Consider the following 227,553-nt stretch of genomic DNA (forward strand, 5'->3'; position numbering starts at 1 on the left):
TCACCGTCTGGGCGGTGGTCGGGCTGGCGCTGTTCCTCGGTTTTCGCGCCATCGAGGCGCAGCAACAACGTTTGCGCTTCGAGGCCAGCGGCGACGTCATCACCCTGCACCGTGGCCCCGACGGGCACTACCGCTGGCCGGGCCGCATCAACGGCGTGCCGGTCGACTTCCTGGTCGACACCGGTGCCACCCGCACCGCGCTGCCCGAATGGGTGGCACGCAAGGCCCGGCTGGACACGGACGGCAAGGTGACCTCGAGCACCGCCGGCGGGGTGGTGACCGGCAGCCGGGCACGGGCGGACCTGGTGCTCGAAGGGGGCGTCAAGGCCAGTTCGCTGCGGGTGGTGGTGCTCCCGCAGCTCGACGACGCTCTGCTCGGCATGGACGTGTTGGGCCGTCTGAAGATCGGCCAGCACCGCGACCAGTTGACCATCGACCTGCGCGGCTCCTGACAAAGGGTGTGTCCAGCGGCCGGCCGTGGGCGGGCACTGCACGTGCTGCCATCTGCCAAAGAGGGCCCGGGCGCGCGGATGCCCGCCCTGCGCCCCGGCGCACAATCTGTTCCTCATTGCGGAGACGAGCGCATGAACGACCCGATGCAAGGATTTGGCAAGCTGGTGCCCGGTTTCGAGTTCCTCCAGGAAATGATGAAGAGCGCGGGCAGCGCGATGCCCAGCTTCACGCAGTGGGTCGCGCCGACGCTGGACCCCAAGGAACTCGAAAAGCGCATCGGCGAGCTGCGCACGGTGCAGTTCTGGCTCGAACAGAACGCCCGCATGTTGAGTGCCACCATCCAGGCCATGGAAGTGCAACGCATGACCCTGGCGACGCTGGAGTCGATGAACGTGCCGATGGACACGCTGCGGGACTCTCTGAAGGTGACGGTGCCCTCGCCGCCGCCGGCCCCTGCCGCCGGTCCGGGCCCCGACCGGGACGCTGCCGCTGCCAAGCCGGGCCCTAGCGGCACCGGCACCGGCACGGGCACGGGCACAGGCCAGACCGCGAGCGCCGGTCTCATCGATCCCATGCAATGGTGGGGCGCGCTGACACAGCAGTTCGCGACGCTCGCCACCAACACGATGGCCGAAGCGCTGAAAGACAGCGGGTCCGAGGCGGTCCGCCAGCGCGCCAGCGACATGGTGAAACAATCGTTCGAAACAGCGCAGCACAACCTGCGGCAGACCATGGCCCCGCTGCAGCCCGCCGGCGACGAGACCGCGCCCGCGCGCAAGGCGCCGGCGCGCCGCGGGGGCGCCAAAGGCGACACGCCGAACGCCGACACCTGAGCGGTGGGCGATCGCGGCCCCCAGCTGCCACACGGCCGGCGCTGGTGCACACTCGGGTCATGAAGCTGTTTCCACATGCCCACGCGACCCACCCCGACTGGCGGGTCGCCCTGTCGCTGGCCCTGGCCCAGCTCGACGGCCTGCGCGGTCAGGAGCGGCACGCCCTGGAGCCCACGCTCGGCTGGGTCTACCTGACCGACCACTACGCCGGCCATGCCGACGAGATCCTCGCGCGCCTGCAGGACTACCTGCCGGGCACCAGCTGGGTGGGCGCCGTCGGCGTCGGCGTGATGGGCAGCGGCGTCGAGTACTTCGACGAACCCGGGCTCAGCCTGATGCTGGGCGACGTGCCGCGCGACCGTTTTGCGGTCTTCTCGGGTGTCCAGCCGCTGCCGGCCGGCTTCGAAGCCCACACCGCCCAGGTGCACGCCGACGGCAACACACCCGACATGGGCGAACTGCTGGCCGAACTGGCCGACCGCACCCGCAGCGGCTATTTGTTCGGCGGCCTCGCCGCCGCGCGCACGCGCACGGTGCACATCGCCGACCGCGTCCTGGAAGGCGGCCTGTCGGGCGTGGCCTTCGACACCTCGGTGCAGCTGATGTCGCGCGTCACACAGGGCTGCCAGCCGGTCGGCCCCGCGCGCCGCATCACCGGCGTGGACCGTAACGTCATCGCGACGCTCGACGGCGAACCGGCGCTCGACTGCCTGCTGCGCGACCTCCAGCTGGACCCCGACGAACCCCGCAAGGCGCTGCCGCGCCTGCAGGCCACCCTGGTCGGGTTGAGCGACGCCGACACACCGGCGATCGCCCGCCCCGGCCAGTTCGGCGCCGACACCCTGGTGCGCCACCTGATCGGCATCGACCCCCACGAGCGCGGCATCGCGGTGGCGGAGCAGCCGAGCCTGGGTATGCAGCTGGCCTTCTGCGCCCGCCATGCCGAGGCAGCGCGGCGCGACCTGGTGCGCATCTGCACCGAGATCCGCGAGGAGATCGAACCCGAGCACCTGCCGCAGGAGGCCCGGCCGCTCAGCCCGCCGTCGCCGGCCACCGACGCCAGCGCCGTCACCTCGGCCACAGCCGCTCGCGCCATCGTCGGCGCCATCTACGTGAGCTGTGCCGGGCGCGGCGGGCCGCATTTCGGTGCCCCGTCAGCCGAGTTGCAACTGGTGCGTCACGCGCTCGGCGACGTCCCGCTGGTCGGCTTTTTCGCCGGCGGTGAAATCGCCCACCATCACCTCTACGGCTACACCGGTGTGCTGACGGTGTTCACCAGCGCCTAGGCCGTGCACGGAACCCCACCGCGCCGATCCGGTCCAACTCCCGCCATGCCGCTCACCCCCGCCGCCTCTCTCGCCTGTCGCCGCCGGCTGCCCTTGCCCGACGCCGCCGGCTGGTTCGTCCTGCTCGCCGGCGCCCTGTGGTTCGGCGCGGCCACGCCCACCGCCGCGGCGGAACAAGCGATCTACCAGCAACGCCTGCCGGACGGCCAGGTGGTGATCACCGACCGTCCGGTGCCCGGCGCCGTGATCCTGAAAACCTGGAACGTGCCCACCGACGACCCGGCCCAGGCCGCCGCCCGGCGCGCGGCCGCCCAGCAGGAGGCCGCCCAGACGGCCGAGCGGGTGCAGCGCAACCTCGAATCGCGCCAGCAGCTCGACACCCAGCTGGAAATCGAACGCCTGCGCCGCGACCAGGCGCAGGCCGAGCTGGCCGCCGAACGCGAGCGCTCCGCCCGGGCCCAGGCGGAATCGCAGCCGGTGTGGGTGGTGCCGGGCCGGTATCCGGTCGCGCCGCCGATCGGCCGTCCGCCCTGGCTGCAACCGCCGGCGCACCCCGCCCCGCCGCCATCGAAGACGCCGCGCCGCCCGCCCGACAAGCCGGCCTCGCTCTTGGTCGAGCCGCCGCCGCACCACCACCACCACCACCACCACCGCTGAAGGGCGGGCAGGCCGGGCGCTTTTGCGCCCGAGTCAAAACTGCTCACCGCCCGCCGGGCCCCGCATGTCCCAGGACTCCCCGCGCGCCGAAGTACAGTCGCGGCTGGCCGCGCGCAACTGCTGGCGGCCTCCGGACAGGAGATCAAGATGAATGCCCCCCTGCGACCGCAGCAGGCCCTGGCGGCGGCCCCCGCCGGCACCGCGGCCGAAACGCCCGAGTCCGAGCGCCAACGGCGCCAGGCCGAGGTGGTGGCCGCGCTGCGCGCGCTGCTGCCGGAGTCGGCACTGCTGTGGCGCCGCGAAGACACGGTTCCGTATGAATGCGACGGCCTGACGGCCTACCGCGAACAGCCGATGGTGGTGGTGCTGCCCGAAACCGAGGCCCAGGTGGCCGCCGTGCTGCGCACCTGCCACACGCTGCAGGTGCCGGTGGTGGCACGCGGCGCCGGCACCGGCCTGAGCGGCGGCGCCTTGCCGCATCGTTTGGGGGTGACCTTGAGCCTCGCGCGCTTCAACAAGATCGTGAAGGTCGACCCCTATGCCCGCACCGCGGTGGTGCAAAGCGGCGTGCGCAACCTGGCGATCAGCGAGGCCGCGGCCCGCTACGGGCTCTACTACGCGCCCGATCCGAGCAGCCAGATCGCCTGCACCATCGGCGGCAACGTGGCAGAAAACTCGGGCGGCGTGCACTGCCTCAAGTACGGGCTGACCCTGCACAACGTGCTGAAAGTGCGCGGCTACACGGTCGAGGGCGAGCCGCTCGAACTCGGCAGCGACGCGCTCGACACCGCCGGGCTCGACCTGTTGGCGGTGTTCATCGGCAGCGAAGGCATGCTGGGCGTGGTCACCGAGGTGACCGTCAAGCTGGTGCCCAAGCCGCTGCTGGCGCGCTGCATCATGGCCAGCTTCGACGACGTGCGCAAGGCCGGCGACGCGGTGGCCAACGTGATCGCGGCCGGCATCATCCCGGCCGGCCTCGAGATGATGGACAAGCCGATGACGGCCGCCGTCGAAGACTTCGTGCACGCCGGCTACGACCTCAAGGCCGAAGCCATCCTGCTGTGCGAGAGCGACGGCACGCCCGAGGAAGTGCACGAGGAGATCGGCCACATGGTCGACGTGCTGGTCGGCTCCGGCGCCACGCGGGTGGAAGTGAGCCGCGACGAAGCGCAGCGCCTGAAGTTCTGGAGCGGGCGCAAGAACGCCTTCCCGGCCAGCGGGCGCATCAGCCCTGATTACATGTGCATGGACTCGACCATCCCACGCAAGCGCCTGGCCGACATCCTCGAGGCCATCGCGAAGATGGAAACCCAGTACGGCCTGCGCTGCGCCAACGTCTTCCATGCCGGCGACGGCAACCTGCACCCGCTGATCCTGTTCGATGCCAACGACCCTGACCAGCTGCGCCGCTGCGAGCTGTTCGGCGCCGACATCCTGGAGACCAGCGTCGCCTTGGGCGGCACCGTCACCGGCGAGCACGGTGTCGGCGTCGAGAAGCTCAGCTCGATGTGCGTGCAGTTCTCGCCCGAGGAACGCGAGCAGATGCTGGCGCTCAAACACGCCTTCGACCCCGCCGGCCTGCTCAACCCGGGCAAGGTGATTCCCACCCTGCAGCGCTGTGCCGAGTACGGCAAGATGCACGTGCGCCGCGGCCTGCTGCCGTTTGCCGACCTGGAGCGGTTTTGAACGCGACCCCGATCACCGATCTCCCGCTGCCGGCCGCCCCCGTGTCGCCGCTGCCCCCGCCTGAACTCGAGGTGCTGGTCGAACGGGTCCGCGCCGCGCTCGCCGACGGCGGCCGGCTGTCGATCCACGGCGCCGGCAGCAAGGCCTTCTACGGTGAAGCCGGCGGCGACACCGAGGCCGACGTGCTCGATGTCACGCCGCTCACCGGCATTTCGAGCTATGAGCCGACCGAGCTGGTCGTGACCGCCCGCTGCGGCACGCCGATCGCTGAACTCGAAGCCGCGCTGGCCGAGCACGGCCAGTGTCTGCCCTTCGAGCCGCCGCGTTTCGGTGGCGCCGGCACCGTGGGCGGCATGGTGGCCGCCGGCCTGTCCGGCCCGGCCCGGGCGGCGGTAGGCTCGCTGCGCGATTTCGTGCTCGGCGCCACGCTGCTCAACGGCCGCGCGCAGGTGCTGAGCTTCGGCGGCCAGGTGATGAAAAACGTCGCCGGCTACGACGTCTCGCGCCTGCTGGCGGGTTCGCTCGGCACGCTGGGCGTGATCGTCGAGGTGTCGCTGAAGGTGCTGCCGATCGTGCCGGCCACGGCCACTTTGCGCTTCGAGATGGACGCGGGCACCGCGATACAGCGCCTCAACGAATGGTGCGGTCAACCGCTGCCGCTGAACGCGAGCGCCTGGTGGGACGGCATGCTGGTGCTGCGCCTGCGCGGCGCCCAGGCCGCCGTGGCGGCCGCCGTGCGCAAGCTGGGCGGCGAGCTGATCGACCCGGTGCAGGCCGCCGGCTTCTGGGACGGGCTGCGCGACCACCGCGACGAGTTCTTCACCGCGGCCGAGGCGGCGGTCGAGGCCGGCGCGAGCCTGTGGCGGCTGTCGGTGGCGCCCACCGCCCCGCCGTTGCAACTCGCCGGCGACCAACTGATCGAATGGTTCGGTGGCCAGCGCTGGCTGTGCACGTCCGCCCCCGACGCCACGCTGCGCGACGCGGCCAAAGCCGCCGGCGGCCATGCGACGCTGTTTCGCACCCGCGAGCCGCGCCCCGGGGTGTTCACCCCCTTGCAAACGCCGCTCGACCGCCTGCACCGACAACTGAAACACGCCTTCGACCCGGCCGGCATCTTCAACGCCGGCCGGCTCTACCCCGGGCTGTGACCCGGCCCGATACCCGCCCATGCAAACCCATCTCGCTCCCGAGTTCCAGGACACCCCCGAAGGCGAAGAGGCCCAGGCCATCCTGCGCAGCTGTGTCCATTGCGGCTTCTGCACCGCGACCTGCCCCACCTACCAGTTGCTCGGCGACGAACTCGACGGGCCGCGCGGACGCATCTATCTGATGAAGCAGGTGTTCGAAGGCCAGCCGGTCACGCGCAGCACCCAGCTGCACCTCGACCGCTGCCTGACCTGCCGCAATTGCGAATCGACCTGCCCCTCCGGCGTGCAATACGGCCGGCTGGTGGAGCTGGGCCGCCAGGTTGTGGAAGAGCGCGTCGAGCGCCCGCGCGGCGAACGCATGACCCGCAAGCTGTTGAAGGAAGGTCTGACGTCGCCCCTGTTCGGGCCGGCCATGAAACTGGGCCAGGCCGTGCGCCCCTTGTTGCCCGCCGCGCTCAAGCACAAGGTGCCACCGGCCGACCGCAGCGGCAGTGCCCACCGCTGGCCGACGCGCCAGCACGCTCGCAAGGTGCTGATGCTGACCGGCTGCGTCCAGCCGGCCATGATGCCCAACATCAACAGCGCCACTGCCCGCGTGCTGGACGCCGCCGGCATCCAGGTGATGGTGGCCGACGAGGCCGGCTGCTGCGGCGCCATCCGCACCCATCTGAACGACCACGAAGGCGGCCTGGCCGACATGCGCCGCAACATCGACGCCTGGTGGCCCACCATCGTGCGCGGGGAGGTCGAGGCGATCGTGATGAACGCGTCGGGCTGCGGCGTGATGGTGAAAGACTATGCGCAGCATCTGAAGCACGACCCCGCCTACGCCGACAAGGCGCGCCGCGTCAGCGAGCTGACCCGCGACCTGTCCGAGCTGCTGCCCGACCTGGTGGCCCAGCTGAAGCCGCGCTGGGCGGCCGACGCCCCGCGCCCCAAGCTCGCCTTCCATCCGCCTTGCACGCTGCAGCACGGGCAGAAACTGCGCGGGGGTGTCGAGGCCGGGCTGCGCGAGCTGGGCTTCGAGGTCGAGTTGGCGGTCGGCGAATCGCATTTGTGCTGCGGCTCGGCCGGCACCTATTCGGTGCTGCAGCCCGACCTCGCCTACCAGCTACGCGACCGCAAGCTGTCGCAGCTGATGCCGTTGGCGCCCCAGGCCATCGTCTCGGCCAACATCGGCTGCATCCAGCACCTGCAAAGCGGCACCGAAACGCCGGTCAAACACTGGATCGAAGTGCTCGACGAAGCGCTGGCCTGAGCGCGGTCGTCCGACTGTGGTGGTTTGTCCTACGGCCTCGCCGTCAGCGCGCCGACAGGCGTGAGCGGCCGGTCGGCGCACAGTGGAGTTGTCGGGCGCGGCCCTGCCGACCCGGCACTCGCAACTGGAAAGAAAGGACTCGCCATGAATCGCGATCAACTGAAGGGACGCATGGAGCAGGCCAAGGGCAAGACGAAGGAAATGGCCGGCCGGGCCACCGACGATCTCAGCCTCGAAGCCAAGGGCCGCGTTCAGAAGAACGTCGGCGACATGCGCGGCGACTACGGCGACGCCAAGGAACGGGCGAAGGACCACCTTGACCGCCGTCATTGACGTCGCACCCCGGGCGCCCTACGTGGGCCTCGGGGTGACGGCGGCCGCAGGCGGAGCGCGGGCGCACAGCGACCCGCCGACCCCACCCAACGAGCCGCCGCCGGCGCCGCCCCAGGCGCCGCCGCCCGGCCCCGATCTGCCGCCCGCGCCGATCGACGACCCGCTGCCCCCCGGCCACCCTGAGCCGGTGCACGAACCACCCGTGACCCCGACGCCGATGGCCTGAGCCTCTGACTTTTGCCAGGCATTGCGGCGGGCATGCCGGGTGCCGGTCGTTCCCCGACCGGTACCCGGCCCCTCCCCTTCCCCTCCTCTCTCGACCCAACGGAGAAGCTCGATGGCTTTGCTACACGACACCTCGCCCCAGGAACGCCTGTGGGACATGATCCGCGGCATCCGTTTCGGCATGCTCACCACCCGCCACCACGACGGCCAGCTGCGCTCGCGGCCGATGACAACGCAGAACCGCTCGATCGACGAAGGCGGCGTGCTGTGGTTTTTCGTCTCGCTCAGCAGCGAGCCGGCCCTCGACCTGAAGGACGACGGTGCCGTCAACATCAGCTATGCCGACCCCGACAAGGACCGCTACGTCTCGATCGCCGGTTTCGGCCGTTTCGTCGACGACATCGCCAAGAAGCAGGAACTGTGGAACACCCCCACCGAAGCCTGGTTCCCGAAGGGCCCCACCGACCCCGACGTCGGCCTGCTGGCGGTGCACATCGACCATGCCGAATACTGGGATGTCGAAGCCAGCAAGATGACGCAGCTGTTCAAGATGGCGAAGGCCGCGGTCACCGGCCAGCGCCCGAAGGACATGGGCGACCATCAGGAAGTGCGGGTCTGACGCCGGCTTCGCCCGGCGCCGGTCGAGCCGGCCCGAATTCGGGCACGCCCGGGACCGGCTTACGCAGGGCGTGCGCGCCCTGGTAGTGCGCCATACCGGCGCCGGCGGCGTGCAGCAGCGCCTGCTACACGAAGCGAGGAACCCCATGCAGATCGTACTTTCCGGCAAGACCGCCATCGTCACGGGCTCCACCGTCGGCATCGGCTACGCCGTGGCAGCCGGCCTCGCCAGTTGCGGGGCCGCGGTGGTGGTCAACGGCCGCAAACAGGAGGCGGTGGACGAGGCGATGGCGCGCCTGCGGCAGGCCGTGCCGGGCGCTCAGGTGCGCGGCGTCGCCGCCGACCTCGGTTCGGCCGAAGGGTGTGCCCAACTGGTGCGGGCCGAGCCCGCCGCCGACATCCTGGTCAACAACGTCGGCATCTACGGCCCGCGCGACTTCTTCGAAGTACCCGACGAGGAATGGAGCCGCTACTTCGAGGTCAACGTGATGTCGGGCGTGCGGCTGTCGCGCGCCTACCTCCCGGGCATGGCCGAACGCGGCTGGGGCCGGGTGGTGTTCGTGTCGTCCGAGTCGGGCCTCAACATCCCGGCCGACATGATCCATTACGGCGTCACCAAGACGGCCAACCTGTCGGTCTCGCGCGGCCTGGCCAAGCGTATGGCCGGCACCGGCGTGACGGTCAACGCGGTGTTGCCCGGGCCGACGCTGTCGGAAGGGGTGCAATCGATGCTGAAGCCGAGCGCCGAACGCGCCGGCCGCTCGGTCGAAGACACCGCGACCGCCTTCGTCAAGTCGCAGCGCGCCAGTTCCATCATCGGCCGCGCGGCCACACCCGAGGAGGTGGCGCACCTGATCGTGTATGTCTGCTCGCTGCAGGCCTCGGCCACGACCGGTGCCGGCTTGCGGGTCGATGGCGGGGTGGTCGAGAGCCTGGTGTGAGCGCGGGAAGCGGCCGTGCGCCCGCTCACCGCGCCCCCGCCGGCTGGCGGATTTGCCGCAGCCAAGGCGAGGGCCGCGTGACGCTAGGGTCGAACGGATGCAGCACATCGCCGACCGCCTGCCGGATGCGCTGCACATAACGCCGCGTCTCCAGGTAGGGCGGCACACCGCGGTAGCGCTCCACGGTGCCCTCGCCGGCGTTGTACGCGGCCGCGACCAGCGTCACGTCGCCCTCGAAATACGCCAGCAGCCAGCGCAGGTAGGCCAGCCCGCCGCGGATGTTCTGCGCCGGGTCGTAGGGGTTGCGGACCCGAAAACGCTCGGCCGTTGCCGGGATCAGCTGCATCAAACCCTTGGCATTGCGCGGTGACAGAGCGACGGTGTCGAAATTGGACTCGGCCTGCATGATGGCCAGCGCCAGCTGCGGCTGGACGCGGTATTCAGGCGCCATCTTCTGCACCAGCGCAAGGATGGACGGCGGGGCCACCTTCGCCAACGGCGCCAGTGCGGCGCTGGCCGAGGCCGAGGCGGTGGTCCGGGTGGCAGGCGCCGGCGGCGCGCTGCGCATGCACTCCGGCACCTCGGTGGTCGGCCCGCCGACCGTCTGCAACATGCGTTGCGCCTGTTCGTACCCCTGTTCGGCGGCCGCCTGGAAGAAGAACGCGGCCAGCGAGTCGTTGCGTTCCAGGCCGCGGCCGTTCGCATACATCCAGCCGAGGTTGAACTGCGCCTCGGCATCGCCCAGCCGAGCGGCTTCGCAATACAGGGCTGCCGCCCGACGGGCGTCGCGCGGCATGCCGGCGTCGCCGTACTCGTAGGCCATCGCCTCGGCGCGCAGCAAAGGGATCAGCACCGCCTCGGGCGGCGGCTCGGCCGCCTGCGCGGCGACGCCGAGCGCCAAGGCACAGCACAAGGCCGACAGCGAGCAAACCAGTTTGATCATCGAGAGGGGACGGGGTGGGTAGGGCAGCGCCGTGGACGCCGCCTGCAAGGCACCACAAACGCAGCGAACTTACCAGAGCCGCCGACGCCCGCGCACGCCAGCGCCCCCCTCGGTCAGGTGGGGCCCAGCCTGGCCCCGCGACCGCTTCAGCCCTCGGCGACGATCTGGCGCAAGGCGCGTTCAAACACCTCGGGCGGCTGGCCGCCCTGGATCAGATGGCGGTCGTTGACGATCACCGCCGGCACCGAGTGGATGCCACGCTCCAGGTAGTAGCGCTCACGCTCGCGCACCTCTTCGGCATAGGTGTCGGACGCGAGGATGGCCTCGGCGCGCGCCCGGTCCAGCCCGACCTCCTCGGCCAAACCGGCCAGCAGCGTGTGGTCGCCGGGGTTCTGGCCCTCGGTGAAATAGGCGCGGAACAGCGCATGCTTGAGTTCGCGCTGGCGACCTTCCAGCTCAGCCCAGTGCAGCAGCCGATGTGCGTCGAAGGTGTTGTAGATGCGGCTGCGCTTGTCCATCCGGAAGTTGAAGCCGACCGCCTCGCCGCGGGCGCGGATGGCTTCGCGGTTGCCCGCGCTCTGCTCGGGCGTCGCGCCGTATTTCTGCGCCAGGTGTTCGTCGATGTCCTGCCCCTCGGGCGGCATGCCGGGGTTCAGCTCGAAGGGCTGGAAGTGCAGCTCGGCCTGCACCTCACCCCCGAGCCGCTGCAGCGCCTGCTCGAGCGATTGCAGGCCGATGATGCACCAGGGGCAGGAAACGTCGGAAACGAAGTCGATTTTCATGGGGCGGGCCAAGTCGGAGAACCAGGCCAGTCTATCCAAGCCCCTCCAGGGCCGTGGTGGGCTGCCGCGCCGACCCGCCGGACCGCCAGGGAATAACACTGCCGCCCTGGCTGCCCCGCGGTTCAGGTCGGGAGCCCGTCGAGCGGCATCGACGCCAGCCGCGACAGGGTGCTGCCGCCGGCCGACAGCGCCTGGAAACGCTGCGTCAGGTAATCGGCGAGGCGCGGATGCTGGCTGTGCGCGACGTTGAACCGCAACCAGCCGTCGGCGGCCAGCGGCCGGGCCCGGAAGGACGCGCCGCCGGCGAGCACGATGCGGTTGCGCCAGGCGTCCTTGGCCAGCAGCTCGATGTCCACACCCTGCGGCACGCGACCCCACAAGAACAAGCCGCCTTCGCCGACGCCGTCTTCGAACACGATTCCGGCCTGCTGCAAACGGCTGATGGACGCGATGCGCGCCTGCGCGAGCTTTTGCTGCAGCCGCTCCACATGCTTGCGAAAGCGGCCGCTGGCCAGCAGTTCGAGCAGCACGAACTCGTTGAGCGCCGGCGTGGTCAGCACCGAATACACCTTCTCGCGCAGCAGCGGCTTCAGCAGGGCCGGCTCGGCGGCCAGCCAGCCGAGCCGCAGTGCCGGGCTCAAGGCCTTGCAGAAACTCGAGAAGTAGATGACGCGCGACAGGCCCGACAACTGGGCCAGCCGTGTCGCCTGGCCCGGCAGGAAATGCCCGTGCACATCGTCTTCGGCGATCAGCAGGTCGTACCGTTCAGCCAGCGTCAGCAGGCGGTGCAGGTTGGCGGCGCTGCTGCCCCAGCCCGTCGGGTTGTGCAGCACACTTTGCACGAACAGCATGCGGGGCCGGTGCTCGGCCAGCGCCGCTTCGAGTTCGGCCAGATCGAGTCCGTCGGGCCGCCGGGTGATGGGCACCACATCGACGCCCGCCTGGCGCAGCCGCCCGAACATTAGGAAAAAGCCAGGGTCTTCGACCAGCACGCGGTCGCCCGGCCGCAGGAAAGCGCGGCAAATCAGGTCGAGGGCCTGGGTGGCGCCGAAGGTGGTCATGACCCGCCCGGCATCGGCGGCGATGCCCTGGCTGCGCATCAGCATTGCAATACGCTCGCGCAGCGCCGGCAGGCCCTGGGCGGGGCAGCGCGCGGCCATGCCGCCAGTGCAGGCGGCCAAGGCTCGCTGCACCAGCGACGCCGGGATGCCGTCTTCCAGCCAGGCCAGCGGCAAGGCGCCGCTGCTGGCCAGCAGCACGCCGGGGCGCTGGTCGCTGGCCTGCTGCGCCAGCCAGACCGGGTCTTGCTCCTCGCCGGCCTCGAGCGGCTCGAGCTCGGGCGGCGGGCTTTCCGTCTCGCAGACGAGGTAGCCGATGGTGCCGCGCGATTCGATCAGGCCGGCGGCGACCAGCCGGTCGTAGGCCAGCACCACCGTGTTGGGGCTGACCGCGAGCTGGGCCGCGAGCTGGCGGATCGACGGCAGCCGCATGCCGGGGGCGAGCCGACCGTCGCCGATGCGAGCGGCCAGGCCGGCTTCGATCTGGCCGGCCAGGGGCACGGACGAGTCACGGTCGAGCGGGATCATCGGTGGGGCCTGAAGGAGTGGCGACGTCGGGGCATTGTGTCAAATGCCGAACAGCCAACCGGGTTCACAGCCACTCCCGTGGCCACAACGTCCGGTCGCCCTGCTCGAGCCTTCGCAGCCGGCGCTCCAGGTCGGCCAGGTCCACCGCGTTGTAGAGATAGCGCTGTTCGTGGTCCATCAGCGCCAGGTGCAGGGCGCGGCCGAAGCGCTCGAGCCATGCGACCCACCCGAGGCGGCCGTGGGCGGCGGGCCGCGGCCGCGTCGTCAGCAAAGGGGTGTCGTGTAGTGCGTCCATGCGGCCACGATAGGGCCCGGTCCGCGGCGCACCAAGACACAGCCGGCGCGGCTGTACACCTCACTGTGTCAGTGTCCGGACAGGTACAGCACCACGACCGCCCGCCTCACTCGACCGCGATGCCCGCCTCCTTCACGGCCTTGGCCCATTTGAGCGTCTCCTTGGCCGCGAACAACCCCAGCTCCGCGGGCGAGCTGAGCGTGACTTCGAAGCCGCCGGGTGCCAACTTTTGTTGCGCGCCCCGGTCACGGAGTGCGGCGGCCGCGGCGCGGTTGAGCTTGTCGACCACGGCCGCCGGCGTGTCGGCCGGCGCGTAGAGCGCGAACCAGGCGGTCATCTCGAACCCGGGCACCACCGCCGACATCGGGCCGACGCCGGGCAGCATCGGATGCGGCTGCGCCGAGGTGACGGCCAATGCGCGCAGCTTGCCGGCCTTGACCTGCGGCAGCGCGGTGGAGAAGTCGGCGAAGGTGACCTGGATGGCACCGCCCACGGTGTCCATCACCGCCGGCGGCACGCCCTTGTAAGGCACGTGCAGCATGTCGAGCCGGTTGGCCGCGACGAAGGCACTGCCGGGGATCAAACTGCCGCTGGAGCCCGAGCCCCAGGCCAGCTTGCCCGGGTTCTGCCGCGCGTGCGCGACCAGGGCCTGGGGCGTCTGGGCCGGCACCTGCGGGTGGACCAGCATCACGAACGGGATCTGCGCCAGCCGCGAGATCGGCGTGAAGTCCTTGATCGGGTCGTACTGGAGACGTCGGTACAGCGAAGCATTGGCCGCATGGGTGGTGCTGGTGGCGGCCAACAGCGTGTAGCCGTCGGGCGCGGCGCGCGCCACCGCAGCCGTGCCGATGGTGCCGTTGGCGCCGGCCTTGTTGTCGATCACGACCGGCTGTTTCAGCTGCCGGCTCATCTGCTCGGCCAGCACACGGGCCAGCAGATCGGTGGCGCTGCCGGCTGGGAACGGCACCACCAGGGTGATTGGGCGGGTCGGCCAGGTCTGGGCGTGCGCCGCGGGCAGTGCGGCGCACGCGCCGAGCAGGGCGGCGAAACCGCGCAACAGACGACGGCGGGCAAAAGAGGAGGAGAGCGTGTCCATAGGGTGAGAGTTCCTGTCGACATGGTGGCTGCGCGGCGAGCGAGCACATGCTACGGCCCGGACGCGGATGCAGCGCTTGCCGGCAGAGGCGGCGTTGTACGTGGGCGACCCGTCGGCCGACGCCGAGCCGTGACACCCCGATTCGCGTCGTTGGCCGAGACCCGGGGGCGGCCTCGCACTCGGCGAGTGTCGGTCTGATGCGGCCAAGTGCCCCGGGGCGTCCGCCATCCCCTGAACCGGGGGCCGTCTAAAACAATCGCACAGTTACAATCAGTAACCTGTCCGGGGCAGCTCAAATCAGAGCCAGCGGCACGTTTCCACGCCGCCGAGCCCGGTTGTCTCGCCGCCAACCTTCCACCCACCTCCATCTTCCATGTTGACGTTTTCGAGAAGTGCGCCTCGGTGCGCCGTGGTTTTGTTGTGTTTGGCTCTTACCGCATGCGGAGGCGGTGGAGGAAGCCAGACGGAAGAGACCGATATCAACGCGGGTGGCTCTACGGGTGGCTCTACGGGTGGCTCTACGGGCGGCTCTACGGGCGGCTCCACGGGCGGCTCCACGGGCGGCTCCACGGGCAGCTCCACGGGTGGGACGACGGGGGGATCGAGCGGCGACGGCTCAACCGACGGTTCAGAGGCCAACAAGGCCAGCGTCACCTTCTCGGTTGATTCACTGACCTTGGTCGCCAAGAGTCCGGCGACGGCGGTGACCTGGCCGTCCGTGACCATGACGGTCAACGGAGAGCTAGACGGCCCGCTATACGTCAAGGTGTCCCATGCAGGAAGCGCGGTCGCTGACGTGCGAGACCCCACTTATCCGACCGACTCCTCCGCAACCATCCTGGTCGTGCCCGAAAACCCCTCCACCCTCGGGGCAGGACATTTCACCGGCACTGTCACCGTCACGGCTTGCGTCAAAGATCCCACTTGTGCCACGGGGCAGCTCGTAGGGAGCCCGAAGACGTTGCCGGTCTCGTACGAGATCAAGCCCTCTGTCCAGTCCGACACCGTGATGCCCTACCTGACGACGGCGGGCAGCGCCGGCAAGGTCGTGATCCGTGGCAAGGGGTTCAGTGCTGCCGGCATTGACACGGTGAGTTTCGGCACCACGTCCGCGACCGCCTTCAACATCGTCAGTGACAGCGAAATACACGCCACCCATTCCGGTCTTGCAGCGGGTCGCCACACGGTGACGTTGAAGGCCGGCGGCAGCCTGGTTCCATTCGACGGCACCCTGGTCGCTGTCCCGTCCGTTGCGTACCCCGCGAGCCTGCTCCCCTACGGCGGCACCCTGACGGAGACGCGCGGCCTCCTCTATGACGCGGAGCGCCGCGTGCTGTTCGTCGCCGCGGTCGGCATTACGCCCGAATTCAACACGCTGATGCGCTTTCCGCTGTCGACCTACGGCACTTCAGTGCCCAGTGGTTCGGGAGTACCGAGGCTGCGCGACATTGCGTTGACGCCGGATGGCACACGCTTGCTGGTGCTGACCGATGACGCTCTGATGCAGAAGGACCCGGTCACGCTCACGACGCTCGTCACGACGCCCGCCGCACAACCGTTCTCTCAGGGCTTCCAGCACCTGAGGGAGTTGGAGGTGACCAACGAAGGATTCGCGCTTGTCACATCCGGCGTGTACGGTTCCGGTTTTGCCGACCTTTGTCTGTACTCGATCAACGACGCGGCTTTCTACCTGACCCCAGACCTGCTGGTCACGCAAGCCTCGGTCGGCGCCAGCGCCGACGGATCTTCGCTGGTCATCGCCCATCCGACCGTGTACTACGACGCTTCCACGGGCAGGATCGCCCGCGCTCGCCATGGTCTCGCCGACCATGGTCACTCCTGGTATGACGCGACCGTCAAGCCGGCTGTGAGCCGGTCCGGGCACCGCGTCGTGATGACCGGACGGGACTACGCCGGGAACGCGCACACCACGGTCTACGATGCTTCCCTCGCGAACGTGCTCGGTCACTTGCCCACCGCGAGTGCCAGTAACAGCGAGGCGAGCAGCGGCATTGCAATCCAGCCAGACGGCAGCCGAGCCTACGTTTTCGACCGCGCGGCGATGGCCATTCGGACTTTCGACCTCACCGGTGCCCCGGTGGCCGGCTTTTACCCCGAAGTGCTGCCTGCACGGGCGGTTCCGGCCGGTCTGGGTAGCAGTCTCACCTACCGCATGCTGGTGAGTCCGGACGGCACCACGCTGTTCATCGGGGGCACGGGTGCGGCCGCGATGATGCCAGCGCCCTGACGGCGGCCAAAAGCTCGAGGTGGCGCGCCTGTGATTCGGCCGCGCCGCTTTCCGCGCCACCGGGCGCTGCCACCGGCTCACTCGGCACGGACGCTCAGGGACGTTCTTGCAAACGGACGGGCTGTGGCGGTGCCTTCCGGCTGCGACAAGCCGGGCCTCGCTATATCAGCCGGTCCAACGTGATCGGCAGCTCGCGCACGCGCTGTCCGGTGGCGTGGTAGACCGCGTTGGCGATCGCGCCGACCACGCCGGTGATGCCGATCTCGCCGACCCCCTTGGCGCCCAGCGGGTTGACGTGCGGGTCGTCCTCGGGGACGACGATCAACTCGATCTTGCCGATGTCGGCGTTCACCGGCACGTGGTATTCGGCCAGGTTGGCGTTCACCACCCGCCCGTAGCGCGGGTCGCGCAGCGTGTGTTCGTGCAGCGCCATCGACACACCCCACACCATGCCGCCCAACAGCTGGCTGCGGCCGGTCTTCTCGTTCAGCAAGCGGCCGACGGCAAAGGCGCCGACCAGCCGCGGCACCCGGATCTCGCCCAGATCGCGGTCGACCCGCACCTCGGCGAAGACGGCGCCGAAGGCATGCCGCGAGTAAGCCCGCGCCTCGGCCCCGGGCTGGCTGCGCGCGCGCGCTTCGACCCGCTGCCCAGGATGGCGCGCCAGCAGGGCTGCAACACTCTCGCCCTGCGCCGGGTCGTCGCGCCGGCACAAGCGGCCGCCGACGCACTGCACCCGTTCGTGCGGCACCTGGTAGAGCGGCGACGCGGCATCACCCAGGGCCAGTTCGACCAATCGCGCCAACGCGGCACGGCAGGCGTCCTGCACCGCGGGTGCGACGCTGGCGATGGTCATCGAGCCGCCCGAGACCGGCGCCTGCGGCAAGGCGCTGTCGCCGATCTCGACCTGCACGCAGCGCAGCGGCAGGCCCAGCGTGTCGGCGGCGACTTGCGACAAGGCGGTGTAGGTGCCGGTGCCGAGGTCGTGGGTGGCGCACCGCACCAGCACCGAACCGTCCGGGCGCCAACACGCCGACGCCTCGGCGGCCATCCGCTTGGACGGATAGGTGGCCGTGCCCATGCCGTAGCCGACCTGCCAGTCGCCGTCACGCTGGCGCGCCGGCCGCGGGTCGCGGCGCGACCAACCGAAGGCCGCGGCGCCTTGCTCGTAGCAGGCGCGCAGCGACTTGCTCGAAAACGGCAGCTGCTTGTGCTCGTCGCGGTCGGCGTGGTTGAGCAGCCGCATCGCGAGCGGGTCGACACCGGCGGCCACCGCCAGTTCGTCCAGCGCGCTTTCCAGCGCGAAGCTGCCGGTCGATTCGCCCGGCGCCCGCTGGAAGGTGGGCACCGGGATGTCGAGGCCGACCAGCCGGTGCGAGGTGGCGACGTTCTCGCACGAATAGAGCATGCGGGTCAGCAAGGCCGAGGTCTCGAGCCAGTCTTCGATGCGCGAGGTCTCGGCCCACACATCGTGCTGGACGGCGGTCAAGTGCCCGGCGGTGTCGGACGCGAGCCGCAGGTGCTGCTCGGTGCGGGGCCGGTTGCCGACCGGGCCGAACATCTGCGGCCGCTCGACCACCAGGCGCACCGGCCGCCCCACTGCCCGCGCCGCCATCGCGCACAACACCACATGCGACCAGGTCGAGCCCTTGCTGCCGAAGGCGCCGCCGACGTAGGGGTTGATCACCTGCACCTGCTCGGGCGCGATGCCGAGCGTCTTGGCCACGCTGGTCTGGACGCCGTAGACGTATTGCGTCGAGTCGTGCAAGGTGAGCCGCTCGCCGTGCCACTGGGCCAGCGTGGCATGGGTTTCGAGGGGGTTGTGGTGCTCGGTGGGCGTGGTGTAGACGGCCTCCACGCGGTGCGCCGCGGCATTCCAATGGGGCGCCACGTCGCCGCGCACGCTGTCGGGCGTTTGTCCCTGGGCCTCCTTGGGCGGGTGCGCGCCGACCTTGCCCGCTTCGAAGTCGAGCGCGGTCTCCAACGGCTCGTAGTCGACCTGCAGCAAGCGCGCCGCATGGCGCGAGACCTCGAGGCTCTCGGCCACCACCACGGCGATCGGCTGGCGGTCGTAATGGACCTGATCGTCCTGGAGCAGGGCGAGCGTGCGCCCGGCCGGCGGTTTGATCGCGGCCCGGCCACCCTCGGGCAGGCGCGGCGCGTTCTCGTGCGTCATCACGCACAGCACGCCGGGCAGCGCCGTCGCAGCCGTGGTGTCGATGCGCCGCACACGTGCGCGCGACACGGTGCTGAGCACCATCGTGGCATGCACCAGGCCGGGCACCGCCACGTCGGCCACGTACTTCGCCTGGCCACAGACTTTCAAGGGCCCGTCGACACGGTCGACCGGCCGGCCGACCAGCGCCGCCCGTTCGCCCGCGCCCTGCTCCTGCTCACGACCTGCCGACATCGTTTTGCTCCCCTGCACCGGCCGCCGCCGCACGCGCCAGTGCGCGCACCACGGCACGGCGTGCCAGTTCGATCTTGAAATCGTTGTGCCCCTGGCCGCGCGCGCCCGCGAGCAGCAGCGCCGCCGCCTCTTGTGCTGCCGCCTGGTCGGGCACCCGCCCCACCAGGCACTGCTCGGCGGCCGGCACCCGCCACGGCCGGTGCGCCACTCCGCCCAGGGCCAGCGCCGCGTCGCGCACCCGGCCGCTGTCGTCGAGATCGAGTGCGGCGGCTACCGACACCAACGCAAACGCATAGCTCGCGCGGTCGCGCACCTTGAGGTAATGGCAGTGGCGTGCGAAGGCCGAGGCCGGCAGGTCGACCGCGACGATCAGCTCGCCGGGGGCGATCTCGGTGTCGCGTTCGGGCGTCTCGCCCGGCAGCCGGTAGAACGCGTCGAGCGCCAGGCTGCGCTCGCCGGCCGCGCTGCGCAGCTGCACCTGGGCGCGCAAGGCCGACAGCGCCACCGCCATGTCGGACGGGTGCGTCGCGATGCAATGCTCGCTCGCGCCGAGGATGGCGTGCTGCCGGTTCAACCCCCCGATGGCGTCGCAGCCCGAGCCGGGCCGACGCTTGTTGCAGCGGGCGAAGCCGTCGTCGTAGAAGTACACGCAGCGGGTGCGCTGCAGCAGGTTGCCGCCGACGCTCGCCATGTTGCGCAGCTGCGGCGAGGCGCCGGCCAGCAGTGCGCGCGACAGCAAGGGGTAGCGCCGCCGCACCTCGGCATGGTCGGCCGCGTCGCTGTTGCGCACGCCGGCGCCAAGGCGCAGCCCGCCGTCCGGCCGTGGCTCGATCTGCTGCCACGGCAGGCGGCTGACGTCGACCAGCCGCTGCGGGCGTGCGATGCCGCCCTTCATCAGGTCGAGCAAATTGGTGCCGCCCGCGATGAAGCAGGCGCCCGGCGCGTCGATCAGGCGCAGGGCATCGTCGATGGAGTGCGCGCGTTGGTAATGCACGGGGTCCATCGCCTCACCCCTGCCCGTCCGTCGCCATCACCACTGCGCGTACCGCGTGGACGATGTTGGGGTAGGCGCCGCAACGGCACAGGTTGCCGCTCATGCGCTCGCGGATCTCGTCGTCGTCGAGCGCCTGCAGCCCTTGCGCCAGATCCGGCGTGGCGGCGCTGACACAGCCGGCGCGCACTTCGTCGAGCAGCGCCACCGCAGAGCAGATCTGCCCGGGGGTGCAATAGCCGCACTGGAAGGCATCGTGCTCGACAAAGGCGGCCTGCATCGGATGCGGTGCGCTCGGCTCGCCCAGCCCCTCGACGGTGGTGATGCGGTCGCCGTCGTGCATCACCGCCAATGTCAGACAGGCGTTGATGCGGCGGCCTTCGCACAGCACCGTGCAGGCACCACACTGGCCGCGGTCGCAACCTTTTTTCGCACCGGTCAGCCCGAGGTGTTCGCGCAAGGCATCCAACAGGCTCACCCGCGCATCGAGCGTCAACGTGTGCGGCTGTCCGTTGACCTGCAAGGTGATGCGGCAGCGGGCGGGCAGGTCGGCCGCCGCGACGGGGGGAAACGTAGCACTGCTCATCGTGGCTCACTTGTTCTGGGAGAGAGAGAAACCGCGGCACCGGCCGGTGCCGGTGAGGCAAGGTCAGCCGGTCGAGGCAAGCGTTGTTCCCAGCGCGCTCAGCGGTCCCAGCCGGTGGTCGGGTGCGATGCCAGCTCGCGCATACGCCGGCGCAGCTCGCGCACGTCGAAGGGTTTCGTCCAGTACTCGTCGAAGCCCTGCTCCAGCGCGGCTTGCACCTGGTGCGGCATTGCGTCGGCCGACAGCGCCACGCAACGCACGCGGCGGCCGGCCGGCGCGGCCTTGAGCGTCTTCATCACCTGGGCACCGTTCATGTCAGGCAGATTCATGTCGATGATGACGAGGTCGGGGCGCAGGTCGTCGAACAAGCGTATGCCTTCGCCCCCGGTGGTGGCCGCCACCATGCGCCATTGGCCGTCGCCCTGCAGCACCTGCTCCATCAGCATCACGTTGACCGGATCGTCCTCGATGTAGAGCACCTCACGCTCGACGTTCAGCGCCGCTTCGTCCAGCGTCGACCAGACGGTCGCCTCACGCGCCGGCACGTCCTCGGCTTCGGCAACCGGCAGTGTCAGGGTCACGGTAGTACCCTTGCCGGCGCCCGACCGCACGCGCAGCGTACCGCCCATCGCCTCGGTCAGCGCGCGGGCGATCACCAGGCCCAGTCCGGTGCCGCTGACCATGGTGCGTTCGGCGCCGAGCCGGTTGAACGGTTGGAACAATTGCTGCAGCTGCTCGTCGCTCATGCCCACGCCAGAGTCGGCCACCGACAGGATCAGCTGCTGCTGCAGCACCCGGCCCGAGACGCGGATCGCGCCTTGCGGCCGGTTGTATTTGACGGCGTTGGACAGCAGGTTGAGCAGCACCTGGCCCAGGGCCCGTTCGTCGGCCAGCACCGCCCAACCGGCGCCCGTCAGCGCGTTTTCGTAGCCTATGCCGCGCTCCTGGGCCTGCGACTCGAGCAGGGACCAGGCCTGCGTCAGCACGCGCTGCACATCGACCGGGCGCGGGTGCAATTGCAGCTTGCCCTGCTCGATGCGCGTCAGGTCGAGCATGTCGTCGATCAGCGCCAGCAGCTTTTCACCGGCCAGCCGGATGGTCTTGAGCCGCTCGCGGTGGGCGTCGGGCAACGGGTGTGCGGTGTCGAACAGCATCAGCTGGCCAAAGCCGAGGATGGCGTTGAGCGGCGTGCGCAGCTCATGGCTCACACGCGACAGGAACTCGCTCTTGCTCGCGTTGGCACGCTGGGCGGCCGCCTTGTCGCGCTCGGCGGCTTCGAGCGCCAGCTGCTGCGTCACGTCACGGCAGGTGCCGAGCGTGCGCCGCCTGGCGTCGCGGCCGGGGTCCTTGAGCGAGCGCAGGGTCAGCTCGACAACACGCGCCGGCGTCACGCTTTCGACCCGGTAACGCTCGGTGGCATCGCCGCCGTGGCGCCCCATCTCGGCGAAACGGCCGATGACACGGGCACGGTCGTCGGCTGCCAGACAGCTGCTCCACTGACCGACGTCGAGGCTGGTGGGGGTCGCGCCGAGTCCGTGCATCTGGGCCGCCGCCGCGTCCAGTTCGACACGCCGCGTGCCGTGCACGACGTCGAGGATGCCGATGCCCACATGATGGGCCGCGATCTCCCAACGCTCCAGCGCATGGGTCAGGCGCAGCTGCACCTGCTGGCGCTGGGTGATGTCGGTGACCAGCCCGTGCCACAAGGTGCCGCCGTCGGTGAGGCGTTCGGGCGACGCCTGCACCTCGACCCAGCGGGTGCCGCGCGTCGGCAGCGTCACGCGGAACTGCTGCGTCCACGGCAGCAGGTCGCGCGCGGAGCGGCTCAGCTTGCGCAGCACCCGCCGGGCGTCGTCGCGATGCACCCGTCGCAACACCGCATCACCGTCTTCGCGGCACTGTTCGGGCGAGAGTTCGAACACCAACCAGATGCCTTCGCTGGCGAACGGGAAGCGCGAGCGGCCGTCGGGGCCGACCACATACTGGAACAAGGCGCCGGGCACGTGCGCCGACAGCTTCTTCAGCAGCACGTCCTGGTGGTCGAGTTGCTGCTCCTCCTGCACCAGCCGGTCGACATCGCTGGCCACCCCCCGGTAGCCGCCGAACACACCGCCAGCGGCAAAGCGCGGCACGCCACTGAAGGCGAGGTAGCGCGGACCTTGCGGCCCGCTCACGCGAGCGATGGCACGGCGAAACGGCAGGCCGGCGTCGAGCAGCGCATGCAGCGTGCGATCTTCCTCGTCGCGACGCCCGAGCCAGTCGGTCAGCACGCCGTCGGGCAGCGGTTCGCCCACCGCCCACGGCAACCCGGCGCGCGTGCCGCCAGGGCCGGTGCGTGCCAGTTCGATGCAGCGATGCGCCGCGTCGGTTTCCCACACCCAATCGCCGGTGGCCCGCACGAAGTCCTGCGCCCGGCGCACTTCGCCGGCGGCTTCCCGCGCGCGTTGCCGCGCCTCGAGTTGAGCGCCCGCCACGCGGGCCAGGGCTTCGAGGGCTCGGCGCTGCTCCGCGTCCAGGCGCCGCGGACGGCTGTCGAGCACACACAGCGCCCCGATCGGCTCGCCCTGGTAGCGCAGCGGAGTGCCGGCCGACGCCGCGGTGCCGCCCTCGCCGCTTTGCTCGACCCAGTCGCCGCGGTCGACCACCCGGCGCAGCAGCGAGGCTTCGAGCAGGGGGTCGCCGTCGGCACCGTAGCGCGCTTGCACGGCCGGGGTGTCGGCATCGAGCAGCGCAATCCAGGCGGCCGAGACCTGCAGCGCCCGAGCCGCTGCCTCGGCCAGCGGCTCGAGCGCCGGTTCCCGCTCCACGCCGCCCAGGCCGAGGTCTTGCAGGCGGCGTTCACGCTCGGCCGACGCCCTGTCCGCCAACAGGGCGCCCTCATCGATGACGGGTCCGGGGGGGCCTCGCATGATTCGCCCTCAGGCCGCGGGGGCCGCGTCGAGCGCCTGGCGCACCTTGCGCCCCAACTCGGCCTGCCCGAACGGCTTGTAGAGCATCGGGTGCTCTTCGTCGTCGCCGGTCGCTTGCAAGGTCGCCTCGGCATAGCCGGTCGTGAGCAGCACGCGCAGGGTTGGCTGAAAGCGCCGGGCTTCGCGCGCCAATGCAAGGCCGTTCATGCCGCCGGGCATGATCAGGTCGGTCAGCAGCAGGTCGAACGCGCCGCCGCGCTGCAGTTGCTCGAGTGCCTCCGCCGGGCTGGCGCACACCACCGCCTGGTAGCCCAGGCTCTCGAGCATCGCGGCCGCCAACTGAGCCACGTCGGGGCGGTCGTCGACGACCAGCACGCGTTCTTGGCGTCGACGCTGCGGCTGGGGCGCCGCCTCGCGCGCCTCGCCGGCGCGCTCCGGCCCTTCCTGTGCCGGAAAGTACAGCGACACGATGGTGCCGGTGCCCATCGACGAGGCGATCCGGGCCTCGCCGCCGGACTGCCGGGCAAAGCCGTAGACCATCGGCAGGCCCAGCCCCGTGCCGTGCCCCTCTTGCTTGGTGGTGACGAACGGGTCCATCACCTTGTCGAGCAGCGAGGGCGGGATGCCGCGGCCGGTGTCGACCACCTGCAGGCAGACGTAGCGGCCTTCGAGCAGGCCACCGTGGGTGCTCAGGTCGCGCCGCCCGAACGTCACGTTGCGCGTCTCGATACGCAGGCTGCCCCCGTCCGGCATCGCATCGCGGGCGTTCTGCAGCACATGGCGCAGCGCCACCTCGAACTGCGCCGGGTCGACCACGCAGTTCCACAGGTCGGGGGCCAGCCGTAGCTCCAGCACGACCTGGTCGCCCAACAGCCGGGTCGCCAAACCGCGCAGGTCGGCGGCGAGCTGATTGAGGTTGACCAGGCGGCCCTGCAGGCGCTGCTTGCGCGCGAAGCTCAGCAGCTGCTGGGTCAGCGCGCCGGCCTTCTCGACCGCGGCATGCACCCGCTCGACCGCCTCGGCCACCCGCGGGTTTTCGCCGTCCGCGGGCCGCGACAGCACGCGCAACACGTCGACATAACCGCCGATCACCTGTAACAGATTGTTGAAGTCATGGGCGATGCCGCCGGTGAGCTGGCCGAGGGCTTCCATCTTGTGCGCCTGCCTTAGCGCCTCTTCGGCGTCGCGGCGACGGCTGATGTCGAGCTGGGAGCCGAAGAAGTAGATGAGCCGTCCCTCCCGGTCGTGGACGGGCGAAACGAACAGCGCGTTCCAGAACGAACTGCCGTCCTTGCGGTAGTTCAGGATCTCGGTGTGCATTTCGCGCCCCTCGGCGACGGCCTGACGGATCTCGGCGACGGTGGCCGGATCGGTCTGCGGCCCCTGCAGCAGACGGCAGTTGCGGCCGATCACCTCGTCCGGCCGATAGCCGGTAAGTTCGCAGAAGGCCGCATTGGCGTACACGATCGGGTTGCCGGGCTGGCAGGGGTCGGTCAGGATCATCGACATGCGGGCGGTGTCGACCACGGTCTGAAATACCTCGTCCCCGACCTTCTGGCCATGGAGGGGCGTACACGGGACTGTCGCGTCCGGTTCCTGGGTCGGGTCGTCGGAGGCGGTGCCGGCAGGCCGGCGTGCCGGCGGAGAGCTTTGCTGCTGATGATCCATCACGTAGCCGGCGGCAAGGCCGGATCCTTCATCCCCCGTCGCGGGGGATGTCCTGATCGAGCAATGGCTGTTCCCGCGCGGCGGCTGGTGCGCGGCTTGCTGGGCTGAATCATGCATACAGCGCCGCCGGCCTCTTTCCCGACCACTGTTTGTGCCGGCCCCGCCGGTGCAGACCTATCGTTTCTCACCGGCAGTGGCGAGACCGCGGCCCTGATGCGAGCCCTGGACGACACGACCACGCCGCTCGGCGCTCCCGCGGTCTGGCCGCCGTCATTGCGAACCGTGATCAGCCTGGTCCTCGGATCGAAGTTTCCGATGTTCGTGGCCTGGGGGTCGCAGCTTTGTTTCCTCTACAACGACGCGTATAGCGGCGTGCTCGGCGGCAAACATCCGACCGCAATGGGGCGCCCGTTTCGCGACGTCTGGTCCGACATCTGGAAAGACATCAGCCCGATGGTCGAGCGCGCGCTGCGCGGCGAGGCCAGCTACTTCGAGAATCTGCCGCTGACGATGCGCCGGCGGGGCTTTGAAGAGCAGACCTGGTTCACCTTCTCCTATTCGCCGGTGCGCGACGAGGGCGGCGCCGTCGCCGGCATGTACTGCGCCTGCACTGAGACCACCCGGCAGGTGCTCGCCGAGCGCAGCCGCCTGGCCGAGACCGAACGGATGCACCGCCTGTTTCACCAGGCGCCCGGCTTCATGTGCGTGATGCGAGGTCCGCAGCACGTGTTCGAGTTGACCAATGCCGCCTTCGAGCGGCTGTTCGGCACGCGCGAGCTACTGGGCCGCCCGGTACGCGAGGCGCTGCCAGAGCTCGCGGGGCAGGGGTTTTTCGAGTTGCTGGATCGGGTCTATGCGAGCGGGGAGCCGTTCATCGGCCGGGGCCTGTCGGTGCGCACCGCGGTCCACGGTGTGGGTGCCGAACTGGTCGAGCACTACCTCGACTTCGTCTACCAGCCGATCGTCTCTCCCGACGGCCACGTCACTGGCATCTTCGTCGAAGGCAGCGACGTCACCGACCGGCACCGTGCGGAAGCCGAGCTGCGCGTCGAACGTGACCGCGCGCGGGCGGTACTGGACAGCATGGGCGAGGGTTTCCTGCTGCTGGGCCACGACTTCCGCATCCTCGACATCAATGCCGAGGGCCTGCGGCTGGAGGGGCGGCCGGTCGAGCAGTTGGTCGGCCACAACCACTGGGAGGTCTACCCGGGGTCCGAATCGATGGAGGTGGGACGGCTCTACAAAGAGGCGATGCACACACGCCAGCCGATCAGTCTGGAACACCAGTACCGGTGGCAGACCGGCCAGGCGGCGTGGCTGGAGATGCGTGCCTATCCCGTGCCCGACGGGTTGGCCATCTTCTACCGCGACGTCAGCGACCGGCGCAACGCCGAGGCACGTCTGCGTGAAAGCGAGGAGCACTACCGGCTGCTGGTCGATTTGTCGCCCGGCATCCATTGGACCGCGGATGCCCAGGGCCGCATCGAAAGTTTCTCCGAGCGCTGGCTCGCCCTGACGGGCCTGTCGCGCGAGGAGGCCCTGGGCGACGGCTGGATGCAACTGCCGCATCCACAGGACCGCGCCGCGATGCAGGCCGCCTGGCGGCGCTCGGTCGAGACCGGCGCCACCTATGACGTCGAATACCGCATGCGGGTCGCCGACGGCAGCTACCACTGGATCCGCGCCCGTGCGCTGGCCTGGCGCAACGCCGAAGGCGGGGTGCAGCGCTGGTACGGCATGACCGAGGACGTGCACAACCGACGCTCGGCGGTGGAGGCGCTGCGGCGGCTCAACGAAACGCTGGAGCAACGCGTGGCCGCCGCGGTGGCCGAGCGCCAACGCGCCGAAGAACACCTGCGCCAGGCGCAGAAGATGGAAGCGGTGGGCCAGTTGACCGGCGGCATCGCGCACGACTTCAACAACCTGCTGCAAGCCGTGACCGGCAACCTGGAGCTGATCCGGCGCCTCGCCGAGCAGCCGGGTCAGGTGCGCAGCTGGGCCGAAAACGCGCTGCGCTCGGTCCGCCATGGCGCCAAGCTGACCTCGCAGCTGCTCGCCTTCTCGCGTTCGCAGCGGCTCGAGATGAAACCGGTCGCCGTGAACGAATTGCTCAAAGGCATGCAGGAACTGCTGACCCGCACCCTCGGGCCTTCGATCGAGGTGGTGCTGGCGCTGCACCCGGACGTCAACAGCGTGATGGCGGAGCCGACCCAGCTCGAGATGTCGGTCCTCAACCTCGCCATCAACGCGCGCGACGCCATGCCCACCGGCGGCCGACTGACCTTGTCGACCGAGGTGCGACGGCTGGAGCGCGATGCGGAACTCGGCACTGGCGATTACGTCGAGCTGCGGGTCGCCGACACCGGCACCGGCATGTCGCCCGAGGTCGTGGCGCGCGCCTTCGACCCCTTCTTCACGACCAAGGAGGTGGGCAAGGGCACCGGCCTCGGCCTGTCGCAGGTCTACGGCTTCGCCCGCCAGGTCGGTGGCGCCGCCCGTATCCAGAGTGCGCCCAGCCAGGGCACGGCGGTGTCGTTGCTGCTGCGGACCGCGGCCCCGGCCGCTGCCACCACCCGCGAACGGCAGCCGACCGGCGCCGTCAAGGCCGGCAGCGACGCAGGCGCCCGGCCCGCACGGGTGCTGGTGGTCGACGACGACCTGGCCGTGCGCAGCCTGTTGCGCGACATGCTCGAGGCGCTGGGCTATGCGGTGGAGCAAGCCGCCGACGGACCGGCGGGCTTGCAGGCGCTCGAGCGGGGCCGGCCCGACGTGCTGCTGGTCGACTTTGCGATGCCCGGCATGAACGGCGCACAAGTGGCCCGTGCGGCGCGCGAACGCTGCCCCGACCTGCCCATCGTGTTCGCCAGCGGCTATGCCGACACCGACGCGCTGCATGCCGCCGTCGGCCCCAATGCGCAATTGCTGCACAAGCCGTTCCGGATGGATGAACTGGCGGCCACGGTGGCCAAGGTGGTCGCCGCCGCCAGTGCTTGAGTGCACCGCCCTCGGGTACGCCGCGGATGCGGTACAACGGCGGCATGTCAGACGAGTATCAAATCGAGATTCCGCCGTCGTTCTATGCGCTGTATACGGATGCACGGCGCCGCTTGACCGTGCCGCTGAACGTGCTGCGCGCACGCTACGACCTCTGCGAAGACCTGGCGCAGCAACTGGTGGGACATGCCCGCAACCAGCACCACGGCAGCCACGGCCTGCGCGAAGACGAGGTGTTGCGGCGCTGCCGGCTGGGCCTGTCGACGCCGGACGCCGGCGTGTCGGCCGCCGAAGCCGGATGGGTGGTGCGGCGGCTGGCCGAGCTGCTCGACTGGGAATGCCCGGCGTTCGACACCGACCCGGCCCCCTGACGATTGCCCCGCGCGCCCGCGCGAGAACCCGCGACCTCGTGGCGCTCAAAGTCGAGCGCCACGTGCCGAAGCACTAAGATCCTCGCCTGATCTCTCGCCCACCCATCCGCCTACCCATGTCACCGCTTTTGGCCGCCGCCCTTGCCGAGGCCCATGCCCTCGGCCGCAGTCGCGCCTGGTCGCCGCCCAGCGACGCTGCCGTGGCCGATGCCGAGCGGCTGCTCGACCTGGTGGCGGCCCCCTGGCCCGCACCCGAGGTGCTGGTCGAGCCCACCGGTGTCATCGCGCTGGAATGGGAAGCCGGCGCCCACGGCTGGCTGCGGCTCGCCGTCCAGGGCGACGCGACGGTCGAGCACAGCGCGGTCATCGAGGGGGATGAATACGGCCAGGTCGAAAGCCTGTCCGACGGCTTGCCCGACTGGGCCGCAGAGTTGCTGCGGCGCCTGTATGCGCGCGACGGCGCCTGACAGGCCCCCGGTCGCCGGCGTCAGCCAAGCCGCGCGGCGCCCGCCTCGGACGCAAGGCACGGAAACCACGGCAGCCGCTCCTCGGGCCAGGTGTCCTCGCGCGGTGGATAGTCTTGCGGCGCATCGAGCGTCGCGGTGGTCACGTCCAGCGTCTCCTCGCCGGCACGCCGATAGGTCAGCGGCGTGCCGCATTGGCCGCAGAAGGTGCGCAGCACCCCGGGCGACGAGCGGTAGCTGAACGGCGCACCGGTCAGCCAATCAAAACGGTCCCGATGGACGGTGAGCCAGGCCACCGCCGGGGCGCCGCTGGCGCGGCGGCAACTCGCGCAGTGGCACAAGCCCGAGGTCAGCGGTTCGCCTTCGATGCGGTACCGCACCGCGCCGCACAAACAGCCGCCTTCATGCAAGGGAAGCTCGTTCATCGCACACCCACCACTTCATGACCATCGGCGCGCCGATCGGGCGCATCCGGATGCTGAACGCACCCTCGACGCAGCCCCTCCCGGCCAACCGGACCGCCCGACTTTAGGGGGGCGGGCACCGGCCGTGCAACTCGCCCCCCGGTTCGCCCTGGGCGGGTCGGGGCTGTGGCCGGCGTGCCGGCCGCAAGGCGGCGCCGCCACGCGGCCGGCCGGTCGCGGGCGCGCCATGTGCTACTGTCGAAGTCCGCTGCGTCTTCGACTCGACCTGATGGCATCACCGACCCCGAACGACCCCCTGACCCAGGAAGACAAGTTCTTCCTGCTGCTCCTTGTGATCGTCTCCCTGGCCTTCGGCTGGATCCTGCTGCCGTTCTATGGCGCGGTGCTGTGGGGTTCGATCATCGCGATCTTGTTCGCGCCGCTGTTCCGCCGGCTGCTGGCCCGCTTCGGAGGGCGGCGCACCTGGGCGGCGCTGGCGACGCTGGGCATCGTGCTGGTGATCGTGATCCTGCCGCTGATGCTGCTGACCTCGTCGCTGGTGCAGGAAGGCGCGGCCGTCTACGAGCGCATCCAGTCCGGCCAGCTCAACTTCGCGGCCTACTTCCAGCGCATCCTGGCGTCGCTGCCAAGCTGGGTGACCGAGTTGCTGCAGCGCTTCGGGCTGGGCGACGCCAGCGCGATGCAGCAACGGTTGACGACGAGCCTGGCACAAGGCAGCCAGATGATTGCCACGCGCGTGTTCAGCATCGGCCAGGACACCTTCAACCTGGTGGTCAGCTTTTTCATCACGCTGTACCTCGCGTTCTTCCTGATCCGCGACGGCAGCGCGTTGTCGAAGCGGGTGCGCGAGGCCATCCCGATCAACGCGCGCCACAAGCAAAAGCTGTTCAGCAACTTCACCACCGTCATCCGGGCCACGGTGAAAGGCAATGTGCTGGTGGCCATCGCTCAAGGCGCGCTCGGGGGGCTGGCGTTCTGGTTCCTCGGCATCCACGGCGCCGTGCTGTGGTCGGTGCTGATGGCCTTCCTGTCCTTGCTGCCCGCGGTCGGCGCCGGCCTGGTGTGGCTGCCGGTGGCGATCTATTTCCTCGCCACCGGCGCACTCGCGAAGGGCCTGGGGCTGATCGCCTACGGTGTGATGGTGATCGGGCTGGTCGACAACGTGTTGCGCCCGGTGCTGGTGGGCAAGGACACCAAGATGCCCGACTACGTGGTGATGATCTCCACGCTGGGCGGCATGGTGGTATTCGGCCTCAACGGCTTCGTGCTGGGCCCGGTGATCGCGGCCATGTTCATCGCCGTCTGGAACATCTTCGCCGCGGCCGACCAGCAGGCCCATCCGCCGGCGCCCGCGGCCCCCGACGAGCGACGCTGAGGGCGCACCGGCTGCCAGGGCGACGTGCCCCAGCAGCCGGGCCGGCGCGCCGCGTCAGGTGCGGGTGATCGACACCCCGCCATCGGCGAGCAGTGCGGTGCCGGTGACGAAGCTGGACGCCTCGCTCGCGAGAAACAGCGCCACCTTGGCGATCTCCTCGGGGTCGGCCAGACGCTTCAGCGCATGCAGCCCCTCGATGAAAGTCCGTTGTGCCGGATCGCTCACGATCGCCTGCGCCATCGGTGTGTCGGTCCCGCCCGGCAGCAGCGCATTGACGCGCACCGCCTGCGGCCCCAGCTCGGCGGCCAGCGACCGCACCAGCCCCAGCAGGCCGGCCTTGGCGGCCGCATAGGCGGCCATGCCCGGCATGCCGACGGTATGGCCGACGAAGCTGGAGGTGAAGATCAGCGACCCGCCGCCGGCCGCCAGCAGGGCCGGCACCTGGTGCTTGGCGGCGAGGAAGGCCGCCGTCAGGTTGGTGTCCAGCGTGTGGTGCCAGGCCGCCAGCGACAGCTCGGGCAGCGGGCCCAGGTCCCCCAGCGTGCCGGCGTTGTTGAAGGCCACGTCGAGCCGGCCGAAACGCTGTTGCGCGAGGTTCACCAGGGCGGCTGCGTAGCGTTCGTCCTGCACGTCGCCGGCCAGCGCGCAGGCCGTGCCGCCACTGCCGGTGATCTCGCTCACCAGTCGGTCCAGCGCGGCCCCGTTGCGGGCGCCGAGGATGACTTGGGCGCCCTCGCGGGCGAACAGCAGTGCGGCGGCGCGGCCGATACCGGAACTGGCACCGGTGACGAGGGCGACCTTTTGAGAGAGTGCTGACATGCGGGTCCTTCTGGGTTGGTTGCGTGATGAATCAGGCCCTCAGTGTCGAAGCCAGCCCCCCGCTTGGCTGGCCGGATTCGGACCTGTCCAACCCACACGCATGCGCCGGCCCGGCGGGGCGCGATGTTGCAGCACTGTCACAATTCGTCGTCCGCTGTCGGCCCTTCCCCCGTGCAGCCGAGGCCCAATGCAGCCGTCGGGGCTGCCATGCCCCGCAACGACGCAACATCAACGGGGAAACCACATGAGGTCAACATCTAAGCCCAACCGGGTCTCACGCGGCTGCAGCCTGGCGGCGCTGCTGCTCGCGCTCGGCTGGCAAGCCTGCCACGCGGGCCCCTTGCGTGAGCGCTGGGTCGAGCGCCAGGCCGCCGCGGCCGCTCAGGACGGGGCTACGGCTCCTGCTGCCACCTTGCCAGCCGGCACGCGCGTGATCCGCGACGTGCCCTACGGCGCCCGTCCCGAACACCGCTTCGATGTCTACCTGCCGGCCCGCGCCCAGGCAGCGCCAGTGATCTTTTTGGTCCACGGCGGCGGCTGGGAGCGCGGCGACAAGGCCCACGGGCCGCTGGTCGAGAACAAGGTCGCGCACTGGGTCGGCAAAGGCTTCGTGCTGATCTCGACCAACTACCGCATGCTGCCGGAGGCCCAGCCGGACGAGCAAGCCCGCGACGTGGCACGCGCCTTCGCGGCCGCACAGCAGCGGGCCGCGCAATGGGGCGCCGACCCGCGCCGCTACATCCTGATGGGCCATTCGGCCGGCGCCCACCTGGCGGCCCTGCTCGCCTCCTCGCCCACGCTGACGGCACGCCATGGTGTGAGCCCCTGGCTCGGCACGGTGCTGCTCGACAGCGCCGTGCTCGACGTGGTGCAGTTGATGGAACAGCGCCACTTGGGCCTGTTCGACGACGCGTTCGGCGCCGACCCGCTCTACTGGCCCACGGTGTCGCCCTACCACCTGCTCCAGCAGGCCACCGCACCGCTGCTCGCGGTTTGTTCAAGCCAACGCGCCGCCCCCTGCCCCGATGCGCAGCGCTTCGCCGCCAAGGCCGTCGCGCTGGGCAGCCGGGTCGAGGTGCAGCCGGAAGACCTGGGCCACGGCGAGATCAACCGGCAGCTCGGGTTGGCGTCGCCCTACACGGCCCGCGTCGACAGCTTTTTGCGCAGCCTCGACGCCTGGGTCGCCCACCTGCTGAGCCGCTGACGTCTCACCCGGGCAAGGCGCCACGGTCGTCGAGCGGCAGCCGCATCGACACGCGCCAGTCGCCCGGTCCACCTGCCATGTCGACGCGCCCGCCAAGGCGCGCCGCCACCTGCTGCACCACCGCGAGCCCGAGGCCGAAGCCCGGCTGCGCGCGACTCGCATCGCCGCGCGAGAACGCCTGCAGCAGGTGCTCGCGCTGGTCCGGCGCGATGCCGGGGCCGGCGTCGCGCACCTCGATGACCCCCTCGTGCGCGTTTGCGCTCACGCGCAGCCGCACTGGCGCCCGGCCGTGCTTCAGCGCGTTGTCGACCAGGTTGAACAAGGCGCGCTCGAGCAGATGCGGGTCGGCCTGCGTGAGTTCGAGCACCGGAGGCGCATCCACCCGCAGCTCGGCCTCCTCACGTTCGAAGCCCGCCACCACCCGCCGCGCGAGGGCGGCCAGGTCGACGGCCTCGCGGGTGGCCGATTGTTCGGTGCGCACCAGGTCGAGGAAACTCTCGATCAGCCGGTCGGCGGCGGCGACATTGGCGATGATGGTGTCGCGGCGTCGCGCATGGGCTTCGTCTTCGGGCAACAGCTCAGCGGCCAGCCGGATGCGGCTCAAGGGGCTGCGCAAATCGTGCGAGACACCGGCCAGCAGCAGCGAACGTTCGCGTTGCTGCTGCGCGAGCCTTGCCAGCAGCACGTCATAGGCGTGCTCGATCTCGGCGATCTCGCGTGTCACACGCCAGCCGGCTGGACGCGCCGAGCCCGCAGGTTCACCGCGGCGGATGCGCCGATGCAAACGTGCCAGCGGGCGGGTCAGCCAGCGCGCCAGCGCCCATGCCAGCCCCACCACCAGCAAGCCCGTCAGCCCCAGGCCCAGCCACACCCGCTGGCTGTCGCCCGGCGTCAGGAAGGGCGCGTCGATGCCGAGCCAGACGGGCGCGACGCCGTGGCCGGGGTCCACCTGCAGCCACAGGCGCTGCGCGCTCCCGTCCCCGCTGAAGGCGATCGACCCGACCGCCACGCCACGCGCTTGCAACTCGCGCCGGAAGGTGCGCAGGCGCGGCGCCAACACGCGGGGGCGCACGGCATCGTCCGGGACCGCAGCGCGGCGCTCGACGGGCAGGGCATCGCCGGTCGGCAGTGGTTGCGCCGCCGCTGCGGCGGCCAGGGGCGGCGCCCATTGCTGCGCCGCGACACTCGCCAGCATGGCATTACGGTCGCGCACGTAGACGGCACCGAAGCTGGTGAACAGCACCACCGCGAACAACGCCTGCGCGAGCAGCAAGCGGGTGAACAGGCTGTCGAAGCGACGACGCATGCGGCCCCTGATCAGTCCTCACGCCCGCGCGGCACGAACACGTAGCCTTCGCCTCGCACGGTGTCGATCCATTCCTGCCCGGGGCTGGCGTCGCGCAGCTTGCGCCGCAAGCGCGCCACCTGCACGTCCACGGTCCGCTCCTGGGGGCGGTAGGTGCCGCTTTGCACCTGCTCGCACAGCTGTTCGCGCGACAGGGCCTGGCCGGGCGCACGCGCCAGCGCGACCAGCAGCTTGAATTCAATGCTGGTCAGCGCCACCACCCGGTCGTAGGCCCGCACTTCGCGCTGCAGCAGGTCGATGCTCAGCCCGGCGTACCGCAACATCGCGCCGCCACCTGCTGCGCCGGCTGGATGCGGCGCCCCCTGGCGTCGCAACAAGGCGCGCAGCCGGGCCACCAGTTCGCGCGGCTCGAACGGTTTGGGCAGGTAGTCGTCGGCGCCGATCTCCAGGCCCAGCACCCGGTCGAGCGGGTCGCCGCGGGCGGTGAGCATCACGATGCCGAGCGCTGGTTGCGCGGCGCGCCAACGGCGACACAGGTCGAGGCCGTTGGCGTCGGGCAGCATCAGGTCGAGCAGCACGGCATCGGGCCGCAGCCGCGCGAGGTCGCGCTCGGCATCGCCGCCGGTCAGCACCGCATGGCTGTCCCAGCCCTCGCGGGCCAGCAGTTCCGCGACCATGGCCGACAGTTCGGCGTCGTCGTCGACGATCATGACCAGGGCACGGGTGGTCCGGGCGGTCATTCGATAGCCTCCGTGCTGCGCACTGCGGCGCGAGCACCTTCGGGCGGCCGGGCGTTGCTCATGGGCAGCGAGTGTAGAGGCACGCCGCGCGCGGCTAGACGCGACTGCGCCGAAGGCGCTCGTGCGATCCGCGGCGGCGAGTGATGATGCCGAGCGCTTTGTTCAGAGGCCGAACGGATGACCCGATCACCCTCGGCCCTGGTCGCATCCGGGTCTCCTGCGACCCCCTTCGACGCCACCACACAATGGCCTCGCCGTCGGCCTGTCGCTCCCGCATGCTCACCATGCGGCGGGCGCTGGAGGCCGGCTGGAGGTGGTGGACAGGTGCCGCGGCCCTAGGGTTCGGGCGGCACATGTCCTCCGGCCCGCGCCCTGTTTTGGCAAGAGGCAATGTGAAGTACCTTCGTCCGCGTGTCACCTCCGCAGAAGCCCGCTCGATGGGCCCTGCTCCAGCCCCCGTCGCGGGGCTACACCGCCCCCCTCTCGAAGACCGGCCGCCGCCGGGGCCCATGCTGCGGAAGGGCGCGCGATGAAAGGCCGCCATCTCACCCTCGCGGCGCTGCTGCTCGCCGCGTTGACCATCGTCTGGTGGCAGCGTCGTGAACCGGTGGTGGCGCCGGCCGCCGCGGCGCAGCAGCCCGATGTGGGCTGGCGCACGCCCTCTCCGTTCGGCAACGGGCCGGCCGCCCAAGAGGCCCCGGTGGCCACCACCGCCGACGACGACGAGAGCCCTGTGCCCTCCGCGTCCGCGCCAGCGACCGACCTGCCCCCGCCGCGCGGCATGAGTGCCTCGCAATGGGCGCAGCTGCAGGACTCGCTGCGCGACCATCCCGAGCGCGATGCCGAGATCGCCCGTGTGGCCGACTACATGGCCTACCAGCACACGCTCGACCTCTACCAGGCGCAGCGCGCACAAGGCGCACCGCTGCACGAGCTGCAGCCGCTCGCACGCGAGCTGGACGCCGGCCTCGAACAACGCATCACCCGGGGCGAGATGTCGTTGCCCGAAGCGCAGCTGCTCAAGAGCGCGCTGCTGGACACACTGCAACCCGACGCCACGCAGCGCACCGCGGCCCTCGACGCCTGGCGGCGACGCCACACGCCGCCGCCGCCCGCTGCCGACCCGCGCGTCCAGGCCTATCAACGCCAGGAGTCCGCCCTCGTCGCGGCCTGGCAGGCGCTGCCGCCTTCGCAGCGGCAGCCGCAGCAACTGCAAACGCAGCTCGACGCGCTGCGGCAGTCGGTGTTCGGCGACGGACGCTAGCGCGGCCTGCGGGCATGCGCCCTACCAGGCCTCGAGGCGAGCCGGGCACTGTGTCCCCCCCCTCGAAGGAAAACAAGGTGATGAAGACAAGGACTGACTCTCGCTGGGCCGGCCGCATCCGGCGTTGGGCGCTGGCGCCGGTGTTGGCGGTGCTCGCGCCCTGCGCCAGCGCCGGCTACTTTCAATGGGACGTGGTGGAGCTGCCGGCCGCCTCCGGTGCCGCCTGCGGCAACGGCACGCCGTACCGCTTTTTCGTCAACCGCACGCCTTTCACGCGCAACACGGTGTTCATCTACGAAGGCGGCGGCGCCTGCTGGGACCAGGACGCGTGCCTGGGCAAGGGCCGCTTGAGCGCGACCAACCCCGACGGCGTGCCGGCCAACTACCTGACGCAGCTGAACACCGCGGCGTTCGGACTGGTCACGCCCTTCTCGGTACGGTTGCACCCGTTCGACCGGGTCCGCACGCAGGCCTGGAACATCGTCTACCTGCCGTACTGCACCGGCGACGTGCACACCGGCAGCGCGGTGCAGGTGTACAACGACACCCAGCCGGCGCAGCCGAAGGTGCAATACCACCGCGGCAAGGCCAACATCACCGGCGCGGCGCAGTGGGTGCGGCAGCACATCGGCCAGCCGCCCGAGCTGCTGGTCTCGGGCTTCTCGGCGGGGGGCGCCGGCGCCACCGGCACTTACCCGCTGGTGCGCGACATCCTCGAGCCGCAGCGGGCGTCCTTGCTGGCCGATTCGGGCCCGCTGTTCCCCGCTCCCCGCAGTTCGACACCGGCACAGTCGCCGTCGCTGCCGCTGCACAACCGCATCCGCGAGGCGTGGGGACTGGACCGCCCGGGCGGCATGATCGAGAGCTTCGCGAACCGTGCGGGCCTGGACGTGAACAACCTCGGCAGCGTCAGCAGCGCGCTGGCGCAAAGCTATCCGCAAGACCGGTTCTCCTACCTGCTGTTCCAGGCCGACGGCGTCTACTCGGACTTCAGCTATGCCAAGTTCTTCCCCGACATCCAGAACGCGCCCGATGCCGCCACGCGACGTGCGCTGATCAACGCGCGCTGGCAGCAGGACATCGCGCAATGGCTGCCGCAGCTGCGCCAGCATGACAACGTCGGCTACCACGTGGCGTTCTGGCGCGAGCTGAGCGACTCGCACTGCCTGACGCTGGTCGACTTCTCGGGCACGGGCATCGAAGAGCAGGGCATCAAGTCGATCGAGCCGGTGGTCGAGAACACGCTGGGCCGGGATGCGGCGCCGATGCGCCACTACGAGACCGACAACGTCTCCGACTACCGCCGCCCGGTCAACCCGGTGCAGGCGCTGGCCTCGCTGTTCTTCCGGTTGTTCGGCCAGCCCTGACGGCCCGCCCTCCTGTCGGAAGGGTCCGACACGGCGCTGGCGGACCCGCTGACGCCTGCTGCAGGCGCTCCGTGGCGCAATGCGGCAGGCGGTGGCGCGTTGTTGGCGCGCCGCTTGCCTCCCCTGTGCCGACAGGAGACCGCCCGCAGTGCAGCGCCCGACCGCCGACATCCCCCCGACCCTGGTCGTGCTCGACCCGTCCGCGGCGTCGCGCCTGGCGGCGGGTGGCGCTGAAGCCTGGCGATCGTTGCTGGACCCCGGCGTCAACCCCCTCGGTTTCTATCTGGCCGGCGGCGAGGCGGCGCAACGCGAAGACCTGGCCTCGGCCATCCGCCGCTCGCCGTTCTGGGACCGGCTGTGCTTCTGCGGCCCCGGCGAAGCGGTCACCCCGCTGCTCGACGGTGCCGCCACCCGCGACGAAGCGCTGGCCGCCTGCGACCGCGCCGAAGGCCGCAAGCAAAGCCTGCAGCTCGACCCCGCGGCGCTGCATTTCGACGAGCGGCTGCTCTACTACCTTTATCTACGCGACCCGGCCGAGCTGGTGCCGGTGCCCGACCGACAGGCCCGCACGCTCTACCGCCACCCGGTCGCCGAGGCGCTGGCCGAGCGCCCGGAGGACGTCGACACCTGGCTCGCCACGCTGACGCGGCGGCGGCTGCTGGAGCCGGCCACGCTGCACGACCGCACCCGCCACTGCCGGCAGTGCGGCAGCGCCCATCTGCAGTTCGTCGACGTCTGCCCGCATTGTTCGAGCCTCCAGATCCGCAAGGCGGCGTCGCTGCACTGCTTCACCTGCGGCTTCGTCGCGCCGGAGGCGGATTTCCATGACGAGCGGGGCCTGGCCTGCCCCAAGTGCAACGCCCGGCTGCGCCATATCGGCGTCGATTACGACCGCCCGTTGACGCAGTACGCCTGCGCCCACTGCCACCATGCTTTCGTCGAGGCCCGGGTGCTGGCGCGCTGCCTCGACTGCCGCACCGAGGCCGACCCGGCCGAGCTGGACGTGCGCGAGGTCAGCTCGCTGCGCCTGAGCGCCAGCGGCCGCGCCGCCTTGCGCTCGGGCCAGATCCAGGAATCGTTCGCGGCGCTGGACATCGGCAACCACGTCGCGCCGGCGCACTTCCGCCACATGATCGAGTGGGCGCTGGCGGCGCAAGCGCGCCACGAGATGCCCTTCGGCCTGATGCTGATCGAGTTCCTCAACGCCGAGCAGCTGGTCGAGGTGCATGGCGCACCGCGCGCCTTCCTGTTGCTGGACGAGTTCGCGCGCCGCCTGCACGAGCTGCTGCGGCAGTCCGACATCACCACCCGCAGCACCGAAGAGCGGCTGTGGCTGTTCCTGCCGTTCTCAAGCGCCGGCGGGCTGGCCGCTCGGCTCGACCGGATGCTGGCCGAGCAGAAACCGGCTTCGGGCCCCGAGATGCAGTTGCGGGTGCGCTATTTGCAAGCGCCGGAACAACTGGAACCGCAGGACAACGCCGAACAGATGATGAGCCGCCTCGAACGCCTACCGCACCCGCAGGAAGCCTGAGCCGTGTGGGACCAGGCCGTCTACGCCTTCCAGGCCATGCTGCAGTCCTCGGGCGGCGCCAGCTGGTTCGAGATCGCGCTGAAGTTCTTTCCGTTCGCCGTCGTGCTCGAGCTGCCGATGTATGTGCTGGTGGTGCTGGGCATGGTCCGCTACGGCCTGCGCCAGGTGACCCCGCTGCGCCAGCGCGAGCGCTATCCGCGCGTCTCCTGCATCATCACCTGCTATTCCGAGGGTGAGGACGTGCGCCAGACCATCTACTCGCTGGCGCACCAGGTCTACCCCGGCGTGATCGAGATCATCCCCATCATCGACGGCGCGGTGCAGAACGAGCACACGCTGCAGGCCGCCCGCGCCTGCACCGAGGCGGTGGCCGGGCTGGCGCGGCGCCAGCTGGTGGTGGTGCCCAAGTGGCAGCGCGGCGGCCGGGTCTCGGCCCTCAACACCGGCCTGCAGTTCGCCACCGGCGAGGTGGTGATGGCGCTCGACGGCGACACCTCGTTCGACAACGACATGGTGCGCCAGGCGACACGCCACTTCGACGACCCCAACGTGGTCGGCGTGGCCGGCTGTCTGCGCGTGCGCAATGCCGCCCGCTCGTTGGCGGCGCGCCTGCAGGCGCTCGAATACATGCTGTCGATCGGCGCCGGCAAGACCGGGTTGTCGGAGTTCAACCTGGTCAACAACATCTCGGGCGCCTTCGGCGTGTTCCGCACCGCTTTCGTCCGGCGCATCGGCGGCTGGGACGCGGGCACCGCGGAAGACCTCGACATCACGCTGCGCATCAAGCAGTACTTCGGCCGCTACCCGGACCTGCGTATCGTGTTCGAGCCGCACGCGGTGGGCCACACCGACGCGCCGCACACCTTCGCCGGCTTCTTTAAGCAGCGGCTGCGCTGGGAAGGCGATTTGTTCTACCTGTTCGTGCGCAAGTACCGCTACAACCTGCGGCCGCGGCTGCTGGGCTGGCGCAACTTTCTGTTCGTGCTGGTCAACGGCCTGTTTTTGCAGCTGGTGATGCCCTTCGTGATCGTGGCCTACACCGGCGTGCTGTTCTGGACCTTGCCGGCCGGCTCGGTGCTGGGCGTGCTGGCCTATGTCTATCTGATCTATCTCGCCGCGCTGGCGCTCTATTACGGGCTCTACGTGATCGCCGTCTCCGAGCGGCCGCGTGACGACTTCATGTACCTCGTCTACCTGCCGTTGTTCCCGTTGTTCGCCTTTGCGGCGCGGGTGCACAGCTCGCTGGCGCTGATGCAGGAGATGTTCCTCAAGGGCCACCTCGACTCGTCGATGGCGCCCTGGTGGGTGTTGCGCAAGACCAAGTTCTGATCGAGTCCCTTGCTCCCCATGCCTTGGCGCCTGCCCGTGCTCCTGCTCCTGTGGTCGATGCTGTCGGTGGCGGTGCCGGTGCGCGCACAGCCGCTGGCCGCGCTGGAGGCCTGGGCGGTCGCAGCAGCCCCGGAACAACGCCTGGCCGAGGCCGAGCTGGAAGTGCTGCGCCAGCGGGCCGCGGCAGCCGCGGCCGAGCCCGGTGCCCGCGCCTTCGGCAGTCTGTCGTACTCGGACAACCGCGAGCCGACCGACGACCGGACGGTGCGCGACTACCGTCAGGCGGCCGGGCAGTTGGGCCTGCGCTGGCCGCTGCTGGGGGACCGACAGGCGGCCGAACGCCAGCAGGCCGACGCGCGCGCCGCGGTCGAGGTGGCCGGCTGGCGGCGCCGCGAAGTCGAGGCCGACGTCAAGCGCCTGGTCGCGACGGCCTATCTGCAGGTGCTGTACAGCCAGCGGCGCTTGCGGTTGATCGAGGCCTTCCTGAGCGATGAAACGTCGGCCCTCGCCGTGTTGGCGGCGCGGCAGCAGGCCCGCTTGCTGCTCGAAGCCGATCGCCTCGGCTTCGCGTCGATGTTCGACCTGGCGCGCCGCGAACAGGCGCGCGAGCAGGCCCTGCACGCCGAAGCCGAAACCCAGCTGGCGCGGCTCACCGGCCGCAAGGTGGCCCCGCTGCAGCCGCAACAGCCGCCGCTCGAGGTGCACTGCCTGACCCGCGAAGCCCTACAGGCGCGCGCCGAGCACGACCCCGCGGTGGCCCGGGCGGCGGCCGAGGTGGAAACACGCCGCCGCCTGCTGGGTCTGCCGGCCTCCGGCGGCGTGGAGGCGGGGCTGAGCGTGGCGCAGCGCTACAGCCGCGACATGCCGGGTCAGTCGGGGAGCAGTGCGGTGGTGGCGGTGGACGTGTCGGTGCCGCTGGCCTGGCGCGCCGCACGCGACGCGCAGCGCGGTGTCGCGATGGCCGAGTTGACGCGTGCCGACCTGGCGTTGGAAAGCCGCCTTGCCGAGCACCGGCTGGCCGTCGAACGTGGGGTCGCAGACCTCGAACTGCGGGCCCGCGATGTCGCCAGTGCCACCCGCCAGCGCGACGCCGCCTTCGAAGCCTGGCGCGTCGCGCGGCTGCGGGCGCACCGCCTCGACGGCGACGTGCTCGAGCGCGAGTTGCAAACCCGCTACGCCTTGCTGCAGGCGTCGCTCGATGGGATCGCGAGCCGCCACCGGCACGACCTGGCCCGCTACGGGCTGGTGGCGCTGCACGGTTCGCCCTGTGCCACGCAGCCCACCGCCGCATCCCCACCGGGCCAGCCCGACACCGCACCGCTTGAACCGCAGGTGCTGGCGGCCTTGTCCGGCATGGCCCCGGCCCAGCGACGTGCCGCCGCCGTGGCAGCGTCACCCGGCACGGCGCCCCTCGCATGGTTCGCCTGGCGTATCGCCCCCTTGCTGGCGCTCGGCGGGCTCGACCGCTTGCCACCCGCCACGCGCCGCTTGATGGTCTCGTTCAGCGGCACCGAGATCCGCGCACTGGGGCAACCCCAGGCGGCCCAGGTGCTGCGGCAGTTTTTGGCGCTGGCCCACGCACGCGGCCTCACGGTCGAATTGCTGCTCGGCGACCCGACCTGGGTGCGGCCCGATGCCCGGCCCCGCTTGCTGGCCCTGATCACGCAGCTGCGCGGCTTCGAGTTCGACGGCCTCAACCTCGACCTCGAGCGCAGCCAGCTGCCCGCCGCCCAGCAGGCCGACTGGAGCCAGCGGGTGGTCGAGACCATCGCCGCGGTGCGTGCCGTCACGCCGCTGCCGGTCGCGCTGACCACCCATCACCGCGAGTTCCAGGACCGCACGCTGGTCGAGCAGCTGGTCGCCGCCGGCTTGTCCGAGGCGGTGTTGATGGTCTATGTGACCCGCGAGCAGCGTGTCGTCGAGATCGCGCGCCCCTTGCTCGCCGCGCACCCGCAGCTGCCGATCGCGATCGCGCAGAGCATCGAGCCGGAACTGCCGGCGACCGAAAGCAGCCACCAGCTGGGCCAGCGCGCCTCGCTGGAGCGCTGGCGCCGGCTCGACACGGCGCTCTCGGGCCACGCCAACTTCAACGGTGTGGTGGTGCAGTCCTGGGAGGCGTTCGGGGAGGCGCCGCCGTGAAGATCCAGTTCGACGCCCCGCCCGGCTCGGCGCAGGAGTCCAACGGCCTCGCGGTGCGCTACGCCGCCGCCAAGCGCAGCGTGCCGCGCTGGCGCTGGCGGCTGCTGCTGGCGCTGGTGATCGCGCCGCCGCTGTACTTCGTCGGGCGCTTTTTGTCGACCTACTGGTGGGAAACGGCGCCCGGCTTCGTGCTGACGCAGCAGGTCACCTTGCGCGCCGGCGCCGAAGGGCGTGTCGCGACGCTGCTCGGCGAAGGCGCGAGCGTGCAGGGGCAGCAGGCGCTGGGCCTGCTGGAGCCGCCCGAGGCGCCAGCGCCAGTGGCCGAAGCGGCGTCGGCCGCCCCCGCCCCGGCCGTCGCGCCCCGGCCCGACCCTGCCCTCACCACCGCGGTGCGCCTGGCGCAGCGGCAGTTGGCGCTGCGGCGTGAACGCCTCGGGGTGGTCGAGCGGCTGGCGTCGCAAGGCGCGGCCACCGCCGCTGAAGTGCAGACGGCGCAGGCGCAGCTGCTGCAGGCCGAGGCCGAGGTGATGCGGGCACGCTCCGACGCCACCCCGCCTGCGCCACCCGCCCCGCCGCCGCCGGCCCCGCCCGCGGCGGCCCGGCCGGCCTTCGGGCCGCCGATCGGGACGGCGCCTTTCACCGGCACCGTGGTGCGGGTGCTGGTGCGCCCCGGCGAATGGGTGTCGAGCGACAGCGAGGTCGCGGTGGTACGCGGAGGCCAGGCGCCGCGGGTGCGCGCTTATGTCGAGCCGGGCCGGGCGCGTTACGCCGAGATCGGGCGGCGTGCCACTTTGCGTTTTCTCGACGGCGGGCGTATCGGTGCGACAGTCGCCGCGGTGGCGCCCGAGGCCGCCCGGCTGCCCGCCGAGCGGGTGTCGCCGCTGACGCCGCGCTCCCAGTCCATCGTGGTGGAATTGCAGCCCGACGTGCCGCTGCCCGAGCACTACCGGGTCCATTACCTGCCGCTGGACGTGCGTTTCGACCATCTCTGGTAACGGCCTCGCCAAGGCCGCCGCGGGTGCGCAACTTGCCCGTTTGATCCGGAGGCCCGACGGCGCTGCCGGGCGCGCCTGTTGCGCGCACCGCGAGCGTCCGAGCCGCAACACCGGAGGCCCACACCATGAGCGACAAGAGCATCTTGCAACACATCAACGAACTGGTCGAAGAAGAGAACCGGCTGCGCGCCGCCACCGACGCGCCCGAGCAGCACACCGACCGCATCAAGCATCTGGAAGAAGAACTCGACCAGTGCTGGGACCTGCTGAGGCAGCGTCGCGCACGCCGTGAGTTCGGCGACGATCCGAATGGCGCCCAGGTGCGCGACGTCGGCACCGTCGAGCGTTACCTCCAATAAACTGCCCCGAAAAGTTATCCTCGCCCGCGGCGCGTCCTCGCGCCGGGCTTGCGCCCCGATGTCCACAACCCCGTTTGCGCGCCGGCGTTTCATCGCCGCCGGCTCGTCCATCTTGTTGTCAGCCCTGACCTCCACTGCTGCCGCCTCTCGGGACGAGCGCGACGCGCGGGCCGCCCCCGAGCCGTTCACCGTCTACACCTTCGGCGACTCCATCCTCGACTGCGCGCGCTACAACGAGCACGGCGTCCACCCCGGCGAGCTGCTGGTGCGCAACGACGACCGCTTGTTTCCCGACTTCAAAGGGCAGGACTTGCAGTCGCACGGGCCGGCGCGGCTGGTGCACCGGGCAGTCGACGGCGCGACCGTCGACGGACTGCCGTCGCAGGCGCGCGGCCTGGCGCCGCCCGGCCGGCGTGCGGTCGCCTTGTTGACGGTGGGCGGCAACGATTTGCTGCGCGGGCTGGCGGCCGACACCGGGGCCGGCGTGCGCGCCTTCGAGGCCGCCCTGGCGCGCTTCGTCGCCGGCCTGCCGATCCGCCCGGTGCTGCTCGGCAACGTTTACGACCCGACCCTCGGGGACGACCGTCGCAACTTCCTCGGCGTCGACGCCTCGATCGCCCGCGCCAACCATCGCCGCGTCAACGACGTGATTGCCGCCGTCGCGGCGCGCCACGGACAGTTGGTGGACCTGCACGGGCACTTCCTGAAGGGCGACCCGTCGTGGTTCACCCGCACCATCGAGCCCAGCCTCAGAGGCGCCTCGGAAGTGCGCCGTGCCTTTTGGGCGGCGCTGCAGTCCCGCACCGGCCCGGGGAGCGCAGCGTGATCGACCACGATTGCACCTTCGTGCTGGGCGCCCAGGACCCGGAGATGCGCGAGATCGAGCGTGTGCTCGACGATGCCGGGCTGCCGCGCGTCCATGCCGCGTTGAGCGGGCGCCGCTGCACGCCGCAAACCGCCTACCAGGCCGACAGTGTGGTCGACGTGCGCGCCGACAACGTCCACCGTCCGGCGCTGCTGCTGCCCAAGGCGCCCGCGGTGTTCGTCGAATGCGCGCTGCAGGACCGCGAAGCGGTGGTGCGGGTCGACCACCACCACCCCGGCGACCCCGGCTATGAAGTGCCGCCCGAGCACTATCTGCAGGGCTCGTCGCTTGGCCAGGTGCTGACGCTGCTGGAGCGCGAGCCCACCGACACCCAGCGCCTGCTCGCCGCCAGCGACCATTGCCTGACGGCGGCCTACCAGGGCTTGTGCCCCGGCGTCGACCCGGGCGACCTGCTGTTCCTGCGCGCGTCGTGGCGGGCCAAGATCAGCGGCCGCACCTTGACCGACGTGATCGAAGGCATCCTGGAGGCCGCCCAGCGCGCCCGCCGCCACTACGACAGCGAGTTCGGCGAAAGCCGCTTCCTCGATCCGTTCGACGTGCCGCCCGACCTGCCCGAGGGCGCCGCCTATGCCGGTGTGCCGGTGCGCTACCGCGCGCTGCTGCCCGACGCGGTGCTCAAGGAGATGTACAAGGGCGGCAGCCCGGCCGCGGTGGAAGCCTTCATGGCGGAGCACCGCGAGGCCGGGCGCAGTGTCTACGGCAATCCCTATCGCGGCTACGCCGGCGCCTACTGGTCGGCCCTCTGACCGGGGCCCTCAAGCGCGGGCCAGCGCTGCGGCCAGCACCTCGCTCACCCATTCCACGAAACACCGCACGCGCGGCGACAGGTGGCGGTGGTGCGCATAGATCACCGACACCGGCAGCGCCTGCGGACGCCAGCGCGGCAGCACTTCTTCGAGCACGCCGGTGTCGAGCAGCTCACGCACGCCGTCGCGCGGCGCCTGGATCAGACCCAGGCCCGCGACACAACAGGCCAGGTAGGCGTCCGAGTTGCTCACCGAGACGCGGCTGCGCAGCTTGAGCGAGCGCACCTCGCCGTCCTGCTCGTATTCCCAATCGAGATCGCGCCCGGTGCGGCTGGAGAAGTAGTTGACGGCCCAATGGTCGGCCAGGTCGTCGGGGCTGCGCGGGCGGCCGTGGCGTTCGAGATAGGCGCACGACGCGAGGTTGATCTGTTCGAGCGTGCCGACACGGCGCGCCACCAGGCTGGAATCGCGCAGTGTCCCGACCCGCACCACACAGTCGATGCCCTCGCCGACCGGGTCGACAAAACGGTCCGAGGTGCTCAGGCGCAGCTGCAGGCCGGGGTGGCGCGCCAGGAATTCGGGCAAGGCCGGGATGACGCTGAAACGGCCGAGCCGCTCGGGTAGGTCGAGGCGCACCACCCCTTGGGGCTGCACACGCGTCGAGAACAGGTGTTCGGCCTCGGCCAGCTCCTCGAGCACCCGCTGGCAGCGTTCGAGGTAGCTCACGCCCTCCTCGGTCAGCGAGACGCGGCGGGTGGTGCGCTGCAGCAGGCGCACGCCGAGCTGGGTTTCGAGCTGCTGCACCGCGCTGGTCACGGTGGCGCGCGGCAGGTCGAGCTGCTCGGCCGCGCGCGCGAAGCTGCGGTGTTCGGCGACCTTGCTGAACACCTGCATGGCCTGGAATCGATCCATCGGAGGAAGGGTTGTGGGTCGGGCCCGCATCGTAATGCCCGGGCACCAGGAGCTGCTGCTCCACGACGCGGCGCCACCGTTACGCTTGTCTTTTGCGCTTGCTTGCGACATCTCGAGTTTCTGCAACAGCGTTTCAAAAACAGCGTCGGCATCATGGGCGGGCCGCACGGAGGTGAGTGCGGCGAGGTCCGCGCGTCGCTCGGGTCGCCCCCGGAGGGTGCTGCAGAGCGCCCCGCCGCTCCCCCTTCAGCGGCCCCTGGGCGCCGTGGCTGCCACCGCGTTCGGGCCTTGCAGTTCCGACCGACTTCGGTGGCGCACCACACACGCTTGGAGGAGACCCCGTGATCCGTTCCGCTCGACGCCGACGGCTGCCGCAGCCGCTCAGCCGCCCCATCCCGTTCGCCCTGGCCCTGCTGTTGTGGTCCGGCACCACCGCCCAGGCCGCCGAATGCACGCCGCGCGGCGAGTCGCGGCGCGACCCCAACACAGGCCAAAGCTGGGGCCAGGTCTGGCAGTGCGGCAGCGACAGTGGCGCAACGCTGTACGCCGGCCCGCAGGACACGACGCCCGTCGGCACCTTGCAGACACGATCCAGCTGGTTCGCTTGCTACCGCCGCGGGGAACGACATGCCGGTGGCAACGATGTCTGGTACTACACGCAGGGTGATGTCGCGGCCCCCGGCTGGGAATCGCGCAAGGCCTGGGGCTATGTGCCCGCGGTGAAGGTGTCGACCACCACCGACCCGTACCCCGGTATCCCCGAGTGCCGGCCCGACATGTGGCAGGCCCGGAAGAACGTGTCCGACCCGAACACCGGCAAGAGCTGGTCGACGGTCTGGTATGCCAACAACGACGGCGCGGCACGGCTGTACCGCGAGGCCAACAGCAACACCCATATCGGCTACCTCGACAGCACGACGAGCTACTTCGTCTGCCACACCCGAGGGGCGACGCACGCCGGCGGCAACAACGTCTGGTACTACACCCAGGGCGACCGCAGCACACCCGGCCATGAAGCTCGACGGGGCTGGGGCTATCTGCCCGCGGTGAACACCTGGACCCGGCAGGACCCCTACGACAGCATCCCACCGTGCGACGGCGCCGCGCCGCCCTCGCCACCCCCGCCGCCACAACCCGGCCCCTACGTGCTGCCGCTGCCGCTGGACGCCTTCAACCGCGCCATCGGTGCGCTCGGCCATGCGCACTGGGGCGACAACTACTGGGCCATCGACCTGATGGTGCCGGTCGGCACGCCGGTCTATTCGGTGAGTGCCGGCAAGGTCAGCAACTACTCGCAGGGCAGCTGCGGCAACGGCCTCACCGTGCTGGGCGACGACGGCCTGTCCTATCTCTATTGCCATGGCGACCGCTACGCCGGTGTGCAACCGGGGCAACGCGTGACGGCTGGCCAGCTGATCCTGTATTCAGGCAATACCGGTCAATCGGGCGCACCGCATCTGCACCTCGAGATCAAGCGCTGGAACGGCGACTGGGGTGCGTCGCCCAGCTACTGCAGCCAGCGCTTCCTGCGGGCCATCCACCAGGGCCAGCCGCAAAGCCCGGTGAACTTCCCGGCCCAGGGCGACTGCCGGGCGCCTTGAGGCCGCACGCGGGCCGGGTTCGGCCTCGACCCGAGGTCGAACCCGGCACCGCGGCCGCTTCAGCGGAACTTCACGCGCTTGCTCTCTTTCAACACCGCCGCTGCATCGGGGGCGGTGATGAAGCGCTCGCGCAGCAAACGCTGCACGCTGTCGGCGACCTTCCAGCGGTACACATGCTCGTGGTGGTACAGCTGGCGCAGCCGGGCCGCGTCGAAGGGCAGCTCATGGCCGGCGATGAAGCAGAAGCTGGCGCCGGTGGAGGTGCCGTTCCAGGTGCTGGTCGGCACGTCGACATAAGGTGAGCGCAGCCCGCCGACGACGTTGCCGAACAGGTCCAGCACCGGCTGGCCATGGACCACTTCGATCGGCTCGGCGCGCGGTGGCGCGATGCCGCGGCGCACCCACAGGTCGAGGTTCTGCCACACGGCATTGAAGTGCAGGCCGGACGGGAAGCGGCTGCGCGGCCCTTCGTTGCACGCCATCGGCGGCACCGGGCGGCCCGCCGCGACGATGTCGTCCGGCGCTGCCGCGCTGTACAACTCATCCGGCGTTGCATGGCCGGCACCGGCCATTTCGTAATGGCGGTAGCGGTCGGTGTACGTGTCGCTGTCGGGACGGCGGGCACTCAGGCCCGGCAGGTAATCGGACTGCGACATGATGTGGATGATGGGCACGCCCACATGGGAGAACTGCCGGCGCGGATCGCCGACGGGCGGGGCCGCCTCGCACTGGTTCATCGGCACGGCGCCGACAAAGGCGCCGCCGGCCACCGCCACCACGTAGCCGTCGTAGAGCGGCACGCCGTGGTTGCGCTGCGTCTCGAGGGGATGGATGGCGTTGATGTAGTTGTAGAGGTAGCCGCCGGTCTGCGAATAGCCGAAGCCGTAGAGCTTGTCGACGCGAAAGCCGGCGCTCTCGCGCAAGGGGTTGCTCGGGTGCTGGCTCTTCAGCCACGCGCCGACCTGGCTGTAGATGTCCCAGACCAGGCCGTTCTCGGTCGTGCGCACGGTGTCGGCCGCGGTCACGGTGCAGTTGCGCGGGTCGTCCAGCGGCAGTGGGTTGGCGAACGACAGGGACGCATACCGGGCGGGGTTGAAGCGCTGCAGCGCCACCACCGACACCGGCTTGACGGTGATGCCGACCCAGACGTCACCGTTGCGCATGAAGTGATCGCCCGACAAGCCCCAGCCGATGTTCAAGTCGAACAAGTTGGACGGGTTGAGCAACTCGACGACAACATTGCCGCTGAACTTGCGGCCCTTGGCCGGGCGGCGCACCAGCACGCGCGTGGTGTACGGCGCATCGGGGGTGCGCACCACCGCTGGGCCGGGCGCCGGCCAGCTGTAGACATTCGCTGTGCCGCTGGCGAAGAACTCTTCTTCGACATAACCGTGCTGCTTGAGTTTCTCGGGTCGCAGCGTGTGGTCGGCGGCCCCGAAGGGATAAGACGTCGGCGTGACCGGGAGGGGGCCGGTGATGCTCGGCAAAGGTGTCGTGGCCTTCGAAACGCCGGGCGCTGCGGCCGCAATCGTGAGGGCGACGCCGGCGAGCGCTTTATGAGTGGGTGTCCAGCTGTCCTGCATTGCTGTCTGTCTCCTGCGAGTTTTTGAGAATGAGAAAAGAAGGAGAAACACAAGGCGCAGGGAATATCGACCGGCTGCTCGTATCACGCCGATGCGGGAGGCGCCGCGTGTTTTTCACGCCGCCTGAATCACGGCTTCCCTGGCCCTGCCGGAGGCGGTGGGGCCGCTCCGGCAAAAGCAATGTGCCTTTTGGCCAGGGCCCACGGGAAGGTCAACCATGGGGTGTCGGTTGCGTAACGGTATCGCGCGTAACCGGGAGTGTTAAATGGAAGGAAGCGTCTGCAGCGTGGAATCGCCCATCGTTGCCCCGAGCGCCATTCGTTCTGCGCTGCAGGCGCGGCGGTCGGAGTGCGGCTGCCGATATATTCCCGTTACCGGGGTCGCGACACAGCGGTGGTGAATCAAGAAAGCCGTGGCGCGAAAAGACGCGGTTGAATCAGCGCGGTGTTGAAGGACCGGTTCTAAACCTCAGCCCACCCGGCCCCGTCAGCGCGGTCTTTTGTTTATCGCAGATATCGCGGGCGCCTCGTGAGCGGGCAACAACGCCCGCTCCCGTCTCGCGCCCAAGACCCCCGATGCCGCGGCGCTGAGCAAACGCCGAAACGTCGGGCATTCCAGGTGGCTCGGAGCCGGACAGGCGGCAGCGTGCCGCAGGCCGTCGCGCATCGCGCCCAGCTGGCGGATCATCCGGTCGAGTTGCTCGGCCTTCGCCGCGAGGGCCTCGCGGTCGATGCGGGGCCGCCCGTCGGACGTGAACATCAGCGCGATCTCGTCGAGCGTGAAACCCGCGGCGCGGCCCAGCGCGATCAGTGCCAGCCGTTCGAGCACTCCCGCATCGAACAGCCTGCGCAGGCCGCGCCGCCCGACCGAGGCGATCAGTCCCTTCTCTTCGTAGAACCGCAAGGTCGACGCCGGCACGCCGGTGCGCCGCGCGACCTCGGTGATGTCCAGATGTGGTGCCATCCGCTTGACCTCAAGTCGACTTGAAGTGGCACTGTGTCGCTTTCTCTCCTGAAAGGCAACACGCGCATGGACACGCCCCTCCCCCTCGACGACGAACAAACGCGACTGTGGAACGGCCACGCCGGCCATGCCTGGGTGCGGTCCCAGGCCTTGCTGGACTGCATGTTCCAGCCCTTCGAAGACCTGCTGGTCGACGCCGTTGGCGCGGCCGCTGCGACCCGGGTGCTCGACGTGGGCTGCGGCACCGGCAGCACGACGCTCGCCATCGCCCGGCGACTGGCGATGCGGGGCCGTTGCACCGGCATCGACATCTCGGCGCCGATGATCACCGCGGCGCGCGACCGGGCCGATCGGGCGCGCGCGTCGGCCCGCTTTCTCCTGGCCAACGCGCAGGAGCACCGGTTCGAGCCGGGCGGCTACGACATGGTCGTCTCGCGTTTCGGGGTGATGTTCTTCGACGATCCGGTCCGCGCCTTCGGCAACCTGCGTCGCGCCAGCCGGGACGGGGCAGTGCTGCGTTTCATCGCCTGGCGCACTGCGGCCGAAAATCCGTTCATGACAGCTGCTGAGCGGGCGGCCGCGCCGCTGCTGCCCGATCTGCCCGCGCGCCAGCCGGACGCGCCCGGACAATTTGCATTCGCCGATCCGCATCGGGTCCATCACATCCTGAGCGACAGCGGCTGGGACGAGATCGACCTCCAGCCCATCGACGTGCCCTGCAGCTTCCCGGCCAGCGGGCTGGACGAATACCTGACCCAGCTGGGCCCGGTGGGCGTGGCCTTGCAGCGCACCACCGAGCCGCTGCACGCGCAGGTGGTGCAGGCGGTGCGCGCCGCCTTCGATCCTTATCTACACGGCACCGATGTGCGTTTCACCGCGGCCTGCTGGACGGTCGGTGCGAAAGCGTCACCGGCGTGGACGCCGGCTCAGGCGCCGGGCAACGTGTAGTCGATGAAGAGCGATGGGCTGAGCGTGCCCACCGCCAGCCTGTCGAACGGGCTCACCTCAACCGGCTCGTTGACATAGGGAGGGTGCCGAGGCCGTGGCGGTCACGGTAGAACGAGCTGAACACCTCGTGCTGCCCGCAGACCAGGGCGAAGCGATGCAGGTCGGTGTTGTCATCCCGCTCCACGGGGGCGCGCGTGAGCGTCGCGTCCCAGCACACATGGATGGGTCGATGTTCAACCGCCCGGCGACATGGGGACCTCCCGGGATCTTCTCATGCGCTTGCGGCGTGTCCTTCGGGCCGGCACCCGGCCGCTCAGGCCTGCGCCGCCTGCGGACGCGGCGGCTCAGCGAGATAGACGGGGGTCTGCGCCGACAGCCCTTGCTGGACCCGGCGCGTCAGCTCGTCGGCCAGCACTTCGTCGCGCCCGCCGGCCAGCGCTTCCAGCGTCTGCCGCACCACCTCCTGCGGGGGCAGCTTGGGGCCCGGCACGTTGCGCGCCATGTCGGTGTCGATGAACGCCATGTGCACGCCCAGCACCCGGGTGCCCTGTGCGCGCAGTTCGTTGCGCAGGCCATTGGTCAGCGACCACGCCGCTGCCTTCGACAAGCTGTAGGTACCGGCGACCGGCAGGTTGAGCCAGCTCAGCACCGACAGCACGTTGACGATCGCACCGCCGCCGTTCGCAGCCAGCACCGGCGCGAAGGCGCGGCTCAGGGCCCACGGGCCCACCACGTTGGTTTCGAATTCCGCGCGCGCGGCCGCAATGGCATCGGGTGCGAGCAGTGACGAGCCCCGGGTGATGCCGGCGTTGTTGATCAGCAGCGTGAGGTCGGGGCAGCGCTGCACCGCGGTCGCGATGTCGTCGGCACAGGTGACGTCGAGTGCGAGCGGCTCGACACCGTCGGGCTCCAACGAAGCGGCATCGCGGGCGGCCGCGTAGATCTTCTTCGCGCCGGCCGCACGCAGCCCGACGACAAACGCGCGCCCCAGCCCGCGGTTGGCGCCGGTGACCAGCACCACGGCGTCGCGCAGCACCACACCGGCGGGCCCATTCGCCTTCGAGGCCGGCGCCATCACACGCGCTCCAGCACGGTGGCGATGCCCTGCCCGCCGCCGATACATTGGGTCGCCAGGGCATAACGGCCGCCTTCACGCGCCAGCAGCGCCGCCGCCTTGCCGGTGATGCGGGCGCCGGTGGCGCCGAGCGGATGGCCGATGGCGAGCGCACCACCATCCAGATTCACGCGGCCGAGGTCCAGCTCGAGTTCACGCAGGCAGGCGATGGCCTGCGAGGCGAAGGCTTCGTTGATCTCGACCACGTCGAGGTCGCCGACACCGAGCGCGGCGCGCGAGAGCGCCTTGCGCGTCGCCGGCACCGGGCCGATGCCCATCACGGCGGGGTCGACGCCAACGCTGGCGAACGCCGCGACGCGGGCCAACGGTGTCAGCCGGTGGCGTGCCGCGAAGCTGTCGCGGGTGACCAGCACCGCGGCAGCGCCGTCGGTCAACGGCGACGACGTGCCAGCGGTCACCACACCGTCGGGCCTGAAGGCCGGCTTGAGGCCCGCCAGCGCCTCGAGTGAGGTGGCCGGCCGGATGCAACCGTCGGCGGCCACCGTCTCACCGGACTCGAGCACGATGGGCACGATCTCGGCATCGAGCCGGCCCTGCTCGCGCGCGGCGCTCGCCTTCTGGTGCGACTGCAGCGCCAGCGCTTCCTGGTCGGCGCGCGACACCTGCCACCGCTCGGCGACGTTCTCGCCAGTGTCGCCCATCGGCAGATACGCATCGGTCCGGCGCAGCAACTCCGGGTTGGGCGAGAAGTTGAAGCCGCCTTGCGGAACCATGGTCATCGACTCCACGCCCACACACAGGAACGCGTCGCCCATGCCGGCCTCGATCTGGGCCGCGGCCATGTGCACCGCCTGCATCGACGACCCGCAAAAGCGGTTCACCGTCACCCCGCCGACGTGATGCGGCAACCCCGCCAGCAGGCCGACCACACGCGCGAGGTTGTTGCCCTGTGCCGCCTCGGGGTAGGCGCACCCGAGGATGACGTCTTCGATCAAGGCCGGGTCGAGGTCGGCGCGTGCGAGCAGTCCGCGCACCACCTGGGCCGCCAGCGTGTCTGGACGCACTGCAGCGAGGGCGCCTTTCTTGGCGAAATGGAAGGGAGAACGCGCGTAGGCGGCGATGACGGCTTGCATGGAGGGCTCCTGTTAGATGATGGTTGTCATGATTATTTATATTACGCTCATCATCTATACTGTCAAGCAAGCCATCGACATGCAGGAGTCCGACGAGATGCGAGTGACCCGTGAACAAGCGGCGTTGAACCGCGAACGTGTGCTGGCAGCGGCCGCGCGTCTGTTCCGCGAGCGGGGCTTCGACGGCGTCGGCGTGGCCGACCTGATGAAGAGCGCCGGCCTGACCCACGGTGGCTTCTATGGCCAGTTCGGCTCGAAGGAAGCGCTGATGGAGCAGGCCTGCACCCGGGCCTTCGACGTCTCGCTGGAGCGTTGGCGACGGTTGATCGAGGAGGGGGGCGACGCCCCTTTGGCGGCGTTGACGCGCGTCTATCTGTCACCGCTGCACCGCGACCATCCCGGTGAAGGGTGTGCGCTGGCGGCCTTGGGGACCGAAGCTGCGCGCCAGGGGCCGGGCCTGCGAAAGGCGTTCACCGAGGGCACGCGCGCCCTGGTCGACCTGATGACGGCCCTGGTGCCCGGGCGCGCCAAGGCCGTCAAGCGCCAACGCGCACTCGCCACCTTCGCCGCGATGGTGGGAGCCCTCGTGATCGCACGCGCGGTGGACGACGAAGCGCTGTCACAAGAGGTGCTGGAGGCGGTGTCGGTGTCGGTCAACCCGCCGGCGCAGGGATAAAGCGTCGCGGCGCGCTGCAGGCGAAAAAAAACCGCGGTCGAGGCCGCGGTTCTGTGCCGGCCCTGAGGGCCGGGCAGGCATGTGTCCGGTCAGGCCGGACGGATGTTCGAAGCCTGGGGGCCCTTCTGGCCCTGCGTGACCTCGAACGTCACACGCTGGCTTTCGTTCAGCGTCTTGAAGCCGGAGCCTTGGATCTCGCTGAAATGGGCAAACAGGTCTTTGCCGCCGTCGTCAGGCGTGATGAAGCCGAAGCCTTTGCCTTCGTTGAACCATTTCACGGTGCCGGTTTGAGTCGTCATGATGTCGATTCCTTTCGAGTGAGGCGCAGCACATGCTGCCGTGCAGAGACGCCAAGAAAATCATCGATGGGGATTCGACCGGAGCCGGCCGACGGGATCGGCTGGAAACAGAGGAGACCTACAAGAGACGGTCTTGTGCATACCTACGGAGGCGGATGGTACACCGACGTTGTGCGACCGTCCGACAAGGCGCAGGGCCTTGGCCCGGGTGTGCGGATGGACGGTGCCCGGGGGCGGCCCGACGTCGACAGGCGGCCGCCTGACTGAAGGCCGGCCCGGACGGCGCCATAGAGGACGCCAACCGGGAAACCCGTCGAGAGGGCCCGAGGTGCGGATCGGCGCGAGCCTTGACCAGGGCTCACGGCCTCGGTCCGCAGCGGCAACGCCGGCCTTCGGCCGGCGGCGCCGCTGGCAGGACCGCCGGCGCCGCGTCTTGCGCCGCGGCGCCTGGGCCCGTCAGGGATACAACAGCACCGGCTCGAGGCCGACGCGGAGCTGGCGCGACGCCGGGATCGTGTCGTGCGAGGCGGTCAGCGTCTTGTAGCGGCTGAAGCTCCAGGTGCCCGGCAGGTTCACGACCGTGCCCGGCTCGGTCGACCACAGGATCACATAGGACTCGCCGCCGCGGCTCATGCGGAACACATACACCTTCTCGTCCACGGTGTAGGCGTCGACCATGCGCGCGCCGCGCATCCAGCGCACCGCCTCGGCATAGGCCTGGGCCTGCTCGGTGGGCGTCTGGAAGTCGGACTTGACCAGCGACGCGAGCGAATCCGAACGCTCCCAGAAGTAGTAGCTGAAGCTGCTGACGCCCTTGGCCCACATCACCATCAGGGCACGCGCCGTCACCGAACGCTTCTGCTCGGCCGTGGGCACGAAGCTCTTGCATTGGTACAGCAGCGAGTCACAGCCTGGCGAGCCTTCGGTGTTCCACAACGGTTTGTCGCCGATGCCGTGGTTCGCCATCAGGCGTCGGACGTTCTCGATCCGGGCCGCCAGCTTTTCGGGCTCGGTGTCGAAATACCAGTGGAAGCCGACCACGTCGACATGCTTGCCACCGCCCGCCGCCAGGAAGTTGTCGAGCCAGCGCATGCCCTGCCCGGTGGTGACGCCCGGCGACACCAGCTGGTTGGCCGGGTCGGCCGCCTTGATTTCCTCGCGGGCGATGCGCGCCATCTCGACCATGGTGGCCATCGAGCCGTTGTAGTGCGGTTCGAAGTCAGGCTCGTTCCACAACTCCCAGTAGCGGATCTTGCCGGCGTAGCGGCGCGCCAGGGTGCGGACGTAGTCGCGCCAGTCTTCGAGGTGCGCCGGTGCGCCCGATGCGCCATCGCCGTAGAGGCCCTTCACGCGGGGCGTGGTGGAGGCCCACTGCGGCGTCTGGCCGAGCGTGTAGAGGATGGCCGCGTCGGGGTCGTTGTTCTTGACGTAGTCGACGTAGAGGTCGAGCCGCTTGCCGGCCGAGCCGGTGAAGTCCCAGGCGTTGTTGACCGGCTCGAGCGCGCGCCAGGTGGTGCCCGTGTTCCACAGACGCACGATGCGGTGGCCCAGGGCCGGCCAGTTGAAGTGGTTCCCCAGCTTGTTCACGTGCAGGCCGAACAGCGTGTCGGGCACCGGCGCCGAACTCACCGGCGCCATTTCATTGCGCTCGACGTCGTCCAGCTTGAAGTTGTCGAGGTAGACGTTGACGCCGTGCGTCTTCAGCGAGATGCGCAAGGTGCCGGCCACCGCGCCCGGATAGGTGCCGGTGATCTCGACCTTCTGCCAGGTGGTGTTGGCCGTCACGGTCTTGGTGGCAAAGGCGTCCCAGGGATGGGCGTCACGGCGCATCTGCAGGACCACCTTGGCGTCGCGGTCGGCGCGCAGGTACAGCGTCGCGCGGTAGGTGCGGCCGTGGGCGAAGCCGTAGCCGTAGGTGAGGTGGACGTCGCCGCCGCCCTCGCTGTCGACCCGGAAGCGCTGCGACGACTTCCCCGCATACACATAGCCGGGGCGGGTTTCGCGGCCGACACTCCAGTCCGGCAGCGGCAGGCCCCAGTAGTTGACGGTCCAGCCCGCCGCGGTGTTGACGTAATTGCCTTCGAGGTCAGACGAGGCGACCGTGGTGTAACGCACCGCCTGGCCCCCTTCCGCCGGCAGGCTCAGGCCTTCCGGACGGGCCGTCGCCTTGGCCACTTCGCTGAGCGACATGTCGTCGACGAAGATGTCAACGTCGTCCGTCTTGGCGATCACGCGCACCGAACCGCCTTCGTCCCATTCGTAGGTGCCCTGCAGCTCGACACGCTGCCACTGCCCGGTCAGTTGCACCGTCTTGGCGCCGAACGCATCCCAGGGCTCGGCGTCACGGCGCAGTTGCACCACCGCGCTGGTCGGGACGCTCGACTTGAGATACATCGCCACCCGATAGGTCTTGCCGCTGCGGAAGCCGAAGCGGAAAGCCAGGTGGGCGTCGCCCGAGTCGCGCCGCGTGACGCGAAAACGCAGCGCTCCGCTGCCGCTGTGGACGTTGCTGGCCCGGGCCTCGCGGTCGATTTGGTACTCGGGCAGCGGGCTGCCCCAGTAGTTCACATGCCACCCGGGCGCCTGCCCTTCGAAAGGCGTTTCAAAATTTGACCGGGTCAGCAACTTGCCGCCCGGATTCGTCACCGGCGTGACGCCTTCGGTCGGCGCGTTGCCGTTTGTTTCTTCTTTGCCCGCACCACCGGGGCGCGGTGAGGACCGCTCCGGACGGAGGTCGCCCGAAACGGAAACATCGGTAGACGCCTCGTCGTTGGCTTGCGATGCGTCGTCATCTGACGATCCGCCGTTGCAGGCAGCGAGGCTCAACAGGGCGACAACCGCCACCCAGCGATACATGAACGCTTTCATTCCCTCTCCTGAAGGCTTTCTATTTCCGCTCTCACAAACAAGGTTCATGCCGTCCCGAAATGACCTTGTTTGTGACGTCTTTGGTCGACGTTCCGCATGGCGACGTTGCCCATGACGTGAAGCAAACCGGCGACGCCCTCGGCTCGAGGCGAGGGCGCGGCATTGCAGCGGACCGCAGCTGCTGCAAAAGTGCGGCCGAGACTAGAGGGATTGCCCCTGTAACACCAGCCGCGCAGGCGGGGAACAGATCGAACGGGTGCGAAAGGGAGATGGAAGGACACGAACCGGGGCTGTGCGGTGACGGTGCACCGCGATCGCCGCGGGCCCCTGCCGCCGGCCGCTGGCCGGTCCCGCATTTGCTGCGAACCGACATGAACTGCGGCGCGGTGCAGACCGACACATGCCGCGTCACGGGAGCCTTCCATGCACGTCTGCGTCTACAGCACCCAGCCCTACGACCGCCGTTTCCTTGACGGGGCCAACGCCGCCGGCCACCACCAGCTGCGCTACTTGGAGTCGAGGCTGGACGCCACCACCGTGGTCACGGCCGCTGGCGCCGAGGCGGTCTGCGTGTTCGTCAACGACCGGGTCGACACCGAGGTGCTGAGCCGGCTCGCCGACCTCGGGGTGCGGCTGGTGGCCTTGCGGTGTGCCGGTTTCAACAATGTCGACCTGGCCACCGCCGAACGCCTGGGCATCAGCGTCGCGCGGGTGCCGGAGTACTCGCCCCATGCTATTGCCGAGCACACCGTGGCGCTGATGCTGACGCTCAACCGCAAGATCCACCGCGCCTATGCACGGGTGCGGGAGGGCAACTTCGCACTCGAAGGCCTGCTCGGCTTCGACCTCCACGGGCGCACCGTCGGGGTGGTCGGCACCGGCAAGATCGGTGCATGCGTGGTGGCCATCATGCGCGGCTTCGGTTGCACCGTGCTGGCATTCGACCCGCACCCTGACCCGGCCTGCCTCGCCGCCGGCGCCCGTTACGTGGCGCTGCCCGAGTTGCTGGCGGGCAGCGACATCGTCACGCTGCACTGCCCGCTGACACCGCAGACACGTCATCTGGTCGATGCGCCGGCCATCGCGAAGATGCGCCCGGGGGCGATGCTGATCAACACCAGCCGCGGCGGCGTGATCGACACGCCCGCCGTGATCCAGGCCCTCAAGTCGGGGCAACTCGGCAGCCTGGGGCTGGACGTCTACGAGGAGGAAGGCGACCTGTTCTTCCGCGACCTGTCCGCCCAGGTCATCCGCGACGACGTGTTCGCGCGGCTGCAGACCTTTCCCAACGTCGTCGTCACCGCGCACCAGGCGTTCTTCACCGCCGACGCGCTGAGCGCGATCGCCGCCACCACGCTGCACAACGTCTCGACCTTCGAGACCAGCGGGCGGCCGGCGCATCCGGTGACGGTCGACCGGTTGGTGTCTTGATCCGGCGCCGGCACCCGCTCCGGGGCCCCACCCCCGCTTGCGGCGCGCAGGTCGCCGCGGGTCTAATCGCGGTCATCGCCGAACCAGGGAGACCGGGATGCCCTACATGCTGTTGATCATGGAGCCGCGCGGCCAGCGAAACACGCGCACCGAAGCCGAGGGCCGTGAGGTCTACGAGCGCATGCTGCGCTTCGGCGCCGACCTGCAAGCGCGCGGCCTGCTCCTCGGCAGCGCCTCGCTGCAGTCCGACGCGGGCGCCTCGCGCGTCGAGGTGCGGGGCGGCCGGCGGCAGGTGCTGGACGGCCCGTTCGCCGAGGCCAAGGAGATGGTGGGCGGTTTTTTCCTGCTCGACTGCGCCACACGGGAGCAAGCCATCGAGATCGCCGCGGAATGCCCGGCCGCGCAATGGTGCTCGATCGAAGTGCGCTCGCTGGCCCCCTGTTACGAAGACGCCACCTGACCCTCCGGGTCGAGACCAGGGTTTCCCCTGAGGTTGCACATGTCGAATTCGCGGGACCTGCTTCGTCGTGTCAGTGGAAGCCGCACCGCAGGGCGAGGCCCGACGGCGGCTCCATCGTTCTAGATGCGAAGGAGGTCGACGATGCGATTCATGATCTTGGTCCGGGCCGCGCCGCAAGGTGAGGTCGGGCCCGTCCCCGAACACCGGTTGCGGGCCGCGATGGCCGAGTTTCGCGAGCTGCTGGCCAGGGCGGGCGTGTTGCTCGACGCCTCGGGCCTGCAGGCGAGCCGCGCGGGCTGGCAGCTGCGTGGCGCGCACGGCAAGCCTGAGGCGGTGCAAGCCGCGTGGGCCGACGACACCGGGCCCCGGCTGGCCGGCTACACGGTCTTGCAGGTGCGCTCCCGCGACGAGGCGCTGGAATGGGCGCGGCGCTTCCCCGCCGCCCAAGGCGAGGGTGTCGACGCCGAGGTCGAGGTGCGGCAGCTGTACGAGCTGGACGACCTCGCGCCGCACCGCGTCGGCGAATACAGCCCGAGCCTCTGGCCGGGGCTGCGCCACTAGGAGCCCCGATGCCCCTGCCCCTCGCCTGCCCCGCCGTCGCCGCTGCGCTCGCCCATCGGGCGACCCGCCGGCCCGACATCGACTTGTTCCGCGTGGCGCATGCCGCGCATGCCTGACACGAGAGGAAACCGACACCATGGCCACCCAGATCTACGTCAACCTGCCGGTCAAGAACCTGGACCGCTCGAAAGAATTCTTCGCCAGCCTCGGCTACAGCTTCAACCCCGAGTTCACCGACGAAAAGGCCGCCTGCATGGTGATCGACGAGAACATCTACGTGATGCTGCTCGTCGAGTCCTTCTTCCAGGGTTTCACGAAGAAGCCGGTGGCCGACGCCACCAAGACCACCGAGGTGCTGGTGTGCTTGTCCTGCGACAGCCGGGCCCGGGTCGACCAACTGGTCGCCAAGGCCGTCGCCGCTGGCGGCACCGCCCCCAACCCGCCACAGGACCACGGCTTCATGTACGCACACGGTTTCGAAGACCTGGACGGTCACGTGTGGGAGTTGATGCATGCCGAGTTCGAAGGGGGGACGCCGACATGACCACCACTCCCCGCTGCGTGGCGCTGCCGTGCCACCCGGCCGTTCGGGAGGTGTTGTGATGTCCCAGCCCGTGCACCGAGCCGTCGAGGCGGTCTGGCGCCTCGAGTGCGCGAAGATCACCGCGGGCGTCGCGCGTATGGTGCGGGACGTCGGCCTGGCAGAGGAGCTGGCGCAAGACGCACTGGTCGCCGCCCTCGAGCATTGGCCGACGGCCGGGGTGCCCGACAACCCCGGCGCCTGGCTGATGGCCACCGCCAAGAACCGTGCGCTCGACCGTTTGCGGCGCGACAAGCTGGTGGCCGGCAAGCACGAGCAACTCGGCCATGAGCTCGAAGCACAGGAGGCCCTGATCGTGCCCGACTTCGTCGATGCCCTGGACGCCGCTCGCGCCGACGAGATCGGCGACGACCTGCTGCGTTTGATCTTCACCGCCTGCCATCCCGTGCTGTCGACCGACGCGCGCGTGGCCCTGACGCTGAAGCTGCTGGGCGGCCTCACCACCGCCGAAATCGCGCGCGCCTACCTGGTGCCCGAGCCCACCATCGCGCAACGTATCGTGCGCGCCAAGCGCACGCTGAGCGCCGCCAAGGTGCCGTTCGAGCTGCCCCGCGGCGACACGCTGGCGGCGCGCCTGGCGTCGGTGCTGGAGGTGATCTATCTGATCTTCAACGAGGGCTACACCGCCACTGCCGGCGAGGACTGGATGCGCCCGGCCCTGTGCGACGAAGCGCTGCGCCTGGGCCGCATCCTCGCCGGGCTGTCGCCCGACGAGCCCGAGGTGCACGGCTTGGTGGCGCTGATGGAGCTGCAGGCCTCGCGCGCCGCGGCACGCACCGACAGCGAGGGCCGGCCGGTGCTGTTGCTGGCGCAAGACCGCAGCCGCTGGGACCGCCTGCTGATCCGTCGCGGCCTGGCCGCGCTGGAACGTGCCGAAGCGCTGGGCGGGGCGCTCGGGCCTTACGCGCTGCAAGCCGCCATTGCCGCATGCCACGCCCGGGCGGCGGTCCCTGAGGCCACCGACTGGCCTCGCATCGCCGCCTTGTACGACGCCTTGGCACAAGCGCTGCCGTCGCCGGTGGTGGAGCTCAACCGGGCGGTGGCGGTCGGCATGGCCTACGGCCCGGCGCAAGGCCTGGCCATCATCGATGCGATGCGCGACGAGCCGGCCCTGCAGGGCTACCACTGGCTGCCGAGCGTGCGCGGCGACCTGCTGGCCAAGCTGGGACGGGCCGACGAGGCGCGCGCCGAGTTCGAACGTGCGGCGGCACTGGTGCGCAATGAACGCGAACGGGCGCTGTTGATCGAGCGCGCATCGTCGCTGGGCGGCGCGCAGCCGGCGTCGGGCGGGCGGACACATTGACGCCGCCGGCATATGATCGGCACCATCGTTTCTGCCGGACCATACTGTGAAGCGACACATCGTCATCGGCATTGCCGCCTCCACCTGGGCCCTCGCCGCGGGCCCTGCCCTCGCCGGCCCGGCCGAGGCGGCCGCGTCGGCCGCCAGTGGTGCGTCGGCGGTGGCCGCCAAGACCGAAGCCGCCGTCGTGCGCGGCGCCAAAAAGACCTCTGCCGCGATCGAGCATGGCTACCGCAAGGCGGGCGCGGCCGTGCAGCGCACCGCCAGCAAACTCGGGCTGCCGACCGAGCCGGCTTCAGGGGCCTCTGCCCCTTCGGCCTCACCAGCGCCTTAGGGCCTGCCTGTTCAGACGGCGGCTTGCGCTGGGTGGCGCCCGGCTTCGACCAGCCGCACCAGGGTGTGCAACACACGGTTGACCGGCGTGGGCACCCCCAGCGCCGCGCCGCGGCGCAACACGTAGCCGTTCAGGTGGTCGATCTCGCTCGGCTTGCCGCGCGCCAGGTCTTGCGCCGTCGACGAAAACTGGGTCGGCATCGTGAGCGCGATGCGCCGCACCGCCTCGCGCGTGTCGCCCGGCACGTCGACGCCGGCCGCCGCCGCGACCGCCAGGCATTCCTGCACCACGTCAGCCATCACCGCCTCGACGCCGACACCCTGCACCAGCCGCCCATAAGGCAGCTGCGCCAGTGCCGACAAGGCGTTGTAGGCGCAGTTGAGGATGAGCTTGGCCCACAGCGCACCGACGACGTTGTCGGACACCTGCAGCGGCACGCCCGCAGCGCGGAACAACGCGACGATGTCGTCGCGCGCAGCCTCCGGCCCGATCACCAGCTCACCCCGCCCATGGTGCTTGACATGCCCGGGGCCGGCCATCTCGGTGGCCACGTACACCACCGCCGGGGCCACCTGCTGCCGCAGGCCCGCCTGCAGGCGCTCGGCGTTGTCGACGCCGTTCTGCAGGCTGAGCACCAGCGCGTCCGCGGCGAGGTGGGGTGCGATCTGTGCGCCGGCGCTTTCGGTGTCGGTCGACTTGACGCAAAACAGCACCAGCTGTGCGCCCGCCACCGCGCTCGGCGATTCACTCGCGTCGAGTTCGACGCGCGCCTGGAACGACTGGGTGTCGAGCCACAGGCCCTCGCGGCGGATGGCCGCGACATGCTGCGGCCGGCCGATCAAGGTGACGGCATGGCCCGCACGGGCCAGCATGCCTCCGTAGTAGCAGCCGACGGCACCGGCCCCCATCACGGCGATCTTCATGTGTTGCACTCCCACGTCTCGCGTCAGGGCAGCAGCGGACGGAAAAAGCTGCGCTCGTAGCTGACGATGCAGCGGGTCTCCTCGGCATACCGGAAGGCGGCCTGGCACTCCGGGTCGGCGAAGGACTGTTCGCGGTAGGTCTCGTACGCGGCGAAGGAGGGAAAAGAAAACAGCGCCAGCGCGATGTTGTTCGCGCCTTCGGACGGCAGGAAATAGCCGTGGTGGCGGCCGCCGAACTTCTCGACCAGCGGGATCCACAGGCGAGCGTAGTGCTCGAACTCCGTGGCCTGGTAGGGGTCGATGACGTAGCGGAGGTAGACGGAGATCAAGCGGGTTCCTTCGGTGACGTGGCGAGCACCGCCGTCAGCCAGCGCAGGCTGGCGTGGCACCGAAGTCTACGACCGCCCTGCGCCGCACGCCTCGCCACCGTGGGCCCGGCGCCGCATGCAGCGTCCCCGCGCCACGGCGCGAGCCCTCATTCGTTCCACAGGTCGAGACAGCGGCCCCGGAACACCGCGCACACATCATGCACGCTGTCGTCCTGGAACACGGCGGCCACCGCCTCGTCATGGTGGCGCGCCAGCACCACCATGGTTTTGAACGACACGCCGCGTGTGGCCAGTCGCACCACGACGGTATAGGGGGACGGACGCGCGGGCTCGACGGCGGCGCCCGTCCCCCCGACCTCACCGACGCCCGTCTCGACCACGGTCTCGGGCGAGCGGGTGTTGCGGTAGTCCATCTCCACGACTTGGCGTATGGCATCCCAAGGCGTCACCATGCACCTCTCCTTTCAAACATCAAACCTTCCGCACTGCAACGGCACCAACGCGGCCAGGTTCCACCGGCACTGTATGGGCCCCTATCGTTCACATCTGTACGTGGTTCCATCACTGTCAATGATTGCGGGGTCATGCCACGCGTCGTCAGGTCTGCGCAAGGAACTTGGTATCAGCGCCGCACACCGGGAGCCCGCGGGCAGGACAGGCGCCGCTGCAGCGCCCGGTGCAGCCTGTGGCCTCACCCCGCTCCGGCATTCTTGAACATCGGCCTCACCGTTACCTGTCCGGGCTTGCGCTGCACGTAATGGCGCGCCGGCTCGATCAATTGCGAAAGTTTTGCGTCACCATCAAGCCGTACTTGCCGCCGTCAACGATGCCGACCCCCAGCCGCCCGAAGGCCGGCCGCAAGATGTTGGCGCGGTGCCCTGGTGACTTCATCAAGCCCCGGTGGGCGCCTGCCAAGGTCGGCGCCAGCGCGAGGTTCTCGCCCGCCATCAGGAACCGCACCCGGCGCTGTCGCATGCGGTCGAACGGGTCCTGGCCTTCCGGCGTGAGATGCGAGAAATAGCCGCGGCCGAACATGTCGCGGGCATGGGCACGGGCCACCTCGGCCAGCTCCGGGTCGGCGGCCAGCGGCGCCAGGCCGGCTTCGCGGCGGGCCGCGTTGACCATCTCGAGCATCTCCACCTCGAGGTCGGGCCGCGCCCTGGGATGCGCGACCTTGAAGGGCAGGTGCACCAGCGCGGTCGACCCCGGCTTGATGGTCAGTTTGCCCAGCGACTTGTCGACCGCCTCCGCGAAGATGGGCGTGAGCTTCGATTCCATCCATTCGGCGCCCACCATCAATGGGCCGGCCAGCCGGCTCTGGCGCGCCAGGGACGTCAGCGGGTCGGACAAAGGCACGGCGAGCAACAGCACCACGACAACGGTGGCGTTGATCACGCCGCGTGCGGCCCCGGGGAGCACGCCGAGCAGATGGTTGGCCCGGTGTCGGTGCACCGAGGCCGGCAGGGCTCGCAACAGCCGGTGCGCCAGCAGCGTCATCGCGATGCAGCCCAGCCCGTAGAGCAGTAGAAAAGACAGGGGCGGCGCCCACAGGCCGATGGGCGGTGCGTGCACCTCCCACCAGGCGGCCGGATAGCGGTAGGCCCAAAACGCCAGTGCCAGACTGGCCGCGAGCACCACCAGTTCGAGCAGCGTGACCAGAAAGCCGCGCGTATAGCCGACCCAGACACTGACCGAGATGACCAGCGCCAGCAGCAGGTCTGCGGCATACATCGACAGCTCCATGCCACCACCTGCTGCAAGCCGGATTCCCACTCGCCGTGCTGTCACAATCCCTGTTCTGCAAGGGGTGCTAGTGGCCTGTCACCCTGGAATGGGAGGCGAGGGACACAACGACTTCCGATGCCAGGGTTACAGGCCACGGGTCACTACGAATCTACGGAGTTGTCGCTGCGACGGGCACGGCGATAAGCTGCCATGACTTGCCTGCCTACCCCGGCGCACCCGTCTGCCCCACGCCACAGCCCCCGTCATCAGAACACTGCGTCGCGAGGGAGGTATCGCGCGGAGAACTGCACGATGACCCTGTACGACTGCGCAGGCCCGGACCCCCTGGCGTTTGCGTCTTTCCCTGAACCCGACCCGGACCCGTTCCATGCCTATGACCGGTATCTGGAACTGGACCTGCTCGACCCGCGAGGGTTGGACATCGGCATGGGCAAGGCCGCCGTCGCCCTGGCCCGGTTCACGGTGCGCGACTGCGAGTCGCTCGCCGCGGCCCTCGGGTCGCGCGGCGCTCGCTGGCTGGCGCGCTGCGCCCGCTCGCTCGGCGGCGTCGACGAGCTGTGGTCGGTGGCCGTGCTGCTGCGGCTCAGCCAACACTGGGACGACAACGTCGCCACCACCGCACTCCAAACCCTGACCGGCAGCGGCCAGGCGTCGGCGGGCGACGGCTCACGGCAAATGCTCGAGGCGATCGGCAACCTGAAGCCGCGCACCGGTCATTTGGTGCACGTGCTGATCACGGCGTTGGAGCACAAGCTGAAGGCGCTGCCGGCCTCGACCTCTTAACGCGTCGAGGCCGCCCGGCGGCGCGCACCGCCTACACGCCGCCGTGGTTCATTCAGGCTGTGCTGGCGTCGCTGTCGGCCGCCCAGTGGCGCGCCCACACCGGCGCCACCGCCTCGTGCTGGTCGATGCGACTCAACACCGCCGCCCACTGCGGCCGCACGCGGCCCAGGTGGGCGCGGGTTCCGGCCCATCTCGACACCACGGCGGCGAGCAGGTCGAGGGCGCCGAGGCGGTCTCCGCTCAGGAAGGGCTGCGCCGGGAAGCTGTCGGCAAAGCGGTCCCACAATCGATGCAGCCGGGCGCGCGCGCCCTCGCGCACACGCTCTCGGTCTGCCTCGTCGGTGGCGGCGGTCCAGCGCTCGGGATAGTCGATGATGCCGATGGCCGCATAACAGTTCGCGGCCAGATAGACCAGCCCGCGGATGGCCTGCGCCCGGGCGGTGGGGTCGCCGGGCAGCAGACCGCTTTCGGGGTGGCGCAAACCGAGCTCGACCAGGATCGCGGCGCTTTCCGTCATCGTGCTGCCGTCGGGCCAGCGCAGCGCCGGCACCTGGCGCAGCGGGTTGACTTGCTGCAACTCGTCGAGGGCCGACTGCTCGTCCCACGACGCCGCCTCCACCTGTCGGAACGGCAACCGGGCCAGGCACAGGGCCGCCTCGATGGCGGCACTGCCGCTGCCCTTGTAGCCGTAGAGCACATGTTCTTCGCGAGAGTTCACGTCGTCGTCTCCTGGAAGTGTTGATGTGGCAGCCGCCCGCGGCGACACGCGCAGGCCGTCAGCGTGCGGTGTAGCCGCCGTCCACGGCGTAGAAGCCGCCGGTGATGAACGAAGCGTGCTCGGACAACAGGAATGCCACCAGTTCGGCCACTTCGTGCCGCTCGGCAAAACGGGGCATCGGGTGGCTGCCCGCCATCGCGGCGCGGTCCTCCTGTGGCGCCATTTTCATGCGCGGCGTGTCGACGTAGCCGGGCCCCACCGCATTCACCCTCACGCCGTGCTCGGCGTATTCGAGCGCCGCAGCCCGGGTCAGCCCGACGATGCCATGCTTGGCCGCGGTGTAGGCCGCCAGCCCCGGCACGCCCACCACGCCGTTGGCCGACGACATGTTGACGATGGCCCCGCCGCCGCTGCGCACCACCGCGGGCAGCTCGAACTTCAGGCCGAAGAACACACCGTCGAGGTCGGTGGCGATGACGTCGCGCCAGGCCTGCACCTCCAGGTCTTCGAGCCGTGCGCGCGGGCCGGTGATACCCGCGTTGTTGACGGCCCCGTGCAGTGCGCCGAACCGGCGCAGCGCGGCTTCGACGGCGGCCGCCACCGCAGCCGGGTCGCGCACGTCGGCCGCGATGGGCAAGGCGCGCTCGCCGGCCGGGTCGAGGCGCCGCGCCACCGTCGCGACGCCATCGAGTTCACGGCCCACCAACACCACGGCGGCGCCCCGCGCATGGAGGGTCTCGGCGACAGTCTCACCCAAACCCGTGGCGGCACCGGTGACGAGGAAAACCTTGCGATCGAATTCGTTCATGTCGACGTCCTTCTCAATGGCAGGCAGCAGCCTGGAATGGATACGCCTCAGGCTAGCGCGCGTCTGAGCCCAAACGTGTCACCAGTGACAAGCCGCTTCGACGCTGACATCTTGGCGGCCTCGAGGCCGTCTCACTACGAATCCCCGGACTTGTCCGCCGTGAAAGCCGGGCGATAAGCTGACCACTCGAGCGACCCGCTGTTCTCGTCGCATGGCATGGCATGCCGTTGCCATGCGGCACGGCCGCCCTTCTTTCTTGCGACCCCTGACACTGGAGACACGATGACCGCTCCCACCTCGCTCAACCCGGCGCAGGTCCATAACTACGTCGCGATGATCGAAACCACCTACCGGCAGCAGGGAGCCGCGGCCGCGGCGCGGCAGTTGCGCGAGGTGACCCAGCAGCAGACGCTGACGCAGCAAGACAAGCAGGCCATCTACAACGGCGTCGACGACAAAAAGGTGGTCGCCGGCATCGCGGACGACCTCGGCAAGCACGCCCACACCGACTTCGGCAAACAGAGCGGCGATGCGACGGCCGGGCCGATCGACACCCAGGCCGAATACGTGCAGGCGACCGCCGACATGGCCGGCGTGTTCGAGAACACGCAAGACAGCGGCGAAGCCCGGAGCTTCTCGCAAGACGTGTTGGACAGCATCCAGGTGCCGGCTGGCGCCCGGCAGGACCCGCAAGCCCGGCTGGGCCTGTTCGGCCAGAGCTTGAAGGGCGACCTGAAGCAGAACAACACCCAGTTGCTGATCGAGTCGGTCGCCTTCAGCCTCACCGACCCGAAGAGCGGCAACGGCGTGTTCCAGCTGTCCGGGGCCGAGCGCAAGGCCACCGTCGACGGCTTGCTGAAGACGGTCGAGGACACACCGCTGAACGACCTCGAGGTCACGATCGAAGATGGCGACACGCTGTGGGCGGTGGCCGCGAACGGCGACGTGCAGCGACGCATGATGACGCCCGGGGAGTGGCAGCGCGCCGAGACCGAGAACTGGAGCGCCGACCGCCGCACCCGCTTCGTGCTCGACCGGCTGGAAACCGAGAACGGCTACCACCGCAACCTCGACGACGGCCACGCCACGTCCGCCGCCTTCGACCCCGACACCGTCAGCCGAGGCGACAAGATCAAGGTCACGAACCACGGCACCACACTCGCGGTCGACACCGGCAACACCGCCGGCCAGGCCGCGCCGAGCCAGGACCAGAACGTCAGGCTCGATCCGATCCACCAAGGCGCGAGCAACATTGCGACCGCCTATCACAGCGACCCTGGCCGAGGGGTGGCGCTGTACCAGGACCTGACCCGGGACATGACCGCCGACCAAAAGGCGGAGATGAACCGCAAGCTGCTGGAGATGGACGGCCGGGCATGGGGCGAGGACATGCTCAAGGCGATGGGCGTGAGCGATCCCCAAACCGCCAAGCTGCTGGCCGGCCGGGCTCCCGACCCTAAGACCGGCAAGCCAACCGGCCGGAGCAACGTCGAAGCCGTCTACAAGGTCTACGTCGCCCAGGGCGGCGACCCGTCCAAGTTCATCCGCTACCTCAACGAGGTCAGTCAGGGCGGGACGGGCAAGGTCGAGAAACTGGTTTGGGGTGCGCAGGGTGTCATGGCCCACGCGAAGGACGGCAAGCCGCTCCAGCACAAGGACCGCGACGGCGCCCAGCACCACAACTGGGACAACACCACCGCCCTGATCGACCCGAGGCGCACCACCCCGCCCGAGAGCGTGTCGGGCTTCAAGTCGATGATGCGGTTCTTCGACATCAAGCCCATCCCCACCTGAGCCTTCGCGCTCGCCCTCGCCCACACGTGCGCGACCTCCCGCGCACGTGACGCCATCGTACGTTCTGCACCGCAGGCCGCTGGCTGCACGAGTGCCCGCAGTTCCGCGTGGCGCCCGCCGGCCCGATCCCTCGCCGCGGTGATGGCGGCCCTGACATCCAAGCTGTCGCCCGGTCCCGGACCTCGGCGCAGCCCGCCGCCTTCGTGCGCGGGAGTGCGATGTCCGCGCCGTCTGCATAGCAGAACTCCTGCTCCTGCGCAGCCACGGAAGCGCCTGCCCCGGCATCCCGAAACGCCAACTGCGCCAAATTTCTCACACCGGCGCCGCATAAGCACTTCACCTATGCGCCCACATGCCGAAACCCAAGGGGCCACTCCTACTCACTCGCAAGGAACCGATTCATGTTCAGCAAGTTCACCCGCACCGCCACCGTCGCCATCGTCGCCGGTTTTGTCAGCTTCGGCGCCATCGCCCAAGAACGCGGCACGAAAGATGAAGCCAAAGCCATGGCCGACGCAGCGGCTGCCCACGTCAAGAAGGTCGGCGTCGAAAAGGCCTTCAACGACTTCCAGACCGACAAGGCCACCTGGATCAAGAAGGACATGTACGTCTTCGCGATCGACTACACCGGCACCATCGTCGCCCACGGCATGACGCCCAAGCTGGTCGGCAAGAACATGGCCGAAATGAAGAACGACGACGGCAAGAGCTCGGTGCTCGAAATGGCGGAAGTCGCCAAGACCAAGGGCGCCGGCTGGTACCAGTACACCTTCACGCACCCGGCCACCAAGAAGGCTGAGAACAAGGCTTCCTACATCGTGAAGACCCCTGGCAGCGCCAACACCTTCCTCGGCGTCGGCATCTACCAGTGATCTTTCGACGGCCGGTGTCGGTGCTGAACGCACCGGCCACCGGCTTTTGATTTCGTACTCGTGCCTGGTCGCAACCCTGACAAGAAGCCTCCCATGAACAAGACGTTGGCCAACCTGCCCATCGGCGTCAAGATTGCCATCGCGCCCCTGCTGGTGGCGCTGTGCCTGTTGGGCGTCAGCCTGCAGAGCTACCTCGGCAACCGCGCCACCGAGGGCGACCTGTCGCAACTGACGCAGGACAGCATGCCGCGCATCCAGCTCGCCAAGGGCTTGATCGGTGAAGTGGCCTTCGTCGACGGCATGGTGTTGAAGGGCGTCATGTATGAGGAGACGGGGCAGACGCCGGTGCAGATCAAGCAGGTCGACGAGCAGGTCGAACGCAGCCTGACGCTGATCACCACGAATCTCGGCAAGCTGAAACAGCTGGTCGCCTCCGACGCCACGGCACTCGAACAAGTCCAACAGTCGGAAAAAGCTTTCGCCCTGTACCGCAAGTCGGTCGCCGACATCATCGACGTCAGGTCGGCCGGCGTGGCCACCGCGGCCGCGATGACCACCATCGCTGAAAAACACTTCCGTGATCTGCGCCAGCACCTGAACGCCCTCTCCGAAGGCTCGGTCGCCGCCAGCGTCCAGCAGTCCACCGCCGTGGCCGACCGCCTGCACGCCAACACGATGGGCACGCTGATCGCGACCGTGGCCGCCCTGTTGTTGTCCGCCGGTGCGATCGCGCTGTGCCTGCGTTTGATCCTCACGCCGTTGAGCCAGGCTGTCGCCGCCGCCAAGCGGGTGGCCTCGGGCGACCTGGTGCCCCATCACCTGGAGGTCCACGCGGACGCCACCGGCCAGGTGCTGGCCGCGCTGAACGACGTCACCGAGAAGCTCAACGGCATCGTCGGCGGCATCCGGCGCGCGTCGACCGAAATCGAGAGCGCCTCGACCGAGATCGCCAGCGGCAACCAAGACCTGTCGGACCGCACCGAGCGCACCGCCGCCTCGCTGCAGCAGACCGCGGCCGTGATCGAACGGCTCAGCACCACGGTGCAGGGCACCGCGGAGACCTCGCGGCTGGCCAGCCGGTTGGCGGCCGAAGCGAGTGACGTGGCAAGCCAGGGCGGATCGGCCGTGGCCGATGTGACGACGACGATGTCGGCCATCAACGAACAGTCGCGCCGTATTGCCGACATCACCGCCGTGATCGACGGCATCGCCTTCCAGACCAACATCCTGGCGCTGAACGCCGCCGTCGAGGCGGCCCGGGCCGGCGAGCAGGGCCGCGGCTTCGCTGTGGTGGCGCAAGAAGTGCGATCGCTGGCACAGCGGTCCGCCACCGCGGCCAAGGAAATCAAGTCGCTCATCGCCAGCTCGAGCGAGCGGGTCGAGGAAGGGACCGAGAAGGTGCAACGGGCTGGTGCGACGATGGAGCGCATCGTGCATTCGATCCGCCAGCTGGCCGATTTGGTCGCCGAGATTTCGAGCGCCACCGGCGAGCAAGCCGGCAGCATCGAGCAGGTGAACCAGACCGTCGGCGCGATGGAAGCCTCCACGCAGCAGAACGCAGCGCTGGTGGAAGAAGCCGCCGCGGCGACGCAAGCCCTGCGGCGCCAAGCCGAGGGCCTGGTGCACGCGGTCTCGGCTTTCCACATCGCCTGACCACCGACCCGAGGGCAGCGGCCGGCCCGACGGCCTCTGTCTTTCTCTTCGTCTCCATGACCCGCCGGCGGACCCAGGTCCGCCGGCTTTTCTTTTGGCGTTCGCGGATCGAAGCGCGCTCGGGCCGGCGGCGCGGCTCCAGGGCCGACAGCGCCCCGGATTGTTCAAGTCTTTGAACAGTCCCCTCACCGCAGAAGGGTTCTCAAAGCCCGCTGCCGCTTCTAGACTTCGCCCTCTTCCGCCTCAAGTAGGAACTGTCATGGGCGCTGCCGAACTCGCTTCCGTCCCCGCCATCGCCACCCGTCTCGGGCACTGGATCGGCGGGCGCCTCCACACCGCCCCGGGCGCGCGCACCCAGCCGGTTTTCAACCCCGCCACCGGTGACGTGGCCCGCCAGGTGGTGCTGGCCACCACCGCCGACGTCGATGCGGCGGTGGCCGCTGCCAAGGCGGCCTTCCCCGCCTGGGCCGACACCCCTCCGATCCGCCGCGCCCGTGTGCTGCTGCAGTTCCTCGAGTTGTTGAACCGGCACCGCGACGCACTGGCGGCCCTGATCACCGCGGAACATGGCAAGGTCTACAGCGACGCCCAGGGTGAGGTGTCGCGCGGCATCGACGTGGTGGAGTTCGCCTGCGGCATTCCGCAGCTGCTCAAAGGCGATTACACCGACCAGGTGTCGACCGGCATCGACAACTGGACGATGCGCCAGCCGCTCGGGGTGGTGGCCGGCGTGACGCCGTTCAACTTCCCCTGCATGGTGCCCTGCTGGATGTTCCCGGTGGCGCTGGCCTGCGGCAACAGCTTCGTCCTCAAGCCGAGCGAGCGCGACCCCTCGGCGTCGCTGTTCATCGCCGAGCTGCTGCAGCGCGCCGGCTTGCCCGACGGCGTCTTCAACGTGGTGCAAGGCGACAAGGTCGCGGTCGACGCGCTGATCGAGCACCCCGACGTGAAGGCGCTCAGCTTCGTCGGCTCGACCCCGATCGCGCACTACCTGTACGAACGCGGCGCCCACTTCGGCAAGCGGGTGCAGGCGCTCGGCGGCGCGAAGAACCACATGGTGGTGATGCCCGACGCCGATCTCGACCAGGCGGTCGATGCGTTGGTGGGCGCGGCCTATGGCTCTGCCGGCGAGCGTTGTATGGCGATCTCGGTCGCGGTGCTGGTCGGCGACGTGGCCGACAAGATCGTGCCGCGCCTGGCGGAGCGGGCCCGCCAGCTGAAGGTGGGCAACGGCATGGCGCCCGACGCCGAGATGGGCCCGGTCGTGACGCAGCAGGCCCGCGAACGCATCTGCGGCTACATCGACGAGGGCGTACGCAGTGGCGCGCAGCTGGTGGTCGACGGGCGCGGCCTGACCGTGGCCGGCCACGAGCGCGGCTTCTGGCTCGGCGGCACGCTGTTCGACCACGTGACCCCCGAGATGCGCATCTACCGGGAAGAGATCTTCGGCCCGGTGCTGTCGTGCGTGCGGGTGCGCGACTTCGCCGAGGCGGTGCAACTGGTGAACGCACATGAATTCGGCAACGGCGTGGCCTGCTACACCCGCGACGGTCATGTGGCGCGGGAGTTCGCGCGTCGCATCGAAGTGGGCATGGTCGGCATCAACGTGCCCATCCCGGTGCCGATGGCGTGGCACGGCTTCGGCGGCTGGAAGAAAAGCCTGTTCGGCGACATGCACGCCTACGGCGAGGAAGGCGTGCGCTTCTACACCCGGCAGAAGTCGGTGATGCAGCGCTGGCCCGAGTCCACCGCCAAGGGCGCCGAGTTCACGATGCCGGTGGCCAAGTAGCGACGGCGCGCCGGCACACCAGGCTGTCACAACTCGGGCGTGGGCGGCGTCTTATGCTGTCCTGCCACAGCTCGCTTGGTTCGCCCGTCATGACGCCTTCGTCCGCCGCACTCGATACCCACACCCACGCCTACACCGCGCTACGGCCCCGATTGTTCGGCATCGCCTACCGCATGCTGGGCTCGCGGGCCGACGCCGACGACGTGCTGCAGGACGCCTGGCTGCGCTGGCATCGCACCGACCCGACGACGGTGCAGTCGGTCGAGGCCTGGCTCGTGACCGTGGTGACGCGGCTGTCGATCGACCGACTGCGCGCCGCCAAGGCCGAGCGTGAAGCTTATGTCGGCTGGTGGCTGCCGGAGCCGCTGGTCGCGCCCGACGAGGCGACGCCGGAAGCGGCGGCCGAGCTGGCGAGCGATTTGTCGCTGGCGTTTCTGTGGGTGCTGGAGCGGTTGTCGCCCGACGAGCGCGCCGCCTTCCTGCTGCGGCAGGTGTTCGACCACGATTACGCCGAAGTGGCGGCCCTGCTTGGCAAGAGCGAAGCCGCTTGTCGCCAGATGGTGCACCGGGCCAGCCAGCGGGTGCAGCAGGAGCGGCCCCGCTTCGAAGTGCCGAAAGACGCGCATCGCCGCCTGCTACAGAAGTTCGTGCAGGCGGCGCGCAGCGGCGAGCGCGAGGCGATCAAGGCGCTGCTCAGCGACGACGTGCAGGTGATCGGCGACGGCGGCGGCAAGGTGCCGTCCTTCCTGCACGTGGTGCGCGGCGCCGACCGCATCGCCAATCTCTACTGGGCCGCCGCGAAGCGCCATGCCCAGGACGACTGGGTCTACCGCATGGCCCAGATCAACGGCGAACCCGGTTTGCTGCGGTATCTCAACGGCCGTTTGGAATCGGCCCAGGCGTTCGTGAGCGACGGCGAGCAGATCCTGGCCATCTATGCGGTGCGCAATCCGGACAAGCTGGCCGGCATCACCTCGCCCGGTTGACGGCGGTTGTCACGCGCGGCCGGTCTGCTGCGTCTTGAGAGGGTGAACGCCGCACGGTGCGGCTTCCACCCTCTCTCAGAAGGAACGATTTGATGTCAACCGCACGTCTCCCCTATGCCCGCCTCGCGCCCAAAGCCTTCCAGGGCCTGCTCAGCCTGTCCAACGCGATCCGCAAGGACCTGCTCGGCCACCGTCTGGTCGACCTCGTGTTCCTGCGCGTCTCGCAGATCAACGGCTGTGCGTATTGCGTCGACATGCACTGGCGCGACCTGATGCAGCAAGACATCGATGCGCGCCAGGCCAACGCGGTGGCCGCCTGGCGCGAGGCGCCCTTCTTCGACGCGCGGGAGCGCGCCGCGCTGCGGTGGGCCGAGATCGTCACCGCCTTGCCGCAGGCCGATGCGAGCGACGAAGAGTTCGCGCTTCTGCGGGCACAGTTCTCGGACGAAGAGATCGCAGAACTCGGCTTCGCGATCGCCGCCATCAACGCCTGGAACCTGCTCAACGTGAGCTTCCGCAACCCGCTGCCCGAGCAAGCCGGGGCGTGACGCTGGCGCCCAGCCGGCCGATTCTCTCCACTTCACACCTTGACGTCGGCCATCAGGCCTCGATCCCATGGGTTCACCTGGGACAGGCTGCAGACCTTGAGGCCGTTGAAGGCGACCGCCCGCATGGGCCGCCCTTGGCGTTCTGGCCCGGCAAGCCGGCTGGTGCGCGCTGCTCACGACGGCGCGAGGCCCAGCGCCTGGCGCAGGCGCTGCTCCACCTGCGCCTCGTCCCCTTCGCCGAAATGGCGGAACACGATGCGCCCGTCGCGGTCGACCAGGTACAACGCCGGCCAATACACATTGCGATAGGCCGACCAGGTGGCGTAGCCGTTGTCCTGCGCGACGGGGTACCGCAGCCCATGCCGCTGCACCGCGGCCTGAACGTTTTGCAACGGTCGCTCGTGGCCGAACTCGGGCGTGTGCACGCCGACGACCACCAGGCCGTCGGCCGCGTAACGTTCGTGCCAGCGCCGCACGTGGGGCAAGGTGCGCACGCAGTTGACACAGCCATACGTCCAGAAATCGACCAGCACGACACGCCCGCGCAGCTGCGACATCGTCAACGGCGGGCTGTTGAGCCAGTGGGTGATGCCGGCAAAGTCGGGCGCCGGCGCACCGACGGGCACCGGCCCATCCGCCTCGGGCTGAACGGCTGCGGCCGCCCCGGCAGAGACCCAGCGTGACAGCGCGGCCACCACCTGCGTGTCGACCTTTGCCAACATGGCCACCGCCACGGCCACCACCGCCAGCCCGAACGCCCGCCGCAAGCGTCCGGTGTGGCGGGCCATCGCCCGCATCCGCAGGCTGGCCGCCTGGCCGCCATAGCCGATCGCGAGCATCGGTGCGGCTGCGCCGACGGCGAAGGCGGCAAGCAGCGGGGCGGCCTCGCCCGGCCGTGCCTGTGCGATCAGCGCGAGGATGGACGCCAGCACCGGCCCCGCGCACGGCGCCCACAAGGCGCCCAGCGCTGCGCCCAGCAGGAACGCGCCCAGGCGGCGTCCGGTGGCGATGCCTGCGACGCGGTGCCCCCATTGGCCCAGCGGCTGCAGCGACACCGACAGCCGGTCCCCGAGGGCCGGCCACAGCATCAGCAGGCCGGCCAGCAGCATCACCACGGCGGCTGCCTGGCGCACCGAGGCCGCGGACACCCCGAGCGCCTGTGCCGAGGCCCCGAACACCAGCGCCAGGGTGGCGAACGACAGCACGAAACCTGCGACGATCAGCAGCGGTCGCAGCCGGTCCGCCTGGCCGATGCTGCCGCCCAGCAGCATCGGCAGCATAGGCAACACGCAGGGACTGGCGACGGTGGCGACGCCAGCGCCGGCGGCGAGCCCGAGTTGCAGCAGCGGCGCAGCCATCATCGCGGCTCCTGCACGCGCGGCGTGGTGGCCACACGCTGCCAGGTCTGCGTGCGGCCGAACAACGGCAGGCCCACATAACCGCGCAACACCAGGTCGCCCGCGGCGTTCACTGTCATCACGCAGTCGTAGTGCTTGGCGTTCTCGCGGTTGTAGATGCGCCCGCGCCACTCCCTGGGACGCGCACCGGCGGCGTCATCTTGGCGGTCGGCTGCGGGTTCGGCGACGAAGTCGGTCAGCAGCTGCATGCCGAGCGCTGGGCGGGGGTCGGCCGGCTGCATCACCTGGCCCGAACGGCTCATCGCGTGGTTGGCGATGACCTTGGTGACGGTGCCGCACAGCGCGTTGCCACCGCACGGCGCCACCTCGACCTCGAGGTTGCCGCTGGCCGTGAGGAAACGCCCGCCCGGGTCGAGCTGGTGCGTCGGCGTCTGGGCGACGGCGACGCTGCCGGCGCACAGTGCGGCAGCGCAGGCAGCGATGGAACGGGATGGAATACGAAGGTGCATGACGGTCTCGCTGAAGCCGTGAAGGAGAGCCGTATTGCAGCGCCGGGCTGTATCGTGCAGATGTCCCGATCGGCCCCGAACGCCGCCCTACATGTCTGCCGCCCCGCCATACAAACTGCGATACAAACGCCGTCGGCCACGGCGCCGGATTGCCCCTATCGTCCTCCCATGGACCTGCCTGACCATCTGCTGCTGGTCGACGACGACCGCCAACTGCTCGCGCTGCTGCGCGACTATCTGCAAGCTGCCGGCTACCGCGTCAGCCTCGCCGCGCATGCATCGGAGATGCGGCGGGTGTTGGCCGACCACCGCATCGACCTCGTCGTGCTCGACGTGATGCTGCCGGGCGACGACGGCCTGGCGCTGTGCCGCGAGTTGCGGGCGCGCAGCGCGCCCCAAGTGCCCATCCTGATGCTCACCGCGCGTGCCGAAGAGACCGACCGGGTGGTGGGCCTGGAGATGGGCGCCGACGACTACCTGACCAAGCCGTTCGGCACCCGCGAGCTGCTGGCGCGCATCCGCTCGGTGCTGCGCCGCGCCCGCATGCTGCCGCCCAATCTGCAACCGGTGCGGCAAGCGCGACAGCTGCAGTTCGGCGACTGGCGGCTGGACACCACCTCGCGCCAGCTCGTCGACGCCCAGGGCGCCCTGGTGCCGTTGACCGGCGGCGAGTACCGGCTGCTGCGGGTGCTGCTCGAGCATCCACAGCGGGTGCTGTCACGCGACCAGTTGCTCAATCTCACGCAGGGCCGCGACGCCGACCCCTACGACCGCTCGATCGACCTGCTGATCAGCCGGTTGCGCCAGCGCTTGCGCGATGGCGCGCGTGAAGCGCGCTACATCAAGACGGTGCGCAACGAGGGCTATGTGTTCTGCGCCGAGGTGCGCGAGCACGCGGCGCTGCCGTGATGAAGCTGCCCTTGCGCACCCTCGGCGGGCAGGTGGCAGCGCTGTTGGTCGCCGCGCTCGTGGCGGCCTACGGCCTGGGCTTGTGGAGTGCGATGAGCGAGCGGGTGCAGGTGCTCGGCAGCATGATGCTGCCGCATCTGGGGCGCGACGTCGCCTCCTCGCTGGCGATGCTCGAACGGTTGCCGCCCTCCGAGCGCAACACCTGGCTCGAACCGCTCGCGCGGCCCAGCTACCACTTCAGCTTGCAGCCGGTCCCGCCGGGTCCTGAAGCCGGCACCGCGTTCGGGCGGCGCCTGGTCGAAGCGCTGTCGCAATCGCTGGGCGCCGGCCGTGTAGGGGCCACCCGTGTCGATGGCGAGGGCCGGCATCAGGTCGGCTTGCGCCTGGCCGACGGCACTCCGATCACGCTGTACGTGCAGCCGCCGGGGATGCGCGTGAGCGCGGCCACGGTGTGGCGCCTGCTGCTGCAGATCGCGCTGCTGGCCGGGGTGGTGGCGCTGGCCGTGCGGCTCGCAACACGACCGGTGCGGCAGCTTTCCGACGCGGCACAACGTCTGGGCCAGGATCCGGACGCGCCCCCTCTGCCGCTGCGCGGCCCCCAGGAAGTGCAACGCGCGGCGGCGGCCTTCAATGCGATGCAGCGCCGCCTGGCCGAGCACATGGCCGAACGCCTGCAGATCCTCGCCGCCGTGTCGCACGACCTGCAGACGCCCATCACCCGCATGCGGGTGCGCACCGAACTGCTGGCCGACGAGCCCGCGCGCGACAAGCTGCAGGCCGACCTGGCCGAGATGCAGCGCCTGGTGGAGGAAGGCCTCGCCTACGCCCGCAGCGCCCATGCGGCCAACGAGCCGGTGCAGCGCGTGGACCTGCATGCCCTGCTCGACAGCCTGGTGTGCGACCGACAGGACGCCGGCCATGCTGTCGAGCTGCAGGCCCCCGAGGGGGTGGTGCTGAGCACGCGACCGCAGGCGCTGCAGCGGGTGGTGGGCAACCTGGTGGACAACGCCATCAAGTTCGCCGGGCAAGCCGAGGTGGTGGCCGAGGTGCTTGGCGACGACGTGACCCTCACCGTGCAGGACCGCGGCCCCGGCATCCCCGAGCATCGGCTGGCGCAGGTGATGCTGCCGTTCGAGCGCCTGGAGACGTCGCGCAATCCTGAGACGGGCGGCAGTGGACTGGGGCTGGCCATTGCACAACGGCTCGCGGCGGTACTGGGAGCGCAGTTGCAGCTGCGCAACCGGCCCGATGGCGGATTGGCCGCCGTGTTGCGTGTGCCATCACACGGCCCCGGCCCCGTCGCCGCGCGCCGTGCGGCGGACGCCGAGTAAGAAGTCCGGATCGCGCGACAGGCGTGCGCCCGCGTTGAATTCGGCGTCGAGTGCGATGGCATGCAGCGCACGCTGTCACCGCGAACGCCGGGCTCACCGCGGCAATCCCTCCAAATGGGGTAATCCGCTGGTGCCGCGAATGCGCTTAGCCGCCTGCCACGGGCAGTTCCCCGGCCGACCGGCCTATCCGCTTGCCTTCCACGCCCGGCCCTTGCACTAGCAGCCCATCCCTGACCCGCCTGTTGCCTGTCACGCTTTACCACTGCTTGCAATGCGAAGCCGATGTCGCGGCGTCGCTTTGGAATGCTTTGCAGCTGCAAGATCGGTCCCGGCCTCGACAAGAGGTGCTGCTGCCGCTTACGCATTCCACCAACATCTCAAGGAGTCGATACATGTCATTCTTCCGATCGAGCCCGGCGGCGTGTGGTGCCGAGCGGGCGCGAGGCCCTGGCCGACGGGCCTTGCTGGCGCTCGCGGTACAGGCCGCCTTGTTCGGCGGCCCGGTGCTGGCGGCCGACACCGCCTGGACCGGCGGTGCCGCACAACCCTACTGGGACTTGGCTGGCAACTGGTCCGCCGGCGCGCCCACGGGTGCCGCCACCCGGGCCCTGCTCGGTGCGGCTGACACCACCTTGCGCAGCGGCGCCTACGAGGCAGCCCAGGTGACGGGCACCGGCACCTTGAACCTGACCGGCGGCAGCCTGCGTTTGCACGCAGCCGGGTCCACGCTGGGCCGCCTCCACCTGGCCGGCGGCGCGATCAATGGGGGCGGCCAGCTGGCGGTTCAGACGCTGGACTGGGCCAAGGGCGACCTGCTGGGCAACACTCAACTCGTCGTGAAGGGCAGCACCCGCATCTCCGGCGAGGCGGACCACTACCTCGACTACGGCGCCAGCCTCACGCTACAGGGTGACACCCACCTCGATGCTGGCAACCGCTCGGTGGGCCTGTTCGGCAAGCTCACGCTCGCCCAGGGGGCCGTGTTCCACGACGAGGCGACCCAACGCGACCGCTCTCTCACCACCTTCGCCGGCTTCCAGTTCGACGGCCACTATCGCAAGACCGGCAACGCCACCACCCGGATCGGCGTCGGCTCGATGGCGAGCTTCCAGAACAACGGCGTGTTCGAAGTGCAGCAGGGCAAGGTCCACTTCGATAGCATGCAGACCGACGCCGGGTGGGAAAACAACGGCCTGCTGAAGGTGCATCAAGGCGCCGCCGTCACGGTGCAGTTGCAGGAACCCGGCAGCTTCGTCAACCGCGGCCAGTTGCAGGTCGACGGGCAGATGGCGCTGGAGACATGGGAAAAGGCGTTCCGGAGCGCGGGCACCGTGCGCGTGGGCAAGACCGGCGAGTTCAAGGTCAGCAGTGGCTACGTCGAAGAACCGACGTGGTTCGACCAAGGCCTGCACAACGACGGGAAGGTGGTGTTGACCGGCATCCCTCAAAGCGATACCCGGCCGTTCGAGCCGCAGGGCACCTTCTATCTCAGCGGCCCCGGACTGACCGGCACCGGCACCACCGTGCTGCAGGATGCCTATGTCGCCGCGGGCGACCTGCGCAACGACGGCACTGTGAAGGTGGTCGGTGCCAGCGAGCTGCACGTGAACACCTTCGTGCAGGACAGCGCCGACGCGGCCTTCTGGCTGCAAGGAGGTAGCGCCGAGGCCGACCGCTTCTCCTTCCTGCAAGGTGAGGTCGGCGCGGGCGACGAAGGTCTGGTGAGCGGGGGCGCGCTGATCGGCGAACTGGTCTTCGGCGACGCAACGCTCGCGGTCGACCTGGCCGGCGGCGACGCCGACCAGTTGTTCGTCACCGGCTCCGTGTTGCTCGACGGCACGCTCGCCTTGAACTTCCTCGACACCCCCACGCTCGGCACCTTCCGGCTGCTCGAGGTGGACGGCAGCCTGAGCGGCAGCTTTGCGACCGTGCTCAGCAACCTCGACCCCAGCCTGTATCGCTACACGTTGTCCTATGGCACCGGCTCGCTGGACCTCACCGTCGCAGCGGTGCCGGAACCGGAGACTTATGCGCTGATCGGGCTGGGGCTGGTTGCCGTGATGGGCTGGTCGCGGCGCAGAGCCGCCCGGCGATCCACCTGACGCCTTCCGATCCCACTGCGCTCGACGGCGCAATTTGCGTGGACATAAAAAAACGCGGCCTGAGCCGCGTTTTTTTATCTGGCGTATCCCGAGACACAGGGCCGTCAGGCCCTGGCTTCTCAGAGTGCCCGGATGTTCGAAGCCTGCGGGCCCTTCAGGCCCTGCTTCACTTCGAATTCAACCCGCTGGTTTTCCTGCAGGCTACGGAAGCCGCCATTACCGGCGATTTCCTTGAAGTGGGCAAACAGGTCTTTGCCGCCCTTGTCAGGCGTAATGAAGCCAAAGCCCTTGCCGTCGTCGAACCATTTCACAATGCCGGTTTCGGTTGTCATGTTGAGTTCCTTTGAATGGAATAAATAGATGGGTTCTTCGTGCAAAACACTTGCGCGAAGCAGAAACACTCAAGAAACGTCAAGCCGGGATTTCAACCTGGGCCGGCTCTGCAAACTGCTCGCAGAGCGGTACGGGATAAGACCTTGAAGAAACGGTCTTGTGTATGTCTGAGCCGCTAATGTAGCCGGGCGCGAGCGCAGCCGTACGAAAGTGAGTCTATACCCATGCTCGAGACTGCGGCAATCGGGACCCGGCTCTGGCCGAGGGGTGCGGCAGCGAAGCGTGCGGCCGCGGTTCAACTTACTCCTGGCCGACCGTGGCAAGGCGGGCGCGCTCGATGCGCCGATCGGCCGGCTCCTGGTGGCCCACCGTTGCGCCTTCGGTGACGGTGAACAGCAGCAAGGCGGGTGGGTTGTCGTAGGCCGGCTCTGCGTAGGCGTAAACGGCCAACAGCTTCATAGGGCCACTCCAGTCCAGCACTTCGATACGCTTGACCTCGTATCCCTCGGCCCGGTAGGCCGCGCAAATCGCCTCGCGGGCTCCCGCGAGCGTTTTCTCCTGCACCGGTATTTCGACATCGCCACCGGATGCTGTCGATGTGAAGGGTTCTCCGTTGATGAGATAGACGAGACTCATGGTTTTCTCCGAAACGCCGCCACACGCGGTATGCCCGCAGTCAACGTTCCCTGCTCGATTCTACGGGCATACCCTAGGTCAACGCGGCATGGCGTACCCAGCTGTTCACAACTGAACATTCCTGGTATGGCAGGCGAACCGGCCAGCCATTCAGACCCGCGTGTCTCTGCCCGGCAGCGCTCGTGCGGCCAGCAGGTGCCACGTTCAGAGGCCGCCGTGCGAGCGCCCGGCGGTCTCATGGCAGCTCTTCGCGCGGCGGCTTGCCGCGCAAAGCATTTGTGCCGCGGTGGGACGCTCGAAGCGGCCAGACGCGCGAGGCTAGGGTGCAGGCGGTTGTCCTGGAGAAGTTCCTCGGGCCGGCCTCTTGGGCAGAAGGCCGGCCGCACAAGTCATTGCAGATCCAAGGAGCCCACTGGCGCCGGCGAGAGGCGCGCCGCGGCAGAACCGTCTCCGATGTCAGCATGGCCCCAGCCGTAGACAGCGCCGTTCGCGAGCACCGCAAAGGAGTTGTGCTCGGATGCGGCAATCGAGGTGACGCGCCCGAGTCCGGACGGTCCCACCAGCAAGGTGGCAACCGGCACTCGGTGATGCACGGAAAGCCTGTTTTGGCCATTGCCGAGCAAACCCAATTCTTCCAATCCGGCGGCGTGGATGCGGCCGTCCGAGGTCAGGAACAAGGTGTGGTTGCGGCCTGCTGCTGCTTGCACCACGGCCACACCGGGTGCCAGGTCCAGCAGCACCCGGGAAACATCGAAAGCGGAGGATGACTCGCTGTCGGTCCCGAGCGCCCCCACGTGTTGTCGCCCCACGCATAGGCATTCCCGTCGTCCGTCACGGCCACCGCCCGCATCACACCGGCAAAAACCGAGACCACCTTGCGCCCGGCGGGCAATGTGAGGTTCAGAACGCTGGGCTGTAGGTTCGGACCCGTGCGTGTCGCCAGGACGGCCGGCTCCACGCCCCAACCCCAGACCCGACCTGTGGTGTCGAGCGCAAGCGCGAAGGTTTCGCTCACCGAGACGGCGGTGAATCGCACCTCGGCGGGCACGTTCAGCTTCGTCGGCGTGGCAGAGGAACTGCCGACGCCAGAGTGGACCGCTCCCCACGCCCACAGTTGGCCAGCGGAATCGAGTGCGACCGAATACCGGTCCCCCGCACCAACGGCCCGGAGCACCGTTCCCGAAGGGAACACCGCCTTGACCGGCGGCTGAAGCGTGCCGTCGGCAGGCGGCAGACCGCTGATGGCGACGGTGCCGTTGCCGTACTCGCCCGTGACGTTAGCGCCCCAAGACCATACGCTCCCGTCAGAGGCGAGGACGGCCGTATGCAGATGGCCCACCGACACCTGACGAATTTCGACGCCGGACGGCAGCCAGGACGGAACGAGCCCGGGGGTGATCGCCTCTGTGTCATCGGCGAGCCGTCCCAGCTGGCCATTGACGTTCTGGCCCCAGGAGAAGAGGCCGGCCACGGGCCCCCGCGCAAACGCGACATAGCAACACCCGGTGCGACCGACGTTCACTTCAGGCACAGGTGCCAGCCGCAGGATTGCGGGTGCGCTGCGCGTGCTGCCCGCAGCGTTGACGACCGCGACCGAATACGCCTTCAAGTGGTCTTGCACGCTTGCGTTCACCACCGTATGGCTCGCCCCCGTCGCACCCTCGATGGCCACGCCGTTCTCGAACCACTGGTACTGCAGCGGCCCGGTGCCGTTGGCCGTCACGGTGAAGGTGGCGGAGCCCCCGGCGCTGACGCTGCTGGGCGCGTTGAGCGCGGCGATCACGGGTGCCACCGGCGCAGGCGTGACCGTCAAGGTCACGGACGTCGAGGAGACGGCCCCGGCCGCGTTGCTGACGCTCACCGTGAACGACGCGCCGTTGTCCTCCGGCTGCGCCTCGGCCAACGTGTACGTGCTCGAAGTGGCGCCGTTGATCGCGACGCCGTTGCGCAGCCACTGATAGACCAGTTGAGCAGAGCCAGCCGCCTCAACGACGAACTGCGCGGGCTGGCCCGCTTGCACCTGCAAGGCCGCAGGCGACTTCACGATGGATGGCGGCACCACCGAGGGGGTGACCCGCAGGACGGCCTCGTTGCTGTTGACCGCGCCCGCACTGTTGCTGACGCGAACCGAGTACCGAGCGCCGTCGTCCTGGAGCGTTGCGGGAAACGAAAGCGAGGCGGCTGTGCCGCTGTCAATCTGAGTGCCGTTGCGCATCCACTGGTAGCGCAACGGGCCGGTGCCTGTGGCCTGCACCGAAAACTGGACGGTTTGCCCGCTCACGATCGTCTGATCGCTCGGTTGGGCGCCGATGACCGGCGCCGTCTCGACTGGTGCTGGGCTCCCTCCGCCCCCACCACCGCCACCACCCCCGCCGCCGCAACCCACCAAGCTAGCGACAACGGCGAGCCCGACGGCCCACATTTTCAGTACTTGCAACATCCCGACCCCATTTCGTGCCCTTCTTCCGGCGACTGTCACTGCTGCGCGCCGGTCCTGCTTATCGAGGGCCGCGGCAGGATATCACCGGCCCCCCGAAAGCGAGCCGCTGTCAGTGGTCGATCTGCAGCCGAACCCACTGGATAGGGGGATGGCAGGCAGTGAACGATGAAGAAGTGCACAGGTTCCCGGACTTTGTGGAGCGCGCTTTGAGGCGAGAACGCAAGCACCGTGTGCCCTTCAATATGGTGAGCAACGTCCGGCCTCGGCGTCCCACCGCTCCTGCACCCGCACCACATGTGAGCGCCACCTTCATCGCGCCGACACCATCCCGGCCTAGCCTTTTCGCTCCACTTCGGGAGCTTCCATGCCAAGACTCACGAGCGCCGTCGCGCTCTGCGCGATCGTCTATTGCATTTCGCCCGCCGCCCGCAGCGTCACGCCGGCCGAACTGGCTTTTCACCATGCACCGGTCCACTACCAGGACACCGATGCCAGCGACCCCGCATCGGACTACATCACTGCCTTCGACTACGACGCCGACCGCATCAGCACGAACAACTGGGACAACCGCGGCAACGGCCTGTGGCCCGCCACCGCTTACTACTCGGCGGTGGAAAGCTGCACCCATCACTTCATCACCTATGCCTTCTTTCACCCGCGTGACTGGTCGGACACGCTGTTCGACCAGGAGCACGAGAACGACCTGGAAGGTGTCATCCTCGCCATCCGCAAAGACGGTTCGACCTTCGGCAAGCTGGAAGGCATGATCACGGTGTTCCACACCGACTTCTATTCGTACACGCCGCCCGACAGCCCCTACACCGCCGGCCACGAAAACATCGACGGCGGGGTGTCGTTCGAGATGCACGACGGCGTTGCACGCGTGAAAACGGTCCAGGAGGCCAAGGGGCACGGGCTGAAGGCCTGGCCCTATACGTCGGACTTCGACGGCAGCGCGAACCAGGACGGGGTGGTGTACTTCCCGACGCAAGACGCCGCCACCTCCCCCCGCTCCGGCAACGACCGCAACGTCGCCTACCGGCTGGTCGATCTCAGCGGGCCGGGTGGGCTGTGGAGTGCCGCCTTGAGCGATGCGGTGCAGCCCCCCGTGCATGCACTGACGTTCAGCCACTGGGGCGCGTTCAAGGGCGACACGAGCGGCGGCTGCGGTGCGGGCGTCAAGAGCTGCAGCGTCGATGCCGCCAACGCCCCCTGGGGATGGGACGACGGCAACGACGGCGCCAGCCATCGCGGCGAATGGGCGCTCGACCCGGCGCGCTTGTTCACGCACTACTTCGCCGACACCGGGCACTTCAGTCAGCAGTATGTGCGGCATCCCTATCTCGCAGGGTTGCGCGCGCACGGGTTCTACTCCGGGCACCTGCCCTCGGGGTTTCCTGCGCAGGTCGATCTCGACAGCTTGTACGGCAAGGTGGTGGCCGCTTGCCCGTGACACCCGCGGCCCCGTCCGTCGGGCCCGCGCGCACGTCCCCTCAAACAGGGACACGGCTCCCTATTCCGAAGGATCGGTCGCGCCGGCGACGCTCGGTAGAGTGATTGTGTTGCCGCTGCCACCCGGCTGGGTGGCGGGGTCTGGAAGGAGCCGGACGCCGCCGCCCGAGGTACCGGCGGGCAGCGGCAACACCCCTTTCACAAGAACACGAGGAGTCCCCATGCCCAAGTCGAGGCCCGTCGAGCCGCCGCCCGCCTGCATCACCATCAACCACACGCGCGAGCTGGACGGCTGGCCCAAGCAGGGCAGCACTGCCGAAGCGGCCGCGCGCAAGGCGCTCAATGCCATCCTGCCGTTGTCGGTCGCGCAGGCCAAGGAATACGGCGGCGTCATCTACACCGTGAAGGGCCGGTTCTACGCGCTGCCGCCGCGCACGCAGTGCGAGCCGGACAAGGTCGACACCGGACGGCACGAGGTCAACCACAGCGCGCCGGACGGCAGCCGCGCGGTGGCCGTCTATCACACCCATCCGAGCGCCTCGATCGCCGGGGACAACACCGACTACAACAAGTTCTCGCCGAGCGATGAACGCCTCGGGCGAGGCAACGGCGTGGTCGAGGGCGACGGACTCGACGACTACCTCGGCACCGTCGACGGCAGCTTCTTCCGCTTCGAGGCGAAGACCGGCCGCACGCTGCGGCTGCAAGGCAAGCTCGACAACGGCGCCCAGAGGTTGTGAGGGAGGGTGCGGGGGCTCGACCCCCCGCTTCAGGCGGCGCTCACGTCACCCGAACTCGTCGTGTTGCGGCAGGCCGTCGGTGATCTCGAACCACGCGGCCTTACCGTCAGGCTCTCGTCTCCATGCTGCAAGGGGCCGCTCCTGTCGTTCGCACTGCGGGCGGTTTCTGATTCTGCCGCGCGGCATCGCTTCCCTGTCGGCCCGCCAGGGCATGGGTTGCAATAGCGGCGCGCGACGCTAAGGTGAAGCTCGACCGGCGGCATCGTGCCCCCAGTGTGCAGGGGTTGCCTGATCCGGGTTGCCATCCTCTTTCAACATCACCCGGCTGGAGTGCAACGTGAACCGGAAGGCATTCCCATCCCGTCCTGAGGTGCAACGGTGGCAGGCCGTCAAACAGCTGCTCGCCGAGGCGTTGACACTGCCGCCGTCGCACCGCGACGCGCTGATGTCACGCCTGGCCGAGCAGGACGCGGCGCTGGGCGAGGAGATCCGGTCGCTCGTCGCCGCCGCAGCGCCGAGTCACACGCTGCTCGACCCGCCCGCTGTCGCGTCGCGCGACCTCCCATCGGGTCCGCAGCACGGCCCGCTGATCGGTCAGCGACTGGGCGCTTATCGGCTGGTGGCGCTGATCGGTCGCGGCGGCATGGGCGACGTTTACCGGGCCGAGCGGGCCGACGGCCAGTACGAGCTGCAGGTGGCCGTCAAGCTGATGCGCGACAGCTTCGACCGCGACCAGGCCACGGCCCGCTTCCATGCCGAACGCCAGCTGGTGGCCAGCCTCGACCATCCCAACCTCGCCCGCGTGCTCGACGGCGGTGTCACCGACGACGGCCGCCCCTACTTCGTGATGGAGCTGGTCGACGGCGAACCGATCGACCTTCATGCGCAACGCCTGCAACTGCCGGTGCGGCAACGTTTGCTGCTGTTTCGCAGCGTCTGCCAGGTGGTGCACCATGCGCATCTGCACGGCGTGGTGCACCGCGACCTCAAGCCCAGCAACATCCTGGTGAACCGGGCCGGTGTGGTCAAGCTGCTCGACTTCGGCATCGCGACCCGGCTCACGTCGGCCGGCAGCGCCGCCGGACCGCGCACCGCGACGGCCCAGCGCCTGCTCACGCTGCACTATTCCAGCCCCGAGCAGATCCAGGGCGGCCCGATCACCCCGGCCAGCGACATCTACTCGCTCGGCGTCGTGCTGCATCGTTTGCTGACCGGCGCGTCGCCTTACCTCGGCGTGCCGACGCACAACGACTTCGCACTGGCCCAGGCCATCTGCCACGACGAGCCGACGCCGCCGAGCAAGGCCGTCGCGGACCGGCAGCTGCGGGCCGAGCTGCGAGGCGACCTCGGCGCCATCGTGATGATGGCGCTGCGCAAGGAGCCGGCGCTGCGTTATGCCTCGGCGGAACAGTTGGGGGACGATGTGCTGCGCCATTTGGAGCGCCTGCCGGTCCAGGCCCGGCACGGGGCGTGGGCCTACCGGGCCGGCCGCTTCATCGTGCGCCATCGGCTCGCCTTGGGACTGGCGCTGGCGGCGCACTCGGCCGTGGTGGCCGCTTTGGCGGTGATCGCCGGCATGGCGTTCCAAGTCACCCTCGGGCATGCCTGGCTGGGCCAGGCCTTCAGCCGCATCGACACGCTGGAGCACACGGCGGCCGAGCAGCAGCGCGTGATCCGACGGCTGCAGCAACAGCTCTCCGGGGACCGGCAGCCGCCGGAGCATGCGCCGCGTCACGTCGAAGGCGGCGAAAGCTCCCCTCGGGTCGGCCGCGCCCCTTGAAGCGAGACACCCCCGTCGCCGACACGGCCCCCTGGCACGGCACGCGCGCACGAACGAAGGAACGACGCGAGAATGAGCAGGCCGTCCCATTAGAACCAGTGCCATGCCGCATTCGCCCACGCACAAGTCTCGCTCGCGCCAGCGCATCCTGGCCAGTGCGCGCGAGTTGTTCTCCAACTATGGCTTCGAGGCCACGTCCATCGACGCGGTGATGGCCCACTGCGGCCTCACACGCGGCGCCTTCTATGCGCACTTCGCGAGTAAAGGTGCGCTGTACCGGGAGGCCCTGGGGGACGGGGCCGTCGATGCCGGGCCGGTCGGCGACGTGAGCGAGGAACTCGACCGCTGGTTCCACGCTTGCCAGCCCCGCCCGGACTCGCTCGACACACCGAGCAGCGCGGCCCGATTCCTCGTCGCGGACATCGCCAGCGGCCACCCCGACGTACGCGCCGGGTATGGCCCGGCCTTCGAGGCGCTGGTGCAACGACTGGCAGAGGCAGCCGGCGATCCGACGGAGGACCGGGCCGCAGCGCTCGCGGCAGCCGCGATGGCGCTGGGCGCCTTTGCCGTTGCATCGACCGTAGACGACGCGGATCTCAAATCGCAGCTCGCGGCCACGTGCCGGGCGCAAGCGGAGCGGCTGTTGCGGCGCGACGACGTCGGTGACGAACGCCCCACCTTCTTCTGGTCACCGGACGCCCCGGCACGTCCGCACGCGCGTCGCATGCAGTGATGCCGCATCATATGTTCTTGAACATATGGTCAGAGCCGCTAGCCTGCCCGGGCTATGACGATGAAACTGATGCGGATGCTGGTCCGCTCGCTCCCGCAGCGGCTGTCCTTCAAGCTGGTCGCGGCTCTCGCAACCCGAACCCAACGGCCGCCGCTCACGCCGGCACAGGCCGAGGCGCTCGCCCTCGCCACCCGCATCCGCGTCGGGCCCGAACGCCGCCACGTCGCGTGGCAATGGGGTGAGACGGGCCCGCTGGTGGTGCTGGTGCACGGCTGGAACGGCCGGTCCGGGCAGATGGCGCCGCTGGCCGCTCACCTGGCCGCATGCGGCTTTCGTTGCATAGCGCTCGAGGTGACGGGGCACGGCGATGCACCGGGTCGACGCACGCGATGGCGCTGTTTCATCGACGAACCGGCCGAACTCGTGGCCGCCCTGCAAGGCGAGCCGGTGCATGCTGTCGTGGGGCATTCGGCCGGCGGCCTCGCCGCCATGGCCTCGCGCTCGCTGAAGGGGCTGCGCGCCCGCCGGTGGGTCTGCATCTGCTCGCCGTCGCACCCCTTTCCCCCGATCGACGTCGTGCGCAAAAAGCTGGACCCGCCTGCGGCCGTGGTGGACCTGTACCGTGAGCACATCGCGCAGCAGTTCACCACCACCTGGGCCGATCTTGCCGCCGGCCGGGCCTTCGCCGGCGCCGGACCAGAACTGCTGCTCCTGTACGACGAGGCCGACCGTGTTGTCGACCCCCTCGAGGGCGACCGCATCGCCCGCTGGTGCCCAGGTGCCCAGCTCGTCAAGACCACCGGACACGGGCACACCAAGGTGCTGGCGGCACCGGAGTTGAAAGAGAAGATCGCAGCCTTCCTGCTGGCCGAACCTCCTGCAGCGGGGTCGGCGCCGACGGACGGGGAGGCTCGCGATGCGGACATCGCCGCCCGAGGCGCGTCACTCGCCGCACCAGTGGTCTGACCGGCCACGCTGCAGGTCGGCCTGCGGCTCAAGCTCCACCGCAAAGGCCGGTCAGCTGCGTCTTGCGCCACTGACCCAGCCGGTCCAGCAACTGCATCAATGCAAGACCACGGTCGGTGAGGACATACACGACGTGACGGTCGCCGCGCCCGCTGGCGTGGCGCGCCGCAATGCCATGGTGGACAAACTGCGTCAGCTCACGGCTCAACGCCTTCTGCGTGATCGCGCCGATCTGCCGCTGCAAGGCGCGGAACCGCGTCGGGGCGCCGGCGAAGTACAGCGCCTCCAGCACGGGCATCGACCAACGACCCGAGGCGAGCGCCGCCACACTCGCAATCTCGGCGGCGCACGAGGCGCCGCCACAGTAATCGAACCCGACCACCGGCGCCGGTTCCGGACTGGTTGCCGGCGGGATACCAGACGACATGGCACGCCCCTTTTTGGAATGCTCCGGGCTCCACTCTAACCAGCCTGGAGTTCCGTGTATGTCCGACACCTCCCGCCCTCACACCTCCCGGCCCAACAGGGCCTTCGACATCCTGACCGCGACCGAACTGCCGCATGACCAAGTCGGCGACGCCACCGAGCGATGGGACGTGCTCGACGCCTTGCACCGCTTCGCGGCGGGACAGGACCTGAAAGACTGGGCGCTGTTCGCCTCGGCCTTCGCCGACGACGCCCAACTCGACTTCACGCAGCCCGCGGCCAGGCTCGGTGCGCAATTGCCCGTGCTGCGCGGGCGCGGCGACATCGTCGCGGCCATCACCGCCGCAGTGCAGGGGCTGGACACCACCCACAGCGTCTCCAATGCGCGCATCTGGGTCGAAGGCCGCCACGCGCAACTGCTCGCGCTCGTCGAGGCTCAGCACCTCCCTGCAGGCGACCACAGCCGTCACCTGTTGCTCAAAAACTTCTACCGTGTGCGGCTGCATGCAGGCGAAGGCAGGCAGTGGGCGATGACACATGTGCGGATCGACAACGCGTGGATGACCGGCGATGCCTCCGTGTTGTTCCCGGACGTCCGCGGCCGTGACCGCCCTGCCCCGACCGCAACTTGTTAAGGGACGCGACCCAAAGCGGTAGACGTCTTGCACTCATGTCCCCGAGTTCTGCAGCCCTCTTTTCACGTCTTACTTGTGTCTCACAGAAAGCAAAGTTTCATAAGTTTGCTGATTCGGTCGCCCCCACAGCAAACGACACATCTGGTGACGAACAACCCGGTTGAGTACAAGCGCCGCGGAGGGCCCCTTGGCAGCATCCGCCTCCGCCCGACCCGCCTCACCGCGTGACGGGCAAGCAAGGCGGCACGTGACAGCGGCCGCACGCAAGAGCATTCACCAGGGAGAGTCCATGAGTCGCCACATCTCGGCGACCGCGGCGTTGCGCAAGCGCGCACTCGCGGCCGCCCTCTGCCTCGCCGGACTGGCGTGGGCGCAAAGCGTCCAGGCGGGGTCGTTCACCACCACCTACCGCAACGGTTCCAACTGCAGCAGCACCTACAACATCAAAGGTGTCGAGCCCGACGACGGCAACCGCCACCCGGTGTTCCTGTATTTCGTCGGCACATCAGAGCAGTACGACAACGCCAGCGCGATGGCCGCGGTCCGCCAGATGACCGCCAAAGGCTTCGTGGCGGCGACGGTCCAATACCCCAACGCCACCTTCGGGCATTGCGGCACGCTCGGCGAGCGTGCCAGCTGCGCCTTCGATGCCAGCAGTGCCTACAGCGCCATCACGCAGCTGTGCTCGCGCGCGGCTGCCGATTGCAGCAAGGGCGTGGTGGTCGGCGGTTTCAGCCAGGGCTCGATCATCGCCACATTGGCCAAGAACTATGACGACCGGGTGGTCGCTGCCTGGGGCATGGGCACGCACATCACCTATGCCGTCTACAACCTGGCCGCCTGTATGGCCGACGGCCAGCACCGGCTGCCTTCGAGCCGCCTGCGCATCGTCAACGGCGAACTGGATTACTACGGCGGCGACGTCCCGGCCGGCCGCAACCAGGCCCAGCAGGTGACCGGCCGCCCCTGCGCGTCGAACGAGTACCACTGCCTGGGCCCGGACGGCAGCGGCTTCCGCGTGGTGCGCAACGTCGAAGTGCAAGACGGCCAGGCCGACCACTGCTACATGCGTGCGACCGGCGCCTGCCGCAGCGGACAAGACCGCAACGACCCCGGCTGGGAAAGCGGCAGCGAGGACTGGGGCTTGCCGGCGGCGCTGAACTGGCTGAACCAGTTCGTGTCGCACTGAGCACCCGCGACTGGGCATCCGCATGGCCATCCTGTTCCTGCGCCCGACCCGCAAGTACCGTCGCCGACGGCTGCAGGTTGCCGCTGCGGCACTGACCGCAGCCGCCGCATGGCAGGTGGCCAGCCTCCTGCTGCCCGAGCCGGAGCGCTTGCCGTCCGCGAGCGCCACGCCCCTGCGGACCCGTGTCACGCCACGCCCGCCCGAGCCCTCACCGCCCCGGCAGATCGAACCGCTCGCCCCATCGCTTCACCGCCGTGAAGCCACAGCGCCGCTCCTGCCGGCGGCCCGCGCTGTCGACGTGACCGAAGCGCCGTGGCGGCAGACGAATCCCCTGGTCGAGCCGGAGATGCTGACGGTGCGGCGCTTCCTCGCCGCGCAAGAGTTTCTGCGTGAAGTCCCGTTGCAGCCTTCGGGGCCGGGCGCCTACACCGTGCGCTCGGTACCGCCCAACAGCGTCTACGCACGGCTCGGGTTGCGGCCGGGGGATGTGATCCACTCGCTGGACACCTCCCACGACACAAACGTCGGCGACGGCTCGCTGGACGATGTGATGCAGCAGACCACGATGGAGATGCAGGTGCAACGCGCCGGCCGGGCGGTCACCCTGCGGTTGCGGCTGGATGTCGAGGACGGCGTCGGTCATGGCCACTAGCGCGGCACAGTCGCCCCTGCCGTGCGCCGCTTCGCCGGCAGCGATGCCGTCGGGCGAGGAGCACCTCGGCGCCAGCGCCCCCCACTGCGCGAAGTTCTACGCCGCACGCGTCGCGCAGCCACATGCCGTGATCGACGCTGCCGCGCCACGGGATCACCTGTATCGCCTCGGCGCACACGGCTTCATCTTCACCAGCGCCGGCTTCTGCAGCACGCACACCCAGCGCCATGCCGCGACCTTGTTGATCTCCGCCACGGGGCGCAGCTTCGAACTGCGGGTCGGCACACGGCGCATCCACGCTGCCGCCGCTTTCGTGCCGCCTCTGACCGCACGCTCGCTGCACGCCGTCGACGCTGCTTTGGTCAGTGTCAACGTGACACCGCTGCACGACAGCTTCGCCCACCTGGCCTGCATCCCGGCGCCGTCGGCCTTGGACTGGGGCGCCTTCGCACCGCTGCAGCCGTCGCTGCAGGCGGCTTACGAAGGCCGGCTCGAGCTCCGGGACGCGCCGGCACTGTTCGCGTCGACCTTGCAGTGCTTGTGGGCCCACCTGCCGGTGCCGTCTCCGCGGATCACGGAGCACCTGTTGCGGGCGCGTGAACTGGTGCACACGCGGGGCTATGCGAGCCTGCGTGAGATGGCGTGCGAGATGCACCTGTCGGAAGACCAGACCTCGCGGGTGGTGGCACGCGCGCTCGGCATCCCGTTGAAGAGCTACTTGGCCTGGGACAAGATGCTGGCGGCCTGCGAATGGATCTGGCGGCACAAGCCGCTGACCGAGGTGGCCCATCTCGCCGGGTACCACGACCTCGCGCATTTGACGCGCTCCTTCCGACGCCAGTTCGGCGCGCCACCGTCGTACTTTCGCGACCGCACCCGGGTGTACTTCTGACGGTCGGCTTGTGTCGGAAAAATCCCTACATCGCCACCCCGCCAAAGTGACAAAGAACGCCAAGCTGCGCTGATGTTGCGCAGCCTTGCGCAAGCCCACAATTCCGCCTGTTCGCAACGAGTGTTCAACGCATAGACGCAAGGTCTGTCACCGCTCGCTTTGCGGGGTATAGGCAGTACTTACGAATTCCGTCGCATCGCTCCGCTCGATGCCCTTGCCTGAGTCGCGTTCCCCCGCCTTTTTTTCCGGCTGCTCTGCATGCCTGGTCATCGACCGGCGTGCCGGGGTAGTGCCCAGAACCGTACTCAGGAAGCAATACCGTGTCTTCGAACATCAATCAACGTTGGGTCCCCATTCTGTCCGCTGTGTGTGCAGCCCTGTTGACCGCCTGTGGCGGCGGCGGCGGCGGCGATGACGCGGCGCAAGACGCTGGTGCCGATCTGCCGGCCGTCATCTCCACCTCGCCCGAGGTCGCCGTCACCGACACCGACACCGACACCGACACCCAAGAGGGTGCGACCACGCCGGATGCGGCCGAGGCCATCGAAACCGCCGCATCGGCCACGTCCGTCATCACCCTGCCCGCCCAAGGCGGCAGCTCGGTGCAGAGCACCCGGCTGGTCACGGCGTCGATGGAAGAGAGCTTCAGCTACACCGCGCCGGGCTGGAAGCTCAACATGTGGGGCAGCCCGATGGCGACCGCCCGCGCCAGCCGCGAAACCCGCGTCGGCTACACGCACGGCGGCACCGCGTCGCAACACTTCCAGATGACCAGCAAGGGCGGCGGCGACGCCCACCTGACCTACCCGTATGCCTTTGCCAAGGGCAAGACCTATCGCTCGACGCTGTGGGTGCGCACCGATGTGCCCACCAACGTGACGGTGCAGATGCGCCGCGACGCGCCGCCGTGGGACGCCTTCGGCACCAAGACCATCCAGGCCAACTCGACCTGGCAGAAGGTCGAGATCACCGGCACCTATCCGGGCACCACGAGCGGCACGCTGCGCGTCGCGTCGGGCACCCCCGGCGCGAACCTGTGGATCGACGACGTCACCATCGAACAGCTGGAGTTCAACGACCTGGCCCCGTTCAGCACTGCGCCGATCCCCGACACGCTGTTCGGCATGCACGTCAACAAGCTGGGCGTGCACCAGAACTACCCGAAGGTCGGCCACCACGTGGTGCGGCTGTGGAACACCGGCACCACCTGGCGTGACCTGGAGCCGAGCCGTGGCGTGTGGTCGTGGGCGACCGGCACCGGCGGCGGCAAGCGCCTGGACATGTACGTCGACTTCGTCAAGCGCAACGATCCGAACGCGGCCATCCTGTACACGCTGGGCCAGACGCCGCTGTGGGCCTCCAGCACCCCCTCGGTGAAGGGCCTGTACGGCTACGGCGCGGCGGGTGCGCCCACCAACATGAACGACTGGCGCAACTATGTGCGCGAGGTGGCACGCCGCTACGCGGGCAAGATCAAGTACTTCGAGCTGTGGAACGAGCCTGACTACCAGCCGCACTACAACGGCACCATGCAGCAGATGGTCGAGATGGCCCGCATCGCCCACGAGGAAGTGAAGGCGGTCGACCCGACCAACGTGGTGGTGTCGCCCGGTGTCACGACCGGCCAGGGCATGGGCTTCCTGAACAACTTCCTGGCGGCCGGTGGCGGTGCTCACGTGGACAACATCGGCTACCACTGGTACTTCAGCACCTCGCCCGAGAAGATCGCCGCGTCGATCGGCAACGTGCGCCAGATGATGAACAACTACGGCGTGGGCAACAAGCCGCTGTGGAACACGGAAGGCGCGCCGGGTTGCGATGCGCTGACCACCACCTGCGAGACCTTCGTGCCGACCCTGCAGCAGAAGCGTTCGTCGACGGCGCGTGCGCTGATGATCATGTGGGCCAAGGGTGTCAGCAACTTCAACTACCACATCTGGGAGAGCGGTGACCCGCTGGCCAAATTGGTGGAGTCGGACTACCTGACCCCGACCGAAGCGTCGAAGGCCTACACCGCGATGGTGGGCTGGATGCGCGGTGCCCAACTGGTCGACGCCTATGCTCTGAACAACCAGATCTACGTGTTCAAGCTGCAGCGTGGCACCGAGCACCAGTATGTGCTGTGGTCGACGGTCGAGGGCCAGCAGGTGCAACTGCCGGACGCCTGGACGGTTTCCACCGTCGCGACGCTGATGGGCACCTCGTCCGCCCTGCCGGCCTCGCGTCAGATCACGCTGGGTCTGGAGCCGGTGCTGCTGCGCCGCTGAGCATGACCCCGGGCTGCGCAGGCAGTCCGACCCAGCCTTCTAAAGGCCCGCCACCCGAGTGGCGGGCCTTTTTCATGGGCGGGCAGGCATCGTGCGCCACGCCTCTCGTCCCGTGGCACGAGGGGCGCGGTGTCGGACGCCACCCGTCACTTGTCCGCGCAGAACCCGGCTTGGGTGTAGCTGGCGCCGGGCGCGAGGTCGCGCTGCCAGGGCGGACCGGACAAGCTCAGCCGGTTGCCGCTTTGCGTGTGGACCGCGTTCCAGACCTGGTTGACCGTGCCCACCACCGGCAGGCTGGCCGACCAGTTGGCCACCGCGGTGCTGCCGTTGTTGGTCACCTTCAGGGTGGCGCAATAGCCGCTCTGCCAGTCGTTGCTGACGCTGTAGCTCGCGGTCACCGGCGCTGCAGCGCCTTGCACTTGGACGAAGGCACTGGCGAGGTCCGCCCCGTTCGCATAGACACGGTTGGCCGTGCCATCCGCCGCCGGCGTGACCTGGCCGCCCTTCAGCACACCCACCCGCACAACGCCGGCCTCGGCATTGACCGCACGCGCCAGCGCGAGCGGCCATGCCGTGGCGCCGGCGTTGGCGGCGGTGAGGGTCAGCGGCGTCGCGGGCACATAGCGGTCCTGCCCGGCGCGGGACACCAGGCGCAGTTGCACCTTGTCGCCGGCCTGCAGGGCGCGGGCGGTCTGCGTCAGGGCCCCCAGGTCGGTCCAGGTGGACGCGCTGGCCGGCTGGTGGGTGAATGACTTCGACGTGCTGCTCCTGCCGTCCGCCCCGCTGACCTGCAACGAAACCTGCACCGTGCCGGCCGCCGTGGGCGCCGCGTAGTGCAACCGGGTGGTGGCCGCGGTGCTGTTCTCGAAACGGTAGAGGCCGGGGTTGGGGGCGTTGAGGGTCCACTTGTAGCTCAAGCCCGCGCCGGCCGAGCCGGAGCCGTCGAGCACCAGCGAGCCCTGCCCGGTGAGGGCCTCCACATCCGGCTGCGCAGCGATACGGGCCTCGACCTTGGGCCCGGGCGCCGTGCCACCGTCGAACACGACGTCGGCACAACTGTGGAAACGCTCCAGCGTCGGCGGCAGCCGGCCCCATTCGCCGTAGATCACATGGCGGCCGCTGCGGACCGGCACGCTGCAGTAGGTGTGGAACTGCTGTGTCGCCTTGGCGGCGACCACGTCGCCGTTGGCCTGCGGGTTCTTGTCGTCGTATTTCAGTGTGCAGAACGGCGCCGGTTCAAAGTCGTCCCAGGTCAGCGGCTTGGTGGGCGAGAACACGAAGCCCGGCTTGGTGATCCAGTAGCGGAACTCTTCGGTGTCGTCGAAATGCGGGCCCCACGAGATGTTCCAGGTGAACTTGTGGCGGCCGGCGGACATCTTGCTGGTCGGCCAGTTCATCGCAGTGTCCCAGGGGGTGGCGCCGCCCTTCCAGGTTTCACTGCCGAAGCCGCACACATGCTGGGGCAGCGGCGTGACGGCGGCCCGCCCGCGGGTATGCGTCAGCACGCTCATGAAGTTGTAGCCACCGTTGCGATCCGCCGCGAAGGCCTGCGCACACTCGGGATGCTGCGCGGCGCTGCCGGTGTGGTTGGGCTTGGTGACGGAACCGCAGAACCAGTTGCGCGACGGCGGGTCCTGGATCAAGCCGTGGGCGCAGGCCGCGCCACCGGCGGCCCACGCCGCGGCGGCCAGCAGCAGCCGCTGGAGGGAGGGTTGCAACATGTCGGTCTCCTTTCAAAGGGTTGCGCCGCCGATGGAGCGGCCGCGTTGTGATCAGCACATTCGAGGCGCGGAAACAGTGGTACCGGTTCCGTTTTGGCACGACACCGCGCCACCTCAGCCGCTTGGGCTCAGGCCTTTCAAGCGAGGTCGTACCGATCAGGGGTGGATCACGAAGCGGTGCCGGCGGTCAGCGTCGTGCACACTGACATTGGCGTCGAAGCTGGCGATGGCGCTGTAACCAATTGGCAGGTCAAGCCTTGACGATATGGTCGGCCGGATGCAGATAGCGGCCACGGCAGTCGACGATCAGGGTCGCGTGCCGCTCGATCAGGTCGTAGTCGAACCGGTCATGGTCGGTGGCCAGCAGCACACAGTCGTAGCGGCCCAGGCTGTCGGCGCAGATCGGCTCGCTGCGCAGGTCGAACCGGTACTCGCGCATCTTCGGAAACACCGGGACGTGCGGGTCGCTGTAGTGCACCTCGGCCCCGAGACCGCGCAGCTTGTCCATCATGCAGACCGACGGCGATTCGCGGGTGTCGCCGACGTTCTTCTTGTAGGCGATGCCCAGCACCAGCACCCGGCTGCCGTTGACCGCTCGCTTGCGGCGGTTGAGCGCAGCGCTCACCTTCGCGACCGCATAGTCGGGCATCGCGGCGTTGACCTCGCCGGCCAGTTCGATGAAGCGGGTGTGCAGCCCGTACTCGCGCGCCTTCCAGGTGAGATAGAAGGGGTCGATGGGAATGCAATGGCCGCCGAGCCCCGGCCCGGGGTGGTAGGGCACGAAGCCGAACGGCTTGGTCGCCGCGGCACGGATCACCTCGTGGATGTCGATGCCCATCCGGTCGGCCACGATCTTCAGTTCGTTGACCAGACCGATATTGACCGCACGGTGGATGTTTTCGAGCAGCTTGGTCATCTCGGCCACCCGCGTGCTCGACACCGGCACCACCTGCTCGATCACGCTGCCATACAGCGCCAGGCCGATCTGCAGGCAAGCCGCTGTGTGCCCGCCGCACACCTTGGGAATGGTGTGCGTGCTGAAGTTCGGGTTGCCGGGGTCTTCCCGTTCCGGGGAGTACACGAGGAACGCATCCACCCCCACCGTCAGCCCGCGCGATTCGAGGCGCGGCAACAGGTGCTCTTCGGTGGTGCCGGGGTAGGTGGTCGATTCGAGCGAGACAACCTGTCCGGGCCGCAGGTGCGGCAGCAGGGCCTCGGCCGTGCCCAGGATGAACGACAGGTCGGGTTCGCGGTGACTGTTGAGCGGCGTCGGCACACACAGGATCAGCGCATCGGCCTCGCCGGCGCGGCTGAGATCGAGCGTGGCCTCGAAACAGGGCCGGGCCTTCGTCACCCGTTCGGCCGGGATGTGCTCGATGTAGGTCTGGCCGGCATTCAGGGCGTCGACCTTGGCGGGATCGATGTCGAAGGCCAGCACGCGAAAGCCCGACTCCGCAAAGCGCAGCATCAAGGGCAGCCCGACATACCCGAGCCCGACGATGCCCACCAGCGCGGAGCGGTCGGCGATCTTGGCGGCGAGTGTGTGCTGCATGCGCGTCCTGGGTTCGAGCCCGGCACGAACGCCGGAGCAATGACGTGTCGGCAGCGGCTCCGATGGGCCGGCCCCTGCGCCTCGGCCTACAGCCGCCGGGCGCGCGGTCGATTGTAGTGAGCGTCCCCGTCTTGCGGTGACCTCCCGACATCGGCGCGACACCCTCTTCCGGGCGGGTGTCGACGGCGCGAGCCACCCCTACAATCCGCGCCACATCGTTTCATCCCCATCCGTGGTTGCCCCTTCCCGTGCTCGCGTGATCGTCGTGCAGGAGATCGTCCCGCACTACCGCCTGCGGTTGTTCGAGCTGCTGCACCAGCAGCTGGCCTCGGCAGGCGTCGACCTGAAAGTGGTGTACGGCGCGCCCAATGCCGAGCAGGCCGCCAAGCACGATCTGGTCGAGTTGCCGGCGGAGATCGGCCTGCCGGTGCGCAATCTGTGGCTGGGCGGCAAAGTGCTGCACCAGCCGGTGATCAACCGTCTGCTGCGCGCCGACCTGGCCGTCTTGCCCAATGCGGCGAAGTACCTGCCCAACTATTTTTTCTGGCTGACCGGCCGCCGGCGCTCGCCTCGGCTGGGCTTCTGGGTCTACCACACGCAGCAGCGTGCGGCCGATCGCTCGATCAAGGAGACGATCAGCCGGCGCATGATGCGCGGCGCCAGTTGGTGGTTCGCCTACACGGGCAGCACGCGCGACTATCTGCTCCAGACCGGCGCGGCCGACGAGCGCATCACCGTGCTGAACAACAGCGTGGACGTGGCCGGCTTCCGGGCACGGCTGGCCTCGGTGACGGCCGACGACCTCTCGCGGCTGTCGAAGCAGCTCGGCCTCGACCCAAAGGCACCCATCGGCTTGTTCTGCGGCGGGCTGCACCGCGACAAGCGGCTGGAGTTCCTGTTCGAGGCCTTGCGTTGCCTGCACCGCCAGTGCCCCGAGTTTCAGCTGCTCGTGATCGGGGACGGCAGCTGCCGCCATCAGGTGGTGCAGGCCGCCGCCCAGGACCGGCGTATCCACTACCTGGGGCCCTTGTTCGGCCACGACAAGGCGGTCTGCTTCCGGCTGGCGCAGCTGTTCCTCTGCCCGGGGCTGGTCGGCCTGGGCATCCTCGACGCCTTTGCCGCCGGGCTGCCGCTGGTCACCACCGACCTGCCCATCCACAGCCCCGAGATCGACTATCTGCAGCACGGCGTCAACGGCTGGATGACACCGCACGATCCGCAGGCCTACGCCGACGCGGTGCTGGACCTGCTGCATGCCCCCGTGCGCCGGCAGGCCCTGGGGCAGCAGGCCCTCGTCGATGCAGGCCGCCACTCGATCGACGCCATGGCCGAGCGCTATGCCGACGGCATCCTGCGCTGCCTGACCTCGCCGGGCTCGGTCTAAGCTGCGACCTCGGCACCGCGCGACGCCGCAGCCTGCTCGTAGATCTCGATCAGCTGCCGGTGGTTGGCCGCGTCGCTGTAGCGGGCCTCGTAGACCCGGCGCGCCTCGGCACCCATCTCGGCCAAACGCTGCGGATGCGCGAGGGCCCACGCGACCTTGGCCGCCAGGTCGGCGGCGTCCCCAGGGGTGCACAGCAGGCCGGTGACGCCGTCCTCGATCGTCTCGGCCATCGTTCCGAAGCGTCCGGCGATCACCGGCAAGCCGCAGGCGAAGGCCTCGGCGATCACCATCGGAAAGCCTTCGAGCGCGATGGACGGCATGACCAGGAGGCTGGCGCGCCGCATCGCGGCCGCCACCTCGGGCCATGGCTGGTGGCCGCGCAGCGTGATGCGCGGATTCGAGGCGGCTCGCAAGTCCGCCTCCAGCGGCCCCGTGCCGAGCACTTGCAGCGGCGCATCCACCTCCTCCCAGGCTCGGGCGAGCACCCTCACGCCTTTCTCCGCGGTGAGGCGCCCGACAAACAAGGCGCCCTCGCGCGCACCGGCAGGAGGCGACCCCGGGTCCATGATGAAGTTCGGCTTCACGACGGTCCGGTCGGCCGGCACGCCGGCCTCGACATACTGACGCCGTGCCGACTCGGACAGCGCGATGAAGCGATGCACCCGCCGCTGCAAGGTGCCGGCGCGCCGGTGCACGTCCAGCGCGCGCGCGACGAGCAGCGAGCCCAGCCACGAATCACGGTAGCAACGGTGCCAGGCGGCCCAGTAGGTCGAGCCTTTGACGCAGAGGTCGCAGTCCTTGCCGTCGCGGAACTGGAAACCGTTCGCACAGCACACCGAACGGAAGTCGTGCAGCGTCTGGATCACCGGCACACCCGCTTGTGCTGCCGCGTCGTAGGCCGACCAGGTGATGCGCGGAAACAGGTTGTGGCAGTGCATCACATCGGGCTGGAACTCTGCGATGTGCTGCGCCAGCCGGTCCCGCACCGCCGGGTTGTAGGCGAGGTGCAGAGCAGTCTCGAGCCGCGGCCCCCAGCGGTTCAGGTCGTCGTTGCGCAACGTCCACAGCGACACCTCGTGCCCTCGCGAGCGCAGCATCGCCGACTCGTTGGCCACCACGCTGTCGTCGCCTCCGAAGTTGAGGTAGTGGTTCTGGACGATGAGCACGCGCTTCATCTCGCGGCGCCCTTCGCCAAGGCGGCGTCGCTCACCCGGCCTCCCGCTCCGCAGCCTCAGCTTCGAGCAACTCAGGCCACACTTGCTCAGGCGTTCTGCACGCCCGAAACCCGAGCAATTGCCGGGCTGCCGTGGTGTCGTACAACGGCCCACCGAGCAGCAAGGAACCATGGGTGTGCCCGGGCGCATACGACTTGATCTCGGCAAGGCCGCCGTGACGCACGTTGCCGGCCATCCAGCGCAGTGTCAGCGCCCCACGCAGCGCGGACGCCGGGATCGGCAACCGCACCGACAAGCGTTTGCGGGCCAGCACCGTCGCATGCACCTCGGCGAGTTGCGGCAGCGTGACAGGGGCGTCCGACGCGATGTTGAAGACCGCGCCGCCCAGGTCTTGCGCAAGGCCCGCGAGGCACAGCGCGTCGACCACGTCGTCGACATGCACCAGGCTGAAGCCGCGGCCGCTCCAGCCGGCCACCGGCACCAAGGTGCCACCGACCAGCCGCAGCAGCCGCCGGGTGTAGCCGCTCGCATCCATCGGCCCATAGATCTGGCAAGGCCGCGCCACCACCAGTTCGACCCGACCCCGGCAGACCGCACGCGCCACGGCTTCGGCTTCGGTCTTGCTGCGGCCGTACAGGTCGGTACCGCCGCTGGGGGCGGACTCGGGCACCCGGGCCGGCAGGGGCGCGCGGTAGACACCGACCGAGCTGACCAGCACCAAGCGCCGCACACCTGCCTGCACACAGGCCTCGGCCACATGGCGGGTGCCGTCGACGTTGGTGTCCCACAACCGGGCGCCGCCGCCGCGCGCCGGCACGACGGCCGCCGCGTGATAGACCGTCTCGACGTCTGCGAGGGCCGGCGGCAGCGATGCCGGGTCGGTGATGTCACCACACAGTTGCTCGACGCCGCGCGGATGGACGCCCGCCTCCACCCGGCGCGTCAGCACCCGCACGCGGTGCCCGCCTTGCAGCAGCGCGCGCACCAGCGGCCGGCCGAGAAAGCCGTTGCCGCCCGTGACCAGCACCGTCATCTCAGCCGCCTCACCAGCTGGCGCTGATGGCGTTGCGCGCGGCGTGCACGACAGCCTTCGGATATTTCGCCACCAGCCGCAGGTTGTAGAAGAAATCGTGGCGCGACGTCAGCGTGCGCAGCGCGAAGATGGCCAACCGCTTCCACAGGTATTCACGGTAGATCTTGCGCACCTGCTCGGGCGTGAAGTCGTCGGTGGTCACCTGGTTGTGCTTGGTCTCGATCTTGTCCTTGAAGAAGCCGAACTTGAGGATGATGCGGTGGATCGGCGTGCCGGGCAGCGGGATCAAGGTCTGCAGGAACGGCGTGACGCCATAACGGCGATAGCGGTCGAGCGCGAAGTCGATCGTCGTCTGCATCTCCTCCAGCGTCTCGCCGGGGAAGCCGATGATGTAGAAGGCATGCAACCGCAGGTTGAACTCGTGGCACCAGCGGATCATCTCCTCGACGCGGGCCAGTTCCAACCGCTTGTGGACGATCTCGTTCAACACCCGCGGCACCGCGGATTCGATCGCCACGGTCAGGAACTGGCAGCCTGATTCCTTGGCCTTCTTGATGCGCTCGCGCGTCCAGCTGTCGCCGCGCACGCCGTTCGGCGTGTCCCAGCCGATCTTGGGGCGCAGTGTCGACATGTAGCCGATGATCTCGTCGTAGCGCTCCGGCATATGGGTCAGGTTGTCGTCTTCGAAGTGGATGAAGTCGACACCGTATTGCGTCACCAGCAGGTCGATGTGCCGCTTCATGTACTCCAGCGAGTGGAAGCGGTACTTGTAGCCCATCGTCGCGTGGATGGAGCAGAAGGTGCAGGTGTGCGGGCAGCCGCGGCTGGTGATCACCGTCATCGCGCGCTTGCCCCACTCGCGGTAGCGCGGCGAATAGCCGCGCCGGGCGAGATCGAAGTAGGCGTGCAGGTCGACCAGGTCGTAAGCCGGCAAGGGCAGCTGGTCGATGTCGGGGATGTATTTGATGGTCGGCTTCTTGTGGGTCGGCAGGCTGATCACCTGGGTCTTGCCGACCACCCCTTCGACCGCCGGCGTGCGCCCCTCGATGAACGCCCGCACCAGCTCGGTGAAGCGGTGCTCGCCCTCGCCGAGGACAACGTAGTCGATCGCCGGCAGCGCCAGGGCTTCCTGCGGGAACACCGTGACGTGCGGGCCGCCGATCACCACGATGGTGTCCGGCAAGGCCTCCTTGACCAGCTTGGCGAGCGTGTAGGCCCGGTCGATCTGGACCGTGAACATGTTCGAGATGCCGACGATGTCGGGCCGGGCGCGCTTGATGCGCTCGACCGACTCCAGGTCGGTGTCGCCGAAGATGGTCTCGCCCTTCTCGTTGGTGGTGAACACCGCGTTGACCCGGGCGTCATAGACCTCGACCTCGCACGGCAGGCCACTGGCGCGCAAGTGGCCGGCCACCAGCAACAGCCCGAGCGGTGGCCCGACCATCGGCCGGCCCTTCATGCCCTCGAGGCTGACTTTCTGGTTCGGATGACACAAGAGCACCTTCATGATCAGAACCTCATCGTCTTGAGTTCGCCTGCGACGCGGACTTCCTTGGCGTCGCCGCGCAGCAATTGCACGGCGCGCAGGAAGCGCTGCCAGAGACCGGGCAGACCCTGGCTGGCAGCCGTTCTGGCCAGGAAGCGGAACTGCCGCAGCACCCAGCGCGGGTCTTTGAACTTGGCGCGCAGCCAGTCGGTGTGCGAGGCGGCCATGAAGGCTTCGAGGTATTCGCGCGAGATGTTGTCGTAGCGGATCACGGTGGTGTTGGCCCCGTCGAACTCGCTCCAGCTTTTCGCCGTCAGCCCGCCTTGCGACTGCAGCATGCTGTAGAGCGTGGTGCCAGGCAGCGGGGTCGCGAGACTGAACTGCACCGAGTCGATGTCGATCTTGCAGGAGTAGTCGAAGGTGCGCTGCAGTGTTTCCTTGGTTTCGCCGGACAGGCCCAGCACGACACTCATGTGCGTCTTGAGCCCCAGATCGCGCGCCGTCGCAACCACCTTCTCCAGGTTGACCAGCTTCAAGGGCTTCTTGATCGCGTGCAGCACCTGCGCATCGGCACTGTCGAGGCCGAACTTGATGCCGATGCAGCCGGCCTGCGCCATCTTCTTCAGCACTTCGGGCGTCAGTGCGATCGCGTCGCACATCGCCGACCAGGGGATGCCGACCTTGCGCCGCACGATCTCGTCGCACAGCGCCAGCACATGCGCCTTGTTGGTGGTGAAGTTGTCGTCGTCGAAATAGATTTCCTTCGCGCCGGCGCGCTTCACCGCCTCCATCTCGTCGACGACCCGGGCGGCCGAGAAATAGCGCTGCTTGTTGCTGGCGAACAGCACCTGGATGCGGTCGCAGAAGTTGCACTGGAACGGGCAACCGCGGCTGGTGTGCATGTGGTACGAGGGGCTGTGCTGGCAGAAGCCGTCCCGGTACACGCTCATGTCGGTGTCGAAATACGCCGGAAACAGATGGCGGGCCGGGAACGGCAGGTCGTCCAGCGGTTCGATCAGCGGCGCACGGTCGCCGATCGTCAGCCCGCCGCGCTCGTCGCGCCAGGCGATACCTTTGAGGCCGCTCACCGGCTGGCCCTCGCGCAGACACTTCATCAATTGCAGGAACGCCTGTTCGTATTCGCCCAGCACGACGAAGTCGACCACCTCGTGGTGGGCCAGCAGGTCGCGCACGGTGGCGGTGGCGTGGGTGCCGGCCAGCACGATCTTGGCGGGCGTGACCGCGCGCAGCTTGACGAGCAGGCGCAGAGTGTCGTCGACGATCGCGGCGTTGGGCTCGAACAGCAGCACGTCCGGCTGGCTCTCGCGCACCCGCTCGATCAGCTCGTCCTCGCGCACGTTGAGCGGCACGGCGTCGATCACCCGCACATCGAAGTTCTCTTTCTCGAGCAGGGCCGCCGCATAGGCCATGAACAACGGGAACATCGCATAGCGCGGTCGCTCGTCGTGGCGTTTGAGCAATGACCAGGGAAAGCGCATGCCGGCCCCCAGCATGTAGCGCTCGAGGCCGTGGCCGAGGTCGCGTGTGAAAGCAGGATTGACGATGAGGATCCGCATGGTTCAGCCTTCCCTGGTAGCTGGATGGCGCTGGACGGCCCCTATCGGGGGTGACCGCCTCGGCGCGCGTGCAATGAATCGATCGTGAGATGGCGCAGGAACGACGCGGCGCCGGTGGTGTAGCGAGAGCGCGTTTCGGGCTCGTAGGCCATGCGGTGCAACCACTCCAGGCCCAGCCGCGACACCACCGCCGGCGCACGCCGCTTGGTCCCCGCCCAATGCCGCAGGCTGCCGCCGCCGACATGCCAGCACAAGGCGTGGTCGCAGATGTCGGCGGCCAGCGACAGCACGCGCTCCGAGCGCGGCGTGCCCATGCCGACGAGGATCAGGTCTGCGTCTCGATGTTCCCGGAAGATCGCCGCGTAGTCTTCGTCGCCGAGGAAGCCGTGATGGCACGCGACGAACTCGGCCAGCGGCGCAGCGCGCGCAAGGTGGTCGGCCGCGGGGCGGTATTCGTCCGGCGTCAGCCCGAGCAGCACGACACGCCCGCGCAGACAGCCGGCGTCGAGACAGGCATCGAACACCTGGTGCATCACCACCCGCGGCAATCGGGTGCGGTTCAGGACGCTGGCCGCCAACGCCGCCCCGACACCATCGAGGCACACCGCCTCGCAGCGTTCAAGAAAAGCCGCGACGTGGGGGTCGGACGCGCTGACGTTGTAGACATGCGGATTCAGAAAGCCGAAGCAGGCGGTGCGGCTCGGCCGACCCGACAGCCGCTGCCGCACCAGCTCGACCGACTCGTCGGCGTTGCCGACCTCAAGTCGCAGCGACCCGATCTGTATGGCGCGCAAGGGCAGGTGCTCCCGTTTCTGAGTAGTAGCGATGGACCCGCTTCAAAGCCGAGTCGAGGTCGATGGTCGGCTGCCAGCCGGTGTCGGCCTGGACCTTCTCGATCGAGGGCGACTTGGCCGAGGCTTCCAGGTAGCTGGGGCCGAAGCGTTGCGCCGGGTCGACGCTTTCGAGCGCCGAGTCGGAGCCGCACAGGTCGCGGATCTTGACGGCGAGGTCGCGGATGCTGATGGCGTTGCCCGGGTGACCGACGTTGTAGGTGTGCCCGGGCACACCACGCTCCTGCACGGCGATCAGGCCGCGCACCGTGTCCTCGGCATGGCAGAAGCAGCGGATCTGAGTGCCCCCGTGGAACAGCGGCAGCGGCTTGCCGGCCAGGGCCTGTTCGAAAAACGTCGGGACGACGAAGCCGATGCGGGAACTCTGGTATTCGCCGAGCGCATTGAACGGCCGCACGACGGTGAGCGGGAAGCCGTAACGCACCGACAGGTTGCCCAGCAGATGTTCGGCCGACAGCTTGCCCAGCGAATATTCCATGCGTGTGCCGGTCTGCACCGGCACTGTCAGCTCGTCTTGTTCGTCCTGCACGCCGCCCTTGCCGTAGACCTCCGACGACGAGACGTACAGCAGCCGTGCACCGTTGGTCGCCGCCAGTTCACCGGCCCGCACCGCCAGGTCGGTGATCTGCTTGGCCACATAGCCGCTGTTCGACAGGATGCCCAGCGACCCCACCGGGCTGGCGAGATGGTAGATGCGGTCGAACGCGCGCCGGGTGGGCAGGGTCGCGAAGTCGTCGACGATGATCTCGGCCTTGCCGCGCATCCAGGCATAGTCGATGCGCGAAGAGCTGAGGTTGTCGACCACCGTCAGCCGGCAGCCGGGCACCTCACGCAGCAGCTGCCGCACGAGGTGTTGCCCCAGGAAGCCCAGCCCACCCGTGACGAGGATGTTCATGTTGTCGTCGCTCACTGATCCACCACCATTCTTTTGACTGTGTATCCCTCTGCATGCGCCTGCCCCGACTGGGCGCCCCGCCAACGCGCGAGCGCGGCCACTAGATCCGGCGAGCGGTGGCCGCGAACCTGGGAGGCGTACAGCGAGTAGCTGTGCAACTTGTCTTCGATCGAAATCGGACGAAAGTAATTCGGCTCCCGCTCTCCGCCGTGCGGCCACAAGGTCGAGTCGGGCTGCTCGAACACCAGCACCTGGCGCACGAACCAGTTCTTGTCGTGCGGGCGCAAGGCCGTGATGGCGGCGTCGTGGACGGCGCGATGGTCCTGGTTGTAGGAGGGCTGAGGCAGCAGCACGGTGTGCGGCCGGTGGCGCTCGATGAGGCGCTCCATCGGCGTGATCAGCTCGTGCGCACGATACGCATTGACGGTGTGGTTCAGGGCCTCCCACTGAAAGCCCGACTTTGCGGCGCTGCGGCTCACTTCTTCCAGGCGCTGCGCGCGCGACACCTCGGGACGATCTTCGACACCGAAGTACACGACATGGGCGCGAGGCGACAGGAAGGCGAAACACCCCAACACTTCATCGTCCGCATGCGGCGAGAAGATGAGAACCGAGTGATGGTGGATGTTCATGCAAGCCGCAGCATCGACAGTGGGTCATATCGATCGGTATCGTGTTGAGGGGCAAAGACCTTGTCAACGCCACAGTTGTGACAGTCCGCTGCGGCATTCGAGCCCCTTGTCTTGAAGGTGCCAGGTGGCGCAAGGCGCGTGCTCGCTGATAACGAAAGTGCCATGCGTGAGGGCTTTGCACGACACCCCCAAATGGGGGTGTCGTGCTGTGCGTGAAGCGCACAGCGGCGGTCCAGCGACGGGTCAGTCGTCGTGCCGACCCGTCGCGCGCTGGCCGGAACTTCCGGGTACCGTTGGGCGCGGCGAACGGTGCTCGCCCGGTCGTCTCGGCGGTTGCCGGCCAACGCCTCGTTGCCTTACGCTGCGCTCGTTCCGCTGACGCCGACCGGACGCCGCAGCACGTCCTCGCACTGCAATGACTCGATGAGCACTGATGCCTTTCCAGACACCCTTGCCACGCCGCGCCTCGTCTTGCGACGGGCCCGACGTTCCGACGCACTGGCATGGCTGCGTTACCACCTCGACAACCGCGAACATCTGCGACGCTGGGAGCCGACGCGGGACGAGACGTTTTTCACCGAGGCGGCGATGGTGAAGCGTTTGGAGCAGATGGAAACGAGCATGGTGGCGGGTCAGGCGGTTCACCTGCTGGTGCGGGAGCCCGGCGGCTCCGATCTGGTCGGCGAATGCCATTTCACCCAGATCGTGCGCGGCCCGTTTCAGGCCTGTCACCTCGGCTTTTCGCTGGCCCACACCCATGAAGGTCGCGGCCTGATGACGGAGGTGCTTTCGATGGCCATCGAGATGATGTTCTCGGGGGTCGGGCTCCACCGCATCTTGGCCAACTACCGGCCGGAGAATCACCGCAGCGGGCGGTTGCTGGAGCGCCTGGGGTTCGAACAAGAAGGCCGGGCACGGGCGTATCTGCACATCGACGGGGCCTGGGCCGATCACATTCTGACGTCGCGCATCCGTCCTGGTGCGTGAGGGGCGCCGCATCTTTCATCCGTCGCTGCCCGACACGGCGACGGCCGGCTCCGCCGCGCGGGGATACTTCCGGCCGTTCAGCAACAGCCCCACCCAGCTCGGGCGGACCCACCGTCCGTAGATCAGCAGCAACGAGGCGCAGGTCACCAGGGTCACGGTGGCGAACTTGACGAGGCCAGGCCATGGGAAAGGCATCATCCAGGCCTGCAGTGCCATGACCACCGGCAAGTGGGCGACGTACATCCAGTACGACGCATCGGACAGATATCGGAGCAGCGGCGTCGAGCGGCCCAGAAACCTGACGCCGCATCCGATGAACGCCAGCGTCCACGACACCAGGGCGATACCGTAGGCGATCGCATAGGCGAGTTTGATCGCAGGGTCGCGGACCGTGGAGTAACTGGCCTCGAGGCCCGCCATCGCCAAACAGAGGCCGGCTGCCACGGCGCCGGTCCACGCCCGCAGCCACCAGCGGCGGGCGAGTTGATCCAGCAGCGCGTGTTGGCGATCCAGCAGCCAGCCCAAGCCAAAGACGTACCCGTAGATGAACAACGGCACGGCGGGAGGCATCCAGGTATAGCCAGGCGTCGGGACGCCGAACCACCAGACCCAGCCCGGCTCGAGGAACAGCGCGAGGCTGATCGGAGCCGCCAGCAGCAGCGACCTGAAGGGAGCCGCCGAAAGGTGGCGGAGGATGCGGTCGGCCACTCTCGTCGAGACGTTGTTTCGATCGACGGCGTGTACGAGGCGCCGAAGCATCAGAACGCCGGGATACAGCCAGCACAGGATGTACAGGAACCAAAGGTGGAGGAAGCTCAGCTTCCCGCTGGCCGGCGGCGACGCCGGCCACTGCCCGCCATTCGCCCTGACGAGGGACCAAACGACCACGCCGGCGATGCACAAGAAGCAGACCACCCACCCGAGCACCAACGGCACCAGAATGCGGGCCGCCCGATTGCGCAAGAACGCCACCGCCCCCCGGCGGTGGAACAGCATGTGGGCAAACAAGCCTGCCACCAGGAAGAACACCGACATCCTGAAGATGTGGATCAGGAACACACCGAGGCTCATGGAGAGGCTCTGCTGTCCATCCTTGAGGGGCCACAACTGAGGATCGATGCCGGGCATGTACGACAACGCGCTGTGCAAGGCGATGCCCAACATCAACGCGATCGCGCGGACCGCGTCGAGCGCGTGCAGCCTGGTCCCTGGATCGTTGTTCGACATCGGTGCCCTCACCCACGCTGACGACGAGCACCATTGTCGCGCGCCGTCGGCAGCGATTCCGTCCTCACCGGTCGACAGCGAGAGTGATGCGGCAGGCGAGCGAAGCGGCGCTTCAGATGGCGTGCCGCTGACCTAGGCCGCCTGCTGGAAAGTCCGCCGCTGTCGCACAAGGTACCGTCTTGACAGCGGCTGGGCTGCCACGACCGGGGACAGGGCAAAGCCGCGGCCTTCAGGGCACCGGAAAGTCGAAGTGCAGGACGTCTTCGCGCACACCCAACTTGTCGTAGAGCGCGATGGCGGCGGCGTCGCCGACGTCTGCCTGCACATAGACCACCCATGCGCCGCGTTGCGCCGCGACGGCGCGCAGTTGCTCGATGAGCCGTGCGGCGACGCCCTGGCGACGAAACGGCTGAGCCACGGCCAGGTCGTAGAGGTAGACCTCGGTGCGGGCGCGCTCCAACTTGTGCAGCTCGTATGCGACCAAGCCGCCCACCACCGAGCCCTCGTTCAGGGCCACGAGCACCACGACGTGCTCTTTGCCGAGGACTTCTTGCAGATAGCGGTCACCGGGCGGCTCGGCGAGGTAGGACACGTGGTCTTCGAAGGCCGCCGCGAAAACGGCATTGAGCTGCCGCATCAGAGGGACGTCTGCGGACGTCAATCGGTGGATCTGCAAGGCAGGTGGCATCGTCTCTCCCTGGAAGTCGGCCATGGTGTCGCAGGCACGGCAACAGGACGCGCCCAGGTCACCCGCTGAGGGCATCGACCGCGGTGTCCACCACATCGTTCAGCCGCCGGGCCCGGTCTTCATCGGCATTGCCACGGCCCAGGACTCGCAGGCCCTGTATGGTGGCCATGATGAAGCGTGCCAGGGCGACGGGGGATTTGTCAGGCGCGATGTCGCCCTGCTGCTGGCCGCGTTGCATCACGGCGGTGAGTGCGGTTTCCAGTGTGGCGAAGTGTTCGCCCAGGAGGTCGGTGATCTCGCTGTCGCGCCCACCGAGTTCGAGCGCGGTGTTGGCCACCAGACAGCCACAGGCGGATTCGCTGCCCAGTTCTTCGGCCACGATGCTGTGCAACAGGGCGCGCACGCGCTCGATGGCCGGGCCGTCTTGCGCCAGCAGCCCCACCGTGGCCGCCGTCTGGCGGTGGTAGCGGCGCAGTGCGTGCTGGAACAGCCCGTATTTGCTTTCGAAGGTGTTGTAGAGGCTGCTGCGCGACAGTCCGGTGCCTTCGACCAGATCCTGGATCGAGGTGGCCGCATAGCCTTTCTGCCAGAAAACGCGCATGGCGGCTTCGGCCGCGTCATCGGGGTGAAAGTGCGCAGTGTGCATCGTGGTCGGCAAATCGATGATCGGATGAGCGGTAGGTCGACCGGCGCCTTGCGCTGGCCGCCGCGCGGTCAGGGGCGAACGGCCACGCCAAGGGGGGAACTTGGTCGGCGCGTCGCTTAGCCGCTGCCGGCCGAAGGCCGGGTGCCGAGCACGTGCAGGCCCGGCCGCGCGGAGCCGGCGGCCGGGCTTCTTGGCATCGGCGCAGCGGTGGCGAGCGACGCGAACTTGGGCGGCGCGTCGGTACGAATGCCGTCAACATCGTGGGCAGTGGCAGCCTTTCGCTGCCGGATCTCGGAGTGCACCCCAAGCATCCCGGTAGGCAATGAAAAGAGCATAAGGTTAAACGCTTCTTCGGCGTCGGGGCGGCTGCGTACGCCCTGGCCCTGCGGTTGGATTCGGCGTGTGGGAGGGCCACGCGTCGACCGCAGACCCATCGACAACCCCTGCCATCCGCCACCGCGAGGCCCACGCCCGCGGCGGGCCGTGCAGGCAGGAGCGGAGCGCGCATCGGGCACGGGGGCCGGGCCACGGGTCCGACGGCGGCAGCATGCACGGTCGGGTGGATGGGCGCAGCTGTCATCGTCCGCGCCCGGAGCCGTGACATCAGGCGGAGCGTCGGACGCCAGGAAGCTGGCGGCCATGTCCTTGTCACCGTGACCGGCGGCCACGGCACGCTGGAACCGTCGCAGGCCGGCTTCGACCACATCGGCTCGCACGCCTGCCTGGCGCGCCGCCTCCACGATCAGCTGGGCGTCCTTGGCCGCGTTGGCCACACTGAAGCTCGGGGTGTAGTTGCCGGCCAGCATCGCGGCGCTCTTGAGCTGGAAGTAGGTGCAATCCATCGGGCCGTTGCTGACGACGTCGATCACCAGCTGCGGGTCCACGCCCAGCCCCTTCGCAAGCGCCAGGCTTTCGGCCAAGCCGTGCGTGAGGGCGAACACCCAGCTGTTCAACGCCAGCTTCAGGCGGCTGCTGTGGCCAGGGGTTTCGGCCACCCACACGGTGCGCTTGCCGATCGCATCGAACAAGGGCTGTACCGATACACGCTGGGCCACCGGCCCCGACGCCAGGATGACCAGCTGGCCTTGCTCCGCCGGCTGGCGCGTGCCCTGCACCGGCGCGTCGAAATACACCAGCTGATGCTCCTCGGCCCGGCGCGCCAGGTCGAGGCTGGCCTCGACCCCCACGGTGCTGAGCTGGACCCAGATGGCGCCGGGCTGGAAGTGGCCGGCCCCGGCTTCGATCGCGGCGGCGACGCTGTCGCCGTCCTTGAGCACCGTGACGATGTGGCTCGCCTCGCTGACCGCTTCCGCCACGCTGGTGCAAGCCTGCAGGTTGGCCTGCGCTATCGCCGACGCTTTGGACGCGGTGCGATTCCAGACCTTCACCCTGAATCCCTTGTTCGCCAGATTGCGCGCCACTGGCGCTCCAATCAAACCCGTGCCCAGCACCGCCACCGTAATGTGCTTAATTTCCATTTTCTCTCCTTGTTTATGTCAGGTTCGTGAAACCGTGTGAGGACACTACGGATTCTCGTGATTTGGAACGTTCGTTCCACTGAGTGTATGATCCGCGGCAATTGCAGTCAAGCCGGCTCCGTTTCAGGTGCCGGACGGCTGCACGCGTCCGTAGTCGTAATGAACCAGACATAAAGGGGATATGGGATGAAGATACTTGGACATCGTCTGCGGGTGGGCGTTGTGATTCCGTCCACCAATACCTCTGTCCAGCCGGAAATGGACGAAATGCGCCCTTTTGGTGTTACCAATCACGTCGGCCGCATGGTCATCGTCGATGAATCGTTAACTGAAGAACCGGGGTTCAACAGTGTTATTCAGGCTTTACGCCGCTCGACCGATACGGCCATCAAAAGTTTGCAGGACTGTCAGCTCGACCGGTTGATCATTGCAGTCTCACCGGATGCATATTGGAACGGCGTAGAGGTTCACCAGCAAATGCTGGCGCATTTGCGGGACACCGCGGGCGGCACAGGCGTCAGCATGAGTGCCGATGCGATCGAGGAGGCGTTAGCGCAACTCGGCGGCATTCGCCGCATCGGCTTGATCTCGCCGTATACGGAAATCGGCAACGTGGCCGTCTCGCAGTTTTTCGTTGACAAGGGATACGAGATCGTCGCACTGGCCAACCTGGGCGGGCAAAGCCCGTCGCGGATTTCCGACGTCCACCTGCAGGATCTGCGTCGAGCGGTGGAAACGGCCAACGTGCCGGAGGCCGAAGCCATCGTCCAGGTCGGAACCAATGTGCCGATGGCCAGCTTTGCTCACGTGGCCGAGCAATGGACCGGCAAGCCAGTTGTCTCGAACAACGCAGTTTTGTATTGGCACGCTTTGAGAATGGGCGGCATTCGAGACCAATTCGACGGTTTCGGCAGCCTGTTCCGTCGCTGCTAGACATCTCAATCAAAATGATTATCGGGGTCGAACGTGTCTGAATTCAATATTCGTTTGAAGAAATCATCACAGCTGCGCGATGCAGAGCCGGCTGTCATTTCACGCGAGATCAAAACCCTGCCGGCATTGCTGTTCGCACGCAGCGAGGGTTCGACGGACAAAATCGCGGTCGCCGACGCGGCGGGTGAACATACCTACGAAGCCACGCTGCTCCGGGCCGTCGCGATCGCCGCTGCCCTGCGTGCGCGCGGCGCCAGCTACAACGACTGCATCGGCTTGTTTATCGATTCATCGGCTGATTTGCCGCTGGCGATGTGGGGCATTCTGTTCGCCGGGGCCGCTTATCTTCCGCTGGCGACCGACTACCCACAAGATCGGCTTGCGTACATGGTCAAGGACGCGGCGGTGCAACTGGTGCTGACCAACACCCGCTCGGCCAGCAAGCTGCAAGGGCTGCTGCTGCCCGGTGTCCAGGTCTTGAATATTGATGAAGTTCCTCCGGCCAGCATCAACGAGATCTACCTCGTTCTGAGCGAGCTGGTCGAACAGGATGGCGAGGATCTGGCCTACGTTATCTACACCTCGGGCACCACGGGTAAGCCCAAGGGTGTCGCCATTTCCCATCAGGCCATCGTCAACCAGATGAACTGGATCGCCAAGCAGGGTTATCTCTGCCCGGGCGATCGTATTCTCCAAAAAACCCCGGTGAGCTTCGATGCGGCGCAATGGGAGCTGCTGGGGATGTGCTGCGGCGCACAGGTGGTGATGGGTGTGCCGGGCGTGTACCGCGACCCGGAAGGCCTGATCCGCCAGATACAGCAATTCGGCATCACCACCTTGCAGGGCGTGCCGACCTTGCTGCAGGCCTTGAGCGAGCTGCCGGCCTTCGGTGCCTGCACGTCGCTGCACAGCCTTTTCAGCGGCGGCGAGGGCCTGTCTCGGAAGCTGGCCAGAAACCTGCTGCAGACGCTGCCGAGCGCGCGGCTGGTCAATCTGTACGGCCCCACCGAGTGCACGATCAACGCCACACATTGCCAGATCGACCACCAGAGTCTGTCGGCAGAGTGGGATATCGCGCCGATCGGCCGGCCGGTGGCCGGGCTCGAGTGCCACGTCCTGGACCAGCAGTTCGCACCCGTCGCGCCTGGCGAAGCCGGCGAACTGTTCATCGGCGGTCGGCAGCTGGCGAACGGGTATCTGTTCCGTCCGGAGCAGACCGAAGAGAAGTTCCCGCTGGTCCGCCTGCCTGAATCGCCCGACCCGGTGCGCCTTTACCGCACGGGCGATCTCGTCCGGTGCGACGGCCAGGGTTTGTTGCACTTCGTCGGGCGGGTGGACAACCAGATCAAGTTCCGCGGGTATCGCATCGAACTGGATGAAATCCGCCTCGCGATCGAAAACCACGAGTGGGTGAAGTCGGCGGCGGTGTTCGTGAAAGAGAACGAACGCACGGGCCATGCCCAGCTGATCGGCGCGGTCGAGTTGAACCCGAACGAAGCCCGTCTGATGGATCAGGGGGTGGCGGAGTCGCACCACCAGACCAAATCGACCCGCATTCAAATCAAGGCGCAGCTGTCGGGGCGTGGTTTGCGCAGCGAAGCAAGCTTGAGCGGCAAGCCGATGATCGCCCTGCCGGGCGGCCAGGAAAGCGCGGCCCAGCGCGAGCGCGTGTTCGCGCGCAAGACCTATCGGTTCTTCCATGGCGGACCGGTGGGCCTCGGCGACCTGCACCAATGGCTGGCACTGCAACCGCCCGGCGGAACATCGGCGGCGCGCGGCACATTGGACGGCCACCGGCTCGGCGAAATGCTGCGCTATCTGGGCCAATTCAACAGCGATGAACGGCTGCTGCCGAAGTTCGCCTATGCCTCGCCCGGCGCCCTCTACGCGACCCAGGTGTATCTGGAGCTGAGCGGCATCGCGGGTCTGCCGCCCGGCTACTACTACTACCACCCGGTACAGCACAGCCTGTATCGGCTGGCGCCGGCTGTGTCCACCCCACCGGCCACGCGTTTGCGCCTGCACTTCGTCGGCAAGATCCCGGGCGTACGCGAGGTCTACAAGAACAACATCCTCGAAGTGCTGGAGATGGAGGCGGGCCACCTCCTCGGCATGCTCGATCACGTCCTGCCGGACTATGGCTACGGCGTTGGAGCCGGCACGTACCAGCCCGAGGTGCTGGCGGCGCTCGAGTGCCCGCCGGAGCATGACTATCTGGGCAGCTACGACATCGTGCCGCTGGCCGAGCGGGTCGACGACCTGGCAGTGGACCTGTATGTCCAGGCCCAGCAGGGCCGCATCGCAGAGCTGCCCGATGGCAATTACCTCTACCAGCACGGCAAGCTGCACAAGGTCTCCGACTTTCTGATCGAGCAGCGCCACGTGATTGCGATCAACCAGCAGGTCTACCAACGTGCGAGCGGCGGGATTGCATTCGTCAGCCAGAGTGGCGACGCCTGGCGGCAGTACATCGACCTCGGCCGTAGCCTGCAGCGGCTGCAGATGAACCGCATCGGCTTCGGCACCATGTCGTCCGGCTACAGCTCCAAGAGCGGCAACGACCTGGCGACGGCCTTGCGCCTGAACGACATCATCGCCGTCGCCGGCCGGCGCAGTGGGCCGAGCTACTTCTGTGTGTTCGGCAAGATCAGTGCGGAACAGGCCGCCCATCTCGGCATGGACGAAGACGCGGTGCACATGAAGGGGCCGGCGGAACTGATCCGCGCCGACCTGTTCAACAGCTTGCCCGATTACATGGTGCCGGGCCGCATCGTGATCGTGAACCAGATGCCGCACAGCGCCTCGGGCAAGGTGGACGTGGCCACTTTGAAGCGGTCGGACGTCTTCCAGCTGGCCGACATGGAGCGTCCATTCGTCGCACCGCGCAACGCGGTGGAAAGCGCGGTGGCGCAGATCTGGCGCGACATCCTCGGGCTCGAAGAAGTCTCGGTGACCGATGATTTCTTCGAGTTGGGCGGCAACTCGATCCAGGCGGTGGCCATCGCACGTGCCGTCAACCGCCGGTTCGGCAGCAGCTTGCCGATCCAGGTGATCTTCAGCGTGCCGACGGTCGAAAAGCTCAGCGCCGTCGTCGGCGGCAGCGCGACGCAAACCAGCAGCCGCGCGATTCTGCTGGCCGGGCGGGCCACAGGGCGCAGCACGGTGTTCTGCTGGCCCGGGCTGGGTGGCTACCCGATGAATTTGCGTCGGTTGGCCGAGGCGGTGACGGGCGACGACGGCCGGTTCTACGGCATGCAGTCGCTCGGCATCAATGCGGGTGAGACCGCCTTCGTCAGCATCGAGGCGATGGCGGCGGCGGACGTGCAGCTGATCCGCAGCCTCCAGCCCGACGGCCCGTACGTCTTGTGGGGCTACTCGTTCGGCGCCCGGGTCGCGTATGAGGTCGCCTACCAGCTGGAGCAGCAGGGTCACGACGTCAGCCGGGTCGTGCTGCTGGCCCCCGGCTCGCCGCAACTGCCTTACGACGAGCCGGTCAGCCGTGACGAGGCCGAGCTGTTCGCCAACCCGGCCTTCCTGACCATTCTGTTGTCGGTGTTCGCGCACGACATCGACCCCGGCCTGAGTGCCGAATGCCTGGCAAGCGTGACCAGCCGCGCGGCCTTCGTCGCCTTGGCCGCGGTGAAGTTCCCCGCCATCGACGTGGCGCTGATCAACGCCATCGTCGATGTCGTCACCGTCACCTACTCGCCGGACTACCAGATCGCGCTGGCCGACAAGCCCTTGTCGTGCCCGGTGACGGTGTGGCGCGCACGGGGCGACGGCGAGTCGTTTGTCGCGCAAGGCGCCAGCGTCGGGCTGGACCTGCGCCAGCACGATCTGAACGTCGGCCACTACGCGGTGCTGAAGCAGGACGGCATTGCCGAACTGCTGGCCGCCGGGCTGCACTCGCACTGAAACCGACTAGGAGCCCTCTCATGCCTCACGTTGTCATTCGCTGCTTCAAGGCCGAGATTCCCGCGGCCAACCTCGAGCGTCTGCAGCAAACGCTGACGCAGCTGCTTCAGCAGGCGTTGTCGTGCCCTGCAGACGCCGTGTCCATCGACCTGCAACAGGTCGAGCCGGCGCTCTGGAAAGAGCAGGTCTACCAGCCGCTGATCCAGCCGCATCTGGACGAGTTGCTGCGCCCGCCCGGCTACAGGTACTGAGCCGGGAACGAACCAATCTCCTCGCCCGCTGCAGGTGCTCGCTCGTCTTCGGACCGACCGACCGCCTGGCGGGCGTTTCCCACCTCCACACCAGGAGCTCTCACCATGAGCCAAACCCACAAGCTGGCACGCACCTTTTTGTTGCTCGCCATCCTGCTGCTATCCCTCAACCTCAGACCCGCGATCGCCGCCATCGGCCCGCTGATCCAGTCCATCAGCCAGTTCGCCCAGGTCCGATCGATCGGCATCAGCCTGTTGACGACCATCCCTGTCCTGATGATGGGCCTCGGTGCCATCTATGCCGCCAGCATCCGGCAGGCGCTTGGCGAGCGCGGCGGCATCGCGATCGGCGGCGCCATCATCGCGGTGGCCTGCTTGATGCGCCTGTGGGCCGACAACCGATACGGGCTGTTCGCCAGCGCCGTGCTGGTTGGGCTGGGCATTGCCGTGATCCAGGCGCTGCTGCCCGGCTTCATCAAGCGCAACTTCGGCGCCTCCACCAGCAGTGTGCTGGCGCTGTACTCCACTGGCATCGTGGCCGGTGCCGCGATTGGCTCTGGCACGGCCTCGTGGTTGGAGGATCAGCTGGGCTGGCTGTCCACCCTGGCGGGCTGGGCCCTGCCGGCTGTCGGCGCGACCGTGGTGTGGATGCTGGCGTCGCGCAACAGCCAGTACGCAGGGCGCAGCACGGCACAGCCGGGTGCCGCGGCCAAGGGCGGCAGCGTGCCGTTCTGGCGCATCGGCCGCTGTTGGTCGCTGCTGCTGTTCTTCGGCATCGGCACCGGCGCCTTCATGCTGGCCATGGCCTGGATCTCGCCGTTCTACATCGGGCTGGGTTTGACCAAAGGCGTGGCTGGCTTGCTGCTATCCGTGCTGACCATCGTCGAGGCGCTGACCGCGCTGTGGCTGTCGCTCACCATCAACCGCTTCCCGGACCGCCGCGGGCTGTTGATCACCTCGCTGCTGCTGGTCGCGGCCGGGTTTTTGATGTTGATCGTCGCGCCGCTGGTGGCACCGTACTTTGCCGTGTCGCTGCTGGGCGTGGGCATCGGCATCCTGTTCCCGCTGTCCATCATCGTGGCCATGGATCACCTGAAAGATCCGACGCTGGCCGGCAACTTCACGGCGTTCGTGCAGGGCGGCGGCTTCATCATCGCAAGCCTGGTCCCGCTGACCGCCGGCAGCTTGCGCGATGTCTTCAACGACCTGTCCTACATCTGGCTGCTGATGGCGGTGGCGAGCCTGGGCATGGTGGTGCTGGCCGTGCGCTTCTCGCCGGCGAGTTATGGACGCTTCCAGGAGGATCTGGCGGAGGTTCAGGGTGGGGTGTTGAGGACGGCCTGAACCGGCCAGCGGTGGGTGGGACCGCACCACCGTCTGGCCCGGCGCCTGACCGCCGTGCGGGCCCACCCTTCAGTGGCCTCCGTTCTCGGCCGCGCCGTTGTCGTGCGACCTGGCGGCTGACAAGTGACGGTCGAGGCACTTCAACACCTGCTGCACGTCGACGGGTTTCACCAGGTAGTCGGTGAACCCGCCGCGCAGCGCGCTGCGCACTTGCTCCGGCATGCCGTCCGCCGAGACCGCGACGCAGGGCACGTCGGTCATGCGGGCGTCCTTGCGGATCACGTTCAGCAGCGCCATGCCGGTCGTGTCACCCAGGTGCATGTCCAGCAGCAGCAGGTCCGGCACCTCCCGGTGCAACAGCTCCAGTGCCTGGGCGCCGCTGCAGGCGGTCAACAGCCGCACGGCCGGGCGGTACCGCAGCACCTCCTTCAGCAGCAGCACGTTGACGTCGTTGTCCTCGACGTAGAGCACCACGTGTTGGCCCTGGTCGTCCGGCGCCGCCACCATTTCCTGAAGCGGCTCGCGGTCTTGGCTCGGTCCGTCTTGCAGGCGCTTCAGGTGGACGGTGAACGTGCTGCCGACTCCGGCGGTACTGACCACCGTTAGGCGCCCGAACATCAACTCCACCAAGTTGCGCGTGATGACGAGGCCGATGCCCGTCCCCTCGACTTCGGCCCCGACGCCCAGCCGGTTGAACGGCTGGTAAAGGCGGGACAGCTGCTCGGGCGACATGCCGCGTCCGGTGTCCTGCACGTGCAGCGCGACCTCGTGTTCGGACAGCTCCAGCAACAGCGTCACCGCGCCGCCTGGGCGGTTGTATTTGATCGCATTGCTGATCAGGTTCACGATCACTTGCCGCAAACGTGTGCGGTCGGCGCTGACAAACGCATCGACATCGCCGAGCGCCACTTTCACGTCCACGCTTCGACGCGCTGCTTCGGCGCTCGCGATGACAACCGCCTCCTTGACCACCGACAACACATGGGTTGCCTCGATCGACAAGGACATGCCGCCCGCCTCGATCGTCGACAGCTCCAGCACATCGCTGAGCACCGAGAGCACATGTCGCCCGGCGTCGAGGATGTTGCGTGCATAGCCGCGGTGTGTGTCGTGGCCGGTCTTCTGCAGGCTCATGTCGAGCAGCTGCGCAAAGCCGATCACCGCGTTCAGCGGCGTGCGCAGTTCGTGGCTCATGCGCGCGAGAAACGCGGTCTTGGCCGCGCTCGCGTGCTGAGCGGCTTTCATCGTCAGCTGCTGCTGCAGCAGTTCGCGTCGCTCGGTGATGTCGACGGCGTACCCATGCCAGAGCACGCCGTCGTCGCGCAAGCGCTCGGGCGCCGCGTTGACGGCCACCCAGCGCTCCTGTCCGTCCGAGGCCGTGGTCCGGAAGGTCCCGGCCCACGCGGCGAGTTGTGCCGCCGAGCACTCGAGTTGCCGCTCGACCAGGGGCAGGTCCTCGGGATGCACCCGCGGGCACAGGGACCGTGTCGACTTCCGCACCGCCCTGGGCGACAGGCCGCAGAGGTCCGCGAGCCCGGCGCTGGCATAAGGCATGGACTTTTTTCCGTCCGGGCCTTGCTGATACTGGAACAGCACACCGGGCACGTGCTGCGACAGCTTGTGCAGCAACAGGTGCTGCGCCCGTGCTTTTTCCTCGGCCATCACGCGCGACGTCATGTCGCGCGAAACCGACAGCACCCCGTTCAGCGCTGCATCGCTGTCCAGCAGCGGCGCGAGCAAGGTTTCCAGCCAGATCCAGCGTCCGTCGGCATGGCGGAACCGATGCAATACCAGCGGTTGCTGGCGCGCATCGTCCCCAAGCCGGGCCATGCCGCGCTGCAGCTTGCGACGATCGTCGACATGCACCAGCTCCAGCGCGCGACGCCCCACCAAGGCCTGATGGGTGTACCCCAACACCAACCGCGCTGAGGGGCTGACGTATTCATAGATGCCCTGCGGGCTGTAGATGCACACGACGTCACGCATGTGCTCCACGATGGTGCCGAGGCGGCGCTCCTGCTGCTGCGCCGCCTCGGCTGTCGCCGAGGTACGGGTCAGGAACCGGTACAGCAGGTAGGAAAGGCTGACGACAAAGGGCCGGAGGTCGGTCAGCAGCGGCTCCGCGTACCCGCCGGAGCGCCCGGACAACGCAAGCACGCCGATCAGCCGCTCGGCAAAGCGCAGCGGAAAGCCCAGATACGGCCGCCCCCCGCGCCCTGTTGCAACGACCGGCTCGTGGTCAGGCACGGCGCTCGTGGCGCGCACCTCGTCGGTCAGTTGCAGCAGCGCCGCCCCGTCAGCCTGGAGATCGTCGTAGCACAAACGGGTGGCCTGGGGCCAGGCCAGGTCGGTGACGATGATGGTGCGCAGTCGTTGCGGCGACCCGTGCTGCAAGGACCCGACCTCGGCGATCAGGCCCTGCCGGCTCCCCGTCGCACCGATCAGGCCCTCCAGTGCCGGGCCGAACAGCGGACACCGGTCGTGCCGGCCGGCGAAGCGGACTTCGAGGCCATCGAGGATTTCCTGCACGACATGCGGCAGATCATTCGCGGAGGCCATCGTATCGGCGGCCTCGAGCGGCCCAACACATCGCGACTTGTTGCTCATGGCAAGCCCTCCCCCGACACCATTCGCAGCGTGTCGGACAGCCACTTGCGTTGCTCCCTAACCATCGGTTCTTATCTGCAACTGTTCATGGTACTCCTGCCGTCGCAGCAAAGCCTTTGCTGTGAGAAGAGGTAGTCCCTGAACAAGCACGGGCGCAATGGCATATGGATTGCTCGGACCGCCGTCATCGGGAACGACGAAAATTGCCATGTCCACTGCGCTCACCCCCCGCGCCCGCCCGGCCTCGACTCAGACTCACACGCGGCAAGACCTCGCCATCGCCGACATCCCTCGCAGGGAACTGCAGTTCAATCTGAATGGAACGCCGCACACCGTGGTCGTGGAGACCTGGGTCACCCTGCTCGACCTGCTGCGGGATCACCTCGGCCTCACCGGCACCAAGAAAGGGTGCGATCACGGGCAGTGCGGTGCCTGCACGGTCCTGCGCAACGGGCGGCGGATCAATGCCTGTCTCACGCTTGCCGTGATGCAGCAAGGCGCCCAGATCACGACGATCGAAGGGCTCGCTGGCCCGCAACCAGACGGCACCCAACCGGCCCTGCACCCGCTGCAGCAAGCCTTCATCGAGCACGACGCCTTCCAATGCGGCTACTGCACGCCCGGGCAGTTGTGCTCCGCCGCCGGCTTGCTGAACGAAGCGCCGCCGGTCAACCTGGCGGAACTGCGCGAGCGGATGAGTGGCAACCTGTGTCGCTGCGGGGCGTACCCGCAGATCACCGACGCCGTGGCCGAGGTGGTGGTGCAAGTGCACCGTCGACCAGCGGACGACGCGCAGGGGGGCCCCCATGCATCCGTTTGAGTACGTGGCGCCCGGGTCGGTGGAAGAAGCGCTGGCCGCGATCGGCACCTTGCCGGGCCAAGGTCGGTTCATTGCGGGCGGCACCAACCTGCTGGACTTGATGAAGGAACGGGTGATGAAGCCCCCGCTCCTCGTGGACTTGAACGCCTTGCCGCTGGCCGACATCACCGCCGAACCGAACGGCGGCCTGCGGCTCGGCGCCTTGGCCACCAACGCCGACACGGCCCACCATCCGCTGGTGCGCAAGGGCTATCCGTTGCTGCGGGCGGCCATCCTCGCCGGCGCATCGCCGCAGATCCGCAACATGGCCACCAATGGCGGCAACCTGCTGCAGCGCACGCGATGCGTGTATTTCTATGACGCGGGCGTGCCGTGCAACAAGCACACGCCGGGCAGCGGCTGCCCGGCCGCGACCGGCCTCGCACGGCAGCACGCCATCCTGGGCGCGAGCCCGCATTGCATTGCCACGCACCCGTCCGACATGTGTGTGGCGCTGGCGGCGCTCGAGGCCGTGGTGCAGGTGCGGTCGGCCCGGGGGGCGCGCGAGATTCCGTTCGCCGAGTTTCACCGCCTGCCCGGCGATCAGCCCGAGATCGACACCACCCTGGCGTCCGACGAACTGATCACGCACCTCGTGCTGCCCGATGCGCGACGCTACGCCGCGCGCAGCTGCTATTTGAAGCTGCGCGAGCGGGCCTCTTATGCGTTTGCACTGGTCTCGGTCGCCGCCGCGCTCGAACTCAGCGAGGACGGCAGGGTGCAGTCAGCGCGCATCGCGTTGGGCGGTGTCGCCCACAAGCCTTGGCGTGACCCCGCGGCCGAGGCGCTGCTGGTCGGCCGGCCGGCCACGGCCGCCACCTTCTCGCTGGCGGCCGACGTGTTGCTCGCCGAGGCGCGCCCCTGGGGCGGTCCGGGGTTGCCGGACGGCCCGCCCGGCAACAGCTTCAAGATCCCGCTGGCGCGGCGCGCCATCGTGCGGGCGCTGGAGATGGCGGCGGCCGGAGAGATCAGCAACACCGGCGAAGACGGCGCCCGCCTGCAAGGCGAACGCGACGGCAGCCGGCGTCTGGAGGTGACCCGATGAGCGCCGCGAACTCCCCCCACAACGACCAGCAGCCCATGGCGCCGCCCGGCACGGGCCCGGTCCGCATCGGGCAGCCGGTCCCGCGTGTCGACGGGGTTGCCAAAGTCACCGGCCACGCCCGCTATGCCGCCGAACACCCCGCGCAGGGCCTGCTTTACGGCGTGGTGGTCAACAGCACCATCGCCCGCGGCCGGATCGACAGCATCGACACCGGCGACGCCTTGGCGGTGCCGGGAGTGGTGGACGTTCTGAGCCACCTGAACCGGCCCAAGATGCGCTCGCTGGGCATGCTCTACAAAGACATGATCGCCCCGGAAGGTTCGCCCTTCAAGCCGCTGCACGACGACCGCATCTGCTACAGCGGCCAACCGGTCGCGCTGGTGATCGCGCAGACCTTCGAGGCGGCCCGCCATGCCGCGGGCCTGGTGCGGGTGCACTGTTGCGCCGAGCCGCACGAAACGGAGTTGCGCGCCGGCTTGCACCGCAGCCACATCCCCAGCCGCCTGAAGGCGGGCTACTCGCCCCCGCCGAAACCCCGCGGTGACGCGGACGCCGCCCTCGCGGCCGCGCCCGTGCAGCACCGCGGCGAGTACTACAGCGGCGTCGAGCATCACAACCCGATGGAGATGCACGCGACCACCGTGATCTACGGGCCCGACGGTCACCTGACGATCTACGACAAGACCCAAGGCTCGCAGAACTGCCGCTGGGTGGTGTCGCGTGCGTTCGGCTTGTCGAAAGACAAGGTGACGGTGAGAAATCCTTACGTGGGCGGCGCCTTCGGGTCCGGCCTGCGCCCGCAGTATCCGTTGCTGATGGCCGTGATGGCCGCGTTGCACGTGAAGCGCTCGGTGCGCGTGGTGCTGACACGCCAGCAGATGTTCACCTTCGGCCACCGGCCCGAGACGCTGCAGCGTGTCGCGCTGGGTGCGGACACCGACGGCACACTGCGGTCCATCATCCACGAGGCGGTGGCCGAGACCTCCCGCTTCGAAGACTATGTCGAGGTGGTCGTCAACTGGTCGGGCCAGCTGTACCGCTGTGACAACGTGCGCCAGAACTACCAACTGGTGAAGCTCGACCAATACACGCCCATCGACATGCGGGCACCGGGTGCCGCCCACGGCGTCTACGCGCTGGAAGTGGCGATGGACGAACTGGCGCATCGTCTGGGCATGGACCCCTTGGCGCTGCGCTTGAAGAACTACGCCGAGCACGACGCGGCAAAGGGGCTGCCCTTCTCCACCAAGGCCTTGCGCACCTGCTACGAGCGCGGCGCCGAGCGCTTCGGGTGGGCGCAGCGCCCGCTGGCGCCGCGCTCGATGCGCGACGGCCGGGTATGGGTAGGCTGGGGCATGGCCACCGGCACTTGGGACGCGTCGCAGATGTTCGCGCGCGCGCGCGCAAGGCTGCAAGCGGACGGGGTGCTCGTCGTCAGCAGCGCCGCGACGGACATCGGCACCGGCACCTACACGGTGATGGCCCAGATTGCGGCCGCGGCCATGGGGTGGCCACTGGAGCAGGTGCGCTTCGAACTCGGCGACTCGACCCTGCCGGTGGCGCCGGTGGAAGGGGGCTCCTCACATGTGACCACCATCGGCTCGGCCGTGGAGGGTGCATGCGAAAAGTTGCAAAAGACCTTGCTCAAGGAAGCCGCCCGGCTGCCGCAATCGCCCTTCGCAAAGGCCACGGCCGCACACGTGATCTTCGAAAACGGTTGGATGCGGCTGCGGTCCGATCCTGCCGTCGCGATACGCTTGACCGACATCCTGGCCTGCGCCGGCAAGGCGGCCTTGGAGGTGACGTACCTGCTGCTGCCCAACATGCTCAAGCAGAAGAAGTACGTGCGCGCCACCCACTCGGCCGTGTTCTGTGAAGTCCGGGTCGACGAGGATTTCGGCACCGTGCGTGTGACGCGCGTGGTGAGCGTCGTCGATGCGGGCCGCATCATCAACCCCAAAACGGCGCGCAGCCAGGTGATCGGCGGTGTGGTGTGGGGCATCAGCCAGGCGCTGCACGAAGAGACACTGGCCGACCACCGGCTGGGGCGCTTCATGAACCACAACTACGCGGAGTACCACATCCCGGTGAACGCCGACATGCCCGAGGTGGAAGTGATCTTCACCGAGGAGGAGGACCGCATCGTCAGCCGGCTGGGGGCCAAGGGGGTCGGCGAGATCGGCATCGTGGGCGTGGCCGCCGCGATCAGCAACGCGATCTTCCACGCCACCGGGCGGCGGGTGCGCAGCACGCCGATGACGCCGGACAAGGTGATGGCCGCCGAGGGGAACGCTGATACGGCGTGACCCGGCTACGCACATCGGTCCGTAGAACCAATATCCCTCCTTACAGAATGGGGCGCTGCAGCAGTCGGGAGTGAGTACCATGCTTCGGTAGACATGCGCTCGCGTGGTTTTTAGGTGCACATTCCGTCCCCCGCTGGCCCGCGCACCGGCACTTGGTCGCCCCTCGGGGAGTACCGCACCGCCTGCAGCCGGCGGCGTGAAGCGTGGCGAGCAGGCCACGCCCGGCAGTGCGAAGCGCGCGACCGCGCCTTTTCGACAGGAGCAGAACCGAAGAAGGGACCCCGCGAGGATGAGCCTTACCAGCACCGGTAGACAGGAGTTGTGATGAAGGCCCCTTTTGACGAGTCCGCCCTCGAACGAGAAGGCGCCCGTGCCGCGCGGGGCGGCCATGCGTGGCAGTCGAACCCGTTCCTGAAGCGCGAGAACATGCCGGCCGTGACCGGAGAATCGCTGCGTGAATGGTCGCGCAAGCACGATGCGTGGCAGCGCGGCTTCGAAGGCTACGGTCGTCGCAGCGATGCAGACGCAAAGGAGCCGCTGTCGGCCGAGCCCCTCGGACAGCTGGTCGAAGAGCGCCTGCGACGTATCCCCCGTCTCCAGGCAGAAATGCAAGGTGGCGTTGACGGTTTTCGCCTGACACTCCCAAAGCCGCATTCGCGAGATGCCGAAGGCCGCAACTGGGACATCGACGGGTTCGAATGCGGCAGCTTGCAGGAAGGCGAGTGGGCGCTGGAGATCCGGTCCGCCATCGACGAGCTGAGGGATCGGTACGACCTTGCGTGAACTGACCGATGCCGTCGTGTCCACGGCAGGCGCGCCTCAACCGTGTGCCAAGGGCCGGGTCGGCAGGACCCGGTGGACTTCGTCGGCAAGGGCGAGCAGGTCCACCGGCTTCGCCAGATACCCGTCCATGCCGGCGTCCGAGCATGCGTGACGTCGCAGCGGGTTGTCGTCGGCGGTGGCTGCGACGATGGGAAAAGGCGGCAATGCTCCCACCTGCTGCTGCGCGCGCAGGCGTCCCGTCGCTTCCAGTCCGCCCATCACCGGCATGTCGACGTCCATCAACACCATGTCCGGCGGGTGTTGGTGGCAGAAGGCCAGGGCCGCCGAACCATCCGCGACCACGGCCACTTCGTAGCCCAGCAGTTCCAGTTGGGCACGGGCGACCAACTGGTTCACCGGGCTGTCGTCGACAACCAGCACAAAGCCGGCGTCGGGCGCATACAGAGGGCTGGGCGCGGTCTCTCGAGATACGCTCGTCGACGTGCGTCGGTCGATGTGTGCGGTGAACTGTTCAAGTTCCCGGGGGCTGAGCGGCAGCACGCGGATGTCCACCGCGGTGGCGCCACGGGCCAGAAGCGTCGGCGAGCCGGCGAGCACCGCCAGCACGGTCCAGAGGGAGGGAATGGTCGCGGCGATGTGCTCCATCTCGGCCAGATCACTTTGACTGAACTCGGCGGCGACCAGCAGCATGGGCGTCGCGGCGCCGGGCTCCCTCTCGGGGAGAAGAAGCTGCGTCGATACCTCCGCCAGCGAACGAAAGGACCTGACGTGCCAGCCCAGGCGGCGCAGCCGCCGCCCGACGGAATCGAGGCTCCCGAGGACCGGGCTCACCAGCCACGCCGCAACACCTTCTGCGTAAGGCAACGGTTCGGCGCCCCGCAGTTCGACCGCCCGGAAGCTGGTTTTGAGCGAGATCACCAGCCCTTCCGACCCCGCATCTATGAACTCCACGCGGCCGCCCGTGGCGGGACAGACACCCGATGTAGCACCGGTCTGCCCGTTCAACGCGGCGTCCGTTCTCAGTTGAAGGCGCTGTCGCACGTCTTCGATCGCGCCGGCGGCTGCGGCCGTGCCGGTTCCCGCGGCGTGGACGACCACCGAGCTGACGCCCGTGACGGGCGTTTCCACTTCCGCGCAGAACATCACGAAGCCCGCGTCCATGCAGTCCGTCATCCCCAGCATGATGCGGTGAGCAGCCGCATGTGTGCCGGTGTCGCCGAGCGGCATGTCGATGTACGGGCCGAGATAGTCGAAGTAGGAGACCAGCCCTTTTGCCCGTGCGAGCGGCAACACTTCCCGGGCACTCTGCGCGAACAGTTCAGAAAATTCCATGACCGCTCCGTATCCCGAAGCCGCTCCCACCGAGCCGCCACCTGCAGGCCCCGGCGCCGCTGCAATCGGACGCCCTGCCCGGCCTCGCTGCACCCGACGGGGGCGTCTGAGAGGAGCAGTGCAGCAAAGATCGAGCAATCAGGGCGCCCGCCAGCCGCGTTTCTTTCGCTTCTTTCTGCACCGTGCACGGTGCCGCTCGTCACAGGAGCTGAAGCCACGTTGCCACTGGAGTACGGCTCCTCAGGGCCCTCGATTGCTTGAGGTCCACACGCTCCGCAACGCGCCGGCCCCAGACGCGCCGCGCCAACCCGAAAGGCCCGATGACCGCATTTGAAGCCTTCATGCAACTCCCGTCGGGAGCCGTGGGCCTGGGAACGCCGCGCGCATACCGTTGCGGCTGCGGCCGGCAGATTTTTTTCCGCAACAGCCGGTGCCTCTCGTGCGGCACGCCGCTGGGATATGTGCCGTCCCGGTTGGCGCTGTACTCGCTGGACCCGGGGTTCGCACCCGGCACCTGGTGTATTGCCGGCAGCGGCAAGACCAGCCCGTCTTTCCGGCGTTGCGCCAACTTCACCACGGCGGCCGCCTGCAACTGGCTGGTCGAGCCGGAGGACAGCTCCCCGCAGCAGTCGTTGTGCAAGGCCTGCCGGCTCAATCGCATCATCCCCGATCTCTCGCAGGGCGAAAACCAGGTGCTGTGGCTGCGCATGGAACGGGCGAAGCGGCGCCTGGTCTCGCAATTGATCGGCTTGCGGCTGCCCGTCGCCTCCAAGGTGAGCGAGGACGTCGAGCACGGCCTCGCCTACGACTTCCTGCGCCCCACGCCAGGGCGGCCGCGCGTCATGACGGGGCATCATCACGGCATCATCACGCTCAACCTCGACGAAGCCAACGACGCGGTCCGCGAGCGTGTGCGGGTGGAGATGGGTGAGCCCTACAGGACGCTGCTCGGTCACTTTCGTCATGAGGTCGGGCACTACTACTGGGGCCTGCTCATCGAGGGCACACACTGGCAAGACGCCAGCCGGCGTCTGTTTGGTGACGAACGTCTCGATTACGCAGCGGCGCTGAAGGCCAACTACGAGCAGGGCCCGCGGCCCGACTGGCGCCAGCACTTCGTCAGTGCCTACGCGAGCATGCACCCGTGGGAGGACTGGGCCGAGAGTTGGGCGCACTACCTTCATCTCCGTGACACACTCGACACCGCCGCCAGCTTCGGGATACAGCCAGGGCAGGTGGGCATCGAGGCCGAGCCGTTTTGCGATGCCGATCTATGGGACCCGAAGGCGCCGAACGGCCGTGCCTTCCTCGAAATGATGCAGGCATGGAGCCGCATCGCTGGCGTGATGAACGAGATGTCGAGTGCGATGGGCCAGCACGACTTCTACCCGTTCGTCTTGCCGCGCCCGGCCGTCGCGAAGCTGCATTTCATCCACTGTGTCGTGTCGGCGGTGCCGGCGGTCGATGCGGAACGAAGGACCTGTCGACCATGACCGCTGATGTTGCCCCACACACGGTGCGGATCGAGTTGCAGATCGAACTGGGCTACCAGGTCGACGCGCCGGGCGCCGATTTCATCTTCAACATCCACCCCGCGCACACCCGCCATCAGGCGGTCTCGGCCGAGCAATTGGTCTTGAACCAACAGGTCGCGACCGACATCCAGGCGGACCCGGCGACGGGCAACCGCTACCTGCGCTTGCGCGCGTTGCCAGGCGAACTCCATCTGGAATACCGGGCCACCGTGGACCTTCGGCATCATCGCGAGGACCCTGCGACGCTGGAGGAGGTCCCCATACACCGGCTTCCACTGGAAGTGCTCGGGTACATCTATCCGAGCCGTTACTGTGAGTCCGACAGCCTGCTACGGCTGGCGACGAAGCAGTTCGGCGGACTGCCGCAGGGCTACCAGCGGGTGCAATCGATCATGAGGTGGGTCCAGCAGCAGATCAGCTACCTCTCGAACACCTCGAGTTCCACCACTTCTGCGGTCCAGAGCCTCATCGATCAGGCGGGTGTCTGCCGGGACTTCGCACACGTGATGATCTCGCTGTGCCGGGCGGTCAACATCCCCGCCCGGTTCGTCACGGGAACCGACTATGGCGCCGATCCCTTGAACGGCCCGCCCGACTTTCATGCTTATGTGGAAGCCTATGTCGGCGATGCCTGGTACATCTTCGATCCGTCGGGCACGGGCATTCCGATGGGCTTCGTCCGGATCGGCACCGGCCGGGATGCTGCCGACGTCGCGTTCGCGACCATCTTCGGGGGCGTGCGGGCGACGGGGGCGCCACGCGTCCGTGCGGTCGCCGTCGAGGATGTCGGGCTCGGTATCGTGAAGCCCAGTTTTACCGAGATCCCACTGTCCACCGACGCTCCTTCGCACAGGTGATGGGGGCGCGCGTGAGCTGACGCGTCGCGGCCCATCGGGTCGCGCGGTCACGCCGGCCGCACAGATTCCGCGGCTCGCGCGCTGTCCGCGCTCGCCTCGTCGCGCCGGTGCACCAGCCAGTACAGCACGGGCAGCACCAGCAGCGTCAAAGCCGTCGAGGACAAGATGCCGCCGATGACGACGGTGGCCAGCGGTCGTTGCACCTCGGCCCCGGTGCCGGTGGCAATGGCCATCGGCACAAAACCCAGCGAGGCCACCAGTGCCGTCATCAGCACCGGCCGCAAGCGCGTCAACGCCCCCTCGCGGATGGCGTCGTTCAGCGGCCGGCCCTCGTCCCGCAGGTGACGGATGAACGAGATCATCACCAGGCCGTTGAGCACCGCCACGCCGGACAGCGCGATAAACCCCACCGCAGCCGAGATCGACAGCGGGATGCCGCGCAGCCACAAGGCGATGATCCCGCCCGTCAGTGCGAACGGGATGCCGGTGAACACCAGCAGGCCGTCCTTCAGGTTGCCGAACATCGCAAACAGCAGCGTGAACACCAGCATCAGCGACACCGGCACCACGATTTTCAAGCGCTCGGTCGCGGACTGCAGGTTCTCGAACTGTCCGCCCCAGCCGATCCAGTAGCCGCTGGGCACCTGCACCGTTTGCTGCAGCGCCTGCTGCGCCTCGGCCACGAAGGAGCCGATGTCGCGACCGCGCACATTGGCGCTGACGACGATGCGGCGTTTGCCATCCTCGCGGCTGACCTGGTTGGGGCCGGGCGCGAGTTGCAGCGTCGCGACCTCGCTCAACGGGATGAAGCTGATGCGGCCGTTGTGGTCGCCCTTGGGCAGCGCCACGGGCAGGCGCGCGATGGCGTCGAGGTCTGCGCGCAAATGCTCCGGCAGCCGCACCACGATGTCGAACCGCCGGTCGCCCTCGAACAAGGTGCCGGCCTCGCGTCCGCCCACGGCAATGGCCACGGTGTCCTGCACGTCGCCGATGTTCAGCCCGTAGCGTGCCGTCTTCTCGCGGTCGATCGCCACCGTGAGCATGGGCAGGCCGGTGGTCTGCTCCACCTTCACCTCGGCGGCGCCCGGGACCTGCTGCAGCAGCTGCGAGATCTGGTGGGCCGTCCGGTTCAGTTGGTCCATGTCGTCGCCGAACACCTTCACCGCGACGTCGCTGCGCACGCCGGAGATCAGCTCGTTGAACCGCAACTGGATCGGCTGGGAGAACTCGTAGTTCTGCCCGGGCAGCTTCGCGATCTCCGCCTGCACCGCCGCCAGCAGTTCGTCGTGGGTCTTGCGCGGCTCGGGCCACTGATGTTCCGGCTTCAGCATGATGTAGCCGTCCGAGATGTTGGGCGGCATCGGGTCGGCCGCGATCTCGGCGGTACCGGTGCGCGCGAAGACGCGCTCGATCTCGGGGAATTTGGCCTTCAGCGTGCGCTCGAGCTGCTGCTGCATCTCGACCGACTGCGTCAGGCTGGTGCCGGGCATGCGCAGCGCCTGCACGGCGAAGTCGCCTTCGTTCAGATGGGGCACGAACTCGCTGCCGAGCCGCGTCGCGACCAAGCCGGACAGGACCACCGCCACCCCCGCGAAGGTGAGCACCACGGCCCGCGCGCCCATCGCCTTGTCGAGCACCGGCGCATACCAGCGCTTGGCGGCCCGCATCACGAGGTTCTCCTTCTCGACCACCTGGTGGCCGATGAACAGCGCCACGGCCGCCGGGATGAAGGTGACCGACAGAATCATCGCGCCCAGCAGCGCGATCACGACGGTGAAGGCCATCGGGTGGAACATGCGGCCTTCGACGCCGGTCAGCGCGAAGATCGGGAGGTACACGATCATGATGATGAGCTGCCCGAACAGCAGCGCACGGCGTGCCTCCTGCGACGCCGCGAAGACCTCCTGGAAGCGCTCCGAACGCGTCAAAGGCCGACCGTGCCGGGCTTGCGCGTGGGCTAGGCGCCGCACGCAGTTCTCGACGATCACCACCGCACCGTCGATGATGATGCCGAAGTCCAGCGCCCCCAGACTCATCAGGTTGGCGCTGACCTTCTGGCTCACCATGCCGGTGAAGGTGAACAGCATGGACAGCGGGATCACGAGGGCCGTGATCAGCGCGGCGCGCAGGTTGCCGAGGAAGAGGAACAGAATCGCGATCACCAGCACGGCACCTTCGAACAGGTTGCGCTTCACCGTGTCGATCGCCTTGTCGACCAACACGGTGCGGTCGTAGACGGTGATGGCGCGCACGCCCTTCGGCAGCGTGCGGTTGATCTCTTCCATCTTCTGCGCGACGGCTTGCGAGACGGTGCGACTGTTCTCGCCGGTCAGCATGAAGACCGTGCCGAGCACGACTTCACGGCCGTTGTCGGTGGCGGCGCCGGTGCGCAGTTCCCGGCCGATGTCGACGGTGGCAACGTCGCGGACGCGGATCGGCACACCGTCTTGGTTGCCGAGGATCACGTGGCCGATGTCGTCCATGCTGCGCACCTGGCCCGGGGCACGCAGCAGGTACTGCTCGCCCCGCTTCTCGATGTAGCCGGCCCCCACATTGGCGTTGTTGCGCTCGAGGGCGGCGACGAGGTCGGCCATCGTGAGACCCAAGGCCTGCAGCTTCTCCGGGTGCGGTGCCACCTGGTACTCCTTGGCGTAGCCACCGATGGAGTTGATCTCGGTCACGCCCGGCACGTTGCGCAGCTGCGGCTTGATGATCCAGTCCTGGATCTCGCGCAGGTCGGTCGCGGTGTAGGGTGAACCGTCGGGCTTCTTCGCACCGTCGTCGGCCTCGACGGTCCAGAGGTAGATCTCGCCCAGGCCGGTGGAGATCGGCCCGATCACCGGGCTGATGCCCTCCGGCAACGCCGCGCGCGCCGACTGCAGGCGTTCGTTGACGAGTTGGCGGGCGAAGTAGATGTCGGTGCCGTCCTCGAAGATGACCGTGACCTGCGACAACCCATAGCGCGACAGCGAGCGGGTTTGCTGCAGCCCGGGCAAGCCCGCCATCACGGTCTCGACCGGGTAGGTGATGCGCTGTTCGGTTTCCAGCGGCGAGTAGCCGGGCGCCTCGGTGTTGATTTGCACCTGGACGTTGGTGATGTCCGGCACGGCGTCGATGGGCAGCTTCTGGTAGCTGAAGACGCCGATGCCGGCCATGCCGAGCACGGCCAGCAGGACCAACCAGCGCTGCTCGATGGCGAAGCGGATGATGCGTTCCAACATGGCGGCTCCGCTTCAGTGCACGTGCTCGGCCGTGGCTTTGCCCACTTCCGACTTGACGACAAAACTGCCGGCCGCGGCGTACGGCACGCCGGCCTTCAGGCCCTTGACGATCTCCACGCGTTTTGCGTCGCTGCGGCCCGTCTCGACCGGCTGCGGCAGAAAGCCCCCCGGGACCTTGACGAACACGACCTGCCGGTCCTCCAAGGTCTGCAGCGCCTCCTTTGCCACCGTGACCGGCACCTCGGCGTCCGAGGCGACCAGCTCGACCGTGACGAACAGCCCCGGGCGCCAGGCCCCCTTCGGGTTGGCCAGCGCGACGCGCGCCTGGGCGGTGCGGGTCTGCTCGCCGATCAGCGCCCCGACATAGGCGACCGTGCCGCCCGCGGTTTCGTCGAAGGCGCTCGAGCGTATGGTGACCGGCTCGCCCACCCGCACCTGGTTCAGCTGTTGCGCCGGCACGCTGAGGGCGGCCCAGACCGTGGACAGGTCTGAAATGGTGAAGACGTTGGCGTCCTCCTTGACGACCTCGCCCAGGGCGATGTGCTTCTCCACCACCGCGCCATCGAAGGGCGCCCGCAACTCGAAGCGGCTCAGCGAAGAGGCAGACGCGCTCACGCCCAATGCCTGCAGCTTCTGATGCGCATTCGCCACCGCGATCTCCGCCTCGCGCAGGGCGTGCTGTGCCTGCAGCACGTCCTGCTCCGGCGAGATCTTTTCTTCCCAGAGTTTTTTCTCGCGTTCGTAGGTGGTCTTCGCCAGCGTCAGACGACGCTGGGCCGCCTGCAGTTCGCTGCGCTGCTCCGAGACCTCGGGGCTCGAGATGACGGCCAGCAGCTGGCCCTTTTTGACCTGCTGGCCGAGGTGGGCCGCGACGCTCTCGACCACACCCCTCACCCGCGGCACCACGTGGGCGGTGCGATCTTCATTGAAGCGGATTTCGCCGGGCAACTGGAATGACGACTGAAGGCGCGCTGCACTGCTGGTGTCGAGTGTGATGCCGGCAGCCTTGATCTGGGCATCGGCAAGGCGGATCACGGCTTCGCCTTTGCTCCGATGTTCGCCGCCGTGCGGCCCTTTGGCCGGCACGCCGTCTTGACGGGGTTCGGCGTCGGTGTGGCCTTCGGCATGGTCGTGCCCATCGCCGCCTGCGCCGCCATGGTGCTTGGCGTCGGCGTGGCCTTCGGACTCCTCGTGGTCATGCTCATGGCCATGACCGTCACCGCCGGCAGGCTGGGCCGGCTCGGTGTGGAGGATGGCGACGCCGCCCGCCACGCCGAAAGCGAGCAGCAGCGCGATGATGAGGGCGTGTTTCTTCGAGAGGGAGAAAGCAGGGAGTTTCATGATGGGGGTTCCTCAGGGCTGGCGGGTGCCGGGGACGCCCGCGTCTTCGCCGGAGCCGATCAACCGTTCGATGTCGGCCGCCGCACGGTGGGCGTCGGCCAGGGCACGCAGGTGTTGGGCACGGGCCTCGAGCAGCGTGCGCTGCGCATCGAGGACTTCCGTCAAGCCGAACTTGCCCAGCTCGAAGCCCTGGGTCGCGGCGCCGTAGGCCGCCTCGGCTTCTGGCAGCACGTCCTGCTGCAAGGTGGTGACCTCGACACGCGCCGTGGCGAGCCGCTCTTCGGCCCGCTTCAATTCGGACCCGAGGCGCAGCGCCAGCGCTCGCGCCTCATCGGCCGCCTTGTCCTGGCGTCGCAAGGCCTCGCGCTGCGCACCTTGGTTGCGGTCGAACAGGGGCAAGGGGAATGACAGGCCGATCACCGCCTGCTGGCGGCCCAGTTCCTCCGACCGCTTCGCACCCACGCCCAGCGTGAGGTCGGGCACGCCACGCGCGCGCTCGAGCCGTGCCAGGGCGCGCTGCCGTTCGACCTCGAGCGCCGCCTCGCGATAGGTCGGTGCCTCGGCGAGCCGGGCAGCCGCCGTCGCGCCGTCGACGACCGGCGGCAGTTCCACGCGCCCCTCGACCCGCTCGATGGCCGGCCCGGTGTGGCCGATCGCGGCGGACAGCTCCTGCAGGGCGTTCCGCAGCTCGCTGTGCGCCTGCAGCCACTTCAGGCGCACGCCCGCTTCGGCGACCTGCGCCCGGGTGGCTTCGATCGGCGCGATCTTGCCGGCCGTCACCCGCTTGCCCGCGGCCTCGCGGGCGCGCTGCGCGAGCTGCAGGGCCGCGTCGGCGAGGCGCACTTGTTCTTGCGCGAGGGCGGCGTCGACGAAGGCGGAGGTCACGTTGGCCCGGAGCGCCGCACGACGCGCCTGCAGTTGGGCTTCGGCGATCGCGACCGCGCGCTCGGCCGCTTCGAGGCGCGCAGCACGCTTGCCGCCCATCTCCAGCGGCTGGTGCAGCATCACGGTGGCGGTGCGGGCGTCGCGGCGCGTGTCCTCCAGCTCGAAACTGAGCTGCGGGTTGGGCCCCGCCGCGGCCTGGTCGGCGGCCGCCTGGCTGGCCTCGACCTCGCGCCGGGCGGCGGACAGGCCCGGATGGTCGCGTAGCGCTCGAGCCTGCGCTTCAGCGAGCGTCAGTGCAGGTGCAGCGGGGGTGGACGGCGCCGCGGTGGGCGGAGGCGCCGCGCTCTGCGCAGAAGCAATGGAAACAGGGATCAGGGCCGCCAGGACCAGCGGCACGCAGTGGCTGCGCATTGAATTCTCCGAGTTGCGAACAGGACAACGGGGAAGAATCCGGCGCGAGACTCAGTCAGCGGTCAGCAGAAGAGACTAGACAACAGCAGGACAGGCCGCGCCGGATCAGGCGCGGTGCCAGTTCGGGCGCTCGATGGGCTCGGACCACTGGAATTCGAGGAGGTCAGGCAGAACGGCGACCCAGACCGGGTCTGGGGCCGACGCGAGGGGCAGGTCGAGGCAGGACGTGACGGGCTGGGAACAACCGAAGTGGCAAGAGGCGCAGTCCACGTCGTCGAGACCGAACAGCTGGCCCGCTTCACCCGTGTTGTCGTCCGCTGCGTCGACGGCGGCGGACGCGCCCTGGTGCACGTGCTCGTGGTGGCCGAAGTGGCGCACGCCGCTGCCACTTTCATGCTGGCAGTAGCTGGCCGCCGCAGCCCAGGAGAACTGCAGCGGCAACAACACCAAGAAGAAGATGCTCAGCCAGCGACGCATGGCGAGAGTGTATCGGTTGCGGCCTTGGGGGCGTGTGTCTGTCCGCATCGGCGGCGCCGTCAAGCGCGCTTCGGTGCTGCGTCGAGGCGGACCTTCATCAGGCGCAGTCCGTTGGCGACCACCAGCAGGCTCGCCCCCATGTCGGCGAACACCGCCATCCACATGGTCGCGCTGCCGAAGACGGCCAGCGCCAGGAACACCGCCTTCAAGCCGAGGGCGAAGGTGATGTTCTGCCACAGCACCGTATGGGTCTTGCGTGACAGCCGGACGGTGGCCGGGATGCGCCGCAGATCGTCGTTCATGATGACCACGTCGGCCGCCTCGAGCGCCGTGTCGGTGCCGGCGGCGCCCATCGCGATGCCGATGTCGGCCTTGGCAAGGGCCGGCGCATCGTTGATGCCATCGCCGGCCATTGCGGTGCTGCCGTAGCGCCGCTGCAGTGCTTCGATGGCCTCCAGCTTGTGCTCGGGCAGCAGGTTGCCGCGCACGTGCTCGATGCCGGCTTCACGCGCGATGGTTTGCGCGGTGGCGGTATTGTCACCGGTGAGCATGACCGGCGTGATGCCCAGGCCCTGCAGCTCGGCCACGGCCTGGCGCGAGGACGGCTTGAGGGTGTCGGCCACGGCAAACACCGCCAGCACACCGGTGTCGGACGCCAGCAAGGTCACCGTCCGACCGGCGGCCTCGTGGGCCTGCAGGCGCGCTTCCAGTTCGGCGTTGCATTGCCCGCGCTCCTCGATCCAGCGGTGGTTGCCCAGCACGTGCACTTGCCCTGCCAGCGTCGCCTGCACCCCCCGGCCGGGCAGCGCCTTGACGTCCGCCGCCGGCAAAGGCGCAGATCTCAATCCTTCGGCAATCGCGCGCGAGACCGGGTGGTCGGACCGGCCGGCAAGGCTCGCGGCGAGCGCCAGCACCTGCTCCGAATCGCCGCAGAGCACCTCCTGGGCCACCAGCTTGGGTTTGCCCTCGGTGATGGTGCCGGTCTTGTCGAGCGCGATGGCGCGCAGCCGGCGCGCGTTCTCCAGATAAGTCCCGCCCTTGATCAGGATGCCGTGGCGGGCCGCCGAGGCGAGCGCGCTGACCACCGTCACCGGCGTCGAGATCACCAGCGCGCACGGGCAGGCGATCACCAGCAGCACCAGCGCCTTGTAGAGCGCCTGCAACCAGTCCCAACCCAGCAGCGGCGGCGTCAGCACCGCCACGGCCAGCGCGATGGCAAAGACCGCGGGCGTGTAGACCGCGGCGAAGCGGTCCACGAAGCGCTGCGTCTCGGCGCGGCTGCCTTGCGCCTGTTCGACGGCGTGGATGATGCGCGCCAAGGTCGTGTTCGAGGCAGCGGCCGTCACGCGGAACTCCAGCTCGGCGGTCTCGTTGATGGTGCCGGCAAAGACGGTGTCGCCGACGGTTTTGTCGACCGGGATGCTTTCGCCGGTCACCGGCGCCTGGTTGAGGGCGCTGCTGCCCTGCGTCACCACACCGTCGAGCGGCACACGCTCGCCCGGGCGGATGCGCACGATGGCGTCGAGCGGCACGTCGGCGGCCCGGACCGTGTCCCAGCGGCCGTCGGCCTGCCGTATTTGCGCCTTTTCGGGGGCCAGCGCCATCAAGCTCTGGATCGCGTTGCGCGCCCGGTCCACCGCGCGTGCCTCGATCAGCTCGGCAATGGCGTAGAGCGCCATCACCATGGCCGCCTCGGGCCACTGACCGATCACGAAGGCACCGGTCACGGCGACCGTCATCAACGCGTTGATGTTCAGCTTGCCGCGGCGCAGCGCGGTGTAGCCCTTGGTGTAAGTCTCGAGCCCGGCCAGCCAGATGGCGGCCGCGGCGAGCGCCATGCCGAGCCCGGTGTTCCAGCGGGTCTCGGGCGCGAAAAACTCAACCGCCTCGGCGGCGATGGCCAACACCAGGGCAAGGCCGAGACGCCCCATCACGGCCGTCATCCCGTGGTCGTGCAGGCCAGCCGGCGCGTCGTGCGACGCCGCGGCCTCGACCCGCTCCGGTTTGAAGCCGGCCCGGGTGATCGCATCGATCGCGCGGGGCAGGATCTCGGCGGGCGCCGTGATCGCCAACGTGCGCGCCCCGAGTTGGAAACTCAGGGCTTGCACACCCGCAACGGGCTCCAGCGCCCGGCGAATCTCGGCCTCTTCGCTCGCGCAGTCCATGTTGGCGATGCGGTACAGCGTGGCCCCGCGGGGAGCAGCCGGGGGGGCAGCGGGGGCCGGCGGTGCGGCGTCGGCGCCGCAATGGTGGCACGCGTCCTTCGAACAGCTGGCGGCTTCCGTGGTGTGGGTGTTTGTCATGCGGTACGTCCTGCGTTGCCTCCATTGAAAACCCTCTACCTGGTGCAGAGTCAACCAGCATTCCTTGTGCCGTGCAGGGTGAAGGGGCGGCCGGGGCGGACGACGGGAGACCTCCGCCTCTTGCCATCGACGGCCGCGTTCGGCATATTGGGAAGCCTGGAGTGGGTACAGGGTCAAGCGGCGTGCTCGGCCGGCCAGGCTCCGAAAGTGACAGCATGAAAATCGGCGAACTGGCCAAGGCCACCGGCACGGCGATCGAGACCATCCGGTTCTACGAGCGAGAAGGCGTGCTCCCCGAGACCGCGCGCACCGCCGGGAACTACCGCATCTATGACCAGAGTCACGTGGAGCGCCTGGGTTTCATCCGGCATTGCCGCTCGCTCGACATGACGCTGGACGAAATCCGCGTGCTGCTGCGTTTCAAGGATGCACCCGACGAGAACTGCGGCCGCGTCAACCAGCTGCTGGACGAGCACATCGGCCACGTGGCGCACCGGATCGCCGAGTTGCGCAGCCTCGAAAAGCAGCTCAAGGCGCTGCGCAGGCAATGCCAGGAGGTGCATGCGGCGCAGGACTGCGGCATCTTGAACCAGCTGACGGAGGCCGCGAAGGAGCCGGTGCGGGTGGCGCGGCGGGGCGGTCACGTGCACGGGTCTCACCGTTGAGCTGTCTCCACATCGGCGCGAGTGCATTGGGCGTCAAGCCTGAGAAGCTGGTCGCCGATACACGCACTCGGGCGGCTGGCCGAAGCTGCTTGTGCACAACCGCTTGGCCGTGTGTCGCTTGGCGCGAGGGATGAACCGCGCTGATGTCGTCTGGGCCCAAGGTAAGCGCACGTCCAGCCGTGCCGCAGTGAAGTCTTGACGCTTCAGCTCACTCCTGTCCGTGAACCGAGATACGGCCCTTGCCCGTCTTCTTCGACCGGTACATCGCGCCATCCGCCAGTTTCATCAGCGTCGCCACATCGTTGCCATGGTTCGGTGTCAGGGCGACGCCGATGCTGGCGCCGACCGTCACGAACGATCCATCGGGCAACGCGACCGGCTGGCCCACCGCGTCGACCAGCCGGTGCAGCACGACGTCGGCTTCGCCCGCCTCGCCGAGATGTGTGAGCACGAGCCCGAATTCGTCGCCGCCCAATCGGGCGATCACGTCGTTCGCGCGCACGCAGGCCGACATGCGCGCCGCCACCTCGCGCAGCACCGCGTCTCCAGCATCATGGCCGAGTCCGTCGTTCACCTCCTTGAACCCGTCGAGGTCCAGATAACAGACCGCGGCTGTCTTACCGCTGCGCTTGCTGTCGGCCAGGATGTATTCCAGGCGTTCCTTGAAGAGCAAGCGGTTCGCCAGCCCGGTGAGCGCATCGTGCAGCGCCAGGTGCTGCGCTGTTTCCTCGCTGGCCTTGAGCGCGCTGATGTCGGCCATCAACCACAGCGACTCCCCCTGCGGCAGGTTGGCGCCGGCCAGGTCGACCCAAAGCGATCGCCCGCTCTTGTGGCGCATCCGGACTTGCGCCCGATACGATCCGCCCTCCCGCATGGCTCCGGCCGCGAGCTTCCCCTTCTCCACGTAGGCGGCTTCATCCTGAAAGAGCTGCCGGGTCGAGGCGCCCAGCAGCTCACCGCCCTCGTATCCGAACAGCCGTTCCATCGCACGGTTCTTCCAGACGATCTTCCGATCCTTGATCTTGGCCATGCCGATCAACTCGTTGTCGAGCATGACATGCTGTTCGGCCGCCAGCCGGGCCAGCTCGGACCTCGCAGCGTGGGCCCGCCGGTGCTGCCGGAAGATGGCGACCGAGAAGCCGGCCAGGGCGACGATGACGCCGCTCACGAGCGCGACCTGCTGACTGACCTGCTGGCGCCAGGCGGCCAAAAAATCCTCGGTCGCCAAGCCGGCCATGACCGTCATCGAGCCTCCGGGCACTTGCCGGTACGCGGTGATCCGCTCGATGCCGTCGAGCGCCGTTCTCGTCCGATACCAGCCGTGGGTCGGCTGCAGCGCGAGCAATCGTTGCAGTTCGGGGGACACCGATATGGTGCCGACGCCCTTGGTCGAGTCCGGTTCTCGCGCTGAGTAGCGGGCCACCAGCCGCATGTCCTTGGACCGCAGCGAGATGGCGCCGGTGCTGCCCAAAGCGAAACGCTTGAACTGCCGCATGAAGTGGGCGGTCGACAGGTTGGTGTACACGACGCCGGCAAAACGGCCGTCGCCATCCTGCAAGCGTCTCGCCAGGATGATGCCCCAGTCCCGCAGGATGCGGCCCTGCAACGGCTCCGAGACGACCAGGCTGGTGGCACCGGCGGCCGCGGCTTTGAAGTAGTCACGGTCTGCAAGGCTCACAGGCCGCGTCCCGCCCGCAACGCCATAGACCACACGGCCTTCGGCGTCGGTGGCCCGCATCGCGTCGACTTGAGGGATGAGCGCGCGCTGCTCGACGAGGCTGCGCTCTATCGCCATGCGCCGCTCGCCGGCGTTCGAGCTTGCGCGTTGAGCCTGCAGCGCGACGGTCGCCAGCGCGTTGTCGATCTGTTTGAGCTCTGCGCCGATTTCGGCGCTCAGGCTGTCGGCCAGGTTTTCGGTCGCCTGCCGTGCGCGGTCCGCGTGGGCCGTGGCACTCGAATCGAGCGCCAACCAGGTGGCGGCCATGAGCAAGGCAGCCATGACGATGTTGCCGGCCACAAGCCAAAAGGCCAGCTGCCGGAGCGACATGGGATGGGATTGCAGCAGGTTTTTCATGCGCCCCTCCGGAGGCGCCGATCCTCAGGAGCGGTGCCAGGCAAGGCGGGCGTGCCGAGACGGAATCCGCCCGGAAACCCGTTACACGTCGTGCTGGCATGCATAGGCGATGGTTGGCTCTTTGGGTCACCCAATCATCTCAAATCCGCCGCCTCCCGACACGCGCCGCCGCTTGCCGCAAGGTGTCACTGCCGTCCGCGCAAGAGGGCACGGCCGGCGCTCGGGTCATCACGCCTGCCAGCCCAGCATCGAAGCGCACCGGGCGTCCCGGGTCATGGCTTGAGCAGATCGCTGTTGAACAGCCACAGCGATTGCGCCGGTCCGTTGAAAGAGGCTTGATTCATGCGCAAGGCCACCTGGCCGGCAGGGCCCGGCACGAATTCGCCCAGCGGCGCACGGGGGAGCGTGCGCTCATAGGCCGGTGTCGACAGAACCCCGAAGCTGCTCGCTTCAACGACGAGCAGCTTGCCTTCCTGACTGTTGAAGAAGTAGGGCCCAGGGATGCACAGCAGCCGGCCGGGCACCGCCGGATAGGGCCGGCACGCGCCGCCCTCGAAGTCACCCTGTCGCACCAGGGCCAGATCCGGTGTGCTGTACTGCGCCTTGCCCAGCACCACCCGGTCCGACCACCAGTCCAACGCGGCTTCGCCCAGAGCGGGCACGACAGCTTCTTCGAACAGACCGTCGTCCAGGACGGCGATGCGGCGCAGACCCGCGCCGGAGCCTTCCGTGGACAGACCGTAGACAAACGTGCCATTGCCATCGAAGGCGATCGCATTGCCACCGGTGTGGGCCTGTGTCATCCTGGGTTGCAGCGCGCCCGCACGGATCAGGACGACCCCTGCGTGCCGGGGATCCGTGTTGAGCCGGTAGGTCGACACCGCCACCACGTTCGCGTCCTGAGGCGAGACGGCGATGCGTTCGGCGAACAGTTGCCCATACGAACTGTCGTTCGGCAAACGGGCCCGCCACTGTTCCACCAAATCCGGCAAGCGCAACTTCACCACGTCGCCCGACCCCTCGAGCCCGACATACAGGGCGGACCCGTCCTCGCTCAGTGCCAATGCGGTCGGCTCGGCCCCGACCACATGGTTCGAGTAGGTCACCACGCCCGTGGCCGCGTCGATCAGGGCAATACGATTGCCGTTTCCGGCCACATCGCCCGGAATGCTGGCGTAGTAGCGATTGCGCTGTGCATCGAACACCAACCGGTTGTGCACAAGGGCGATCTTCTGGACCTTGCCGTCGGGTTTGGGGACGAACAGCGCCTCGCCGCCGACGGTGCCCGCCACGAGCACCAGCGCTTCGCGATCTACTTGTTTGTTCTCTCCGAAGACATCCACCGTCTCTCGCTCTGCACGAGCGAGTCCGATGCCCGGGGCCCACCACTCGTCCTGGGTGCTGGTGATGGTCTCGACCAGGTATTCCGTCGATGACGGCTGTAGGACGAACACGATGACCGTGCGCAGGTGAGCCACCTCGGACAGCCGCCCGCTCGGCAGGTCGAGTGGCTCGAAGCCCACCACGGTCTGGCTCAGTTCGAAGCGGTAGCTTTCGTTGGTGCCGTCGCCGTCCAGGTCCTCGCCCCAATCGCCCTGGCGGACGACGAGCCGGGCTCCGCCGACGGGATAGAAGGGTTGCGGATACTCGAGCAGGTCGCCCACGGCGGCCGCCGCCGCTGCGGACAGAACCCCTTGCAGCGGCAGCACCGAGACGAGGCCTTCCGGCGTACGGCGGTAGGTCTCGCTCTCGGTCTCGTCGGGGAAAGCCTCGGTGACAACGACCGCACCTTCCGCACCTGCGGCCACTGTGCGCGTGGCCGTCTCGCCAGGCCGCCACTTGCCGCCCTCGAGCGAATAGGTCCAGGTGTCTCCGGGCGCCATCGGGAAGTAGTTGCGATCGGCAAGATCCAGCCGATCGCCTTGAGGGTCGGCGTTCAGGACCAGGGTGGGCAGGGGATCGCGTGTTCCGCCCTCCCCGCCGCCACCGCCCTCCGCGCCCTCCCCGCCGCCGCCGCCGCCGCAAGCGGACAGCACCGCCGCCGCGCACAGAACCATGGCATGGCGGCGCACGGCCGCCCACAGCATCATTCCCATCAGAACCTCACCCCGAAGCGGCGGTGCCGCTATTGTTTTCATGTTCTCGAACGCCGCCCAGGCGGCCGGCGTGAATTATGACGGGAAGGCCGTGGGAGCGGCGCCGGCCGCCCTCGTGGCCCGTCAACCCGGCACGGCGACCGTCGACAGGCCACCGTCCACCGCCAGCTCGACGCCGGTCGTGAAGGTGGCGTCGAAACCCAGGAAGAGCGCGGCGCGTGCCACCTCGATCATGTTGCCGTGGCGCTGCATTGGCGTGATCGCATCGCCCAAGGCCGAGACCTCGGCTCGCTGTTCCGGAGTGAGGCCCGCAAGGCCGAGTGTCGGGGTGTCGATGAAGCCCGGCGCCACCGCGTTGACCCGGATGCGCCGGGGCAGCAACTCGGCGGCGAACGAGCGCACGAAGGCCGTCACCGCGGCCTTCGTGCCCAGATAGACCGACATGCCGGGATTGGCCGGCGCCGGCGTCACCGTCGTCATCGTGATCGAGCCCCCGTCGGCCATACACGGTGCCAGCCGCTGTACGGTGAAGAACGCGCCTTTGGTGTTGATGCCGAAGTGCTGGTCATAGCTGTCCTCGCGGACTTGGTCGAACGACTCGAAGGCCGCCGTCGCAGCGAACACGAACAAGGCGTCGACCGGCGTGCCCGACTCTCGCACCCGGCGTGCGAGCACGTCGATGTCGGCGAGGCTGGCGACGTTCGAACGCAGGACCGTCGCCCTGCCCGCCAGCTCTGCCTGCGCCCTGTCGACGTTCTCTTGGTTGTGCCCGGTGATCAGCACGCGGGCGCCGGCCTCTGCCAGGATCTCTGCCGTTGCGCGGCCCATGCCGTGGGTGCCGCCGATCACGATGACGTTCTTGCCTGCGTATGGACTCACAAAAAATCTCCGTTTCGAAAGGGCCCAGCTGAGACACCCTGCCAGCGCCCGCCCGCTCCGCTGGCAAAACAGAACGGACTCCGGGCGGCGACTGATCGATACTCTCTTCACCAGGCACGGGTTGAAGGTGCCTGCATGATCAGGACCCTTCCCCTGTGCCTCAAGTACTTACGACGATGTAAGCACCCTGCCATGCGACACGGAGAGAACATGAAAAAGCAGCCAGACCAGACACCTGAGTGCGGGCTGGGCCGCGCCCTGGCTGTCATCAAGGGGAAGTGGAAGCCGAGCCTCATCTGGGAGCTGCACCAGCGCCCGATCCGCTTCGGTGAACTGAAGCGCCGCTTGCCCGGCATCACCGAGAAGGTCTTGTTCGAGCAACTGCGCCAACTGGAAGTCGACGGCATCGTGCACCGCGAGGTGTATGACGAGCTGCCGGCGCGCGTCGAGTACTCGCTGACGACGTTCGGGGCCGGTCTGAACGCAGCGGTGCATGAGCTGGCGGAGTGGGGAAAACGCCTGCCTTCACCGACCTCCGCGGTGGCGGAGCGCCCACCGTTGCCCGAGGGTGTGATACGTGTGTCGCGCGGCGTGCGCCTCCACGATTCGACGTCCTGAGCCGCAGCGGGTGCTCGTGCCCTGTCGGCATGGAAGGTGGCCGAGTTCATCGGCCACCCTCCATGGCGACAGAGCTTCCCTGTGGTCCACCCAGTGCTCGGCGACACGCGCCCGCCTGTGCGCAAGGTGGCCCGGCGGACCCAGCCCGTTCAGCTGGGCGGCCAGCGCACGCAGGTGCTACGGCTGGAGCGTCGATCCACTGATCTGCGGCACGCCGTTGCCGAGATAGAAGATCCCGGGCAGGCCCTGAGTCTCGAAGCCTTCGCTCTTGTTGGCCGACAGGAACGAGTTGCTGATGCTCAGGGTGCCGCTGCGGTCGTTGCTCACGAAGAAGATGGCGCCGCCTCCTTCGTTGGCCGTGTTGTTCGTCATCCGGCTGCCCTGGATGCGCAGGTTAAAGGTGTTGCCGTCGTTGTAGATGGCACCGCCGCTGCCACCGCCGGGCGTGCCGCTGCGCGCCGGGTTGGCCCCTACGCCGATCGCTCTGTTGTGCGTGAACAGGCTGTTGATCACGGTGAAACTGACGCCGATGGAGGACAGGGCAGCACCGTTGCTGCAGAAGTTGCCCAAGTCGCTGCGCCCCCCAAAGGTGGAGTTCACCACGTACAGCGGCAGGTTCTCGTATTGGCTCAGGGCACGAACGGCGCCACCGCCGACGTCTGGACCGGTGGCATCGCACTGGTTGCGAAAGAAGCGGCTGTTGACGATCTTGAGCCGGCCGCCCCGCGCGAACACGGCACCGCCTCCATAGGCGCCTGCGGCATTGGTCCCACTCGCAGCGCCGTCGACGAAGGTCAGGTTCTGCAGCGTGAGTTGCGGATGGTCCTGGTTCTGGCAGTGCGAGGTGGTCCACACCTGTGCCTGGTCGCAGGTGTTCATGTAGAGAATGCGGCGCTGGCCGCTGCCCGACAGCGTGACCTTGCCGCCGCCGTCGATCACGATCTTCGCTCCGGTGTTGTTGACGATCTTCGCAGTCTCGTGCAGGTGGATCGTGACCGGCTCGCTGCCGCAATTGAAGGTGATCACGCCGCCCTTGGCCACCGCCGCGACAAACGCAGCGCTGGTGCAACTCGCCGCGGTGCCGGTGCCGACGATGGTGCGGGGGTTGGAGACGTCCTCTGCCTGGGCGTCCGAGGGTACCGTGGCGCCGCCGGGGTGGCCTGCCGCAGGCAAGGAATCGTTGGGCGGGTTCGGCGTCGGATTGGGCGTCGTCGGTGGGGGCGGCGCGGTGTCATCCGATCCAGAGGAGCCCCCTCCGCAGGCCGACAACACGGCCGTCAAGATGAGCGACAGGGCTATGCCATGCCACGGTGTTCGCATGGCGTTGCCTGTTTCCTTGTGCATATCGAGAACCTTCTGTTGTTCTGTCGTTCTGTTGTTTCGGTGAAAGATCAGCGCAGGGCTCGGCGGTGGTGTCGCCTCGACGAGTGCCCTTGCAGGATGTCGTGTGCATCCCGGCCTCCTTCGCTCTCAGGCATTTTCTGAACGCCATATCGAAGGTGGTCCGATGCTAGACGCGCAGCCACCTCGGCTCTACAGGTGTTGCGCCTATTGGTAACGTTCGCGGACCTTCAAGCGAGTCCTCACATTGCCATCTCACCAAGGAAGGTCGCTCGAGAGCGGCGGGCTTGATCCGCAGCAAAACACGTTCAGTGTTTGAACTCAGATGTTGATACATCGTCTGCTGCCGCATGGCGACGTCCTGCGACCTGACTTCGTTCCTTGCCAAAGGCGAGGCGCGCAGCGGCGCCGATCATGGGGACGCTCGAGGTCAAAACAGGTTGCAGTTGTAGAGTTTCAGCTATCGCCCCCGCCTGGAGAAACGAATGTCCGTTCAACTCAATCACACCATCGTTCCTGCGCGCGATCCGCGGAGCTCTGCGGCTTTCCTGGCCGAGATGCTCGGGCTGCCGGCGCCGGTGCCTTACGGCCCCTTCTACGGCGTGCAACTCGACAACGGCGTTACGCTCGACTACAGGCAGGTGAACGGCGAGGTGCACTGGCAGCATCTCGCCTTCCTGGTCAGCGAGGCCGAGTTCGACCAAATCTTCAGCCGCATCCGCGCGCGCGGCCTCTCCTACTGGGCCGACCCGGGGCACCGCCACGCCGGCAGCATCAACCACCACGACGGCGGGCGAGGCCTCTACTGGGACGATCCGGACGGCCACACACTCGAGATCATCACGCGCCCTTATGGCAGCGGCGGCTGAACGGCGTGCCCGGTGGAAGCCTGGGCATGATCGGTCTTCTGCGCGTTTGAGTCTTAGCCGTCGTCAACCAAGCACCGAGTGCGCCCGACTGCACCGGACCGTCATGAGCAAGAGTGATCGCCGGTCGCGCATGAGGCTTCGTCAAGAAGTTGAACTTTTGAAGACTGGCGGCTGAGCCCACCATTCCCACCACGTCGACCCTCCCCCGTCCTTCACCGTCACGCCTTTCATCGCCCACCCCCTTGCATCTCAAGTTACTTGAGGTCCTAGAGTCCGGCCTTCCGGGCCCTAGTAGACGGAACCAGCGCTGATCCCCTTTTTCAATTCGGCCGGCACGCAGCCCTACCGCTGCGTCTTGGCGTGCGCATGTTTTTATGCAAAGGTTCTTATGCGTATTTCCTTGTCGTTCAGTGTTCTGACCGCGGCCGCCCTGCTAGCCGCATGCGGCGGCGGTGGTGATGGCGGTGGCAACAATCCGGATGCGCCTCCCGAGCAGATAGCGAGCGATGTGTGTCAGAACTGGTCGACGGCGGACGCCGTGGAGATCGGCGTGGTCGGAACAGAGGTTGAACGAGCTGACGGCCTGCCCACGGCCGTCGATGCGGCGGTCGCCGTGATGAACGATTGCCAGGCGCTGGCCACATGGACCACGCCGACGGACGAGCCGGGGCGCGACATCGTCAGCTGGACTGCTTTCGACAACTCAGGGCAGTGGATCGAACAGGCGGTCTTGCCGCAGAGCAAGAACGTCCATGCAGGGTGGGGACTGCGCCTGCGGGCGAGCGAGGACGGCCGCGCGGTGCTGGGATGGATGGTGGACCCGGAGTCGCCAGACACCCCGGGGTGGCCGCGAGGTTACTACGCAGCGCGCTTCGAGCTCGGAGCCACCGTGGGTCACGAGGTCGAACCCGTCAAGCTCGAGTCGTCCTATCCCGGGGCGTCGTCCGATCTCGACATCCTGGCCCCCAGAGGTGTTCTCGTCACCAGCCATGTGAAGAGGCCGGAGGCATCGGAGCTGGAGGTGCATGTCTATGCGCGCCACAACGTGACGCCGACCGTGATCAAGGGGCCTGTGGTGGAGCAGCCGAACCTGGCGGTGATGGACAGCTACTACGACTACGACCACGAGAAGCTGCTGTGGCGCTCGGAAGACCGCGACCAGCCGGGTGCGATCCAGTTGAAGATGGCCGACCTCTCCACGGCGCAGGCCGTCCGCGAAGGCCGTCTGATCGGTCGGTACTTTGAGTGCACCCGCGGTTGGGTGAACGGCGCCGGCAGCGCTGCCGAATTTGCACGTCCTTGGACCGTCGCCACATCGTTGACCCCGTACTCGGCCGCGGCGATGGTGGCGCCCACAACCCGTGACATCGATAAGTGCCCGCTGCAGCTGATACGCATCGACCACTCGGCCGGAGGGAAGGTCGACAGCACGCAGATGACCTCCCCCGACACCTTCATCCCGGTGGCGCCTGCCCTCGTGATGGACGAGCACGGCAACGCGCTTGCGGTGTGGAAGGAGGCGGTCGACCACGGGCCTTCCCTGCCCGCGAAGTTGATGTGGTCCGCCTCGATCCAGGGCGGCCCGTGGTCGACGCCGCAAGCGATCCCCACCTTGGCGCCGCTCGGCTCCGTGGTGTCGCGCGGCAGCATCGCGTTGGCGATGAACGGGGACGGCAAGGCGGTCGCCGCTGTCATCGCCCAGGACGGCAACGCGCAGCCGACGAAGGAGTTCGTGGTCTACGGTCGTTTCGACTTCACCGGCGGATGGAGCGAGTGGAAGAAGACGGCGGATACGAGCAAGCTCTCGGCACCCAAAGTCGGGATCAACCGCAGCGGAGCCGCCATGCTGGTGTACACGGCCACGACCCATGACCTGGATCGTGAGGACGGCGGAGCGCCCGACGCCTTGCCCGGCGACACGCCGGCGTCCCGGCGCGTCTACGCGCTGCGCTTCTAAGCGTTGCCGCGGTTGGCGACCGAGGGCGGTCGCCACCGCACCCACTCCGGCGCCGCACTCCCTCGTGCACAGCGGCGTCGCCCCAAATCCACGCAGCGTTGCTGCGCCGCGTCAAGCTTGCAGAAGTTTGCAGCATCGAGGAGCAGCTTCGGATATTTTTCGCCCGCTCGGGGAGTGCTGCTGCTCCATGCCGAGCAAATCAACTCATAACACTCAGGAAGCCTTATGCACAACGTGTCCCGCTGGACGGCCCTCGCGGCCGCCGCTTTTCTGTCTTCGATGGTGCCGTCCGTCCACGCCGCGCCGACCTACGCCGGGTCGGTGGAGGTCAGCGGCATCCGTTTCATCACCGGGGACCTGGCCCCCGACGACGGCCAAGCACCTTCACTCGAATTCACCGAGTCGGGCAGCTTGTACAGTCGCTCGGAGTTCTACTACGGTGGCCACTGGCACGATGATGAGTTCGAGGAGGCGGCAGCGTTCCAACCCCTCGTTGACACGGACTCCCGCGGGAGCTCCACCACCACCCTCACCGCATCGGCGGACGGCATGCGGACGACTGGCAGCGGCGAGGGGGACTACGCCCACTTCACGAGGACGGCCATCACGAGCCTCGACGGCATTCGGGTCGCCCCGATGACCTCGGTCACCATCACGGGCACCGTGACACTGTCACTTGAATGTGCCCAACCGGCCGGGATGACGTGCCTCGGGTCCGGCGATTTTCCGCACAACTGGATGACCTTCAGGTTCCACGAAACCGATACCCGCGACTGGTCGACCTCCCTCACCGAGTTCGAAGGCCTGCCCTGGGACTTCGTCGGCACCCGCGACGTGACGCAATCGTTCTCGCTGCACCTGGAGAATCAGACGGACCAGGCGCAGTTCGCCCGATTCACCATGTCTCAAGGGCTGGCGCTTGGCAACATCTCGCCTGTTCCGGAACCCGGGACTTACGCACTGATGGGCCTCGGGCTCGCCGCGGTGGGCTTTGCCCGGCGTCGCCGGGGCGCCTAGTCGCAGGCGCGCTCGCTCCCGTGGGCGCGGGCGCTCCCCGCGCTCACGGGACACTGACAGGGCGACAGTCTTCAGGCGCCCTGTCTATGGCAAAAGCGATGGGTCCACGTCGCAACAGGCAGAAACTTTCACATCAAACGTACGATGAGCCCGACGCCCGGCGAGTCGGTCTTCTGCTCCAGCTCACGTGGGTCCATGCTCCAGGCCCGAGCCACGTCGAGCACATCGTCTTCAGACGGGATCGGGTCTCGCTGCTCGAGATCAAGCCGCTGCCGCGCCAGCATCCTCGAAATGCCCGGCGCAACCATCCAAGAGGGCAATTTGCATGGACTATTCCGTTGATGCGGACATGTCGCCGCCATTGATCGAGTGCCTGGGAGGCGTCGAGACAGTGGGTGACGCGCTGAGCTTGATCGCCGCCTGCGGCGAACACGACACCGACCGGGTGCTGCTGCAGGCGAGCGCGTTGCCGCCGTCGTTCTTCGAGCTGAGCACGGGTTTCGCCGGCGAGTTCATCCAGAAGCTGGTGAACTACCGGCTGCGCGTGGCCGGCGTGTTCCCGCCGGACCGTGCCTACCCGGAGCGGTTTCGCGAGTACCTGCTGGAAGCGCGCCGCGGGCCGCAGTTCCGCGCCTTCGTGCAACGGCCCGATGCGCTCGTGTGGCTCGGCTCCGTATGAGCCGCTCGAGGCGGGCATAGGCGCTCTGCAGCACGTCGCCCCCAAACTGCCCCCCGTCCGGGGGGCATCGGAATGCAGCGTCGCTTCTCTACACTTGCCGAAGGCGATCTGCTGGCAGCAACTTGCACGTCGTGCCAGCTGGCATCAACAGCGCCGAGGTCAAGCGTAAAGGACCACGCAATGAGCTTCACCGCAGAAGAGTTGTATGAGTCCCTGGGCAACACGCCTCGGTTCCGTGGCCGTATCCATTGGGCCACCCGACCGGTCTTCGCCGGCCTGCACGGCCACCTCTACCTGTTCCGGCAGCGGCGCGCCATCACCGACGCGCAGCTTGCCGCCACCACCCACCGCAGCGGCGATGTCGAGGTGTGCCTGATGCGCATGGACGGGATCCCCATGATCTATGTCTCCCACGGCGGCGTGGCGGCGGCCACCGTGTTCGTCCCCGACCGCGAGAGCGGGATCGAGCGCTTCGAATGGGTGGCCCACACTCACCCGCTGGAGATGGGCACCGCGCAGGAACGCATCGCTCAAGGGGCGACGGCGGCCGACCGGACGGCGCTCGAGCGCATCCACGAACGCTGGGGCCAGACTCGTTCGACCATCGTGGTGTGCCGTGCGGGCCGGGTGGTGCGTGCGGTGCCCTTCGCGATCGAGCGTGATGGCCGCATGCCCCCGGGCACTGGGCAGCTGTGGCGTCCCTCGGACTGACGCCGCAGCGCGCCGAGTGCGCACCGCGCTCGGTCCGGTGCGATGGGCACTGGAGGTGATATCTGAAACCGCTGCTCGCGCAACGACCGGTTAGCGTCGTTGCCTGGTTAGGGTTCACCGCGCCTCGGCGTTCTGCGTGATCTTGAGCTTGAGCACTTCGTACTCTTGCGGCAAGGTCGTCTGTGAACCCGACCTCCTTGGGCTGTACACCAGCAGGTCCAGTTCCGTCTTGTCGGTGGGAACCGAGCTGAAGCGGTCTTTCACGGACGCGATGTCGATCACCTTGTAGCCATTCCTGGTGGGCAGGTTCCAGGCGTCCCAGCCGTTGAACGCGTACCTGCCGCCCACAATGAGAGGCCACCCCAATGCCAGCCAGTGTCAATGCGTGGGTGGGCAACGCTCATCACGGCGGGTGGGCCGCGCAACGTTCGCAATTGCTTCAAGGTGAACGCGATTCTTCTCTGCTGAAGTTCCCTGACAGGCTTGACAGCCCTAGTAGTAGGGGGTGTTGACCGTGGCCCGTGTTCCCTAGCATGACGTCTGTACCAATCGCCTTGCGCGGCGGCCCACCTCACCTGGAGCCTTCGACACATGATGACCAGGACCTTCCAACTCGTCACGCCGCTCGGTTCCGAGGTGTTGAAGTTCCACCGACTGGTCGGACGCGAGGAACTGGCGCGCTTGAGCGAGTTCGAGATCGACGCGCTGGGTGAACGGGAGGATCTCGATCCCGACCAGATCCTAGGCCAGAGGATCGCCGTGCAGATCGAGCTGCCAGCGGGTGGCTATCGCTACCTCAGCGGGCACGCGACCCGCTTCGCTCAGGTCGGCTTCCATGGCCGGCTTCACCTCTACCGCCTGACGATGCGGCCCTGGCTCTGGTTTCTCACGCGCACAGCGAACTGCCGCATCTTTCAGAAGATGAAGGTGCCCGACATCCTCAAGCAGGTGTTTCACACGCATGGCGATGTCGCGAGCACCAGCTTCGAGCTGAGCGGCGCTTACCGCCAGTGGGATTACTGCGTGCAGTACCGCGAGAGCGACTTCAACTTCGTCAGCCGTTTGATGGAGCATGAGGGGATCTACTACTACTTCCGTCACGAAGCCGACCGGCACACGCTGGTGCTGACCGACGACATGAGCGCGCACCTCCGCTACGCGGGATTCGAACAGATTCCTTACCTGCCCCACGAGCGCGCCTCAAGAGCCGAGACCGAGCATATCGGCGAGTGGCGCTTCGACCGAGAGATACAGCCGGGCCGCTACGTGCACGATAACTACGACCCCGAGAAGCCCCGTGTGCAGCTCGGGTCGAGTGAAACGGTGGCTCGGGCGCATTCGCACGCCGGATACGAGGTTTACGACTACCCGGACAAACATTTGACGCCTGAGGAGGGGCAGGACTATGCACGCGTCCGCATAGAGGAACTGCAGGCCTGCTACGAGCGTGTCCAGGCCGCAACGAACTCGCGAGGCCTGTGCACCGGCTACCTGTTCAACCTGATTCGGCAGCCACGTCAAGACCAGAACCGTGAGTACCTGGTACTGGCGTCCGAGTATCAGATGGAAGGTGAAGACTACGAGTCGGGCGACGGCGAGGGGACACGCTTCTCCTGCCGCTTCACCGCACTTCCGAGTCACCAGCCGTTTCGGCCTGCCAGACTGACGCGCAAACCGATCGTCCAGGGACCGCAGACGGCAGTGGTGGTGGGGCCGGCCGGCAAGGAGATCCACACCGACGCCCAGGGCCGCGTCAAGGTTCGCTTCCATTGGGACCGTTACAGCAACGGGGACGGCAACAGCTCCTGCTGGATACGCGTTTCGCACCCCTGGGCCGGCAGGAGCTTCGGCATGATGGCAGTTCCCCGGGTGGGGGAGGAAGTCATCGTGGACTTCCTCGAAGGTGACCCGGATGGTCCGGTGGTGACGGGACGTGTCTACAACAAAGAGCACATGCCACCCTGGGCCCTGACCGAGCACGAGGCGCGCACCGGCATCGTGACTCGCTCCACTCCGGGCGGCTCGACGAGTACCGCGAATGAACTGCACTTCGAAGACAAGAAGGGGCAGGAAGAGATCTTCCTGCATGCCGAGCGCCAACTGCGTACCGAGGTCGAACTCGACGAGCTCCGCGACGTCGGAAACGACCGCAAAACCGACATCCATGGCACCGATCGCCTCACGGTGGACCAGGAGCGCCACGAGCATGTGAAGGGCGCGCAACGCAACTTGAAGGTCGATCAGGTCAGCCGCCGGCGTATCGAGGGCGGCGAGATCGAGGACATCTTCAATGGCCTGAGGACGACCGTACGCGGCGGCGAGCACCATACCGTGTCGGATGGCGGCCAGATCAACCACATCACCGGCGACGTCAAGGAAGACGTGATCGGCAAGATCGACCAATACGCGAGCTCAGGCATTGGTGTGACCACACCGCTGAAGTACACGGTGTCGGCCACCAACGGCATCGACCTCACCTCTACCACGGGCCCTTGCTTCGTGACGGCCGTCGGTGGCGTCACGATCAATGCACCTGCACTCAACCTCGTCGGCGGAGCCTCGGTCACGGGCGTCACGCCCAAGGACACCTGGTTCAAGCAGACGGACTACCGGGTGACAGGCTTGGCGGCCAAGGCGACGTTGATGAACGTCGAAGTTAGGGGCGCGAACTTCGAGGGCAGGGGCGTCAGCCTGGTCGCTGTTGGCTTTAAACACGACGTGGCCAAGGTCGACAAAGTGGTCAACGTGATTCGCCAGTCCAGTGCGGCTCTAGAAGTCAAGAAGGTCGCCACTGCCGCCTACGTAGATGCCGCCATTTGGATGGGAAAGTATGGCGCATTCATCATTAGTTAAGATGGAAATTGAACCGGCCTTCGCCGTCGCTGTCATCGTCACCGTGCTGATCTTCGCGTTTCTCGGCTATGAAACGCTTCGCAGCCGCCGTAACGATGAGCGCATCCGCACAACCGGCAGGCCAGCGACGGTAGTGGTCGTCTCCGCGACGCAGACCGGCACCTGGATCAACAACAACCCCGAGCTGGCGCTCAAGCTGAAGGTGCGCGAGGAAGGAACGGCCGAGCGGGATCTGGCGGTCGAGGCGGTGGTGCCGGTGCAGGCCGCCGCTCTGTTCCTGCCGGGCGGGGTTCTGCGGGTGCGTCTCGACCCGCAGAACCCCGACACCTTCGTCTTCGACGAGCCCTGGGCGCGCCCTCCTGAATAGGGACGACGCATGAGGATCTTCAAGCCGCAGTCCCTGTCGGTACTGCACCGCTGCTTCGAGCGCCAGCGGCGGGCCTATCTGGGCGTTTCCGTGGTCGGCTTCATCCCGCTGGGCGGTGAACCTGCACTGCTGCCGGAGGTTGAGCTGTGGCAGCTGGTGCCCCCGTTGCTGGGCGACACACCGCTGGATGTCGCGGTGCCGAAGTTGGGCGCCGAATACCTGGTGACGGGCAGCGCCTTCGCGCCGGGCGGCAAGCCCGTGCAAGGTCTGAAGGTCAGCGTCAGACTGGGCGGGTTGAGCAAGGACTTGCACGTGTTCGGCGCCCGCTGCTGGGCGGGCGACACGTGGACCGCGCCGCAGCCCTTTGTCGAGATGCCGCTCGGCTGGGAACAAGCCTATGGCGGGCCGCAGTTCGATCCCAACCCTCAGGGCCGGGGACATGCGCCGCTGCAGAGGCCGGATGGGCCTCTGCACCTGCTCCCCCAGGTCGAGTACCCGGCGAGGCCGAGCGTGAAGCCGCATCGCGCCGTCGAGCCGGCAAGCTTTGCGCCGCTCGGCCCGATGTCTGCCCAGCGCAAGCGTTTCGACGGCAGCTACGATGAAGCCTGGCTGCAGCAGGACTTCCCCGGCACACCCGCCGACCTGGACTGGCGCTACTTTTGCCTCGCCAGCGAGGACCAATGGCAGCCGGACGAGTTCGTCGGTGATGAGCAACTGGAGCTGATCCACCTGCATCCCGGGCAGCCTCGCATCCTCGGCCGTCTCCCCGGCATTCGCCCGGTGGTGGTGGTGCGTGACAAGAACATGGCTGCGGACACTGGGCGTTTCCTCGAGACCCGCCTGACCACCGTCTGGTTCTTTCCCAACCAGCTGCGCGCGGCGCTGATCTGGCATGCCCTGATGCCAGTGACCGACGAGTTCGCCGATCAGGTCGAGCTGATGTGCGTGGGGGCTGAGTGGATCGGCCAGCCCCGGGCCCCTGAACATTACCTGCAGGCCATGGCCGACCGGCTGGACGAGCAACACGGCGGCCTTCGCGCGCTCGACGATGCAGACCTGCTGCCAGCCGGCCTGGCGGTGCCGAACGAGTCGCTGGCGCGCTTCCAGGCCTTGATGCAAGGGTCGGACATCGGATGGCAGCGCCATCAAGCCCGGATGAAGAGCGAGACCGCCCGCCTCGAATGCGAGCTACAGCGCGCGCTGGGCGACGAGGCGCTCGAAAGCGCCAGGCAGCAGCAAGCTCGGGCCCTCAAGCTCGTCGGAGCGCCCGATCTCTCGGCCGGCGTGCCGAGCGACATGCCGTCGCTGATCGCGCTGGCGCGGCAGATCTCCGCGCCGAACGGCACGGGCTTCGATCAACTGATGCAGCAGGCACACGAGACGGTGCTGAGTGAGGTGGAGGAAGCCCTGAGCAGCAACGGCGTCGACCCGTCTGTGCTGGCGCCGTTTCGCCAGCTCCCCGGCACCGCGTGTCCGCGTGATATCGCCGTGCCAAGCCTGACGGAGGCCTTGGACGATATGGAGCGCACGCTCCGCTGCTTGCCCACGCCACTTGAGCGCTGGCCCGACGGCAGCGCCATCATCACACCCGAGATGCGCAAGCAGGCTGCGCACAGCGACGAGGCGATGCAGCCCCTGCTGCGCGCAGCTGCACACGTGCTTGAGGCGCCTGCTCGCGTGGACGCCCAGACGGCCGAGCACTGGCGCCACAGCACGCGCCAATCGCACGCCGAGGGCAAGAGCTTTGCCGGCATCACACGACAAGGGGCGGACTTCCGGCAGATGGATTTGTCGGGCGCCGACTTCAGTACGGCTCGCTTGGAAGGTGCCGACTTCACGGGCGCCACGCTCACCGGAGCCTGCTTCGACCAGGCCTCCCTCGCACATGCTCGCTTCACCGAGGCGCAGTTGCAGGAGGCCAGTTTCGTCGAGGCCAATCTGGGCAAGAGTGATTTGAGCGGCGCAATGTGTTTGCGAAGCAGCTTCCGCGAGGCGAACCTGACAAACGCGGTGCTCGCGCAGGCCAACCTCAACGAATGCGAGTTCGACGGGGCGAGCTTGATCGAGACGGACCTGCGCGGCGCCCAGCTGGTGTCGGCCCGGCTGGAGAAACTGCTGCTGCTGCAGTGCCAGCTGGGCGGAGCGTCTTTCACCGGCGCACGGCTCGACAACGCCTCTTTTGTCAAGTGTGACGCGGCCGCGGCGCGGTTCGAGCAGGCTCAGCTCGCCTCGGCGGATTTCGTTGCATGCGACCTCGATGCCGGGGTGTTCGACGGCGCCGCAGCCGACAACGTGCGCTTTGTGCTGCGGTGCACGCTGCGCCACGCAAGCTTCAAAAGCGCGAGCCTGCGGCGCGCCAGCTTGCGAGGACTCGCCTTGGAGGGTGCCGACTTTCAGCACTGCTGCCTCGACGGTGCCGACTTGGGCGAGAGCCGCTGCGCGGGGGCCGACTTCACCGGGGCCAGCTTGCGTGAGGCCTTGCTGACGAAGGCCGGCCTGCAGGTCTGCCGCTTCATCGGCGCCAACCTGATGCACGCGATCCTGCAGCATGCCCAACTGCAGGGGGCGGACCTGAGCAAGAGCAATCTGTTCTCGGCCGACGTGGCCCGTATAGATGTCGACCGACATACCCGTTGGGACGGCGCCTACACCGCCAAGGCGCGCGCGCTGCCAGCGCACAAGGTGCTCCCGCCGGACACCCCCCACAGTTGAAAGACTGCCGCGTGGACATCGAGCAACTAAAGGCCAAGATTGCCGAGAGCGAGCCGATCGTCGACACCTCGTTGTGCGGGCTGTCACTCGCGGGCCTTGACCTGTCCGGAGCGGTCTTCATACGCAGTGATTTCTCCGGCTGCGACCTGTCGGCCGCGGTGCTGCGCGAGACTTCCTTTGTCGAATGCGACCTGGCTGGCGCCTCATTGCGGCAGGCCAATTTGCACTTGGCGACCGTGCACCGATGCAATGCCGTCGGCGCGGACCTGAGCGGGATGTACGCGCCGAGCACGTCCTTTACCGAGTCGGTGTTCGAGCGCTCCTGCTGGTCCGGCGCCGATCTGGAATTCGCCAACTTGGCGACCAGCGACTTCGCCGACGCCGATCTCTCGGCGGCCAAGTTGGAACAGGCTTCCTTCATCGAGTGCCGCTTCGTCAACACCGTGCTGCAGGACGCGAAGCTGAACGGGATCGTCTTCTATCAGGCAGACCTGCGCACGGCGCGTTTTGGCACGCCGGGCGGAGACAAGTGCGTGTTCGCAATGTGCAAACTGGCCGGACAGGCATGGGCCGACGCGCAGTGGAGCCGCTCGCAGTTCATGGAGGCGGACTTGTCGGGCGCCGATCTCAGCGGCGCGCGCCTGACGAATTGCAACTTCAAGGGAGCGTTGCTCGAACAGGCTAGTCTGCAGGCGGTCGACGCGCCACAGACTCTGTGGCTGGAAGCGCAACTCTCAGGTGCCGACTTCTCCGGCGCTCGCCTGCCGCAATCCGTCTGGAACGGCGCGCAGGCACAGCAGGCCCGCTTCTCGCGCGCCATGATGAGGGAATCGGTGCTGCAGCGTTGCCGCTTCGAGGCCTGCCACTTTGATGGTGCCAACCTCAGCTATGCAGACCTCGCACACGCCGTGCTGACCGGCAGCGAGTTTGACGGCGCTGACCTGTTCCGTGCCGGCTTGCGCGGGGTCCACGCCGAGCAGACGCGAGGGCTGGACCGAACCCACGCCGCGCCTGACGACCCCGAAACCGTGACCGCCGAATCATGGTGCACCGGAAAGTAGAGCGGAATGCCACCGCATAGGAGAAGCGCAGATGAATCAGCAAACGCATGTGCCGGTGGACAGGCCGGACGACGAGCAGGCCACAACCGGTACCGGCAGGCAGACAGGGGCCTCTTCCGAACTCACCCGAGGTGTGATCCAGCAAGTCGGCGAAGTGGAGCGCCCGCCGGAGCAGGCCGAACGCAGCATGACCGTCTCCACGCCGAGCGGCCTGTGTCGAGCGCGCCTGGCCACCTCCTGCCTGACGCTGCCGGCGGTCGGCGACGTGGTGCTGCTTGCGTCCCATGGAACGAACGTCTACGTGCTGGCGGTGCTGGCGCGGAGCTCCGCAGAGCCACTCGTTCTCAGCAGCGATCGTGATACCACATGGGCCGTGCAAGGCCACCTGGCAGTGCGGGCGACTGGCGGCGTTGACCTGGCCGGCGCCGAGCAGCTTCGCCTCAAAGCGGGCCATCTGCGGATGGAGGCCCAGCGGGTCGACATCGTGACCGACCGGCTGGGTGTTTTCAGCCGATTCGCCCAGTGGGTGGCCGAGCGGCTGGAGACAACTGCGACCTCGCTACGCCAAGTCAGCCAGACCCACACGATGCACACGAAGGGCTACCACCGACAGGTAGACGAACTGGAGTCGGTGCGCGCTGGCCATATCGACTTGCGAGCACGCGAGATGCTGCACATCCACGCCCAGCACTCAGTCATCAAGAGCCGCGAACTGGTCAAGATCGACGGCACGCAGATCCAGGTAGGCTGACAGGACATGTTCGCCAACACCCAAATGGGCGGCACCGACTTCGCCTTCCCCGATGTGTGCCTCACCCCGACACCGACGCCCACGCCGATTCCGTACCCCAACACCGCCGCCTCGCCGATGGCGGTGGGAGCCGCGTACAAGGTGCTTCTTGGGGGCGCTCCTGCACACCATCTCGGCACCAGCATCCCGATGACCAACGGCGACAACGCAGGCATCGGTCTGGGCGTGGCCTCGGGCATGGTGATGGGCCCCAGTCGCCACTTGACGGCAGCATTCACCGTACTGTTTGGCGGCATGCCGGCCACGAGGCTGACCAGCACCTCGCTTCAGAACAGCACCAACGCGCCTGGCATGCGCGTGGCGCCCAGTCAAGTCAAGGTGCTGTTGTTGGCACCCTGACGTGCCAGGTCAGTCGGGCGCCAGGCATGCGTGTTCGACTGCAGCTGCGCTCAACGTCCGGCTTGCGGCACCGGAAAGACCCGCTGCCAGGTGCCGCCCTGATCGATGGACGAGTAGACCACATGTCCGGCGAGCGCCACGAGCTCCTGCCCATCGACTTGCAGCAGCTGACCCACGGAAGGTGCCACGAGGGGACCACCTTGGCGCTGCCAAGTCTTCCCGCCGTCGCTTGTGACCTGCAGAAGGCTGTCGACGGTGCTGAAGCCCGGTGAGACTCCGAACGCGTAGCCCTTGTTTGCGTCGAGCCAGAAACCGCCGAGGTAACCCGGCTCGTTTGCCGTGATCCAGGTGCGCGCTCCGTCGAGCGACACGGATCGGTACCCGGACATGCCGTTCTGCCGCGTCAGCGCGACGCTGCCGTCGACACGGTACTGCCAGTCCACCACCCAAAAGCTTTCCTTGTACGTCGTCAGCTTCAACGTATTTTTATCGATGCGATGGTGCACCGACTGGCGCAGGATGCCGGTTTCGTTCCAGGCAACGATCAGGGCGTCGGGCAGGGTGAGCAACAAGTCGGGCGGCGTGCCGAATGCCGCCACTTGGGTGATTTCATCGGAGGCGTGATCGAGGCCACCACGCTTGAGCCAGACGCGCGTCGTCTTCGCATCGCCGGCCACGAACAGCGCCGAGCCGTCAGCGCGCGGTTCAATGTAGACAACACGCCCCTTTTCACTCCCGATCTTGTGCGCTTCCCACGTGCCGCCAGGGCGCTTGATCTGGTACCGGCCGTATTCCATTCCCGCCACCAGCGTGCCGTCCGCCAGGCGCGTCGCGAACACGACCCGGTTGAGCGTGTCGAGCGATTCGCGAACCCACGTCCGCGGGCCAGTGCGCATGAGAATCTGCCCGAGATGGGAGCCTCCGATAAAGGTACCCCCGCTGATGGCCGAGCCCCTGTGAGAGACCATGGACACCATCTCCCGGGCCCGCTTCAGAGACTCGGCGCTTTCCTCCGGCGGCGCGCCCCAGCCGCCACCCAGGGGCGGCAACGCCGCGGTGCCACCTTCATCCCGAAGGTCCTGGAGCGCCGCGCGCTGGCCCACAGGGCCGCTCAACAGCACGATATCGGCTGGCTGGTCCTTGTCGAGTTCCGGCGCGTAGACGATGGTGCCGAGGTTGGTGAGCCGGCCTGTTTCGACGTTGAAGCGCGGCAGGCGCTTCTGCATCGAGGCGTGGTCGCTCATCATCAGCGCGAGCAGCAGGCCAGGCCCTGCCCCGGTGCTACCGAGCGAAGAGACCTCGTACTCGCCCGCTTTGAGGCGCGCGAAATAGAGAGACTCGGTCGGAACGTAATTGGCGCCGAGCATCGAGTACGGCGGCGTGAGGTCCCTCAGTTCGTCGTTCTGGCCTCCGGTTGAACGAACGGCGATGTTCTGCCACTTCGGGTTCAGTAGGCTGACAGGCCGGGTGGACACGACCTTCAGAACCACGAACCCGTCGCTGCCTTCGGCTTTCAAGTCCAGCGCAAGGCCGTCAGGCCCGCGCTTGGCCGCAGGTGCCGCGCACCCCACTAGGACCACGGCGGTCAACACCAACAGTCCTGCACGTATCGTCGCCCACATTCTCATTTCTTCCTCGCTCTCCTGACATCGGCATCTACGGGATACCGTCCTCCTCCCACATCGGGAATCCGGGTGCGGATTCTGCCCGTTCCGGCGGGGCAACACGCCCGCGGGACGCCGTGCGCCATCCTTTAGAAATCGGTGTCTTAAGAAACCGGGCAGGTAACACCGTGATGCGGTTCCTGCGAAGCTGATACATGCATCTCGGCCCCGGTTTCCCGTAGTGGCAAAGACAGGCGGTCCGCAGTAGATTGGGCCAAGAATCGCCGATCGACCCATCGCTTGAGTGCGGCTCGACATCGTCCAACGGATGTCGTTCGTTCTCTTGTGCACCGTTCAATCAAGGAGCTGATCATGCAGTTGACTGCAGCCCACTCCGGCCACGTTGCGTGGCAACCCGTGCGACATGATCCGCCGCACCCGCTGCCATCGCCGGGCGCACAACCCACGCCGCCCGGGTCCGGCCCGGCCGCTCAGTCGGGCCAAACCGTGGCGCCTCAGTCGCCCGTCACGCCTTACCCCACACCCGGCAGCCAACCCGACCCGACGTCCGAGGCAGAGGCGCTGGCCCTGCGCACGCTGCGCGATGACTTCACGACCTTTGACACCGCGCGGCAGCAAGACCCGAGCAAGGCCGATGGAGTGGTCAGCCGCAACGATCTCAAGGCCGTGGTGCAGGGCCCGGGCTACAGCGCCGAACAGAAGCAGGCGGCGCAGTATCTGCTGGACCACCCTGACGCCTACTACCGCGCCGACGTGCCGCACGACCATGCCGCCCATGGAGCGAGCGACGGGGCCGATGGATACATCGCCCGCAACACCGTGGAGGACCTGGTGTTGGGCTGGGAGCTGGACGAGCGCAAGCGCGTTTTCAGCGACAACAGCTCACTCAAGACAGGCATCGAAAAAGACATGCCGGTGAATGGCCATGCGGCCGCGCTCGGGGTGGTCGATGCCAACCGCGCTGAAATCGAAGAGATGGCCAAACGCTACGGGATCGACCCGGCGCTGCTGGCCGGTGTGTTGGCGGCCGAGGTCGACTTTGACCACAATCCCTGGGACGTCGCGGTCAACACGATGGGCGAGCTGTTTGGCCCGGCTTATCGGCTCGACCCGGGCGGCCCGGGCGTCGCCGAGACGCACGCCGGCACAGTGGAGCGTTCGGCCCGCTATTTGGTCGAGCACCGCTTGCCCGGCGCCGACCGGGCCGGCAGCTTCAAGACCGACGCGGAGAACCTGGGCCGCCATTCGGTCGAAGCCGCCGCGATCGTGCTTGCGGAGTTGAGTCACCGCAAGCAGGCTGCGGGTGGTACGGTGCACACGCCGCGCGATATGGCCATCCTCTATGGCGCCTATCGCAACGGCTTCGAAAACGAGGCGACCCACCAGCCACGCTACGACTGGGTAGACAACCGGCTGCTGGAAGGGAACGGCATCGGCGGTGTTGGCAACGATGCCTATTTGTCGGAGCCCTACTTCGCCTATTACGACCGGCAATTTGGCTGAGCGACTCCGGCGGCCGCAACACGACGGACGCGAGGCCGGAGCTCCTTCAGCCCGATATGCAGGCTGGCATCGAATGCCTGACGGAACCTGCGCGGCAGAGATCGAGTGCGTGGGCTAGGCTGAACGGTCACGTCGCACGGCGCCTCTGCCCGAATAGGCTGCGCATCCCCAGCGCCAATGCTCCGAGCGAGAACAGGGCGTACGCCGAGGGCTCGGGGACAGGGCTGACGTAACCATAGATACCGTAGTTCCACGAGAAGTTGACGCGGACACCCTCCAGGCTGCGGTTGTCGAGCACGAGTGAGAGTTGCTTTGCGTCGCTGAACGAATCGCCCGCCTGGACTGCAGCGTTAAGGGTCGCTGTCTTATCCCAGGTTGTCCCGTCCAGGTCCTCCAAGCGCAGGTTGGCCCATGCGCTCGCATAAGGGCAGACGGACTCTGAAGCACAGGGATCTGCTGCCACTGCAACGTTCACGTCTGCCGTAAAGGTGACACGCATATTGGGTGGGATCCAGCCGTTGGCATAGTCGGGATTGACAGTGTTTGGGCCGATGGTCAAATCACCGGAGTAAATGTAGTTCGACTCGCTTGAAGTTCCTTGCATCAAGCCGCCGCCCGACCAAGGGTCCTTCGCGAAAGGCCCCGAGATGCGCGCTGAGTGGTTCCCGTATGCGCCCCCCCTGGGGAGCCAGTCGTCGCGGGTAGGATCCCATCCCTCGCCTTCCACCGGCCAGATCCAGCGTGAGCCGTCGTACTGCAACACGTAAACTTGCCCAGCGTAATTGGTGGATCCCAAAAAGACGTTGTCGGGACCGTAGAGGTCCGTGGGGTCGAGGTCGGTGATCATGATCTGCGGCTGCGACAGGTAGACGCGCGAGGTTGCGTCGTGCTGAGCAAAGGCCGCATCCGACAGCGACAGGCACAAGACCGCGAGCGAGGCACATAACGGGCGCATGGTGGCTCCGGAAGAAGTTGCTATAAGGCTCAAGGTAGTAGGAGCGTGGGGCACTGCGACGCCCTCTTGTAACTGGCCGCTGCGGCAACTCGGGCCAAAGCACGTTTTGAAAAGATCGGTTCTGTGGGGAGTCCTGCGTGCGGTGGCAGACCCGCGACGAGGCAGCCTGGCATCGGGCGCTCGCGATCAAGTTTTGATGTGATGGCACAGCGGTGCGGGTTTGAGGGATGGGGCTGCCGACCCCTTAGACGCGGGGGCCAGGCATGCGGGGGCGATCTAAAGTCAATATTCCAATGACTTGATCGGCCTCCCCATGCCATTCCCCTTGGCGCTGTGGCTCGCCCCGTTCCTTCTGTTGTGCAGCAGCATTGCCGAAGCCGGGCTGACGATCTACCGCAGCCCGACCGCCTACTTCGCCGAGGTAGGGGTGCCACGCGAAGTGCAGACTTTCGATGGCAGCCCACCCGGCGGGGCAGAGGTTGCAGGTCATTTTGGTTCCTTGCACTTCGACTCCTGCGGCAAGCCCGGCCCCGACATTTGCAACGGTGAGGTGCTGTGGACGCAAGATGCGATCACCCATGCCCCCTCTTACTCGGGCACGATGTTCAATATTTTCGGGGGGCACATCGACACGTCGAATACCGACAGCCCCTATGACTCCGCAATTGCCTTCGAGTTGTTCGGCGATACCAGTCAAACAAAGCTCTATTTGTCGATGGGCGGTCTGGCGGGCGACCCGGCGTACATCCAAAGCTTCGCACTCAACGGCGCCACCGGCTTCTTCGGTGTGGTGTCCGACCTTGGCTTCGAAACCTTCCAGCTCGTCACATCGGACGATCTGGAGGGACGCCACCGCGTCTACCTCGACACAATGTGGCTGGCACCGGTCCCCGAGCCCAGCACGGCGGCCTTGATAGGCGCCGGTTGGGTCTTGGCGGTCGGCGCTGCGGCGCGCCGCTCACGGCGTCATCGCGTTGGGGATCACGGCTAGGGCGCGGCGGCCTAGAGCGGCGCGGGTCAGATCCGCAAGGGGCAGCGTGCCTGGACCAGCAACTGCTACAGCTTGGCGTCCTCCGCCTCCAACTCGCGCAACCGCTGCGCCTCAGGCGCGTCCATGCCGCCGCACTGCATGCACCCCATGTAGATCGTCGTGCCGCTGAAACGTAAGCGGCGGCACGATGTGGCGCCAGCGAAACGCCGTTTCAATTTTAACCGTTCACTCATCGAACAGCCCCCTCCAATCTGGGTTCCGGCGCAACGCCGGGCAGAAGGTGCCGAACTCGGGCACCGCCTAACCCATCAAGGAGTGATACGTGTACACATCTCATATTCGCCGTGCGTCCCGCAAGCGCGCCGCTCAAGCCAGGTTCGCCGCCCCGACGCCTCGCCGTCTCGGGGCCATCACCGTTGCAGTGCACCTGCTCGCAGCCTCCGGGGCGCAGGCCGCGGACACCTCCTGGACCGGCTCCGCCGGCCAGCCGTACTGGGATTTGTCTTCCAACTGGTCCGCCGGTGCGCCGGCTGCCGACGACACACGCGCGCTGCTGGGCGCCGCCGACACGGAGCTGCGCAGCGGTGCGTTCCGCGCGGCCGAAGTGCGGGGTACCGGCCGGCTCACGGTGAGCGGGGGTTCCTTGAGCGGCGGCAACATCGAAGTCCAGTCGCTGCACCTGCGAGGCGGTGAGCTGAACGTCCGCCAGATCACCGTGAATGGCACCACCCGTTTGAGCGGCGCCGTCGGGTTCGACTACACGAAACTCGACCTGCGCGGCGACACCTATCTCGAGGGCGGCTTCGACTCGGGCGCGCTCGGCGGTATGGCGGTGGGGGCCAACGCGACGGTTCATGACCACACGACCCGCGCCCGTAGCGTGACGTCGTGGGGAGACACCACGAACCACGGGCGTTGGGTGAAGACCGGGGCCGGCTCGAGCGGCATCGAGACCTACAGCCTCGCCGGCTTCTACAACCGCGGGACCATCGAAGTTCGGGAAGGCAGCCTCAACTTCTACAGCGACGCCAATGCCACCTGGGGCAACGAAGGGCTGTTCAAGGTGAGCCAAGGCGCGTCGGCCTCCGTCGGCACGAGCCGCTTGGCCGCCACCTACAACTCGGGCCGCATCGAGGTCGACGGCCGCTTGTCCTTCAACCTCTTCGAAAAGGGCCTCTACAGCACCGGTCAGGTTCACGTCGGCAAGACGGGCCAGCTGGACATCAGCGGGGCCATCTACATCGAGGAACAGCCGGGCGCCACCTTGCGTGGTGGGCTGCACAACGACGGCAAGGTGACGTTGACCAGCGAGATTGACGACAACTGGCCCGGCGACGAACCGGTCGGCACCTACACCATCGGCGGGCCGGGCCTGACAGGCAGCGGTGACCTCACCATCGTCAACACCAAGCTCGTCGTCGCCAAGCTGCACAACCAGGGCCAACTCGACGCCGTCGGCCTCGCCGAGGTGCAGGTGGCTGGCGATGCATTGAACACGGGCAAGGTTTCCATCGACGATGCCGCCGAGCTGCACGCCGCGACCTACACGCAGCAGGGCGCGGACGCCGAGACGCGACTCGACGGCCGGCTCACGGCGGACAAGATCGTCGTGGAGGAAGGTCGATTCGCCGTCGGCCCGGCGTGGAACCCCCTCAAGGACGCCGCGCTCATCGGCGACGTGTCGCTGGGCGACGACGCCCTGCTGACGCTCGAGGTGTCCGAGTGGGGCGGGTTGTATGTCGACGGCAGCCTGAGCCTGGATGGCGACGTCTATGTGAGCTTCCTCTCCGCGCTCGGGGAGGGAACCCACCGTGTCCTGGAGGCCACGGGCGGGTTGACGGGCAGGTTCGACCACTTCGCCAGCAGCTTGGACGGCAGCAGCTTCCGCTACACCGTCACCTATGGCGACAGCTATGTGGACGTGACGGTCGCCGCAGTGCCCGAGCCGGAGACCTACGCCTTGATGGCGCTGGGCCTCGCGGGCGTCGGGTTCTACTCGCGCCGTCGCAAGGCTGGCAAGGCCTGACGCGATCGGCGACGACGACGACGCTGGCGGGCGGCACTCGCTCAAGACCTGCGTCTAGAGCGCATGACGGTGACGCCGTCGGTGCGTCGGTTTGGACTGCACGGGTGTCCACCTAGAGATTCTTGGTGGACACCCTCGTGCAGCGCCATCGGAGCAGGCAAAGAATTCGATCGCATTCAAAACTGCAAGCCGAATCATTCTTCGTAGTAGTGTCGATGCGCCTGCAGGATGGGGACGAGCTCGCAAAAGCTACTGCGGCCAGAGGTCTTTCTGAGGGGTGCCGCGGTCGTAGACGATGTCGTTAGCGATGACATGAAGGGTACCGTCCTCTTGTATCTCGTAGCGTACCCCTGACCGATTTCGGAAGGCGCGCTCCGACAGACGAGAGAGCGGTATGCCGATCGAGCCATCAATATCAGCTGGATGACGGCAGCGGGCCACGATGAAAAAGCGATCAACGATTTGCTCGATGCTTCTTGTGCATGTTCCGTCTTGTAGTTTCCAGGTACCGATCACTTGGCGCCCGGCAGCAGCCGGCAGCTTTTCGGGCTGATTCGACTGTGCATGCACCGCAGAGCACATGTTGGCGAGTACGAACGCTAGGAGGCTAGCGATGGCATGTCTGGGTTTCATGAGTGCGCCGAACGAATGAAAGCGCGGTCCCCGTCCCGGACCCACCTCACAGCGGCCAACGGCATCGAAGTGCCACGAGCAGAAGTGTCTGGCGGAACGTCGATGTTCATCAGTGAGTTGGCTTACCAGGGGAGCCGATGTGATTCGACATGAGGGGCAGTGCTTGCGTGTCGGCAGTTGCGCCCTCAATGGCGGGCGAAGGCACGGGCCTGCTGAGCATCGAGCAGAGCGCGCGATAGGAAGCCAACGCGAAGTTTTTTGCACCCAGCACGACGTACACCCAAGCTTTTTGCCAGCGCCTCTGCACCACGAACACGTGAAGATGGAGGTTTGGCCGCTTCCGAATTGAAGACCCGCTGTGGAAACGCCTGGGCATCCCCAACCGCGTCAAATGCCAGTCGTTGCGCCTGCGCCAGAAAGAACGCAAAGAGTTCCTGGGTAGCGGCAGGATCCGCGCCGCAGTCGTGCTCATGGCACAGCACAAAACAATGCTGCAGGAAAGGCAGCCGGTACTTCACAAGGACGCAGGACCGTTCGGCGTACTCAGGCGGCACGAGAACCTGGCGGTCAAGCATAAAACTCTTCATGCTGTGTCTGCCCCTATATCAAATGCTAGTGGACCGCATCATCTTCTTGGGGTTCATTCGGCCACTGGTGAAACACGTAGCAATCGCCATGTCGAGCAGCCTCGTCGTACCACTCGAGCCACTCTGCATCACTGGAGTCACTCCTCGATGTCGGCAGCGCCGGATCTTCTACTGAGACGACCTCCCAATGAATCTCAGCAAGATGCCGAAGCGCGAGTTCCTCTGCTTGACCCGCGGAGACCGCGAGCACGAAGCAGTTGGCAAATGCGCCACCGATCTCTGCATAGCTCTCGTGCTCGGGGAGAGGACGGACTTCGTACTGGATGAAGAACATTCGCGACATGGGATAAGCAGTTCCCGTTGGGAAGACAAGAGAGGCTGTAGCGGCATGCGTGGTTCGGCCCATTGTTGAGCGCGCTGAATGCTTGCAGATAAGCCGTACAGAATCGGTGCTCATGCGGTTCGGTGACCCAGCAGTACCTACACAGGTTCCGCTACAAGCCGACTGAAATCCGTCTTTGCTTAAGGGGCCCGGCTACGAGAATGCCCGTCCAAACGAGCAATCCCAGTATTGCTGAGACTGCCGAAAAGTAGAGGTACAGATGTGTACTATTCCACAGCTGGGACGGCTCACTCAGTTTTGCGGTTGTCGGATCCTCCGGGCGGAACAAGACCCAAACCCGCTCCCCGGGGCGATACTTGCGCAAGGAGGTCTGAACCGGAGGCGGCAGCGTATGGACCCGCCCGTTCTTGTCCGCGAAAATGACCTTGGCCGTCATCTGCTTTTTGCCCACCTCGACAACCTCCCCACGCGTAACCGAGGCGCGCCGGATAAAGTCCGATTCGACGTGCCAGCGCCACGCAGCTAGGAGCGCCAAGCAGAGAGCCAGAACCAACAGACTCTTGCCGATTCGGCGTTGGGTGGTCGAGGCGAACGCGTGAGTGATCATGAACAAGGCCAGGCGCGCAGGAACCGGGCTTCGCATAGCGACGATACCGGACGATAGCAGTCGCATCGAGGCGAGCCAAGGCACTAGAGCACAGGCGCATCCCTACCGCGACGCGCAGCACGTCCTCGTACCATGGCCATGCCTCCCTCCATCACGACAACAGATGCTCGGCCATTCTCCACCCCGGTTCACCGGCGTGACGAAAACTAGAATCTCGACTCACTCCATCGAGGAGAGAGCATGACCCTGGAAGAATATAAAGCCCGCTACGGTGGGCAGAACCACGTCGCCCCCGGCTGGGACGCCATTGACGCAAGCCTTCGGGCTCTCTACGGCGACCAAAAGCCACAGCACTGCGGAACGATCATCAAGCATTTCTTGGGTGGGCGGGATCCCATCGACGGTATCAGTACCTACCAAAGCGACGCGGGTGGCGCGGCGCACCTTCACTTCTGCACTTACGGCTTCTCGGCGCTTTACTACGACGAGGAGGCCGTCGGGCAAGACTTCAGCCGCTTCGGGTTCGAACTAACGTTCCGCCTGAAACCCAGCCAGGAGGATCACGAGCCGCCCATCTGGGTCTGCAACCTCATACAGAACATTGCTCGCTACGTTTTCGAGTCCGGCAAGTGGTTCGAGGAGGGTCACTGGATTCCCGCCAACGGTCCCATTAGAGCCGATGCTCAGACCGATATCGTCGGGCTGATGTTCGTCCACGATCCGCAGCTGCCCGCGATGGAGACCCCGCACGGACGGGTCGAGTTTCTTCAGATGGTGGGGCTGACCTCTTCCGAGGTGGCTGATCTGATGGCCAAGCGCAGAACGACCACCGAGATCGCTGCGACGCTTTCCAAGGCAGATCCATATCTGGTGACCGACCTCGCGCGTAGCGGTGCATGATCTGCCCGGCGCCTCGGAGGCGACGCCTGCGCCAGCGTGTTGGGGCAGGCCGGCCTGAACATCGATTGAAAGCCAACAGGGCGGCGTGCAATGCACAGCCGCCCTCCGGAACAGCAGCCGAGGCTCAGGCCCCGGCGTTGGTGGCGATCACAGCTCGAACACGATGAACTGGAGGATGCGTTCTTGCGGCAGCATGCCTGCCTCGCCTGCATCCGGCTCGGTGTGGTAGGAGGTGTAGGTCACGCGGCCTTTGCCCACCGGGAAGGTGACCGTCAACGGACGCACCACCGGCTGGCTCTGGCCGCCGAAGGTGACTGCACCCGACGCCCAGGTGCGGACCTGCGACTGCTGCTCCTGGTGCGCGCCGGTGATGACAGCCCAGCCCGACAGGAAGCCTTCGATGTGCACCTTGCCGCCAGCCGTCAGGCAGGAGCCGGCCGGGCTGCCGCACGTGACGTTCCCCAACCATGCGGCAAGGGCGGGATCGACACTCGCCTCGACGCTGATGCCGCTCTCGCCCAGCTCGGCCGCGTCCAGGTTCTCGGGCGCAGTGCTGGCGATCTCGTCCGAGCCCTCGAAATTGACGAAGGCCGGGAACGACTGCTCGACGAAGTCATAGGCCAGGTCACTGGCGTAGAGGCGGCCGCCCGCTTCCACATATGCCTTTAGCGTGGCGAGCTTCGTCGCATCGCCCAGCACGGACTCTTCCAGCCCGCAGTTGAAGAAGACGACGCCGTACTTGTAGATGTCGGCCTTGCCGTCCTTGTCGCCGTCCTCGAACAGCGCGTCCATCGGCTTGTAGGTGTCGGGCAACGTGGAGTCGCCGTCGTACAGCGCAAACTTCTCGGTGCTCAGTTTGAGCCGGCCGCCTTCAAGTTCGCCGTAGCCCAGCTTCGCCAGCACATCTTGGATGCGGTCGTAAGAGCCGGTCACGACTGCCAGCCGAGCGCCCGTTTCAGCGGCCTTCAGCACCACTGCCCCCAGCTCGATGGTGCCGCTGGCGGTGAGCGCGACCTCCGTCTCCTGGCGGAAAGCACCCTTGACGACGACCAGCGTCGGAGCGGCCGGCACAGCGGCCTTCAGCGAGAAGTTGCCGTTGGCGTCGGTGCAGGTGGCGACCCAGGCAGCGTTGGGCGGTGCGCCGCACGCCAGCTCGGCCGCAGCGGCGGCAGGCTCGCGACCAGCGCCCGCAGCTTGCGCCGCCGCCGCGCTGTCCTCGACATAAACGAGTGCGTTTGCGATCGGCGTCTGGCTGTCCGGGGCCACCAGGCGGCCCGAGATGGTCGCCGTAGACGCGGGTGTCTCCGGCGCCGGGTTGTCGTCGCCGTCACCACCACCGCCGCCGCACGCGGCCAGCAGCGGAAGCGCAAGTGCCACGGCCCAAGCCGTGCGTCGAGTGAAATTCATTGCGACCCTTTCGTCCACACTTTGTGTTCTGCCTGGTGCCCCGCCCTCGCCGGCCACCTTGTCCTGTTGCCCGGGTTCGTCCCCGGCTGCCGCAGTGTTAGGCATGCTGTCGCCGATGCAAATCCCCCAAAGAAGTGACATCGCGACACCTTGCCGCGCCGGCTCCCCCCTAGTTCGTTGGGTTGATGCGACCGCCACATGCCCCTATTGATCGAGCGCACACAGGTTGCGGTGCGTGATGGAGGCATGCGCGTGCCCCGCGTGACGGTGCACGTTGCCAACAGCCCCTCCGGTCACAGTCGTGAGTGACGATCGGGGTGCTGCGGTGGACCGGAAGGAAGTGCCCCTGCACCTCCGCTGGCACGAAGCGCATGGTTGCGATCTGCAGGGGCTACAGCGAAGGGCGGTGAGCACCGCCGGTACTGGCTTGACCTTCGGCCGTGCCGGGGAGCAACAACGCCTATCGTCTGCGCCCCGTGCAGGAGGCCTATGCCTTCACGGGCAGTATCTGTGGGTGGCCCAGATCGGGGCCCCAGTGGAGCTGTAGATGACGAGGTTGCAGTCGTTCTGCACCGCCAGCCAGGCGCCCGGGTTCCCCCAGGTGCCAGAGGACCAGATCGGCGCACCGCCGCTGTCGTACAAGACCAGGTTGCCATCACCCTGCATGATCAAATTCGAGGTGGACCGGCCCCACGTGCCGGTGTCCCACAGCGCCCCGGTGCTCACATACTCGACGACGTTGCCGTCGGTTTGATGGATCAGGAAGGCCGCGCCGTTGCAGGACGGGATGTAGTAGTCGGGGGGCAGGTATTCGTTGGGGTACATCGCACCGCACTGGCGAGCGATGGTGGGTGGGGCCTTTTGAGCCGTGGCATCCTTTCCTTTGTGTTGCGGCGGGACGTTGGGCGCGGCGCCCAGTCCGACGCTGGCGGCCACGACGGCAGCCGCCGTGATCAGTTGAAGAAGATGGCGAAGGGACAGACATCTGCGAGCATGCATGGTCTTTTTCCTCTCGGTAGGGTCGACGTGGACGGGTGCCACTTGCGGCCGCGTGAACACACCGCGGGGACGCTACTGGGGCTACAGGGCTGACGACGACATCCCGGCCGATCCGCAGATGAACTTCGACGTGTGATCTATGGGACGGCCGCTGACGTCAGGACGATCGGTTGTGGTGCGCCTTTCGAGGCCACTTGTTCAAGCACCCTCGTACTAGGTTAGCCAACAGATGCTGCGTTGGCGCCTCGCATCTTTCGCGGCCCGTATCTATGCGAGGGGCAGCAAGATCGTCGGGAGTGGCGTGCAGCGCGGTGGGAGGCGCCTCAGCAGAACACTTGCGTTGCTCGGGTTCTATTGCGCCTGGTTCAATCGCTGCCTGGTCGTCGTGACAGCATCCGCGCAAGGCGCCTTCCCTAGACGCTCACGGTAGCTCGTTAACGGGGGAACCGTCAGGCGCAATTCCTTGCCGCCTGCAGCGCCAGCGGTAGGTAGAACGCCAACTTCTTTGCCGAGATATCGCTGAGACTGCGCAGCTTGAGGTGACGGCGGCCTTTGCCGGTTCCCTCCAGCAAGCCGTAGCGGTCGTCGAGCTTCGCACCTTGGCTGAACTCGACCGACACATGCTCTTTGTAGGCGAAGACCCCTCCGAACTGAACGCCGGACGTGAACAGAATTCCGCCGTACTTGACCTCTTCTTCCAGCGGGGCGATCGTCTCCATCGTCACGGCTCGTACGGCTTCGATGATGCGGAACTGCATCTCGCCCAGTTGGCGAATGTCATACAGAAGGTCGTGAACTGACTTGCCCATGGAGGTCCTTTGACTCAGGTGCTATGACAGGGAAGCGCGCCGCAAATGGAGTGTAAGCGTCGCGGTCCAACGCACTGACACCAGACCGCCTGCAGTTCCTCGCTGTCACCGTCGATGGGTAGGGCAGCGACGTTCCAAGGCGGCGGCAGTCGGGCACATCGATCAACGCGCGGACCCTATTGAGTCGCAGTGGCCGTGCGGTGATCCCCACAGTGATCTACATGGGTCGCAGAATGATGGGCCTCGCTGCTCCGGCTTCGCCTTACCTTACTTTGCGTTCGGCAGCTTGGCGGCCAAGACGTCGATCTTCTCGATGCTCGGAGGACGCTGCAGCATGTCAGGCGCCTTTGCCATCAAGGCGGCCGCAACCTTGCCGCTCAGATGAGCGTCTCGTCCGGCCTCGCTGGGGAAGGTGTCGAAGATCGCGAATCGGGACTTGCTCAGCCTGACCGCGAACCAGCTGCTCGTGGCAGGTTCATCGAGAACCACGGCCTTGCCCCCGATCAGGAACTTGGCGACTTCATCTTCCCTCCCGTTCTTGGCATCCATGACGACCCAGAGTGCCGTCTTGGCCTGGCTGTCCGCCGAATCTGCGGCATGGGCTTGCAAGCTCATCAAACTCACCGCGCTGGCTGCGGCAAGAGAGGTAGCAATGGCGGCGGCCTTTACTTTCAAAGAGTTCATCGATAGCTCCGTGTGCACTGCACGTTGTTGAGGAAGCTCGAACTCTAGATGCGGTGGCTACAAACGAAGAGTGGCGGGAACGCCTTCTTTGATATCGTTTCCGCCACGCATGTTCAGATCTTTGTGGCCGATGGCGTGTCTCGCCGCCGCTGCTCAGCTGGGCCAGTCAGATTCGAATGGTGCTATGACCAGATCATCAGGGCGCTGGCTGAGGCAAAGCGAAAAGGCGTCGGGAGCCCGAAGGAAGGGAGATGTGTTCATCTGGCGGATCCGCTTACTTCGCGCGTGAATCATTTCGATTGGCGAGACGACAACAAGCACCCCGAAGAGGGAAACGGGGAGGTACTGCCGGCCACATCGGCATTCACACACGCTGGTCGCTTCCTTGTTGCAGCTCTTTGGGGAGTCCGCCCCCTTGTAAACAAGGTGGCTCGCTTTTTCAAGGTTACGCACTTCTGTGCGCAAACTTTTCGAGGCGAGGGCCGATCGCGAGTGAAACGTGCGCGCTTGTTCCACACTTCTCCTGCACCGTCATGCGAAGGTGGAACTCGCGCTCCTCGCTCCGTTGAACTCGCCCGGGATTATGAGGGTTACGTCGGCGGCAAAGCTTTCTGCAGCGGCGAGAGCTTTACGTCGTCGCGATACGACCACTTCCCGGCCCCGTTTGAAGGGCCCCGGGATTGTCCATTCGAAGGGTGCAGGCAAGACTTCAATCCCCGCAAGTGAGATCAGACTGCTCAAGTCCGAAGCGAGTGAACAGGAGACAGAGAACCGATCTTCCAACAGGTGAAACAACGGAGGCGTTTTCCTCTCCGGAGCGAGTCTGCGACGGGAGTGCGCCTCCTTTGTTTAGATCTCACGGGAGTACGTATGAATATCAAGTGCACATCAAAGCTGCTCGCCTTGGCAGCATTAACTGTTGGCCAATTGTCGAGCGCGCATGCAGATCAGTATTTGGTGGACCTGAGCGCGCTTATTCAAGGAAGTTGCTCGTCATTTGGCGGAGATTGGCAGGATTTTGCTTATGACGGAAAGTCAAAAATAGTTTTTTGCAAGAAACTGAGCACCACCAAGCCGTCGTATGGGGTCGTGGATATTGCAGGCATCTGGCCGGGCAACATCAGCTGTACATCGTCGTTCGGATCGAGTTGGAAAGAGTTTGCATTCGATGGAAAGGCAAACCTACGCTACTGCGCCAAACTAGGCGATGTTGATGTCAGCGAAAATTACGTCGAAGACGTAAACGCTGCGGTTGGCGGCAGTGACGTATGCAATCGTTTCGCCGGACGTGGATGGGATCCAGTAATCTACAACGGTCATTCAAATATCACGTTCTGTGCGAAATTCAGGTAGGGAGAGCTGCTCGCAAAGAAGGGCCGCAATCCCACGACACCGTAGGGCATCTCAAGTGCGACGCCTGTACATCACGCTCGCTTGGGCGTCGCCGTCAGCCTTCCTCGATATCTGGCGGGTGGGCGTCGGCCGCCGCCCATCCCGTCGCCTCAAGAACAGTTGGGCGTCAACCGGTCCGCCAGCCCGGCCAGCAGGATCCCGCCGATATAAGGATTGCTGGCCATGTAGTACTCCAGGTTGTGCCCGTACTGGGTAAGCTCGTCCGACACCGTGCGGGTGTAGTGGGCGAGCCGGCCCTGCCCGCACAACACCGCCGCGAAGGCGTCCGCCTGGTTGGGGAGCACGACGGGGTCGAGGTCCCCGTGCATCAGGTAGACCTTGGGGTCGCTCGGGTCGACATGGCGGATAGGGCCCGCGGTGTAGAGCGTCGTGTCGCTGCAGGGGCGCCATGACTCGATATTGGTCGGCCAGCAGCCGAACACTTCGGCGACCAACGGGGTGCCCCAGCCATCGCTGAAGGTGCCGATGTCATAGACCCCTGCATTCGGGAAGACAAGATGCACGCGGGCGTCATGCTGCGGCGGTGCGTGTTCAGGCTCGTAGGCTGGTTCACCGTACGTCAGGCCGGCCAGCGCCGCCAGATGACCGCCCGCCGAGCCGCCGGCCAGCACCACACGGTCGACGTCCAGCCGGTACACCGCCGCCTGCGACTTGAGCCAACGGATTGCGTGCTTGACCTCGCGCACCTGCCGCACCACGTTCTCGGCGCTGCCGCCGAGGGTCGGCGGCACGGGCTGGGCCGGCGTGTACTCGACGGATGCCACCGCGAACCCCTGCTGCACCAGGTTGATGAGCCAAGCCCCAAAGCAGGTCAGCCGCCAGTTGTCGCCTCCCCAGCCGCCGCCGTGCAGGTACACGAGCACCGGGGCGGGGGCGCTCGCCGCACCCGCTGGAAGGTAGAGGTCGAGGTGGTGCACACCGTCGTACACCGGTTGCGCTCGAACGTGACCCGCAACGCTCTGTTCAAAGCCCTGTTGCTCGCATTCTTCCTGCGTGAGGCCCAGGGCCGGTAGCGCCCAGGCGACAAGGGTGGCGAACAGGGCAGTGGCTCCGCACCGAGACAAATGGTTCATCTGGGCTCCTTTCGAGAGGGACGGTTCCCGTGCTGCTCGATGCCTTAGACCGTGGAGGGGCGACACTCAGGCGATCGACGACGAAGGGCACGCCTTGATCCCAAAGACAACCCAGTGAGCGGGACCCTGGTTGCACGGCGAGATGTCGGCCTGGAGGCCGAACGGGAAATATCGGGCCAGCACGGCCATCAGCAGCGGCACCATCAGCCACTGACGCCCCGGGCGGTAGCCTGAAGACATCGAACGGAACATGAACGCGTGATGAATCTGTTCACGCGTTTCCTCCAGTTCAATGAGCCCAAAACGACCCATCGAGCACCGCGCTGCAACGGGCAGGGGATTGCAGCGCAGAACAACTGAACAGTTCCTGTGCGACCTGTATTGACTCTAGTGACCGCACTTCCTTTCGCAAGAACAAATGTGGGTCGACCACTGTTTTCCATGGCGACACGTTCCCGACGGACCCGGGGTCACCACGGGCACAGGGCCGAGACGGTCGCTTGCATGGCGCCGAACAAGGCGGTCAACGCTGCTACGATTGTTTTCGACAGCGGCCTGCGAGCCGTTTCCACTGCGCGCCCATAGATCCGGGCGCCGTTTTTCGGGGTCATCACAACATGGAACCTTCACGTCCGGCACCGTCCGCACTTCGGATCGCCGTCATCTGCGGTGGCGCCTCGGCAGAAGCGGGCGTGTCCCGCAAGTCGGCTCACGAAGTGGCGCAAGCGCTGCGCGCCAGCTTTGCTGAGGTACACGAGTTCGAGCTGGATGGACAGCAGCTATACCAGCGGCTTGCGCAGTTCCGTCCGGACGTGGTGTTCCCGGTCCTCCATGGACCCCCTGGCGAAGACGGAACACTTCAAGGCTTCCTCGAGGTGCTGGGCCTGCCGTATGTGGGCTCCAGCGTGTGCGCGTCGGCCTGCGCCATGAACAAGTACGTGGCCAAGCAGTTGTACCGCGCGGTCGGTCTCCCCGTCGCGCGAGACATGCTGCTCCCGCGGCACGACACGGACGTGCGCCAGGCGGCGCAACACCTGTTCGAGCAGTTTCCCTCGGGCGCGGTGGTCAAGCCGGTGGATCAGGGGTCGGCGATCGGCGTCGCGTTCGCCACTCAGCCGGCCGAAATCGAGGAGGCGCTGCGCAACTGCTATGGCGTCTCCTCGGCGGCGCTGGTGGAGGAGCGGATCAACGGGCGCGAAATCACCGCCGGCGTGCTCGAGCTCGACGCGATGGTCCCCTTGCCGGTGATCGAGATCCGCCCGATCGGCGGCTGGTATGACTTCGAGCATCGCTACGCGGTGGGCGGAAGCGAGCACGTGATTCCGGCGCCGATCGACGCCCAGGCCTATGCCGCGGTGCAGGACATCGCCGTGCGCGCGCATGCGGCGCTCGGCTGCCGCGACCTGTCGCGTTCAGATTTCTTGGTTGGCGAGGACGGTACCGTGACGCTACTGGAAACCAACACCCTGCCCGGCATGACCGCCACCAGCCTTTATCCCGACGCAGCGCGTGCGGCGGGCATCTCGTTTGAACAGCTGGTGCGGGACCTGGCCCTGAAGGCGTATGGGCGCTGGACCAGCGTCAGCGGTTCTTCACTTCCTTGACCCGCCCGGTAGGTAAGGGGCAGGCTGCCCCTGCTTGCCGACGTCGGCACCTATACGCCCGCGGTATCGCTATGGAAGGGTACGCTACCGAAATGAAGTGCTCACCTTCATTTCGTCAGCAGCCAGCCCGCCTTTCAGCGCCCGCTCTTCATGCAACGCACAGCGAGTGCAGCATCATGTCGCGCGTGTCTGTCAACAGGGTGTCCCCCACAACGGCGTTCCTGATACCGCGGAAGATGCACGCCCGCAAACTGACGCTGTCGCACTAGCATTGCGCTGCCTATGGGAAGTCCGCGAAGCAAGGAGCACGTGCATGACCGCGCCGATTCAACTAGCCATCACGGCTGAGTCTGAAGATGAATTCGAAGACCTGCTATCGCGCGGCCAGATGTTGCTCGGCCTTGTTGCGACCATCAAGCAGGGCAGTTCGACCTACTCGGCGCCGATCGTCCGGCAGTTTAATGGCGACCCGACGACGAACGTCGTGTCCTTCGAGTTCGACGGCACGGCTCTCGTCCTTCTGGGCAGGACCCTCGATGGAAGAGCGGCTCTTGCTGCAGCAGAGCAGGCGACCATTGCGAATTGACGCGGTTTCACGCGATCAAGGCGTTTGGTCACAGTGATCCTGTGAGCGGTGCCAGACGATGGAGGTCGGGGTCAGCACGACCGATTGGAAGCGTCAGCAAGCACTCGCTCGTGCGGGCGCTTGGTCGTTGAACCCGTCCCGCATGTCCTCCATCAACTCATACTGGCCCGAGATCAAGCTCGCATTGCAGTTATTGGTAGGAGCTTTAGCAGCTGCGCAAGTGACCTCGCCGCCGCGGCCTGCTCAGCCGTCCATGAGTCTGGCAGAGGCAGTGGCGACTCCCCATTGGCGGGACGTCATCACAACGGCGCAAAGGGTTTCGAGGCAGCGTGTCGATGAAGATCGCATGCAAGCGGCATGTGCTGTCGCAATGGCGTCAGCGCGCACGACGCTTGCGCCGCTCGACGCTTTTCTTACCGCAGCGTTAGAGGCGCTGGACCCGATGGCGGTGTATCAAACGCCAGCGGAGACCGCGGAGCGAAAGGCTCAACGGCCGTCGTTTACTGACATTGGGCTTGAGCTAGTGCCAAAAGTCATCGGGCAGCCACTGCTCGTTGTGTCACCAATAGTCGGCGCTCCAGCAGAGCGCGCAGGTGTGCGCCCACGATCGGCGTACTTCTACCATCTGATTGACATCACGAGCCACACGAATGCGTCCGTCCCGTCATCCCCGACTTGGTACCTCTTTCGAAATTCGCTTCGTTCCAAGCACAGATCTCGTGCTTGTCTTGGGCGGGGCTGTTTATCTCTGGTCTGGTTATGGCCACACAAAAGTCGGCAAGGTGCGCCCGTTCTCGCACCCTTCGTCCATTGATCTCTTGCAGGACGGCAAGCAGGCGGTGGTCAAGAACACCGCCGGGAAACTCGCGATCGTCAATCTTCCATCGCTTGAAGTGCGCCATCTCCCAACCTTGGGCGCTACGAGCGAGGGCTGCCAGGCATTGATCTCACCGTGTGGCCAATTCGTTGTTGACGGAAGCTGGGACGGAGAACTTGTCGTTCGCTCGCTCGTGACCGGCGTGTCCGAGTTTAGAGAACACCATGAGAACGCGATGATGGTCTGGCTGTCATGCGACCACACGCGAGATACCTTCGTCTACGTGCGGCAGCCAAAGGCAGTCGGGGAGCAAGCGCCCAGGCCAAGCGAAGTCATCGTGCGCAGGTGGCCCTTTTCCTCCAACGAGGAGACCATGGTGCGCGGCCCGTGGGGCAACGTCCATGCAGCGTCGCCCAGTCCAGAGGCGACCCACCTTGCCGTGCTTCACCAACTTGCCACCGGCGAGGTGGCTCTGGATGTGGTTGAAGCAGAGACTTCGCGCATCCTTGCCACATCGAACTTTGAGTACGGTGGAACCAATCACTCTCTGGCTTGGTCCCCTGACGGGCGCATCCTGGCGACTGTTCAGCGGGGACGCGCCGCCTTCTTCGAATCGAGGTCGCTCAGTCTGCTTGGCGCCTATGAGATCGAGCACCCCTGTTGGGTCGAGTTCTCGCCCAATGGCGAGTACGTCGCGCTCGGCTCATGGGACAAAGGGACGATCAAGAGAGTCGCTGAGGTTCTCGGGTGAACCGCATCCGTGGGGAGCTTTCATGGCCATTCTTACCTGTGCTGCTAAGGTACGAAAGGGACTTCCCCGCCCCGAGCTAGCCCCACTCTGCCGGAGGCGTTGGAGCGGCGAACGGCAGCTGAATGCCACGACGGAAAGTGCCTGTGGCGCTCGACCTATTGGAACGGACAGACTTCATTCTGGATCTGTTCATAGTGATGAATTCGGCACAGGACACTGTTTCTCACGCGCAGACGATGACACCCCGAGTGCTTGCACTGCTCTGGTCCAACCTCATGTGCTAGCGACTCCCGGGATGCCAGTGCTCGGGCGCGCTTGTCCGTTTCGTGCTGATGTTTCGCGGCGAGACTGCACTCGCGCATGACGTCCGCAACGTACTGTTGAGCTGCGGAGACATTTCGAAAGACGCATCCGAGTTCACTGGCTGGCCAACCAAGGTCTTCCACCCCTCTGCTAGGTTCCGGGCGAGATGCGGAACTTCAAATTCAAGGCCTGGCCCTGACGTGCCCCCTCTGCCCCTGGTCTGCGCCGCCCTTCACGCTGAAGTGAGGAAGAGTCGGTCGACAGGGCGCCGATCAACCCGAGGCATCAGTCGCCGCCCTTGCTGCGACCCGGTAGACTCGACGAATGCGCCGCCTGCTTGCCTGCGTCTTCGCCTTCCTGCTTGCCCTGCAGGCCGGCGCAGCAGTGGCGCGCTCTTACGCCCCTTGTTGCGACGGCTGTCAAGACCTTGCCATGTGCATCGCAGCGGACTGCAAGGCCTGTCCGGCGCAGGCGGTCCTGCCGGCACAGCTGACGCTCCCGCCCTCACTGGGAGCAGTCCAAGACTTTCTCTACGCCGACGTCACGGCCGACGAAGCCGTTCCCGATATTTGGCGACCTCCTCAGTGAACCCATCGTGGCTTGATGTTGTTCTCAACTTTTTTGGAGTTCGCAATGAAATCGAAGATCGTCAAACTCGCCGCCGTGGTCTCGCTGCTCGGCGCGTCCGCGGCTGCATGGGCGGCCGGTTCGTGCTGCGGCGACCTGGAGTGCTGCCTGCAGATGCTGGCCTGCTGCTTCGAGTGACCCACCGCGGCTGAAAAGCCGGAAGGGCCACGCCGCAAGGGGTGGCCCTTTTTCTATGGCCTCGACGGACAGTCGAGGCAAAACGGGGTGAGGCCTTTGATTTGACGTGGGGCGCTGCTACGTTCCGGACGGGGCCAGGACCTGAAGTTCAAGGCTGCTCATTGCCAAGCAACTAGGCTGATATCGAGCCCCAGGGCATCAGCGCCTCACCGCGCCGGCCAACCCAGTGCTGACGCCGCCGCTCCCGATGCGAGGGTCGATCAGCTGAACAAGCCCACGAGCCGCTTCGTCACCGACTGCCCGACGTTGTCGACCGTCTTGCCGCCCCAAGCCGCGAAGTCTCCCACCTTGTCGGCCCCAATCTGCACCCCTTCGCCGAACGTCTCCATGCCGTTGCGCACGGTGTTGCCGGTGTTCTCGACGAAACTGGCGGTCGCGTTGCTGACGGCATTGTCACCACCCAAGAGGCGGATGTCGGCCCCGACGCTGTCGGTGAGGGTGGTGACGGTGCGCCCGCTCAGCTGCTGAGCGCGCAAGCCGAAGCTGCCTACCACATCGAAGGCGGTGTCGGCCATGATGCCGTTGAAGGTGAAACTGTCGAGGGGACTCGGGTCTTGGGCCATGTCCTCGAGGTCACGGCCGGTGCGTTTGCCGATCTGCACGAGATCACGACCAAAGTCCACCGAGGTCGTCACACCATGGCCGAGTTGCGTGAGCCCTGCCGTGCGCGCATTCGGAGACACGAGATTGAACACGCCGCGCGTCAGCAGTCCCCCTCCGAGCTGGATCGCCGTTTCGGTATAAGGGCTCAGCACGACGCCCGGTTTCACGACGCCGTCTTCCAAGCTGGTCACGTAGACCCGGTTGTCGTCGCCGCCGCCACCGTGGAGCTGGATCAGGTCGGTGGGATCTTTCAGGCCCACACCGTCTTTGGTGCTCGCCACATGCCACTGCGCGCCCAGCTGTTTCGGGGCCGTGAGCTCGCTCACCGTCGTCAAGGGATCGCCGTCCACCGAATAGCTTCTGATGCTGCCGTCGGTCGCCGCCCGCTCGCGCACGTCGTTGGGGTTGCCGATGCCCAGGCTGCGGATGGTTTCGTTGTTCACCCCTGCCGCATTGAACGTGACGGCCCTTTCCCCGGTGGCCAGTGCCGTGGTGGCCGCCAGTCCGCCGCCCAACGAATGGCCCGTGAACGCGACGTTGCCCTCGCCCACCTGGGCTTGCACATCCTTGCCGAGTTGCACCGCCAGGTTGTATTGCCTGGACGAGATGCCCAGGCCCTGCGCCCCGTCGGCCTTGATGTCGGCGAACTGGCCGGGGTCGGTGCCGGCGTAAGCGACGACGTACTGCCCCTTGGAGTTGCAATAGATGGCGGCCTGGAGCCCGCTTGCCTTGTCGTTGAGCCGCCCGGCGTCGATGTTGAGCGTGTGCCCGGCGCCATCGGTGAGCCATCCGATCGCCCCGTCCACCGGCTTCATGCGTTTCCAGCCTGCGTCCTCGAGGCTCTTCTCCGACTGGGTTCCGTTGCCGGCGTCCACCTGGTAGGCGTCGTTCGACATACGCGCCAGTTGCAGGTCGAGTTGGCGTGGGCTGGTCCCCGTCAGTTCCGTCCTCAAGTCCGGGCCGGAACCCGGCTGGCATGGGGCTGCCGTGCGCGGCGCGGTGGTGGCCAGAGGTTGCGCGGAGCGGATCGTGAGCTGCTGGGTCTGTTGTTGGTCGTTGGCCCCGGCGCTGAGACGATTCCGGAGCCCTTGGGCCAGTCGAAGCGGGCCTTCGAGAAGAGGGCCGTTCAACAGGAGGATGTTGGGTTGAGTGACGTGGGTGATGGCTGCCATGAGATTTTCCTTTTAGGTGGGGATCAAGGCGCGACCTCCTCGCGCTGGCGAGCTCAAACCAGGCGACAACATAGATTCAAGGACGCTTGCGATGGCGCCAGTGGGTGCAATACAAAACAAAAGACGGACGGATGGCTCACGCACGACGACCTGTTCCCCGCTGGGATGCCGGCGAGCATATCCACGCAGGAACGCAACCGCGCTCGAGGTTTCGTGAACGTTGGTAAGGGTTGCAGCTTGCAGGATGTGCGTCACCGCAAGAACGGACGGTGAGCGCGCGGGGGCGTCATGCCGTGGAGCGCAAGTGCAGGGCGTTCGCGATCAGGCTGAGCAACGACAGGCCGCTCATCGCGAGCGCCGCTGCCCTCATCGACGACAGCAGTCAGCCAGCCGGCGGCAGCGGCACCCAGAGGGCGTTGTAGAGGACGCGCGGTTGGAACCAGAAGAGTTGCGTGCCCTTCGGGGCGTCGAGTTCGCTCACCGACTCAGCATCTTCCGTGCAGCGGTACTGCCATTGTCGCCACGCCAGGTGGCACGGACGCGCTTCTCACTGCGGTCGGAAGACCCGCACATCGATCAGCTCGCGGGCCACGCCCGGCCAATGTTTGAGAAGCAGCGGGCGTCGCGCTCCTGCTGATCGCTGGGCACCAGCATGAGGGAGCGTGTCACTGCCTGTTCACTCAACGTCAAGTGTGTAGGTGACGGCTTGGAGCATGCTGGGCAAGGCGCCGCCAAAGTTGAGGGTGTGCCTTCCGGGGCTCAACGGTCGTAGCATCACGTAGTAGCCGTTGGCGGCAGAAGGATAGACCCGCATCTTTGGCTCTGCCAGCGCGCCCAGGTCGAAACATCCCTTGGTTGCGTGGCGATGGTGAACCAGGTTCGGTACCCGAGTGCCGTCGATGTCGAGAACGAGGGCAGTGACTTCGTCGGTCATCGAAGCGGCAGTCCTCGTCACGGCCATGCAGCTGATGGGCGTATCAAGCCGAGGCATGACGACATAGTTGATCAACGGAAAGAACAAGTACTTGCCGCGTGGCACCTTGCAGGTGCGGATGGTGCGTCGTGTTCCATAAGTCCCCGCCAGAAACCACACCTCACCACGCTGCTTGCGATCACACAACTCCCCGGTTCGATCAGCGACTGGACTTTCACTTTGATCAAACGAGCCAGCCCACTGCCACCAAGCGCGGGACCACTCGGCTTGGGAAAGGCCGCCCACTTTCTCGTTAGGAGGAAGCACGAGATTGCTTTGAGCTTGGCTGTGTAAGGAGCCGAGCATGCAAACCAATAAAAGGAACGGACGGAAAATCGCTTTGATCATGAGCATCGGAACGGCGCCTACAGCGCAAATCTTAAAAACCTTCCGCCGGGCCGCATCCAACGGGCCGGCTAGTTTGGCCATTGTCCTGAGAGGTACCAAATGGCGCTTGCGAGCACTGCAAGGCCCGTGACCTCCACGACCAGCGCAACTCCCCCGCTTGCCTCGTCGGCATCGAAGACCCCCTCCGACGGGAAGCGACCGAGTGTCAGAAGTCGATAGACGGCCCACCCAATCGACCACCCGATGGTTTGGACGCAGAAGTCCCATGCAAGCCACCAGCACGCACGGAGCACGACAAGCAGCAGGCTTACAGGCCGAAAGAGGAGATCGTCAGCGTCGAGCATGAATGAAGGCCATTGGTGAGATCCAGCATTTTGCTTCGTCACACCGTGACGGGATGGGCGATCTGGCCCCCCGTTCGAGGGCTCAACGACCGCGGACTAGATGCAGAAGCTCAACGCGGGCCGTCGACACTTTTCGCACGGCATCTAGTTTGCGTAGGCACCCTTGAGCTCAAAGCGACGCGATCCGCAAGCTGCACTCGCTGTGCGGTAGTTGTAGAAAGGTCTAGACGGTGAGCCATGGCTCACCTCCCAGTCGGCGGTATGGGCGTGGAGGCTCGCCTTGCTGAACAAGCGGTACCGAGTTTTGCCTTGCAAGGTGCTTTCGGGGGAATTATCGACAACTTCTCCGCCCGAATGCTGAAAGCGCGGACTCCCAGCGGCTTACCCGCCAATGCTCGTTCGGCTGCGCTGATGCCCCCGCTGGCTTGCGTGTCGTATCGGCGGACGCGGCCGCCGTAAGCTCACCGGCCCCACATGGATTTCCACTCCAGCACGGTCGTGCCCGTGCTCGCGTTGACCCACCCCTTGTTGTTGTCCCAGGCCAGGAGTCCCTGCTCGATGCGGTCAGCCATCGTGCCCAGGTACTCGTTCAGGCTACGGGCGATCACCAGCGGTTCACCGGCCCCACTGTCTTGCAGCAGTTGCCCCCGCACCCCTGCGGGCCCCGGTTGCAAGTCTACGTACAGAGAGTTGATGGTGTTGGTGCGGCTCACCGGGATGCGGTGCCGGTTCCAGTACTCCGGGCGCACCTCGAGGTCCGCCCAGGAGTCATCTTCCACCGGGAACTGATCGTCTCCGCCCGGCTCGTCCTTCAGAGACGCCACCAGATCGCACATCGAGTGCCACTTCTCCAACATACGCTCTAGGCTGCACCAGGCGCCATAGTGAAAGAAGAAGGGGCGGTGCTCCATCGTCTCATCCGCTGCGCCGTCATGGCGCAGGTACGCCGCGCGCAGGTCTTCGGTAAAGCTGATGCCCATCGTCCGCTCGGCCGCCTCGATCTGTTGTGCCGAGGCCGGTGGACGGAGGGTGGGCAACAACGTGGGCGCATGGGCCTCGAACAGGGATTCCAGTCGTCCCCACAGTTCATTCATCGTCTTTTCCTGTTCATGGGATGGGCTGCTGCGGTCGTGTTGCAGGCGACAACCGCAGCAGCGCTTCTACGGCCCTGGATTATTGAATGTGAACCCAGAACTCGTCGCCTGCGACGTGGGTCGGGAGTTGGCCCGGAGGCGTCTGCTGGTCATCGGCGAAGGAGTGGTCGAGTACCCGCTCCGTTCGGTACCAGTTGGTCAGTTTGCCGCCGCCGGCCGCGTTGTTGTGGGCACCGTTGATGCGTTTGGCAGAGGTGCGATCGGGATTGAACGCGCCCCCGTTCCAAGTCGATGCGAACGGATACTCGTCGCACTGGCAGCCCGCAGGGTTGGCGGCACAGCTTGCCGAGGTATAGAGGGGCAACCGGGTGAGGAACAACGAGTCGCTCGCTTGGCATGACCTTTCACGATTTTCTGCGCGAACCCTTTCGGACTTCGCCCGCTGCAAGGCGTTGATCCCCTTGACCGCGTCAGCTGGGATGGCGCGGGTGCCGGCCTTCAGTTGGAACTTCCCTGGTGAGCGAGCAGCATCGTCGGGGTGGTTCTGCGCTTCATAGATGTGCTCGGCAGCTTCCGTGAGCGTCGTGTCTGCTCGGTCCAGTACATACACGGGGGCCGCGTCGGTAAACACGCACCCCTTGGTCCCGCTTTGAGCCACCCCACGGTCACACCGCAGCGCGGGCGGGTAGCTGAGGCCAGAGGGAACATCGTTGTAGATCGGATCGCCGCCGGGATTCAACGGTGCTGCGTAAGGCGTTCCCTTCAGGGTGTACCGGAAGTTGTTCATGTAGACGAGGAACTGCTCCCAATCGCTCTTGGTGTTTGGGTCTTTCGTCCACGAGAAGGTGACGGTCATCTCCTGTTGCGGGCCCCACTGCTTCAGCGTCTTGGTGCTGGCGACGACATCGATAGGTGTTTCGCTGCAGCCTTGTGCTGTGCTGTTGTTGTACCCGGAGGCACATGACACCCGCGGGCGCAGTTGGATGTCCGGGCGGGGGTTCGTGCCCCTGTAGTTCGGGTTCGGCGTGAACTCGATGACCTGCATCCGGAACCGGTAGGTCTTGGCCAGCACGTTGCTGTTGCCATAGGTGGCCAGTTGAGTTCTGACGCGCGCGGTGCCGATCTCCACCTCGACATGGCCGCTGTTCGGGTCGGGCTGGATGTACTCGTAGACCTTGAACTCGCTGCTGTCGGCCATGCGGCAGTCGACGTGCCGGTTCACCAGCGTTTGCTCATAGTCGTTCGGCACGCCTGCCACGAGCGCAAACTCGTTGTCCTGGGTGCAGGGTTGATAGCCCCCTCGTGGCACTCCGGCGGCCGCCGCCGCCTCGACGCTGAGCGCACCGGCCCAGTCGGATGACAGGCCATTCGACTCGGCTTCCGCAGCGGCCTCGTTCGAATCCGATCCGCCGCCTCCGCAGGCGGACAAGGCGCAGGCCGCCGCAAGCGCGAAACCGGCCGTGTAGCGAGCCCACTGGTTATCGATCGTATTTACTCCCATGATGGTCCTTCAATGTTGTGGATAGGCGCACGCACTTCTTCCTCTGCAGGCGCGTGAAGGCCTACAGCGGAAGGGGCACGTGTGGGGGGAATGGGTGCGCGCCGGTCACGGGGGTGACCTTTCCCGCGTCCCTGGGCGCGGTGTGGCACGGGTTGGTGGCGCGTTTTATTTTTTGTGATGCCACACAACGATTAGGACGATATCGAGCGGTTGCGATCATGCCAACCTGGGAGGGGTGGCAGGTGACGCGGACCGCCGATGAAGCGCAGGCGAGAGCGTGTGGCTCCGTGCGTACTCCACGAGCTCTCTGTCCTTCGACGAGGCACAGCAGGAGACCGATGGCTCGGTTCCCGTGCGGCTTTCGTGCGGCTTTCGCACGTCACGGTCCAACGCTTCCAAATGGAAGTTCGGCTTGCCCAAGTGCTCGGGTTCGAAGCGGTCGATCTTCAGTTCAATGGCAACCAGGCAGTTCAGGCCCCAGCAGCGGTAAGCGCCTTGTGTCGTCCCGATCCGGGCCGAAGAACTGTCGCACGCGCCACAGGCTCTGCACTTCCATCGCATTTCCGTAACTCGCTTCGGCTTCCTGACACCCGACTTTCCTTCGGATCCACATCATTGGGCACCTCAACCGGTGCTCGTCTCCCTGCGGCGCCCTCCCGATGGAAAGCGATTGATCCCATGAAAGTCTCTTCCTCCCCCAACGGGGCCAGCCCGCTCCCCTCCGACAGCGCGGCCAGCACGCCGAAGAGCTCGGCCAGTACACAGACGCGCGAGCCTGCGCATAACCAAGGGCCACTCAGCCAGCTGACGACTCGCAACTCTCCAGCGCGCGGCAATGCCTCTCCCCTGCGCGCAGCGTTGCCCGGTTCGGACCCTTCCTTCGGCACGCGCGGGCACCACTACACGAGCGGACATGGCGCTTCCAACACGAACCATTCGCAGCAGCCGGCACCCCCGCAGACGACGCCGTTTCACGCGGGCACGCACAACGACTGCGGCCTCCACACGATCGCGGCGATGACTGGCTGGTCGGAGCAGCAGGTTGTGCAATCGCTGGGGCTGACGCAGCAGCAGATCCAGCACATCAGCGCGCACGGTATGCAACCTCAAGAATTCACCGATGCGCTGACCCGTCTAAACGGCAATAACGGCACGGTGCACCATCGCCAGGGCTCACCCCGATCGCTTGCCGCCAGCCTGCCGCAGCTTCCGGACGGCGCACAGTTCGCGCTCGGCATTGAGCGCAATGCTGGCATCGGCCACCTGGTGACCGGCCAACGTCTGGGCAATCAGTTGGTGATGACCGACCGTCAGTCGGGACAAAGGCAGGCGCTCAGTACCGATCAGGACCTGCAGAACTACCTGGCCCAAAGCGGTGCCTCGCGGGTCCACACCTGGTACAACCAGTAAGCCAAGGCGCCGATCGGCGTTCGCCGGGGGAATGGTCGACGGGCTGAAGTCTGAGGAGCAACACCTCTACGAAAGTAAGGTGTGGCGATGGAGAGGCGAGAGACGTATCGGCAACGACTCTTGCCTCGCAATCCGTCCACGACAGGATCAATACGGGGCCAACCACAGAGTGGGTGCGGGGCCACCCTGGGGGGCGAAGTCGTTTGCCGCAAATCAGTAGGATGTGCGGACTCGTTCACGGCTGATGTAGCTCCATCTGCAATGGCGTGGAGTACGATCCCTCCACTCAATCTGTGGAACGAGTCATGACATTCCAGCGAAGGATGACGCTGCTGAGCGCGAGCATGGCCGTCGCCTGTCTGAGCGCCTGCTCGTCGATGATGTATCAACCGCCTGCCTCTGCTCCTCAGGCAACGATGACGGTGATCAATGTCAATGCACCGGCGAAACGGGTGCTCGGGGTCGCCATTTACAAGCAGGACGATTGTCGTGATGGCGGCAAAGGCGTCTTGTCCAGTGGCATTGGCGAGAACGGTCGAGCCACTTTCAAGATTGAAGCCAGTCAGCCGCTGACCTTCATCGTGGCGGGGCATGATCGAGGAGACTACGTGAAGAACTGTCAGGCGCCGTCGACGTTCACACCCCAGTCCGATCGTCATTACAAGGTGTCGTACTACGAAGACGCTGGCAGCTGCCGCGTTGAAATCCACGAGGAGCGAGCCGGTGGCGGTTTGACTCCCGTCCCGTTTGAGGCGAAGAGGTTTGACCGCGCCACGAGGTCGTGCCGGTAGGTGCTGCGGGCTTCTCTTGGGGAGGTGGCGGTTGACCGGCTTGGAGTGGGTAGACGGCAAAATGACATCTATAACAAGTTGAGCCTTTTGTGGCGGTCATGAACTCTCTCTCCCAAGCGCTGCTCTCATTAGAGGGTCTCTCGATCGGCGACGCCTTTGGCCAATGTTTTTTTCAGCCGTCCTTCAGTGACCAACACCTGGTCAACCAAAGCTTGCCGGAAGCACCTTGGTACTTCACAGACGACACGGAGATGTCTCTATCCGTCGTCGATGTGCTGGCGAAATACGGAGAGATCGACCAGGATGCGCTAGCGAAAAGCCTCGCACTCCATTACAGCTACGATCGAGCGTATGGCCCCTCGATGCACCGGGTACTCGAACGTATTCGCTGTGGGGAACACTGGCGCGACGTCGCAAGCAGCAGTTTCGAAGGGCAAGGCTCTTGGGGCAACGGGGCTGCGATGCGGGCAGCGCCTCTCGGCGCATTCTTTGCAAGTGATCTGAGCGTTGCCGCTGCGCAGGCCGCTCTATCCGCTGAGGTCACGCATGCTCATCCCGAAGGCATTGCCGGCGCGGTAGCCGTCGCGATCGCTGCCGCCCAGGCCACAAGGTTTGCCGGTGCCGGCCGGCTGCCATCACATCAAGAGTTCCTCGACAGTGTCATCGGCCTACTCGCACCGAGTGAGGTTCGCTCCAAACTGGCGAGGGCACAATCGATCCGGAGTGCCGAGTCGGTTCAATTCGCGGTATCGATCCTCGGGAACGGGACTGGGATGTCCGCACAAGATACTGTTCCGTTTGCGTTGTGGTGCTGTAGCCAGCGCTTGACTCGTTACGAAGATGCAATGTGGTTGGCCGTTAGCGGTGGCGGTGATCGAGACACCATCTGTGCGATCGTAGGGGGGGTTGTTGCGTCCTTCGTCGGATCTGATGGAATTCCAGCAGCTTGGAGAAGCCGCCGTGAAACCTTGCCTGCTTGGCATGCAGACGCCCAACCCTCCCATCGAGCGGGCGCCTAACAGCGCCGCTCATGTCGAACGTTAGCTGCCATATGCGAACCGACGCCTACACGCCCGAGGCAATTTGCCGCTGCATGGGACTTCCTTCGTTCGAGCGAGACCCGGCTTGCACAAGCGCAACAGAAGCCGTCCGCCTTCTGTTGCAGCCCTCCTTTCATCCTGAGGTATGCATCACATTCGCCGACGGTCACGTTTCCGTGGTGAATGCGCGGGCCATGATTTGGCGCCAGTTCGAGCCTTCGCCCATGCTCACGGATCGAGATGACGCAAGGATAGGCCCAGAGGCTTTCGCCCGTCTTCTTGCTTCAATGGAGCCGACCAAGCACGTCGGAGCTGTGCCAGGCATAGCTGTTGACGGGATGCCTGTGGAACTGCTGCACTTTCAGGGTGGCTCATCCATTGTGAAAGCCGGACGGAACGCGAGTGGGAAAGGAGATTTCTCCGCTTTCGTGTCGCTCGCCATCACCACTGCGTGGGAGTGCATCTCCAGTCCCTATTGCCGCAACGCACTCTCAGAGACAGCGAAGTACGTCGGCAAGAACCTGCCGCAGGTCGATGAACCGGTACGGAAGCCGACGATAGAAACAATGGTGCTAGGCCCCGAAGAAGATCGCGTGCAGCTGCTCGAGGCATTGCGCAGGCACCATGACGGCTAACCCCCCCATCGAGTGGACAGTTGCCGACCAGCCCGGTCATGCCGCGCACGTTGAACGTTAGGTCGAACATGTACACCGTCGAGATCACGGGCTGGGAGCGAGGGTTCAACAAGGTCGCTTGCACCAGCACTTTGCGCTCCGTTGCCAAGTTGAGTCTTGGGGAAGCCAAACGCACCACTGATGCTGTGCTTGATGGAAGTACTCAACGTGTCCGACTTCCTTCCGAAGAGGAAGCGCGCCGGCTCGTCGAGTTCCTGCAAATGCACGGAGCCGTTGTTCGTCTGGCCTAGCTCCTTCTCGTTGCGCGCCGCAGGACCATCAACAGGAGCCCACCGGCCAGCCCGAGAAACAGGGTGTTGGGCTCCGGAATACTGGGTACAGTCCCGATGCCCGTCGACGCCACTGCGGTCAGATCGATCTCGCCGTTCATCAAGGCGTCGCTTTCGTTGGTGATCGTGAACGACATCGTTGATGTTTTCTCGAGCAGATCCGGCTCACCGATGTGGAGCGACTCCAGGTGCAACTCTTGATGCTGCGCAAGGTCAGCCGGGAATCTCGGTGAGGGGTTGAACCCAAAGTAGAGGGACGCCCTCGCGTGTTCGTTGTGACCCTCGGTCATCCCAGCATCGGCGATGCGCAACCGGGCTTCGAAGGACAGCGTCAAGACGGTGTGGGGTGCCAACTCCAGTCCGAAAAAGTCTGGCGGCCTCGGCTGGTCTGTGCCCTTCGCCACATGGCTCCACACGGAGGCTTTGGTGCCCCCAAAGCTGCGGGTTCGGCTCGTCGTCGACAGACCGGACGCGGTGATGGTGGCCGTCGCGCTGCTGCGGCTGTCGGCGAGCGACACCGACATCGGAGTCAGGAAGGCGGTGTCAGCGCTGTTCTTCTGGTGTGCAGGATAGCCATCGAGGGGATGGTGCCGATCTTCGACCATGACCTCGGAAATCGCCCAGAACTCGCCCGACCTGGGTGCACGGCGCCGGTCCAGCCGCCACGAGGCGCTTTGACCGTCGCCCGGCCGCAGGTCGACAACTTCGAATTGCAAGGGGTCGGCCCAGGCGCTGGCCACCGGCTCGGCAGGCACCGCTGTGACAGCCAGCATCGCCACGGCCCCTGCTGCCATTCGAGTGGCTGCGCGGGGCCTGCCGGATGCGTCGCGCCGTCCACCGAGGAGGATTCCGAGCGTGGCTTTCCATTCAAAACGCTGCATCTTGATCTCCCGTGTTGGATGAGACCTGGGACCGCCTGATCCCTTGCTGAAAACGTCCAGGAGGACAGGGATGCGTGTCGCATTCGGCCGTCGCTTTCCAGTGGTGGTGCCCGGCCTATGAGGTGGCCACAGCGCCTGGCCCGCTTCTCACCCGGAGGGGTCAGGGCGACGCAGAGCGGGCCGCCTTGAGACGCAAGACGATCAACAGGAGCCCACCGGCCAGCGCGAGCGCAAGGCTGCTGGGCTCCGGAATGGGCGCGGGGCCGATGATCGTCAATGCCGATGCGGACAGGGAGATGTGGCCGTTCATCAAGGCGTCGCTGTCGTTGGTGAGCGTGAACGACATCGTCGCCGACTTCTCGAGCAGATCGGGGCCCCCGGTGTTGTGCGACCGCAGGCGCAGCTCGGACCACTGCGCGGGGTCGTCGCCAGCCGGGTTGAAATCAAAGAAGACATGTGCCCATGCGTACTCTTTTTCACCCGCGGTCATTCCATCATCGGCAACACGCAACTGGGCCTCGAAGGACAGCGTCAAGGCGGCGTAGGGTGCCAGCTCCAGGCCGAAATAGCCCGGCGGCGGCGCTGCGTAGTCGAAGTGATCGAGCCGGACCAAGGCGAGGGCATCGGTGGACCCGAAACTGCGCGTTCGGCTCGTCACCGACAGGCCCGACTCGGTGAGGGTCGCCATAGCGCTGCTGCGCTGGTCCGCGAGCGACACCGACATCGGAACCAGGAACGCGCCGTCAAACCTGGTTTCCTGGAGGGCGGGGTGAGCTTCGTCTCTGGGATGGTGCCATTCACGGACTTCCACCGTCGACGTCGCCCAATAACCTTCACTGAGTGGCTGGCGGGAAGGGCGTCGGGTCCGGTCCAACCGGTACCAGGCACTCTGGCCGTCGTCCGGGCGCAGGTCGGCGACCTCGAACTGTAACGGGCCGACCGAGGCGCTGGCCACGGGTTCTGCGGGCACTGCAGTGACGGCCAGCGCCGCCGCGGCACTCGCGGCCAGCCGGCTCGCAACGCGGTGAGTCCCGGCTGCGGTCCTCTTCGCAGCAAGCAGGATGTCTAGCACCGACCTCCATGAAAAGAGCTGCATCCCGACCTCCTGTGTTGTACGCGGACATGGGCCGCACAGGAACAGTAGTCATGCAACGGGGTTCGCGCCACCTTCATTCGTGTCAGTGGAAGTCACGCGGCTTCCCTTGGTGCAGGAACATCCCTTGCACTTCTGCGCCGGCAGTTCGCCCGCGAGGCCGTGCGCACAGAGGGACCGGGAAGGTGATCGGTCTCAGAGTCGATACCGGTGAAACCAGCGTCAACCTCCCAGTGGTCTGCAGAAACCGAGCAGGTCACGGCCGCGATGCGCGCAGCCTTGGCTCGCCGCAGGGCGGGCCAAGCGGACTCAGCGGGAGGACTGATCCGCGTCACAACGGCGAGGGCCGGGCCAGCTCCACCGAGGTCGTAGTCCCTGCACTTGGATGTCCTCCGCGATGACTTCCCCGAACGCTTGCCGCTCTTCGCCGCTAGGGCCGCGAGCGGTTCAGCTTTCAGGTCGTCGACTTCATGGCAAGCGACCGCTGGTCGCCCCCGGTCACCCCTGTTGCCGGCGCCGGCGTGCCACCCCCCCCAGCGCGGCAAGGCCGGCCAGGGTCAAAGCCCACGTCTGCGGTTCCGGTACGGCGGCGACAGCGCCCACGAAATGGAAGGAGCTGTACGGCGTGGCGTACAGCCAGCCATCGGTGTTGTTCTCAAAGGTGATGCTCAGCTGTTCGAAACGCGAGAAAGAGGTGACGGTCTCATTGCTGAGGGTGACCTCGTAGTAGTCCCAAGGATTGGCAAACAAGCTGCCGGCCTCTCCGGATGCGGTCCAGACGTTGAGCCAAAGCGCCGGTGAGATGTCCCAGGATGAGCAGCGTTTTCCGGCCCAGCACTTTGCCGTGATCTCCCCCGTTGCCTCGGTATCGATGGACACCGTCAGGCGCGTATGAGGCGCCAGTGCGATTTCGGCCGGGTCCTCCGAGTTTCCGAGTGCGAACAGGAAAGACTGATAGCTGGTCGGGTTGCTGACGTCTATCGAGGACTGGAGCGTGCCCGTCGAGCCGTCGGCGCTGAGATCGCCTCGCGCGCCCGCAGCGCTGAACGAGTCGCGGGTGACGCCCGCCGGCGGATTGAGCGACGCGAGTTGCCCACCACCCAGGATATATCCTCCCGAGCCCGCCCCATCCGGCCAGTTCCCGAGCAACCGATCAACGCCTTCTTGGTCCGGCTGGTAGCTGTCGGTCGTGTCCAGATCCTCGAGCGACACCTGCAGGTTGCTATAACGCAGGCTGCCCTTGTCAGCGTGTGCGAGGGGCAGTGCGAGGCACAGGGCGAGGCCCACCAGAGATTTCTTCAACATGTGTAACGATCCCTATTCATTTCGTATTGTTGATCTGGGCCGCCGCGCACGATTCTCACGTCGTGTTCGGCGCACCAGCGTGGGAATTGTTCTCTCTGCAACGGCGGGCTTGCTGTAATCGGAGGTGACTGTCACCTCGGCGCCACGCGATCGCGAGTGCGGGGACGGCTCACGTAGGTGTCCACGGTCAGCTGCCGTCGGCGCCTACGCAGCGGCGGCAGCGGCGAAGGGGTGTGCCGCACGGCTGTCACGCGCCCCGCTCGCCGAAGCCGGCCCGTCGTGCCCACAAGGGAGCCGAGCGCGCGCGTCGGCTCCTACAACACCGCTCCTACGTGCCCAGCGGGACCACGGCGCAGCGCAGGCCGGCAGCGCATATCGATCGCCAGCAGACGCTCGGCGGCCGCCCTCGCTACCTCTGCATCTTTGATGCGGAGGTCATCCTCCGAAGGAGCGGTGCCATTGAGGTGACGGCGACAGGGAGACAACATGACACGTTCCATTGGAGGCGGCGTGCTGCAGCCGCTTGCGCTGATGCGTGAGCGTCTAGACACGGCGCCTTGACCGGCTTGCTTTTACCCACAATTTCGCCTCTTCTATGAGCGGTTGGCGCCGAGCCGATGGGATTTCACTGTGAGTACGGTGCTGTGTCGCAACTTGGCAGTACGGGACGGCCCGAGGCTGCCATGGCGAACTTGCGCAGTACAAGGACGGGCCGAGCGATCGAGGCGGGCCAGAACAGTTGGATTGACGAGGAACTGGACGAGAGGGCGGTTTCAAAGCCCAAGTGCAACAACAGGATTAATGTCGATGTTGCGCTGGAAGCAATCCTCGAAGAAGACTTCGGCGGGGCTGCGGAAGCCCAGCGTCTTGCGTGGGCGGGTGTTCAGGCTCCAGGCAATGGCATCGAGTTGTCGTTGGCTGGAGCCGCTCAGGTCCGTGCCTTTGGGCAGGTACTGCCGCAGCAATCCATTGGTGTTCTCGCAGATGCCTCTCTGCCACGGGCTGTGGGGGTCGGCAAAGTAGATCTTCAGCCCGGTGCTCTCGGCCAGCTTCTTGTGCAGCGCCATCTCCTTGCCTTGGTCGTAGGTCAAGGTTTTGCGCAGCTCGGGGTCCAGTGGCGAGAACGCCAGCTCGAAGCCGTGGAGTGCGTCCAGCGCGGTGGCGCCCTCAATCTTCACCAGCATCACGAACAGCGTCTTGCGGCACACCAGGGTGCCTACCGCGGACTTGTTCCTGGCGCCCTTGATCAGGTCCCCTTCCCAGTGGCCGGGCAGCAACCGCTCATCGGCCTCGGGCGGGCGCACGTGGATGCTCACGATGTCGGTGAGCGAGCCGCGCCGGTCCTGCCCGCGAGCACGCGGCTTGCGCGCGCCCTTGCCCTGGCGCAGAAGTGCCACCAGCTCCTTGCGAAGCGAGCCGCGCGGCATCGCGTAAATCGCCTGGTAAATCGTCTCGTGGGAAGCGTGCAAGTCAGGTCGTCCTGGGTATTCTTGCTGCAGTCTGCCGGCGATTTGCTGCGGCGACCAACATTGCTGGAGCAGCCCGCGCACCTCGCGCCAAAGCGCGCTGCCACGGTGGAGCTTGCGCGCCGGGCGACTTAGTCGGCGCACCCGCCGCGCTCGCGCACCAGCGTGCACCGCGTCATAGCCCGGGCGCAGCCGCGGACGCCCCAGCAGGGCACGACCGTTTGCTGGCTGGTGCCCGTTGCGGCGCAGTTCACGACTAATTGTGCTCGGTGCGCGCTGCAACGCTCTGGCGATGGCCCGCGCACTGCTGCCTTGCTGGGTCATCGCCATGATGACCCCACGCTCCTCGGGACCCAACTGTTGATAAGTTCTTGTCATGCAAACACTCTGCGGGGGAGGGAGTGTTGCACTTCGCTTTTGAAACCGCCTTCAGAAAAGTGCGACAACCGTGTGTCACCCCTACCATATCGTTCAATGCTGAACTGTTGTTCAAGTGTCTCGGGTCGAGGAACGCTTATTGTCTCGCTTGGATGAGGGCAGCGGACACATGCGCTCTCGGCCCGAGTGCTGCTTCCGCGAGTCCTGCGCCGCTCAGCCGGTCGGTCCCTCACCGGCTCACTGTCTCCCTCTCATGAACGAAACAACGATTCCGGTCCTTCCCTGCGTGTCGCCCGAAGCGGTCCTCGACTTCTATCACGCGCTCGGCTTCGAGACGACCTATCGAATGACCCAGCCTTACCTGTACATGGTGTTCAAGTTGGGCGGCTTCCAGCTTCACTTCGGCAGGGCACCGAAGGGCCTGGATCCGCACGAGGAACACTCGGGCTGCTGCCTGGTCATCGTGGACGCAGTGGCGTCCTACCATCGATCGTTCAGCGGCGCGCTTCGCGCAAGGTACGGGAAGGTGCCCTCGCGCGGCCTGCCCCGCATCACCCGATTTCGCACGGGACAGAGCCGCTTCACGGTGATCGACCCGTCGGGCAACAGCCTCATCTTCATCCAGCGGGACGAACCTGCTCACCTCGACTACGGCGGCTCCGACACCCTTACGGGTCTCGCCAAGGCCATCGACAACGCGCGCATCCTTTGCAACTTCAGAAACGACGACCGGGCGGCCGCGAAAGTCCTCGATACGGCACTCCGAAAGCACTGGGGCGAGGCCTCCGTACAGGACAAGGTGCGGGCACTTGCAGCGCGTGTGGACATCGCGATCGCGATGGAAGACGTGCAGCAGTGCCGGCAGCTACACGGTCGACTGCAAGAAATAGATCTCCTTGACGAAGTTCGCGAGAAACTGCGCGCCGAACTGGAGATCCTCGACGGGCTGACTCAGTGGCTGTCAAAGGCGGCCGCCGGATGATCGTCATTTCCACAGGCTTTCGCCGGTGCCGCGCCGACGGCCACCAGCGTCAGGGCCACGACGACGTTAATGGCAGGTCTGGCGCCATCCATCCCCGCCGCCGCATCAGCACCGAAGCGGCGTAGCCGAAGGCATACAGCGTGACCAACAGCCCCACCACGGCGCCCCACAGCCGGTCCTCGGTCCAGCCGTGCTGGGGGACCCGCTGTCCCAATCCCCAGTCGCCGAGCAGCGCGAGCGCTGGCATGGCCAACCAGGCAAGCGAGAGCGACTGCGCCATCCAGTCCGGGAACGAGCGGGTCTCGCGGCCGTCCCGGAAGGCGGCGTTGACAAAGGTGATGGTCAGTGCCGCGAACCAGAACAGATAGAAAGCCGCGTGTCGGGTGGCGAACAGCGGTTCAACGCCGGTGAAGGCCAGCGCCACCAGCCAGGCTGCGGCCCACAGCAGCACCCAGAGCACACAGGCAAGCGCTGCGCACACCGGCACCAGCAGCGAATTGCGCCAGCAACCCTCTCAGGCGCCGCCCAGGCCAGCGTCCTGGAAAACGCTCTCGTCCAATTCCTGGTCGACCTAACTGTTCTGCCTCGCCTCGTCCGCGAGACGGGGTCAAGGCCTTAAATCTGAAGTGGGGCACGGTGCAATGTTCGAGGACGGGGCGGGACTTCAAATTTAAGGCCTGACCCTGTTGCCTAATTCGGGGCACCGCGTCGCCTGCGCCTGGTGGATGCACTTGCCCTCCTGGCGTGCTGCTGGGGCAGCGCCGCTGCGGCGCCAGTCGAGGCGTCCGCCTCGTGGTCGAACTTGCGGTTCGAGGTGATCGACCTCGACCGCCACGACGGGGTCGAGGCGGGCTACAGATTCGGCAAGACGTTCAGCGATGCGACCGGGGCCGACTTGCTGGCATACCCGGACAGGCAAGGGTTGCAAAAAGGTTCCAGCTCGTCAGAGTTCATGGCGCCGCTGACTGCCGAGTTGTCGCGCCCGGGGTTGCGCGCGGTGGCCTCGCTCGATCCCCTGTCGGGCGGCAAAGTGAGCAGCAATCTGTGGAGACGCGGCGAGCTCTTGTCGCAGCTGTACACCTATCGCGATGTCCCTTATTTGCAACCTCCCACCGGGGAACTGGGCATCTTGCTGAAGCCGAACACCCAGCTCATCGTCACAGTCGACGTCGCTGTGAGGGCGACCGATGCGGGGGTGCTCGATGGCGTATACACGACGGCCTCGGCCAGCGCCTCCATCGACAGCCGTGCGATTGACCAACCCTCGGAGTTCGAAAACATCGGGAGCACAGGTACCCGCACCAGTACCGACGAATTCGCCGAGAGTTGGGAGCACTCCGCTTCTATCTCGACGACGATGATCAATCGGTCTGACCAATTGCTCGACCACGCCCTGTTCCTGACCCTCCACGCCGATGTCAGTGCGGATGTCCCGGCCGTGCCTGAGCCTTCCACCTATGCGCTGCTGGCGGGTGGCCTAGGTCTGCTCTCTTTCTATACGCGGCGCTGCCGCCACGCCGAGGCCCGTCGAGCCCCGCCGGCCGCGTGAGATGGGCCCGGAGGACGCCAGGCGTAGTGCGCCGCGGCGACTCCGCAGAGGACCGTTCAACCACAGCACGCCGGCGCTGCCGCGGTCGCCGCTGCAGCGCGGCCGCTCGCATACTCTGCAGTCGGCCTTGCCAAGAGCCCTCTTCTGCTCCGTCGTCGCGCACAGCACCTGCGCCTGCTGGGCGAACTGCGTAGCAGCCTACGGACAAGGAACGCAGGCGATGCGAACAGGGGACATTGCTGGCCGTAAGCTTCCCCTCCCCGCCCTCAACGACGGGCCTCTCGCGGTTCTGGTGAATCTCCGGATGAACTACAGAGACGGTACGGGTTTGCGGCCGGACAAGTCCACCCAAAAATCGAGGGCCTTGGAGGCTCATTTTTGCCGCGGCTATGGCGCGTCGTACCGTTTCGTCCAGTGCATCGACGCTGTGTACCTACTGCCGGCCCCCAAACAACGCGAGTCGACGTACAAGCACTCGCCGTTGAGCAAATGAGCCGCATGTCCCCCGGCTACAGCGGGCTCACCGTCGTCCGGGCGGCTTGACGACAGAGCCGCCCCTTGCTCGCGGGTCAGGCCACACGCCAAGCGAGCGCTTTGCGCTCCGCAGTCCCAAAATTGCGCTTGCAACGCAAATGCAATACAATCAGAGCATGAAATCCGCCGTGCTTCCCCAAGTCCGCGTTGAGCCGGAACTGCGCAATGAGCTCGAGGCCGTCTTGCACCCCGGCGAGACGCTGTCGGAATTCGTCGAGGCTTCCGTACGCAAAGCGGTGGAGTACCGCCGCGTCCAAACCCGGTTTCACGAGCGCGGCGAGACCGCTTGGGAGAACTACCAGCGGACGGGCGTGACCGTGTCGGCCGATGACGTACTGGAGCGGCTGCAGGGCAAGCTTGATGCGAAGCGGCGGCAACTCGAAGGATGAGCTTCGAGGTTCGTTTCTCTCCTGAAGCAGACGACGACCTCGCACGCCTGTTCGATTTCTTGCTGGACAGGGCCCAGACGGTCGAAGATCTCGACGATGCCCAACTGGCAATTCACGCGATCCGCTCGGCTGTGTTTCATCAGCTGGCTGCGACTCCGTACAGCTTTAGAAAGACCGGAAAGAGCCCCACCCGACGTGAACTCATCATTCCGTTCGGCCGGACCGGGTACGTGGCCCTCTATGAGATTTCCGGACCGTCGAACATCGTCGTGTTGGCTGTGCGGCATCAGCGTGAAGAGGACTACTACTGACCCGGTGCGCGGCAAGCCCCGCCGTTCAGGGCAGGGAAGGATTGCGCGGATGCGACCTCAGGCGCGGTGAACGGTCACACCGCTCGACGGGTTCCAATCCGCTCGCGCAAGCTTAAAGCGGCAGGCCGTCGCCCCGTAGCTCAACCGTTTGTCGATGCTGTTGTGTGAGCGTACGGTCAAGGCGCGTTGACCGTACGCTTACCTGGTTTCGAAGATGCAATGTGGTTGGCCGTTAGCGGTGGCGGTGATCGAGACACCATCTGTGCGATCGTAGGGGGGGTTGTTGCTCAGAGCCGGGGGCTGCTCGGTCTGAAAAACTCGATGGAGCGACGCCAGAGGACAACTCGCGCTTGACGATGGCGCGAGCTGTTATGACCGCTGCTACCTCAACGTGCCGCGAGTGACCTACCGCACGAGCCAAGCGAGCTTCTGCGCGCTCAAATGATGGCTGCACGCACATTCACGGTCCTCTTGCTGTTCTCGTCGCTCACGGCCGGTGCGGCCGATTGCATCAATGCGCCGCGCCGGACCAATGGGCAGAACTACAAGGACAGGGCACTGGCAAGCTGCATCTCTGCGGCTTACAAGGGATCGGCTGGCGGCGAGGACGCCGACATCAGCAAGAGCGCGTTTATCGAGTGGACGTACTACGAAGAAGACAAGGGCGACGCGGCAACCGACCAGCTGGTGGAGAAGTATCTGCGCCGGGACTACACCAACCCCGTCGATGGTTATGCCGGTGCCAAATTCGACCTGCTCAAGTGCCTGGACATACGGCGGTCGGGCCCGAGCGAGTATTTACAAACATCAACCAGCGACGACGCCTCAGATGCGTACACTGTGCGCGGCCGTAGGGCCCACCTCAATGGGCGGGCGCCTTCCCATCGTGCACAAGAACTTGTTTTCCATAGGGAGTGATATGTTGTCCAAGACTATCCTGGCGGCCGCGGCTGCCTTGTGCGTTGCCGCCCCGGCGGGCGCAGACGTGCTGGCCCAGGCGTCCGTCGAGCAGTTGCGCTTCGTGGTGACCGATCTGACGCCCGATGACGAGATCGATGCGAGCTTTACCTTCGACGCTGGTCTGACAGAGTTCTACCAGGTCTACACCGGTGACCGCAGCTTCAAGGCCGACACGTTCTTCGCCAAGCATACGGTCGAAGAGAACAGCGTGAAGCTGCAGAGCGGTGCGGACAGCCTCAGCGCGACGGTGCGGTATCCAGCGAACCCGGGCGGGGGATGGTCCGAGGGAAAGGTCGCAACCGAAGGGTATGTGACGCTCGCGCCCAATTCAGCATTCACCTTTTCCGGCGTGCTCAAGGCCGACATCTGCTTGGGGGAGGTGCCGTGTGAGGGCGTCGTCGGCATCGCATCGGCTTGGCTCAATTTTCCCGGGCGCCCCGGGCCGGATGCGATCGGTCAGAACATGGTGGAGGTCGCGGACGGCCTTCTCGACTCCGCTACCCAATCGTTCTCCTACATCTACGAGAATCGCTCCTCGCAGTCGGTGCGGCTCTACCTCGGCATGGACGCCTTTGCCTACCACTACACCGCTCCGGTTCCTGAGCCGGCGACTTATGCCTTGATGGCCGCGGGCCTTGCCGCGGTTGGCGCATTGGCACGCCGGCGCCGGGCAGCCAGCACGGCGACTTGATCTCTTCCTGCCGTTCCAGGGTCACGAGACGGGGTCAGGCCTTAAATCTGAAGTGGGGCACTGTGCAATGTTCGAGGACGGGGCGGGACTTCAAATTGAAGGCCGGACCCTGTTGCCTGACCTCTGTTGCCTGACCGTCTCGAACCTTCCGGGCACACCATGCCATCCGCGTGCTTCTTGGCCGTTCCCATGCTGCTTCCCGTTCTACCGATGCTCCCCCGGGTTTGACCTTGATGTGGCAACCTGGCCGTCATCGGTGTCCTTGCAAAGGAGTTGTTGTCGGCTGCTTCGCAAATGCTTCGGCCGATGCCCGCGTGAATTTGTACGACGGAATGGGGACTCCGTCCGAGAAGGCTTGAAGTTTCGTGTTCCAGGTTGCGACGACGTCGCCGTACAGTGACTCCAGCAGGGCCTGCGTCGGTTTTGCGGTCGCCAGCACCACGGGCCGCTGAAGACCGTTCGAGTCATAGCTAGGGCGCTTCGCGTACAAACAGGAATCCAGGCTGCTCTTGTCCGGCTGATTCCCAACCGCTTTTCCCCCTGATGCACGCGCATGCAGGGCAGAGTTCCACACGCATGGCGTGCCGCTGGCGTCAGCTGTGGCCAACCCGCTTGGGTCCATGTCTGCTGCAGGCTTCTTGCTTTGGCAGGCCAAGTCAGAGAGCTTTTCTTCGCTGATATGCGGGGGCCTGATCGGAGGTGCTGACTTGTCTGTCAGGTTCAGGAGCAACTCGGAGAAGGCGCCGATTCTCGATTTACAGGTCCGCTCGATGACCGCCGTCCTTTGATTGAAAACCACGATCTGGCAGTCGTGCCGGGGATCGGCGCCAACAGTTCTGACAAGCTTGTATTCGGCCCACAGCGGGCCGTCGAACAATTCTTCCTGCTCGAACAAAACCAGCTTTGCCAAGACCCTGTCGGGCGGCAGTGGCGCTGGTGCCGGCGGCAGTCCCTTGGCTGCCCGGCAGGCGTCATGGCTGACGCTGATAATGTTCTTCAACCCTTCCACATTGCCATGCCCAACGCGCACCACGCGGATCGGCGGTGCCGTGTCGGCAAAAGACGCAGTCGCGCCGAGCCACATCACGACAGCGACGGCGAGACGGGACGAGGCTGTTGCGACTTGACCTTGGTGATGCGGCCGACGGTGTTTCATGCTCATTACTCTTCGGGGTTGACGCTCATAGCGGTCATCAGTGGTGCCTTCTCGTGACCCCAACGCTTCGGCAGCCTCCCTGCTCCGCAGGCGCGGCGTTCTACAGAGTTGATTGTTCGTCGCCACTGTGTGTGCATACCGCGGTCCTGAAGGAGTGAGGCTTCGACCTTTGGCCTCGCCTCTCACGTTGACGATCCGGCGCTCGATGACCCGAAAGCCTTCCTTGGTGAAGACAGGCTCGGCTGTCAAGCTTACCTCTGAGTAAAGCCTCGCGATTCGAGCCTGCAACGGGAACTGCGAACCAATGAAGCAGAAATCGCGTCCGAGCTCGATGAGGAAGTTGCGCATCTGGGTCAGTAGGCCGCGGTGCAGCTCCGCCTCGGTGTGCCACCTGCAGTCCAAGGAATTCGAGGGCTTAGCCGTCCTTGAACACCTGCGTTGCCGCCTCGCCGTGCAATTCTCTCAGCGCTGCCGAGCGTCAGGGAAGCATCTCAGCTGCCCGCCCGCTGCTCCGCGAAAGATCCGCGTCGCTTCGGTCGCCCCGCAAGCAAGGGGGGCAGGCACGCCAGGCTGCGCCTACCCTTCCAGGGGGCAAGGTTCGCCTGAAATCGATGGAGCGAGACATGGGCAAGAAGCGGTTCGTCGAAGGCTGGGCCCGTGCAATGTTGCTGCCTTTGCTGTTTTTGCTTCACCCGTCAGCCAGCGCGGCCCTCACGGTGTATCGCAGTGTCGACACCTACCTCGCGGCAACCGGCGGCTTGCACGATCTCATCACCTTCGAAGGCGGGCCGGCGCCGGGCATCGCGGTACCGGGTGACCGATTCAGCGACGACATGAGGTTCGAAAGCTGTAGCAAGCCCGGCGGGGACTGCTGGCTCGGCGATCCGAAGGTCACCTGGTTCGACAATGCCATCGCGTCCCCACCGCAAGGAACACAGTTCCGAATCGTCACCGGTGCGCTGGTTTCGGCCGACCCCAACCGCCCCACCTCGACGAATTTCATGGCCCTCGGCATATACGGCGACACGACAACGGCCGGGGTCGACATCTCGTTCCTCGGGAACTCTCTCGACACTTTCAGGCTGCAGGGCGAAACCGGCTTCTTCGGCATGGTGAGCGACGAGCCGTTCGATACGTTCGCGGTCGTACAGGCTGGTCACCATGAAGACGTGGCGCCATTCTTCATCAACGGCGTAGCGATCTCGTCGCCCTCTGGTGCTGCCTCCTTCGACTGGCCGCCACCTCCCATTCCCGAGCCCAGTTCAAGCTCGTTGCTCCTTGGCGGAGCGGCGATCCTGCTGCTGGTACTGCGCCGGTCGACGCGGCGGTCTCGGTTCGGCGCTTGACCTCCCGTGGGCTCGTCTGCGCATGGCGGACGAGGCTGCGCAAGTGCAAGGGCTTGCAGCTCAAGAACGACCGCCCACTTCGCCATACCGACCAGGGACCTACCGTGTTTCAACCGACCCGACTGCTCTTCTCCGCGCTTCTCGCGCTGGCCCCTCTCGGGGCTGCTACTGCGTCTGCGCAGGACGCCGCTGGCCCCCGCTACACGGTCACCGAAATCAAGGCCGGCACACCAGCGTACGTCTCCGTCACCAGCATGAACGACCTCGGCGAAGTGGTTGGCGATATCTCCGATGGCCGTGGCGGCTACCACGCCTTCATCTGGAGCCCGACAACCGCACTTCGACTATTGCCGCCGCCGAAGGGGGCAACCCAGACCTGGGCGAGCGACATCAACAACAGCGGGCAGGTCGCCGGGTCTGCCACCGTCGGTGAAGAACGGCACGCCTTCGTCTACCGAGACGGGGTGACGACCAGTCTCGGGACCCTGGGTCGCAGCGTCGACGTGCGCTCCATCAATGCGTCCGGCATGCTGGCCGGCAGCTTGCCCAATGAACACGGGCAGCGCACCCCGTTCATCTACGACGGCACGTCGGTTCGGTCTCTGGGGCTGCTGCCGGAGTTCATCCGCGGCGAGGCGGTTGCCATCAACGACCGGGGCCAAGCGGTGGGAAGCCTTGGGTACGAGTCCGGCCCCGACTCTCCCATGTATTACAGCGACGGTCAGATGAACTTGTTGAAAGGACCGAATGGGGAAATCATCGGTAGCGCAAGCGACATCAACGAGGCGGGGCAGGTCGCACTGTGGTACGGGACCCTCGGAGACATGGACATGCACGCGGCCATCTGGGACGCCGAGAACGGCACGGTGGCGATACCCCTGCCCGAGAACAGCGACTACTGGTGGAGCACCCCGGTGGCCATGAACGACGCAGGTGACGTTTTGGGCCGGCTCTTCGGCCGGGACGTGGACGCGCGACACTTTGCCTACGTCGATGGCGAAACCTTCGAGTTGTACACAAGGTTGGTGCCCGGCATGCAGGAAAAGTGGAACATCGTCAGTGCGCACGACATCAACAACCGAGGACAGATTCTGGTCGGCGCTCAACTCCGGGGGACTGATCAATACGCGGCTCTGCTGTTGACCCCGGTTCCTGAGCCTCACACCGTGGCACTGGTGTTCGTCGGACTGGGAGCGCTCGCCTGGCGGGCAAGGGTGCGCCGGCCGTAAGGGCGAGGTTCTCAATCGCCATACCGCAACTGTTTGCGGTCGGCCCGGCGGAATGGACTCGTGCCTGCTACTTGTCGAGCCTTCTCACCGAACCGCTACCCCAGGGTCGCCGTGAGCGTCGCCAGTCGATACCTTGTTTTCGGTGCCGGGTTGGATGAAGCGCAGCTCAACGCCGTTGCGTGCCGCCCTGTCATATTCAGATCCCCACCGCACCGCTGACTCTCGTGTCATGGCTGCCACATTTCATCCCTGGGGATCGATGGTGTCCAAGGACGCTATTGTTTCGTACGCAATGGGATGGACGCCCCCACCCGGTGACGGCATCAATGTGCCAGAGTGGAAGTGTCAGCAACCACTCGCCCGGAAGGAGCGTCCATCCCATTGCATACCTTCGAGATGCGGGAGTTCAAATTCAAGGTCTGACCCTGACGCTGTATGGCGCGCTCGAAGGCACCGAGGCGAAGCTGGCGCTCCAGTTCACGACTGCTCCACTTCTCCTGCACGGCTATGCGCAGGTAGAACTCACGCTCCTCGGTCCGTTTGGATTGGTCCAGGATGATGAGGTTGAGCGTTCACGACAAACTCTCACCAGCGGTGAGAGTTTGTCGTCCCGATACGTGGCGAAGAACTGTCGCATGCGCCTCAGGTTCTGCAGCGAAAAGCCGCGCAGGCCGGGCACGCCCGAGTGTGTGCACCACAGCGTCAGGCAACGAAGTACCGCGATGGGAAGCACTAGGCGGATGCTCATCTTGTTCACCAGCGAGGTGACGCAGAAGGAAGCCCTTGCAGCTCGAGATGAGCAGCATACCTCCCCCAACTGGGCGTATAGGTCAGTTCGCAGCACGTGGCATGGCGTCGTAAGATCCCGGCAAACTACAGCAGGGAGTGCAGCATGGGAAGGCCATCATTCAATTCTGCATGGGCTGCCTTCATGGCAGTTCGGGTCTCGGTTGCCGAAGTTGGAAAGAAGATCGGCGGCAACGTTCAAAAGAACATTGAGTTGCCCGAGGGCGGGTTTCAAAACGCCTGCCCGATCCGCATGAGCTATGTGCTCAACGTGACGGGCTTCCCCATCCCCAAGAGCTCGCAATACGCGATGGTCAGTGGCGGCGACCGGCACCAGTACATCTACCGCGTCGGCGACATGATGAGCTACCTTGAGCACGCCTTCGGCAAGCCAGACAAAACCGTGAAGTCACCCACGCAGGCCGACTTTGCGGGGATGAAAGGAATCATCGTGGTGAAGGGCCATGGTTGGGGAAACGCAAGGGGGCACGTGACGCTGTGGGATGGCACCAAGTGTTCGGACAGTTGCCACCTCATGCATGATCCAGACAACGGCCCCTTCGTCCCAGACGTCGCCTCGATATGGGTACTGCGATGAAATCGGCGCTCATTGCGGTCAGCCTCGTCCTGCTCACCCTCGGCCATCTCGCCCGCGCTGATGAAAGCGATCGGGCCCAGTACTCCCGCAGCATGACCGAGACGTACAACCAGAAGACGCTGCTGAAAAACTGGGCCTTGAGCGTCTGCCTGGCCAAGATCTCAAAGGACCCTGCGGCCAAGGCGGACGCCAATGCGACCGCCAGCGCCTATTTGGAGTTCGGGCAACAGCCGATCGAGGCCTACGACGCGCTGCGGGACTTGGCAGACCGGTATGCGAACCGGAAGTATGGCGGCGCTGTGGAGTCAGAGTTCAACACGATGAAGTGCATCGACCTGTTCCACAGCAAGGAACTGGATCAACTCGCGAGCAAGCTCGCGAAGAATGGCCGAAAGCCTACGGCACCGTAGCTGCGTCTCAAGCATTGCAAAGCCGAAACACCACGCCCTTGCCGCCGGGAGATGTGTTGAGGTATCTGCTCACGGAGGACGCTGTCCTGCGCGAGGCATACCGGCGTGGTGCGGTCTCTGCCACTTCGAGTGGCGTCCGACGAAGCTCGGCGCCTGTGAGCGGTGCGATGAAGATGGGCAGGCGACCGCTGCAGGACATTTGGATTACAAGCGTTTACGGCAGCTGGGTCTAGAGAGCGCGCTGTTCCTACGGTATCTTCAATGCTCTGGCTGCAGCCCATCTACTCATGCGTCTTGGAACGGTCCTAAAAATCGGGGTTCTCTGCGTTGCGCTGTCAGCTGGTGCAGGCCTTGCGGCGATTGCCTACCTGTTCTCACAGGAGGATTACACGCCGCAGCCCGGTTCTCTTACCTACTATCTGGGCATCTCCAGCCTGGTGCGCAATGCCCCAATTGCTGCCGCCCTTCAGCCCGCCGAGTACTTTGGCTCGGTCGGCGATGGCAATAAGCTGCCGCAGTCACAAGTGAGCTTCTACGTCTCGCAGGCCGACGCGGCACAAGCCTGGCGAACCCTGCAGCGGTATTTGGACGAGCAAGGCTTTTCGCATGCGCCACCCGACAGTGGCTCGCAAGCGCAGACGGCGTCGACCACCGCGAAGGAAGCGCAGTACACGTCGCCAACGGATGGCAGCGTGCTGATGACGCTGGAGGAGGTACCCGCCGCTGCGGGCCTGCGGGTCAGCTTGACCCACTTCGATTAGCCAGACGACAACAAGCACCCCGAAGAGGGAAGCAAACAGGGAGGTTCCGAGATGTCAACCCGAGCCGATATTCCGCACCGCCTGACTTACACCTGCAACTGCGGCTGGATCGACGTAGGCCATCTGCAGTCGGTGGACACTCCGCGCAACCGCCACGCGAGTGCCAGCTACCTTTGGAAAGACATCTTGTTGGAGCGAGGGCTAAAGGTCAGCGGCCACAACAATCACCACTTGGTCATGTATCGGCAGGCGATGAGCAAGATGGGCTTTTCGCGCGATTTCACGAAGTTCTATTTCGTGCGCAAAGGGTTGCCGCTCGCGGTCAAGCGGTCCGTGGCGCTGGCGATCTTCATGGAAGTGTCGATGGGATTCGAGAACGTCCAAGCATCGCTTTCCATGCTTACCGACAGCGGCTTCAGTGAAGAGGACCTCGTCTCGAACCTGATTGGTTTCTACGTGGCGGTTCTCGGGAACGTTGACTGGCGCGGGCAGTGCAAGCCGGTATCGATGCAAGCCTCTCTGAAAGTTTGGGATGCGGTGGGGCCGGTGGGCACGCGGAAGAATCAGCACTTCCTCCCGCAGTTTCACGCATGCGAAGAATGCCAGACGGTGCACCACCTGCGGCAGCCCTACTTCCCCGCGCTGTTCGCCTCGATCCGGCCTGCGCAAAAGGGTGTGGACTTCTTCGAGGCCACGAGTGGTCTGCCGGTGGCATCCCATCTGTTGTCCACCTTGTTCCGGTGACCACCCCGTTCCAGGCGATTGGTCTGTTCCCGGCAAGATGCGGGACTGGGGTGACACCAAGGCAACGGCAGTCGGGCATATCGATCAAGGGCCGAACGATACTGAATCGTACCGGTCAGGCCGCAATGCGCAGCGCGCTATACATGCTGGCAATCGTCGGGATGCAGCACAACCAGGCGGTCAAGGCTTTCGGCGACCGCCTGCGTTCACACGGGATGGCACCCAAAGCCGTCGTCGGTGCCTGTATGCACAAGCTCGTGCTGCTGATCTTCGGTGTCGTTCGTTCGCGCAGGGCTTTCGATGCCAGTTTGGCAATGCCCAAGCTTGACTTTTAAGACGGTATCTGACCCCGGCACGTGCCCGCGCAGGCGTCGTTGCGCAACGTGTAGTTCATAGCGTCATCAACTATCGTGCGAGTGGACCGGTTGCTTAGCTCAGGTTTGTCTCGACGGCTTAGCAAATAAGCTGGCGCGGCGCCCACGCTGCGAGCAGGCAGCTGCGTGTTGCGCTCGTCTACCTCGCGTCACTATTCGGCCCGAGCCGCCGGACGTCAAACTCTGGGCCGGACCCTCGTAATGAGGTGAAGAGGCGGTCTTCTTAGTTCAGCGGTCTTCCCGCACTTCGAGACAAAGATCGGGCAGTTGCCCACCACTGAATAGCTGATGTCGTTGGTTTCAATGAAACGGGCACTCTGGTACGGGAAGTACCAGCCGTCTTGGTCCTCGATCACGCCCGCGTCGACGATCAAGTAGCAATCCTCGGGAGGGGCAGCGACGTTCACAGCAACGAACTGCGCCGCGATCCCTCTCGCTTCATGTCTGTCCAATTTCTATGCTCCACGAGGAGAGATACCTTCGGCGACTCGGTGCGCCTGCTTTCCCGTCCGCCCCACCGGCTTCGTAAGCTTCCTCGTCACGCCTTGCGGAAGAAGCGAGGTCCCCGCGGATCGCCTTGCAAATGTCACGGACAGGGTCAGCCCCTTTCTCCGATGGCGGCGCGTGCTTGGACTCGACAGACCACCCGAGGACATTTTCGGCTTGAAGAACAAACCCGTAGCGCCCGGCAGCGCCCCGTAGTTCCGCAGCCTGCGCTTCGAAGGCGTTACAGTTGAATCGCCACGCCGAACCCAAGCGCGATCCCACCGTGACACCGCGTAAGGTGCAAGGTTGGTCCTCTTTGTCGGGAGCAGGCTCGGAGGCCTGGCCGTCGGAAGCTGCACCCGGCGATGGCGATGAGAAGTGCGGCGTAGAGGCTCGAACCATCGCGGCGTCCGAAGCGCCCAGATAGCGCAGTGCTTTGCAGCCCGTCTCGTCCAACACGACCCGCGCGGGCGAGAGCCTCACGGAAGCAAGCGACATGACCTGGTTTTGAAGTGACGAAACTCTGCCCATCAGGAAAATCATGAAGAGGAACGCCACGAGAGCAACACCTGCCTGCAACGTCCACTTAGCAAAATGAAAGGTTTGGTCAGTCCGTCCAGTGGAGAGACTTAGGTACACATTCACTGCATTTGAAGCGACAACGGCAAATATGCCAGCTGCGATGGTCATCGAAAAATCAAGCTCGGATTCAACCAGGCCGTCGCTGGGCAGAGAGGCAACTGTGAGAAAAGCAAGCAACGGAAATGCCCCAACGACGCATGTCACAATGACAACGAGCAATCGAGGGAAAAACACCTGGGGCCAGAAGTAGGAGGGGCCTTGTGAACTACTTTGAATTGTATTCCAGCAGTCGAAGAGATAAGGTGCGGCGTAAATCAACGCTGCAGCCGCGAATCCCGATGCCACATGGCGCTGGTAGACCTGGCCGAAGAAGTAATCAGGAAGTGCAGCTGCCAGCACTGCAAGCCAGGGGAACGCGAACGTTGCTATAACAAAGACTAGAACTTTCCCCCTGTCGGCGGACGGATCGTCCGAAGGCGAGGCGGGGGCTGCTGCCCTGGCACCGAACCAGTCGTGAGTGCGTTCGGCGCCACGTTGAGCTACCAGCGCATTGAACCAGATCACTGGGAAGCCCCAAATGCAAAACAGCGACATGCCGACCAGAAACGAGATGCCCGCAACGAGCATCGCCGCTGCGCCCAGCCCTTCCAAGCTGTCAATGGGGTTGTATCGTAGGGATAAGTAATAGATGAAAACCTGGAGGGTGCCGACTACTCCACCCACCTTTAGTGACCTGTTGAAGCCAGTAGACAGGGCCTCCCAGGTCAAGGAACGGAGTGCCTTCGTCAACTGCGGAGACAGTTTTGGGTCAGGCGAAACGTCTTCCTGCTCATAGGGCGTGATTGATGTCATCAGCGGGTCTCCATCGCAGCAGAATTTCCCGCAGTCATTCTGCTTGCCGCGCCAGGTCGAGCCATCCCACCTTAGGGGTGAACGTGTGACAGAACACGTCACGCGCAGCGCTCGCGCCAGGGCTTCTGCATCAGAAGAATGTGCGATTCTCAAAGGCCGGGCGGCGAGCGCAGTGGTCCAGACAGGGTCGCGGTCGACGTGCTTGACGACAACAGAAGGCCCTCGCAGCGGGAGCTTACGGTGCCGCGTCAAGCGCTGGTCAATTGCGAGCACATCTCCTAGTTGGCCCTAGGCCACGCGGCGGCCAAGGCCGGAGGGACCAGGTGCCAGCGCCTTCGAAGCAAGTGCGACGGCTATTTTGTGAGGGCCACAGACGTCAAGCTTGGCGCGTGTGATCTCGCGGTATCAGGATTGGTCGCCATATGACGAGGGGGTCGCCGCAGATCTTGGATTCCTGCCCTACCACATTGGGCAAGGTGCGAGGCTTTAAATTTAGCGCCTGACCCCGGCGCGTTTGCTAGCGTCGTCAATCCACTGCGCGTCAACGGCTTCGCGCAAAGTGAACTGATGCGCAACAAGAACGACCGCGCGGACGCGCAGTTGTTGCTCGCGCGCTTCTGCTCCAAGCATGCGCCTGAGCGTTGGGTCGCTGCACCTGCACATGTGCGTCATCTGCGGGCCCTGGTGGATCGCCTGCAGATCCTCAAAGACATGGTGCAGCAAGAATCCAATCGACTCGAGGCGCTGGACAACAATGCTGGGTTGCGACAGTCAATCGACGATCACATTCAGTGGCTCAAGCGCTGCATGGTCGATCTGCAGCGACAGATTGACGATCACATCGATGGACATGCCGATCTGCGCGAGGACGCGGCGCTGATGCAAAGCATCCCGGGATTGGGACCCGTGACGGTTGCCAAGGTCCTCGCCTACCTCGGCGACGTGCGTCGATTCGGCAATGCCAAAGCGCTGGCCGCGTTCCTCGGGGTGACACCAAGGCAACGGCAGTCGGGCACATCGATCAAGGGCCGAACGATACTGAATCGTACCGGTCATGCGGCAATGCGCACCGCGCTATACATGCCGGCCATCGTCGCGATGCAGCACAACCAGGCCGTGAAGGCTTTCGGCGACCGCCTGCGTTCTCAGGGGATGGCACCCAAAGCCGTCATCGGCGCCTGTATGCACAAGCTCGCGCTGCTGATCTTCGGTGTCGTTCGTTCGCGCAGGGCTTTCGATGTCAGTTTGGCAATGCCCAAGCTTGACTTTCAAGACGGTATCTGACCCTGCGTGGTGTTCGAAGAGCGTGGCGTGGCCACTGGCGTCGCTCCATCCTTGAACCTCGAAAAGGATCACGCCCTTCTTGAGCCCACCCGCCTCACAGCGAGTATCGCGTTACGCTTGGCCAGCAAGAAAGACTTGGAACTGCGAGGAACGCGCCTATAGAGCTTGAGGGCGGCCCGAGGCTGGCCCGCATCCAATAACGCATTGGCGATGTTGTACGTCAGATCCCCTTTGTCCCCAGGATCCGCGTCACGCATAGCTTGCTTGTACAGGCTTTTTGCCTTCCAGTATTTTCCGAGTTCGCTGTAGCAGTCCGCGATAGCCCAGAGGGTGTCGCTATCACCTGGTTCAAGCGACAGCGCTACTCGAAAAGTCAGAAGAGCTTCCTTCAACTTCCCTCCCCGGTAAAGTCCATCCGCTCTGCGGTAGGCGTCGAGGTGCGCCTCCCAGCGCTCATCGTCATCGGTCTGCATGTTAAGAAGTCTGCGCTCATCGGACATGGAGATTGAGGTGCCTGGATGGGAAGTGCGTTCCGTGAGGTCCATGCTCGTCGACGAGGTGACTCGTGGGAGGAGTAAAGGTCATACCAGCCTCGTCCCGACGGGAGCGAAACCTGAAGCTCCACCCTGCCACCGTCCAACCCGGGCTGGCGCAAGTCTTCCACAAAGCGGCCTCGCCAAGCCTCCAAAGCTGCCACATGACGACCCTGCCACGGCACTCCGGCTCCTTTCCTCGTACAAGCAGCAGTGCCCCAGTTCGGTCTGCAAGCGCCTCGAAGCATTCGTCTGAGCGATCCTCAGAGCGGCCTGCCGGATCTTCGCGGGCCGGAGCGAGGTCGCTCGAAAAGGTCAGCGAGCAGACGGCGGGTTGTCTTGCCGGAACGAGCGCTTGGGCTTGATAACGAAGCGCTTCACCTGTGCTTCAAGTTCCTTGCTGTGGTACAGGTCTAGGCACTTGAGCATGTCAAAGCGTACGCCCTTCACTTCCGGCTCGACGAGCGGGTTGTGGTAGTTGCGAGCCAGGTAGGAGTCCACCAACGCCTCGATTTCGTGTGGGCTGTTCTCCATGTCGTAGTTCGCCCAATCGCGCAAGTGACCTGCCCCCTTCTGCCGTGCCAGTCGTATGGAAGGAGTCCGGGGTTGAAGGTTAATTGATCTCGTGTGAAGCTGAAGGTTGGTGAGCAGCACTGCCTGAATGCTGGCGGTGCTGTTCGGCGAAGCGCGAGGGTGGGATGCGTCCGATGCTGCTGTGCGGTCGCACCTCGTTGTAGTCGCGTCGCCAGTGCGCGATGGTCTCCCGGGCCTGCTGCAGGGTCTGGAACCAATGCTCGTTCAGGCACTCGTCCCGGAACTTGCCGTTGAAGCTCTCGATGTAGCCGTTCTGCATGGGTCTGCCGGGCTGGATCAGCAGGTGCCGCACGCCGTGCTCGATGGTCCACGCGATGAAGGCGCGGCTCGTGAACTCCGGCCCGTTGTCGGTCCGCACAGCGGCGGGGTAGCCTCGGAAGCGAGCCGCACGGTCCAGCAGCCTCGTGACGTACTCACCCGAGATGCCGTAATCGACCGTGATGTCAACACACTCGTGGCTGAAGTCGTCGGCGACCGTCAGGCACTTCAGTCGTCGGCCATTGGCCAGGCTGTCACTGACGAAATCCATGCTCCATACCTCGTTGACCATCGTGGCGGCCTGCAGCGGCAGGCGCTCGGCCGGTGGCCTGCGAACCTTCTTGCGCTTGCGCACCGCCAGGTTGGCCGCCGCGTACAGCCGCCACACACGCTTGTGGTTGACGTTGGGGAACTCCGGGCGCAACAAGTCGTGGATGCGGCGGTAGCCGAACCGGCGCCGTTCGTGAGCGATCTCGACGATGCGCCCGGCCAGTGCCTGTGTCTGAGCGTCGGCCTGCGGCGGGTGCCGATAGCTGTCGCGGGATAGCCCCACGAGGCGACACGCACGGCGCTCCGACAGTTGGTGTTCCTGAACCATCTTGCGGACCGCCTCGCGCTTGGCTCGTGGGGCTAACGCTTTACCCCGAGGACGCTCTTGAGCGCGTGCATGTCCAGGTGCGCCTCGGCCAACAGCTTCTTGAGCTTGGCGTTCTCCGCCTCCAGCTCACGCAGCCGTTGCGCGTCCGGCACGTCCATGCCGCCGAACTTGGAGCGCCACTTGTAGAACGTCGCGTCGCTGAAACCGCCCTTGCGGCAGATCTCGGCCACCGGAATACCGGCCTCGGCCTGCTTGAGGAACCCGATGATCTGTTCCTCGCTGAACTTGCTCTTCCTCATGTCCGCCATTCTCCTGGTTGACGGACTTCACTTCCTTTACCCTGGCACGGCTGGTGGGGAGCAGGTCACAAGGCCCCAACCGTGCTGCCCGCGTCAGCAGCGGCTCCGGGTTCCTTCTGGTAGGCCTTTGCGACACACAGGGCGAGCACCATGTCTTTGTAGACCTCTGCATAGGCTCGCCCCGCGGATTCTGGCGAATCGACGGGGCGGTCCTTCGCGCTGGCGATGCCCGCGAGGGCACCGCAGAGCACGACTGTCAGAAGTTTCGGCTTCATCTGAGGCTCCAGAAGTTCGATCGGTCGGTCCGATAGTTGACTCGCGGTCCGTTGAAGCAACGTAAAGCGGCACGAGGGGACAGCCCCCAAATCTCAAGCGCCCCACCCTGCCACCTTCAGGGCAAGGTTCGGGACTTCAAATTCAAGACCTGACCCGGCGCGCGAGCGCTTGCAGTGTCGACTACGGATCGAACAGCGGCTTTCCGGTGCCTGGCTGGATGACTGCCGCGCGGTCGACGTGCAGCGGTATGCGGTGGGCGTCGACCGTTGAAGTTGATCAAGCCAACTGCGTCGGGGCGCCCCTCCCAGTTGCCCGCGTTCAACAGTCAAGTCAAGGGCCAGAACCAGACATCCGAAGAGGTCCAGAAACAGCCGGAACCGCACGTCTGAACGTTGCCAAGCGCGGGCGAAATGATGTCGATGTGTCCGCCGGTACCGTTTAAGTAGCCCGGGATGCTCCAGAACGAGATGACGCCTTTGCGAGTCCCGATGCCTGCCTCGGCATCTGCTTTCTTGAACTTCTCGGGCGTCCCCAGATACGCCGTCTCTGCGAGCAGGCGCGCCAGCTTGGCTTGACCAGGCTCGATGCGATTGCCTTTGTGGTCACCCCGTTTGATGGCAATGCGCCCGCGGACGTTGACGCCACATTTGATCAGCGCGAGGCTGACTCGGATGGCGCAGGTGTTGGTGTAGGCCGCGTTCCCGATCAGATCGTCCCACCGATCTCACGAAGCAGATCTTCCTGGGTCACCCGCTTGTTGCTGGAGTACTGGCCAGCCAGCGTTGCAAAGCTCGGCTTCATTGCTTTCCTTGTTTGCAGGGAAACTTGGTGGCAAGAATCTTCAGGATCTCGGGAGCCGCTGCCCGCTGCTGCTTCTCGGGCGGCAGCTTGCGCAACTCGCCCACCACGATCGAATCGATCTCATCAACCTTCACGGTGCCCTGGTCGCACCAACTGCGGCCTTCCGATGCGTCGGCCACCCCGGCGAGGTAGCCCTCTGCATGCCGAGTGGCAACCATGGCCCGAGCGCTTTGCTCGTGCACGGCCACACCTGTCTCGCCCGTGTAGGCATCGATCACCGACTTGACCGTCATCCTCGGCACCGGCGTATATCCCGCCGCCATCGCTGCTCCTGTCACTAGCAGGAGTAGCCCCCCAAAAGGAGCTTTCGACGTTCTCAATTTCCCTCCCTCGTTTCGCTCGCAGAGGCAACAACGCCATGCAACTCAACGGACTGCTGAGCTGGCTGGCACTGCGGACCAGCCTCGCTCGTTGACTTGCCCATGATTCTGCTGACCTCGTGACGCCGAGCCATCCCACGTTTGGGGTGGAGATGTCACGGGACATATCACACTGCCCGCGCCGACTTGCGTCCGCTCCCTCGGCCTCAGGCTAGCCGGGAGGCAAGTACCGACCAGTGACGCGCGATCGATCGCGTTGATAGCGGGGGGAGGTCATGAATGTGAAGGCTAGGCCCTGCAATGCTCCTGGCGAGATGTGGGATTCGAGTTTGAGGCCGGAGCCGAACGCTTCGGCAGCCTCCTGGCTCTGCAGGCGCGGGCCCAACGCCACACACGTCCGTCCGCTTCCGTGTCAGGTTCACTCCGTTTCCCTTTCCGGTGTATTCAACGCATAGAACTCATGCAACTTGGCCGCCAGCAGTTGCTTGTCCGGCAGCTGCGTTTGGTACTGCGCTACGAGCGCAGGCGAGAGCGTGCGGCTCAGCGCGTACTCCACCACCTCGCTGTCCTTCGACGCGCACAGCAACAGACCGATTGCGGGGTTCTCGTGCGGTTTTCGCACGTCTCGGTCCAACGCTTCCAAATAGAAGTTCAGCTTGCCCAAGTGCTCGGGTTCGAAGCGGTCGACCTTCAGTTCGATGGCAACCAGGCAGTTCAGGCCGCGGTGGAAGAACAGCAGGTCCAGGGCGAAGTCGCGCCCGCCAACTTGCAACAGGAACTGCGAACCAACGAAGCAGAAATCGCGTCCGAGCTCGATGAGGAAGTTGCGCATCTGGGTCAGTAGGCCGCGGTGCAGGTCGGCCTCGGTGTGGCCGACCTGTAGGCCAAGAAATTCAAGGGCGTAGACATCTTTGAACACCTGCGTTGCCGCGTCTCCGTGCATTTCTCTCACCGCTGGTGAGAGTTTTGGCGCTTCGAGCACCGCTCGTTCGAAGGCACCGAGGCGAAGCTGGCGTTCCAGCTCGCGCTTGCTCCACTTCTCCTGCACGGCCATGCGCAGGTAGAACTCACGCTCCTCGATCCGTTTGGCCTGACCCAGAACGATGAGGTTGTGCGTCCACGGCAAAGCTCGCACCAGCGCCGAGAGCCCGGCGTCGCCACGGTATGTATCGAAGAACTGACGCATGCGCCACAGGTTCTGGACCGAAAAGCCGCGCAGCTCAGGCACGGTACGCATGAGGTGGCGCGCCAGGCTCTCTACTACCCCTTCGCCCCATTCCGCCGTCGCCAGCTTGCCGCTGATGTATTCGCCGATCTGCCAGTAGAGGCCGACAAGTTCGATGTTGACGGCCTGGTAGGCGCGGACACGAGCCTGCTCGATCAGGCCGACCACTTCGGAGAATGAAGCTTCCAGCGAAGCCTCGGAACTTGTCTCTGTGGTTAGAAGGGACTGCTTCCTTGTGGGTCTGTGCGTGTTCATACGTCACCGCCCGGTAGTTCACCGAGCAGCAGGTAATCGTGGCCAGCTTTCATGGCTATTCCCTTTCCAATCTATTCCCGCGCCATATCTGGCATCTGACCCTGATGCGCCCTTAGAGGCAGCATGATGGGGTCATAAGTAGTACGGGGACAGCCTCGCGGAGATGCGTTGCCTCGGCGGCAGAAGACGGGATGAGACGGTCGGCGCCTTACCGGCAGAACGCAGGCCACTACAGGTTTACCAGCTTCGGCACACCGAACACCGGTGTCCCAAAGGGGTGGGCAAGGCTGCCGGCCACGAAACCAACGATCGCAAGAATGACTAGCATGGCGCCGACACGCTCCTTCGGTCCTGCTTCGCGCTGCACCCATGCCCCAAATCTTCGAACTTGGCGGGCCACCAGATAAAGCGAAGCAAAGGCGGCCGCGAATACGAATTACAAATAGCCGATAGAAAAGTAGTCCATGTTGCCCCCGTGCATGCGCCCAATCTTCGAGGTAGCGCGGAAGAATGACAAGGAGTCTGCAGGATCGAACAGGGCGGAGGACCTATTAACAATGCCAGAGGCCGGCGCCGCAGCTCGAACCTGCCAAGACCGAGGTAGAGCCCCTGCGGGTCGAGGCACTCCCCCAACTGGGTGTATAGCTCCCGTTCGTGATGCATCCGCTCTCGACGTAAGATCCGCCAGAACTTCAGCAGGGAGCGCGCTATATGGGAAGACCATCATTCAGCATGGCATGGGCTACGTTCATGGAGGTGAACGTTCCGGTGGCCATGGTCGGCAAGAAGCTTGGCGGGAAGGTCCAAATGAATGTGGAAGCGAACATCTTCCGCAACGCCTGCCCAATCCGGATGAGCTACGTTCTCAACAAGACCGGTCATCCCATCTCCAGCAACATGGGGTACGCGGCCGTAAGCGGATCGGACAAACGCTTCTACCTGTACCGGGTCAAAGACATGCTGGACTACCTGAACCGCACGTTTGGAAAGCCGGACAAGACCGCGCAGTCGCCCAAGTTGCAGGACTTCGCCGGGATGAAGGGCATTCTTCTGGTGAAGGGGCACGGGTGGGGCGACGCGAGCGGGCATGTCACTTTGTGGGATGGAACCAAGTGCTCGGACACTTGCCACTTGATGTACGACCCGGAGAACGGTGTGTTTGTCCCTGAAACCGCTTATCTGTGGGTGCTGCAATGAGACTGCTCGCCGCTACGACCTTCACCGTGCTGCTTGCTTTCTCCCAGCACACGCCAGCTCAGGAAACCAGCAAGTATTCACAGAAGACGCTTCTGAAGAATTGGGCGATGAGCCGCTGTTTTGCCCAGGCGTTTCCAGAAACGGCGGTGAAGGATGACGCCAACGACACCGCAAGCGGCTACCTCGAGTACGGCAACCAACCGATCGAGGCGTACAACGAACTGGACATCCTCGTTGGCAAATACGTAGCGAGGAAGTACGCCGGTGTCGCCAAGTCCGATTTCAACACGATGAAATGCATTGATCTGTTCCACAGCAAGGAACTGGATCAGCTGGCGAGCAAGTTGGCCAAGAGCGGCGGCAAGTCGAAGGCACCGTAAGGCGGCCGAGGTTTGAGACGCGCCCTGCTTGTCACCGCACCAGGACAGCCGTGCCAACTCTCGATTCAGCACGGTTGGGAGCCTCATCGTGTTGAGTTCCGCATCGTCGTCAAAGACGGCTTCGCCGGTTTCGAGCGAGTGCGGCACTTCAAATTTAAGGCCTGACCCTGTTGCTGAGCATGTATGCAAAAGGTGGCGATACTGATCTAAGGCGTGCTGCGTTCGAGGCAGCCGTTCAACTTGCAGATCGCGGTGCCGAAACTTGACTTGCGAGACGCTATCTGACCCCACTCCTGTGCAGATTTTTTCGTGAGCTGGCCGCGTTGCCGTAATCGCCGAAGTAGGTCGCAAGTGTCAGCGACCAAGGGATGCTTCGGGCACGAGCACAGCGGCGACGAGTATCAAGACTAGCCCGGTCGGAAGGTGCCGCAGCTCGCCGCCAAAGCGAGCTGCAATAGCACCGACGCCATCGATGATCGCCGCCAAGGTATAGGCGAAGGTGGTAAGCGTCCAGCGCCCCATCTTGAAGGGCCGCGGCTGGAAGCGTGAGGATGGTGTCAACCTATTTTTAGAAGTGGACCCCTCGATGGCGCTACTTGATGGCCCAAACCTGGTCGTAAGCAAGCTCAGCCAGATCGTTCGTTCGCTGCTCGATCTCTGCTGCCCCCCAGCTTGTTGCAGCGGCGATTTGAGGCTCCAAGATGTAGCCGTGCTGGATGAGAAGAGCCTTTTTCTGAGCAAAGGAGTTGGCTGCCAAGACCTCCCCGTTGTACTTCGCGGGCACACCCAGCAGATTCCCGATGCTGTGGATGGCAGCACCACCAGTGGACTGAGAAAGTAGGTGTTCAAGCGATTGGCTCTGACGGTCCACATCCACCGCGGGGTTTTGGTGCTTGTAGATTTTCCAGAGGGTGTAGCCGATGATCTCTTTGTGCCTGGCGTTCAAGTAGTTGTGTGCCTTGAATCGAGTGATGAAGGTCTCCCGAGCGGGCGCCTTGGTCTTGATCTTCTTCTTGAACTCGTTGATGCACAGGCCACGAGCATTTGCGTCCGCAGCAGTAGCCAAAGCTCGTGCATGAGCCGCATACATCTTGCTCACACCACCCGAGGACGGCAGGTTGCTGATCGTGGTGTAGAGGTAGTGATACCGCTCCACCAGCCAAAAGATCTCCCTGACCTGTCCGTCTTTGAGCTGCTTGGCACTAAACAGACGCAGCACCGTTAGCAGCAGTGGGTTTGCAATCTGAATGTTGAGAACGTCCGAGATGCACCGAAGCGAGTCTTCAACATCCCGGTTGCCCTTGTTCCAAAGGGCGAGCCGCTCAGGCTCCGCGATCCCCCGGTAAAGATCACTGTCCGTCCTCAGCTCATCGAGCACTGCACGAACGTTGGTGGCCGACACTTCACTCTTGATGGCTTTGAAGAGTTCCTTCTCGGTAGTGAAGGGGTGCTTTGAAAGCCAGTAGTGGTGAAGAAAGGTGGCCATTTGGATCGGCCGGTTTGCCTGCTCCAAAGTGCTCTGCATCTCCACCCAATGATCCTTGGGCCGGTCGATGGCCTTGCCCTTTGAAGGCAGAAGCCTTAGCAGGTGATTTTTCGCCAGGTCTGCGGCCGTGAGGTCTTTTCCACGGGTATTGAGCGTCTCGAAAATCAGATACGCGTCATCTTGGTTATCCAAAGTGATGGAAATTACTTTAAGACCCAAAAGCTTATCCCGAACCCCCTCCAACCACTTTTTGCCAGCAACCTTAACTTTGGCTGGATCAACCTTGGAAGCGGCATCCTTCACTCCCTGATCAATAAAGGAGTAAATGAGCTTGTAGGCAGCACTGATGGCCTTCTCTTCCTCCCCAATGTCAATCTCGGTCTTTTCCTTTTCCAGGCTTTGAATCTTGGCTTGTAGGTAAGGGTAAGACGTCTCCGTTTTGAGCACAAACTGAGCTTGGTCGTTGAGGTCCCGCGTCTCGATCAAGCGATGCACTCCTTTCGCAGGAGCCGCAAAACCGAGGTCGTTGAACTTGTCTCGGATGGCACACAGAGCAATGGTGATGGTCGTTATGCGCTGCTGACCATCCACCAGACCGAAAGAGGAGCTCGAAAGATTGTAGGAGACAAACGCCCCGATGAAGTAATCCTTTTAGAGGTCTGAAGTGCTATCGACCCAGAACTCTTCAACGTTGTCTTCATCCCAAGAGAAAGGCCGCTGAAAGCGTGGAATGAGATAAGTGCCAGACTCCAAGACCTGGCGAATGTCTTTTTCAACACACTGAATTTTCATTATTCCCTCTTGTTGTTAACAAACAGGACATCAGAGCTCGGTAGCCCAAAATGCGTACAAAACATACTTACGGGAGTATCACCTGCATCCCGTAGAATCTGCCCACTCCACGCTCGCAGCATATCAACGCTTGCGAGCCTCCTGTCGAGAACGGGGGGCAGACGCCCTGGAGCGGGCACGTGGTGTGCGACGACTTCAGCGTAAGGGACCAGCGATCCCCATCTTGGCGTGACGGCGCCGGAATGCCTGTCTTCAGGATGGTGTCACTGGCCTCTCACGCAGGGTCGCCTCAAGGGCAATCGGAAATGACAAGGGCCGCAATCGCGGCCCTTGCTTTTTGGGATGACGGTGGCTCTGCGAGAGTGCCTGAGATAGAAGTAGGCGCCCGCCCGTCGCATGCCAACCAGAGCAGTGCGCCGATCACTCTGGTGAGAGTCGCGCCCCGCGATGAGGCAGCAACTCGGCGATGCGGGCTGCTGGCTGTGTTGGCAGCCGCTGCATCACGTCGCGTAGGTAGTGCCAAGGGTCGATGTCGTTGAGCTTGGCGACTAGATCAAGCTCATGAGGGCGGCCGCTCGCTTGCCTGCACGCAAGCTGCCGGCGAACAGCCAGTTGGCGCGCCCGAGTGCAATAGGTCGTATTCGTTCTCAGCCCAATTGTTATCCGCCGGCAAGGCACCGTCGTTGAGGTAACGCACAAGTGTTGTCCAGCGCCCGAGACTGTAGTCGATGGCTTTGGCAGTCGCCGAGCCGTGGGGCACCTTCTACCGATGCAGGCGCTGCTGGCCCAAGGGGTGACCGAGGCGGGCTGGCTGGCGCACGCGCGGCGCAAGTTCTACGACCTTTGCGCGAACAATCGCAGCCAGATCGCCGAGGAGGCCCTTAGATGCTTCGGCAAGCTCTATGACGTCGAGCGGGACGCTGATGCTACGCGACGTGAAACGGGCCTCAGGTATTCAGCGTGACTGAGTTCATATGCCACCGCCTCGTCCTGCTGCGCCTAGGGCAACTTGTAGAATTCGTCGGTGTACCTGCTGGCAATCGGCAGCTCAGCTGCGAGCGCCTTCAGCAGGATGTATCCGCACAAGCTAACGGCCTTCTGCGCAAGCTCCGAGTAATTGGCCCCGGGTCGAGGAGCTAAACCGTGCACGAGCCTGCTCCGCTCAGCATAGACGCTATCCCACTTGCCCTTGAGATGCGCGAGGTCAAGCCGTTCGAATAGCCTCAAAACACCCTGTCGCAAGCTCAAACGATGAAGATTTTTCTTGATCGCGTCCGCGACCTCTAAGCGCTCTTCTTCGCTCCCTAGCGACGAAGTTTCTGCAGAAACTGCTAGTTCAGCCAATAGATGTTTTTGGCTCTCAGTCCACGTTTCCTGCTGTCCGAGCATCTCGACTGCCGAGATGGCAAAGACAATCTGCGCGACCGGCTCCGGACGCATTAGGGCATAGTTAAGCAACAAGATGACCTCCTGCGCCTGTCGTGAAATGGATGCAGCTTGACCATGTAAGTCGGAAGCAAAGGAGAGGAACGTCTGCGGATCTGCCAATACGCCGGCCGTCGCATTCATCGATACGATCTTCACGCGAGGGTCGTCGACAAACACATCTAGGCCGTGAATGTTGTCGCGAATCAGGACTGAGTGCTCCGTCGCCATGTGCTCCTTGACCCCGTATGCAAATGCGACTGTCGGAAGGCCCCGCCCCACATCGACACCAAGTCGCGTCGCGGTGGCGGACAGCTCAACGGCGGATCGGAGCTTGTGGCCGAATTCTCGTGCTTCTTCCTCTGAGACGAAGCCGCGTGCGTTCATAACTAGCCACTCGCTGTCACAGATGGCGCAGTCCCGCGGCGACGGAGTTAGCACCACTTCCCGCCCCGCCACAGTAAAGCAGTATTCAGATGCCTCGATTTTCAGGTATTTTTGAACCCTGAACCTTAATCTTGCGCGGTAGATCTCTGACGTCACAAGGTAAAACCTCCAAGCATTTTAGGTTTAGGGTTGTCCGGCGCCACTACACCACCCGCCCAGTCCAACCCTGACCGTGTACCCTGCCTCTAGCATCCAGAACAACTTGCTGTTCCCGAGGCACGCGTCGCAGCTTCTCGTGGGGGGGTGCGGCAGTCCTGAGTACCGCCGACTTGGCAAAGGACGTTTTCTCACGTCGCTTAGAAAAGGTCGCGCGTTTTTTGGAGAAGAGAGCAGGAAGGAACTCAACTAGGCCAAAATCAGGCTCAAAGTGACCAGGCAGAACAACCTGTACCGGCGCCGGGAAACGCCCGATGCAAAGCGTCCGCCCGGGACCGATTGAGCCCGGCATTGCGGCGGAGCTACTCAGGATCGAACTCCTAACCCAAGAGTGGCACGCCCGCCGATGCTAGGGTGCGGCGGGGCCCTTCTGCTCATCCGGCACGTACTCCATCAACTCCCCCACCGAGCACTGAAAGTACGCACACAGCTTGTCCACCACGTCCGTCCCCGTCACGTGCCCACGGTGGTTCAGCATCTTCGACAGCGTCACCCGGTTCAGCCCCGCTCCGGCCGCGACCTCCTGGACCGTGATCCGGCGGCCTTCGACGAACTGCTTCTGGGCGATCAGCTCAGCGAGCTTGAAGCGGATCATCGAGAGTCCCGAGCAACAAAGTGATAGTCGAAAGCGACATTCGTTCTTGCAAAACGACGAGAAGCGTTTAAGATGAATGCCATACGTCAGCTTCGGAGCTGCGTTTGACACTCCTGCGCATCAAAAGAGGGAGGAGCGTAGCATGCCCAAGACAGGCCCAGCCGGGAAACTGTCCGCTCTGCTGCGGCCGCGCCATCAGCTGCCATGCAGCGCTGGCCGGCATGCCGTGAACGTGACGCGTCAACGGGCGCGGCGGGCCGCGTGGCGTTTTGGCCTCGCCCCCACACATCCGCCACCTCGGCGTCCTCGCCGGACCAAACCGGCCTCGTAGAAGAAGACCAGCGCAGCAGTCGACACCAGCGCGGCGCCGCTCGCCATGAGCGGTGGCGGTGCTGCGCCCTGCTCCGCCACGTCTCACAACTCACTCGCTCGGCCTGCCCTCGGCCCTCTGCCCGCCCTCCAGGTGGCAGGCCAGCGCTCGCCTTCCATCTTTCTGCCACGCCAGCCTTTGCTCACGCTCCCCAGCCTTGCATGACACCCCACATCGCCCTGCGCAGCAGCACCACGTCCCGCTCAGCCGCCCCGCGCGCCACCATCACCACCCGCACCCCGCCGGAGCCGGCCTTCTGGTTCCACATCACCCTGCACCGCACCCTGCCCCATGCAGAGCGACGCCTCTGGTATGACAGGCTGCATCACACCTTGGCCAAGCTCGACCTGGCCGTGAGCACACAACACGCGGTGTCCGTGGTGCTCGGCATCCGCCATGTGACCCACGCGGCCGACCGTCAGCACATCACGAGCTGGCTGATGGATCAGCCCGAGGTCTGGGCCGTGCAGGTGGGCGAGTTGATGCCGTGCCCCGCGCAGCGCAGCCGGCGAGCGTCAGCGTGGTCGCGCAGCCCGGTGCTGAGCCAGTGGGTGGTGACCGGCTTGCCCATCACCGCCTCGCCCAACAGCTTCACGCGGCGCACCTTGCGGCACATCGCGCAAGGCGCGGCGCTGGCTCAGCAAGCGAAGCAGTGGCAACTTCATGGGCTGGGGCGGCCACTATCGCCGCCGCTGGGAGAGGCGGCGTCGATGCCAACCCGCCCGGGCTCAGTTGTATGAGCGGTGAGGCGCGCCCATCACAACCGCCACCCCGGATGCTTCTAACCGCCACCGCCACGCCTCGAGCAGCAACCAGGCCCCGAAGCCCAGGCGCTGCCGCCCTTCACTTCACCCCCTCGACCGCACCACCACCTTGTCCGCCGTCCCCACCGTGCCGCTCGACGCCGCGTTCTTCCGCCCCGTCACCCTCACCCGCACCCGGTGCGCCCCCTGCGTCAACGTCGGCGACACATACACCAACGCCTGCTCCGCCCGCGCCGCCTTGTAAAGGTCCACCGACCGCTCAGGCCCGCCGTCGATGCTCACGCCGACGATGCCATGGTGCGGCGCCACGCTGCTGTAGATCTCAACAGACGTGCCGGTGAAGGCATACGAATACGCCGCCCCAGCCGTGTCGGCATAACGGTCGGCGTTGCGGTACTTGCCCGCGCCGGTGCCGGTCGACCAGCTGCCCTCATACGCAAACTCGCTGTCGTCGTGCTCGGTGGTCTTCACCACGGGTTCGGTCGGCGTGGTCGAGCCCCCCGAGACCACAACCGCCTTGTCGGCCGTCGCCACGGTGCCGGTGGCCGAGGGGTTGCGGGTGCCGGTGGCACGCACCCTCACGGTGTGGGTGCCCGCCGGCAAGGTGGGCGACGTGTAGACCAGCCGTTGCTCGGCCCGCGTCGCGCTGTACAAGTCGACCAAACGCTCCGCGCCGCCGTCGATGCTCACCGCCACGATGCCGTGGTGCGGCGCCACGCTGCTGTACAGCTGCACGCCCGTGCCGTTGAAGCTCAGCGTATAGAAGGCGCCGGCCTCCATCGTGTAGCGGTCGGC

The 227,553-nt window shown here is 66.6% G+C and carries 206 protein-coding genes and 5 pseudogenes (2 of these 211 only partly in view); 115 read left to right on the forward strand and 96 right to left on the reverse strand.

The genetic code is table 11. The annotated features are described in order from the left end of the window. The 11 genes from AAW51_RS25365 to AAW51_RS25415 form a co-directional block, all read left to right on the forward strand. Positions 1–452 carry the 3' portion of a retropepsin-like aspartic protease family protein gene (locus AAW51_RS25365; RefSeq protein WP_053013900.1) on the forward strand. The gene continues 31 nt to the left of window position 1, outside the view, so the window shows 452 of its 483 coding nt (coding positions 32–483); the start codon falls outside the window, past its left edge; the stop codon is at positions 450–452. A gap of 132 nt (positions 453–584) precedes the next feature. Further along, positions 585–1,286 (forward strand): PhaM family polyhydroxyalkanoate granule multifunctional regulatory protein, encoded by a 702-nt coding sequence (locus tag AAW51_RS25370; RefSeq protein ID WP_047196848.1) that lies wholly within the window; start codon positions 585–587, stop codon positions 1,284–1,286. Between the two features lie 59 nt (positions 1,287–1,345). Further along, positions 1,346–2,572 (forward strand): FIST signal transduction protein, encoded by a 1,227-nt coding sequence (locus AAW51_RS25375; RefSeq protein ID WP_047196849.1) that lies wholly within the window; start codon positions 1,346–1,348, stop codon positions 2,570–2,572. Positions 2,573–2,617: 45 nt separating this feature from the next. After that, positions 2,618–3,229 (forward strand): hypothetical protein, encoded by a 612-nt coding sequence (locus AAW51_RS25380; RefSeq protein WP_047196850.1) that lies wholly within the window; start codon positions 2,618–2,620, stop codon positions 3,227–3,229. 147 nt (positions 3,230–3,376) lie between these two features. Then, positions 3,377–4,915: an FAD-linked oxidase C-terminal domain-containing protein gene (locus tag AAW51_RS25385; RefSeq protein WP_083438570.1), complete on the forward strand. Its 1,539-nt coding sequence runs from the start codon at positions 3,377–3,379 to the stop codon at positions 4,913–4,915. A gap of 50 nt (positions 4,916–4,965) precedes the next feature. Next, positions 4,966–6,063, forward strand: coding sequence for a glycolate oxidase subunit GlcE (gene glcE, locus AAW51_RS25390; protein ID WP_047198294.1), 1,098 nt, complete (start codon positions 4,966–4,968; stop codon positions 6,061–6,063). 19 nt (positions 6,064–6,082) lie between these two features. Further along, a complete protein-coding gene (gene glcF, locus AAW51_RS25395) occupies positions 6,083–7,321 on the forward strand; it encodes a glycolate oxidase subunit GlcF (protein ID WP_047196851.1) in 1,239 nt (412 codons plus the stop codon). Between the two features lie 144 nt (positions 7,322–7,465). Further along, positions 7,466–7,654: a CsbD family protein gene (locus AAW51_RS25400; protein ID WP_047196852.1), complete on the forward strand. Its 189-nt coding sequence runs from the start codon at positions 7,466–7,468 to the stop codon at positions 7,652–7,654. Continuing rightward, complete coding sequence (locus tag AAW51_RS25405; RefSeq protein ID WP_083438571.1) at positions 7,638–7,880, forward strand: hypothetical protein; 243 nt, start codon at positions 7,638–7,640, stop codon at positions 7,878–7,880. Before AAW51_RS25400 ends, AAW51_RS25405 begins: the two co-directional genes overlap by 17 nt. Before the next feature lie 111 nt (positions 7,881–7,991). After that, on the forward strand, positions 7,992–8,498 hold the full coding sequence (locus tag AAW51_RS25410) for a pyridoxamine 5'-phosphate oxidase family protein (protein WP_047196853.1): 507 nt from the start codon (positions 7,992–7,994) through the stop codon (positions 8,496–8,498). 145 nt (positions 8,499–8,643) lie between these two features. Next, positions 8,644–9,438, forward strand: coding sequence for an SDR family NAD(P)-dependent oxidoreductase (locus AAW51_RS25415; RefSeq protein WP_047196854.1), 795 nt, complete (start codon positions 8,644–8,646; stop codon positions 9,436–9,438). A 25-nt stretch (positions 9,439–9,463) separates the two neighbouring features. Here the strand turns inward: AAW51_RS25415 and AAW51_RS25420 are convergent, their stop codons facing one another. The 5 genes from AAW51_RS25420 to AAW51_RS25440 form a co-directional block, all read right to left on the reverse strand. Beyond that, the gene (locus tag AAW51_RS25420; RefSeq protein ID WP_083438572.1) at positions 9,464–10,381 is read right to left on the reverse strand and encodes a transglycosylase SLT domain-containing protein; all 918 of its coding nucleotides are present in this window, start codon (positions 10,379–10,381) and stop codon (positions 9,464–9,466) included. 146 nt (positions 10,382–10,527) lie between these two features. After that, positions 10,528–11,163 carry a DsbA family oxidoreductase gene (locus AAW51_RS25425; protein WP_417903584.1) on the reverse strand — a complete coding sequence of 212 codons (636 nt, stop codon included), beginning with the start codon at positions 11,161–11,163 and terminating at the stop codon, positions 10,528–10,530. A gap of 122 nt (positions 11,164–11,285) precedes the next feature. After that, positions 11,286–12,749: an aminotransferase-like domain-containing protein gene (locus tag AAW51_RS25430; RefSeq protein WP_047196857.1), complete on the reverse strand. Its 1,464-nt coding sequence runs from the start codon at positions 12,747–12,749 to the stop codon at positions 11,286–11,288. Between the two features lie 64 nt (positions 12,750–12,813). Next, on the reverse strand, positions 12,814–13,044 hold the full coding sequence (locus AAW51_RS25435; protein ID WP_157360034.1) for a hypothetical protein: 231 nt from the start codon (positions 13,042–13,044) through the stop codon (positions 12,814–12,816). A gap of 106 nt (positions 13,045–13,150) precedes the next feature. Next, positions 13,151–14,140, reverse strand: a complete 990-nt coding sequence (locus tag AAW51_RS25440; protein ID WP_047196859.1) for a Bug family tripartite tricarboxylate transporter substrate binding protein — start codon at positions 14,138–14,140, stop codon at positions 13,151–13,153. A gap of 724 nt (positions 14,141–14,864) precedes the next feature. Here AAW51_RS25440 and AAW51_RS25445 point away from each other — a divergent pair. Then, on the forward strand, positions 14,865–16,388 hold the full coding sequence (locus AAW51_RS25445) for an IPT/TIG domain-containing protein (protein WP_335337684.1): 1,524 nt from the start codon (positions 14,865–14,867) through the stop codon (positions 16,386–16,388). A 160-nt stretch (positions 16,389–16,548) separates the two neighbouring features. On the opposite strand, the gene AAW51_RS25450 is transcribed toward AAW51_RS25445, so the two are convergent. The 5 genes and pseudogenes from AAW51_RS25450 to AAW51_RS25470 form a co-directional block, all read right to left on the reverse strand. Beyond that, positions 16,549–18,798, reverse strand: coding sequence for a xanthine dehydrogenase family protein molybdopterin-binding subunit (locus AAW51_RS25450; protein ID WP_047196861.1), 2,250 nt, complete (start codon positions 18,796–18,798; stop codon positions 16,549–16,551). Next, positions 18,782–19,801 (reverse strand): FAD binding domain-containing protein, encoded by a 1,020-nt coding sequence (locus tag AAW51_RS25455; protein ID WP_047196862.1) that lies wholly within the window; start codon positions 19,799–19,801, stop codon positions 18,782–18,784. The genes AAW51_RS25450 and AAW51_RS25455 overlap by 17 nt, the downstream gene beginning before the upstream one ends. Positions 19,802–19,805: 4 nt before the next feature. Continuing rightward, positions 19,806–20,455, reverse strand: a pseudogene (locus AAW51_RS25460) (2Fe-2S iron-sulfur cluster-binding protein). A gap of 18 nt (positions 20,456–20,473) precedes the next feature. Then, positions 20,474–23,284 (reverse strand): ATP-binding protein, encoded by a 2,811-nt coding sequence (locus AAW51_RS28550; RefSeq protein WP_157360036.1) that lies wholly within the window; start codon positions 23,282–23,284, stop codon positions 20,474–20,476. Between the two features lie 9 nt (positions 23,285–23,293). Then, positions 23,294–24,952: a histidine kinase famiy protein gene (locus tag AAW51_RS25470; RefSeq protein WP_083438575.1), complete on the reverse strand. Its 1,659-nt coding sequence runs from the start codon at positions 24,950–24,952 to the stop codon at positions 23,294–23,296. A 213-nt stretch (positions 24,953–25,165) separates the two neighbouring features. Here AAW51_RS25470 and AAW51_RS25475 point away from each other — a divergent pair, with 213 nt between their 5' ends. From AAW51_RS25475 to AAW51_RS25485, 3 genes are all read left to right on the forward strand, one after another. Continuing rightward, on the forward strand, positions 25,166–27,946 hold the full coding sequence (locus AAW51_RS25475; RefSeq protein WP_047196863.1) for a PAS domain-containing protein: 2,781 nt from the start codon (positions 25,166–25,168) through the stop codon (positions 27,944–27,946). Positions 27,947–27,990: 44 nt separating this feature from the next. Continuing rightward, complete coding sequence (locus AAW51_RS25480; protein ID WP_047198299.1) at positions 27,991–28,317, forward strand: hypothetical protein; 327 nt, start codon at positions 27,991–27,993, stop codon at positions 28,315–28,317. A gap of 116 nt (positions 28,318–28,433) precedes the next feature. After that, positions 28,434–28,784 carry a hypothetical protein gene (locus AAW51_RS25485; protein WP_047196864.1) on the forward strand — a complete coding sequence of 117 codons (351 nt, stop codon included), beginning with the start codon at positions 28,434–28,436 and terminating at the stop codon, positions 28,782–28,784. 20 nt (positions 28,785–28,804) lie between these two features. On the opposite strand, the gene AAW51_RS25490 is transcribed toward AAW51_RS25485, so the two are convergent. Then, positions 28,805–29,206 carry a GFA family protein gene (locus AAW51_RS25490; protein WP_047196865.1) on the reverse strand — a complete coding sequence of 134 codons (402 nt, stop codon included), beginning with the start codon at positions 29,204–29,206 and terminating at the stop codon, positions 28,805–28,807. Positions 29,207–29,474: 268 nt separating this feature from the next. Between AAW51_RS25490 and AAW51_RS25495 the strand changes: the two genes are divergently transcribed. After that, entirely contained in the window at positions 29,475–30,581 is a 1,107-nt protein-coding gene (locus tag AAW51_RS25495; RefSeq protein ID WP_047196866.1) for an AI-2E family transporter, read from the forward strand. Positions 30,582–30,635: 54 nt separating this feature from the next. Here AAW51_RS25495 and AAW51_RS25500 read toward each other — a convergent pair whose 3' ends face one another. Continuing rightward, positions 30,636–31,400 (reverse strand): SDR family oxidoreductase, encoded by a 765-nt coding sequence (locus AAW51_RS25500; RefSeq protein ID WP_047196867.1) that lies wholly within the window; start codon positions 31,398–31,400, stop codon positions 30,636–30,638. 244 nt (positions 31,401–31,644) lie between these two features. On the opposite strand from AAW51_RS25500, the gene AAW51_RS25505 reads away from it, so the two are divergent. Further along, positions 31,645–32,604: an alpha/beta hydrolase gene (locus tag AAW51_RS25505; RefSeq protein ID WP_047196868.1), complete on the forward strand. Its 960-nt coding sequence runs from the start codon at positions 31,645–31,647 to the stop codon at positions 32,602–32,604. 4 nt (positions 32,605–32,608) lie between these two features. On the opposite strand, the gene AAW51_RS25510 is transcribed toward AAW51_RS25505, so the two are convergent. Both AAW51_RS25510 and AAW51_RS25515 read right to left on the reverse strand, forming a co-directional pair. Further along, a complete protein-coding gene (locus tag AAW51_RS25510; RefSeq protein WP_047196869.1) occupies positions 32,609–33,910 on the reverse strand; it encodes a sensor histidine kinase in 1,302 nt (433 codons plus the stop codon). An 11-nt stretch (positions 33,911–33,921) separates the two neighbouring features. Continuing rightward, on the reverse strand, positions 33,922–34,650 hold the full coding sequence (locus AAW51_RS25515) for a response regulator transcription factor (RefSeq protein WP_047196870.1): 729 nt from the start codon (positions 34,648–34,650) through the stop codon (positions 33,922–33,924). Between the two features lie 529 nt (positions 34,651–35,179). Between AAW51_RS25515 and AAW51_RS30530 the strand changes: the two genes are divergently transcribed. The 9 genes from AAW51_RS30530 (at position 35,180) to AAW51_RS25560 (ending at position 45,266) form a co-directional block, all read left to right on the forward strand. Further along, positions 35,180–35,914 carry a hypothetical protein gene (locus AAW51_RS30530; protein WP_047196871.1) on the forward strand — a complete coding sequence of 245 codons (735 nt, stop codon included), beginning with the start codon at positions 35,180–35,182 and terminating at the stop codon, positions 35,912–35,914. An 80-nt stretch (positions 35,915–35,994) separates the two neighbouring features. Next, on the forward strand, positions 35,995–37,281 hold the full coding sequence (locus AAW51_RS25525; RefSeq protein WP_053013902.1) for a pectin acetylesterase-family hydrolase: 1,287 nt from the start codon (positions 35,995–35,997) through the stop codon (positions 37,279–37,281). A gap of 148 nt (positions 37,282–37,429) precedes the next feature. After that, entirely contained in the window at positions 37,430–38,812 is a 1,383-nt protein-coding gene (locus AAW51_RS25530) for a TackOD1 domain-containing metal-binding protein (protein ID WP_053013903.1), read from the forward strand. Between the two features lie 3 nt (positions 38,813–38,815). Next, the gene (locus AAW51_RS25535) at positions 38,816–40,141 is read left to right on the forward strand and encodes a glycosyltransferase family 2 protein (protein WP_053013904.1); all 1,326 of its coding nucleotides are present in this window, start codon (positions 38,816–38,818) and stop codon (positions 40,139–40,141) included. Between the two features lie 36 nt (positions 40,142–40,177). Further along, positions 40,178–42,280 carry a TolC family protein gene (locus tag AAW51_RS25540; protein ID WP_169788079.1) on the forward strand — a complete coding sequence of 701 codons (2,103 nt, stop codon included), beginning with the start codon at positions 40,178–40,180 and terminating at the stop codon, positions 42,278–42,280. Beyond that, positions 42,277–43,275 (forward strand): HlyD family secretion protein, encoded by a 999-nt coding sequence (locus tag AAW51_RS25545; protein WP_047196872.1) that lies wholly within the window; start codon positions 42,277–42,279, stop codon positions 43,273–43,275. The genes AAW51_RS25540 and AAW51_RS25545 overlap by 4 nt, the downstream gene beginning before the upstream one ends. Before the next feature lie 125 nt (positions 43,276–43,400). Continuing rightward, positions 43,401–43,634 carry a DUF2630 family protein gene (locus AAW51_RS25550; protein WP_047196873.1) on the forward strand — a complete coding sequence of 78 codons (234 nt, stop codon included), beginning with the start codon at positions 43,401–43,403 and terminating at the stop codon, positions 43,632–43,634. A 58-nt stretch (positions 43,635–43,692) separates the two neighbouring features. Continuing rightward, positions 43,693–44,460: an SGNH/GDSL hydrolase family protein gene (locus AAW51_RS25555; RefSeq protein WP_053013906.1), complete on the forward strand. Its 768-nt coding sequence runs from the start codon at positions 43,693–43,695 to the stop codon at positions 44,458–44,460. Then, on the forward strand, positions 44,457–45,266 hold the full coding sequence (locus AAW51_RS25560; protein WP_047198305.1) for a hypothetical protein: 810 nt from the start codon (positions 44,457–44,459) through the stop codon (positions 45,264–45,266). Before AAW51_RS25555 ends, AAW51_RS25560 begins: the two co-directional genes overlap by 4 nt. Positions 45,267–45,275: 9 nt before the next feature. Here the strand turns inward: AAW51_RS25560 and AAW51_RS25565 are convergent, their stop codons facing one another. Beyond that, positions 45,276–46,178 (reverse strand): LysR family transcriptional regulator, encoded by a 903-nt coding sequence (locus tag AAW51_RS25565; RefSeq protein ID WP_047196874.1) that lies wholly within the window; start codon positions 46,176–46,178, stop codon positions 45,276–45,278. 341 nt (positions 46,179–46,519) lie between these two features. On the opposite strand from AAW51_RS25565, the gene AAW51_RS28555 reads away from it, so the two are divergent. After that, positions 46,520–47,779, forward strand: a complete 1,260-nt coding sequence (locus tag AAW51_RS28555; RefSeq protein ID WP_053013907.1) for a M23 family metallopeptidase — start codon at positions 46,520–46,522, stop codon at positions 47,777–47,779. A 59-nt stretch (positions 47,780–47,838) separates the two neighbouring features. Here AAW51_RS28555 and AAW51_RS25575 read toward each other — a convergent pair whose 3' ends face one another. Together AAW51_RS25575 and AAW51_RS25580 are read right to left on the reverse strand one after the other, a co-directional pair. After that, positions 47,839–49,362: an alpha/beta hydrolase domain-containing protein gene (locus tag AAW51_RS25575; RefSeq protein ID WP_047196875.1), complete on the reverse strand. Its 1,524-nt coding sequence runs from the start codon at positions 49,360–49,362 to the stop codon at positions 47,839–47,841. A gap of 486 nt (positions 49,363–49,848) precedes the next feature. Then, the gene (locus AAW51_RS25580; protein WP_047196876.1) at positions 49,849–50,325 is read right to left on the reverse strand and encodes a helix-turn-helix domain-containing protein; all 477 of its coding nucleotides are present in this window, start codon (positions 50,323–50,325) and stop codon (positions 49,849–49,851) included. A 66-nt stretch (positions 50,326–50,391) separates the two neighbouring features. Between AAW51_RS25580 and AAW51_RS25585 the strand changes: the two genes are divergently transcribed. Beyond that, complete coding sequence (locus AAW51_RS25585; protein WP_047196877.1) at positions 50,392–51,273, forward strand: class I SAM-dependent methyltransferase; 882 nt, start codon at positions 50,392–50,394, stop codon at positions 51,271–51,273. A gap of 313 nt (positions 51,274–51,586) precedes the next feature. Here the strand turns inward: AAW51_RS25585 and AAW51_RS25590 are convergent, their stop codons facing one another. Next, positions 51,587–52,348 (reverse strand): SDR family oxidoreductase, encoded by a 762-nt coding sequence (locus AAW51_RS25590; RefSeq protein ID WP_417903585.1) that lies wholly within the window; start codon positions 52,346–52,348, stop codon positions 51,587–51,589. Further along, the gene (locus AAW51_RS25595) at positions 52,348–53,481 is read right to left on the reverse strand and encodes a thiolase family protein (protein ID WP_047196878.1); all 1,134 of its coding nucleotides are present in this window, start codon (positions 53,479–53,481) and stop codon (positions 52,348–52,350) included. Before AAW51_RS25595 ends, AAW51_RS25590 begins: the two co-directional genes overlap by 1 nt. A gap of 28 nt (positions 53,482–53,509) precedes the next feature. On the opposite strand from AAW51_RS25595, the gene AAW51_RS25600 reads away from it, so the two are divergent. Further along, positions 53,510–54,157 (forward strand): TetR/AcrR family transcriptional regulator, encoded by a 648-nt coding sequence (locus AAW51_RS25600; protein ID WP_417903586.1) that lies wholly within the window; start codon positions 53,510–53,512, stop codon positions 54,155–54,157. 89 nt (positions 54,158–54,246) lie between these two features. Here AAW51_RS25600 and cspE read toward each other — a convergent pair whose 3' ends face one another. Both cspE and AAW51_RS25610 read right to left on the reverse strand, forming a co-directional pair. Then, positions 54,247–54,456 (reverse strand): transcription antiterminator/RNA stability regulator CspE, encoded by a 210-nt coding sequence (gene cspE / locus AAW51_RS25605; protein ID WP_047196879.1) that lies wholly within the window; start codon positions 54,454–54,456, stop codon positions 54,247–54,249. 456 nt (positions 54,457–54,912) lie between these two features. Beyond that, positions 54,913–57,324, reverse strand: a complete 2,412-nt coding sequence (locus AAW51_RS25610) for a glycosyl hydrolase (protein ID WP_047196880.1) — start codon at positions 57,322–57,324, stop codon at positions 54,913–54,915. Positions 57,325–57,747: 423 nt separating this feature from the next. Between AAW51_RS25610 and AAW51_RS25615 the strand changes: the two genes are divergently transcribed. The 6 genes from AAW51_RS25615 (at position 57,748) to AAW51_RS25640 (ending at position 62,014) form a co-directional block, all read left to right on the forward strand. After that, the gene (locus tag AAW51_RS25615; protein WP_047196881.1) at positions 57,748–58,755 is read left to right on the forward strand and encodes a 2-hydroxyacid dehydrogenase; all 1,008 of its coding nucleotides are present in this window, start codon (positions 57,748–57,750) and stop codon (positions 58,753–58,755) included. A gap of 97 nt (positions 58,756–58,852) precedes the next feature. Next, positions 58,853–59,215 carry a YciI family protein gene (locus AAW51_RS25620; protein WP_047196882.1) on the forward strand — a complete coding sequence of 121 codons (363 nt, stop codon included), beginning with the start codon at positions 58,853–58,855 and terminating at the stop codon, positions 59,213–59,215. A gap of 141 nt (positions 59,216–59,356) precedes the next feature. Further along, positions 59,357–59,776: a YciI family protein gene (locus AAW51_RS25625; protein ID WP_047196883.1), complete on the forward strand. Its 420-nt coding sequence runs from the start codon at positions 59,357–59,359 to the stop codon at positions 59,774–59,776. A 136-nt stretch (positions 59,777–59,912) separates the two neighbouring features. Then, positions 59,913–60,320, forward strand: coding sequence for a VOC family protein (locus AAW51_RS25630; RefSeq protein WP_047196884.1), 408 nt, complete (start codon positions 59,913–59,915; stop codon positions 60,318–60,320). Between the two features lie 58 nt (positions 60,321–60,378). Then, the gene (locus AAW51_RS25635) at positions 60,379–61,680 is read left to right on the forward strand and encodes an RNA polymerase sigma factor (RefSeq protein ID WP_047196885.1); all 1,302 of its coding nucleotides are present in this window, start codon (positions 60,379–60,381) and stop codon (positions 61,678–61,680) included. 46 nt (positions 61,681–61,726) lie between these two features. After that, positions 61,727–62,014 carry a hypothetical protein gene (locus tag AAW51_RS25640; protein ID WP_047196886.1) on the forward strand — a complete coding sequence of 96 codons (288 nt, stop codon included), beginning with the start codon at positions 61,727–61,729 and terminating at the stop codon, positions 62,012–62,014. Positions 62,015–62,025: 11 nt separating this feature from the next. Here AAW51_RS25640 and AAW51_RS25645 read toward each other — a convergent pair whose 3' ends face one another. The 4 genes from AAW51_RS25645 to AAW51_RS25660 all read right to left on the reverse strand — a co-directional run bounded on the left by AAW51_RS25645 (position 62,026) and on the right by AAW51_RS25660 (position 65,009). Then, complete coding sequence (locus tag AAW51_RS25645; protein WP_047196887.1) at positions 62,026–62,937, reverse strand: ketopantoate reductase family protein; 912 nt, start codon at positions 62,935–62,937, stop codon at positions 62,026–62,028. A gap of 23 nt (positions 62,938–62,960) precedes the next feature. Further along, entirely contained in the window at positions 62,961–63,266 is a 306-nt protein-coding gene (locus AAW51_RS25650) for an NIPSNAP family protein (protein ID WP_047196888.1), read from the reverse strand. 146 nt (positions 63,267–63,412) lie between these two features. Further along, entirely contained in the window at positions 63,413–63,718 is a 306-nt protein-coding gene (locus AAW51_RS25655) for a hypothetical protein (protein ID WP_047196889.1), read from the reverse strand. Between the two features lie 322 nt (positions 63,719–64,040). Then, positions 64,041–65,009: a CvpA family protein gene (locus tag AAW51_RS25660; RefSeq protein WP_053013908.1), complete on the reverse strand. Its 969-nt coding sequence runs from the start codon at positions 65,007–65,009 to the stop codon at positions 64,041–64,043. A 294-nt stretch (positions 65,010–65,303) separates the two neighbouring features. On the opposite strand from AAW51_RS25660, the gene AAW51_RS25665 reads away from it, so the two are divergent. Further along, the gene (locus AAW51_RS25665) at positions 65,304–65,795 is read left to right on the forward strand and encodes a hypothetical protein (RefSeq protein WP_047196890.1); all 492 of its coding nucleotides are present in this window, start codon (positions 65,304–65,306) and stop codon (positions 65,793–65,795) included. 52 nt (positions 65,796–65,847) lie between these two features. Here the strand turns inward: AAW51_RS25665 and AAW51_RS25670 are convergent, their stop codons facing one another. After that, entirely contained in the window at positions 65,848–66,513 is a 666-nt protein-coding gene (locus tag AAW51_RS25670; protein ID WP_047196891.1) for a glutathione S-transferase family protein, read from the reverse strand. A gap of 58 nt (positions 66,514–66,571) precedes the next feature. Then, positions 66,572–67,321, reverse strand: coding sequence for an SDR family NAD(P)-dependent oxidoreductase (locus AAW51_RS25675; RefSeq protein WP_047196892.1), 750 nt, complete (start codon positions 67,319–67,321; stop codon positions 66,572–66,574). A 282-nt stretch (positions 67,322–67,603) separates the two neighbouring features. Between AAW51_RS25675 and AAW51_RS25680 the strand changes: the two genes are divergently transcribed. From AAW51_RS25680 to AAW51_RS25705, 6 genes are all read left to right on the forward strand, one after another. Continuing rightward, entirely contained in the window at positions 67,604–69,115 is a 1,512-nt protein-coding gene (locus tag AAW51_RS25680) for a hypothetical protein (RefSeq protein WP_047196893.1), read from the forward strand. A 401-nt stretch (positions 69,116–69,516) separates the two neighbouring features. Continuing rightward, positions 69,517–69,987, forward strand: a complete 471-nt coding sequence (locus AAW51_RS25685; protein WP_053013909.1) for a cache domain-containing protein — start codon at positions 69,517–69,519, stop codon at positions 69,985–69,987. A gap of 93 nt (positions 69,988–70,080) precedes the next feature. Continuing rightward, positions 70,081–71,640, forward strand: a complete 1,560-nt coding sequence (locus AAW51_RS25690; RefSeq protein ID WP_047196894.1) for a methyl-accepting chemotaxis protein — start codon at positions 70,081–70,083, stop codon at positions 71,638–71,640. A gap of 259 nt (positions 71,641–71,899) precedes the next feature. Further along, positions 71,900–73,429 (forward strand): CoA-acylating methylmalonate-semialdehyde dehydrogenase, encoded by a 1,530-nt coding sequence (locus AAW51_RS25695; protein WP_047196895.1) that lies wholly within the window; start codon positions 71,900–71,902, stop codon positions 73,427–73,429. An 89-nt stretch (positions 73,430–73,518) separates the two neighbouring features. Further along, positions 73,519–74,415, forward strand: a complete 897-nt coding sequence (locus AAW51_RS25700; protein ID WP_047198311.1) for an RNA polymerase sigma-70 factor — start codon at positions 73,519–73,521, stop codon at positions 74,413–74,415. An 89-nt stretch (positions 74,416–74,504) separates the two neighbouring features. Next, positions 74,505–74,963 carry a carboxymuconolactone decarboxylase family protein gene (locus tag AAW51_RS25705; protein WP_417903587.1) on the forward strand — a complete coding sequence of 153 codons (459 nt, stop codon included), beginning with the start codon at positions 74,505–74,507 and terminating at the stop codon, positions 74,961–74,963. Between the two features lie 173 nt (positions 74,964–75,136). Here AAW51_RS25705 and AAW51_RS25710 read toward each other — a convergent pair whose 3' ends face one another. Next, positions 75,137–76,324, reverse strand: a complete 1,188-nt coding sequence (locus tag AAW51_RS25710; protein ID WP_083438578.1) for a cytochrome c biogenesis protein DipZ — start codon at positions 76,322–76,324, stop codon at positions 75,137–75,139. Further along, positions 76,321–76,830, reverse strand: coding sequence for a DUF2147 domain-containing protein (locus tag AAW51_RS25715; RefSeq protein ID WP_047196897.1), 510 nt, complete (start codon positions 76,828–76,830; stop codon positions 76,321–76,323). The genes AAW51_RS25710 and AAW51_RS25715 overlap by 4 nt, the downstream gene beginning before the upstream one ends. A 168-nt stretch (positions 76,831–76,998) precedes the next feature. Here AAW51_RS25715 and AAW51_RS25720 point away from each other — a divergent pair, with 168 nt between their 5' ends. The 3 genes from AAW51_RS25720 (at position 76,999) to AAW51_RS31030 (ending at position 81,172) form a co-directional block, all read left to right on the forward strand. Continuing rightward, complete coding sequence (locus AAW51_RS25720; protein ID WP_047196898.1) at positions 76,999–77,739, forward strand: response regulator; 741 nt, start codon at positions 76,999–77,001, stop codon at positions 77,737–77,739. Continuing rightward, positions 77,739–79,070, forward strand: coding sequence for an ATP-binding protein (locus AAW51_RS25725; RefSeq protein WP_047196899.1), 1,332 nt, complete (start codon positions 77,739–77,741; stop codon positions 79,068–79,070). Before AAW51_RS25720 ends, AAW51_RS25725 begins: the two co-directional genes overlap by 1 nt. A gap of 392 nt (positions 79,071–79,462) precedes the next feature. Beyond that, complete coding sequence (locus AAW51_RS31030) at positions 79,463–81,172, forward strand: PEP-CTERM sorting domain-containing protein (protein ID WP_083438579.1); 1,710 nt, start codon at positions 79,463–79,465, stop codon at positions 81,170–81,172. Positions 81,173–81,291: 119 nt separating this feature from the next. Here AAW51_RS31030 and AAW51_RS25735 read toward each other — a convergent pair whose 3' ends face one another. The 4 genes from AAW51_RS25735 to AAW51_RS28560 form a co-directional block, all read right to left on the reverse strand. After that, positions 81,292–81,504 carry a cold-shock protein gene (locus AAW51_RS25735; RefSeq protein ID WP_047196901.1) on the reverse strand — a complete coding sequence of 71 codons (213 nt, stop codon included), beginning with the start codon at positions 81,502–81,504 and terminating at the stop codon, positions 81,292–81,294. A 301-nt stretch (positions 81,505–81,805) separates the two neighbouring features. Then, complete coding sequence (locus AAW51_RS25740) at positions 81,806–82,141, reverse strand: hypothetical protein (RefSeq protein WP_047196902.1); 336 nt, start codon at positions 82,139–82,141, stop codon at positions 81,806–81,808. Positions 82,142–82,530: 389 nt separating this feature from the next. Continuing rightward, positions 82,531–82,818 carry an RCC1 domain-containing protein gene (locus tag AAW51_RS30535; protein ID WP_169788080.1) on the reverse strand — a complete coding sequence of 96 codons (288 nt, stop codon included), beginning with the start codon at positions 82,816–82,818 and terminating at the stop codon, positions 82,531–82,533. Beyond that, complete coding sequence (locus tag AAW51_RS28560) at positions 82,809–84,422, reverse strand: hypothetical protein (RefSeq protein WP_053013911.1); 1,614 nt, start codon at positions 84,420–84,422, stop codon at positions 82,809–82,811. The genes AAW51_RS30535 and AAW51_RS28560 overlap by 10 nt, the downstream gene beginning before the upstream one ends. Positions 84,423–84,945: 523 nt before the next feature. Here AAW51_RS28560 and AAW51_RS30540 point away from each other — a divergent pair. The 5 genes from AAW51_RS30540 to AAW51_RS25780 all read left to right on the forward strand — a co-directional run bounded on the left by AAW51_RS30540 (position 84,946) and on the right by AAW51_RS25780 (position 90,252). Beyond that, the gene (locus tag AAW51_RS30540) at positions 84,946–86,034 is read left to right on the forward strand and encodes a hypothetical protein (RefSeq protein ID WP_047196905.1); all 1,089 of its coding nucleotides are present in this window, start codon (positions 84,946–84,948) and stop codon (positions 86,032–86,034) included. Between the two features lie 220 nt (positions 86,035–86,254). Further along, positions 86,255–86,773, forward strand: coding sequence for a DUF4329 domain-containing protein (locus AAW51_RS30545; protein ID WP_047196906.1), 519 nt, complete (start codon positions 86,255–86,257; stop codon positions 86,771–86,773). Positions 86,774–87,110: 337 nt separating this feature from the next. Next, positions 87,111–88,553, forward strand: a complete 1,443-nt coding sequence (locus tag AAW51_RS25770; RefSeq protein WP_157360041.1) for a serine/threonine-protein kinase — start codon at positions 87,111–87,113, stop codon at positions 88,551–88,553. 103 nt (positions 88,554–88,656) lie between these two features. After that, entirely contained in the window at positions 88,657–89,286 is a 630-nt protein-coding gene (locus AAW51_RS25775; protein WP_047196907.1) for a TetR/AcrR family transcriptional regulator, read from the forward strand. A 60-nt stretch (positions 89,287–89,346) separates the two neighbouring features. Next, entirely contained in the window at positions 89,347–90,252 is a 906-nt protein-coding gene (locus AAW51_RS25780; protein ID WP_169788081.1) for an alpha/beta fold hydrolase, read from the forward strand. Between the two features lie 28 nt (positions 90,253–90,280). On the opposite strand, the gene AAW51_RS25785 is transcribed toward AAW51_RS25780, so the two are convergent. After that, on the reverse strand, positions 90,281–90,679 hold the full coding sequence (locus tag AAW51_RS25785; protein WP_083438582.1) for a winged helix-turn-helix transcriptional regulator: 399 nt from the start codon (positions 90,677–90,679) through the stop codon (positions 90,281–90,283). 58 nt (positions 90,680–90,737) lie between these two features. On the opposite strand from AAW51_RS25785, the gene AAW51_RS25790 reads away from it, so the two are divergent. The 5 genes from AAW51_RS25790 to AAW51_RS25810 all read left to right on the forward strand — a co-directional run bounded on the left by AAW51_RS25790 (position 90,738) and on the right by AAW51_RS25810 (position 96,313). Continuing rightward, on the forward strand, positions 90,738–91,313 hold the full coding sequence (locus AAW51_RS25790; protein ID WP_083438583.1) for a nuclear transport factor 2 family protein: 576 nt from the start codon (positions 90,738–90,740) through the stop codon (positions 91,311–91,313). Between the two features lie 289 nt (positions 91,314–91,602). Then, positions 91,603–92,502, forward strand: a complete 900-nt coding sequence (locus tag AAW51_RS25795) for an alpha/beta hydrolase (RefSeq protein ID WP_047196910.1) — start codon at positions 91,603–91,605, stop codon at positions 92,500–92,502. Between the two features lie 22 nt (positions 92,503–92,524). Then, entirely contained in the window at positions 92,525–93,154 is a 630-nt protein-coding gene (locus AAW51_RS25800) for a PDZ domain-containing protein (RefSeq protein WP_047196911.1), read from the forward strand. Continuing rightward, positions 93,144–94,046: a helix-turn-helix transcriptional regulator gene (locus AAW51_RS28565; protein ID WP_169788082.1), complete on the forward strand. Its 903-nt coding sequence runs from the start codon at positions 93,144–93,146 to the stop codon at positions 94,044–94,046. The genes AAW51_RS25800 and AAW51_RS28565 overlap by 11 nt, the downstream gene beginning before the upstream one ends. A gap of 320 nt (positions 94,047–94,366) precedes the next feature. Next, positions 94,367–96,313, forward strand: a complete 1,947-nt coding sequence (locus AAW51_RS25810) for a glycosyl hydrolase (RefSeq protein WP_157360042.1) — start codon at positions 94,367–94,369, stop codon at positions 96,311–96,313. 146 nt (positions 96,314–96,459) lie between these two features. Here AAW51_RS25810 and AAW51_RS29530 read toward each other — a convergent pair whose 3' ends face one another. Together AAW51_RS29530 and AAW51_RS25820 are read right to left on the reverse strand one after the other, a co-directional pair. After that, complete coding sequence (locus AAW51_RS29530) at positions 96,460–98,034, reverse strand: lytic polysaccharide monooxygenase (RefSeq protein WP_083438585.1); 1,575 nt, start codon at positions 98,032–98,034, stop codon at positions 96,460–96,462. 250 nt (positions 98,035–98,284) lie between these two features. Beyond that, positions 98,285–99,586, reverse strand: coding sequence for a nucleotide sugar dehydrogenase (locus tag AAW51_RS25820; protein WP_047196913.1), 1,302 nt, complete (start codon positions 99,584–99,586; stop codon positions 98,285–98,287). Between the two features lie 232 nt (positions 99,587–99,818). Here AAW51_RS25820 and AAW51_RS25825 point away from each other — a divergent pair, with 232 nt between their 5' ends. Beyond that, positions 99,819–100,970, forward strand: a complete 1,152-nt coding sequence (locus tag AAW51_RS25825; protein ID WP_169788083.1) for a glycosyltransferase family 4 protein — start codon at positions 99,819–99,821, stop codon at positions 100,968–100,970. Here AAW51_RS25825 and AAW51_RS25830 read toward each other — a convergent pair. Genes AAW51_RS25830 through AAW51_RS28585 form a run of 7 tightly spaced genes read right to left on the reverse strand, consistent with a single transcriptional unit; the run spans position 100,967 to position 108,619 of the window. Beyond that, entirely contained in the window at positions 100,967–102,145 is a 1,179-nt protein-coding gene (locus tag AAW51_RS25830; protein WP_047196915.1) for a glycosyltransferase family 4 protein, read from the reverse strand. The genes AAW51_RS25825 and AAW51_RS25830 overlap by 4 nt on opposite strands. Positions 102,146–102,176: 31 nt before the next feature. Continuing rightward, entirely contained in the window at positions 102,177–103,178 is a 1,002-nt protein-coding gene (locus tag AAW51_RS28570) for an NAD-dependent epimerase/dehydratase family protein (protein WP_053013914.1), read from the reverse strand. Positions 103,179–103,188: 10 nt separating this feature from the next. Next, positions 103,189–104,685, reverse strand: coding sequence for a B12-binding domain-containing radical SAM protein (locus AAW51_RS28575; RefSeq protein ID WP_053013915.1), 1,497 nt, complete (start codon positions 104,683–104,685; stop codon positions 103,189–103,191). Between the two features lie 2 nt (positions 104,686–104,687). Then, the gene (locus AAW51_RS25845) at positions 104,688–106,241 is read right to left on the reverse strand and encodes a B12-binding domain-containing radical SAM protein (protein ID WP_047196917.1); all 1,554 of its coding nucleotides are present in this window, start codon (positions 106,239–106,241) and stop codon (positions 104,688–104,690) included. Between the two features lie 41 nt (positions 106,242–106,282). After that, positions 106,283–107,035, reverse strand: coding sequence for a WecB/TagA/CpsF family glycosyltransferase (locus tag AAW51_RS28580; protein ID WP_053013916.1), 753 nt, complete (start codon positions 107,033–107,035; stop codon positions 106,283–106,285). Continuing rightward, positions 107,001–108,002, reverse strand: coding sequence for an NAD-dependent epimerase/dehydratase family protein (locus AAW51_RS25855; RefSeq protein WP_047196918.1), 1,002 nt, complete (start codon positions 108,000–108,002; stop codon positions 107,001–107,003). Before AAW51_RS25855 ends, AAW51_RS28580 begins: the two co-directional genes overlap by 35 nt. Beyond that, complete coding sequence (locus tag AAW51_RS28585; RefSeq protein WP_053013917.1) at positions 107,999–108,619, reverse strand: PIG-L deacetylase family protein; 621 nt, start codon at positions 108,617–108,619, stop codon at positions 107,999–108,001. Before AAW51_RS28585 ends, AAW51_RS25855 begins: the two co-directional genes overlap by 4 nt. A gap of 333 nt (positions 108,620–108,952) precedes the next feature. On the opposite strand from AAW51_RS28585, the gene AAW51_RS25865 reads away from it, so the two are divergent. Further along, positions 108,953–109,606: a GNAT family N-acetyltransferase gene (locus tag AAW51_RS25865; protein ID WP_238947694.1), complete on the forward strand. Its 654-nt coding sequence runs from the start codon at positions 108,953–108,955 to the stop codon at positions 109,604–109,606. Positions 109,607–109,621: 15 nt separating this feature from the next. Here the strand turns inward: AAW51_RS25865 and AAW51_RS25870 are convergent, their stop codons facing one another. The 4 genes from AAW51_RS25870 to AAW51_RS29535 form a co-directional block, all read right to left on the reverse strand. Further along, positions 109,622–110,833 carry an acyltransferase family protein gene (locus AAW51_RS25870; protein WP_047196920.1) on the reverse strand — a complete coding sequence of 404 codons (1,212 nt, stop codon included), beginning with the start codon at positions 110,831–110,833 and terminating at the stop codon, positions 109,622–109,624. A 229-nt stretch (positions 110,834–111,062) separates the two neighbouring features. Next, positions 111,063–111,521: an AAC(3)-I family aminoglycoside N-acetyltransferase gene (locus AAW51_RS25875; RefSeq protein ID WP_157360043.1), complete on the reverse strand. Its 459-nt coding sequence runs from the start codon at positions 111,519–111,521 to the stop codon at positions 111,063–111,065. A gap of 58 nt (positions 111,522–111,579) precedes the next feature. Further along, a complete protein-coding gene (locus AAW51_RS25880; RefSeq protein WP_047196922.1) occupies positions 111,580–112,167 on the reverse strand; it encodes a TetR/AcrR family transcriptional regulator in 588 nt (195 codons plus the stop codon). Between the two features lie 116 nt (positions 112,168–112,283). Then, positions 112,284–113,645, reverse strand: a complete 1,362-nt coding sequence (locus AAW51_RS29535; RefSeq protein WP_083438589.1) for an NAD(P)-dependent oxidoreductase — start codon at positions 113,643–113,645, stop codon at positions 112,284–112,286. A 186-nt stretch (positions 113,646–113,831) separates the two neighbouring features. Between AAW51_RS29535 and AAW51_RS25890 the strand changes: the two genes are divergently transcribed. The 4 genes from AAW51_RS25890 (at position 113,832) to AAW51_RS25905 (ending at position 120,088) form a co-directional block, all read left to right on the forward strand. Beyond that, a complete protein-coding gene (locus tag AAW51_RS25890; protein ID WP_047196923.1) occupies positions 113,832–114,578 on the forward strand; it encodes a maleate cis-trans isomerase family protein in 747 nt (248 codons plus the stop codon). A 33-nt stretch (positions 114,579–114,611) separates the two neighbouring features. Beyond that, positions 114,612–118,493 (forward strand): amino acid adenylation domain-containing protein, encoded by a 3,882-nt coding sequence (locus AAW51_RS25895; protein WP_083438590.1) that lies wholly within the window; start codon positions 114,612–114,614, stop codon positions 118,491–118,493. A 20-nt stretch (positions 118,494–118,513) separates the two neighbouring features. Continuing rightward, positions 118,514–118,744: a tautomerase family protein gene (locus AAW51_RS25900; protein WP_047196924.1), complete on the forward strand. Its 231-nt coding sequence runs from the start codon at positions 118,514–118,516 to the stop codon at positions 118,742–118,744. 105 nt (positions 118,745–118,849) lie between these two features. After that, positions 118,850–120,088 (forward strand): MFS transporter, encoded by a 1,239-nt coding sequence (locus tag AAW51_RS25905; RefSeq protein WP_053013919.1) that lies wholly within the window; start codon positions 118,850–118,852, stop codon positions 120,086–120,088. A gap of 69 nt (positions 120,089–120,157) precedes the next feature. On the opposite strand, the gene AAW51_RS28590 is transcribed toward AAW51_RS25905, so the two are convergent. Then, a complete protein-coding gene (locus AAW51_RS28590) occupies positions 120,158–122,695 on the reverse strand; it encodes a PAS domain-containing hybrid sensor histidine kinase/response regulator (protein WP_053013920.1) in 2,538 nt (845 codons plus the stop codon). Positions 122,696–122,903: 208 nt separating this feature from the next. Here AAW51_RS28590 and AAW51_RS25915 point away from each other — a divergent pair, with 208 nt between their 5' ends. From AAW51_RS25915 to AAW51_RS28595, 4 genes are all read left to right on the forward strand, one after another. Beyond that, entirely contained in the window at positions 122,904–123,515 is a 612-nt protein-coding gene (locus AAW51_RS25915) for a (2Fe-2S)-binding protein (RefSeq protein WP_083438591.1), read from the forward strand. Then, a complete protein-coding gene (locus AAW51_RS25920) occupies positions 123,502–124,599 on the forward strand; it encodes an FAD binding domain-containing protein (RefSeq protein WP_047196925.1) in 1,098 nt (365 codons plus the stop codon). The genes AAW51_RS25915 and AAW51_RS25920 overlap by 14 nt, the downstream gene beginning before the upstream one ends. Next, complete coding sequence (locus tag AAW51_RS25925) at positions 124,596–126,905, forward strand: xanthine dehydrogenase family protein molybdopterin-binding subunit (protein ID WP_047196926.1); 2,310 nt, start codon at positions 124,596–124,598, stop codon at positions 126,903–126,905. The genes AAW51_RS25920 and AAW51_RS25925 overlap by 4 nt, the downstream gene beginning before the upstream one ends. Before the next feature lie 324 nt (positions 126,906–127,229). Further along, on the forward strand, positions 127,230–127,688 hold the full coding sequence (locus tag AAW51_RS28595) for a CrpP-related protein (RefSeq protein ID WP_053013921.1): 459 nt from the start codon (positions 127,230–127,232) through the stop codon (positions 127,686–127,688). Between the two features lie 36 nt (positions 127,689–127,724). Here AAW51_RS28595 and AAW51_RS25935 read toward each other — a convergent pair whose 3' ends face one another. Next, positions 127,725–129,020: a response regulator gene (locus AAW51_RS25935; RefSeq protein ID WP_047196927.1), complete on the reverse strand. Its 1,296-nt coding sequence runs from the start codon at positions 129,018–129,020 to the stop codon at positions 127,725–127,727. Positions 129,021–129,340: 320 nt separating this feature from the next. Between AAW51_RS25935 and AAW51_RS25940 the strand changes: the two genes are divergently transcribed. Further along, positions 129,341–130,513, forward strand: a complete 1,173-nt coding sequence (locus tag AAW51_RS25940) for a zinc-binding metallopeptidase family protein (protein ID WP_047196928.1) — start codon at positions 129,341–129,343, stop codon at positions 130,511–130,513. Further along, on the forward strand, positions 130,510–131,412 hold the full coding sequence (locus AAW51_RS25945) for a transglutaminase-like domain-containing protein (RefSeq protein ID WP_047196929.1): 903 nt from the start codon (positions 130,510–130,512) through the stop codon (positions 131,410–131,412). The genes AAW51_RS25940 and AAW51_RS25945 overlap by 4 nt, the downstream gene beginning before the upstream one ends. Before the next feature lie 47 nt (positions 131,413–131,459). Here AAW51_RS25945 and AAW51_RS25950 read toward each other — a convergent pair whose 3' ends face one another. From AAW51_RS25950 to AAW51_RS25970, 5 genes are all read right to left on the reverse strand, one after another. Further along, positions 131,460–134,633 carry an efflux RND transporter permease subunit gene (locus tag AAW51_RS25950; protein ID WP_047196930.1) on the reverse strand — a complete coding sequence of 1,058 codons (3,174 nt, stop codon included), beginning with the start codon at positions 134,631–134,633 and terminating at the stop codon, positions 131,460–131,462. Positions 134,634–134,645: 12 nt separating this feature from the next. After that, positions 134,646–135,974 carry an efflux RND transporter periplasmic adaptor subunit gene (locus AAW51_RS25955; RefSeq protein WP_047196931.1) on the reverse strand — a complete coding sequence of 443 codons (1,329 nt, stop codon included), beginning with the start codon at positions 135,972–135,974 and terminating at the stop codon, positions 134,646–134,648. Positions 135,975–135,986: 12 nt separating this feature from the next. Then, positions 135,987–137,270 (reverse strand): TolC family protein, encoded by a 1,284-nt coding sequence (locus tag AAW51_RS25960; protein ID WP_047196932.1) that lies wholly within the window; start codon positions 137,268–137,270, stop codon positions 135,987–135,989. 105 nt (positions 137,271–137,375) lie between these two features. After that, positions 137,376–137,747, reverse strand: coding sequence for a cation efflux protein, CzcI family (gene czcI / locus AAW51_RS25965; protein ID WP_047196933.1), 372 nt, complete (start codon positions 137,745–137,747; stop codon positions 137,376–137,378). Between the two features lie 59 nt (positions 137,748–137,806). Further along, the gene (locus AAW51_RS25970) at positions 137,807–140,050 is read right to left on the reverse strand and encodes a heavy metal translocating P-type ATPase (RefSeq protein WP_047196934.1); all 2,244 of its coding nucleotides are present in this window, start codon (positions 140,048–140,050) and stop codon (positions 137,807–137,809) included. Positions 140,051–140,265: 215 nt separating this feature from the next. Between AAW51_RS25970 and cadR the strand changes: the two genes are divergently transcribed. Then, a complete protein-coding gene (gene cadR / locus AAW51_RS25975) occupies positions 140,266–140,715 on the forward strand; it encodes a Cd(II)/Pb(II)-responsive transcriptional regulator (RefSeq protein WP_047196935.1) in 450 nt (149 codons plus the stop codon). Positions 140,716–140,923: 208 nt separating this feature from the next. Here the strand turns inward: cadR and AAW51_RS25980 are convergent, their stop codons facing one another. The 3 genes from AAW51_RS25980 to AAW51_RS25990 all read right to left on the reverse strand — a co-directional run bounded on the left by AAW51_RS25980 (position 140,924) and on the right by AAW51_RS25990 (position 145,764). Beyond that, the gene (locus tag AAW51_RS25980; RefSeq protein WP_047196936.1) at positions 140,924–142,789 is read right to left on the reverse strand and encodes a sensor domain-containing diguanylate cyclase; all 1,866 of its coding nucleotides are present in this window, start codon (positions 142,787–142,789) and stop codon (positions 140,924–140,926) included. A gap of 272 nt (positions 142,790–143,061) precedes the next feature. Then, a complete protein-coding gene (locus tag AAW51_RS25985; protein WP_157360045.1) occupies positions 143,062–144,885 on the reverse strand; it encodes a YncE family protein in 1,824 nt (607 codons plus the stop codon). A 123-nt stretch (positions 144,886–145,008) separates the two neighbouring features. Next, on the reverse strand, positions 145,009–145,764 hold the full coding sequence (locus AAW51_RS25990; RefSeq protein ID WP_083438592.1) for an SDR family oxidoreductase: 756 nt from the start codon (positions 145,762–145,764) through the stop codon (positions 145,009–145,011). A gap of 210 nt (positions 145,765–145,974) precedes the next feature. Between AAW51_RS25990 and AAW51_RS25995 the strand changes: the two genes are divergently transcribed. After that, a complete protein-coding gene (locus AAW51_RS25995; RefSeq protein WP_083438593.1) occupies positions 145,975–146,382 on the forward strand; it encodes a winged helix-turn-helix transcriptional regulator in 408 nt (135 codons plus the stop codon). Between the two features lie 177 nt (positions 146,383–146,559). Here AAW51_RS25995 and AAW51_RS26000 read toward each other — a convergent pair whose 3' ends face one another. Then, positions 146,560–147,702, reverse strand: coding sequence for a hypothetical protein (locus AAW51_RS26000; protein WP_047196938.1), 1,143 nt, complete (start codon positions 147,700–147,702; stop codon positions 146,560–146,562). Between the two features lie 506 nt (positions 147,703–148,208). Here AAW51_RS26000 and AAW51_RS26005 point away from each other — a divergent pair. The 5 genes from AAW51_RS26005 to AAW51_RS26030 all read left to right on the forward strand — a co-directional run bounded on the left by AAW51_RS26005 (position 148,209) and on the right by AAW51_RS26030 (position 152,956). Further along, positions 148,209–148,592 carry a VOC family protein gene (locus tag AAW51_RS26005; protein WP_047196939.1) on the forward strand — a complete coding sequence of 128 codons (384 nt, stop codon included), beginning with the start codon at positions 148,209–148,211 and terminating at the stop codon, positions 148,590–148,592. A 388-nt stretch (positions 148,593–148,980) separates the two neighbouring features. Next, positions 148,981–150,549, forward strand: a complete 1,569-nt coding sequence (locus AAW51_RS26010) for a hypothetical protein (RefSeq protein ID WP_157360046.1) — start codon at positions 148,981–148,983, stop codon at positions 150,547–150,549. A 225-nt stretch (positions 150,550–150,774) separates the two neighbouring features. Further along, the gene (locus tag AAW51_RS26015) at positions 150,775–151,566 is read left to right on the forward strand and encodes a PEP-CTERM sorting domain-containing protein (RefSeq protein ID WP_047196941.1); all 792 of its coding nucleotides are present in this window, start codon (positions 150,775–150,777) and stop codon (positions 151,564–151,566) included. Between the two features lie 325 nt (positions 151,567–151,891). Further along, positions 151,892–152,245, forward strand: coding sequence for a DUF4180 domain-containing protein (locus AAW51_RS26025; RefSeq protein WP_047196943.1), 354 nt, complete (start codon positions 151,892–151,894; stop codon positions 152,243–152,245). A gap of 180 nt (positions 152,246–152,425) precedes the next feature. Further along, positions 152,426–152,956, forward strand: coding sequence for a hypothetical protein (locus AAW51_RS26030; protein WP_047196944.1), 531 nt, complete (start codon positions 152,426–152,428; stop codon positions 152,954–152,956). Between the two features lie 114 nt (positions 152,957–153,070). Here AAW51_RS26030 and AAW51_RS26035 read toward each other — a convergent pair whose 3' ends face one another. After that, positions 153,071–153,304, reverse strand: a complete 234-nt coding sequence (locus tag AAW51_RS26035) for a hypothetical protein (RefSeq protein WP_047196945.1) — start codon at positions 153,302–153,304, stop codon at positions 153,071–153,073. A 243-nt stretch (positions 153,305–153,547) separates the two neighbouring features. Between AAW51_RS26035 and AAW51_RS26040 the strand changes: the two genes are divergently transcribed. Genes AAW51_RS26040 through AAW51_RS26065 form a run of 6 tightly spaced genes read left to right on the forward strand, consistent with a single transcriptional unit; the run spans position 153,548 to position 161,099 of the window. Continuing rightward, positions 153,548–155,809, forward strand: coding sequence for a type VI secretion system Vgr family protein (locus AAW51_RS26040; RefSeq protein WP_053013922.1), 2,262 nt, complete (start codon positions 153,548–153,550; stop codon positions 155,807–155,809). A gap of 1 nt (position 155,810) precedes the next feature. After that, positions 155,811–156,176 (forward strand): hypothetical protein, encoded by a 366-nt coding sequence (locus AAW51_RS26045; RefSeq protein WP_047196946.1) that lies wholly within the window; start codon positions 155,811–155,813, stop codon positions 156,174–156,176. 9 nt (positions 156,177–156,185) lie between these two features. After that, positions 156,186–158,888, forward strand: coding sequence for a DUF2169 family type VI secretion system accessory protein (locus tag AAW51_RS28600; protein ID WP_053013923.1), 2,703 nt, complete (start codon positions 156,186–156,188; stop codon positions 158,886–158,888). Between the two features lie 11 nt (positions 158,889–158,899). Next, positions 158,900–159,949, forward strand: a complete 1,050-nt coding sequence (locus AAW51_RS26055; RefSeq protein ID WP_047196947.1) for a pentapeptide repeat-containing protein — start codon at positions 158,900–158,902, stop codon at positions 159,947–159,949. A 31-nt stretch (positions 159,950–159,980) separates the two neighbouring features. Beyond that, positions 159,981–160,700 carry a DUF3540 domain-containing protein gene (locus AAW51_RS26060; protein ID WP_047196948.1) on the forward strand — a complete coding sequence of 240 codons (720 nt, stop codon included), beginning with the start codon at positions 159,981–159,983 and terminating at the stop codon, positions 160,698–160,700. 6 nt (positions 160,701–160,706) lie between these two features. Beyond that, positions 160,707–161,099, forward strand: a complete 393-nt coding sequence (locus AAW51_RS26065; RefSeq protein WP_047196949.1) for a DUF4150 domain-containing protein — start codon at positions 160,707–160,709, stop codon at positions 161,097–161,099. A 50-nt stretch (positions 161,100–161,149) separates the two neighbouring features. Here the strand turns inward: AAW51_RS26065 and AAW51_RS26070 are convergent, their stop codons facing one another. Continuing rightward, positions 161,150–162,688 carry a WD40/YVTN/BNR-like repeat-containing protein gene (locus tag AAW51_RS26070; protein ID WP_157360048.1) on the reverse strand — a complete coding sequence of 513 codons (1,539 nt, stop codon included), beginning with the start codon at positions 162,686–162,688 and terminating at the stop codon, positions 161,150–161,152. Positions 162,689–163,075: 387 nt separating this feature from the next. Here AAW51_RS26070 and AAW51_RS26075 point away from each other — a divergent pair, with 387 nt between their 5' ends. After that, positions 163,076–164,227 (forward strand): lysozyme family protein, encoded by a 1,152-nt coding sequence (locus AAW51_RS26075; protein WP_047196951.1) that lies wholly within the window; start codon positions 163,076–163,078, stop codon positions 164,225–164,227. Between the two features lie 127 nt (positions 164,228–164,354). On the opposite strand, the gene AAW51_RS26080 is transcribed toward AAW51_RS26075, so the two are convergent. Beyond that, positions 164,355–165,182: a PEP-CTERM sorting domain-containing protein gene (locus tag AAW51_RS26080; RefSeq protein WP_047196952.1), complete on the reverse strand. Its 828-nt coding sequence runs from the start codon at positions 165,180–165,182 to the stop codon at positions 164,355–164,357. Between the two features lie 313 nt (positions 165,183–165,495). Between AAW51_RS26080 and AAW51_RS26085 the strand changes: the two genes are divergently transcribed. Further along, positions 165,496–166,173 (forward strand): PEP-CTERM sorting domain-containing protein, encoded by a 678-nt coding sequence (locus AAW51_RS26085; protein WP_157360049.1) that lies wholly within the window; start codon positions 165,496–165,498, stop codon positions 166,171–166,173. 65 nt (positions 166,174–166,238) lie between these two features. Here the strand turns inward: AAW51_RS26085 and AAW51_RS30235 are convergent, their stop codons facing one another. Continuing rightward, complete coding sequence (locus AAW51_RS30235) at positions 166,239–166,406, reverse strand: hypothetical protein (protein ID WP_157360050.1); 168 nt, start codon at positions 166,404–166,406, stop codon at positions 166,239–166,241. A 1,688-nt stretch (positions 166,407–168,094) separates the two neighbouring features. On the opposite strand from AAW51_RS30235, the pseudogene AAW51_RS31420 reads away from it, so the two are divergent. After that, positions 168,095–168,199: pseudogene (locus AAW51_RS31420) on the forward strand (PEP-CTERM sorting domain-containing protein); the annotation flags it as partial. Positions 168,200–168,448: 249 nt separating this feature from the next. Here AAW51_RS31420 and AAW51_RS30240 read toward each other — a convergent pair. From AAW51_RS30240 to AAW51_RS30250, 3 genes are all read right to left on the reverse strand, one after another. Continuing rightward, entirely contained in the window at positions 168,449–168,832 is a 384-nt protein-coding gene (locus tag AAW51_RS30240; protein ID WP_157360051.1) for a hypothetical protein, read from the reverse strand. Positions 168,833–169,017: 185 nt separating this feature from the next. Next, the gene (locus AAW51_RS30245; RefSeq protein WP_157360052.1) at positions 169,018–169,419 is read right to left on the reverse strand and encodes a hypothetical protein; all 402 of its coding nucleotides are present in this window, start codon (positions 169,417–169,419) and stop codon (positions 169,018–169,020) included. A 25-nt stretch (positions 169,420–169,444) separates the two neighbouring features. Beyond that, positions 169,445–169,876 (reverse strand): hypothetical protein, encoded by a 432-nt coding sequence (locus AAW51_RS30250; RefSeq protein WP_157360053.1) that lies wholly within the window; start codon positions 169,874–169,876, stop codon positions 169,445–169,447. Between the two features lie 733 nt (positions 169,877–170,609). Between AAW51_RS30250 and AAW51_RS26100 the strand changes: the two genes are divergently transcribed. After that, the gene (locus AAW51_RS26100; RefSeq protein WP_047196956.1) at positions 170,610–171,269 is read left to right on the forward strand and encodes a suppressor of fused domain protein; all 660 of its coding nucleotides are present in this window, start codon (positions 170,610–170,612) and stop codon (positions 171,267–171,269) included. 147 nt (positions 171,270–171,416) lie between these two features. On the opposite strand, the gene AAW51_RS26105 is transcribed toward AAW51_RS26100, so the two are convergent. Together AAW51_RS26105 and AAW51_RS26110 are read right to left on the reverse strand one after the other, a co-directional pair. After that, entirely contained in the window at positions 171,417–172,646 is a 1,230-nt protein-coding gene (locus tag AAW51_RS26105) for a hypothetical protein (RefSeq protein WP_157360055.1), read from the reverse strand. A gap of 525 nt (positions 172,647–173,171) precedes the next feature. After that, positions 173,172–173,501, reverse strand: a complete 330-nt coding sequence (locus tag AAW51_RS26110) for a lectin (protein ID WP_169788085.1) — start codon at positions 173,499–173,501, stop codon at positions 173,172–173,174. Between the two features lie 172 nt (positions 173,502–173,673). On the opposite strand from AAW51_RS26110, the gene AAW51_RS30255 reads away from it, so the two are divergent. After that, positions 173,674–173,811: a hypothetical protein gene (locus AAW51_RS30255; RefSeq protein WP_157360056.1), complete on the forward strand. Its 138-nt coding sequence runs from the start codon at positions 173,674–173,676 to the stop codon at positions 173,809–173,811. A 313-nt stretch (positions 173,812–174,124) separates the two neighbouring features. Here the strand turns inward: AAW51_RS30255 and AAW51_RS26115 are convergent, their stop codons facing one another. Next, positions 174,125–174,484, reverse strand: a complete 360-nt coding sequence (locus tag AAW51_RS26115; RefSeq protein WP_047196958.1) for a DUF1801 domain-containing protein — start codon at positions 174,482–174,484, stop codon at positions 174,125–174,127. 267 nt (positions 174,485–174,751) lie between these two features. Then, positions 174,752–175,099 (reverse strand): putative quinol monooxygenase, encoded by a 348-nt coding sequence (locus AAW51_RS26120; protein WP_047196959.1) that lies wholly within the window; start codon positions 175,097–175,099, stop codon positions 174,752–174,754. Between the two features lie 939 nt (positions 175,100–176,038). Between AAW51_RS26120 and AAW51_RS30260 the strand changes: the two genes are divergently transcribed. Beyond that, on the forward strand, positions 176,039–176,521 hold the full coding sequence (locus AAW51_RS30260; RefSeq protein ID WP_157360057.1) for a hypothetical protein: 483 nt from the start codon (positions 176,039–176,041) through the stop codon (positions 176,519–176,521). 149 nt (positions 176,522–176,670) lie between these two features. Here AAW51_RS30260 and AAW51_RS28605 read toward each other — a convergent pair whose 3' ends face one another. Both AAW51_RS28605 and AAW51_RS26130 read right to left on the reverse strand, forming a co-directional pair. Beyond that, positions 176,671–177,654 carry an alpha/beta hydrolase gene (locus AAW51_RS28605; protein ID WP_083438595.1) on the reverse strand — a complete coding sequence of 328 codons (984 nt, stop codon included), beginning with the start codon at positions 177,652–177,654 and terminating at the stop codon, positions 176,671–176,673. A gap of 66 nt (positions 177,655–177,720) precedes the next feature. Continuing rightward, a complete protein-coding gene (locus AAW51_RS26130; protein ID WP_157360058.1) occupies positions 177,721–177,966 on the reverse strand; it encodes a hypothetical protein in 246 nt (81 codons plus the stop codon). A 380-nt stretch (positions 177,967–178,346) separates the two neighbouring features. Here AAW51_RS26130 and AAW51_RS26135 point away from each other — a divergent pair, with 380 nt between their 5' ends. The 4 genes from AAW51_RS26135 (at position 178,347) to AAW51_RS31140 (ending at position 182,480) form a co-directional block, all read left to right on the forward strand. Beyond that, entirely contained in the window at positions 178,347–179,258 is a 912-nt protein-coding gene (locus tag AAW51_RS26135; protein WP_053013926.1) for a D-alanine--D-alanine ligase family protein, read from the forward strand. Positions 179,259–179,571: 313 nt separating this feature from the next. Further along, the gene (locus AAW51_RS26140; RefSeq protein WP_047196962.1) at positions 179,572–179,844 is read left to right on the forward strand and encodes a hypothetical protein; all 273 of its coding nucleotides are present in this window, start codon (positions 179,572–179,574) and stop codon (positions 179,842–179,844) included. Positions 179,845–180,494: 650 nt separating this feature from the next. Then, a complete protein-coding gene (locus AAW51_RS30265; RefSeq protein ID WP_157360060.1) occupies positions 180,495–181,412 on the forward strand; it encodes a WD40 repeat domain-containing protein in 918 nt (305 codons plus the stop codon). A gap of 936 nt (positions 181,413–182,348) precedes the next feature. Further along, a complete protein-coding gene (locus AAW51_RS31140) occupies positions 182,349–182,480 on the forward strand; it encodes a hypothetical protein (RefSeq protein ID WP_256365048.1) in 132 nt (43 codons plus the stop codon). A 260-nt stretch (positions 182,481–182,740) separates the two neighbouring features. Here AAW51_RS31140 and AAW51_RS28610 read toward each other — a convergent pair whose 3' ends face one another. The 5 genes from AAW51_RS28610 to AAW51_RS29540 all read right to left on the reverse strand — a co-directional run bounded on the left by AAW51_RS28610 (position 182,741) and on the right by AAW51_RS29540 (position 189,136). Beyond that, entirely contained in the window at positions 182,741–184,315 is a 1,575-nt protein-coding gene (locus AAW51_RS28610) for a Tle-like phospholipase domain-containing protein (protein ID WP_053013927.1), read from the reverse strand. A 676-nt stretch (positions 184,316–184,991) separates the two neighbouring features. Beyond that, complete coding sequence (locus AAW51_RS30270; RefSeq protein ID WP_157360061.1) at positions 184,992–185,642, reverse strand: hypothetical protein; 651 nt, start codon at positions 185,640–185,642, stop codon at positions 184,992–184,994. 799 nt (positions 185,643–186,441) lie between these two features. After that, a complete protein-coding gene (locus AAW51_RS28620; protein ID WP_053013929.1) occupies positions 186,442–187,074 on the reverse strand; it encodes an SMI1/KNR4 family protein in 633 nt (210 codons plus the stop codon). A gap of 79 nt (positions 187,075–187,153) precedes the next feature. Continuing rightward, complete coding sequence (locus AAW51_RS26175; RefSeq protein ID WP_047196966.1) at positions 187,154–188,575, reverse strand: NucA/NucB deoxyribonuclease domain-containing protein; 1,422 nt, start codon at positions 188,573–188,575, stop codon at positions 187,154–187,156. 216 nt (positions 188,576–188,791) lie between these two features. Next, on the reverse strand, positions 188,792–189,136 hold the full coding sequence (locus tag AAW51_RS29540; protein ID WP_083438596.1) for a PDDEXK nuclease domain-containing protein: 345 nt from the start codon (positions 189,134–189,136) through the stop codon (positions 188,792–188,794). A 117-nt stretch (positions 189,137–189,253) separates the two neighbouring features. On the opposite strand from AAW51_RS29540, the gene AAW51_RS26180 reads away from it, so the two are divergent. The 5 genes from AAW51_RS26180 to AAW51_RS30275 all read left to right on the forward strand — a co-directional run bounded on the left by AAW51_RS26180 (position 189,254) and on the right by AAW51_RS30275 (position 192,741). Continuing rightward, positions 189,254–189,985: a hypothetical protein gene (locus AAW51_RS26180; protein ID WP_157360062.1), complete on the forward strand. Its 732-nt coding sequence runs from the start codon at positions 189,254–189,256 to the stop codon at positions 189,983–189,985. A gap of 305 nt (positions 189,986–190,290) precedes the next feature. Then, positions 190,291–190,776: a hypothetical protein gene (locus tag AAW51_RS26185; protein ID WP_047196968.1), complete on the forward strand. Its 486-nt coding sequence runs from the start codon at positions 190,291–190,293 to the stop codon at positions 190,774–190,776. 98 nt (positions 190,777–190,874) lie between these two features. Beyond that, positions 190,875–191,795 (forward strand): ADP-ribosylglycohydrolase family protein, encoded by a 921-nt coding sequence (locus AAW51_RS29545; RefSeq protein WP_083438597.1) that lies wholly within the window; start codon positions 190,875–190,877, stop codon positions 191,793–191,795. Positions 191,796–191,827: 32 nt separating this feature from the next. Continuing rightward, a complete protein-coding gene (locus AAW51_RS26190; RefSeq protein WP_157360063.1) occupies positions 191,828–192,451 on the forward strand; it encodes a hypothetical protein in 624 nt (207 codons plus the stop codon). 68 nt (positions 192,452–192,519) lie between these two features. Next, positions 192,520–192,741, forward strand: coding sequence for a hypothetical protein (locus AAW51_RS30275; protein WP_157360064.1), 222 nt, complete (start codon positions 192,520–192,522; stop codon positions 192,739–192,741). On the opposite strand, the gene AAW51_RS26195 is transcribed toward AAW51_RS30275, so the two are convergent. The 4 genes from AAW51_RS26195 to AAW51_RS26210 form a co-directional block, all read right to left on the reverse strand. Beyond that, a complete protein-coding gene (locus AAW51_RS26195) occupies positions 192,738–193,661 on the reverse strand; it encodes a hypothetical protein (RefSeq protein WP_157360065.1) in 924 nt (307 codons plus the stop codon). The two genes, AAW51_RS30275 and AAW51_RS26195, sit on opposite strands and share 4 nt — an antisense overlap. A gap of 160 nt (positions 193,662–193,821) precedes the next feature. Beyond that, positions 193,822–194,757 (reverse strand): hypothetical protein, encoded by a 936-nt coding sequence (locus AAW51_RS30280; protein ID WP_157360066.1) that lies wholly within the window; start codon positions 194,755–194,757, stop codon positions 193,822–193,824. Between the two features lie 495 nt (positions 194,758–195,252). Continuing rightward, a complete protein-coding gene (locus AAW51_RS26205; RefSeq protein WP_047196972.1) occupies positions 195,253–196,059 on the reverse strand; it encodes a PEP-CTERM sorting domain-containing protein in 807 nt (268 codons plus the stop codon). 773 nt (positions 196,060–196,832) lie between these two features. Beyond that, positions 196,833–197,903: an IS30 family transposase gene (locus AAW51_RS26210; protein WP_047196973.1), complete on the reverse strand. Its 1,071-nt coding sequence runs from the start codon at positions 197,901–197,903 to the stop codon at positions 196,833–196,835. Between the two features lie 253 nt (positions 197,904–198,156). Between AAW51_RS26210 and AAW51_RS26215 the strand changes: the two genes are divergently transcribed. Further along, complete coding sequence (locus AAW51_RS26215) at positions 198,157–198,885, forward strand: VOC family protein (protein ID WP_047196974.1); 729 nt, start codon at positions 198,157–198,159, stop codon at positions 198,883–198,885. Between the two features lie 49 nt (positions 198,886–198,934). On the opposite strand, the gene AAW51_RS26220 is transcribed toward AAW51_RS26215, so the two are convergent. Further along, positions 198,935–199,366: a DUF4153 domain-containing protein gene (locus AAW51_RS26220; RefSeq protein ID WP_169788086.1), complete on the reverse strand. Its 432-nt coding sequence runs from the start codon at positions 199,364–199,366 to the stop codon at positions 198,935–198,937. A 333-nt stretch (positions 199,367–199,699) separates the two neighbouring features. Between AAW51_RS26220 and AAW51_RS26225 the strand changes: the two genes are divergently transcribed. The 6 genes from AAW51_RS26225 (at position 199,700) to AAW51_RS26250 (ending at position 203,319) form a co-directional block, all read left to right on the forward strand. Further along, positions 199,700–200,434, forward strand: coding sequence for a PEP-CTERM sorting domain-containing protein (locus AAW51_RS26225; RefSeq protein ID WP_238947696.1), 735 nt, complete (start codon positions 199,700–199,702; stop codon positions 200,432–200,434). Positions 200,435–201,084: 650 nt separating this feature from the next. Next, a complete protein-coding gene (locus tag AAW51_RS26235) occupies positions 201,085–201,357 on the forward strand; it encodes a YlcI/YnfO family protein (RefSeq protein WP_047198336.1) in 273 nt (90 codons plus the stop codon). Further along, positions 201,354–201,668: a type II toxin-antitoxin system RelE/ParE family toxin gene (locus AAW51_RS26240; protein ID WP_047196978.1), complete on the forward strand. Its 315-nt coding sequence runs from the start codon at positions 201,354–201,356 to the stop codon at positions 201,666–201,668. The genes AAW51_RS26235 and AAW51_RS26240 overlap by 4 nt, the downstream gene beginning before the upstream one ends. A 219-nt stretch (positions 201,669–201,887) precedes the next feature. After that, positions 201,888–202,022 (forward strand): hypothetical protein, encoded by a 135-nt coding sequence (locus AAW51_RS31430; protein ID WP_417903588.1) that lies wholly within the window; start codon positions 201,888–201,890, stop codon positions 202,020–202,022. An 87-nt stretch (positions 202,023–202,109) separates the two neighbouring features. Next, positions 202,110–202,586, forward strand: coding sequence for a T6SS amidase immunity protein Tai4 family protein (locus tag AAW51_RS26245; RefSeq protein WP_053013930.1), 477 nt, complete (start codon positions 202,110–202,112; stop codon positions 202,584–202,586). Between the two features lies 1 nt (position 202,587). After that, positions 202,588–203,319 (forward strand): PEP-CTERM sorting domain-containing protein, encoded by a 732-nt coding sequence (locus tag AAW51_RS26250; protein ID WP_047196979.1) that lies wholly within the window; start codon positions 202,588–202,590, stop codon positions 203,317–203,319. A gap of 250 nt (positions 203,320–203,569) precedes the next feature. Here the strand turns inward: AAW51_RS26250 and AAW51_RS30285 are convergent, their stop codons facing one another. Then, entirely contained in the window at positions 203,570–204,475 is a 906-nt protein-coding gene (locus tag AAW51_RS30285; protein ID WP_238947697.1) for a hypothetical protein, read from the reverse strand. Between the two features lie 623 nt (positions 204,476–205,098). On the opposite strand from AAW51_RS30285, the gene AAW51_RS26255 reads away from it, so the two are divergent. The 8 genes and pseudogenes from AAW51_RS26255 (at position 205,099) to AAW51_RS31035 (ending at position 210,684) form a co-directional block, all read left to right on the forward strand. Beyond that, positions 205,099–205,821, forward strand: a complete 723-nt coding sequence (locus AAW51_RS26255; RefSeq protein WP_047196980.1) for a PEP-CTERM sorting domain-containing protein — start codon at positions 205,099–205,101, stop codon at positions 205,819–205,821. A 53-nt stretch (positions 205,822–205,874) separates the two neighbouring features. Beyond that, positions 205,875–207,050 carry an HAF repeat-containing PEP-CTERM protein gene (locus AAW51_RS26260; RefSeq protein WP_047196981.1) on the forward strand — a complete coding sequence of 392 codons (1,176 nt, stop codon included), beginning with the start codon at positions 205,875–205,877 and terminating at the stop codon, positions 207,048–207,050. Positions 207,051–207,942: 892 nt separating this feature from the next. Further along, entirely contained in the window at positions 207,943–208,434 is a 492-nt protein-coding gene (locus AAW51_RS26265) for a type VI secretion system amidase effector protein Tae4 (RefSeq protein ID WP_047196982.1), read from the forward strand. Next, positions 208,431–208,844, forward strand: coding sequence for a T6SS amidase immunity protein Tai4 family protein (locus AAW51_RS26270; protein WP_047196983.1), 414 nt, complete (start codon positions 208,431–208,433; stop codon positions 208,842–208,844). The genes AAW51_RS26265 and AAW51_RS26270 overlap by 4 nt, the downstream gene beginning before the upstream one ends. A 287-nt stretch (positions 208,845–209,131) precedes the next feature. Beyond that, positions 209,132–209,605, forward strand: coding sequence for a hypothetical protein (locus AAW51_RS30290; protein ID WP_157360069.1), 474 nt, complete (start codon positions 209,132–209,134; stop codon positions 209,603–209,605). A gap of 51 nt (positions 209,606–209,656) precedes the next feature. After that, positions 209,657–210,349 carry a hypothetical protein gene (locus AAW51_RS26280; RefSeq protein WP_047196985.1) on the forward strand — a complete coding sequence of 231 codons (693 nt, stop codon included), beginning with the start codon at positions 209,657–209,659 and terminating at the stop codon, positions 210,347–210,349. A gap of 50 nt (positions 210,350–210,399) precedes the next feature. Further along, a pseudogene (locus AAW51_RS31435) lies at positions 210,400–210,480 on the forward strand (hypothetical protein); the annotation flags it as partial. Between the two features lie 12 nt (positions 210,481–210,492). Further along, entirely contained in the window at positions 210,493–210,684 is a 192-nt protein-coding gene (locus AAW51_RS31035; protein ID WP_238947698.1) for a hypothetical protein, read from the forward strand. Positions 210,685–210,899: 215 nt separating this feature from the next. Here the strand turns inward: AAW51_RS31035 and AAW51_RS31440 are convergent, their stop codons facing one another. Beyond that, positions 210,900–211,130, reverse strand: a complete 231-nt coding sequence (locus AAW51_RS31440; protein WP_417903628.1) for a YrhB domain-containing protein — start codon at positions 211,128–211,130, stop codon at positions 210,900–210,902. Positions 211,131–211,161: 31 nt separating this feature from the next. Next, positions 211,162–212,643: a hypothetical protein gene (locus AAW51_RS30295; protein WP_157360070.1), complete on the reverse strand. Its 1,482-nt coding sequence runs from the start codon at positions 212,641–212,643 to the stop codon at positions 211,162–211,164. Between the two features lie 534 nt (positions 212,644–213,177). Between AAW51_RS30295 and AAW51_RS26295 the strand changes: the two genes are divergently transcribed. Further along, positions 213,178–213,927, forward strand: a complete 750-nt coding sequence (locus AAW51_RS26295) for an IS110 family RNA-guided transposase (protein WP_238947941.1) — start codon at positions 213,178–213,180, stop codon at positions 213,925–213,927. Between the two features lie 68 nt (positions 213,928–213,995). On the opposite strand, the gene AAW51_RS26300 is transcribed toward AAW51_RS26295, so the two are convergent. The 7 genes from AAW51_RS26300 to AAW51_RS26330 form a co-directional block, all read right to left on the reverse strand. After that, a complete protein-coding gene (locus AAW51_RS26300; protein ID WP_047196987.1) occupies positions 213,996–214,400 on the reverse strand; it encodes a tetratricopeptide repeat protein in 405 nt (134 codons plus the stop codon). Between the two features lie 375 nt (positions 214,401–214,775). Next, positions 214,776–214,994 carry a T6SS amidase immunity protein Tai4 family protein gene (locus AAW51_RS31445; RefSeq protein ID WP_083438747.1) on the reverse strand — a complete coding sequence of 73 codons (219 nt, stop codon included), beginning with the start codon at positions 214,992–214,994 and terminating at the stop codon, positions 214,776–214,778. 79 nt (positions 214,995–215,073) lie between these two features. Then, positions 215,074–216,209, reverse strand: a protein-coding gene (locus AAW51_RS26310) for an IS3 family transposase (RefSeq protein WP_417903583.1) whose coding sequence is annotated in 2 segments (ribosomal slippage) — positions 215,074–215,960 and positions 215,960–216,209 — 1,137 coding nt in all. Because the reading frame shifts where the segments join, the coding sequence is not laid out codon by codon here. A gap of 65 nt (positions 216,210–216,274) precedes the next feature. Beyond that, positions 216,275–216,484, reverse strand: a complete 210-nt coding sequence (locus AAW51_RS26320; RefSeq protein WP_047198341.1) for a T6SS amidase immunity protein Tai4 family protein — start codon at positions 216,482–216,484, stop codon at positions 216,275–216,277. A 326-nt stretch (positions 216,485–216,810) separates the two neighbouring features. Further along, on the reverse strand, positions 216,811–217,194 hold the full coding sequence (locus tag AAW51_RS31450) for a T6SS effector amidase Tae4 family protein (protein WP_083438748.1): 384 nt from the start codon (positions 217,192–217,194) through the stop codon (positions 216,811–216,813). An 88-nt stretch (positions 217,195–217,282) separates the two neighbouring features. Beyond that, on the reverse strand, positions 217,283–217,579 hold the full coding sequence (locus AAW51_RS26325; protein WP_047196988.1) for a Rap1a/Tai family immunity protein: 297 nt from the start codon (positions 217,577–217,579) through the stop codon (positions 217,283–217,285). Positions 217,580–218,084: 505 nt separating this feature from the next. Further along, positions 218,085–219,146 (reverse strand): PDDEXK nuclease domain-containing protein, encoded by a 1,062-nt coding sequence (locus tag AAW51_RS26330; RefSeq protein WP_083438603.1) that lies wholly within the window; start codon positions 219,144–219,146, stop codon positions 218,085–218,087. A 750-nt stretch (positions 219,147–219,896) separates the two neighbouring features. On the opposite strand from AAW51_RS26330, the gene AAW51_RS26335 reads away from it, so the two are divergent. Both AAW51_RS26335 and AAW51_RS26340 read left to right on the forward strand, forming a co-directional pair. Continuing rightward, positions 219,897–220,343 (forward strand): type VI secretion system amidase effector protein Tae4, encoded by a 447-nt coding sequence (locus AAW51_RS26335; protein WP_238947699.1) that lies wholly within the window; start codon positions 219,897–219,899, stop codon positions 220,341–220,343. Further along, on the forward strand, positions 220,340–220,723 hold the full coding sequence (locus AAW51_RS26340) for a T6SS amidase immunity protein Tai4 family protein (RefSeq protein WP_047196990.1): 384 nt from the start codon (positions 220,340–220,342) through the stop codon (positions 220,721–220,723). The genes AAW51_RS26335 and AAW51_RS26340 overlap by 4 nt, the downstream gene beginning before the upstream one ends. 592 nt (positions 220,724–221,315) lie before the next feature. Here AAW51_RS26340 and AAW51_RS31490 read toward each other — a convergent pair. Together AAW51_RS31490 and AAW51_RS29570 are read right to left on the reverse strand one after the other, a co-directional pair. Further along, a complete protein-coding gene (locus AAW51_RS31490; protein WP_083438604.1) occupies positions 221,316–222,800 on the reverse strand; it encodes a DUF262 domain-containing HNH endonuclease family protein in 1,485 nt (494 codons plus the stop codon). A 621-nt stretch (positions 222,801–223,421) separates the two neighbouring features. Next, positions 223,422–223,761 (reverse strand): annotated as a pseudogene (locus AAW51_RS29570) (IS66 family transposase); the annotation flags it as partial. Between the two features lie 18 nt (positions 223,762–223,779). Here AAW51_RS29570 and AAW51_RS26350 point away from each other — a divergent pair. Next, a pseudogene (locus AAW51_RS26350) lies at positions 223,780–223,923 on the forward strand (IS66 family transposase); the annotation flags it as partial. Between the two features lie 77 nt (positions 223,924–224,000). Here AAW51_RS26350 and AAW51_RS26355 read toward each other — a convergent pair. Both AAW51_RS26355 and AAW51_RS26360 read right to left on the reverse strand, forming a co-directional pair. Then, positions 224,001–224,813 carry a hypothetical protein gene (locus AAW51_RS26355; RefSeq protein WP_157360072.1) on the reverse strand — a complete coding sequence of 271 codons (813 nt, stop codon included), beginning with the start codon at positions 224,811–224,813 and terminating at the stop codon, positions 224,001–224,003. A gap of 565 nt (positions 224,814–225,378) precedes the next feature. Next, entirely contained in the window at positions 225,379–225,624 is a 246-nt protein-coding gene (locus AAW51_RS26360; protein WP_047196994.1) for a helix-turn-helix domain-containing protein, read from the reverse strand. A 531-nt stretch (positions 225,625–226,155) separates the two neighbouring features. On the opposite strand from AAW51_RS26360, the gene AAW51_RS26365 reads away from it, so the two are divergent. Beyond that, the gene (locus tag AAW51_RS26365; protein ID WP_047196995.1) at positions 226,156–226,734 is read left to right on the forward strand and encodes a hypothetical protein; all 579 of its coding nucleotides are present in this window, start codon (positions 226,156–226,158) and stop codon (positions 226,732–226,734) included. 108 nt (positions 226,735–226,842) lie between these two features. On the opposite strand, the gene AAW51_RS26370 is transcribed toward AAW51_RS26365, so the two are convergent. After that, positions 226,843–227,553, reverse strand: the 3' portion of a protein-coding gene (locus AAW51_RS26370; RefSeq protein WP_169788089.1) for a cellulase family glycosylhydrolase. Its footprint extends 1,077 nt past the window's final position; 711 of the gene's 1,788 nt are visible here — the last part of the coding sequence; the start codon falls outside the window, past its right edge; it ends in the stop codon at positions 226,843–226,845.

Origin of the sequence: Caldimonas brevitalea (genome assembly GCF_001017435.1) — a bacterium.
Classification (GTDB): Bacteria; Pseudomonadota; Gammaproteobacteria; order Burkholderiales; family Burkholderiaceae_C; genus Caldimonas; species Caldimonas brevitalea.

Excerpts from the sequence above, each read along its gene's own strand:
- AAW51_RS25690 (WP_047196894.1), top strand. The coding sequence starts at position 70,081 with ATGAACAAGACGTTGGCCAACCTGCCCATCGGCGTCAAGATTGCCATC.
- cspE (WP_047196879.1), bottom strand. The coding sequence starts at position 54,456 with ATGACGACTCAAACCGGCACCGTGAAATGGTTCAACGAAGGCAAAGGC.
- AAW51_RS25890 (WP_047196923.1), top strand. The coding sequence starts at position 113,832 with ATGAAGATACTTGGACATCGTCTGCGGGTGGGCGTTGTGATTCCGTCC.
- AAW51_RS30290 (WP_157360069.1), top strand. The coding sequence starts at position 209,132 with ATGCGTCTTGGAACGGTCCTAAAAATCGGGGTTCTCTGCGTTGCGCTG.
- AAW51_RS28620 (WP_053013929.1), bottom strand. The coding sequence starts at position 187,074 with ATGAATGAACTGTGGGGACGACTGGAATCCCTGTTCGAGGCCCATGCG.
- AAW51_RS31430 (WP_417903588.1), top strand. The coding sequence starts at position 201,888 with ATGTGGTTGGCCGTTAGCGGTGGCGGTGATCGAGACACCATCTGTGCG.
- AAW51_RS25820 (WP_047196913.1), bottom strand. The coding sequence starts at position 99,586 with ATGCAGCACACACTCGCCGCCAAGATCGCCGACCGCTCCGCGCTGGTG.
- AAW51_RS26215 (WP_047196974.1), top strand. The coding sequence starts at position 198,157 with ATGAACGAAACAACGATTCCGGTCCTTCCCTGCGTGTCGCCCGAAGCG.
- AAW51_RS25710 (WP_083438578.1), bottom strand. The coding sequence starts at position 76,324 with ATGATGGCTGCGCCGCTGCTGCAACTCGGGCTCGCCGCCGGCGCTGGC.
- AAW51_RS26335 (WP_238947699.1), top strand. The coding sequence starts at position 219,897 with ATGGAGGTGAACGTTCCGGTGGCCATGGTCGGCAAGAAGCTTGGCGGG.
- AAW51_RS25695 (WP_047196895.1), top strand. The coding sequence starts at position 71,900 with ATGGGCGCTGCCGAACTCGCTTCCGTCCCCGCCATCGCCACCCGTCTC.
- AAW51_RS25625 (WP_047196883.1), top strand. The coding sequence starts at position 59,357 with ATGCGATTCATGATCTTGGTCCGGGCCGCGCCGCAAGGTGAGGTCGGG.
- AAW51_RS26080 (WP_047196952.1), bottom strand. The coding sequence starts at position 165,182 with ATGCGCCCGTTATGTGCCTCGCTCGCGGTCTTGTGCCTGTCGCTGTCG.
- AAW51_RS28585 (WP_053013917.1), bottom strand. The coding sequence starts at position 108,619 with ATGAACATCCACCATCACTCGGTTCTCATCTTCTCGCCGCATGCGGAC.
- AAW51_RS28590 (WP_053013920.1), bottom strand. The coding sequence starts at position 122,695 with ATGAGCAACAAGTCGCGATGTGTTGGGCCGCTCGAGGCCGCCGATACG.
- AAW51_RS25485 (WP_047196864.1), top strand. The coding sequence starts at position 28,434 with ATGTCACCGCTTTTGGCCGCCGCCCTTGCCGAGGCCCATGCCCTCGGC.
- AAW51_RS25645 (WP_047196887.1), bottom strand. The coding sequence starts at position 62,937 with ATGAAGATCGCCGTGATGGGGGCCGGTGCCGTCGGCTGCTACTACGGA.
- AAW51_RS31445 (WP_083438747.1), bottom strand. The coding sequence starts at position 214,994 with ATGGAGAACAGCCCACACGAAATCGAGGCGTTGGTGGACTCCTACCTG.
- AAW51_RS28600 (WP_053013923.1), top strand. The coding sequence starts at position 156,186 with ATGAGGATCTTCAAGCCGCAGTCCCTGTCGGTACTGCACCGCTGCTTC.
- AAW51_RS25880 (WP_047196922.1), bottom strand. The coding sequence starts at position 112,167 with ATGCACACTGCGCACTTTCACCCCGATGACGCGGCCGAAGCCGCCATG.
- AAW51_RS25490 (WP_047196865.1), bottom strand. The coding sequence starts at position 29,206 with ATGAACGAGCTTCCCTTGCATGAAGGCGGCTGTTTGTGCGGCGCGGTG.
- AAW51_RS25900 (WP_047196924.1), top strand. The coding sequence starts at position 118,514 with ATGCCTCACGTTGTCATTCGCTGCTTCAAGGCCGAGATTCCCGCGGCC.
- AAW51_RS25665 (WP_047196890.1), top strand. The coding sequence starts at position 65,304 with ATGACCCTGTACGACTGCGCAGGCCCGGACCCCCTGGCGTTTGCGTCT.
- AAW51_RS29545 (WP_083438597.1), top strand. The coding sequence starts at position 190,875 with ATGAACTCTCTCTCCCAAGCGCTGCTCTCATTAGAGGGTCTCTCGATC.
- AAW51_RS25685 (WP_053013909.1), top strand. The coding sequence starts at position 69,517 with ATGTTCAGCAAGTTCACCCGCACCGCCACCGTCGCCATCGTCGCCGGT.
- AAW51_RS30265 (WP_157360060.1), top strand. The coding sequence starts at position 180,495 with ATGCGTCCGTCCCGTCATCCCCGACTTGGTACCTCTTTCGAAATTCGC.
- AAW51_RS26030 (WP_047196944.1), top strand. The coding sequence starts at position 152,426 with ATGAGCTTCACCGCAGAAGAGTTGTATGAGTCCCTGGGCAACACGCCT.
- cadR (WP_047196935.1), top strand. The coding sequence starts at position 140,266 with ATGAAAATCGGCGAACTGGCCAAGGCCACCGGCACGGCGATCGAGACC.
- AAW51_RS25565 (WP_047196874.1), bottom strand. The coding sequence starts at position 46,178 with ATGGATCGATTCCAGGCCATGCAGGTGTTCAGCAAGGTCGCCGAACAC.
- AAW51_RS25940 (WP_047196928.1), top strand. The coding sequence starts at position 129,341 with ATGACCGCATTTGAAGCCTTCATGCAACTCCCGTCGGGAGCCGTGGGC.
- AAW51_RS25870 (WP_047196920.1), bottom strand. The coding sequence starts at position 110,833 with ATGTCGAACAACGATCCAGGGACCAGGCTGCACGCGCTCGACGCGGTC.
- AAW51_RS25595 (WP_047196878.1), bottom strand. The coding sequence starts at position 53,481 with ATGCAAGCCGTCATCGCCGCCTACGCGCGTTCTCCCTTCCATTTCGCC.
- AAW51_RS28570 (WP_053013914.1), bottom strand. The coding sequence starts at position 103,178 with ATGACGGTGCTGGTCACGGGCGGCAACGGCTTTCTCGGCCGGCCGCTG.
- AAW51_RS25655 (WP_047196889.1), bottom strand. The coding sequence starts at position 63,718 with ATGGTGACGCCTTGGGATGCCATACGCCAAGTCGTGGAGATGGACTAC.
- AAW51_RS25950 (WP_047196930.1), bottom strand. The coding sequence starts at position 134,633 with ATGTTGGAACGCATCATCCGCTTCGCCATCGAGCAGCGCTGGTTGGTC.
- AAW51_RS30545 (WP_047196906.1), top strand. The coding sequence starts at position 86,255 with ATGCCCAAGTCGAGGCCCGTCGAGCCGCCGCCCGCCTGCATCACCATC.
- AAW51_RS26130 (WP_157360058.1), bottom strand. The coding sequence starts at position 177,966 with ATGGGTCGTTTTGGGCTCATTGAACTGGAGGAAACGCGTGAACAGATT.
- AAW51_RS25370 (WP_047196848.1), top strand. The coding sequence starts at position 585 with ATGAACGACCCGATGCAAGGATTTGGCAAGCTGGTGCCCGGTTTCGAG.
- AAW51_RS26365 (WP_047196995.1), top strand. The coding sequence starts at position 226,156 with ATGACACCCCACATCGCCCTGCGCAGCAGCACCACGTCCCGCTCAGCC.
- AAW51_RS28610 (WP_053013927.1), bottom strand. The coding sequence starts at position 184,315 with ATGGCAGCCATCACCCACGTCACTCAACCCAACATCCTCCTGTTGAAC.
- AAW51_RS26045 (WP_047196946.1), top strand. The coding sequence starts at position 155,811 with ATGGAAATTGAACCGGCCTTCGCCGTCGCTGTCATCGTCACCGTGCTG.
- AAW51_RS25445 (WP_335337684.1), top strand. The coding sequence starts at position 14,865 with ATGACGGTCAACGGAGAGCTAGACGGCCCGCTATACGTCAAGGTGTCC.
- AAW51_RS26100 (WP_047196956.1), top strand. The coding sequence starts at position 170,610 with ATGACCCTGGAAGAATATAAAGCCCGCTACGGTGGGCAGAACCACGTC.
- AAW51_RS30255 (WP_157360056.1), top strand. The coding sequence starts at position 173,674 with ATGGTCTTTTTCCTCTCGGTAGGGTCGACGTGGACGGGTGCCACTTGC.
- AAW51_RS26265 (WP_047196982.1), top strand. The coding sequence starts at position 207,943 with ATGGGAAGGCCATCATTCAATTCTGCATGGGCTGCCTTCATGGCAGTT.
- AAW51_RS31030 (WP_083438579.1), top strand. The coding sequence starts at position 79,463 with ATGTCATTCTTCCGATCGAGCCCGGCGGCGTGTGGTGCCGAGCGGGCG.
- AAW51_RS25400 (WP_047196852.1), top strand. The coding sequence starts at position 7,466 with ATGAATCGCGATCAACTGAAGGGACGCATGGAGCAGGCCAAGGGCAAG.
- AAW51_RS25385 (WP_083438570.1), top strand. The coding sequence starts at position 3,377 with ATGAATGCCCCCCTGCGACCGCAGCAGGCCCTGGCGGCGGCCCCCGCC.
- AAW51_RS28565 (WP_169788082.1), top strand. The coding sequence starts at position 93,144 with ATGGCCACTAGCGCGGCACAGTCGCCCCTGCCGTGCGCCGCTTCGCCG.
- AAW51_RS26195 (WP_157360065.1), bottom strand. The coding sequence starts at position 193,661 with ATGCAGCGTTTTGAATGGAAAGCCACGCTCGGAATCCTCCTCGGTGGA.
- AAW51_RS26300 (WP_047196987.1), bottom strand. The coding sequence starts at position 214,400 with ATGCAGACCGATGACGATGAGCGCTGGGAGGCGCACCTCGACGCCTAC.
- AAW51_RS25700 (WP_047198311.1), top strand. The coding sequence starts at position 73,519 with ATGACGCCTTCGTCCGCCGCACTCGATACCCACACCCACGCCTACACC.
- AAW51_RS26120 (WP_047196959.1), bottom strand. The coding sequence starts at position 175,099 with ATGAGCTTGCAAGCCCATGCCGCAGATTCGGCGGACAGCCAGGCCAAG.
- AAW51_RS28575 (WP_053013915.1), bottom strand. The coding sequence starts at position 104,685 with ATGAAGGTGCTCTTGTGTCATCCGAACCAGAAAGTCAGCCTCGAGGGC.
- AAW51_RS25985 (WP_157360045.1), bottom strand. The coding sequence starts at position 144,885 with ATGGGAATGATGCTGTGGGCGGCCGTGCGCCGCCATGCCATGGTTCTG.
- AAW51_RS26235 (WP_047198336.1), top strand. The coding sequence starts at position 201,085 with ATGAAATCCGCCGTGCTTCCCCAAGTCCGCGTTGAGCCGGAACTGCGC.
- AAW51_RS28550 (WP_157360036.1), bottom strand. The coding sequence starts at position 23,284 with ATGCGAGGCCCCCCCGGACCCGTCATCGATGAGGGCGCCCTGTTGGCG.
- AAW51_RS26250 (WP_047196979.1), top strand. The coding sequence starts at position 202,588 with ATGTTGTCCAAGACTATCCTGGCGGCCGCGGCTGCCTTGTGCGTTGCC.
- AAW51_RS25455 (WP_047196862.1), bottom strand. The coding sequence starts at position 19,801 with ATGGACCCCGTGCATTACCAACGCGCGCACTCCATCGACGATGCCCTG.
- AAW51_RS25620 (WP_047196882.1), top strand. The coding sequence starts at position 58,853 with ATGCCCTACATGCTGTTGATCATGGAGCCGCGCGGCCAGCGAAACACG.
- AAW51_RS25935 (WP_047196927.1), bottom strand. The coding sequence starts at position 129,020 with ATGGAATTTTCTGAACTGTTCGCGCAGAGTGCCCGGGAAGTGTTGCCG.
- AAW51_RS25905 (WP_053013919.1), top strand. The coding sequence starts at position 118,850 with ATGAGCCAAACCCACAAGCTGGCACGCACCTTTTTGTTGCTCGCCATC.
- AAW51_RS26115 (WP_047196958.1), bottom strand. The coding sequence starts at position 174,484 with ATGGGCAAGTCAGTTCACGACCTTCTGTATGACATTCGCCAACTGGGC.
- AAW51_RS26270 (WP_047196983.1), top strand. The coding sequence starts at position 208,431 with ATGAAATCGGCGCTCATTGCGGTCAGCCTCGTCCTGCTCACCCTCGGC.
- AAW51_RS31035 (WP_238947698.1), top strand. The coding sequence starts at position 210,493 with ATGCTGGCAATCGTCGGGATGCAGCACAACCAGGCGGTCAAGGCTTTC.
- AAW51_RS26075 (WP_047196951.1), top strand. The coding sequence starts at position 163,076 with ATGCAGTTGACTGCAGCCCACTCCGGCCACGTTGCGTGGCAACCCGTG.
- AAW51_RS28595 (WP_053013921.1), top strand. The coding sequence starts at position 127,230 with ATGAAGGCCCCTTTTGACGAGTCCGCCCTCGAACGAGAAGGCGCCCGT.
- AAW51_RS26025 (WP_047196943.1), top strand. The coding sequence starts at position 151,892 with ATGGACTATTCCGTTGATGCGGACATGTCGCCGCCATTGATCGAGTGC.
- AAW51_RS25375 (WP_047196849.1), top strand. The coding sequence starts at position 1,346 with ATGAAGCTGTTTCCACATGCCCACGCGACCCACCCCGACTGGCGGGTC.
- AAW51_RS25500 (WP_047196867.1), bottom strand. The coding sequence starts at position 31,400 with ATGTCAGCACTCTCTCAAAAGGTCGCCCTCGTCACCGGTGCCAGTTCC.
- czcI (WP_047196933.1), bottom strand. The coding sequence starts at position 137,747 with ATGCGTCGCTGGCTGAGCATCTTCTTCTTGGTGTTGTTGCCGCTGCAG.
- AAW51_RS30270 (WP_157360061.1), bottom strand. The coding sequence starts at position 185,642 with ATGCTCATGATCAAAGCGATTTTCCGTCCGTTCCTTTTATTGGTTTGC.
- AAW51_RS25610 (WP_047196880.1), bottom strand. The coding sequence starts at position 57,324 with ATGAAAGCGTTCATGTATCGCTGGGTGGCGGTTGTCGCCCTGTTGAGC.
- AAW51_RS25790 (WP_083438583.1), top strand. The coding sequence starts at position 90,738 with ATGTCCGACACCTCCCGCCCTCACACCTCCCGGCCCAACAGGGCCTTC.
- AAW51_RS25585 (WP_047196877.1), top strand. The coding sequence starts at position 50,392 with ATGGACACGCCCCTCCCCCTCGACGACGAACAAACGCGACTGTGGAAC.
- AAW51_RS25380 (WP_047196850.1), top strand. The coding sequence starts at position 2,618 with ATGCCGCTCACCCCCGCCGCCTCTCTCGCCTGTCGCCGCCGGCTGCCC.
- AAW51_RS26140 (WP_047196962.1), top strand. The coding sequence starts at position 179,572 with ATGACCGCGCCGATTCAACTAGCCATCACGGCTGAGTCTGAAGATGAA.
- AAW51_RS29540 (WP_083438596.1), bottom strand. The coding sequence starts at position 189,136 with ATGCGATGGAAGTGCAGAGCCTGTGGCGCGTGCGACAGTTCTTCGGCC.
- AAW51_RS30245 (WP_157360052.1), bottom strand. The coding sequence starts at position 169,419 with ATGAAGAGTTTTATGCTTGACCGCCAGGTTCTCGTGCCGCCTGAGTAC.
- AAW51_RS25920 (WP_047196925.1), top strand. The coding sequence starts at position 123,502 with ATGCATCCGTTTGAGTACGTGGCGCCCGGGTCGGTGGAAGAAGCGCTG.
- AAW51_RS26240 (WP_047196978.1), top strand. The coding sequence starts at position 201,354 with ATGAGCTTCGAGGTTCGTTTCTCTCCTGAAGCAGACGACGACCTCGCA.
- AAW51_RS25875 (WP_157360043.1), bottom strand. The coding sequence starts at position 111,521 with ATGCCACCTGCCTTGCAGATCCACCGATTGACGTCCGCAGACGTCCCT.
- AAW51_RS25615 (WP_047196881.1), top strand. The coding sequence starts at position 57,748 with ATGCACGTCTGCGTCTACAGCACCCAGCCCTACGACCGCCGTTTCCTT.
- AAW51_RS30295 (WP_157360070.1), bottom strand. The coding sequence starts at position 212,643 with ATGACATCAATCACGCCCTATGAGCAGGAAGACGTTTCGCCTGACCCA.
- AAW51_RS25995 (WP_083438593.1), top strand. The coding sequence starts at position 145,975 with ATGAAAAAGCAGCCAGACCAGACACCTGAGTGCGGGCTGGGCCGCGCC.
- AAW51_RS25630 (WP_047196884.1), top strand. The coding sequence starts at position 59,913 with ATGGCCACCCAGATCTACGTCAACCTGCCGGTCAAGAACCTGGACCGC.
- AAW51_RS26360 (WP_047196994.1), bottom strand. The coding sequence starts at position 225,624 with ATGATCCGCTTCAAGCTCGCTGAGCTGATCGCCCAGAAGCAGTTCGTC.
- AAW51_RS30250 (WP_157360053.1), bottom strand. The coding sequence starts at position 169,876 with ATGAGCACCGATTCTGTACGGCTTATCTGCAAGCATTCAGCGCGCTCA.
- AAW51_RS26010 (WP_157360046.1), top strand. The coding sequence starts at position 148,981 with ATGCGTATTTCCTTGTCGTTCAGTGTTCTGACCGCGGCCGCCCTGCTA.
- AAW51_RS25735 (WP_047196901.1), bottom strand. The coding sequence starts at position 81,504 with ATGACAACCGAAACCGGCATTGTGAAATGGTTCGACGACGGCAAGGGC.
- AAW51_RS26340 (WP_047196990.1), top strand. The coding sequence starts at position 220,340 with ATGAGACTGCTCGCCGCTACGACCTTCACCGTGCTGCTTGCTTTCTCC.
- AAW51_RS25525 (WP_053013902.1), top strand. The coding sequence starts at position 35,995 with ATGAAGACAAGGACTGACTCTCGCTGGGCCGGCCGCATCCGGCGTTGG.
- AAW51_RS25925 (WP_047196926.1), top strand. The coding sequence starts at position 124,596 with ATGAGCGCCGCGAACTCCCCCCACAACGACCAGCAGCCCATGGCGCCG.
- AAW51_RS26280 (WP_047196985.1), top strand. The coding sequence starts at position 209,657 with ATGTCAACCCGAGCCGATATTCCGCACCGCCTGACTTACACCTGCAAC.
- AAW51_RS25590 (WP_417903585.1), bottom strand. The coding sequence starts at position 52,348 with ATGGCGCCGGCCTCGAAGGCGAATGGGCCCGCCGGTGTGGTGCTGCGC.
- AAW51_RS28605 (WP_083438595.1), bottom strand. The coding sequence starts at position 177,654 with ATGAACCATTTGTCTCGGTGCGGAGCCACTGCCCTGTTCGCCACCCTT.
- AAW51_RS25425 (WP_417903584.1), bottom strand. The coding sequence starts at position 11,163 with ATGAAAATCGACTTCGTTTCCGACGTTTCCTGCCCCTGGTGCATCATC.
- AAW51_RS25435 (WP_157360034.1), bottom strand. The coding sequence starts at position 13,044 with ATGGACGCACTACACGACACCCCTTTGCTGACGACGCGGCCGCGGCCC.
- AAW51_RS25480 (WP_047198299.1), top strand. The coding sequence starts at position 27,991 with ATGTCAGACGAGTATCAAATCGAGATTCCGCCGTCGTTCTATGCGCTG.
- AAW51_RS25960 (WP_047196932.1), bottom strand. The coding sequence starts at position 137,270 with ATGCGCAGCCACTGCGTGCCGCTGGTCCTGGCGGCCCTGATCCCTGTT.
- AAW51_RS26065 (WP_047196949.1), top strand. The coding sequence starts at position 160,707 with ATGTTCGCCAACACCCAAATGGGCGGCACCGACTTCGCCTTCCCCGAT.
- AAW51_RS30540 (WP_047196905.1), top strand. The coding sequence starts at position 84,946 with ATGCCAAGACTCACGAGCGCCGTCGCGCTCTGCGCGATCGTCTATTGC.
- AAW51_RS30240 (WP_157360051.1), bottom strand. The coding sequence starts at position 168,832 with ATGAAACCCAGACATGCCATCGCTAGCCTCCTAGCGTTCGTACTCGCC.
- AAW51_RS26210 (WP_047196973.1), bottom strand. The coding sequence starts at position 197,903 with ATGACAAGAACTTATCAACAGTTGGGTCCCGAGGAGCGTGGGGTCATC.
- AAW51_RS25410 (WP_047196853.1), top strand. The coding sequence starts at position 7,992 with ATGGCTTTGCTACACGACACCTCGCCCCAGGAACGCCTGTGGGACATG.
- AAW51_RS25430 (WP_047196857.1), bottom strand. The coding sequence starts at position 12,749 with ATGATCCCGCTCGACCGTGACTCGTCCGTGCCCCTGGCCGGCCAGATC.
- AAW51_RS25675 (WP_047196892.1), bottom strand. The coding sequence starts at position 67,321 with ATGAACGAATTCGATCGCAAGGTTTTCCTCGTCACCGGTGCCGCCACG.
- AAW51_RS25780 (WP_169788081.1), top strand. The coding sequence starts at position 89,347 with ATGAAACTGATGCGGATGCTGGTCCGCTCGCTCCCGCAGCGGCTGTCC.
- AAW51_RS30235 (WP_157360050.1), bottom strand. The coding sequence starts at position 166,406 with ATGAGTGAACGGTTAAAATTGAAACGGCGTTTCGCTGGCGCCACATCG.
- AAW51_RS25955 (WP_047196931.1), bottom strand. The coding sequence starts at position 135,974 with ATGAAACTCCCTGCTTTCTCCCTCTCGAAGAAACACGCCCTCATCATC.
- AAW51_RS25945 (WP_047196929.1), top strand. The coding sequence starts at position 130,510 with ATGACCGCTGATGTTGCCCCACACACGGTGCGGATCGAGTTGCAGATC.
- AAW51_RS25420 (WP_083438572.1), bottom strand. The coding sequence starts at position 10,381 with ATGATCAAACTGGTTTGCTCGCTGTCGGCCTTGTGCTGTGCCTTGGCG.
- AAW51_RS26190 (WP_157360063.1), top strand. The coding sequence starts at position 191,828 with ATGCGAACCGACGCCTACACGCCCGAGGCAATTTGCCGCTGCATGGGA.
- AAW51_RS25550 (WP_047196873.1), top strand. The coding sequence starts at position 43,401 with ATGAGCGACAAGAGCATCTTGCAACACATCAACGAACTGGTCGAAGAA.
- AAW51_RS25580 (WP_047196876.1), bottom strand. The coding sequence starts at position 50,325 with ATGGCACCACATCTGGACATCACCGAGGTCGCGCGGCGCACCGGCGTG.
- AAW51_RS30260 (WP_157360057.1), top strand. The coding sequence starts at position 176,039 with ATGAATATCAAGTGCACATCAAAGCTGCTCGCCTTGGCAGCATTAACT.
- AAW51_RS25475 (WP_047196863.1), top strand. The coding sequence starts at position 25,166 with ATGCGAGCCCTGGACGACACGACCACGCCGCTCGGCGCTCCCGCGGTC.
- AAW51_RS25575 (WP_047196875.1), bottom strand. The coding sequence starts at position 49,362 with ATGCAGGACAGCTGGACACCCACTCATAAAGCGCTCGCCGGCGTCGCC.
- AAW51_RS25635 (WP_047196885.1), top strand. The coding sequence starts at position 60,379 with ATGTCCCAGCCCGTGCACCGAGCCGTCGAGGCGGTCTGGCGCCTCGAG.
- AAW51_RS29530 (WP_083438585.1), bottom strand. The coding sequence starts at position 98,034 with ATGTTGCAACCCTCCCTCCAGCGGCTGCTGCTGGCCGCCGCGGCGTGG.
- AAW51_RS26015 (WP_047196941.1), top strand. The coding sequence starts at position 150,775 with ATGCACAACGTGTCCCGCTGGACGGCCCTCGCGGCCGCCGCTTTTCTG.
- AAW51_RS25980 (WP_047196936.1), bottom strand. The coding sequence starts at position 142,789 with ATGAAAAACCTGCTGCAATCCCATCCCATGTCGCTCCGGCAGCTGGCC.
- AAW51_RS30280 (WP_157360066.1), bottom strand. The coding sequence starts at position 194,757 with ATGCAGCTCTTTTCATGGAGGTCGGTGCTAGACATCCTGCTTGCTGCG.
- AAW51_RS26110 (WP_169788085.1), bottom strand. The coding sequence starts at position 173,501 with ATGTACCCCAACGAATACCTGCCCCCCGACTACTACATCCCGTCCTGC.
- AAW51_RS26085 (WP_157360049.1), top strand. The coding sequence starts at position 165,496 with ATGCCATTCCCCTTGGCGCTGTGGCTCGCCCCGTTCCTTCTGTTGTGC.
- AAW51_RS26000 (WP_047196938.1), bottom strand. The coding sequence starts at position 147,702 with ATGCGAACACCGTGGCATGGCATAGCCCTGTCGCTCATCTTGACGGCC.
- AAW51_RS26060 (WP_047196948.1), top strand. The coding sequence starts at position 159,981 with ATGAATCAGCAAACGCATGTGCCGGTGGACAGGCCGGACGACGAGCAG.
- AAW51_RS25440 (WP_047196859.1), bottom strand. The coding sequence starts at position 14,140 with ATGGACACGCTCTCCTCCTCTTTTGCCCGCCGTCGTCTGTTGCGCGGT.
- AAW51_RS25505 (WP_047196868.1), top strand. The coding sequence starts at position 31,645 with ATGAGGTCAACATCTAAGCCCAACCGGGTCTCACGCGGCTGCAGCCTG.
- AAW51_RS25510 (WP_047196869.1), bottom strand. The coding sequence starts at position 33,910 with ATGCGTCGTCGCTTCGACAGCCTGTTCACCCGCTTGCTGCTCGCGCAG.
- AAW51_RS30285 (WP_238947697.1), bottom strand. The coding sequence starts at position 204,475 with ATGAAACACCGTCGGCCGCATCACCAAGGTCAAGTCGCAACAGCCTCG.
- AAW51_RS25680 (WP_047196893.1), top strand. The coding sequence starts at position 67,604 with ATGACCGCTCCCACCTCGCTCAACCCGGCGCAGGTCCATAACTACGTC.
- AAW51_RS25800 (WP_047196911.1), top strand. The coding sequence starts at position 92,525 with ATGGCCATCCTGTTCCTGCGCCCGACCCGCAAGTACCGTCGCCGACGG.
- AAW51_RS30275 (WP_157360064.1), top strand. The coding sequence starts at position 192,520 with ATGTACACCGTCGAGATCACGGGCTGGGAGCGAGGGTTCAACAAGGTC.
- AAW51_RS31140 (WP_256365048.1), top strand. The coding sequence starts at position 182,349 with ATGAAATCGAAGATCGTCAAACTCGCCGCCGTGGTCTCGCTGCTCGGC.
- AAW51_RS26255 (WP_047196980.1), top strand. The coding sequence starts at position 205,099 with ATGGGCAAGAAGCGGTTCGTCGAAGGCTGGGCCCGTGCAATGTTGCTG.
- AAW51_RS25660 (WP_053013908.1), bottom strand. The coding sequence starts at position 65,009 with ATGGAGCTGTCGATGTATGCCGCAGACCTGCTGCTGGCGCTGGTCATC.
- AAW51_RS26040 (WP_053013922.1), top strand. The coding sequence starts at position 153,548 with ATGATGACCAGGACCTTCCAACTCGTCACGCCGCTCGGTTCCGAGGTG.
- AAW51_RS25495 (WP_047196866.1), top strand. The coding sequence starts at position 29,475 with ATGGCATCACCGACCCCGAACGACCCCCTGACCCAGGAAGACAAGTTC.
- AAW51_RS25720 (WP_047196898.1), top strand. The coding sequence starts at position 76,999 with ATGGACCTGCCTGACCATCTGCTGCTGGTCGACGACGACCGCCAACTG.
- AAW51_RS25795 (WP_047196910.1), top strand. The coding sequence starts at position 91,603 with ATGAGTCGCCACATCTCGGCGACCGCGGCGTTGCGCAAGCGCGCACTC.
- AAW51_RS26320 (WP_047198341.1), bottom strand. The coding sequence starts at position 216,484 with ATGAAGCCGAAACTTCTGACAGTCGTGCTCTGCGGTGCCCTCGCGGGC.
- AAW51_RS26355 (WP_157360072.1), bottom strand. The coding sequence starts at position 224,813 with ATGAACGCACGCGGCTTCGTCTCAGAGGAAGAAGCACGAGAATTCGGC.
- AAW51_RS29535 (WP_083438589.1), bottom strand. The coding sequence starts at position 113,645 with ATGGAAATTAAGCACATTACGGTGGCGGTGCTGGGCACGGGTTTGATT.
- AAW51_RS26325 (WP_047196988.1), bottom strand. The coding sequence starts at position 217,579 with ATGACGGTCAAGTCGGTGATCGATGCCTACACGGGCGAGACAGGTGTG.
- AAW51_RS26205 (WP_047196972.1), bottom strand. The coding sequence starts at position 196,059 with ATGTTGAAGAAATCTCTGGTGGGCCTCGCCCTGTGCCTCGCACTGCCC.
- AAW51_RS26330 (WP_083438603.1), bottom strand. The coding sequence starts at position 219,146 with ATGAACACGCACAGACCCACAAGGAAGCAGTCCCTTCTAACCACAGAG.
- AAW51_RS25415 (WP_047196854.1), top strand. The coding sequence starts at position 8,644 with ATGCAGATCGTACTTTCCGGCAAGACCGCCATCGTCACGGGCTCCACC.
- AAW51_RS25775 (WP_047196907.1), top strand. The coding sequence starts at position 88,657 with ATGCCGCATTCGCCCACGCACAAGTCTCGCTCGCGCCAGCGCATCCTG.
- AAW51_RS25515 (WP_047196870.1), bottom strand. The coding sequence starts at position 34,650 with ATGACCGCCCGGACCACCCGTGCCCTGGTCATGATCGTCGACGACGAC.
- AAW51_RS25600 (WP_417903586.1), top strand. The coding sequence starts at position 53,510 with ATGATTATTTATATTACGCTCATCATCTATACTGTCAAGCAAGCCATC.
- AAW51_RS25715 (WP_047196897.1), bottom strand. The coding sequence starts at position 76,830 with ATGCACCTTCGTATTCCATCCCGTTCCATCGCTGCCTGCGCTGCCGCA.
- AAW51_RS25555 (WP_053013906.1), top strand. The coding sequence starts at position 43,693 with ATGTCCACAACCCCGTTTGCGCGCCGGCGTTTCATCGCCGCCGGCTCG.
- AAW51_RS25470 (WP_083438575.1), bottom strand. The coding sequence starts at position 24,952 with ATGGATCATCAGCAGCAAAGCTCTCCGCCGGCACGCCGGCCTGCCGGC.
- glcF (WP_047196851.1), top strand. The coding sequence starts at position 6,083 with ATGCAAACCCATCTCGCTCCCGAGTTCCAGGACACCCCCGAAGGCGAA.
- AAW51_RS26245 (WP_053013930.1), top strand. The coding sequence starts at position 202,110 with ATGATGGCTGCACGCACATTCACGGTCCTCTTGCTGTTCTCGTCGCTC.
- AAW51_RS26175 (WP_047196966.1), bottom strand. The coding sequence starts at position 188,575 with ATGGGAGTAAATACGATCGATAACCAGTGGGCTCGCTACACGGCCGGT.
- AAW51_RS30530 (WP_047196871.1), top strand. The coding sequence starts at position 35,180 with ATGAAAGGCCGCCATCTCACCCTCGCGGCGCTGCTGCTCGCCGCGTTG.
- AAW51_RS26180 (WP_157360062.1), top strand. The coding sequence starts at position 189,254 with ATGAAAGTCTCTTCCTCCCCCAACGGGGCCAGCCCGCTCCCCTCCGAC.
- AAW51_RS25970 (WP_047196934.1), bottom strand. The coding sequence starts at position 140,050 with ATGACAAACACCCACACCACGGAAGCCGCCAGCTGTTCGAAGGACGCG.
- AAW51_RS26185 (WP_047196968.1), top strand. The coding sequence starts at position 190,291 with ATGACATTCCAGCGAAGGATGACGCTGCTGAGCGCGAGCATGGCCGTC.
- AAW51_RS26005 (WP_047196939.1), top strand. The coding sequence starts at position 148,209 with ATGTCCGTTCAACTCAATCACACCATCGTTCCTGCGCGCGATCCGCGG.
- AAW51_RS25845 (WP_047196917.1), bottom strand. The coding sequence starts at position 106,241 with ATGCGGATCCTCATCGTCAATCCTGCTTTCACACGCGACCTCGGCCAC.
- AAW51_RS25740 (WP_047196902.1), bottom strand. The coding sequence starts at position 82,141 with ATGAGTCTCGTCTATCTCATCAACGGAGAACCCTTCACATCGACAGCA.
- AAW51_RS25725 (WP_047196899.1), top strand. The coding sequence starts at position 77,739 with ATGAAGCTGCCCTTGCGCACCCTCGGCGGGCAGGTGGCAGCGCTGTTG.
- AAW51_RS25915 (WP_083438591.1), top strand. The coding sequence starts at position 122,904 with ATGTCCACTGCGCTCACCCCCCGCGCCCGCCCGGCCTCGACTCAGACT.
- AAW51_RS25785 (WP_083438582.1), bottom strand. The coding sequence starts at position 90,679 with ATGTCGTCTGGTATCCCGCCGGCAACCAGTCCGGAACCGGCGCCGGTG.
- AAW51_RS25450 (WP_047196861.1), bottom strand. The coding sequence starts at position 18,798 with ATGTCGGCAGGTCGTGAGCAGGAGCAGGGCGCGGGCGAACGGGCGGCG.
- AAW51_RS25830 (WP_047196915.1), bottom strand. The coding sequence starts at position 102,145 with ATGAAGCGCGTGCTCATCGTCCAGAACCACTACCTCAACTTCGGAGGC.